Here is a 230,686-nt window from a genome sequence, read left to right as displayed (position 1 = left end):
TTTGCTCCTCTTTTCTTAGATCTATAATTTCGACTTAGAACTTGAATAATCCTTCGTCTAATTTTTCGTTCAATGTAATAACGATGTTAGAAAAAGTTACGGCTTGTGGTCCCATAACCTGCTTACGCGATGTTGAGAACATAAATCCATCAACTGCTGTGTAATCGTTAAATGTGTTTAACATTTCTGCTTGAGAACCATCAGGCAATTCTACCATTACAACTGATTTCTCAATTAAGAAAGTCTCTGCGTTGAAGTAAGCTGTTTTTTGGTTTCCTTCAGAAGTGTATTGAACAACGATTAATTTCTTACCGTCTTCTTCTAAAGCTCCTAAAACTTTCACTCCTTCACCATTTAAAAGGTCTAAGTAATCTAAACCTACGATGTTAAAGTTTGCGTGTTTTTCAGCTAATTCGTCAGCAGTCATTTCAGTAGTAACAGGTCCAGCTTGTCCCATTCCTGATGTCATACCTTTTTCAGCTGTAAACACTTCTTTCTGTACATCCATACCCATAGCAGGGATAGATAAAGAAGAGTAGTATTTTTTACCTTCAGCCATGTACTCTTTAATCGCTAATGCAAATGGAGCACCCGACATAGAAGCTTCACCTGTCATTGCGTAAGTTTTAACACCTGCAATTTTAGCTTGTGCTTCTTCTACAGAGGCAGTTGATGTGAAAGCTTTTAATGCATTTCCTAAAATGTCAGAAGCCGTCATATTTACAGCTGTGTATTCTACTTTCTTAGATACATTTCCAAATGCGTCAAACATTTCAATTTTACCGTCAGCATCAAACTTCTTTAACTTGTCTAATACGTCAGGAGAACCAACAACAATAATGTTTAAGTTGTTTGGAGTGATGTATTTTTTAGCAACTTCTAAAACGTCAGCCTTAGATACTGCCATTAAGTTTTTCAAGTAAGTTTGGTAGTAATCTGCCGGTAAGTTATTTCTGTACGTGTTTAAAGCAAAACGCGCAATGGTTTGTGGCGACTCTAACGAACGTGCAAAGCTACCAGACATAGACATTTTGTTTAACTCTAATTCTTCATCCGTTACTTCACCTTCAGTAATGTTTGTGAATTCGTGTAAAAATTGAACAATAGCAGAATCAGTTACATCATTTCTAAAGTTACCAGAAGCAGAAATGTAGCTTCCGTATCTGTCAACAGATAAGTTAGAGTAAGCTCCGTAAGTGTAGGCTTTGTCTTCACGCAAGTTTTGCATCAAACGCGTACCGAAACCACCACCACCTAAGATTTTGTTCATCACGCTTAACTTGATCTGATCAGGGTTACCTGGCATCATTTCAATAGGGTGAGCGATAGTAATTACAGATTGAACCGCACCTGGCTTCTCTACAAAAATTACTCTGTTTCCTTTAGGGAAGTAACCTTTGTTGAATTCTGCTTTGTGTGCTGCTTCACCTTTCCAAGAACCAAACTTAGCTTCTGCCATTTCTTTTGCTTCTTCTACAGTGATATCACCAACAATAACTAAGTAAGCATCTTGTGGTGTAAAGCTCATGTTGAAGTAAGCCAAAACATCATTTCTTGTGATGCTTTTCAAGCTTTCTTCTGTCATGATTTCCCCGTAAGGGTTGTTGTTTGGGAACAAAGCTTTGCGCTCTGCATTGCTCGCCATTTCTCCTGGTGAAGATTTAGCAGACAATAATCCTGATTCAAACAATTTCTTGTTTCTTTCAAATTCACTCTCTGGGAAGTTTGCGTTCATAGTGATGTCTAACATCAACTCCAAACCTTTGTCCATGTGTTTTGTTAAACAAGAAAGGTAAACACTAGAACTAGAAGCGCTTAAGTAAGCACCAATAAAGTCTTTTTCTGCGTCAATTTGGTCTTTGGTACGGTTAGAAGTACCCGACATAATCATTTCAGAAACAAAATCAGAAACTCCAGCTTTTGGTCCTTCTAAAATAGGATCACCTCCCATTACCAAGTTAAACGCTACTTTGGGTTGTCTGTGATTTTCAGAAACGATAACCTTAATTCCGTTGCTTAATTCAAAAGTTGCTGGTTCAGCAATATTGATTTGTGGCGCTTCACCGGCTTTAGGTTGTACTGATCTGTCTAACTGACCGAAAGAGTACATACTACCTAATACAGCTAAGCTTAATATTATTTTTTTCATTTGATCTCTTTTTTAACCTCTCTTATTTCGGTAAGTAATATAATTCAACTCTAGCGTTCGTTGCCAAGTATTTCTTCGCTACGCGCATGATGTCTTCACGTGTAATTTTCTCGTAAGCTTCTAATTCGCTGTTGATTAAGTTGGTGTTGTTGAAGTACATGTAGTTGTTTGCCAAGTTTTCAGCAATACCAGCTATTCTTCCGTTAGAAGAGTAGAAGCTGTTTTCGTACTGGTTTTTAATTTTTTGGAATTCTTCCTCAGAAACTAACTCCGTACAAATTCTTGTGATTTCAGCATCCATTGCTGCTTTTAAAGAATCGATAGAAGCATCTTTAGAAGCAATACTTGCTACTACAGCCATCCCTGGATCTTCTAAGGGGTAGATGAAAGAGAAAGACTGTACAGCCAATTCTTTTTTCTCAACGATCTCTTTGTTCAAACGAGAACTAGCTCCAGAAGAAAGGATGTCCATTGCCATTTGCAAGGTGTACGAATCTTCTGTGTTTTGCGCTGGTGCGTGGTAAGAGAAGAATACACCTGGTAAAGTAATGTTGTCGTAAACCGTATCCACTATGTTCGCTGTTAATGGCGCTTCTGTAGCTGATGGTCTAGGAATAACAACGTCTGTTTTCTTAGATGTTTTGTATACTTTCTTCGCTTCTTTAGAAGATGGTTTAGCGAAGTTTTGCGTGTTGAAATCTGCTCTTGAAACTCCATATTTCGCTTGGAAAGTAGAGTCAGACAAGTTCTCAACGTCTCTGTACAAGTTAATCGCTTCTCCAGCAGGAATTGTAGCAAAGTACTTTTCAATCAAAGCTTTAGTTTCTTTGATGTCTATGTCTCCAGCAATAGATAATACTGCGTTAGAAGGTACGTAGAAAGTTCTATAGAAATTCACGTAATCTTCTTCTTGTGCTGCATCTAAGTGCTCCATGCTTCCGATAGGAACCCAGTTGTAAGGGTGTTCTTTGAACAATCTTTTGAAAGATTCTGGAATGAAAGAAGCGTAAGGCTGGTTGTCCACTCTTTGTCTTTTCTCTTCCTTAACTACTTCACGTTGTGTTTCAATTCCTGTGTTTTCAACTTTCGCGTGCAATAATCTTTCAGACTCTAACCACAATCCTAACTCCAATTGGTTAGAAGGTAAGATTTCGTAGTAATAAGTTCTGTCTTGAGAAGTGTTAGCATTCAAAGTTCCACCGTTTTTCTCAACGATTTCTGAATATTCTCCTCTTCCAATATTTTGAGTTCCTTCAAACAATAAGTGCTCAAAGAAGTGAGCAAATCCTGTTCTGTCTGGGTTTTCATTTTTAGATCCAACGTGGTACATAACTGAAACAGCTACGATAGGCGTGGTATTGTCTTCGTGTAATATAACGTGCATACCATTTGCCAAATCATACTCCACAAAATCAATCTTTTTTTCTTGGGCATTGGCAAAAAGTGTTGCCATACCTAAAAGTGATGTTGTTAAAATTCTTTTCATTGTAAGTTTTACATTTGTAAGGAGGCAAAAAAACGAATTAAAAGGCACAAATCAAATCCAATTATGATGATAGGTTCGTGTTGTTGATAAATCGTCTATATATTTAAGTTTTTAACAAAATGCGGACTATGAAAAAGCTTTTATTACTAGGAGTGATAGGACTATTGGCCTATACTCAAAAGGAAAAAAACGTATATCCTCAATTGGATGACTTTATGGATGAGTGGCACAAAGCGGCTACAGATGCCAATTTTGAGAAGTATTTCGGGGCCATGCATGCCGACTTTAATTTTTTGGGTACAGCTCCGGGAGAAAAATGGGATAAAGCAGCGTTTGCAGCATTTTCTAAACCTTACTTCGATAAAGGAAAAGCCTGGGATTTTACAGCCAGTAATCGTCAATGGTACGGAGATACCACATCGGGTATAGTATGGTTTGATGAAGATTTAGATACGTGGATGGAAGACTGCAGAGGTAGCGGAGTGATGCAAAAAATAGAAGGGGAGTGGAAACTCAGTTATTATAATCTAACTGTACTTATTGAGAATGAAAAAATCAAAGAGTTTATAGCACTCAGGAAAGCCGAATAGCCTTCCTGAGTTTTGTTTTTTAGAGTGACATCACATCTTTAAACTTGATGGCTTGTCTTCTCGAAATCTCTATTTTCTCGTCCTCTTCTAGGGTGATTTGTAAACCACCATTGAACCAGTTTTCTATGTGGGTGATGTAATTCAAATTCACAATAAATTTTCTATTTGCCCTAAAGAATTGTTCGGGATTTAACCTGTCTTCTAAGCTATTTAAAGAGCGCAAAATCATGGGTTTGTGTTTTCCGAAGTAAACTTTTACATAATTCCCTTTACTCTCAAAATAACGTATGTCGGCCAAACTAACATAGAAACACTTTTCACCATCTTTCAAGAAGACTTTGTCTGTGGCATCCAATACGCGTTCCTTGCGAAAAGCAAGGTTATTGGTACTCGAATAATCATCTTCCTCTTTTAAAAGCTTCTCTATAGTTTCATTTAAACGGTCAGGATCTACAGGCTTTAGCAGGTAATCCAAGGCATTTACCTCAAAGGCTTTAATAGCGTGTTCATCAAAGGCTGTAACAAATACAACCTTAGGAATTTCTTCTAATTTCTTCACCATTTCAAACCCATTCATACCCGGCATTTGAACATCACAAAAAATAACATCTGGTTTATGTTCTTTAATAAGCATGATGCCTTCTTCCGCGTTTTTGGCCTCAGCAACTACCTTTAAGTCTTTGTATTCTGCAAGTAGGTTTTGCATTTCAGCTCTCGCCAGACGTTCATCGTCTATAATAATTGCTTTCATATTATGTGTTTGAAAAGTTAATATTGATTTCTGCACGCACCCTGTCGTTCTCTTCAGTTAGGTTAAAACTAGCGTTTTGTTTGTAATGCAAAAAGAGGCGTCTTTTGGTATTTTCTATTCCAATTCCTTGTCGACCGCCATTTTTTATTCTTCCTGTATTCTCAACCTTTATATTTAGGTTTTCTTGGGTGTAATTAATTCCCACAAATACATCACCACCATCTATACTTTTACTAATACCATGTTTAATGGCATTCTCCACTTGCGTTTGAATAATGAAAGGAGGAATGACGATGTCCATAGGTGCATTTACATTCCAAATTACACGTAATCTTTCTTCAAAGCGAATTCCTTCTAGCTCTAAATAGCGTTTGCATAAATCAAGTTCTTCGCTCAAAGTAACATTACTTTTCTTACCCATTTGTAGCGAATTACGCAATAGGTTAGAAAGGGTGGTGACACTCGTTTTAGCCGTGGAAGGTTCTAAATCAATTAAGGCACGTATGCTGTTTAATGAATTGAACAAAAAATGAGGATTGAGTTGTTCTCGTAAGTTCTTGAGTTCAATTTCTGTTTGACTGGCATTTAGTTTTAAATTTTCTAATTCTTGTACCCTTGATTTGTTCACCAAATGGTACGTAATGTAAAAGGTAGACCAAGACATGAAGAAAATAGAGTAGACTACCGCTTTAATACTGAAGTCAAGAAACTCAATGCTATCATCCATTTCTCCCAGCATCATGAATTCGAAAAGGGTAATGCTCAACAAAAACAAATAAGAAATAAGTATACAAGTGGGCATTACGCGGGCCAACAAAGGGAGGAACTTTAGGTTTAACCAATTGAATTTTATAAAGATGGTACGCAGTAGGTGACTCATCACAATAAATAAGATCACCATGGTAGAAACATACAATATATTTTCAGTATCCAAACCTTCCGTTTCAGAGGTATAGATGATGATCATTAAGATGATGCCAAATGCACCCCATCCTAAAAGTTGAAATACCCAATATAGACCACTCGCTTTGAACATAAAACAAATGTAAGATTTAATTGATTGAGAAATTAAGCCAAGGGATAATCGGCCAAAAGGGCTTTTAAAATCTTCAAATTTTAGTAGTAAAGGTTACTTTTTGTGAATTTTCACTTAACAATTCGTAAATATTACCTAGGTAATTATACATTTGCAATATGAAAATAGAAGAGTTAGTGAATTCTAGGTTCAAGAATTCTACGCATAAGGCAGTAATTAATATAAAGTACACAGCCAATTGGTTAGCAGCTCAATACAATTGTAAGCTGTCTGATTTTGGTTTGTCGTTGCCGCAATTTAATGTAATGCGTATACTAAGAGGAGCAGGGGAAGAGATCAATGTTAAGTTGGTGAAGGAAAGGATGATAGAAAAATCTCCTAATACCACACGTTTGTTTGATAAGTTGGTTGAGAAGGAATACATTGCCCGAAGAAGATGTGAGCACGACAGACGCGTTGTGTTTTTACAGATTACACAGGCAGGATTAGATGTATTGGCAGAAATAGATGTTATTCTGTCTAAAATTAACCACGAGAAAAACTTAACAGATCAGGAAGCCGAAACGTTAAGTATACTGCTAGATAAACTTAGAGGCTGCGACGTACAGTAAATAATATTAGTCTACTACTATGCCCAAAATGGAAGTGAATGCCTCGGTAGAGGAAAACATGGTGGTTCGCATCAACGCACGCGATAATTTCTTATTGGCTGATGCAACCGAAAAAGATGGTGGAAATAGTGCTTATGCTTCACCCAAGGAAATGTTTATGGCTTCTGTAGCAAGTTGTAAAGTTATGACCGTTATGTTGTACGCCAAGCGAAAGGGATGGGAAGTAGAAGACGTTGAAATACATTTGGAGTTCTCTCCACAATATGGAAGAGATTATGTGATGTATCAACGCATCAATATTATAGCTGAGCTCGAGGAAGAGAAAATAAAGAAACTTAAGGAAATTGCTGAATTGTGTCCGGTTGGTCAGTACATGAAACAAGGCGTTACCTTTGTAGACCAATAAAACCCCAAAGTTAATATGAGATTATTTTTTACGAGTGTATTGCTCTTATGTACACTTGTTGGATTATCACAAGCCAAGGTAGAAATCAGTGGTAGTGTAATTGATTCAACTACCCAGAAACCCATAGAATTTGTAAAGGTTGTTGTTTTGCAACCCTCAGACTCAGCTGTTGTTAAAGGAGCTTATACCAATGCCACGGGTAACTTTTTGTTGAGTGGACTATCATCGGGGAACTACTTGCTTCAGTTTACAGCCTTCGACTACGAATTAAAGTATCAAGCAATTCAATTAAGCTCGAAAAAATTGAGTTTAGGAGCAGTTGTACTTACGAAATCAGACTATGTTTTAAAAGAAGGGGTTGATATTGTTTATGAAGCAAAAGTCCTTGAAACAAGCATAGACAAAAAGGTGTACGATCCTTCTCAAGATTTATCTACCCAAGCAGGAACGGTTACAGAGATGTTAAACAATGTTCCTTCCATAGAGGTAGATCAAGATGGAAATATTTCTTTGAGAGGTAATCAAAACGTAACCATATTAATCGATGGTTTGCCCAGTAATTTAACGGCTGATAATTTATCTTCCTTACCTGCAAGTTCTATAGAACGAGTGGAGATCGTTACCAACCCATCTGCAAAATATGATCCTGATGGAACAGCGGGTATCATCAATTTAGTCTTGAAAAAGAACAAATTACGCGGTATGAACGGTACGGTGAATGCAACGGCTGGAACGGGAAATCAATACAATTTGAATGTAAGTGTGAATGCCAGAACAGAGAAGTTCAATGTTTTTGCCTCTTACGGACTACGTCATTACCAAGGATATAGAAATCACTTTAGTGAGTGGTTTAGAGACATGGGAGACACAAATTCTTACCTCCTCCAAGAAAGGCAAGGAACAGATTTAAACGTGAACCACACTGCTAGGTTTGGGGTAGATTATACCCTAAATGCGCAACAAACCTTGAGTTTTTCTGCCACAGGAAATATGGGAGAAAGAGATAGGTATGGAAATCAGTTCAATTATCAATATTTCAACGACGACCTTGAATATTACTGGAACCGCGAGGCCTATGATCCGCGAAACAGAAGTAGTTTAGACCTTTCCATGAATTACATTTACAAGTTTAAAGAAGACGCTGGGGATTTGAAAATTGCAGCGAATCAATCTTGGGGACAAAGTGAAAATTCAGGAGAATACATCCAACAGTATTACACAGATATGGATGAAGCCTATGGGGCAACAGCCTATCAAAACATAGAGAATTTAAGTAGCAACGGATTAACAACCTTGGCTTTAGATGTTACCCGTAATTTGAAAAAGAAGAAAAAATTAGAGTACGGTTCTAAGTTCATTTTAAATTCGAATGATCAAACTGCGTATTCAGAAAGTTTAGATACGCTTTCTATGATGTTTATGCCAGACACCAATATCAATAATCAATTCATCGTTAATCAAAATGTGTTTGCGGCTTATGGTATTTACGGTCAGCAGCTCGAAAAATTGGGCTATCAAGTAGGTCTGCGTTTAGAGCAAGCCTTGATAAATCCTCGTTTGCTAACGACCAATGAGAATTTCCAAAACGACTATTTTTCTTTCTTCCCTTCGGCACATGTTAGTTATAAGTTGAAGAAAAACTACGAGGTAACAGCTTCTTATTCTAGAAGAATAAACAGACCGAATTCGAGAAATTTAAATCCTTTCCCGAGTTATTCAGATCCCTTGAATCTACGTGTTGGAAACCCTGCTTTAAATCCTGAATACATTAATTCTTATGAGTTGGGGGTGTTGAAAGATTGGAAGAAATTGAATTTTTCTTCAACGGCTTATTTTAGACATACTACAGATGTTATTCAACGTATTAAAGAGTTCTACGACGATGGAACCAGTGCGGTACGCTTTGTCAACTTGAGTGAAAATTACAACTATGGTTTAGAATTGGTTGGTGTTTACAAGCCCTTTAAAATTTGGAAAAACATTATTTCTTTCAATGCCTACGGAACGCAATACAAAGACAATTCTGTTCAGAATGTTACCAATAATGCTGGTTTTAGTTGGAATGTGAAGTTGAATTCAACTTTTGATTTGTTTAAGAATACTACAACCCTGCAAGTAACAACTTCTTATGTTGCTAAAAGAATTACAGCGCAAGGTTATATACAACCAAAAAGGGGGATAGACCTCGCTTTGAACCGCAGGTTTTTTGATAAGAAATTGACACTAGGAATTCAATTGCAAGATGTTTTCAATAACAAAGGTTTTGTCATTTGGATAGATCAACCCGATGTGCAGCAATATTCTGAGTTTAAATGGCAGAGTAGAAGGCTCTTGTTTAATGTGTCGTACAAGTTTGGTAAGCTTGAAATGTCAAAAGGAAAAGATATGCCTTCATCGGGTGGTGAAGGATTTGACTTTTAACAGAATTCAACGAATATGAATTAGTTCCCCATGCCTAAGGGATAAATTGCCGCACAGCCTTATTTATTCGGATCATCTTTTTATTTTTGTGAAAATTATTTTTAGAGTATGGTAACAAAAATAGGAGTCCTAAGAGAGGGAAAAGTTCCGCCAGACAAAAGAGTGGCTTTAACCCCAGAGAAATGTGTTGAGGTAATGGAGCGTTTTGAAAACGTAGAAGTTGTTGTTCAACCCAGTTCAATTAGGGCTTTTAAAGATGAAGACTATACAAAGCTTGGAATTAAATTACAAGAAGATTTATCAGATTGTGACGTGATTTTTGGCGTGAAAGAAGTGAACAAAGAAGATTTGATTCCTAACAAACACTTTTTCTTCTTTTCACATACCTACAAAAAACAACCCTACAACCGTGCTTTGTTAAATGCTATCATAGAGAAGAAGATACAATTGACAGATTACGAAGTGCTTACAGACGAAAACAATTTGCGTTTGATAGGATTTGGTAGATATGCAGGGATAGTAGGTGCATACAACGGGTTTAGAACCTTTGGACTCAAACATAAACTGTACGATTTAAAACCTGCCCACCAGTGCTTTGATAGAGCAGAAATGGAAGGTCAATTGAGCAAGGTAAGTTTGCCCAATAATATGAAGATCGTTTTAACAGGTTATGGAAGAGTTGGGTATGGTGCCAGAGAAATTTTGGCCTTGTTACCTATTAAAGAGGTGACTTCTGAAGAATTTTTAAACCAAGAATTTACAGAGCCTGTATTTACGCAATTAAACGTTGACGAGTACAACGCTAGAGAGGATGGTGCTGAGTTTGATAAAAACGCTTTTTATAAAGATGGTAGCGGTCATGTGAGTACTTTCCCAAGATACCTCGCGCACGCGCACATGTACATTGCTTGTCATTATTACCACGTTAGTGCTCCTTTCTTGTATACAAGAGAAGACATGAAAAACGAAGAGGTAGTTACAAGTGTTGTAGCAGATATCTCTTGTGATATAGATGGTCCGGTGGCTTCTACTATTCGTCCTTCAACTATTGCAGATCCTATTTATGGATACAACCCAGAAACGGAACAGGAAGTTGATTTTATGGAAGAAGATGCTGTGGCTGTAATGGCTGTAGATAATTTACCTTGTGAATTACCGAGAGACGCTTCGGAAGATTTTGGAAAAGAATTGATGAAGTCTATATTACCAGCTTTGTTGGAAGAAGATCCTACCGACATTATAGGAAGAGGTTCTGAAACCACCAAAGAAGGGAAATTAACAGAGAAGTTTTCTTACTTAGAAGCCTACGTTAGAGGAGAAGAGTAAGTTTGCATATTTTTAGAGGAGTCCCCAAGTGTTTTTGGGGACTTTTTTTGTGCTTAATTTTTCCATTTTTAACTTGACCAATAGGAGAGGAAACTTATCTTTACTCTTATGCAAAAACTGATTACCGAAATTCCTTTAATTTGGGGTGCCCTATGGATAGCGTTAAGCTTTCTATTGAGTTTGTGGTACTATAGAAGAAAAGATTGGTTATCAGATCTTTCTAGAGGACTGGTTGTATTGATGATGAGTTTACGCTTTTTAGCCTTGTCGCTTTTAGGTGTATTGGTATTGGGCATCATGTATGCCTCTGAAGAAGAAAGGGTAGAGCAGCCTATTTTAATTACCCTCGTGGATGATTCTAAATCCATGCTGAATTATAAAGACAGTGCGATAGTTGCTGAAAATATTCAAAACTATCAACAAGCCATAGCAGAAAATTTTGGAGGCGATTTTGAAATATTGAACTTCTATGGGAATCAAATAGCGGAAGGTCAGCCTCTTACTTTTAATGGACAGAAAAGTGATTTAAGTACTTACTTCGAAGGCATACACGAAAAGTATTATCAGAGAAACATAGGTGGAATTATTTTTTATTCAGATGGTAATTTCAATGCTGGAATTAACCCGATTTACAGTGCAGAGAAGATTAAATTGACTCCTGTTTTTACCATAGGAGTGGGCGATACCATAGAAAAAACCGACCAGTTAATACGCGAGGTTTTGGCCAATGACATTGCCTTTCTCAACAATAAATTTCAAGTTTCAGTTAACGTAGAAGCCAGAAAATTAAAAGGTAAACGCGTGGCCTTGAGTGTTTATAAAGGAGATGCACGTGTTGCGCAAGAATTTGTGAGTTATTCTACGGATGAGCTAAGCAGTCAAAAAATAGATTTCATTTTAAATGCCGATCAGATCGGCTACCAGCATTACCGTGTAGTTTTAGCAGGGGTAGAAGAAGAATACAACCTTAAAAATAACTCCTACGATTTTTATGTAGAGGTAATGGATGGAAGAAACAGTGTTTTGTTAACGAGCGCTGCACCCCATCCTGATTTGGGAGCCATCAAAAATGCCTTGGCGGATAATGATAACTTGAATGTAGAAGCCAAAGTGATTGAAAAGGTCGACAAGGCTCTTGATAGTTACGACCTTATTGTTTTGCATGATCCAGGAACCCTGAAACCCGAGAAATTGAAAGAGATATTGAGCTTGAATAAACCTGTTTTATTTATACTCGGTACGCAAAGTGGCGATGATGTAATAAACAAATTGCCTATAGGTTTAAGTACGCGTTTAGGAAATCAATTAGATGATGTTCAAGGGGCAGTCAATAAAAACTTCAGCAACTTTGTAATTTCTGATGAATTAGCCCAGACGCTTTCTCAATTCCCACCCCTTCAAGTAAAGTATGGTAGCGTAGTGGCATCGAATGCTACAGATATAGCTTTGTTTCAGAGTTTGGGTAAAGTAGCCACAAAGAAGCCTTTGATTTCTTTTAATGAAAGCAATGGAGTGAAGTATGGGACTATTTCAGGAGAAGGAATATGGAGATGGAAAATTGCCGATTATGCCCGTAATCAGAGTACGGCTAATTTCAATATACTAATTGATAAAATTACCCAATATTTAGTTTTAAAGAAGGACGCCTCTAATTTAAGGGTGAAACTACCGCGCGTGAATTCTACTTTGGAAGACGTGCAAGTACAAGCAGAATTTTACAACGATAACTTGGAAAGAATAAATACGGCAGATATACAGTTTGTGCTTAAAAAAGGGAAGGAAGAGAATGTGTATGACTTCGCTAAAACTGCCCAGGCTTATCATTTGAATTTGGGTAAACTTCCCGCCGGACAATATGCTTGGAAGGCGCAAACATTATTCAACGGGAAAAACTATATAAAACAAGGTGAATTGGTAGTCAATGCTGTGGTGAAAGAAGACTTAGACACCAAGGCGAACCATAAATTGCTACATCAAATTTCGGAGAATAGTCATGGTAAATTCTTTGGCTTAAAAGATCAACAGGCTCTGATACATGAGTTGAACAGTAGGGGAGACATAACCCCAATTACCTACACAAGCTCAACCTATAAAGATTTGATAGATTTTATAACCTTGTTTGCCATCATTATTGCTTTGCTGACCCTAGAGTGGTTTTTAAGAAGATACAATGGAGCTTACTAGAAAGTTTAGATAGTAATGACATAAAAAAAGGACCATCAATATTGACGGTCCTTTTATTTTTTAAAGTAATCTTATCTACACCAAGAAACGCGTACCTTCTTGTTTTTAATTTTCTGGTTGTCTACCTTATCCTTCACTTTACTGGCATGAGAGCTAAGTACACTTACGTAGGTGAAATTATCTTTTAAGGTAATCTTACCTAATTCTTTGTTACTAATGCCTCCTGTTTTACAAAAGAAACCAACAACGTCCATCTTTCTAATTTTCTGCTTTTTCCCCATGGGTAAATACATTGTAGAATAAGGAGCAAATATTTCAGCTTCAGTAGCTTCTTCTTGAATGATTTCTATGCCTTGAAGGAAGTCGGGAATACCTTTACTGTCATCCAATAAATAGTATACATCTCCAGACTTGTTCATTCTTCCTGTTCTACCATTTCTGTGGGTATCGGCATTGTTCTTAAGACTGTCATTGTGAATCGGAAGCTGGTAGTGTATCACCTCTTCTATATCATCGATATCAATACCACGAGCCCCTAAATCTGTACAAATCATTATAGTTGTACTACCGTGTTCAAACTTTATGAGTTCGCGTTCACGTTCGCGCTGGTCCATACCACCGTGGAACAAACTACAAGGGAATTCGAGCAAGTGAAAATACTTGTAAACCATTTCAGCGCGTTCTCTATGCGTTGTAAAAATGATTTTCTTCTTTTCAGGATGAAGGAGAACTACATTCCTTAATGCCTCCAACTTATCCTCGTGCTCGTACATCACTAAGTGCTTGTAGATCTCGGGCTTGTTTCCCTTAGAATAATCGTTGGTCGCAAAGCTGTATTGATTGATAAAACTCGGAATTTCCTCAATTTTGGTAGCTGAGTTAAGTATGATTTTTTTCCAATGTTCTTGGTAGCTTACAATTTGCCCCAATTCATTGTGGAAACCAATTTCTAACATCTTGTCGTATTCATCCAAGATGAGCATGTCAAACTCCACCTCTTGTAAGGCTCCTCTTTCCATGTGGTCTAATAACCTACCCGGAGTAGCTATCACTAGGTTTACACCTTCAGCAAGTTGATTTTCTTCACGTTTAAACTCATTTCCCCCATAAACCGCCAAAGAGCTGTATTCCACTCTACTTTGTTTAATTACATCGTTGATTTGAATGGCTAATTCTCTTGTTGGTGTTAAGATGAGAATTTTTGCGTCAGGGTGTTTTTGCAAATGCAAAAGTGCGCGTATCACGAAGGCTATGGTTTTACCCGAACCCGTTGGTGAAATTACAATTTGATAATTGGATGTATTTTGCCAAGCATCTTCTTGAAGTGCCGTATAATTTTGAAAGGAAAACCTTTGTAAAAGTTCTTTTTTTAAATCCATGTAAATAGTTTGCGCTAAAAACGCGGACTACTTTGTACAGGTGTACACAAAAGCGGGCGGAAGATTGAGTGCCGTAAACTTAATGTGCATTTCTTTGAAGTAGTGTGTAATATCGTTTTTAGCCTGTAATGAATATTGAAATTGTATGTATTTACCCTTTTTCTTCAGGTTTTTATAACTCGTGCTTAGGATAGATTTCGTTAATTCATCAGAGAAATTTGCCAGAGGTAATGAAGAGATTACCACATCTGCATATTCCACACCGTGGGCATTTAAATGTTTCGCCAAATTTTCTGCACTGTCGTGAATTAAAATCACCCTTGGGTCTTTTAATTCGTTCTTGAGGTTATTGTAAAAATCATCGTTCAATTCAAACACAAATAGCTTTGCATCTGCTTTTAAATTTTCCAATAATCTACGGGTAAAAACTCCAGTTCCAGGACCGAGTTCAACAATGGCAGAACACGTTTTAAAATCAATTCCCTCGAGCATTTTTTTGGCTAGAAAACGTGAGCTAGGACTCACTGCACCAACCATTTTTTTCTCTTTTAAATACTGCTTCAGGAAATTGGGTTTCTTCTTCAAAATGTTAAATGTCTTTGTAAGCTAATTTACCATTATTGATGACAGCTACAACATTTCCATTTAATTTTTTATTTAAAAACGGTGAATTTTGTGATTTTGACAAATTCGTTTCTTCATTTAGCAGAGTTTCCCCACCAGTACTGTAAACCGTAAGGTCTGCATAGGCATTCTTTTCGATAGAATTTACATTCAATCCTAGAATTTCTCGTGCCCCTTTACTCAATTTTTCAACTACCAAATCCACCTTTTCTGGTGCAGTAGTGTTTAAAGATGCAAATAAAGTTTGCAGGGTAATGGCTCCATAAGAAGCATTGTCAAATTCAACGTCTTTTTCTTCTTTATCGTGCGGTCTGTGATCAGCTACAATGGCATCTATGGTTCCATCTGCTAAACCAGCCCAAAGTGCTTCTCTATCACTTTCTCTTCTGTAAGGAGGTCTAACTTTGTGGTTAGAATCAAACCCTAAAACAGCTGTTTCGTTAAAGATTAAGTGATTGGCGTGTACGTCAGCTGTAAGGTTTAAACCTTTGGCTTTCGCTTCTTTTATTAATTCAACACTTTCAGCACAAGAAACACCCGTTACGTGTAATCTTCCTTCTGTGTATTCCAATAAACGTAAATCTCTTCTCAATTGAATGGTTTCAGAAATCGTAGGGTTTGCTTTCAATCCTGTTTTTGTTGAAGCTTCACCTTCATTCACCATACCTTCTCCAGATAAACTTGGATCTTTAGGAAACGCCATCACGGTTGCTCCGAAATTTTTCGTATATAACAAAGCTCTGTACATAATTCCTGAGTTTACAGAAAGTAAATCGTCAGAGAATACACGTACACCGTTTTGGTACATGTCGTACATTTCCGATAAGTTCTCTCCTTTGTGATTTTCTGTAATCGTACCCAGTGGGTGTAGAGATACCACGTTTCCATTTGCTTTGGCTTTTACGTATTCTACCTGACTCTTTCCGGAAATAGAAGGAGTAGTAGAAGGCAATAAACCTAAGTGGGTATATCCACCAGCAGCAGCCGTTTGTAATCCTGTGAAAATATCATCTTTGTGTTCCTCTCCTGGATCACAGAAAGTACTTTTCATATCTACCCAACCTTGAGAAACGCATAAGTTATCTCCGGCTATACTCAAAGCTTCATCGTCTGTAATGCTTTTCTCAATATTAACCACTCGATCATTTTCAATTAAAAGATCTACTACTTGATTGTGAAAAGATGATGCTTGATCTTTTACGGTAACGGCTTTGAGTAATATTTTCATTTTTCCTCTTTTTATATAAGGGTGAATGAAGGGTAAATCGTCGAATTATTTGAAGATTTTCGTACGAATTACGATCATTTCTAAGATTAAAAAAACTAGCGACAAAAATAATAGAATTCGCCAGTATGTTTGCGGTTTTTCTAAATCTAATTGTGCGATTTCTTCTGCATTTACTATGCTGCTTATATTCACTTTGCTCGCGCCATTTGCTTTGAGCTGAATTTCAATTTGTTCGAGGTCGGCTACTTTTAAATCTGACTCTAAACGATTGTAGTTTAATGCGAGTTTTCCCAATTCTTTTTCCTCGTATATGCTATAGATACCGTCGTTGAGCGTTTGTTGAACGGCCTTGTTGTCGAGGTTCAATTCAACATAATTATTGTCTCTTGTTGTAGGAGGAATAAAATCTATTTTATCCTTTAAGAGATGAATGGCTTTGTCGCTTTGTCCGTTCAGACGCATGCGGTACACAGAACTTTCTCCCAAAGTTGAAAACATAGGGTTACTGCGCTGTGCCAATTCTCCTATTCTCAGTAAGAAGGTTGAGAACAAACTGTGGGATATAAGTTTACTGTATTCCTTGGGCAAAGGTGCTGCGAAAAGGTAAACTTTTAGTGGACTTTTGCTTTTTACGAAATAAGGACTGTTGTTTTGAAAACTAACGAGATCAATTGCGTTAAAAGCCGTGTTAGAAAGAATAGGGTAGTATTGATAAACCTCAGGTAGAGAGATGTTGGTTGGTTTTTGTTGGAAGATACCATCAAAGAAAAGGTCTTCTAAATTTAATTTGGTTAGCGCTAAATCATTGTCTTTTAAAGGAGCTAAACTTGGCATTTTAAGACCGGAAAGAAGCTGGTTGTAGTTTTGTGTATTGATACTTGTTCCTGGTAAAATACATAGCGATCCTCCTTGTTGAACGTACTCTGTTAATAAGGCAACCTGACCTGAACTTATCGTGTTTAAACCATTTAGCACCACTAAATCAGCCGAAAGTATATCCTCGCGTTGCACTTGATTTTCCAATACTGTTTTGTAGGTGTAATAATCATCGGTATCATATACCCACGCTGGATTTTCCAAAGAAGTATTCGTGTTGATGATGAGTACTTTGTTCTCTTGCCTAACGGTATAAGCGAAGTAGAACTTGTCGTCAAAAAATATTTGTTGATCGTTTACTTCTACATATCCCGATTTCATACCCGGTGTATTGTCTGTATAATTAAAAGTTTTGGTTGTAGATTCTTTGGCATTGATGTCTACCAACATGTTTCGGTTATAGTCACCCACAACCAACTTAAGCTCAACATTTTTTAAATCAGTTTCACCTTTGTTTTGAATGCGAACATTTAATTCATTGTTGCGGTTTATCTTTCGTAAAGGACTGTTAAACCAAACAGAATCAATGTAAATGTTTTCTGTGTTTTGCGCTTGAAGTTGAATGAATTGATAGTAGGTAGAGCTATCGGCATTGGTCTTTTGAACATTACTTTGGTTTTCTTGAAAATCAGATAAAACAATGAGTTGGTTCATTCCATCTGCATTTTTTTGTTGCACGATTTCCTTGTGTAAACTAATCACATCTTTCAAATCCTTACGCTCTGGAATTTGTCGAATATTATCCACCCTGTCCAACGCATCGTTTTTGTTGATGAGTCGGCGCTCTACACCACTTAGACTGTTGGTGAGAATGATGAATTCCGTATTGGGTTTGGCTTCCTGTATAATTGACTTTGCCGATTCTTTGGCCTCACTTAAGAGTTCTCCTTGCATACCCATGGCTTGCATGGAAAGAGAATTGTCAATGTAAATCGCTTGTACAAAAGATTTGGTATTGACAACATTCTCTTGGAGTGGAATGTACGGTTGAGCAAAAGCGAGCACCAAACAGATGAAAGCAAAACATCTTAAAAGAAGGATGATAAGGTGTTTAACTTTTTGCGTGCTTCTCGTTTTTTCTTCTACATTTTTCAGAAAGCGCAAACTCGAAAAATACAAAGTTTTATAGCGTCTAAAATTGAATAAATGTATGAGGATGGGAAGGGCTAAAACGCCAAGTGCATAAAGAAAAGCTGGATTCGCAAATTTCATGTTACCAAAGATAATTTTTTTGGTGAATTACAAGTGAAATCCTTTGTTAAAGTGGGTGTTTTAGAATTTGTCAAACGCTCCTAAACCAAATAGGGCATAGTCGTACTTCACTGGATCTACTTTATCGAATTTTCTGAGGTTATTCATCAGTTCTTCAAGGGCTGTCCAATCGTTTTGTTTTCTTTTCAATAAGCCCAACTTACGCGCCACATTACCTGTGTGTACATCTAAAGGTAACATCAATTCAGAACTTGGGATGGAGTTCCAAATTCCAAAATCCACGCCTTGTTGGTCGTTTCTGACCATCCACCTGAGGTACATGTTAATGCGTTTCGCCGCGCTTTTCTTAGCGGGGTTGGAAAGGTGTTTTTCACTTCTTTTTTCGTGTTCTGTAGCAAGCATTGCATCCCTAAAGCTTACAATTCTGCCCATGGCACCGGGGTATTGGTCATGTGCCTTAAACACAGCTTCTAATCCACCTAATTTTAAGTAGATGTTCTGTAGTGCTCTGAAAAAGAAATCGAGATCTACCGCATTAAAAGTTCTGTGTACAAAATCGAAATCGTTGGCTTGTTCGGAAGAATAATTTAAAATGAAATCATGCGGAGTATGTCCCATAATTTCCATCATTTTATTTCCATTCTTGATAATAGAAGCTCTATTTCCCCAGGCTATGGTTGAAACTAGCAAAGCACTAATTTCTATGTCTTCTTTTTTAGAGAATTGATGAGGAATTTGTATGGGGTCTGTACCTATAAAGTCGGTAGCGTTGTATGCTTTGACTTTAAAATCTAACAATTCTTTAATTTCCTTCTTGTTCACTTTCTAAGGCTATTGCTTGCTTATCGTTTATGATTAATCCGTCTGACATCACCAATTTTCTATCGGCCATGTTTGCCAAATTTTCATTGTGGGTTACGATGACAAAGGTTTGACCGAATTCATCTCTTAGTTGAAAGAAAAGTTTGTGTAATTCCTCAGAGTTTTTTGAGTCCAAATTTCCAGAAGGTTCATCTGCAAAAATGACTTTTGGTTGGTTTATCAGAGCACGTGCAACGGCTATACGTTGTTGTTCTCCTCCAGAAAGCGCATCGGGTTTGTTATCGTTTCTGTTTTCTATGTTTAAAAACTTGAAAAGTTCTTTGGCTCTTTTTTCTGCTTCCGCTTTGTTGGTACCTTTAATGAGGGCAGGCATTATAGCATTTTCTAAGGCTGTGAACTCAGGTAGTAATTGGTGAAATTGAAAAATAAAGCCCAATTGCTCATTTCTAAATTTGGCCAAAGATTTTTGGGTGAGTTTAAAAGGATTTACTCCGCCTATTTCTACTATACCTTGATCTGGCTTTTCTAAAGTACCCAGAATTTGAAGTAAAGTTGTTTTACCCGCTCCTGAAGATCCAACGATGGATACCACCTCACTTTTAGCAATACTCAAATCTATTCCTTTGAGGACCTCTAATTTACCGTAAGACTTAATAATTCCCTGCGCTTTTAACATGGAAACAAACTTAATGAAAATTGAGGAGCTCGCTGAAGTAAGAACTCCCTTTTTATTGGCAAACTGTTATTTCTTATATCGTAATTTCTCCAGCTCCTTGACGTAAAATCTCTGGTGAATCGCCTGTACAGTCTACTACAGTTGTAGCCTCTAGTTTACCCAATCCTCCATCAATGATGTAATCAACTTTATCGTCCCAACGTTGGTATATTTCGTAAGGATCCGTAAAGTATTCCATCAGTACATCGTCATCATCATGCAAAGAGGTTGTAGCAATAGGGTTACCTAATTCTTTTACGATGGCCAGAATGATCTCGTTATTCGGAATACGAATCCCAATTTCTTTACGGTTAGTACCGAAGAGGCGCGAAACATCATTGGTGGCATTCATTACAAAAGTAAAGGGACCCGGTAATGAGCTTTTGAGTAGTTTAAAGGTGGGTCTGTCTATTTGTTTAACGTAATTGGAAACATCACTTAAGTCACTACAAATTATAGAAAACTGAGATTTTTTAAGCTTTACGTTTTTAAAATCCGCCAATTTCTCCAATCCTTTTTTACTCTCAAGGTCGCATCCCATGGCGTAAACAGAATCGGTAGGGTAGATGATGACTTCACCTTGACGAAGCTTGTTTACACAATCTTTGATGATGCGTTGATCGATGTTGTATGGGTTTATTTCTATGAGCATAGGGTGTGATGTTTAGGGCTAAGGTAAGGAAAATTGAAAGGATAATTTGTTTATTACTTTCCAAACTTGATGATTACATCGAAAAAGATAGTTTAATGTTGCTAGTATGTACGGTCATAAAAAAAGTCCTTTCAAAACTGAAAAGACTTCTTTCTATTCTATCGTAAACATTTTATACCGTCAATTCACCATTTATGTAATTCGGACGCATCCAGTCCTCCTCATAATCTATGTCGGATTTTGGTTTTAAAAGCGCAAAGGAAATATCCTTTTGTTGTAATTCTTCGAGTGTTAAATCAAAGAGGGTTTCTGTGCTCCAAGGTTTATTCTCAAAAACACAATTAATCATTTTACGCATGGCCAATAGATAATAACCTCCATCTAAGGCCGGACCAATAACTACGTCATTATCATTTAACAAGGCTTCGGCTTCTAAAATGTCTTTTTCATTAATTTCTGCACAATCTGTTCCTATTATGATCACCTTAGAAATTCCTTGGTCAAAGCTTTGTTGAAAAGCGTGCTTCATTTTATCACCCAGGTCTCCTTCTGCTTGTAATTTTTTTTCAAAACCTTCCTTACTCCAACGGTCTTCTCCCTCTATTTTCCAAGCGTAATAAACATGTTTTGGAAAGGGGAGTTTGTCGGTAATACTAATGGTGTAATCCAAGAGTTGTTCATAAATTTCAAGTGCTTTGTCGTCTCCAACAGTGCTGGCCAAACGCGTTTTAACTTTTCCTTTTTCTACATTCTTTGTAAACAAAAGCAATACGCTATTCTTCCTCATATACTTTAGGTGCTTTTTTTACCCAACGCCCCCAGAATTTATTGTAGGCATGGACTTTCTTTGTTGTTTTTCCTGATTTGTCTTTCATGGGGCGACCTTGATCTGCCCATAAAAAGATTCCTCCGTATAAATTATAAACATTTTGGTAGCCTTTTTCGGCTAACTTTTCGGCAATATTCTGACTTCGAACACCAATAGAACAATAAACAATTATCGTTGCATTGGTATCTATTCCTTTGAGCGCACTCCACGAAAAATTATCGTAACCTGTGTATAAAGCACCCGGCAAATGACTCACATTGTATTCACCTTTTTCTCGTGTATCTAAAAAGTGAACAGTGTCATCATTTAATAAGCCTTGCGCAGAATCTTGTGATATGGTAGGGAAGTGATATTTCTTCTCTAACATAGTTTTATAGTCTGGGTCAATTTCGTTTTGACCCAGTACAAAAATTCCGATCAAGGAAAAGACTATGAATAATGCCTGTTTCATAATTATGTTGTTGCTCCTTGACAGCTAGAACCAGCCCCAGCAGTACACCCATAACAGTGTTGTCCCAGGATAATGTTTCTGTCTGCCAATTGTTCTTCGTCGAAATCACTAATATGACGAGATTTAGAAGCTACTTTTAATTGCAACATTTGGTTGAAGTCACAATCGTATAAATTACCTTCCCAATCTACGGAAATGGTGTTTTTACACATTACATTTTCTGCCGCCACAGGATTGTAAGCATTCACCAATTTATCCATGTACTCTTCATATCTTCCTGCTGCCAAAATGAAATCTAAGAAACGAGAAATAGGAAGGTTGGTTATCGTGTATAAATTATTGAAGCTTATGTTCCAATCTTCTTTCAAACGAACTTTGTAATCTTGTTCTAGAGCTTTTTGTTCGGGGGGTAAACTTGGTCCACCCGGGTTGAATACAAGGTGTAAGTGCAAACCAGAACCTTCTATACCGTATCCTAATTCGTTCAATACTTTCAAAGCTTCAATGGAACGATTAAACACTCCTGAACCTCTTTGTTTATCTACGTTATCTTGTGTGTAACAAGGCATAGATGCTATCACTTCAACTCCGTGATCTTTGAAAAACTGAGGGTAAGTTCTAAAGTTTTTATTTGATACCAGTATGGTAAGGTTACTACGAACTATGGTTTTTACATTACGTTTAGTAAGCTCTTCAACGAACCATTTAAAATGCGGGTTCATTTCTGGTGCTCCTCCCGTTAAATCTACTGTTTTTACATCTGTTTTATCTATGGCCTTAAGGATGTCTTCCATGGTCTCCTTGGTCATGATTTCTTTACGGGTTGGACCGGCGTCAACGTGACAGTGCTCACAGGTCAAATCACACATGTAACCTACATTTACTTGTAGTATTTCCAATTTTGTTGGTCGTAAGGGAAATTGATTGTGTTCCCTTAATTTGTCTGAAAAGCGCGTACCGTGTAATTTGTCTTTTTCCAATAGCTGTATCTGATTCGGCGCTTTAGCCAAATAGCTATCTCTTCGTTGTAAAGATTGTAATTTCTCTTTTTTCTCTGTCGCAGTGCTCATATCTCTATGCGTTGATGTTCCAATTATAGCTTAAGTACTCTACTTTAGCGGTTGATTTAATTTTGATTTTACTGTATTTGTTCAAGTAGTTAATAATGCTTCCCGCCGAAGCGAAATCATCTTTATACCATTTGAAAATTTCTGATATCTGAACTTTATCAGCTGTAATTTTGTTGCGTTGACTATCGTTAATAAACAACGAGGCCTGTGTATCTAATTGAGTTTCCAATGTACTTGCCTCGTAGGCTTTGTTTAAAAGTATAGGACAAGAGAAAGAGGCGCAATTCACGGCAAAATGTATGCGTGGATCTTTGTACTTGGCACGTAATTTCTTGTGTTCAATGTCGTTTAACGAAAGTGTTGCACCAGCTATTTTAATCCACTTGTAGTCCCAAGCATTTTGTTCACCGTATTTGATGTCAGTAATGCTTTTTAATGGGTAGTGCTGCAGCATCATTTTTAAAGTGTAGGCGTTGTAGGCATTGATCCAATAAGCCTTTGTGGTGTTGCTCGACCATTTTTCAGTAGGTGTTGAAGCCTCTAAGGTTTTCAAATAACTGTCAAGTTTAGAAATGTCCTTTTTTAAAGCGACATAATCTACCTTTCCAGAACTACTTACATGTTTACTTAAAAGTTGCGTAAAAGGTGCATGGCTAGGTTGTGCCCAAGCTATGGTCATTGTACATATAAAAAGTAAAGTAAGTATCTTTTTCATCGTCTGTTCTTTTAAGGTCGTGTAATTATTAGTCGCAAGAATTTTGCCTTGCTTACAAAACCCATGAAAGTTAACAAATATCTTCAGTCTTTGTTTTGGTATATGAACGTTTCAACGAAAGATTTGGATGTTGCTCTTTTCATTTTCTTGAATATACGCAAAGCTACTCCAAAGTGTTTTATTGATGATTTTATCTTCTAGAAGTTCATTACGAGACTCTTATGTTAATTGAGGTGGATGGAAAAAGTTGATTATTTAGAATTCTATTTTTTTGTGTTAGAGTAGCTTTGCGCATACTTAGGGAATTACCTTCAAACAGGTATAGTAACGATAGCTTTGCTTTTTGGAAAACCTGTATTACTTAGACGCTTTTAAATGCCCTAAGAAATTTAAGGGCGACTTAGTAATACGGTGCTCCAGAAAGTAAACTACAAGTGGATAGACCGGCCGTTTGCCAAATGATTATCTCCTTTCTCTCTTGTTTTTAGGGCAATTTTACGGGCTGTACATTGTAGTCCCCACCCCAAATACCAAGTAGTTTTAAACCCAATAAACTCACTTCCGGTGGTCGTAAGCTTTTTGGGTAAACTACTAAGCATCTGTTCTGCGGCGCTGCCATTTCCATCCCTATTGCAACTGGTTTTCTGGAGATTTTCTCTTCTTTTTAAAGTCTATGGCGGTGGTGAAATTATCGGTCACCACTTTACCTTCTTTTGGGTCTTCTATCTCCGTATACCTTGGATCGTCGAGAAAGGCAACCTTGCGCATGCGGTTAACTTCTATGGTGTGGTAGCCAAATTCTTCACTTACTATGCCTTGAAATTTATAAATCCCCTTGCCTTGGAAAGGATATTTTTTACCTACAAAAGGGAAGTGAACGGTGTCTAACATTTCGCCGTGTATGTCCATAAAAGTTCCAAAATACATGTAGTCTTTGTTTACTGTTTTGGAACGTTTGAGGGTAATTAGGTAGCCAAAACTAATGACGCTTTGTCCCAAATGTCTGGGCAAATCTTCTGCTGTAACATGGGGTGGAATTTTCTCTTTCGAGAGTTCAAAAGGATTCACCAGCGGAAAACCGATAAGCTCCATTTGCTCGAAGTTGGCCTCGTAAGGAGCTTCTTGTAATTGGGGAAGTGTAAACTGCTTTTGGGGAGGGTAAAAAAGTACAGGCTCCCTGTGTTTCTCTTTGTGTGCGTTGTGGTAAAAATGAGACCGCCACAAAAGTTCTTTCTTGCCTTCTTGAAAATCGCGTAAGGCACCTATGCGTATCAAAAGGTTGAGTTGTTCGAGAGGAATGTGCACGCGGTTGATCAAATCATCGAAATTTTCGAAGTTTTTGCGCTTACGTTCTTGCATGATTTTGTGTATGACTTTGTGCTCGCAAGCGTGTACGAGATTAAAGCCCAGGTAAAGGGTGTCGCCCTGTATAGAACTTTCCCAAGCTCCCTTGTTGATGGAAGGTGCTTCTATGTTGGCACCCAACATGCGGGCTTCGTGTACATATGTTTCTGTACGGTAATAGCCGCCAAAATTGTTGATGGTAGCCAGCATATATTCCAAAGGATAATAGGCTTTTAGGTACAAACTTTGGAAACTTTCTACGGCGTAAGAGGCGGAATGACCTTTGGCAAAGGCATAACCGGCAAAGCTTTCTATTTGTCGCCAAATTTCGGTCACGTCTTTTTCAGCATAGCCCTTATGCTTACAGTTCTCAAAAAACTTGTCTTTTACTTGTAAAAATTCTTCTCTAGATCTGTACTTGCCCGACATCCCCCTGCGCAATACATCGGCCTCTCCCAAGGTGAGTCCGCCAAAATGATGGGCTACCTTAATCACATCTTCTTGGTAGACCATAATACCGTAGGTTTCGGGCATAATTTGCAGCATAACCGGGTGGGCTTCTTTGCGACGCTCAGGGTTTTTATGACGTAAAATATATTCGCGCATCATTCCTGACTGGGCAACCCCCGGACGTATAATAGAGCTGGCCGCCACCAATTCTAAATAGCTTTTTACTTCAAGCTTTATCATCAACATACGCATGGCAGGAGATTCTACATAGAAACAACCCAGCGCTTGTGCTTTCATGAGCATTTCTTTGATTTTCGGGTCCTCTTTGAAATGGGCTACATCTCTAATGTCGTGCGGTGGATTATGAGGTTGGTTTTGGTGTATGATGTCTATGCAATCTTTAATCTTTCCCAACCCACGCTGACTCAAAATATCAAACTTGTATAAACCGACATCTTCTGCTTCGAGCATAGAAAATTGAGTCGTGGGAAAACCTTTGGGTGGCATAAAGCAGGCGCTGTACCAACTCGTGGGGCGCTCGCTAATAATAATACCACCTGCGTGTATGCTCAGGTGAGAGGGGAGTCCTTCTATAAATTTGCTGTACTTCAATACAAGCCTGCCCATTTCATCAACTTGGTGCAAGGCCTTTCCATTGCTCAATTGGTCTATATCCGCCTTGGGTAAACCGAATACTTTGCCCAGTTCTCGCACCGTTGCTTTGTATTGAAAAGTGTTATAGGTACACAGCAAAGCGGCATTAGGGAAACGTTCGAAAATATAATGGGTTACATCATCTCTATCCTTCCAAGAAAAGTCGATGTCAAAATCTGGAGGTGTTTTTCTGTAGAGGTTAATGAAACGCTCAAAATAGAGGTCGAGCTCCAAAGGATCTACATCTGTGATCTTTAATAAATAAGCGACTATACTATTGGCTCCACTTCCTCTACCTACATAAAAATAACCTTTGTTGCGGGCGTAATTAATGATGTCCCACGAAATTAAAAAGTAGGAGAGGTATTCCTTCTCACGTATAATCTCTATCTCCTTTTCAACGCGCGTTGTAATGGCGGGAGTAATTTCTTTATAACGTTCTTTAATGCCTTTTGCGCAGAGCTTTTTTACCAATTCGTAATCTTCCTGGCATGAACCCGTGTAACTTTTGAGGTTTTGCGACTCTACATCATCACCAAACTTGAAATGTATGCTACAGCTTTGGGCTATTTCTTCTGTGTTGGCAATAATTTCTGGGTATTCCTCAAAGCTTTGGTAGAGTTCTTCCTTACTAATAAATAGGTCGTCAGCATCTGCTTGCTCTGTTGCGGGTAGAGCAGAGAGTAGACAGTTGTTTTCTATGGCGCGTAAGAGTCGATGGGCATTAAAATCACGCTTGTTGGCAAAACTCATGGGTTGAAGAATAAGAGTTTTATCGGTGTGTTGTAATTTCTTCCAGTTGTAATCTTGCAGGCCTTTTTTAGAAACTCCTATCCATTCGTTGGGACCTAGTTTTTGCGGTGCTTTTTGCCAAGGGTAGATGGTAACGCAATTGCTCAGGTAAGGAGCAAGTGCAGGAAACTCAAGGTTCTTTTGCAGGTGTTCGGATACAAAAGTATTGAGTTCGTGAAAACCTCTGTTGTTGGTAGCTAAAATCACATAGCACTGTTCCATACCGTTGCGTATGTCTATGCCTATGGCTGCATTAAAATCTTGTTCTTGGGCATATCTACTCAAACTCAAAGCCGCCGTTGAGGTGTTGATGTCTGTAATAAAAGCGCAGGAGTAACCGGCTTCTTTGTAGAAGTCAACAATGCTTTCGGGCGATTTTAAACCGTAGCGTAAACTGTATTTACTGTGGGTGTTGAACATAATTTAAACGCGTCTATTGGCCAATAACATGGGTGGCTCTCCTTTGAATGGATTGTATCTTCCTATGGTGCGGGCTTCTAAACCGGAGGCACGGACTAAGCTTCTGTCGCCATATCTATCCCTTATCGTATCCATAGCGCTGTATAAATCGGCCAGTTTGCTGTTTTCATCAAACAAACTAATTTGATGATTTCCATTCACTAAATGACTCAAACGAATACCAATTAAGCGCACCAATACTCTACGGGTATAGAGTTTTTTGAAGAGTTCCAAAACCAGAGGGATGATGTCGTGATCTGCCGCTGTATAAGGAATCCTTTTTTGTATGCTCTGGGTTTGGAAATCGGAGTAACGAATTTTTACACTTACACAGGCGCATACTTTTTCCGCTCTGCGCAATTGGAAACTCAAGTTCTCAGCCATGGCGGTTAATATGGCGGTAAGTTTATAGATGTCTATAGTGTCTCTATCGAAAGTACGCTCGGTAGAAATAGATTTCCTTTCGTTGTATTGCACTACAGGACTGTTATCTATACCGTTAGCTTTGGTCCATATCATTTTCCCATTTTTTCCCAAGGCGCTTTCCATCATTTCTACGGGCATGTCTTGTAAAGTTTGAATTTTACGTATGCCTAAATTGCAGAGTGTTTGGTACGTTTTTAAACCTACCATGGGAATTTTACGCACAGAGAGTGGACTCAAAAATACGCGCTCTGTACCTCTAGAAACCTGCATTTGATTGTTGGGTTTGGCTTCTCCCGTAGCAATTTTAGAAACGGTTTTGTTGGGGGAGAGACCAAAAGAGATGGGCAATCCCGTTTCACGCATGATCCGTTGGCGCAATTCTGAACTGTATTTTAAACAGCCAAAAAATTTGTCCATACCTGTGAGGTCCATATAGAATTCATCTACAGAGGTCTTCTCGTAAACTGGCGCAGCTTCTTTGATGATTTCCGTTACCATGTTAGAATACTTTGTGTAGGTACCGCTGTTTCCTTTAATAATTATGGCGTCCGGACATCTTTCTTTGGCCATTTTCATGGGCATGGCAGAGTGTATACCAAAGAGTCTGGCTTCGTAACTACAAGAAGCTACCACACCTCTGTCGCTGGTTCCACCTATTAAAATGGGCTTGCCTACCAGTCGGCTGTCAATCAGGCGTTCACAAGACACAAAAAAGGTGTCCAAATCCATGTGAACAATGGCTCTGTTATCACTATTCATACTCCAAAGTTTAGCGCATAGCAAGCTATAGCCATATTTCTATGTTGCTGATGCTGAGTTAATACGTCCTGTTTGAGGACAACTAAAAAATGAGAAGTTGAATACTTGAATTACCTATGAATTTAGGTAAAAGAAGTTTGCTTTATTCTCCCTTCGTCATCTTTACAAAATTATGAAAAAATAGACGTTTGATTAAATTTAAATCTAAATTTTGACTAAAAAGTAATCAATTGTAAAGAGAGAGAATTACTACGTAAACTATTTATGTTTTTAAAAAGAGGAGGGATTAAATTTCAATAATCATTAAACAAACGTCATCCACTTGCTCGTTGTTTCCTTTCCAGGTTTGGAAAGAAGTGCTTAACTCCTGAAGCAGTACGTCTACACTCTTAGAACCGTAAGTAAAGACTAAGTTACGCATTTGGTTTAGCTTGAACTTCTTGTTCTTTGGTCCACCAAACTGGTCTTCAAAACCGTCTGAAGAAAGCATGATTTTATCACCTTTCTGTAATTGGAAGTCAACTACTTTAAATTTAGAACTCACGTTAGACTTACCAATACCTTTACGGTTTCCTTTAATTTCAAGAATATTTAAACCATTTCTACCACTAAAGTTCATGTCGTCTGGAATTCTATTCATAAAGAAACTCGTCTCATTAAATACCCAGCAATTCAGGTAGGCACCACTAAATTGCAGTTGAAGGGTATTGACATCAAGTCTACAAAGTGCGATGTCCATCCCGTCGTGAATTTCTTCATTGTCGCTGGCCAATACTTGTGGAACTTCTATGTTCAAATGGTCTAAAATATCGTTTGTGTTTGTTAGTCGTAATTCGTGTAAACATTTGTTTAAAACAGAGGATGCTACCAAACTCACCATGGCACCAGGAACACCGTGACCTGTACAATCGGCTACCCCGAAATATACGTAGTTTCCAATTTTTTCACAGATGTAGAAATCACCAGAAACGATATCTTTAGGAAGGTACAGCAATGCGTTATTGGGCAAGGTGTTGTTCAGTAACTGCGTACTTGGTAAGATAGAATTCTGTATACGCTTGGCATAGTTAATACTGTCAATGATTTCTTTGTGCTGTTCGTCAATACGTTCATTTTTCAGGGTAAGATCTTTATTGATTTTCTTACGCTGTAAAGAAGAAACCCATAAACTAACGGTAACAACAAGAATAATACTGATGAACAATATAAGTACGCGTTTCGAATTTTTTTCAGAGTTTAATTCTTCTTCACGCAGCTGTTCTTGAATTTTAAAACGTTCAATTTCAGCTTCCTTTCTGCTAGATTGATATTGTGCGGCTAATTTCGCTGAAGTTTCCTCAGATTCCAATTGATAAATAGAATCCTTCAGTTTTAAATAATTTTCGAGATAATTAATAGCGTTTTCGTAATCTTCAATATGTGAATAGGTTTTGTAAAGGTTGAAATAGCCATTTAAGGGAGAAACTTCCAGTTCAAGACTGTCTACTAATCGAATGAATTTTTCATAATAAAGTATAGCTTTGTTTCTTGAGCCTAAATTTTCTTCAAGGTTTCCTTTTGTCAGGTGGTTGATTGCGAGCCAATTATATTGATTTGTTTCCGTGTTTATACTAATAGCTTTATCTATATATTGATTGGCAAGAAGGAAACGTTCTTTTAAACGGTATAAATTTGCCAAATTGTTATACGTGGCACTTAAAGATCTGGAACAGTTACATTGTTCAGCAATTTCAATGGCTTTTTTGTACGAAGTTTCAGCCTGAGTTAGCTCATTGTTGGATTTATAAATATCACCAAGTAATTGGTAAGCTTCAGCTTGAAAAGATAATAAGTTGTTTTTTCTGGCAATTTCAGAGACTTGGGATAAATAATAAGTAGAGTTATTGATGTCTTTGGTAAGTAAAAAGAGTTTAACTATATCTATATAGGTTCTACAGATATTCGGTAAATCACCTTGAACTTCAAAATATTTTAGAGCTTGAAATTCTGCTTGGATGGCAATATCATAACTTTCAGCTTCTCTAAAAATTTCAGATTTTTTCTTTAACACATGTGTTTTGTGCGCAATGTTAGGAAAGTCAAACTTTAGCTGTATCGTGTCAAAAATTTTAAGTGATTTATCTACCATTAAATTTTTGGCATAAAGCGATGCAAGCCTTATATAACTTTCTATTATTAGAGAGTCTGTATTATTAGGGTCGTGAATTTGTTTTAAGAATAAATTCTTGAAATGAATAAAATCACCGGTGTCGACAACCGATAAGTCCTTTTGTATAGACTGAGACCTGAAAGGAGTGAGTAGGTTAAATGCTAAAAAACAAAGGGTTACTAATAGTGCTTTATTCACTTATCTGAAATTATTAATACGCAAAAGATTCAAGTCTACAAAATTAAGAAAAGTTAGAATTCGTTAATCGATGAATAGAGTTTATTTGTCGGTCAATGTGGCTTATCTGTCGATAAATTGAAAAATAGTTGAACTAAGAGAGTGGTTAAAAGTGATAAATAACCTTATTTTGAGGATGAAATTAATCAATAAAATTATAAAAAGATGAAAAATATATTTGTTTTAGCGGGAATTGCATTAAGTGTTATTACTTTCGGGTGTTCAAAGAATGATGATATTATAGAGAGTGAGTACTACACAGCAGAGGAACAGGTAACTATGAATACTAGAGCCAATACTACTCTGAAGTTTCAAAACAATACAGAAGATGGTGGAGATCATATCGAAGGTGTAACTGTTGGATGTATGTTTTTTACAGGTGATGAGTGTACATATTCTAACGTAGATTACGGTTGTAGAGGTGAGTTATTGTCTATCGATTGTATGGATTTCGTACATGAGTTGTTGACAAAAGTTGAGGTGGGAGATGACGCTTCAGATCAAAATGTTGTTTTGGCAAACTTAGATGCATTTAACGGATTATGTCCAGATAAAATGATAGAAGGAGTTGTTGCTGGTACGGTAAGAATGAATATTGTTGCTTTGAGCTCTAAGCCAGAGGGAAGTGCTTACATTGAGTTTGAAGATAACAACTCTCTAGAGTTAATTATGGCTACACAAATTGAGTTTAAATAATGAAGAAATTAGGTCTATTAATAGTTTTAGCGACAATAACTGTCTTTCAGTCTTGTACAAGTAATAAAATTGAAAACTTTTCAGAAGAAAGTAAGTTTAAGCTTGTTGACTCTATATGTATAGACCCGAATTTTGGAGTTTCTTCCGTGAGTGCTTTTGAATTAGATGGACAAGAGTATTTTTCGGTAGCCAATTTTAAAACACAAAAAGAAATACGAATCTTCCACCAAGATAGTTTGGTTAGAACGATAAGTCTTAATGGTTTTTCGATTTTTAAAGAAACACCTTTGGCGTACGAGGTTCTTAATTTAGATACCATACTTATAATTCTTAACCAAGATCCACGAATTTTTTATGTGGATGCAAAGGGAGTTATTTTTAAAGCCATTTCTTTTGAAGATGAGTATAATGAACTAGGTGGAATGCGTGTTAGACGAGATATTTCTCCAGCGTTTTTAAATCGTAAGGAGGATTACGCAGCTTTGAATTTTTTAACAGCACCGGACTTTACTGGATTCACTTTAGATTCACTACAAAAGTTTGAAGAAGAAAATAGAAACAATCTTCGTAAACAGAAAAAAATTGTTGTTAAGGGATTGAGTGATGATACTTCGGTAATAGAAACCAATTTATCAAATGCCTTTGAAGGGATGTTGAGTGATAATCAAGTTCTAAATTCGGCTTGGTACTTCACTCTCACAAATGATAAGTATTGTGCCACTCTAGAGAGTTCTAATAAAATAAACGTGTTTAACAGCGATTTCGAGTTAGAAAAGCAATTAGAGGTTAAGTCGGATTTTGTGGACATAGGTTACAAGCTTCCTGAAGTGAAAGATTTGGAAAACTATATGGATATCTTCAAGTCTAATGTGACAGGAAAGAGGATGATAAGCTATGTGCTTATTGATGAAGAAACAGGTGATTATATTGTTTTCTTGAACAATATATACGAAAAGGAAGAAGGTACAAGTGAAACGCCTGATTTGATCGTATACTCGAAAGATTGGGTAAAGTTAGGTGAATATAAAAAGGGTGATCACTCTTTTGGTGGAGGAGTTTATTACGCAAAGAACAAATACTATATAAAAAGATTGCATTCTAATTGTTATGACGTTTTTGAATATAACTAAGCTTAGTTTAGTATTATTACTTTTTACAAGTTGCGCCAGAAATAATGGTAGTGAGGTAGAGCTTTTAACAGAAAAAATTGTGGAGTATTTTCAAGGGAAAGGAATTGAAAATGTCTTTGAAAGTAAAAGAGCTTTTGTTTTTTTTTCGGGTGAGAAAAGTTGCGTTAAGTGCACCGAATCATTAATCGTAGAGATGAATCCTTATTTAGATTCCACGGATGTTGTTTTTATGGTTTCGGGTAGAGGAGCTGTAATGGATATAACTAGTTTCGTTGAGAAAGAAAGAGAAAACGTATATTTGGACCCCTATTATAAGTTTAGTAAAGCTGTGGGCGAGAATAGTTCTGGTTATATTTTGTTTGAAGATGGGGTAGCAGATACCGTTGTTCATGTTAATGTAAAAGATTTGGTTACTCAAATACAGTTGCTTAAACGCCATATTGAGAACTAAATAAAAATGGAGTTATTTCAAAAAAATTATCCTTACAAAAAACACCTTTACCTATTTTTTCTTGTTACAACTGTATTTCTGTTTCTCGCGAGTTGCGATAAAAAGTCAATACCTGTAAAGAGTATAGACGAAAGTAAGTATTTAGTGCTCATAGATTCTGTGGATATAGATGAGCATTGGAAATTTGCAAAGTTTATCTACAAATCAGCTTTTGAATTAGATACTATAAAGTACGTAGCTTTGTTTAAAGGCTATCGAGAAAATGATACCACCTGTACCATTTCAATTTATTCCGAAGACGGCGTCTTTAGAAAGAATATTTTTATAGACACCATAAGTGATTTGCTTGAAGGTGAGTTGTTTATAAGTTTTCAGGCAGTAGGGTTAAACAAGTTTTTTTTCCTTACGGATTCAAAAGTGTTTTGTTTAGATAGTGATGGGAATATTTTGTTGTACCGTGATTTAGATCCTTTTATCGAGGAACAAACTAAATCAGGGATAATAGTTCAAAATCAAAGTGACTTTATTTTACCTAACGGTAAATCCCTTCTTGTTAACTTGATAGAGTACACAAGGTTAAATCGTAAAATGTCCGACCAAGAAAGGTTGGAAAAGAATAAAATCTTAATGCAAAAACCTAAAATGTTTTTTGTAGAAGATATTTTTGCCGAAAATCTGGAATACAGCTTTGTGATGAACGATGCTTACGTAGGTATGCTAGATTCTGCAGATCGAGAAAGAATTCCTCGTTTGATTAATGTTCATGCAAATAATGTATTATGTGTGCATGAATACTCCAATAAAATCAAGAGATATGATTCTAATTTTGATTTAAAGCAAGTTTATACACTTGACTTGGATTCCTTGAACGTGGGAGTTAAGCCATTTAAAGTTTATGAAAGGGGGAGTATTCACGATACTATCAGAAATAGATATAAAGAAAGCTTGATATTGTATTATGCTTATTATGATGATATTTCGAAAAAGTTTATGGCCTCCACCATTACCGGTATGGATCAATCGAAAAAACCTCTTCCAAGTCTATTTATTTGTGATAGTGATGGTGAATTATTAGAACAATTACATAGCCTGAAAAATTACAAAGGTAGTGGTGTATTTATTCAAGAGAAAAATCATTTTTACAGGTTGACCAAGAAAAATTTAAAAATATACGTTTACGAACTAAGATAAAAAAAGCCCCCGATTTGAATCGGGGGGCTTTTTGTATTCAGAATAAGATTTAATTCTCAATAATTTCAAATTCTGTTCTTCTGTTTTCTTGTCTGCCTGAGGCGGTGTTGTTAGAGGCTATAGGTCGTGTAGATCCATAACCTTTAGCTGTGATTCTATCTTTAGCAATTCCATGGTTGACTAAATAATCCACTACAGCTTGAGCTCTGTCTTGCGATAATTGATCGTTAATCGATGAAGAACCTGTGTTGTCTGTATGACCAGAAATTTCAATTTTTAAGCTCGGAACATCTTTTAGAAGTTTTACCAATCTATCCAATTCAGTATTAGAAGTAGCTCTTAAATTAGCTTTTCCTACATCAAAGAAAATGTTTCGGAGGGCTATTTTACTTCCTACCGCAATGTTTTTCAATTCAATGATTTTGTTTACCAATTGATAAGCACTACCGTTTGGAATGTCAAAGTTTTCTGAATGGAATAAATATCCCTCTGCTTTCACACTAATACCATAGTTTTTACCGGCTTGTAGGGACAATAGAAATTTACCCGTTGCACTGTTTGTAGTAAACTGTTCTATCACTTTCCCTGTTTCATTGTCTATGATATCAATTTCTGCCTCAACTGCTTTACCTGTTAATGCATCTATAGTTTTTCCTTTAAATACGGTCAGCGAAGTCTTGTTAACCTCTACTGTATTGGCTATTTGAGGATCTTTGATAGGAGAGGCTACACTTGCTAACAAATAGTCTTCCATGTCAAAAGCAGGCTCTTTTGGCGCGCCCCAAAACGTAACTTTGTATAAGTCAAAACCACCTTTTCCTCCCGCTCGGTTAGAAGCGATGTAGGCAAACTTTCCATTGGCTGTGTTGGCAAAAAAGAAATCATCGTAAGGGGTATTGATGGGGTAGCCCATATTCTCAGGTTTGCTCCAAGTACCTTGCTTTTTGTAAGAGACAAAGATGTCATAACCTCCTATAGATCCATGTCCTTGTGAAGCGATATACATCGTTTCTCCGTCTATGGCCAAGTAAATAGGACCATCGTTAAACTTAGAGTTTACTGTACTTACGTTCGCAGCTGCTCCATAGTCTCCATTGATTTTACTTTTTAAACCTGAAAACATGATGTCATAACCATTCGAGCGAGAAGCAACCTCTCTTCCGAAGTAGATTTTATAACCATCAAAGTTGTAAGAGGCATATTTTTCATTGTTTCTATCTGAACTGATTTGTACTGGAAGTTGATTGGCATTCATCCAGTTCGCTCCGTTCAAGAAAGATTCGAAAATATCTGTTTGACCATCTAATTCTCTGTGCAACAAGAGCTTTGTTCCATCATAATAAAGGTTGTTTACTACTTCATCATTAGGCGTGTTTACAGCACCAGGAAGAGGTTTTGGGGTGTTCCAACTTCCGTCTTCAAAGTCAGTGTAATAAATATCCATATCATATTCACCAACTTCATCGGGCGTATGTCCATTGGGTTTGTTAGAACTGTAGATGATTTGAGATCCATCTGTTGTAATAGAGGGAGCAATTTCATCATATGCCGTGTTAATGGTCGTCAGGTTATCCACCCAAACACGCTCTGGATTAGCCTTGCGTTCTTTGGCGTAGGCACATTCTCTTTTACGCTGCGTAACAAATTTTGTAAAATCATCCGCTTTTTTATAATCGTTTTCAAAGTATTTGTAGGCCTCTATGGCTTCATTGAACTTTTCTTCCAATTGGTAAACAGCGCCAAGGTAGAAATATAAAAAGGGATCACATTCAGGGTTCAATTCCTTCGCTTTTAATATGTACGCTATTGCCTTATAAGGTTCCGATGAATAGTAATAACAAATTCCTAAATGAAAGTTATTCAATGCACTATTCGGATTGAATTCTTGCGCTTTTTCATAATAATTCAACGCTTGTTTAAAGTTCATTCCTGGGTCCTTAACATTGAAAACAAGATCAAAACCGGCTTGGTAGAAAGGTTCAGCTTTTTCTAGACCTTCTTCTATGCTTTTAAACTCTTCTTTCTTATCCTTAAAATTGGAAGATTTAAATTCAACATCTTGCGCATGTGCCTGTTGTAAAAATAGGGCTGCCAAGAAAATACTTCCTGTTAATATTTTTTTCTTCATCTTTAATTTTCTAATAACCACAATTTCCTGAGTAATATCTTTCTCCCATTTCTGCACCTAATTCTTTGGCTTTTTGCCAATCTGCACAAGCTTTGTCTTGTTGTCGCAACATTTCGTTGATCATACCTCTATTCACATAAGCTGTGGCATTGCTTGGGTCTAATTCTATGGCTTTGTTTGCCATTTTCAAAGCTTCTTGGTACTCTTCCTTCTTGAACAAAGCTCCCGCTAGATTTGCATAAGCTGCAGAGTAATTTGGAGCCACCTCTATACATGTTCTAAAGTCATCAATGGCATCATCTAATCTGTTTTTAGCCATTAGGGTAACGCCTCTGTTGAGGTAAGCTAAGTGGAAGTTTTTGTCGATAGATATAGCGCGGTTAAAATCTCCTATGGCACCTTCGTAGTTTTCCATTTTCTTTTTGGTCGTTCCCAAATTATTCAATACAAAAGGAAGGTTAGGGTTTTTCTTTAGAGCTTCATCATACTGCTTAATGGCCAAGGCGTATTCTCCCATCATACGGTAACAACTTCCTTTATCATTGTAGGCGTAAACCATACTCGGTTTAAGCTTTATTGCAGCGTCAAAACTTTCTATGGCGCTTTGGTAATTTTGTTGCATAAATTTTAGCGTTCCAAAATTGTAATGATAATCTGCCTTATTGCTGTTTAAGGAAATTGCTTTTTCATAGTCTTTTTCAGCCTCTGCAAACTTGTTACTGTTTTGGTAGGCGTAAGCGCGTTTGGCATAAGCTCTATCCGAGATAGGATTTAGGTTTATCATAGTTCCAAAGCTCTGCGCGGCATCACTGAATTTTTTCAATTCTATTTCCGTTATTCCTTTGTTGTAGTAGGCATCCTCAAATTTTGAATCTACCTGAACTGAGGTAGTAAAGCTTTTTAAAGCTTCAGCATATTGCTTTTTTTCAAAGTAGGCAATTCCTTGGTTGTAGGCTTCTTTACTTTTTGCAGAAGTAGCATTGCTTGCATTGAGGGCGGCAATGGAATCCTGATAGCGTTGATCTTCCGAGGAAGTCTCTTCTTGGGCCTGTGTAAATTGTACAGCTAACAATAATGCTAGCATAGAAAATACATGTTTCATTTCGTTTGTTTTTAGTTTTGACATTTTGCTGTCGTCCATAAAAATAAAGGAATAATCTGTCCTTAGGTCATATACTTTTCAACATCTATTCACAATGGTTTTCATCACTATTGTTATCTTCGCCCTACAAATTTTGATTATGAGTAAAGAAGTATATATAGTAGATGGTGTTAGAACTGCCATAGGTAATTTTGGTGGAACTTTAAGCGCAGTGCGTCCGGATGATATGGCAGCACACGTGATCAAAACCTTGGTAGATCGTAACCCTTCTTTAAATGTAGAGGAAGTAGAAGACGTTATTTTTGGTTGTGCGAATCAAGCCGGAGAAGACAACAGAAACGTTGCCAGAATGGCAGGTTTATTAGCTGGGTTACCTCACACTTCAGGGGGTGAAACAGTAAACAGATTGTGTGCATCAGGAATGGCGGCTACAGTAAATGCTGCAAGAGCTATTAAAGACGGTGCTGGTGATGTTTACATTACTGGTGGTGTTGAAAATATGACAAGAGGACCTTGGGTGATTTCTAAAGTTTCTGCTCCTTTTGGAAGAGATGCGCAAATGCATGATTCTTCTTTTGGTTGGAGATTCATTAACCCAAAAATGCAAGAACTTTACGGAACGGATGGAATGGGACAAACTGCTGAGAACTTGGTAGACATGTACAACATTTCACGTGAAGATCAAGATAAATTCTCTGCATGGTCTCAAGAAAAAGCAGCTGCAGCTTGGGAGAATGGACGTTTGGCTGAGGAAGTTGTAAACGTAGAAATTCCTCAACGTAAAAAAGATCCTATAGTTTTTGCGCAAGATGAGTTTATGCGCCCAGGTACAACTGTAGATACTTTGGCAAAATTAAGACCTGCTTTTAGAAAAGAAAATGGATCTGTTACTGCTGGTAATGCATCTGGATTGAACGATGGAGCTGCTGCTTTATTGATTATGAGTGGAGAGGCTTGTGAGCGTAACAACTTGAAACCATTGGCAAAAATCGTTAGTTCAGCTGTTGCTGGTGTGGAGCCTAGAATTATGGGGATAGGTCCTGTATACGCTTCTCAAAAAGCATTAGATAGAGCAGGTTTAACGATGGATGACATGGACATCATTGAAATCAACGAAGCTTTCGCAGCACAGGCTTTGGCTTGTACAAGAGAGATGGGATTGGCAGACAATGACCCTAGAATTAACCCAAATGGTGGAGCAATTGCTTTAGGTCACCCACTAGGAATGACAGGAGCTAGAATTTTACACACAGCAGCCTTGGAATTACAAAAAACAAACAAGCGTTACGCTTTGGTAACCATGTGTATTGGAGTAGGGCAAGGATACGCTACCATCATTGAAAGAGCGTAATGAAAATTACATTTAATGCACCCGTTACTTTGGCATTTTCGCTCATTTGTGCGGTGGTGTATTTTATATTTACTACAAATACTCCTCCCAGAATCTGTATTTTGGGAGGGTATTTTGATTGGACCAATTGGCAATGGTATGTTTCTTTAGTGGGATATACAATGGGTCACGGTTCCTTATCTCACCTGATAGGTAATTTGAGTTTAATATTGTTGCTCGGCCCTATTTTGGAGGAGAAGTATGGTTCCAAAAAGTTGTTCTTTATGATCGTGCTTTCGGCTGTGATTACAGCTTTGGTGCACATCCTCTTTTTCTCACATAATTTAATAGGAGCAAGTGGTATCGCCTTTATGATGATAACCTTAGTATCTCTAACCAATGTAAGAGGCAAGGAGATACCTATTACTTTCATATTGATTTTTGCACTTTACGTAGGGGGAGAAATTTTAAGATCTTTTGAAAATGATAATGTTTCTCAATTTGCGCATATAGCAGGAGGAATAATTGGTGCTATTTTTGGTTTTAAAGTAAAACCTAAAAATAACTCATCCCTGATCTTGTAAAGGGCTGAAATATTTATCGTTTGCATGACTTTTTCGTGAAATTATTTTAAAAATCTTATTATTTTTTTTATCTTTCGGCGCATGCGGTTGAAAAACTGCCAATTTGAATTAAAAAGTAATTTTAGATATGGGTAGACCTCCTACAAGACCAGCGCGGTTAAAAGATGGATTTTACATTGAAGTAAGAAACGAAGGCTCTAAAGCCAACGGTATTAAAATTCGAAGAGATACCAAAGAAGAAATGCTTATGGCTATCGAAGATTATAGCCGTATTAAGGATGTAATCGTACTTGGTGAGTTGAAAAACGACAAGTGGGTTGACGACAAAAAGAAAAAGAAGTCAAATTAATTAAGACTTAAAATATTTCTATCCTCTAGCAGATGCTGGAGGATTTTTTTATGCCATAACTCAAGATGTTAAAAGGAAAGAAATACAATCTATGGGTGAAACTCCTTTTCATCCTTCTTCAAGGGAGTTTTTTAATTGCGTATGCTTGGAATTATAACTGGGACATCCTTGTTCTTGTAGGAATGATTCTTACCACACTGTTATTGGTTTGGGCGTATTTAAATTACCACATTCAGGATATCGGTCTGAAGTTGAAACCTACACTGATAGCCATGTTTTCATTAATAGCAGGAAGTGTTCTCACCTTTAGTTTGCAAGTTGAATTAAACCTTTCTGCAGTTCTAGCTTCGAGTGGAGTTGGGGTGCTGGCTTATGGTATTTACAAGCTAAGTAAAGACACAAATAATCTTCATATAGCAGCCTATTGTGGAAGTTTTATTGGTATGACAAATATTGCCAAAGCTTCTGATTATTTCACTTTAATTCTTGCCAGTGTTTTGGGAGCATGTATTTATGTGTTCGCCAGGAATGTTTTCAATGGAGTAGGAGGGAAACTGGGATCCATAGCCTTTATTTCTATTTGTTTAACCCTGTATTTTTTATTGTGATGATATTCTTTTTTATAGCCTTAGGCATGATGGGGGCAGGGTTGACATTTCTTCTCCAACACAAAGCAAAAATGAATGTTGTATTAGCTTCAGCTTTACCCATTTTTAGTGTTGCACTGGTTTTTCATTTTATTCCTGTGACCGACACGAATCTTATCTTGGGAATATTATTTACAGCTTCCTTTGTGGGAATGAGTGCCGCAAATTTTACACTTTTCGAAATTGTTCTAGGAGGTGGAATTTCTACCGTCTTATTTTTAAACATTCCTCCCTTGTATCAAGGCTTAGGTGGTGGTATGGGAACCTCTGCTTTTATTGCTGTACTCCTTACGTTTGGACTACGCAAGCTTTATGAAAAGACATTAAAAAAGGCGAAGTAAATACTTCGCCTTTTCTTTTAAATCCGTTCTTAGAATTTAATTCGTAAGGACATTACCATGTTTCTTCCAGCTCCGGATAATCCTGAACTGTAAGCCCTGTATCTAATATCTGTTAAGTTTTCAACTCCGGCTGATATTGCAATATTTTCGTTCAAAGTATACATTGCCTTAAAGTTAAGGGTGTAATAACTTGGCGCGTAAGGATTACCATTTGCATCAGCTGCGTAAATTTCTGTTTTACCTTGCTCAGAAACGGGCAAATCTTCAAACTTGCGTTCAGCTTGGTAGAAAACATTTAAGTTAAACATAAATTTCCCTTGCTTGAAATTAATAGCAGATTTACCAAAGAAGGGTGCTGCATGACGTGCACGACTGATATCACCATTGTCTAATTCTTCCTCACCATATTGGTAGTTTATGTTTGTAGACCAATTAAAGTGTTTTAAGAATTTGATATCAAGTCCAAATTGTAAACCATAAACCTGTGCGTTAGCAGCATTTTGAATGGCTTGCACTTTACTCAATTGTCCATCATACATTATGCTGTCTTGTCCATCTAAAAGGAAGTCACGACGAACATGCGCATTGTTCAAGTAAGTATAATATGCTGCCACATCAATTTTTACAGCATCGTTGAAAATTTTGGCGTAGTCTATATCAATATTATAGGCGTATTCGGCTTCTAAATCTTTGTTGGGAACTACAACCGCACCCGGCTCAGAATCGAATACTTTTCCAATGTCATCTATGTTTGGCGACCTAAATCCTGTAGATGCGTTAAGACTAAATTTACTACTGTTATTCGGGATGTATACCCAACCAAAGCTTCCCGTAAGGGCTCCGTTGTTGATGTTTACATCTGTATAAGGAATAGGGTAGTAAACCGTGTCAAAAGTAGCGTTGATCATGTACTGGTTGTAACGAGCACCGGCATGTAATGACATCTTTTTATTGAGGGTATATACATTTGAAATGTAAAGTGCGGCAGATTGCCAATCCGACTGCGGATAGCGTGTAGAACCTGCCTGAGAAACACCTGTAGCAATGTTTTCATTGATTCCAGTTGAAGTAACATCATTATAAACATACTCCACACCATAATTCAATTTGTTTTTTCTCCCCAAACGCTTTGCAAAATCCATGTTCGCTGAATAAGCATCTACTTTTTCCGCTCTAATTTCTCTATCGTCTTTGTTGAAATTTCTTGAGATACGACTTTCTTCAAAAACCTGTTGCGCTATATTTAAAGTAAACCTGTCGTACACTTTTGTTTCTTTCGTATTTGTAAGCTTCAATTGGTTCATCATCCATTTTTGTGGACCATAATTCCATTCAGCATAACGCGGTAAACCATTCTTCATGCGGTTGTGTCTGTCGTAACGACCATAAGCTGAAGTTTCAGAGTAGTGAAAGCCGTATTCTAACAACACATTTTTACTCGCTTGATAGCTGAGTTTTTGCATTAAGTTAATTTGAGCGTAAGCCGAAGGACGTTGTACTCTGGCATCTTCATTTTCTCTCACTACATCCATGCTGTCTTGACGTACTACATAGTAAGGCATTAAATAGTCGTCAGGCCCATTGCTTCCCATGCGCAAATCTTTGTAGTCTGAAGTGGTAAAACTCGTTAACATGGCGAATTTCTTCCAACCTACATTGGCGTCAAAGTGAAGGGTGTTTTCTTGGTTAGCCGAAGAGTAGCGAGTAAGTGCCTTACCAGTTACTAAAGGTTCTTCAGATAATGAAAACTGAGGAGTTAAGGTTTTAAAACTCATTACACCACCTATGGCATCACTTCCGTAAAGCACAGAACCTGGTCCGAATAAAACCTCTGTATTTTCAACAGCCAAAGGGTCTAAGGAGATTACATTTTGAATGTTCCCCGCTCTAAAAATGGCAGAGTTCATTCTTACTCCATCTATAGAATAAAGCAACCTATTGGTGGCAAAACCTCTTATCATAGGAGAACCACCACCTTGTTGACTCTTTTGGATAAACACTTTACCTGAAGTCCCTAACAAATCCGCGGCGGTTTGCGGGTTTTCTAAAGCAACTTGTTCTTCCGAAATACTAGTTACAGCCTGAGGTAAACCAGTTTCACCTTCCTCTGATTTTGTGGCCGAAACTATGATTTCGTCATAGGTGAAGAAAGCATGCTCCAAACGCACCTGATAGTCCAGTGCTATCAATTCCGTTTTGCTCAGTTTTAAAGGTTTGTAATTTTTATTTCTAAAGATTAATTCGGCGTATTCTACTCCTTCGGGGAGAAGAACTTGTCCGTCGTTATTTGAGGTAAGGGTATTAACCTTATCATCAAGTGTAATCACAACATTTGATATAGGAAGTTGTGTTTCCTCATCCGTAATTGTAATGGTCTGAGCGTTCAGGTTTATGTACGCTAAGCACATTACAAAGAATAAATATATTTTTTTCATTGTATTGATTTATTGAACTCATCTACACGTTTAACGTGTGTTTAATTATTGAGGGATTACAATAAATCGGGTGGGGGTGAAAAAGGAGATATGTTCCTTTCTAATAAAGGAAAGTAAGTGGAGAAATTATCTTTTTTCCAGGAAGTTAATTCATGGAAATGAAACGCATATTGGGGTGGAAAGTATTGGTTTTCCATGAAATAGATCAATGCGCCATCACAATTCTTCTTCTTCTCATCGCCCAAAAAGTTGAAGTGTGTTAACTGTTTGAGTTTCGCGTTGAGTTCTGTTTCTTCTCTGTCTAACCAACACCAATAGCTTGTAGTATCGTTTTCTTTCTTTTGTTCAACGATATCATACATTTTGCCTTGGTATTCGAATTCGTGGTCCTTTTCCCAATGCAATTCATTCTTTGATTCATCCTCAGAAAATCGAAAAAAGTAAAGGTCTTTTTTATCTACGGAGGTCATAAGGAATAGTTTGACCTCCTTTTTTATCTGACTTTTACGCAAATTAAGCGCAACAAAAGAAATCATGAACGGCGCCAATAAAATCAAAAAGAATATTGTTTTTATGGTTTTTTGCTTCACTTTTTTCCTTTGTTTGACACAAATATAAAGAGAATAAACTGTTTTGTTTTGATGATAGAGGGAAGTAGGTAAAATTGACCTTAAAAAGGATTTGTATTTGAATGCTACCTTATTTTCATGTGTTGTTTTTCTTTTTCGAAGGCATGGAATTTTGAAATCATTTTCGTTTCTGAGGAAAGTGAAATGCGCTCGAGTTGTTGATTGAGGTAAACACAGATAGTGCTGTCTTTCGACTTAAAATGTACAGCATAGTATTTCGTGTTTGTTGAGTTGTTTTGACTTATTTGTTGAAAATATTCCAGAGAAATACTGTGTAAGCTATCTTCTATTTCCTTTAAATAAAGGTTGAATTCTCTGCTTTTGGTGTGTGCAGAATCTGGCGTAACAAGGTGCATATCCAGTTGATCCAATCTACTTAATACGGATTCACAGTTTTGTTGAAACTGTTTCTTAATTAAACCTGATGCGTTGAGTATATTAATTGATTGGGCTGGATATGCAATAATGTTTGCCTTCTCGTTTACCGATAATTGGGTTTGAGCGGCATGGTTTATTTTAGATTCATTGTTCTCGATACAACTGCAGCAATTATACAGAATGAAAAGAAAATAAAATACCCGTTGTACCATGAAAATGAACTTATAACTCAAGTTTAAGTACTTATTTCGGATTTGTTTTAAGAGGAGTGTTAAGTGTAATAATTTAATTGATATTCGTTAACGAAGGATGGAATTAACGTCGTTATTTTGGTGGTGGACTTTTAATTGGGGAATACTCAAGCTTTCGTTTTACCAAAAGTTGGGCACAAAAAAAACCGACTCGTTTGAATCGGTTTTTGCTGGCGGAGAAGGAGGGATTCGAACCCCCGATACCTCTCAGTATGCCGGTTTTCAAGACCGGTGCATTCAACCGCTCTGCCACTTCTCCGCGGCGAAAGTACTCATCTTTTTTCTATTGACAATGAAAATTGAAGAGAAAAATCTCAAAAATTAAAAAATAATTTCTTCCTACTTGATTTCAAATAAGTTAAGCTTGTACTATTTTTTTGTAAATATAGACTAGTATACAATTGGGCATTTCAAGTCCACTATGATTTAAAGCCTCTCAATTTTTGGTTATCTTTACGCTTGTAATACTAAGTACTTCTTTATGTCTAAAATTTTAACATTTATACTTATTTTATCTACAGCATTTAGCTTTGCTCAAAATGACGCCAAGTTAAGGGCTTACATGAATGAAAAACAGTTTTATACACCCAACGGAGGTAATTATCTAGAGGTGCATTTACAGTTTGTGGGGCACACCTTGTATTACAACAATGTAGACAGCCTTCCTGTAGCTACTTTAGAAATCGTTCAAATTATTTCGCAAGATGATTCTATTGTTGTAGCCGATAAGTACCGTTTGAATTCACCGCCGATTATAGACAGTTTAGTAGAAGACTTTTTTGATATTCAGCGCTATGCCTTAGATGCAGGTGATTATGTTTATGAATTGATGATACAAGACATTAACTCTGGAGACGAAGCGGTGTCTGTCATGAAAAATATTAGAATAGAAGATTTATCGGCAGAGGCAGCTGTATCGGATATAGTTTTAGCTGAGAGAATTAGTATTTCGAAAGATCAAAACACTTTTTCTAAAATAGGTTATGATGTAGTACCCATGTTAACCAATTACTATCCTTCAGAGTTTCAGTTTTTACCGTATTATGTTGAACTTTACAACATAGGTAAAGATTTGGAAACAGATTCTAATTATGTTGTTTTCCAACGTATTTATGACAGTGAAAATAAATTGGATTTAAGTGCCTTTAACCGTATGTACAAATACCAGTTAGAAGGAGAAATTAAACCAATTGCAAAATCTATAGATATTACAAACTTACCGGCAGGAAGCTATTTGTTGGAAGTAAGTGTTGTGGATGCAGAGCAAAACCTTATCGCTTCCAATGTGATTAATTTTGATAGAAATAACTATCAAGTGGATGTTTTGTCGAACTACCAAGATGAATTAATAGACCCAGCGTTTCAAGCTTCTATAACATCAGATTCATTGCGTTACTATTTGGCAAGTTTAATTCCTATTTCTAGTCAGTCTGATGTGAAAAACATCATTCAATTATTGAAGGAAGAAGACACGACTTTACACAGAAAGTACATTCAATCTTACTGGAAAACTACTTCTTCTATTCAATCATTTGAAAACTGGATGAAATACAAAGCTCAAGTGCAATTGGTAGAGCGTTTATATGCTACGAATTTCCAAGTTGGATTTGAAACCGACAGGGGAAGGGTGTACCTACAATATGGTTCTCCTAGTTCTATAACGGCACGACCAACTTCTCCAAGTGAATACCCTTATGAGATTTGGCAGTATGATAAAATTGGAAAGTTCTCGAACAAAAGATTTGTGTTCTACAATCCTGATATGGTAAACAACACGTACAGACTTTTACATTCTGACATGGTTGGTGAGTTACAAAATTACAGATGGCAATATTATATCAACAGTAGAACTACGCCTGGAAATGACATAGACGATCCAACAGGTGGTAGTGTTGATTCTCACGGTGCCAATGCAAGTCGTTATTACAAGAATTTCTAAAGTTACTTTACATGTCAAATGCTAAGGTTGCCGTTGTCATCTTAAATTGGAACGGAAAAGCTTACCTCGAGCAATTTTTACCTTCTGTGGTTCAATTTTCAGAAGGACATCAAATTATAGTGGCAGATAATGCTTCTACGGATGATAGTGTTGCTTTTTTAAGAGAACATTATCCTTCAATAGCGATAATAGAAAATGCCAGCAATGGAGGTTTCGCCAAGGGGTATAATGACGCGTTGAAACAGGTGGATGCCCAATATTACGTTTTGTTAAACTCTGATGTTGAAGTAACAGAGAATTGGGTAGACATCATGCTTGCGCAATTGGAAGCTTTGCCTAATTGTGTGGGAATACAGCCTAAGGTATTGGCCCACCACAACAAGAATGTTTTTGAACATGCAGGTGCTGCCGGTGGCTACATCGATAAAAATTACTATCCTTTTTGTAGGGGTAGAATTTTTGGAGAGGTTGAAGATGATAAGGGACAGTATAACGGTGTGCGAGAAGTATTTTGGACGACTGGTGCTTGTATGCTAATAAAGTCTGAGGCCTATCATGAAGTAGGAGGATTAGATGAAGACTTTTTTGCGCACATGGAAGAAATTGATTTATGCTGGCGTTTAAAGAATAGAGGCTATGCTTTCTATGCGGCACCCGATGCTGTGGTCTATCACGTTGGTGGCGGAACTTTAAACTACGAGAGTCCGAACAAAACCTTTTTAAATTTCCGAAACAGTTTGTATATGATACATAAAAATTATGGAGGTATACTTCCATTATTTATGTTGAAACGCTTAGTGTTAGACGGAGTTGCTGCCTTACAATTTGCTGTTAAGTTCAAGTTTAAACACCTGTGGGCTATCGCTCGTGCGCATTTCCAATATTATCGAGAAATAGGAAAATTGCAACGTAAAAGGAAAGCTTTACAACAAGCTACAAAGAATATTGATTCAAATCGTTCTGGATTTTACACAGGGAGCTTGTTATATGCACGTTTCTTTAAAGGTATCACTGCCTTTTCGAAATTAAATCAACGCTTGTTTAAGTAGTTTAGAAGTTGTACTGAATACCCAAACCGAGACTAAAACTCGTTTTGGGATCTATACGTGTTTCTTGGTATATCAATCTTGATTTCGGGTTGTAATTTACTTGTATCGGTAAAATTATATCCAAGTTCCCAATTTCATAAGCAAGGGTATTGCGCAGCATAAAGTTAACCGTGAATGGATTCGCAATCAATCCTTCAATATCTCCATTAAGTCGTGTAAATCTTAAGTCTGCTCCCAAGTTGGTAGTTAGTTTAATATTCTCATTTCCATTTGGGTTTAAGATGAAAGTTCTCCCCACACTGATAGGAAGATTAAAGTAGTTTACGGTACTTCTTAGTTTATTAGAAATAGTAGCTGTTGTACTATCATTGTAGGTAGTATAATTCGTATCGATGATATTGTTGAAAGTATCATAGACATAAGTTGTATCTATATATTGAAAATAATTTGTGTAGCTACTGTCGTATGCGTAAGTTGTATTTCCTTTATGGAATTGAGCGCCTAGTTGTAAGTTGTATTGATCATATGCCTTTAATAGACCATAAATTTGATAAGCAATTATTGATTGGTAATTGAGGGTAGCTGTATTGGTTGCAGCTCCGAGTTCTGTGAATTCTCTAGAAGTAGGAAGTGAAGGTAAACCAACATCAATCCCCACCCCGTAACCAGTCAATAAATTAGAAGCTTTGGATTTTTCTTTCTTCTCCTTGTTCGTTTCTTCCTTTTCTTGGTCTGATTTTTCGTCCTCACTTTTTTCTTCTTCTTGGTCAACTAATTCCGTTACCGTGCTGTCTTGCACATTTTGTTCGCCATTTGTAATGGGAGCTGTTGAACTATTCGCATTTTCTTTTTCTGAAGTGTTTTCTGCGCGTTCACCATTTTCGATTTTTTGTCCATTGGCTTCGGTTGGCTGTTCCTTCTCTTGTGCTGAGTTTTGGGAAACTGTATTTTCCTTTCCAGAGTCAGAAGCCTCTTGTGCCTGAGTGGTATGCGTTGTTTTAGTAGAGGAAGATGGAAGTTTTTCGGACGCAGAGGATGTTTTATTAACCTTAGTTGAATTTGGTTTTGTAGCTCCTAATTTTTCATTATTCAACTGCGTATCTGTGGTAGCTGTATTTAATACCTCTTCACTCGTTAATTCGGGTGATACTTTTGCTTCGTTAAGGGTTGTCTTGTCATTTTTTGAAGTTGAAGACAATACCCCAGAAGTAATTTCTGATTCCGTTTTTTCTACTGTCCTACTTTGATGCGTTGTGATTTTGTGATCACTTAATCCGTTTTCCAGGGAGTTGTTATCCTTTAAAAAGAAATACGCCGAAGCTGAGAGTAGAGAAAGTAAAAGAAGGGTAAGTAAAAACAATCTGCGCACATTCGTCTTAGGAAAGTTCAGAGCATCGTCTATAGCACGCTTAGCATGCACAGGTGGTTTTACCTCTGCAGCAAGCATCTTCTCTTTGAAAAGATTTTCTATGTTGTTTTTCTTACTCATGCTCTTTCTGCATTTACTAATGAACTCAGCTTTTCTTTTAACATCCTTTTCGCTTTCATTAACTGCGATTTAGATGTATTTACCGATATGTCTAAATATTCTGCTATTTCTGTATGTTTTAAATTTTCAAACACAAAGAGATTAAATACGGTACGGTATCCATCGGGTAAATCTTGAATGAAACCTAAAAGCTGTTCATAGGATTGCTTGTTATTCTCTTCTATTTCAAAATCTACTTCATCCTCACTGAGAATAAGGTTGTTTTCGATGGGTTCAAATTTCTTTTTCTTTCTTAATTCGTCTAATGCTGTATTTATGGTTATACGTTTGATGTACGCTCCAATAGAACCTGAAGGATCAAATTTATCTCTACTATTGTAAAGTTTTATAAAGCTATTTTGAAGTACGTCCTTAGCTTCATCCTCATCTTTCATATAGCGCAAAGCAATGGCATACATACCTGGTGAATAGGCATGGTAAATCTTGTCAAAGGCTCTTTTTTTTCCTTTGCAAAAGTCTTTTAATGTCTTTGCACTAATTGCGCTCAAATGCGTGGTTTTTGATTTAAGTACTCAGCTCCTTTTAAAGGGTTGCCCGAAAATATTAATTATTTAAACATTTTCTTACTTTTTTCTGATGCGCCTCTCTTTCTTCGAGGGTAGAACTGGGCTCTGCAGTGATGGTTTTACACTTAAGGTCTATGTAATCAGAACGTTGTAAAAGCTGGTCGAGCTCTTGGTCGCTTAAGTTATTTTTACCCAAAGCTTGTGTTAAAGAATCAAGGGCTTTAACGCAGTTACAAAAGTCCCACTGTTGTCCAAAGTTTTTTTCAATTTCAATTTTTTCCTCTGTTATAGATGCAGGACTTTCTTCTTTATTGATGAGGGTGTCTAAACTTTCAAGCTCTCCATCGGGTACAATTATTTGAGGTTTGTTTTCGTTAGTATCTATAAAGGTGTTACCAAGATCACCAGAAGATGGATTTGAGGCATCGTTCTTGCAACTTGTAAAAATGATACTAAAAAAAATAAAACTCATCAGAATTTTCATAACTTGAGAACTATTGTTAACACCTTAAAACTAGGGATTATGTTTGCAAAAATTAAACAACTACCCATATTTCTTCTGTTTTTAAATGGAGTTTGGGCTATGGGGCAGCAGAACCTTAACCTCCAAGAGGATACGGCATTTGTATATAACCAGGAATTCGAGGAAATAAAATGTATTCCGAATTATCAGAAAGAATATAACCGTCTATTGCGCAAAGTCCGTAAAGTTTATCCTTTGGCTTTATATACCAAAGAGGTAATTGATTCTTTAGATTTGGAGATGGCTTCACTCAATAAAAAAAGAAAGCAAAAGAAATTGGTTAAGCAAACCCATAAAGATTTAAAGGCCGATTTCAAGTTTTTACTAAAGGATTTGTATAGGAGTGATGGGGTAGTATTGGCGAAACTCATTTACAGAGAAACGGGAATGAGTATTTACGATATTATATCGAAATACGAATCCGAATCAAAAGCTTCAACCTTTTCATTGATTGCTCAGGCCTGGGATCAAGATTTGAAAATGAGATATGATCCTGAAGACAAAGACTATATTTTAGAACGCGTCATAGAAGATGTAAATGCCGGTTTGGTCAAGTTTGATTTCACGGTTCACCTCCTGGATAAATCGGAATACAAACTAAAGAAAAAAGCCTATGTTGAGCGTAGGAAGGAAGCTCGGAAGAAGAATAGACAAAGAAGAAGACAACAACGAAAAAAGGGAACCCAATAGGTTCCCTTTTTTTTATCTGTTAAAAGCTTATTTCGCTGTAGCAGCTAATGTATCTTGAGCTCCAGAAGAAAGTGCTGATTTTTCAACTCTCAATTTTGTTGAACCTTCGCATTCTAATAATACTGTAGATTCAGCAACTTCTAAAATTTTACCATGGATTCCTCCAATAGTTACCACTTTATCTCCTTTTGTTAGGCTCTCTCTAAATTTCTTTGCCTCTTTTTGTTTTTTCATTTGAGGTCTGATCATGAAAAAGTAGAATACTACTACCATTCCTAAAATCATAAGAAGAGATTGCATGCTTCCTCCACCTGATTGTAATAACATTACGTTCATTTCGTTTGTTTATTTAGTTTATAACGTTTGCTTTAATTAGTACAGTATGTCCTGAAGGTTTTGTGTTTCCAGAAATTGTTACTGTTTTTGTAAAGGTACCCGGACTAAAGTTCTTGGTGTCAATTTTAGCCACTGTACTTGTAGATTCTCCCGGTGCAATTGGGTCTGACGGTTTATCAGTAACCGTACAAGAGCAACTTTCCTTTACATCCGCAATAATCAAAGGAACATCTCCTGTATTTTTAATAGAGATTTCAGCTTCAATTACTTCGCCTCTTGCAACATCTCCCATATCAACTACTTCTTGAACTTCCATTGTAGTTTTTTCACCTATCATAGAGGTGTTTTCAGAACCACAAGAAGCAAGGATGAAGAGCATCGCTAAGAATAAAAATTTTCCTTTCATTATTTTTTTTGCGCTAATATAATTAATTCATTAAACCGCGACCTATCTTATTGATTTGTCCGTCGGCTTCAAGTCGTGCAATGGCCTTATCAAGTACTCCGTTGATAAATACATTACTTTTTGGTGTACTGTAGAATTTAGAAATTTCGATGTATTCGTTCAAAGTAACTTTTACTGGAATATTGTTGAATTCTTGTAATTCGGTAATGGCCATTTCCATTAACAACACATCCATACGTGCAATTCTATCCAATTCCCAGTTAGAAGTTAACTCGTCAATTAATTTCAAGTTTTCTTCTTCTCTTTTAATCGTTTTCTTTAAAAGTGTACGTACAAAGTCTTTCTCATCGATAGGATCTTTGTAAAGTGGCATGATATCGTTGGCACCTTCTTCCTCAAAACCTTTCAAAGTTTTGATCACCATAGTTGCCGCTAAATCTATATCATCCAACCAGTGTATGCTCTTTTCTTCAAAGAAAGAGTAGAGGTGATCGAAATTTGCAATTTCAGTTTTAAAAAGGGCAATCAAGAAGTTTTTATCTTCTTCAAAACCTGTGTTTCCGTTGTTCATGAATTCAAAGAAAGTTTCAGACTCACGAATGTGTAAGAACATCTTTCTAAAAATTTCACGTTCTGTGTCTCCCACCCAGTTAACGGTTCTTTCCTCAGAAGCTTGAATTAACATGTAGTTGTCTTCCAACATGGCAATCACCTTGTTTTCTACAAACTTCATGTTTGGGTTTAAATCTTCTTCTTTTGGTAAAATCTTTTTCTTATTCTCTTCGATACGGTGTTCAGCAACGTTTTTCAACTCTGCAAAACCCAATAAGAAATAAAGGTATAGATCGTAAATACGATCTATAGCCTCCATCATTTCTTTTTCTGCTCGAATTACACTTTCCTTATCACTTTGATAATAAGCGTAGAGTGATTGTAATACCTTTATTCTTAAGTGTCTTCTATTTAGCATACTAATTATTACATCGGTAATTTAACCTTACCTATTGATTGAATTCTTTCTTCTGCCATTTTGTTTGCAATAGCAAATGTTGGCGTGTTCTCTGAGCTAGATCTCTTAACAATGTTAGAGATAGTTGAGTAAATCTCTTCTGCTTTGCTCATTGCCCACTCCGAAGATAAACCTTTTACCTCTGAGTAACAATTAATAACTCCACCTGCGTTTAAGGCGTAATCTGGAGCGTAGATAATTCCTTTCTGACGAACGATTTCTCCGTGGATGTTTTCGTCTGCCAACTGGTTGTTTGCAGCTCCTGCAATAATAGAACACTTCAAACGCTCTAACGTAGCATCGTTTACTGTTGCTCCCAATGCACATGGTGCGTAAATATCCATGTCTACGTCATAAATCTCATCTAATCCAACTACTGTAGCTCCGTATTCTTTAGAAATTCTTGCTAAAGCTTCTTGGTTAATATCCGTAATTACAACGTTTGCGTTTTCTTCTGTTAAGTGTTTTACAAGGTATTCTCCTACGTGACCAACACCTTGAACAGCTACCGTTTTTCCAGCTAAACTATCAGAACCAAATTGTTCTTTAGCACACGCTTTCATTCCCATGTAAGTTCCGTAAGCCGTAACTGGAGAAGGGTCTCCACTACGTCCTGGTAATCCGGCAACATGCTCTGTTTCCATGTTTACCCATGACATATCTTGTGGGTTAATACCAACATCTTCAGCTGTTATGTACTTACCTGCTAAACTGTTTACGAATTTTCCGAATCTTCTGAATAGGGCTTCAGATTTCATAGTTTTAGAATCACCAATGATAACGGCTTTTCCTCCTCCTAGATTTAACCCTGAGATTGAGTTTTTGTAAGTCATACCTCTCGAAAGTCTCAAAACATCGTTCAATGCTTCCATTTCATTGTTGTACATCCACATTCTAGTACCACCTAGTGCTGGACCTAAAACTGTGTTGTGAACAGCTATAATAGCTTTCAAGCCTGTTGCATTGTCATTACAAAATAATAACTGCTCGTGGCCGAACATAGACATTTGTGCTATGACTGGATTATCAGCCAAATTTGTCGCACTCATTTCCTTTACCTCAATCATTTCAATACTGTATTAAATAGAATCTTTATTATTCCAATTCTTTGCCTAATTTTGTCTTCCGTTGAAGTCAAAACGCGGTGCAAAAATAGAAAATTAAAACATGAAGTCTCTCAGCTATCTCAACAAATATTTCTTAAAATACAAATGGCAATTACTTTTAGGAGTCTTATTTATTATCATTCAGAACGTTCTAGTGATAGAGATGCCAGAGTTGGTAAAGGATGCTGTAAACGACTTTCAAGAAAAAATAGCCGCCAACGAAACCATAGATAATATAGCCTGGTTGGCTTTTAGCTTAGCTGGAATGTACTTTTTATTATCCCTTACCAAAGGGATTTTTCTCTTTTTTACGCGCCAAACAATTATCAAAGTTTCTCGATATGTGGAGTACGATTTGAAAAACGAAATCTATGAACACTATCAAAAGTTAAACTTCAATTTTTACAAGCGTAATTCAACGGGAGATTTATTGAACCGTATTTCAGAAGATGTTTCGAAAGTAAGAATGTATCTAGGACCAGGGGTGATGTACACCGTGAACCTAGTGTTCTTATTTAGTTTCATATTTTGGAGAATGTTATCCATTAACGTAGAATTAACGTTATGGGTGCTTACGCCTTTGCCCATTATGTCATTCATGGTCTATAAGGTGTCAGACAGAATGAACAAGCAAAGTGAGCGCGTTCAACGCGAGCAATCTAAATTGAGTTCTATTGTTCAAGAAACGTTTTCAGGGGTTAGAGTTTTAAAGGCCTATGGAGCAGAAGAAGGGTTTAACAAAATCTTTAATGAATCCAATGAAAACTATCTCAAACGCAACATGGATTTGGTATTTACCAATGCCCTGTTTATGCCAACCATAGTTTTTTTAATAGGTATCTCTACAACCATTACCATTTTTATAGGAGGGAACATGTACATCGATGGGGTGATTACTAACCCGGGTGTGATTGTACAGTTTGTAATGTATGTGAATTTGATGACTTGGCCTTTTGCCTCTGTTGGATGGGTAACCTCTTTAATTCAACGTGCGGCAGCGAGTCAGGAAAGAATAAACGAGTTCTTAAAGCAAGAACCAGACATCGTAAATCCTACCCAAGAAGTGCTGGATTTCCAAGGAAACATAGAATTTAACAATGTAACTTATACGTATCCAACCTCTAACATTACGGCTGTAAAGAATTTGTCTTTCACTATAAATAAAGGAGAAACTCTGGCCATTTTAGGAAGAACAGGTTCTGGTAAGTCGAGCGTTATTCACTTATTGATGCGCCAGTTTGATCCACAGGAAGGTGAGGTGTTGATAGATAACAAGAACCTAAAAGAGGTAAATCTAGAGGAGTACCGCAAGGATACAGGTGTGGTTCCTCAAGAAGTTTTCTTGTTCTCAGATTCTATTGCCAATAATATAAAGTTTGGTTTAACCGAAGATAGAGATGCTTCGCAAGAGGAATTGGATGAAGTGACCAAGCAAGCACACGTTTACCACAATATTGTTGACTTTAAAGAGGGATATGATACTTTGTTAGGAGAACGTGGGGTGAATTTAAGTGGAGGACAAAAACAACGTATCAGTATTGCGAGAGCATTGATGCGTAAACCGAAGTTTTTAATCCTAGATGATTGTTTATCTGCTGTAGATACGGAAACGGAAGAAATCATCCTTTCCAACTTAAAACCTCAAATTGAAAAAAATACTACCTTAATTGTTTCTCATAGGGTAAGTTCTATACGTAATGCCGACAAAATTATCGTGTTGGATGACGGAGAAAAAATAGAAGAAGGAACCCACCAATCGTTGATGCAACTTAATGGTATTTATGCCGAGATGTACCAAAAACAATTATTGGAAGAAGAAGAGAGCAAAAAACAAGTAGAGAACAATTAAGACCTTAGAGCTACATGAAGGAACAACATATACACATTAAGGGTGCGCGCATGCACAACCTCAAAGATGTAGAAGTTAAAATTGAACATGGAAAATTAACGGTGATTACAGGTCTTTCTGGATCGGGTAAATCATCCTTAGCGTTTGATACCTTATATGCCGAAGGTCAACGAAGATATATAGAAAGTTTGTCGGCTTACGCCCGTCAGTTCTTGGGGAAACTAGATAAACCGGAAGTTGATTTTATCAAAGGAATATCTCCTGCGGTAGCCATAGAACAGAAGGTGAATTCTACAAATCCACGTTCTACTGTGGGAACCATAACAGAGATTTACGATTTCTTAAAAATATTGTTTGCCCGTGTGGGTAAAACCTATTCTCCCGTTTCTGGAAATGAAGTAAAGAAACACAATGTAAGTGATGTTTTAGATGCCATTAACGCCTTGGAGAAGGGAACCAGAGCTTTGGTGTTAGCGCCGCTTTTGAACATAGATAAATACGGAATAGACAGACAACTGAACTTGTTAAAAGATCAAGGTTATGTTCGTGTTTTATTCGATGGTGAATTGCACCAGGTGGTTGATTTAATAGAAAATCCTCCAAAGAAAGTAAAGGAAGGGTACTTGGTAATTGACCGTATCAAATCAGATAAAGACAGTGAGGAAAACATTTCACGTATAGGAGATTCAGTACAATTGGCTTTTGCTGAAGGAAATGGAACCTGTATCATCCAATTGCACGATACCAAAGAAGAATTAGAATTCTCTAACCGTTTTGAATTGGACGGAATGGAATTCGTAGAACCTACAGAGCACTTTTTTACCTTCAATAATCCTTTTGGAGCCTGTAAGACCTGTGAAGGTTTTGGAACCGTTATCGGTATAGATGAGTCGCTGGTAATTCCAGATAAATCTTTAAGTGTATACGAAGGTGCCGTTTTGCCATGGAACAGTGAGTCTATGTCGAAATACCTCAACGCTTTGGTGATGAATGCCGCTAAGTTCGATTTTCCTATTCACAAACCAGTAGAAGAGTTAACCGAGGAGCAATACGACCTGCTTTGGAATGGGAACAAGTATTTCGAAGGGATTAATGACTTTTTCGCTTTTGTAGAAAGTAAGAGCTATAAAATTCAATACAGAGTTTTATTGGCAAGATACAGAGGGAAAACCAAATGTACCGACTGTAAAGGAACGCGTTTAAGAAAAGATGCTTCTTACGTTAAATTGGGTGGAAAGAACATCCAAGAAATCGTTCTAGATTCTGTAAAATACAACTTGGAATTCTTTAGAAATTTAGAGTTGGGTGAACGTTATGAAATGGTAACCAAACGCGTTTTACCAGAAATTGTGAACCGTTTGGAGTTGTTGTCTAATTTGGGATTGAGTTATTTGACCTTGAATAGACAAGCCAATACCTTGTCTGGGGGGGAATCTCAACGTATCAATTTGGCCAATTCTTTAGGATCTTCTTTAGTGGGATCTATGTACATCTTAGATGAACCTTCTATAGGTTTACACCCAAAGGATACAGATAAGTTAATACAAGTTTTAAAGGACTTAAGAGACATAGGAAACACAGTAATTGTGGTGGAGCACGAAGAAGCCATGATGGAAAATGCCGATAGCATTTTAGATATTGGTCCTATGGCAGGAGTGCACGGTGGAGAAGTTGTTTTCCATGGTGACCACAAAGCCTTGATTGCCGAAGAGAGAAGTTTAACAGCTCAATATTTAACGGGTAAGAAAGTAATTCCTACACCTGATTATAGACGCCCCACCAAGGATAAATTGACCTTGAAAAAGGTATACGCCAACAACATCAAAGGCATGGAGGTAGATTTTCCATTGAACAATTTGGTGTGTGTTACAGGAGTAAGTGGTTCGGGGAAGTCTTCTTTGGTGAAGGATGTTTTGTTCCCTAAAATGAATGAAGTTTTGGGTATACATCGTGGTGAGATGAAGTATTCTGGAATTTTAGAAGGAGATACACATCGCATACATACGGTTGAGTTTATCGATCAGAACCCTATTGGTAAATCTTCGCGTAGTAACCCGGTGACTTATGTGAAGGCTTTTGACGATATACGTGATTTATTTAGCAAGCAACAACTTTCAAAAATACGTGGTTACAAACCAGGTTGGTTTAGTTTCAACGTAGATGGCGGTAGATGTGAAATGTGTGAAGGAGAAGGTGAAATTACCGTTTCTATGCAGTTCATGGCCGATGTACACTTAAATTGTGAAGCGTGTAACGGAACGCGTTTTAAACAAGAAACCTTAGAGGTAGAGTATAAAGGTTATTCTATTGCAGATATTTTAGCTTTGGATGTTGAAAGCGCTTTGGAATTATTTAAAGAAGGAACAACGCGAACAGAGGAGAAAATCGTTGAAAAACTTCAACCTTTGTTTGATGTTGGACTCGGTTACTTGAGTTTGGGTCAGGCTTCTTCTACCTTATCTGGTGGTGAGGCACAACGTGTGAAATTGGCATCTTTCTTAATTAAATCAAGAAACCCAAAACCTACACTTTTCATCTTTGATGAGCCTACAACAGGACTCCATTTTTACGATATAGAAAAGCTATTAATTGCCTTTAATGCCTTGATAGGAATAGGACACTCGGTTATTGTGATTGAACACGATATGGATGTTGTAAAATGTGCGGATTATGTCATAGACTTAGGTCCAGAAGGCGGAGATAAAGGCGGTAACTTAGTTTTTGCCGGAACTCCTGAAGATTTGGCCAAATGTAAAGATTCGCATACAGGTCAATTTTTGAAATTGAAACTCGAAAAGGAAGCGAAAGTATAAAATGAAAAGGAAGCCCTCAAAATGATGAGGGCTTTTTTATTGTGTAGATTTTGTAGTTGGTAATAAAATCAGGATTCTATCGTTTGTTCCCTAGAAATCAAACTTAATTCAGATATGATAACCACCCAAACTCTTGTAAAAAGGCTTTTGTCTATTTTACTTCCTATATTCTTTTTTACTGCTCAAGTTTACAGTCAAAAATGGTATCTGAAACCGAGCTTTTCTTATAAGTACAACACCTTAGAAGCAAATCAAGATATGTCTTTTGAGCTGATAAAAGATTATGCTCCTATAAATGTATATCAACCGGGGTCTTTTTGGGGGCTTTCAAGTCAATTGGGTATAGCTCTCGGGGTAACATTAAAGGATAATAAAACCAATATAGAATTCGGCGTTTACCAAGATGCGGCAGGAAGAGCTTTTGGCTATGAGCATTTTGCTATGATAGAGAATGCTTCAGGTATGTATTTTACTTCCGTAGGTCCTACCAAAGCGAAGGGAAACCTAACGTTGATTACTAATAGGTTGGGAGTTGCTGTAGAGCGACAACTAAAAAAGTATAAATATGTAAGTATTGCTACAGGAATAAGCACGGGCGTGTTCTTCAATTATAGTGATGTTAAATATGCGCCATTTTTTGTTGATTATAGCGGGTCATCCTATGGACAATTAAACCCTGATATAGAACTCTTAAATTATGAAAATTTGCCTTCGAGGTTTTACGGAATAAGACCCTATGTGCAATTAAATGCTGGGTTAGAGTTTTTTAATAAAAAGGGGAAATTAATCTGTGGAATCAATTTTAAGTACACTCAAGGTTTTGGAGATTTAGCTCATTTCACCGATAGGTTCACCTTGAGAAAGGATAATCAAATTTATCATGTAGATTACAGTAGTTACTCCAAAGGCTCTGGTTTTTATGTAGAGCTCAATAGGAAGTTTCAGCTTTTTCCTTGGGTTAAATTTAGGTCCAAAGCGAATTGATATAAAAAATCCTCCCCACAGTAGGGGAGGATTTTTTATGGTTTTAACCTGCTAATGGCGTGTAATTGTCTTTCTATGGTTTTGTACTCTCCATTGGGTTTTGGTCCCAATGCTGGTGCGGCAACTATGTAACCGTGTATGTCTATTAATACATACTGGGGAAAGGTTTGAATTTGGAAATCATGGATGATGTCGTCATCCTTTTTAATCTCTACAATTTCCCATTGTATATCGTACTTCTTTTTTAGTTTCTCTACACTTTGGTTACTGTTGTTTACGATGAAGGTGGTAAATTGTGTAGTACCTCCATATTTTAAATACAGGGCTCTCAATAGCTCTAATTCTGCCATAGAATTTTTAATGTCTGTATTTACAAAACTTACGTAATGATATTTCCCCAAGTAATCTCCTTTTTGTTTGGTGATATCATTTTGGGTAAATTCAAAATTTGGAGATCTTACACCAGGTTTTAACTCCGTCAATCGCTTGCGCATGTTTTTCGCAATCTCTTTGTGTTCTTCGAAAAGTGCAAAACCTGCCAATGAATCCAATACGTTTAAAATAGGTACTTGTGGATAATCCACATTGTAATACAAATCACTCATCATATTGATAAGGACCAATTCTCTCACACGCAAATTGTGTTTTACCTCGTAAACATTACCTAGGGCATTCATAAGTAATGTTGGACTAGATTGTAGCAAGGCATTATAGAAAACTTGTTCTTTGGTTCTGCTTAAATTGTAATGAAAGTTTTCGTAGAAGTTTAAAAAGTATTCCATATACCTGTCATTAGTATAGCTTACGGTATAAGGTTTTAGGTAGAAGTCAAACTTTTGTAAACGATTACTTGCACCTATAAAACTTAAATCATCTAAACTCGCTAAGCCGTAACGTCTGTATACCTCGAAATAAGAAGAAGTATCGTTTTTATACTTTTCTCTTATTTCTATATTGAAGGTATCCAATTTGTACATGAATTCTCTGGCTCTTACATCGGTTCTTCTAAAGTTGTTGCGTAAGAAATCCAAAATCTCTTCATCGTATTCTATGATTTTGTAATTGATGTCTGTTTCGGGTAATCCTCCAAAGAAATATTCCACCAAATTCCCTTCTGGTCGTTCTGGATTGTAGGGAGATTTATCTTTAACGTACAAATCGTATTTCGCATTGGGTTGCACGTAAGTGTAGAAATAATTGTTGTTGATTTTAACCTTAATTTTTTGCGTTCCTATGTTTGGAAAACTCACGTTAAAGGTACTATCTGCTGATATATTACCACTTCCGATTTTTCTTTCATAACGGGTTAAGTAGTCTACTATTTCGTAAACTTCCACTGTTCCGCTCGGCATGTTTTGCGCATAGCCTTCTATATAAACTTCTTGTGCTTGTAGGTGAGTTATAGAACCCAGCAACACAAGGCTAATTAAGGACAGGATGTATTTCATATAATTCATTAAACGAGTAAATCTGGATTAGTTACGAATTTGTGTATTTCGCCTCCTGACTTATATATCTCACGTACAATAGTAGAATTTATTGCCGCGTACTCTGGAATTGTCATGAAAAATAAACTCTCTATGTCTGAGATCTCCAAGTTCATCTGTGCAATACTGCGTTCATAGCCGAAGTCTTTAGAATCTCTAAGACCTCTCACCAAATATTGCGCACCTACTTCCTGACAAAACTTTACCGTTAGTCCAGTATAAGATTGTACTTTAATTCTAGGATTGTCTTCGAACAAAGAAGCTATGTGGGCCAAACGCTTGTCTGTATCAAACAAGTATTGTTTGGATGTATTGATACCAACACCTATGATGATTTCATCAAAAAGTTCTATGGCTTTTCTTACTACGCTTTCATGACCTTTGGTAAAAGGATCGAAAGACCCTGGAAATACTCCTCTTTTTATTGTATGACTCATAGTATCGTGTTTGTAAACAAAATTAATGAAAGGTTTTAACTCGGCTTCGTCTAATGGATAGAAATCTTGAACCCAGGTTGAATTAAGACAGCGCTAGGGGTAGAAAGGGTAGTGCATGGGCTTTACGACATTGACAATGAAAAGTAAAAAGCGACCAAAGAAGCTCTTTTACTTTGCTTTTGGAAAGGAGAAAAAGACGATGAACTACAACTGTATGACCCGCTTGAGCGCCCTAAAAAATAAAATAAATGAAAAATGTAAGTTGTGAAATGTATGATGTGTACGAGCGTTTGGCCATGCATAAAACTCCTTTGCGTATGTATTTAAAAGCTGCTGCAGGTGAACGCGTTATTGAGGGAGTCCTGGTTAATTTTCGCGTATTGGAAGGTGTAGAGCATGGGTATTTGGAAAATGGGGAACACTTTCCATTGATAGATATACTGCGCTATGAAGAGCTTAAGGCAGAGTAATTTGGGTTGAAATGGCGTAATGATCGCTAAAGGCCTGTTCTTGTACCTTAAAATGTTGAGAACCCAATTTAGTATCGTGCCAAATATAATCGATTCTACCTGCTGGTAATTTCCCCGCGTAAGAACGACCCAGACCTTTGCCAGCATTTCGAAATGCATCCGTGTACACTTTATTAAAGAGGTTGTAAGTATGCGAAATTGGAGGGTCGTTGAAGTCACCACAAATTACCACAGGATAGGGGGATGCTGCGGCATGGTTGAGTATGAGCACTGCTTGTTCGGTGCGCGCAGGGTAGGCCTCTTTGAGTTTTCTTACCGTTGTTTTTAAGCGTAAAAGATTGGTTTCTTCATCGTCTTCTAAGTTGAAATTGACATCCTCATCTTTGATTTTTACACTTTGTAAATGGGTGTTGTATATGCGTAGAGTATCCTGTTTTACTTTGATATCTGCATAGATACAATAGTTGGTTGCAGATGCTGGAAAGCTCACTTCACCTTTGGAAATAATGGGGTATTTAGAAAAAATACTGACGCCAAAGTTGCGTTTTTTATTTTGTTGAAAGCGCACGCGCTCATGATATTCCTTACTACCTAATATTTTCGTAAGGGTCTTCTTGGTATTGAAAGGTGTATTTCCGTCTGTATAAAAGTATTCTTGCAAACAAAGTACATCTGGATTTTCGGTTTTAATGAAATTCATGATGCTGTCTTTGTTGGCGTAATCATTGGCTTGAGAGGAAAGGTAGAAGTCGAACAAACGCACATTATAACTCATTACTTTTAGCGAGTTCTCTGTAACCGTTTCCGTTTGTCCCCACCCAAAATTGATGTAGCGCAAGTGGAGTTTTCCACCCAAGAGAAGGACGAGCAGGGGGAGTAGAAACCACTTTGATCTTCCCAAGGTGAAATAGACCAAAAAGAGTAAGGTAAGTACAAGAAGTACGGGGTAAACCAAACCAAAAAGCGGCAATATCCAAAGCGTTTTTGGAGGAATATAAACGCTTACATAGCTTAAAAGTAGAGCTATACTGGTTAACAATGCAAAGAAATGCATCAACAACCTTAGGGAGAAAAAACGTTTTTTCTTATTTGACATTTCTGCTGTATTCGAACAAAATCTCTTTTTCGCGTTTGGTCAAACTATCGTAGCCCGCTTTTTTAATTTTTTCTAGAATAGCATCTACTTGTTCTTGTTCTATATTTTTGAACTCGTTGTACGCTTCGTCTGATCGGGTGTTGTAGTCTTTGTTTTTGACCACCTTCATTTTTGTACGTTTAACCTTAGGCCTTTTAGATTTACTAAATAAGTTCTCTAATCGGGTAATAATGTTTTTGGGAGATCCCAAGTTTTGTACAGACAGGTAACCAATTAAGGTTCCTCCTAAATGCGCAAAATGCGCAATTTGATCGTCTTTACTGATGTTGATGAGATCTGATAAGAGGTATAAACCTGCTAAAATGATAATGCGAACGGGTAAAATTCCAAACAAGTGAACAGTAAGGTTAGGCCTGTAAAAAGCTACAGCCATAAAGATGGCCATAACAGATCCAGAAGCTCCCACCACATAAATTCCTGAGTTTTGTAAACCTGGGAAAAGTTGGTGGGCGATGATTTGTACCAAGCCTCCTACAACTCCACCAAGTAAGTAAGTATAAAGTAATTGTTTGCTGGTGAAAAACTGCTCAAACATACGACCTACAAAGAAGAGGACCAACATGTTCATTAGTAAATGGTAAAAGCCAAAATGGGCAAAGATACTTGTGAACAAGCCCCAAGGGTGGGTGACTAAACCTTTTAAATCTCCATGCAATACAAAGATTTGGTTCAATATGTTGTGGGTGTTTAGCTGCGCAGAATAACCCATTAAACCAGCAAAGGATAAAGCGACGTTAATCACTAAAAATACCGCAAGGTTAATACCAATGAGCTTGATATACATACCTCCATAATTCCATTGGTATTTGATCTCTTCTGTAAAAGTTCTACTCATCTTAGTAAAAGTTAGTTCTCGATTTTTGCCAAATCTTTACCATGATAAATCCTATCAGAGCTCCGGCAATATGTGCCAAGTGAGCAATGTTATCTGTAGGGTTGTATTGTATGGTTTGTATAACCTCGTATACTAAATATATGCTCACAAAGTATTTGGCCTTTATGGGAACAGGGAAGAAGATTAACATGATTTCCATGTTCGGGAACAAGTAAGCTGCCGCAGCTAATATACCGAAAACTGCACCGCTGGCACCTATCATGGGTACGCTAAGCATTTGAACGTATTCTGTCATTTTAGGACCTGCATTGGTGTAAACTTTACCTTCAGAAAGAAGGTGGTGTACATCATGGTAATTGTAGCCTAATAAAGTTATCTCTTCTCTTACTTGTAACAATTCATAATACCCAATTCCTTGGTAAAGCACAAAAGCGCCTATTCCTGTAACGAAATAGAAAATGAAAAATCGTTTGGGGCCCCAAACTCTTTCCAACAAGTTACCAAAGAATACCAATCCAAACATGTTTCCAACAAGGTGCATCAAAGATCCATGCATGAAAAAGTGAGTTACCAATTGGTAGGGTTGGAAAAAAGGAGAACTAAAAACGTGTCCACCCAAATAATGTGTTATCGGAAAACCTTGTTGTTCACCAAAAACTGTAATGATAAACAAGATAACATTGATGAGTAGTAAATTCTTAGTTACGGGATGTAAATTGTTCAAGAAATTCATGCAAATCTTTTGGTTAATTCTTCCAAGGTTAAAGTATCAATTATTTTTAATCCGCTCGGACTAAACATGTGGTCTTCTGCTTGGAAGAGTTGTTCTATTAAGTAATCTTTTTCTTCTTCTTTTAGACCTCTATTTCCACTCATGGCAGCTGCTGAAGCCAAGGTTGAAATAAGAGAGTGCGCCAATTCTCCTTTATCGATTTCGTTGTGCGCAATTTTTTCGGTGATGGAATCTACTAAAATTTGTAGGACTTCATCTTGTACCAAATTCGGAATTCCTGCCAAGACCAATTTATCGCCTTCAAAGCTGTAGTGGAAGCCTAATCTTTCTAAAGAGGTTTTGTTGTTTTCCCACTCTAATCGCTCTTGTTTGGTAAGCTCCTGTTCAAAAGGGAAGAGGAGTTGTTGTGAAGCGATAGGGTTGAGCATGAAGTTGGCCATTAATTCATCATAGAGAACGCGTTCTTTGGCACGTTTGATATGAATGAGCATTACCCCCGATTTAATTTGTGAGAACAAGTATTTCCCATGTATCACAAATTGTTGTTTACCGGCCGCGGTTGTTTGTTTTTCAAAAACCTCCTCTTGTTGAGGTTGTGTTTCTTCTTCCTCGGCGATTTCATAGAAGTTTTCCCAGCTTTCTGTGCTTGGGGATAAGTTTCCAAAACCGTGCTGAGAGATAGCGTCTGACTTCTCGTATTTGGTAGCACTCACACTAGAGGCTGAACTAAAAGACTTAGAAGCAGATTTTGACTTCTTTTCTTCCTCGAAAGGATTGTAGTTGGGGTTAACTTGTATGGTTGGTTCTTTCGGCTCCTCATATTTGTAAGAAAGCGGAAGATCGAACTCTGTTTCACGGTTAAAATCCATGGTAGGAGCAATGTTGTATTTCCCCAAACCTAATTTAACTGCACTACGCAAAATAGAGTAAATGTATTTCTCTTCCTCAAACTTAATTTCTGTTTTGGTAGGGTGAACGTTCACATCAATACTGTGTGGATCTACCTCTAAAAACAAAAAGTAAGATGGGTGAGTTTTGGCAGGAATCAAATTATCGAAAGCCGCAGTTACCGCATGATTGAAGTAACTGTGCTTAAAGAACCTATTGTTTACAAAGAAGTATTGTTCACCTCTGGTCTTCTTTGCAAATTCTGGCTTTCCTACAAAACCTGATATTTTTACGATATCTGTGTTCTCTTCTATTGGAACTAATTTATCGTTGAATTTCTTTCCAAAAACATCTACGATACGCTTGCGCATATTGGCCGCGGGTAAATCGTGTATGATGCTATCGTTATGAACTAATTTAAAACCAACATCACCATGAGAAAGCGCAATACGTGTAAATTCTTCTACGATGTGTTTAAATTCTACTTGGTCTGATTTTAAAAAGTTTCTGCGGGCGGGAACATTGAAGAAAAGGTTTTTTACACTAATGCAAGTACCCGTAGCTCCAACACATTCTTCTTGGTGAATCACCTTACTGCCTTCTACATAAAGCTCACTAGCTAAATCACTTTCTTCTTGCTTGGATTTTATAGTTAAATGAGAAATTGCTGCTATGGATGCTAAGGCTTCTCCTCTAAATCCTTTGGTGGTTAAAGCAAATAAATCGTCGGCATGTTGAATTTTACTAGTAGCATGGCGTTCTATACTCATGCGCAAGTCAATTTCAGACATTCCTCCACCATTATCTATTACCTGAAGTAAAGTCTTTCCAGCATCTTTCACTACTAATTCCACAAAAGTAGCGCCTGCATCTATGGCGTTTTCTACTAGTTCTTTTACTACAGAGGAAGGACGTTGTATAACCTCTCCGGCTGCAATTTGGTTGGCAATGTGATCTGGTAATAATCGAATAACTTCGCTCATTTACTTCTGGTCTATGTTTATAATATCTGACGAAAATGTGTCTAATGTGCCAAATATATAATAGCAAATGAGAATAAGAATACCCAAGATGATGAGAAGTCGAACATTTGAAGCCCTCGATTTAGTTTTATACTCGTCTTGAATAGAAAATGAATTCTGCATACGCGTTTTTACTTTGTTCCTATATGCTTCATCATCTGTTACTTCTCCTTCTTTTTCACTATTGTAGCGGTCTACCATGGCTTGCAACTTCTCTTTGCGTTCGTCATAGTAACGGGGAGCGTAATCAAATTTTTTATTTCTGTTGACTTTTATAAATCGAATGCGTTCTAGCATGATACTTGTAATTTTTGTGCGCAGATGTGCGTTATTTCATCCTTAAACAAAGTTAAGGGTTTCCTGCATTTAACCCTCTTTTGTGAACAATTATTATTCCATCTGGTCGTGGCTGACACAACGACAGTTATTTTTACAGTATGCAAAGAAAAACTAAAACTACAGGACTCATATTAGGACTTTTATGTCTTACGTCATGGTACACCCTTACCAATTTTGTATTTGTTCCTGAAGAGGAGCAGCCAGCTTTTTTATCACAAAAGGATAATTGGGCACAAAACACCTTAGATTCTTTGACGTTGCGACAAAAAATTGGACAGTTCTTTATGTTGGCGGCTTATTCGAACAGAGATGAAGCTCATCTTTTAGAATTGGAGAAGCACGTTACCGAAAATGAAGTAGGTGGTTTTATTTTCTTTCAAGGAAACCGTAAGGATACTAAAGAGAACATAGAGCGTTTGCAAGCGAAGTCGGAAATTCCCTTATTGATAGGTATGGATGCTGAATGGGGGGCGAGTATGCGTTTGAAGGGTGTAGAACGTTTACCTTATCAAATGACTTTGGGAGCAGCCAATGATGAAGACTTGACAAGAAGAGAAGGAGAAATCATTGCAGAAGAATTAAGAACTTTAGGGATACACATCAACTTTGCACCTGTCGTGGATATTAATTCAAATCCAAATAATCCTGTAATAGGTTTTAGAAGTTTTGGTGAACAAGCAACAACGGTTTCTAAATTAGGTTATGCCTTTGCAACCGGTATGGAAAGCGCTGGAGTGATGTCGTGTTTAAAACATTTTCCTGGTCACGGAGATACGGATGTAGATTCACACAAAGGCTTACCTACCATAACACATTCTAAGGATGAAATCATGTTAAGTGATATAATGCCTTTCAAGTACGGTTTTAACAAAGGATTACCAAGTGTGATGATCGCTCATTTAAATATTCCCGCTTTAGACCCAAGTGGTACACCAGCGAGTTTATCTAAGCCTATAGTAACCGATTTATTAAAGAATCAATTGAATTATAAAGGGCTTATTTTTAGTGATGCCTTAAACATGAAAGGTGTTGCTGATTTTTATGGCAAAACAGAGGTAGTTGTAAAAGCCTTTAAAGCGGGTATAGATATTTTGTTGTTTCCAGAATCTGTAGAAGATGCTATGAACGCCATTGAAGCGGAAGTGAAGGCTGGTAGAATTAGTATGGAAGATGTAAATGAACGCTGTTTAAAGATTTTAAAAGCAAAGCAACATTACATTCCGAAAAATGGTCCTTCAGCTACAAGGATTACAGCCATAGACAAGGAATTGGTAAGTAGGGATATCTATAAACAAGCACTAACCCTTATTAAAAATGAAGGTGATATTTTACCTTTGAAAAAGATAGATGAAAAGGTGGCTTTGGTGAACATAGGAACGCGTTCTTTCCAATTTACCAAACGTTTCAAAGACTACTGTAAAGCTGATGAATACACGGTTTATTCTGGAACGGAAGCACTGGAGAAGTTTGACAAAGATGCTGGCTATTCTACTGTGTTTATAAACATCTACGCCACTTCTATGATAGGAAGAACAGGATATAATTTTCCTATAGCCTGGCAAGATTTCACATCTGCATTGCCGGATAGTGTAAACGTGATTTTAAGTGTTTACGGTAATCCTTATGTAATCGGTGAAGTAAAAAATCTAGAGAACATTGATGCCATCGTTTTAGCGTATGAAAATAACCCAACAGTGCACGATATATCAGCACAACTTTTGTTTGGTGCTTTGGGGTATAGAGGACATTTACCTGTATCTGTATCAGATGCATATAAAGCAGGAATTGGAATTCAAACGGAAGGTGGTTTGCGACTTTCTTTTGTATTGCCTGAAGAGCTTGGTTTAGATCGCTTGAAGTTAAGAGAAATTGACAAAGTGGTTGAAAATGGAATTAAAGAAGGAGCTTATCCGGGGAGTCAGGTTGTAGTAGCTAAAGATGGAAAAGTGTTTTACCAAAAGTCTTTTGGACATCATACCTATGCTGCTAAAACAAAGGTAGAAGATGATCACATTTACGATTTGGCTTCCATTACTAAAATAGCTTCTTCAACCTTGGGGTTAATGGGACTTGAAAGCCAAGGGAAGTTTGATTTGAACGAGAAATTGAACACTTATATACCTGAAGTTACTTCTGTAAGTGCTGCTTATGGTAACATTGTTATCCGTGAAATGATGGCGCATCAAGCCGGACTTGTAGCGTGGATACCTTTCTACACCAAAACCTTGGAAGCTGGTGCGTGGAACCCCAACTATTTAAGTTCAATTCCTAAGGATGGTTTTGAAACCCAAGTAGCAGAGGACTTATATATTTCCGATACCTATACAGATTCTATCTACAAGAAAATTTTAAATACTTCCTTAGGACCCAAACGTTATAAATATTCTGATTTAGGTTATTACTTCGTAAAGAAAATTATCGAGAAAATAGGGAATGCTCCTTTGAATAATTACATGGAAACAAATTACTACAGGGCTATGGGCTTACCTACAATGGGATATTTACCTTTAGCGCATCATTCGAAGGAAATTATTGTTCCTACGGAGAATGATCAGATTTTTAGAAAACAATTGATACATGGTTATGTTCATGATCAAGGAGCAGCTATGTTAGGTGGTGTGGGTGGACATGCAGGACTGTTTTCTAACGCAACAGACTTGGCTGCTTTGATGCAAATGTTTTTAAATGGAGGAGAATATGCAGGGCAAAGATTTGTAAGTGAAGAGGTTGTAAAAAAGTACACCGATTGTCAGTTTTGTCCGACCAATAGAAGAGGGGCAGGATTTGACAAACCAGTAAGAGATTTGAATGGTGGCCCAACCTGTAACTTGGTATCTTTAGAAAGTTTTGGTCATTCTGGATTTACGGGCACTTTGTCGTGGGCGGACCCTTTTAATGGGATAAACTATGTATTTTTATCGAACAGAATTTACCCTGATGCAGAGAATCCGAAGTTGGTCCGCATGGATATTAGAACAGAGATTCAGCGTATTATTTATGAAGCGGTAAACGCTGCTGAAATGTAAAAGATTGGTACTTAGAAGATAAGACATATGAAAATAGGTATAGTGTTATATCCAACCTTTGGAGGGAGTGGAGTTGTTGCTACAGAATTAGGTAAAGCTTTGGCCCGAAAAGGACATGAAATTCATTTTATAACATATTCTCAGCCGGTAAGATTGGGCTCATTTAGAGAAAACATTTATTACCACGAAGTAGCGGTAAGTGATTATCCGCTTTTTGAATACCAACCTTACGAGACGGAGTTGGCCAGTAAGTTAGTAGACGTGGTTACCCACGAGGAATTGGACTTATTGCATGTTCACTATGCCATACCTCATGCATCGGCTGCCTTTATGGCGCAGCAAATCTTGCAAACGAAGGGAATAGATATTCCTTTTATAACCACTTTACACGGTACAGATATCACCCTAGTAGGGAAAGATCCTTCTTTTGAACCTGTAATTACTTTCTGTTTGAATCAATCAGATGCAGTTACTGCCGTTTCTGAAAGTTTGAAGAAGGATACTTACGAACACTTCGATACGAATAGAAAAATTCATGTTATTCCCAACTTTATTTGTTTGGAAGAATACAACAAAGATTTCAATTTAGATATTCGAAGAAGATATGCTCAAGATAACGAACGTATTATTTGTCACGTCTCAAACTTTAGAAAAGTAAAAAGGGTAGAGGATGTGGTAAAGACTTTTAAGAAGATTAATGAAAAGATACCTTCTCGTTTACTCTTAGTAGGGGATGGTCCGGAGCGTTTTAACGTGGAGAAATTATGTAGAGAGCTTGGTACTTGTGATCGCGTAATAACGGTAGGTAAGGTAAGAGATACTTCACATGTTGTAGGCTTGGCAGATTTATTCCTACTTCCCTCTCAAACCGAAAGCTTTGGTTTAGCAGCTTTAGAAGCCATGGCTGCCAATGTTCCTGTAGTTAGTTCAAATACAGGAGGTATTCCAGAGGTGAATGAACATGGTTTTTCTGGATACCTAACTGATGTAGGGGATATAGAGGAGATGGCGCGCTACAGTATAGAAATATTAGAAGATGATGAGGTACTGAAAAAGTTCAAGGCCAATGCGAGTTCACAGGCCGCGAAGTTTTCGTTAGATGCGGTACTTCCTATGTATGAGGATCTCTACAAAGAAGTATTGGCCAATCATCAAAAAAGCTAGAAAGATTACATCAACAGGGTAATTGTACCTGTTTTTTGTTCCACATATGCCGAGCCGGAGCGACTGTAGGTTAACTTCCATACGTAGCTTCCGTCTTGGCATATTTGGTTATGGTAAGTACCGTCCCAAACATCCTCTTTACTGTAACCGGAGTAGATCAATTCACCCCATCGGTTGTAAATTTGCCACTCAAATCGATCAAAATCATCCGTTGTTTCAAATTGAAAAGTATTGTTGTGTCTGTCACCATTGGGTGTAAATGCATTAGGGGCAAATACATTGGTATAACAATCCTCAACAGCTACATAGATTTCATCTGTAACACTCTCGCAATTATTGGTAACGGTTACCGTGTAGTACGCGCTTTCATCCACCCAAATCGCATTATTCGTACTTCCATCTGACCAGTAATAGTTTACACTTTCGTCAGTTGACGCTGTCAATTGGAATTGGCTTAGACTACAAATTGTAGTGTCATTTCCTAAATCAATATTTAACGGTGCGGTATAGTTTACTACAACCGAATCCGAAATTGTACATCCTATGTAATTCATATTTACAGCATAAGTACCTGGTGATTGAACTGTGTAATTTGCTGTTGTGCCTCCATCTTGCCAAAGAAAACTACCATTAACATTACTTGTTGCAACTATTTCGAATGTTTCGTTTGGACAAAGCGTAGTGTCTTCACCTAAATAAAGCTGAAGTTCTGGAACTACTACTATTTCAACTGGGAAATCTTTACTTTGACAAGTATTGCTTACATGTAAAACAAGACTTTCTGTTTGATTAATCACTTTATCTATACTTGTACCGTCATTCCATTCGGCATTAAAATTTCCTTGAGGAAGGGCAAGTAAGAGTTCCTCTCCAAAACATAAAGTGGTATCGGTAAAACCTTCAAAAGCAATACTATCTATTACATCAACTTGGAAGGATGTGTTTGTACTGCAAAAACCATTACTTGTTTCTACGCTATAGTTTCCTCCTACAGTAATAAGGTAGTTTGGGGAAGTACTTCCATCATTCCATGCGTAGTTGTAAATTGAAGGCAATTGAATGGAATAGCTTTCGTCAAAACACAGGGTAGTATCATTCAGGTTTATTTTAGGTAGTTCTTCTACAGTAATTTGCATTTTTTCAGTAACAGAACAGTTGTTCTCGTACATGGTGTAAGTTATCTCTTGAGTTTCACTCACGCTTATACTTGATGAGGTGGAGTTATTTTGCCAATGAAAGTTGTAATTGTTTTGCGGAGAATGAACGAGGAGTGTATCACCATAACAGATGGTGGTATCCATGGGTAATTCAGCTGTATACGCTTTGAAAAATTCAACGTTATAAGCATAATTGAAAATAGAGTCGTGTGTACTTACTTCAACGGTGTAAATACCGGAACTATCTATAACCTTAGTATGACTCGTTGAATTATCATTCCAAAGGTAACTTGCATTTGAGAAATTAAGATCTATGGTATAGTTGCCTGATGAACATAGCATGGTGTCGAAATAATAGGTAGGGTAACTAACTTCCTCCAATTGTATTTGATCTATCCCCATTCGCAATGCACCATCTAATGCATAGGAAGTAATATTTAAGTTGGCATCATCATCTTCGGGGAAAAACTTAAACGTATGCGTATTTTGAGAGGCGATAAAAAGTATTTCTCTCATCTCCCAGTTTAATTGTAAATCGTTGTAGGCAAGGTGACTTGTACTTATTGCTGAAGTACCAATAAGCGAGTTGTCTAGGAAAACACTCCACGCTCCTGTAGTGTCTAAGCAGTTTTCTTGTTTAACCACGGTTTGATAAAAGCTCAAACGGTACGTTTTTCCCGGTGTAAAACCAGAAACTGTTTGCATAATACCTTCGTGAAAGTTATTGCCACGAACGCCCGAAATGAAATTATTACTGATGTAGGGATTACCTGCAATTCCCGTGGACAACATAGGACCTAAATTATTGGTCATGTCAGGTGTATCACCCAAACCTTGAAAATTAGGGTTTACCTGGCACAACGGATCTGTTGCCGGTACATTTTGCCATGATGAAGGTAGGGTGGATAAACCAAAACTGGTGTTTCCTGTAAAGTTAGGATTCGAAAAATTTTGGGCAAAAATTGCCTGTGTTGATACGGTTACCAGTATCAAGAATAATAATACTCTCAAATCTCATGTTTTAATAATACGCTCTGCAAACATAGTAAATCAATGCGCGTATTTGAGCGATAATTATGTGAACTGTATTAGAAATTCGGTGAGTGTATCTTATTGTTTGTTAGCTTATTAAACGTTGTGTTTTGGACGATATTCGTTTCTGGATTGGCACAAAAGACACCTACGTTGTTGTTGTAATTTTGGATTTGAATATCTTGATTTTTTCTTAAATTAAAATTGGAATGTCATATATCGACAAAAAAAAAGCAGCTCCGTTTTTGAGCTGCTTTTTTTAGTAATGTTTTACCGTTTAACGTAACAGTAAGATATTACCTGTTAATTGTTCTACATATGCTGAGTTTGTAGTGCTGTAGGTAAGTTTCCATACATAAGTACCGTCTTTACAAAATTCATTGTTAAAGCTTCCATCCCAAAAATCATGAATACTTGTTCCTTGGAAAATCATTTGTCCCCAGCGGTTGTATATACTCCATTCGAATCGGCTAAATTCTGCTTCGCTCTCAAATTTGAATGCATTGTTGTGCCTGTCTCCATTCGGTGTAAATGAATTCGGTGCGAAGACCAAAGGATCACAACTGTGGGTAGTGATGTAAACTTCTTCAACTACACTTTCACAACAATTTGTAGCCAATAGAGAGTAATGTCCTTCCTCGCTGATGTAAAGAATTTCTGAGGTACTACCTGTGGACCATTGGTAGCTTATTTCATCGTCATTAATGTGAGGTACAAGTGCGTAAGTTTCATTTTCGCAAATCAAGGTATCATTCCCTAAAGAAAGTTCTAATGGAGGAATATAACTTACAAGTAAGGTATCTTTTCTTGTACATCCCTTGCCTTCAATTTCCAATAAATAAGCACCTGTTTGTGTAATTAAAACATTGTTTTGTACACTTTGTTGGTTTAGGGTATAGTTGAATTGAGGATCTAAGTTAAAAGTAAGACTATCTCCTATGCAAATGGCTGTATCACTAATAGTCGTGAATTCAACCTTTATTATTTCAACAAACATAGAGTCTGTATACGAACACTGGTTCTGAGATAGGGTATAGGTAACCATTTCTGTTTCTGTTACCTCATAGTAAGGTAGATTACTTGCATCGTGCCAGTTAAAAGGATAGGTGTTTTGAGGCGATGAAATTCGTAAGGTATCTCCGAAACAAAAGCTGGTATCAGCCGGTAATAATGCCGTATTTGGATTGAAAAAGGTGACATTATAACTGTTGATATACATAGAATCTGGTGTGTTTACTTCAACGCTATAAACTCCAGGGGAACTTATGGTTTTTGTACTACTCGTATCCGAATCATTCCATAGGAAATTAGCATTGGGTAAATTGAAAGTTACCGTATAGTCCAATTGATTACATAAAGTGGTGTCTATGTAATAAGTAGGAACTATTAACTCTTCCATGATGATTTGATCTATACCCATGCGTAAAGCTGCGTCTTCTTGCAGTGAATAAATATCCCCATTAAGATCGTCGTCTGTGGGCAAAAACTTTAAGGTATGAGAAGTTGAACTTGCCGTAAAGGTAAGGGCTCTATATTCCCATATCAGATTTACATCATCATAGGGAAGGGTACTTGTAGAGGTAGCTGTTGTTAAAACAAGACTATTGTCTACATAAACACTCCAAGACCCGGAGGTGTCTCTACAGTTTTCTTGTTTTACCACAGATTGGTAAAAACTAATGTGATACACTTTCCCCGGTACCAAACCATTTACAGTTTGCATTATACCTTCATGAAAATTGTCTCCTCTTACTCCTGAAATGAAGGAAGAGCCAATTTTAGGGGTACCCGCAATTCCAATTTGAGGCATAGGGCCATTCAAATTCGTAAGGTCGGGCGTATCTCCCAAACCTTGAAAGCTTGGTGATACATTACAATTTTGATCTGAGGCGGGGATGTTTGACCATCCTGTTGGAAGTGCAGCCAAGTTGTTAGAGCCACTTCCTAATAAATTTGGGTTAGTGAAAGTTTGAGCTTTCACGTGGTTGAAAAAAATAGTCGTGAGAACAATTAATAATACTTTTTTCAATGCTAAAGTTTTAAGTTACGTAATGCGCGTAATTACATAGCCGTAATTATCCTTTAGCTGTAAACAGGTAAATCGGGGTCTAGAATGTAAAAAGTATTTTTGTCAAGTTTAGTGCATTATAAACTACTTAAATAGTTGAATATGAATGCTCTATAAATATATGAAAGTCTTTTGAATAAATCGTTTAAAAAACGATTATTTAACAGAAATGGAGTAGCTTGTCCAGTTTTCTGGACGGCGTTCTGGCTTCCATTCAAAGCCTTGAACGTTCATTTCTTTGGTCTTGATTTTATTGAGGGGATAGATCACGCCATCTGGGTTTTGGCGGTAGGCAATTCGTCTTAACTCTTGTTTTTCAAAGTATAAGGTGATGTTTCCACCATAAATTCTGGCCATACCACTGCGTTCTACAACTACTAAAGTGTCTGATTTATCCTCTTTTTCTACGTAGTATATGGTTTGCGCATTACTATTAACATTGGCATAACGCAGGGTATCATCTCTAAAATAGGCATGCATGGTTTTTCCTCCTACTTGGTTGTAGTAGTTTAAACTATCTTCTACTTCATTCACGATAATGGCATTCTGTAGAAGTTCTATGTTGTCAATTTTATCATTTTTTTGATGAACAATTAAGGTGTCTGCCGACATTTGGGTTTTGTCTGACCATAACATGGGATCTTTGTAAAGGTGAAGCACACTGTCTTTTTGGTTCATGCTTAAAGAATCACATATACCTTGAACATCATTTTGTATCACTACCACATTATTATAGGCCAATATCAATTCACTTTTTTGAAGACTATCCATGTAATTGAAAAGACTGTCAGCAAAGATAAAGGTAGAGTCTTTTTGCTTGTAGCTAAGTACAGATGCGTGTCCTGCCAAATAAGCAAAACCTGCCTTTTCATCACTGCGTGCAAAATCGCCCCAGAATTCAATTTTTTCTGTCGTGTCTTTAATGATTACACACCCTCTAGCTTCTGAAATACTGTCGAGTTTAGAATAATATACACTATCTGCAGCGATATTGGTTCTTTCGTCTATTATATAGGCATTTCCTTGAAGCACACCTTTTTCATTTTTAGCGTCATACCAACCTTTTTCGCAATACATGTTGGTTTGCGTTGCAGTTATGTGGGTTGGACCATAGAAATAGGCAAGTTTGCTATATCCATTAAACCTTAGGGTGTCTGTGGTTACTTTGTAATCGTTGCTTTGATAAACTACATCTTTACTGAAAGTGAAGTTTTTTGAGTTAGGGAAGAAGTAACCAATTTCTGAACTCAGTACTTCATTGCTTAGTATAGAGGTGATTCTACCACCATTTCTATATATTCCCGCACTTTTTTTAACGTCGTATTCTAAGGAGTCTGTGGTGAGTTTATATTCACTGTCCCTAACCCTTACGTTACCATAGAGCTGGGCTATTTCCTTTTTTAAACTGTAGTGTAAGGAATCACAAAAGAGATTAAGTGTATCTTTTTTATTGATGTTGACCCGAGAGTAGGCTTTGAATTGATCGGTCTTAATGTAGTAGCGGGCAGAATCACAAAACATTTTCGTGTTTTCGTGTTCAAAGACTACGTTTCCTTTTAAAAACAAGGTTTCTCCGGCATCATCGAGCAAGAAAATTTTAGCGTTTTTCACCAAATCTTTATAATCTCGCTGGGCAATAGCCGAAGTACTAACCAAAAAAATTGCGCCCATAACAAGCGCAATTTTTAATATGTTTTTAAAGAATATCACTCTTATTTTCTATTATCCAAAGTTTGATTTCTATCCGGACCAACTGAAACAGTTGCGATAGGAACTTCAAGTTCTTCTTCTAAGTATGCAATGTAATCAAGAAGTTCTTGAGGAGCATCATTCATAGATGTAAGTTTTGTTAAATCTGTGTTCCATCCTTTGATTTCTTTGTACACAGGAGTGATTTCAATACCGTCGATATCGAATGGTAAGTAATCCACTTTTTCTCCATCTATAATGTAGTGCGTACAAACTTGAATTGTTTCAAAGTTGTCTAATACGTCCGCCTTCATCATAGATAATTCAGTAACACCGTTAATCATGATAGCGTAACGCAATGCTGGAAGATCTATCCAACCACATCTTCTTGGTCTACCTGTAGTAGCACCAAATTCAAATCCGTCTTTTCTGATTTTTTCACCTACTTCGTCGTGTAACTCCGTTGGGAATGGTCCAGAACCAACACGTGTACAGTAAGCTTTAAAGATACCGATCACGTTTCCAATTCTTGTAGGAGCAACTCCTAAACCAGTACAAGTACCAGCAGTAACAGTGTTAGATGAAGTAACGAATGGGTAAGTACCAAAGTCAATATCTAACAACGTTCCTTGTGCACCTTCTGCCAAGATAGATTTACCTGATTTTAAGGCATCGTTGATGAATTGCTCAGAATCAACAGCTGTCAATCCTCTCAATACTTCAATTCCTTCAAAGAAAGCTGGCTCTAACTCTTCGATGTTGTATTCGAAACCTGCATGGTGGTTTAACAACTCAACATGCTTCGCTTTTAATGCTTCGTATTTCTCTTGGAAGTTCGCCATGAAAATATCACCGACTCTCAATCCATTTCTACCTGTTTTGTCCATGTAAGTTGGACCAATACCTTTAAGGGTAGAACCAATTTTATTTTTCCCTTTTGCAGATTCAGATGCAGCATCTAATAATCTGTGTGTAGGTAAAATTAAGTGTGCCTTTTTAGATAATATCAAACGTTCTTTAATGTTGATATTGAAAGGAGCTAACTTTTCTAACTCTTTTTGGAAGATTACAGGGTCTATTACAACACCGTTACCTACTAAGTTTAGAGTATCTTCTCTAAAAATCCCAGATGGAATTGTGTGTAATACGTGTTTGATACCTTCGAACTCAAGTGTGTGACCAGCGTTTGGTCCACCCTGAAAACGAGCAATGATATCATATTTAGGGGTAAGAACGTCTACGATCTTTCCTTTACCTTCGTCTCCCCATTGTAATCCTAAAAGTACATCTACCTTCATGCCTCTTGTGCATTTAAAAAATTAAGTGCTTCCCTTGTGGACGCACAAATATTAAAAATTGATTTTAATTTCGATATTTCGAATATGTTCTCTATGTGCGAGTTTACCTGTGTTAAAACAAGTTCACCTCCCGCACTTCTTAACTTTGTAAAACATTTCAAAAGTGTGTTTAAACCACTACTATTCAAATGTGTAAGTTCTTGGAGGTCTATGATGAAGTTGTTGTTTCCCTCATCCATTCCTTTATCAATAGCGCCAAGTAATTCCTCAAAATTTTCGTTGCTCAACATCCTTCCTTGTAAAAAAAGAATAAGCACCCCCTTAGAGGCCGTTTCTATTTTGTGAATGATGTTCACTACTGTTCTTCTGTTTCTTCTGATTCTGAATTCTTGACACCGTAAAAGTAAAGTGAGTGGTGCTGAATTTTAACACCAAATACTTCTTCTACTGTAGCCTTGATAGCCTGAATACGTGGATCACAGAATTCGATAACCTCTCCTGTGTCCGTACAAATCATATGGTCGTGTTGTTTATATCCATGCGCTTTTTCAAACTGGGCAATGTTCTTCCCAAATTGATGTTTACGCACTAAATTACACGCCAATAATAATTCTATGGTATTGTATAAAGTTGCACGAGATACGCGGTAGTTTTGATTTTTCATCTTGATATAGAGGGATTCTATGTCGAAATGACCGTCGTAACCGTAAACTTCTGCGAGTATGGCGAAGCGTTCAGGAGTTTTCCTGTGACCGTTTTTTTCAAGATAGGCAGAAAAAATATCTTTTACCGTTTCCTGTATGTTTTGCATTCACCTTTCAATTAAGCAACAAAAGTAATATAAGTATTCGAAATTGTAATGCTTGTTTCAAAAAAAATCTAGGGCTTTATTCACAATGTAACGTGAAAGCTTGTTTTTGTCTAAAGATCAAACTTCTATGTGGTTAAGGATGTTGAACCTTTCCTTACAACTTATTATATAGTATGCTAATTTGGTCTTTGCCAAGTTTATCTTGCTGAACAACTTTTCCGGTTATGTTTGGCGCTTGAACGCCTTGCTCTAGCTCCGCTTCACCAGTTAAAATTCTGGCCTCATCCCAAAGTGAAGTGGCAATGAATTCTTTTAGGGTAAAAGCTCCTCCTTCCACAAAAACAGAGAGGATGTTGCGCGCGTAGAGGTCGTCTAAAATATTCGAAACTGTGATTTCTGAAAGCCTTTTTACCTCCACATGCCCAGGAAAATCTGTAGCTTCTTTAAGGGTGTAAATAACCGTAGGTACGTCATCTTTAAATAACTGAGCAGATTTTGGAATAGAAAGTTGTGGGTCAATAACAAATCGGGTTGGGTTTTTACCCTCTACTTCGCGCACCGTTAAGCTGGCGTCGTCGTTGGCTATGGTTTTCCACCCCACAAGGATGGCTTGTTCTTCAGATCGCCACTGATGAACCAACTTTTTTGTTTCGGGTTGGGTGATCCAAAATTGTCCTTTCTGATTATTATCTCTGTTTATATCTATAAAGCCATCTTGGGTTTGCGCCCATTTTAAAATAACGTAAGGTCTTTTCTTTTGGTGAAAGGTGAAAAAGCGTTTGTTCAATTCCAGAGCTTCTTGTTCAAGCACACCTACTGTGGTTTCTATGCCTGCGGCTTGAATACGGGCATTACCTTTACCGGAAACCTCAGAGAAAGGATCTGTACAGGCAATAACACAGCGTTTAAATTTAGAGGCAATAATTAAATCTGCACAAGGAGGTGTTTTGCCAAAATGAGCACAAGGTTCTAAACTTACATATATGGTAGAGTGAGGAAGCAATGTTTTGTCTAGAACACTGTTCACAGCATTTACCTCTGCATGTGCTTCACCACATTTTTGGTGGTATCCTTTACCAATGATTTCATTATTGTAAACTATTACAGAACCTACCATGGGGTTTGGGGCTGCATTTCTACCTCCTTTCTTGGCCAAGTCTATGGCCAATTGCATGTAATCTTTATCCTCCATGCAACAAAGATAGAAATCCTTCGGTTTGGGTTTAGGAGAAACTAAATGACTTGTTATTTTTGTTGCAAAGTTTAGCACAATGAAAATATTAATATCACCAGCAAAGTCTTTGGACTACGATAGAAATGTTCCAACTCCCGAAACATCTATACCTCAATTCATAGAAGAGGCAGATTATTTAGCCAAGAAACTCGGGAAATTCTCTGCAGGAAAGTTTGAGAAAATGATGCACATTTCTAAAGATTTGGGTGAGTTAAATTTTCAGCGTTACCAAGCATGGGAGCGACCAACAGCATTAAATGAAAACGTAAAGCCTGCTGCAACTGTATTTACTGGAGAGGTGTATAGAGGTTTGGCCATAGAAACTTTTACAGAAGATGAACTTAAAAAAGCTCAAGAGGATTTGCGTATTTTATCAGGTTTATATGGTATGCTAAAACCTTTGGATTTGATGTATCCTTACCGCTTAGAAATGGGAACAAAATGGGCGGTTACACCAAAGAAAACGAACCTATACAAATTCTGGGGAGATAAAATTGCAGATGCCTTGAACGATGAAATGCAAGAGGGTGAGTTTATCGTGAATTTGGCTTCTAATGAATATTTTAAAGTGGTAAACAAGAAGAAAATTAAAGCTGAGATAATAACTCCAACGTTTAAAGATCTAAAAGGTGATACCTATAAAACGATTATGATGTACGCTAAGAATGCCCGCGGTGCCATGGCGAAACAAATCATTCAGGAGGGGATTAAGACTATAGATGAAATTAAAACTTTAAATATAGACGGCTACCAATATTCAGAAAGCATGTCAGAAGGAAATGAATTTGTTTTCATTCGATAATAAGAAGTACTAAAAAAAGGAAGAGGCTATCAAATTTGATCGCCTCTTTTTGGTTATATATTGAAAACTTGAAACTTTCTTATTGTTGGTAGATTTTATCTGAACTTCCGTCTGCGTACGTTTGAATTACCATTCCTTTGTAGTATTCATCTACGTCTTGTCCTAAAAGGTTTGTTCTACTTATAATTTCTTTACTACCTTCTTTCTTCACCGTTATAATTCCAAATTCGTTTACAGTTCCGTCGAAATCTGTTTGAGATAATTGGTAGTACATTGTAGTATTATCTACCTCAAAATCTGTAAAAGAGTAGTGGAGTTCTTGGTCAGAGTTTCCAGCTCCTTGTATCATAGAAATAACTGTCCAGTTTACACCGTCTGTTGATTTCTTCAAAGTAAAGAAGTCGTTGTCTTTTTCTGCTGCCGTTGTCCAGTTTAATTCTACGGTATTGTTTGTTGGGTTAATGTTGGCGTCAAATGCCGTTAAGGCTACATAAAGTACTCCTATGTATTCTCCACCTCCGTTGTATAAACAACCGATAGATCCGTTTTTACCTCCGTTACCACCGTTGTTATTGTTGTTGTTTGCGTTACCTCCAGTACCTGTTGGGTCGTATAAATAGTAGTTGGCAAATACCAACTGATTTGCAGGGCAGTTCACACCACTGTTTCCAGGAGTGTTACACAACAAAGATGAATCTCCACCCATGGCATTAAGTAGGGTGTCTAAGTTCATATCCAAAACTAATACTTCAGAACAGTTACTCGCTCCATTACAGGTGTTGTTAGCTCCACTCGTAATTGTATTCGGACAACTCGTTTGTGCTACACCTAGGAAAGCGATAAATGAAAGTAAAAGTGTTAAGTTCTTCATTACAATTTTATAGGTTTGTTTTGTTTAGTTATGTGTGCATTGTAAAATCTGCTACAAAGGTAAGGGCGTGTTAGCGATGTGTGCATAAGATTTTGACGAATGACATCAAATTCTAGGTGAATGAATTTGTTGTGTGCGAATATGATTTTTAACATCGATAAACGTTGTTTTTTAGTCGATTAATGAAAAGAGAAGCTTCTAGAATTTCCTTTAGAGAAGCAAAAAAAAATGATTACTTTTGAGGACCCGATTTTCTAGAGAATTCGGGAGGTTTAGGAATTTTTTCTTCCCTTTCACAAGGGGAGATGCGTAAAATGAAAAAGTAATGAACACAACAATGGAGAAGTTAACATCAGAGGAATTAATCCAATTAGAAGACAAACACGGAGCGCACAATTATCATCCACTACCTGTAGTTTTGGCAAAGGGTGAAGGAGTTTATGTTTGGGATGTAGAAGGAAAGAAGTACTTTGATTTCTTATCAGCATATTCAGCAGTGAATCAAGGTCACTGTCACCCGAAGATTGTAAAAGCGATGACAGATCAGGCGCAAACACTTACGTTAACGTCTAGAGCATTCTACAACGACGCATTAGGTCCTTTCGAAAAATACGTAACCGAGTACTTTGGTTTTGACAAAGTATTGCCAATGAACTCTGGTGCTGAGGCAGTAGAGACAGCAATTAAAATTACCAGAAAGTGGGCTTACGAGAAAAAGGGGATAGCTGAGAATGAAGCAAAAATTATTGTTTGTGAAAATAACTTCCACGGAAGAACAACAACAATTATCTCTTTTTCAAACGATCCTGTAGCGAGCAACAACTTCGGACCGTACACACCAGGTTTCATTCGTATTCCTTACGATGATGTTGAAGCTTTAGAAGCAGCTTTACAAGAACCTAATGTGGCAGGTTTCTTGGTTGAACCTATTCAAGGAGAAGCTGGGGTTTATGTGCCTTCAGAAGGTTACTTAACAAAGGCTAGAGAATTGTGTAAAGCGAACAACGCATTATTTATTGCCGATGAAGTTCAAACGGGTATCGCTCGTACAGGAAGTTTATTAGCGGTTTGTGGAAACTGTTCATGTGGATCAACTTGTGAAAAACAGGAGACGTACAACGAACCTGATATTTTAATTTTAGGTAAAGCAATTTCAGGTGGTGTATATCCTGTATCTGCAGTATTAGCTAACGATGATATCATGGGAGTAATCACACCAGGAAACCACGGTTCTACTTTTGGGGGTAACCCAATTGCAGCAAAAGTGGCTACGGCGGCATTGGAAGTTATCAAGGATGAAAAATTAGCTGAAAACGCACAACAATTAGGAGAGTTATTTAGAGCGGAGATGAACCGTATTATCGCAAATACTGATTTAGTTAATGCAGTACGTGGTAGAGGTTTATTAAACGCAATTTTAATTAACGACACTGAGGAAAGTTCTACAGCGTGGGATTTATGTGTAGCCTTGAAAGAAAATGGCTTGTTAGCAAAACCTACACACGGTAACATCATCCGTTTTGCGCCACCTTTGGTAATGACCAAAGAGCAATTGATGGAATGTGTTGCTATCATCGAAAAAACAATTACTGAGTTCAAGAAGTAGTTCAGTAACAACTTATAAAGAAAGGCATCTCAAACGTTGAGGTGCCTTTTTTCGTGGTTTAAACATTTATTTTATGAATTTTGTAACTATTGTTAATAACTCACGTTTATATGTTCATAAGTGAATTCAAACATGAAAGTATTACCTTACATAACATCGGTTACATTTTTGTTTTTGAGTAGTTTAAGTGCTCAAGCTAAAATCACAAAGGAAGATTACATTGCACAATGGTCTAAAGTGGCGATTGAGCAAATGCATGCACACAAAATACCTGCTTCTATTACTATGGCTCAAGGTATTTTAGAAAGCTCTTATGGAAACTCTATGTTGGCAACAGAGGCGAATAATCACTTTGGAATTAAATGTCACAGCTGGGAGGGAGAAAGAGTTTACAAGGATGATGATAAAAAAGATGAGTGCTTTAGAAAGTACGCGCATGCTTTAGAATCTTTCGAAGACCATAGTTTGTTTTTAACGGGAAGATCAAGATATGCTGAGTTGTTTACCTATGATGTTACCGATTACAAAAGTTGGGCAAAAGGTTTGCGGAAAGCAGGATATGCTACCAATCCAAAATACCCGCAGTTGTTAATTGACATCATAGAGAAAAATGAATTGTATAAACTTGATTTTTCAACCCTAGATCAACCTTTGGCAAAAGTAGATATTGCAGAACAAACCTTAGAGGAGGTAAGTACCAAAGCACCTCAAACGGGTAAGTTGAGTAAAGCAGTAAACTACAACTTACACAAGGTTACTGTTAACAAGGCGAGAACACAGTACATCACTGCTAAAAAAGGAGATACTTACTATAGAATAGCAAAAGAATTCGGTTTGAGTTTACATCAAATTTATAAATACAATGATGTAATTAGCAAGCAAAATACCATAGAAGAAGGAGATAAGATCTATATCATGCACAAAAGAAATAGATCGAAAAAAGAAAGAACAACAGAAGTGAAGAACGCCACTTCGTTGAGAGCAATAAGTCAAGAGTTTGGAATTAAGCTAAAACGACTACAAAAATTAAATCCTACGCTTTCACCTTCTAAAGAGTTGGCGGTAGGGACAACAGTATTCCTTAGATAATATCGAGGAAAGAACATACCTTAAATGGTTTGTTTGTGATCTCAAAAATTATTGTTTTTTGTTGAGATTGTTGTTTGTTTGAAAAAGCCCCCATTATGTTGGGGGCTTTTTTATTTCCAATTTGTTTTCCTTTTATTTTAGTGGCATGTTAAAAATTGCTTTCGATCCTATTTATGCACATAGCTTGCCTCCGGGACATCGCTTTCCTATGGCGAAATATGAGTTGTTGCCTCAACAGTTAATGTATGAAGGAACGGTGGAAGAAGAGAACTTTTTTCGTACGGATGAAATAGCTTTAGAAACAGTTTTAGCCGTTCATGATGCTGCTTATGTAAAGCGTTTAAGAGCATTAGAATTGACCAAAAGGGAGCAACGTGTAACGGGCTTTCCTCACAATGAACAATTGATAGAAAGGGAGTTTAAAATCATGGAGGGTACACGGCAATGCGTGATTTATGCCCTAGAATATGGTGTTGCCATGAATATAGCTGGAGGGACACATCACGCTTTTAGCAACAGAGGAGAAGGTTTTTGTTTGTTGAATGACCAAGCCATAGCGGCAAGATGGGCCATAGATCAAGGGATAGCAAAGAAAATTTTAATCATAGACTTGGATGTGCACCAAGGGAATGGAACTGCTGAGATATTTGCTGATACACCTGAAATTTTCACTTTTTCTGTTCATGGAAAACACAATTACCCTTTAAAGAAGGAGAAGTCGGATTTAGATGTTGCCGTAGAGGATGGTATAAGGGATAAGGAGTATTTGTATTTGGTAGAGCGACACCTAGAAGAGCTTTTGGCCAAAGTGGAGCCCGATTTTTTGTTTTATCAATGTGGAGTTGATATTTTAAAAACAGATAAATTAGGAAGGTTAGGAGTGAGTATAGAAGGATGCAAACGCAGAGATGAGATAGTTTTTGAATTGGCCAAGAAGAATCATTTACCCATCGTCTGTTCTATGGGAGGTGGATATTCCCCCCAATTAAAAAATATTATTGAAGCACATGCCAATACCTATAGAACGGCACAACATATCTATTTTTAAAATGAAGAAATTACTTTTAGCCACGTTAATCTTTGTGTTCAGCGCTTGTGGATTGAGTACGCAAGAAGAATTGATACTATCTAAAGCCGTTGGTGATTATGTAGATGCAATCAATCAAAATCAAGTCTTGATTAAGCTCGGTTTAACCCATCCAAGAGTCGTGAAGTATTATACTGATCAGGGAAAAGATACGGTTCAGAAATACTTCGATTTAGAAAATTACAGTATAAATAACTACGTTAAATCTAAAATGTGGACAAGCGATAATACCTTATGCATAGGTTATAGCTATACCTACAATGAGCAAAATCATGTCTTTTACGCCATTCAAAGTAAAACCCAACAAAATTGGTTATTTATCGATGAGCGCGATGCATTTATGTTTCCAGAGTTATTCTAGGTTAATAATCGTATGATTTTCCGTTTTGATAAAAGAGGAAATTTCCTTTACTGGTTTCCACCCTTACGATGTTTGCATTCACATCAAATTCGGCCTTGAATACCTTGGTTACCTCTTTGGTTGTACCGTAATTACAGACCGATACACCTCCCATTACATTTCGAAAGGCTACCGTTTTATTGGAAAGCTTGTATTCTTCAGGGATGTAGTTACAAATTTGCGTGACTTGTTCTCCGTCGTACATAAAAAACAAGTTGGTTTCACCCCAAACAACTATGCTGTCTTTAACTTCATAAAAATCGGGGGAATAATTACTGATTTTCTTTAGGTCACCATCCTCGTAGTACATTAAATTCCTGTTTTGATCAAGGTAGACTGCAAAATTATTTCCTGCTTTGTAGGAGGGGATTTGTACGGCTTCTATATTGAATATTTCACCGTTTTCATAAAGGGCAAAGCTTTGATTTATAGGATCGTTGAATACGCTAAAACCATAGCCTGAAGCATAGGAGAAACTAAACTGAGAACTTCCAATCTCTGTAATTTTACCTCTGTCAAAAATATACTGGACTTCTCCTGGACCTTTGAATCCGAAAGTGGTTGGACCAATGTTTTGTGGAAGGGTTAATTCCTCTAAGCTATAAGTTACCAAGTAAATACTATCCTTATAATGTGCTTTAATGGAATTGTCGCGCGAGTCTATAAAAACAACCAAGGAATCACTCACAGCATAGTAATCTGCAAAATTACTCAGTGTTTTTCTTCTTCCATTTTCCCAGTGAAATAATATTGGACCTATGTTCCATGTCACAGAATTTAACCCCAATTCATAGCGAACCGCCGTGTTGTTTAGGAAGTGCTTTTTTTTGCCGTCGTACACAAACAAATCTCTTTTATGATCTCTAAATACGATAAGGTTTTGATTGTATTTATACTCTGTAGGAGGGAGGTAATCTAATTGCTTACTGTAACCATTTTCAAAAGATCTTAAATAGCCTATGTTATCTAAGAAAGGAAATAAACCCTGTGCGTTTAAGGCGTTGAAGGAAAGTAAGAAAGTAAATAAAAGTAAAAGTCTCATAATTCTATGTAAGCAAATAGTTCTCCAAATTTAGCTAAATCTTTAAACTAAAAAGGGATACACATATTGCGTATCCCTTCAAGTATTTAAAAGAAAGTAGAAAGAAATTATTTTTTCTTATTCTTCTTTGCTAATTCTTTCGATAATTTTTGAGCAGCTTCTGTAGCAGCTAATAAATCTATTGTTCCACCAGTTACAGATAACTTAGAGAAAGCAATCGTTTCAATGTTGTTCAAATCTCTCATTGAAGCACCTGGCTTAACAACTTCTAAATTCTCGTAAGTTTTAGCAGTCTCTAACAAGATGTTCTTGATTTGTAACATATTCAATTCAGGGAAGTAGCTCTTTAAGAAAGCAGCTGCTCCGGCAACCATAGGAGATGCCATAGAAGTACCTTGAATTGCTAAGTAAGTAGTATCTCCTTGTACTGTGTTGTAAATTTCTAAACCTGGAGCGAAAACGTCTACACGTGTTTGTCCGTAGTTAGAGAAACTTGCAGCCAACTGAGAAGGAACTGTAATACTGTCAACTACCTCTGTTGCCAAGTAACGAGAACTAGCACCAATAGTTAAGTATAAAGAAAACTCTTCTGTTTGGAAAGGGTAGTAAGAAGTAGGGTAGTTTGGTTCTACGTCTACATCTTTGTGATCGTTTCCTGCAGCGTGTACAAATAATACACCTTTAGATTCTGCATATTTGATTGCATCGTAAACCCACTTACCGTTTGGCGAGTAGTTCTTACCAAAAGATCCGTTGATGATTTGTGCTCCGTTATCTACTGCATAACGAATGGCTAAAGCGATATCTTTATCGTGCTCATCTCCGTTAGGAACAGCTCTTAATGACATCAATTTAACATTCTCAGCAACTCCGTCACCACCTTTACCGTTTCCACGAACAGCACCAATAATACCACCTACGTGTGTACCGTGTAATGCGTCAGGACCTTCAACGTCGTTGTTACCGTAGTTTACGTCTAAAATGTCGTAAGGATTATCACCTATGATAGATCTATCATCGTAGTACGCGTTGTAGTTTGCATGTAACCTTCCTTGAAGACTTTCTACAGCTCCCATTAACATTTCAGCCGATAAGTTTCCTTGTTTCACTTCTAAAGCGATGCTTTTGTGTTGGTTACCATCTTCTGTAGTTGGCTCCCAATTTTGTAATTGCTCTAAAGTGTAATCAGCTCCTAAAGCTTCTTCAGCTGCTGCCATAGCTGCAGGAATTACTTCATTTGCTAACGTGTTATATCTAGCTACTATGGCTTCATATCTTTGCTTTGTAGCTTCGTATTCAGCTTTAACTTCTAAGTAAAGTTTGTAGTCATCCATTTCTGCTGCAGAAACTTCAGCTTCAGTAACACTTGCAAAACGTGGGTTCAATTGCGCGTAAAGTCTTGTTAACTCTAGTCGTGTTTCGTTTTGGTTAGTACCATCTGCGTTCCCTAAGAAGTTCCATCCGTGAATATCATCGATGTAACCGTTGTTGTCATCATCAATTCCGTTTCCTGGAATCTCATCTGCGTTTACCCAGATTTGACCCTGTAAGTCTTCGTGGTCTATATCTATACCACTATCAATTACAGCTACTACAACTTCTGAAGATTCTTTTTTCTTCATTTTTTTGTAAGCAGCCTCTGTATTCATTCCTGCTTCACCGTTATACCAGTTCTTGATTTCTTCTGTTGAAGGTTTTTCATTCAACTGTGCGTAAGCAGAACTAAAGTACGTTACTGCCAATGCCGGTAAGATTATTTTTAAAAATCTTCTTTTCATAGTTTTTATATGATAATTTTCGAGTTACAAATATTCCATTTTTATTTTAATCTCACCCCTTTTTTTACACCTTTTACTTTAAATTTACGTTCTAAGGTTAAAATATACTATAAATGGTACACGCGCAAAAAATCCTTATGTTCTGTTTTGTTTTGATAGCAGGCATTGCATACGGACAATCTCCTAAATTCAATTGGGACAAGGTAATGGCAAAATACGGACAAGAGATTATTCCTTTTTCTGTTCCTTATACTTATAACAACTTGAACTATCTACACCGAGAAGGTGTTTTGATTAAAAGTATTACCAAAGATTATATTTTGTGTAGTGCCACCCCCAACCTTATTAATGAGGGGTACAATTCAGGTAAATTGAGTGATTTTTATTTAGAATTTTCTAATCCTACAGCCCTAGATGATACAGCTCGAGCTTTGTTGTTTGTTGATCAAGTCCATCAAGGAGTGAGTCCTTTACCTACGGGATATACAGGAGAAGGAGTTATCATAGGTTTTGTTGATCAAGGTTTGGATTTTACGCACCCTGATTTTATAGATGACAATGGAAATAACAGGGTTATTCGCTATTGGGACCAAGGAGCGGGAACAGGACCAAATACTCCTGCAGCTTATGGCTACGGTCAGGTTTGTGATAGTGCCAGCATCAATGATGGAACCTGTCCTTACACAGAAGAAAGTTCGGCTCACGGAACTACTGTAACCGGAATAGGTTGTGGAAATGGTAAAGCAAATGGCTCTAATATGGGGATGGCTCCTGACACAAAAATTATTTTTATAGAAACCAATTTTTCTTTGCCAAACTGGACTTTGACTGTGGCAGATGCTTGTGATTATGTTTTCAGAGTTGCAGATTCTTTGGGAAGACCGGCAGTGGTGAATTTAAGTGTAGGTTCTTACATAGGATCGCATGATGGAAATGATCCTGCTTCGGAGATGATGGAACAATTGTTAGATGCCAAAAGAGGTAGATTGATTGTTGGAGCTGCTGGTAACTCAGGAGCATTAGGAAATTATCACGTTAGAAATTTCCCAACATCAGATACTTCATTTATATGGTTAAAAGCCAATCCTAATGGGGCAGGAGGAGCGAACACGGTGTTATTTGACTTGTGGTCAGATACCGCGGATGCAACCTATAGTTATGCCTACGGTGCGGATAGACCAAATAATTTTACTTATGCCGGGGGTACTAATTTTAGACAAGCATTGGTAAATGTAGGAACACCTAAAAACGATACCATTTATAATGCAAATGGTGACAGAATAGCAACGATTATAACTTATACAGAGATAGTAGGGGGAGCTTTTCATATTCAAGGTTACTTTAATCAAGTAGACTCTACAACTTATAATTTTAGATTTATGACCAAAGGATCTGGTCAATACGATTTATGGAGTACTGCGAGTTTTGGGTTGAGTACCATCGTTGAAAATATACCTTCAACTGCGGTAATGCCGGCGATAGCGAATTACGTTTTACCAGATGCGCAACAATCCATCGTTTCATCATGGAATTGTTCAGAGAAGATAGTTTCTGTTGCAAATACACTGTGTAGAACCCATCACATAGATAGAAATTACAATACCTATAATGCAGGGGCGGGAGCATATCCCGGTGAGTTGTCTTCGACTTCAAGTAAAGGACCTTCAAGGTTAGATGTTATTAAACCAAATATTTCGGCTACGGGTAATGTTACATTAGGAGCAGCACCGGAGTGGTTGAGAAACAACGTGAGCTATTATCCTCTTTTGGATAGTGGAGGTTACCATGCAAGAAACGGAGGTACTTCTATGGCTTCTCCAACTGTAGCGGGAATTGGAGCTTTGATGTTGGAGAAATGTAACCGTTTATCTTCAGAAGAATTTATTGCTGCCATTCAGAATACAGCCAGAGAAGAAAGCTTTATGGGGGCATTGCCCAACAATGGATTTGGATATGGAATTGTAAATGCCTTGGATGCAACAGCGAGTACTTATTTCGAAGCGGAATTATTGGGCGATACAGTGGTCTGTGATGGAATCGCATTGGTTTATCCTGATGGAAATCCTATAAGTGTGGAGTGGTATGATAACTCAACGAATGTAACCTTAACGGTTACCCAGCAAGAAGATAGTGTTTGGGCTACCTACGTGATGGATGAGCGTGGTTGTGAAGGTTTGAGTGATACAATAAGTTTAACAGTGGGAACCATGCCTGCTACACCTTCAATTACTTTAAATGGTAATGTGTTAACCTCTACTGCTGCAAATAATTACCAATGGTTTATGAACGGAAGTCCTTTAACGGGCGAAACCAACCAGACTTTAGTTATAAATACTGATGGTACCTACATCATGGGTACTTTGAGTAATGATGGGTGTTGGGCTTATTCTGATAGTATTCGTTACTATTTAGGAGTTCAAGATGAAGTGGAAAGTATGTTTAAGGTTTATCCTAATCCTACACAAGGAAAGGTTACGATTGAGCACTTTCAACAAGAGGACTTTTCAGGTGTAATTACCAATATAACAGGTGCTAAGGTAGCAGGTTTTGAAAGTGGGATTTTGGGTAAATCTGAAATAGATTTATCGGAATTAGCTACGGGACTTTACCTTTGTAAGATAGTTTTAAACAATAAAACGTATACAATTAAAGTTATTCGAGAATAGTTAATATGGCATTAACTTATTATTTTTGAATCCTTAAAAATTTGAACAAACTTTAATATGAATCTCAAAGGAGTAATATCAATATCAGGTCGTCCAGGACTTTTTAAAGTAGTAGGACAAGGTAAGAACAACATTATCGTAGAAGCTTTAAACGACAACAAAAGAATTCCAGCTTACGCAACAGATAGAATTTCAGCATTAGAGGATATTTCTATTTACACGTACGAAGAAGATGTTCCTTTAAAAGAGGTTTACATCAAGTTCAGAGAAAAAGTTGCTGATGAGCAAGTGTTATCTCACAAGGAGTCTTTGTCTAAATTAGAAAGCTTTTTAGAAGAAGTTTTACCTGATTACGATAAGGAAAGAGTTTATCCATCTGACATCAAAAAATTGTTTCAGTGGTATAACCTATTGCACAAAGCTGGTTTAACAGCACCAGTTGAAGAAACAGCAACTGAAGCTTCACAAGAGGAAGAGTAAGAAACATAATAATTAAAAAGGGCATTCATTGAATGCCCTTTTTTTATGCTTAAAAATGATAGTGCTGTAGTAAATCTATAAGTCGTTCGAATTGTTTAATTATTTCGGTATCCACCTTAGAATTTATATTTACACGTAAGTACAAAAAGGGGAGAGAAGATACTTGATCGTTGTTTTTATAAAACTGCTTGTAGTTTGCCCCATGTATGTAAAGAGATTTCTGTCCACCAAATTCTTTAAAGGAAATATCAAAACACTGTTTTAGATTAACGATAAAACGTTTCTCTTCTTGTTCTCCAAAATATTGATGAATAACAAGTTCTGAACGGGAAAGATTGAAATCGTAGTTGACGCTATCCGGAACAACCTTTTGTCCTGAACTATTATAAATATTGAAGTTACTTGAGAGGCCCAATTGAAGACGAATACTATCTACCAAGGCATACGCTTCTTTGTATTGCGACCTGCCAGCATCTTTATACAAGGGTTTTAAATTTTTCCAATAAAATGGATCTACAGGTGCATATACAACAGGTATATGGATTTGAAAAGCTAGATTAACACCTATTTCATCTTTTTGTATCCATGTGTAGGCTAAATCTAACTCTTGTTCAAAGCGTTGATGTTTTCTATTTCCAGAGGTATATACACCTTCAAGATAGATTGCCTTGCATTCTTCGCTTTCTATACTGTAAAAAGTATCTATGGCTATGCGTTCGTACTCTTCTATTTGTGTAGCTTGCTGGGAATAATAAATATCTTGTTGATATTTCAATAAAGTCATTGCTTCATCGATTTGCTCTTGATTTAAACACACTACATAATTTGCCAGTAGGTGCGTAGAAAAACAGAGCACAAAAAGGGTGATTGCCGTTTTAATATGCATAATATAATTTGAGAACTAAAATGTATACGCGTCGGCAATTTAAATGGATTTTTTAATAAACGGAAATTTAATTGTAAGGGAGTGCTTGATATAGAATTCAATAGCTATGCACTCCCATAAAATAGGTGTTTACATAGCAGTTAAAGCTTCGCCTTTAAAGCGAATACCTTCCCAACCGTGAAGCATGAAGTTTCTAATGTTTTGGTGCCCCGTTCCCTCAGGATCATTCAATACTTCTTCGAAATAGAATTTTCCAAAACATGCTAAAGTTTCATCTTTAGTTAAGTTGTTTAATTTTCCAAAAGCAAAGATTTTACAAGAACCATTGTTTTGTCCGACTTCATTTTCTAACGTACCATTCGTAAATGCATTAGGTGTGAAGTTGTAGTTTGAATCAATAAGCGCTATTGTTTCCTCAAAACTCACCTCTGTAGGATGATTTTTTAATTTTTCTAAGTATTGTGTAAATGTCATTTCTGAATTTTTGGCGATAATACAAAGAAAATTAAGCACAATAAGGGGTATTCTTACGCACAGTGTTGGGATAAGGAAGTATCTTACAGAATAGTAAAAAGGATTTCGCTTTTTTAACAGTTACAGCACCTTTTCCTTCACGATTTTTAAATATTCAGGGTTCTTGCTAATTCCAATATGTCCCTGATTGATCAAGGGATACGTATGAAGGTTTTGGTGTCCTTCATTTTGTAATTTTTGTGTGTGACTAAATGGAATGACTTTATTAGCTGTACCATGAAAAATGTGCACGGGAATTTTACAATTTTGTAAAAACTTATTCGTGGTGAAAGGATATTTCACCAAAAACTCTGGGAATATCACAGTTTTTTCCTTGCTCAAGGTTGCCATGTTGTAGTAAGGTGCATGCAGTACCAGCTGTTGCGGTGAATTAGTTGAAGCAATGTGTGCTGCCATAGCCGTACCTATGGAGTACCCCATAACAGTAATTTCATTTTCTGCATACCTATTCTTCACCCAATTGTAGGCGGTTTGGTTGTCGTTAAACAATTGTTCTTGACTATTGATGTTCCCCTTACTTTTACCAAACCCTCTATAGTCGGGCATAAAAACGTCGTAGCCAAGGTTTAGATATTGAATGGCCTCAGCTCCCCAGGAAGACAAAGAACCTGCATTGCCATGTAAATAGAAAATTATTCCTTTAGGTTGGTCTACTTTAAAGTGTAAGGCATGTGTTAAGATACCATCGGCTTGTTCTATCCAAACTTCCTTGTATGCATTGGGGAAATCGTAGATGTATTGTTCTGCATCTTTTTTGGGATGAAACAATAACTTCTCTTGTGCGATAAATGCAAAAAAACATCCAGCAAGGTATAAACCTAATGGCCATTTTAATAGGTGAATGATCTTCTTAAGCATCTCAAATAATTTAATACGCGCCTTTAATGTGCACATTAGTAGTGCATAGCAAAATGTTAGCTGTTTTTTTGAGGTCTTAGTAGAAAAATGGAGGTTAAATCCTTTGCAATATTACTCAATATCTGGTAGATGGAGAGATGCTTTTCTTAAATAATGATGATTTGTTGATAAGTAGGGATGAAATGTTTTTAACTAAAAAAAACGGTCAACTCTAAAAAGTTGACCGTTAATATTGTTATGCTTTCACTTTAAATTCTGATGTTTTGTGGAAGGTAATATCTGGATAGTCTCTCTCTGCCATTTGCAACAAGAAAGGCGTTTCGGCTAAGAAAACTAAGTTTCCATCTTTATCTTCTGCAATGTTACCTGTTTTAGCACGCATGAAGTCTTTTAATTTAGCTTCATCATCAGAGGTTATCCAACAAGCGGTGTGGTAATTTTTAGGAGTGAAGGAACATTTCGCTCCGTACTCATGGGTTAAACGGTGCAAGATAACGTCAAACTGAAGTTGTCCTACTGTACCCACAATCTTTCTGTTACCGGGTTGTTGAATGAATAACTGTGCTACTCCTTCATCCATTAACTGCTTAATACCTTTATCCAATTGTTTAGACTTCATCGGGTCTAAGTTTTGTAATTCTTGGAAGATTTCTGGAGCGAAAGATGGTATTCCAACAAAGTTCATTACTTCTCCTTCCGTTAATGTATCACCAATCTTAAAGTTACCAGAGTCATATAAACCAACTACATCTCCAGGGAAGGCTTCATCTACAACAGATTTATCCTGAGCCATGAATGAAGTAGGGTTAGGGAATTTCAATTTCTTTCCTAAACGTATGTGTTGGTAAAAAGTATTTCGTTCAAATTTTCCTGAAACGATACGTAAAAAGGCAATTCTATCTCTGTGCTTAGGATCTAAGTTGGCGTGAATTTTAAATACGAAACCAGAGAACTTGTTATCATTAGGCTCTACTTTCTTAACGTCTGTTTCACGACCTCTTGGCGATGGAGAGATTCTAACAAAGGCATCTAATAATTCTTTAACCCCGAAGTTATTTACTGCTGAACCAAAGAAAACAGGAGCAACTTCTCCTGAAAGGTAAGTCTCAGGATCAAAATCATCGTACACTCCATTAATTAAGTCAAGCTCAGAACGCAATTCTTCTGCAGGTTCTTCGCCAATTAATTCATCCAATTCTGGATTATTTAAATCATCGAAAGAAACAACTTCGTCAGAAATTTTTGTTTTGTTGGCAGAGAAAAGGTTTAAGTTTTCATCATAGATGTTATACACACCTTTGAATCTATCACCCATACCTATAGGCCATGCCAATGGTCTAACTTTAATATTTAGTTTGCTTTCAATTTCATCCAATAAATCGAAAGGATCTTTACCCTCACGGTCCATTTTATTGATGAAAACGATAACTGGTGTATTTCGCATTCTACATACTTCCATCAATTTCTCTGTCTGCGCCTCTACACCGTTGGCACAGTCTATTACAAGAATAACGCTATCTACTGCAGTAAGTGTACGGTAAGTATCTTCCGCGAAGTCTTTGTGACCAGGTGTATCAAGTATGTTGATTTGTTTACCGTTGTATTTAAAAGCCATTACAGAGGTCGCAACCGAGATACCTCTTTGCTTCTCTATTTCCATGAAGTCGGACGTAGCCGTTTTCTTGATCTTGTTGTTTTTAACCGCCCCTGCAGTTTGAATGGCCCCACCAAAAAGTAAAAGTTTTTCTGTTAAGGTTGTTTTACCGGCATCGGGGTGAGAAATAATACCAAAAGTTCGTCTTTTTTCTATTTCCGTTTGGTGCTTCATGTGTCTTTCTATTTGTAATCTGCGAACATGTAGTTGTTCATTCAAAATTTTGCTTTCCAATCTATTTGACTAATACAGCCCTTGTAATTGTTGCAATCTTCTCTTATCAAGAAAGTTAGGAAGGCAAGATAGTTTTTTATCTTGCTTCCTAAAATTCCTTAAAAGTCAGCAAAGGTACTGAGATTTTATCTATTTTCGCTCGCTGTGGAGAGAAAAGACAGCTATTTTAAATGGATACTCGTTTTGTGTTTGGTACTTGTTGCCCATGCAAATGTGAGAGCAGAAGAGGGAGAGAAAACAGACAAATCAGATTCTACATCATTAACTTTAGCGGAACGTTGGAAAGAAACAGCTTTAGAACGTTACCAATGTTTAGAGGATACCAATCTAAATTTTGAAGCATTCGAATTGGCCTACCGCGGTTATACCAAATTACTTTTAGAAGGAGAATTACAAGAAAGCAAATACTTAACGGTAGTTGATTTTTCTTTATCGTCTTCAGCAAAGCGCATGTATGTGATAGATATGGAAAGCGATACAATTTTGTACAATACCTATTGTGCACATGGTCGCAATTCTGGAGGGGAATACGCTAGAAAGTTTTCTAACAGTACAGGAAGTCACATGAGTAGTCTTGGGTTTTACTTAACCGCTAATACCTATGCGGGTAAATTTGATTTAGCCTTGCGATTGGAAGGTTTGGAACGCACAAATTCTAAGGCAAGAAGTAGAGGAGTAGTGATGCACGGCGCTAAATATGCAAATCCATCTTTTTTAGAACGCAACGGTATGTTGGGAAGAAGTTATGGATGTCCTGCCGTGCCAACGGATATGGCTGAACCAGTAATCAATACCATCAAGGGGGGAAGTTGTTTCTTTATTTATCACCCAAGTAATTATTACTTGAGTCAATCCAAAATATTGAAAGATTATTCCTTCCTATTGAATGAAGGATAAAAGATACAGAACAAAAAAAAGCGAAGATAAACTCTTCGCTTTTTTTGTATCCTTAATGGAACTTACTTAATGCGTAAATTCAATAATTTTTCTTCACCAATATATCCTTCTAGGGTATCTCCAATGTTAACCGGACCAACACCTTCTGGTGTTCCTGTAAAAATTAAATCTCCGATTTTTAAGGTCATGAATTGCGACAAGTAAGCAATGATTTTGTCAATAGAAAAGATCATATCGTTGATATTTCCATGTTGCACTTCCTCGCCATTTTTCAACAGTTTAAATTCGAGGTTATCCATGTCTAAATCTTTTTTATTTAAGAATTTCGGACCAATAGGAGCGCTGTGTTCAAAGCTTTTGGCAATTTCCCATGGCAAACCATTTTCTTTACATTTTTGCTGTAAATCACGTGCTGTAAAGTCTATACCAAAACCAATTTCATCGTAATATTCATGTGCATAGCGTTCGGCTATATTTTTACCCAGCTTTTTTATTTTGATTACCAATTCTCCTTCGTAGTGAAGATCTTTTGTAAAATCTGGGATGAAGAAAGGGTTATTCTTTGGAAGAATAGCCGTATCCGGTTTCATAAAAAATACTGGTTCTGTAGGTAGGGGAGAGTTCATCTCCTTGGCGTGTTTGGCGTAATTTCTTCCTATGCAAATGATTTTCATACCGTATTATTTTCCGAATTTATTCTTCAGTGCATCAAGCTTCGCATTTAAGCGTTGCTCTTCTTTTTGCTTGTTGATTTCTTTTTGTTCTTCTCTGTTCTTTTTGATGCGATCCATTTCTTCCTTCAACACTCTTTTGGTGTATAAAGGGAAGTCTGAATTTAAAAACCAACCGTAATAACCAGGTTCGTTGTTGGCAACGAACTCTACAGTTTTGTTTTTGTGCTTTCCGAAGTTGTAGATAATTTCTCCTTGCTTGTTTTTAGCAATTCTTCCTGCAAAATCGATTACTTCATTGTTTCCTTGCTTTGAGAAGGTAGACAAGAAATTAATATCGTTTTCCAACTCGTCGTAACGCGCTACTTGGGCTTTTAAAACCTCGTAAGTAGCGATTACATCTGCCTCTGCGCTGTGAGCATTCGTTAAGTCTTTTTCACAATAAAATTTGTAAGCTGCAACCAAGGTGCGTTGTTCCATTTTATGGAAGATATTTTGAACGTCAACAAAGCGTCTGTCGTGCATATCGAAATTGTAATCAGCACGTAAAAACTCTTCCATGAGTACAGGAATATCGAATTTATTTGAATTAAACCCAGCCAAATCAGCATTACCAATGAATTCTGCAACTTCTTTGGCTAATTCTTTAAAGGTCTTCTCATTTTCAATATCTGCTTGATAGATACCGTGAATTTCACTGGTTTCCTTTGGGATATCCATTTCAGGGTTTACACGTCTGGTAAAGCTTGTTTCTTCACCATTCGGTTCAACTTTAAGGATAGATATTTCTACAATTCTATCTTTGGTTACGTTGGTTCCCGTAGTTTCTAAATCAAATATTGCGAGTGGTCGCTCTAAGTTCAAATTCATAATTCAATAAAAAAGGGTACGATTACTTTCATACCCTTTACAAAATTAGGAATTTTTCCAAGTGTCTCCCGGAGAAGAACTAAAAAGTTTGGCTTATTTTTTCTTATAGATATACGCGTTGGTCTTGTCTTGATACTTGTAATTGGCTATAAAGTTTTTCGCCTCTTGCTCCGTTTTGAAATTCGCAATGCTGATTAAAAAGTTTCCGCTTTCGTCTTCTACAATTTGTGCTTGACTGTTGTTTTTATACGTGTTAGACTGAATTACTTCCTCTGCAAAGATTCTATCATTGTAGGTGTAAACAATAACGTGATAAGTCAAGTTACTCTTTGGTAGATTTACCTTTGTTTCTTTTTTCACGGCCAAAGGTTTAAGTACCACATTTAACTCCTGAAGCTTTTTATCTATAGATTCATACTGTGTAACCGTACTGCAATTAACCCCTTGAGCTTCTATACTCACAAATTGATATGGTGCGTATTTCTCTAAGTTTCTAAGTTGAGAACGGTCGTATTTTGGACCTTGTACTTTTGCCGATTCAATTATGATATTGACGCGATTTTCTGAAAGATAAGATCTCAATTCTGTGCTTAAATATGCCTTCACTTTTTCGGCTCTTACTTGTGCCAAGTTGGTGTTGTTTCTATAGGTTCTCGTAGGAACGTAAGAGGCAGAAGCGTTAATTTTTATTTCAATATTTGATCTTCCTTTGTCTAATTGCGCTTTTATACTGTCTATAAACGTAGCGAGTTCAGAGTTGTTTTGGTCGAGCCCGTTGTTGTTGTAGTAGTAATTGTGATTGAAATAGAGTCCACAATAGCTTTCGTAAGTTGAAGTGTTTTCTGTCACAAAAGTAGAATTTTGCTGTGTTTGCTCTTCTTGAGTATTGTAGAAGAAAACCTGTAAGTATCCCTTCCCAAAATCTATCATGATAGGAAGTGTCTTTTGTTCTTTGAGTAAAACATCCCCATTTTCAGCCGTGAAGGTATAGGCATACGTTTTTCCAGGCGTTAATTGCAGTTTTGTTCTGTTATTTTCATCCAAAAGGAGTTCAATAGGTGTTTTGTCTTGACAATCTAAACATTGCACTTCTACTTCAATTTTTTGATTGTAATAAGTGCTGTCTTTTTCAATACCCGATAATTGTATACCTGCAACAAAGTTGTTTTTGTTTTTAAAGAATTTAGGAACTGTTTTCGTGTAGGTGAAAATGTACTGATCATCAGAAATTTTGGTTATATCCTGTACACAAGTTCTTTCTTCTTTTAATAACTCTTTACCCTTTTCATCTGTGAAAGTATAGGTGTATGTTTTGCCGACTTCCTGAACGATTAGACACTGATTTTTCTTGTTTAGAGTCTTGTTTTCGTTCACATTATCTTCGCAATCTACACAACTAATGTTTACAAAGATTTTATCGGGAAGAGGGTAGTCGTTGCCCGAAACTAAACTTAATCGCACTAAATTAGGTGAAAGTTTTTGCTGAACGATTTCAAGCTCTTCTGGGTCTAATAAAATACCAACCTTTTCTCCATCTTTTAATTCTGAGGTATTTTCGGTAATGATGGATTGCTTTTTTATATCTCCCGTTTTGGTATCCACAAAAATCACATCATATTCCTTATCGGGTTGAAGTTCTACTAAATATTTCCCTTCGATGTAGGTGCTCTTCATGTCTTGAATGGTGAAGTCAGAACCACAATCGAAACACTGTAAGGTAATGAGTACACCTTCAGGGTTTGGTTTTTCATCTAAGGTTTTTAGGTTTCCGTTAACAAAAAGGTTGTTGTTCGGGATGTAGTTATCATAGATAATTCTGTAAATATCCTTTTCACCTTGTCCCTCAGGGCGGTAAGAGGTAATATAGGCTACTTTACCATCTACGGTAGTGGTGTAGTATAAATCATCTCCCGTAGAGTTGATAGGTGAACCTAAATTGATAGGGGCAGACCATTGGTTATCTTCGTCTACAACCGTTAAGAAAATGTCAAAACCACCTATAGATTTTACACCATTGCTCGCAAAATACATGGTTTTTCCATCTACAGAAATGAAAGGTGAGTCCTCATCCCATTCTGTATTAATTTCTGGCCCCATATTAATAGGTTCTGACCATTGACCATTTCCGTATTTCACAATTCTATAAATATCTCTACCACCAAATCCACCCGGACGATTAGAAGAGAAGTAAGCCACGTTTCCATCCCCAGTAAAGGCGATATGAGGTTCCCATGCTTCTGAATTTATATGTGGGATGTCTAAAGCTTTGATGCGCGCAAAAGGATTGTTAGCGCCAATAGGGGCGTAGTACAAATCTCCATTACCTTGAGCATCATCGTAGAGGTAAATCGTTTTTTTGTTTAAGCTCAAGGCTACGGTAGCCTCATTTTGGTTTACACGTGAAAAGTTCATCAATTCAGCCTCGCTCCAAGAACCGTCTATTTGTTTGTGAGAAACATAAACATCTTCTAAATATTCACCAGAAATAGGGTCTAACTCTTGAGCATTCGACTCATCCTTTCGCAATCTACGGGTAGTAAAATACAAGGTACGACCATCGTAAGAAATAATGCTGGCATATTCAGGGTATTTCGTGTTCACATTCGAACCTAATCCTTCTAAATGAACGCGTGATTTATATAACCTTGCATCCTCAGCATTGTCGCATTGAATTAAATTCAACTCTGCCGTTTTGTAGGCAGGTGTATTCACCTTTTCTTTACTGATGAAGAGTTTGTAGTATTTTCTAGCATTGGCAATGTCACCTTTTAGATGATAGCATCTAGCCAATTGGTAATAAGCATCTATGGGAGCTGCTTTTTCTCGATAATTGTAAAAGTCGAAATTTTCAACTACACTATCGGCTGCATATTTTAAGTAAGGAAGGGCTTGGTTGTAATTTGAGCTCATGTTTAAAAGCGCAAATCCGTGCCTGAAATTGTTGTTATAGGAGCTACTGTCCTTTTCAAGCAATTTAGCACTGATTAGGGAAGCTTGAAAATAAATACCTTGTTCTAACAATTTGTAGTTATGACTAAGTAGAGTTTTGGTATTACTTTTTTCAATAATAGTTTCCAAATCCTTCCAGTTGTATTGACTAAAAGTATTGAAACTTAGCAAGGTAAGTAGTGCTATTATTATACGGGTCATACTAACAAAAATAAAAAAAATCCCATCGTAGAAACGATGGGATTCACTATATTTTTTGAATCTGTTAGAATTCTCGATTAACGTCGAAACTTTCAAGGTAATCAGCAACTCGCTTCACGAACATTCCTCCTAAAGCACCGTCTACAACTCTGTGGTCGTAAGAGTGAGATAAGAACATTTTGTAACGAATTCCGATGAAATCTCCTTCTGGAGTTTCGATAACTGCAGGTACTTTTCTAATTGCACCTAACGCCAAGATCGCTACTTGAGGTTGGTTGATGATAGGTGTTCCCATCACGTTTCCAAAAGTACCCACGTTTGTTACCGTGTACGTACCTCCTTGAATATCCTCAGGTTTCAATTTGTTATCTCTTGCGTTAACAGCTAATTCGTTAACGGCCTTTGTTAAACCTGTTAAGTTAAATCTATCCGCTTGCTTGATTACAGGAACAATTAAGTTACCTGTTGGAAGAGCTGTTGCCATTCCTAAGTTGATGTCTTTACGCTTAACAATTTTGTTTCCGTCAACCGCAACGTTGATCATAGGGAAATCTTTAATGGCCTTAACAACAGCCTCCATGAAAATAGGAGTAAAGGTAATGTTTTCACCTTCTCTTTTCTTGAAGTCATTTTTAACCTTGTTTCTCCAGTTCCAAATGTTAGTTACATCTGCTTCTACGAAAGAAGTAACGTGAGGAGAAACGTGCTTAGACATTACCATGTGGTCAGAAATCAATTTTCTCATTCTGTCCATCTCAATAATCTCATCACCTGCCATTGGCGGAACCGCTGCAGGTTTAATATTTGCTAACATACCTCCTTGTGCTGGAGCCGCTGCTGCTGGAGCAGATGGTGCAACTGGAGCTGCTGCTGGAGCCGGAGCCGCCGCTTGTGGAGCTGCTACTTTTCCTGCTGCTTTATCTTCGATGTATGATAAAATGTCTTTTTTAGTAACTCTTCCAGCTAAACCAGTACCTGTAATCGTTTCTAATTCAGCCATTGAAATACCTTCTGTTGAAGCTATAGATCTTACTAATGGTGAGTAGAATTTACCGCTAGGTCCGTTTTTATCCAAATCTCCACCGTTTGCAGTTTCTACGGCTTGAACCACTTGGTCCATAACTTCTGCTGCTGCTTTTGGAGCTTCTTCTTTTGCTGGCGTTTCTTTTGCTGGAGCCGCTTCACCATCTGTAGAAATGATGGCAATTACATCTCCTACTTGTGCAACTTGGTCTTTCTCGAATCTGATTTCGATCAAAGTTCCTTCTGCTTCTGATGGTAATTCGTTGTCTACTTTGTCTGTAGCCACCTCTACTAGAGGTTCATCCATTTCCACTGTATCACCAACTTCTTTCAACCAGTTAGTTATCGTGGCTTCTGTAACACTTTCTCCCATTTTAGGAAGACGAATTTCAACCTGCGCCATATTATGTTTGAATAGATTTGTCTTGTTTTCGAGTGCAAAAATAACCTAAATTTCCGATTCATCAAGATTTGTAACTAGTTTATCTGTCCAGTTGTCGCCATGAATGAACTAAAATTTTGATATCCTTACTCAATGTATAATCCCTTGCGTAGATTAAATTTAACTTAAAAACGGGGATATTAACAAGTCCCCCTTTTGAATTAACATTTTGTGCATCTTCGGGACTTAGTATACCGTGTTTGATTTTCGGTAAGGAAGCATTGGTTTCTTTGGCAGAGCTGCTATATCCAACGAAAGATTTAAGTCCAACGATCAAGGAGAAGATATTCGATATGAAGTTGGCTTTGTTGGTATAGAACCAAACCAAAATAGGCGAGAGGACGAGTAAAAGACATCCTCCAATAAAATCGAAAATTCTCTTGTTTCTTTTGTTGCTGTTGCTTACAATGGCATTGATGTCCATTACATACAAATCTCCCGAGGTGTCTACACTATTAGAACCAATAAGGTACATGCTATCGGGTTGTGCAATTTTAAAGTCAAGGTTTGTTCCATCTATGGTCGACATCCAATTGATGATGCTTTCTGCAGAGTTGTCTTTGGCACAAAAAATAATTTCATCTACCTTTTCTATGTGTACAATTTGATCCAACTGTCCAACCACACCAACTTGTCCATCTTCCTTTTTATCACCATTACCAACGAAAAGAACTTTATCAATTTTTTGATTGGTTTGTGCAAGAATATTTGCCACTCTCTCACTCTCCTGTGTAGATCCTACAATGGCGAACTTCTTGTTTTTGTTCCCGAAAAGATCAAAACTCTTTCCTACAGAGAAATGCAAGAAAATTCTAGAGACAATGTAGAAGAACATTACCCACAAGGTGCCGATAAGGATATAAAGCCTTGAGAATTGATAATCTTTTGGCAACAGGGCATACACCATAAGTATGATGGCGGTTCCTATTAAGGACCCTGTTAAAAACTTTTTTAGTTTAACGGGTTTGTCGTAACCTCCTTGAAAGAAATTACTGAGTAACCATGTAATGCCGTATGCCGGTAGAGCGTATTTTAAGACACCACTCGGAAACTCAATATTTGCCTTACTCCAGTAATTAGTAAGTAGAACTAAACCTGTTATTATGAAGGTTAAATCTGTAAGGGGTAAAAAAGCATGTTTTATAAATCTTGAAGTCAAAGCCAAACCAGCTCTGAAGTAAATGGCAAGATTTATTAGGAAAGAAAATACTTTCGCATTCTTCTGACTGAAATGTTTTTCAGCAAAAATCACCATGGCCCTGTAGAATACAAAAACATAGTTAATGCTACTTTTCTTAGTGCTTTCTCCCTTGTAGTGTATGATTTGTGTTTTGGGAAAATAATAGTTCTTGAATCCACCTTGAATGATCCTATAGCTCAAATCTATATCTTCTCCATACATAAAGAAGGTTTCATCCAATAAACCTACTTTTCTTAAGGCTTCATTAGACATTAACATGAAGGCTCCACTGAGTATCTCTACCTCATTGGTTTCAAATTCGTCTAAATATCCCAAATGGTACTGGCCAAATTTCTTTGACTTAGGGAAGAGTTTAGAAATACCAAATATTTTATAGAAAGCTACAGCAGGGGTTGGCAAACCTCTTTTTGACTCTGGAAGGAATTTTCCTTTTCCGTCTATCATTCTAACCCCTAGTCCACCAGCATCCGGATGGTCATTCATAAAGTTGACACACTTTTCAAAGGTGTCTTCCTCTACTACCGTATCAGGATTTAAGAGCAATACATATTTACCTTTGGCAATACGCATGGCTTGGTTGTTGGCTTTGGAGAAACCAACGTTGTCTTTGTTGGCTATAACGATGGCTTCAGGGAATTTCTTGCGCACCATTTCTACAGAACCATCTATAGAATTGTTGTCCACAACGAAAATTTCTCCACTCACTTTTTCAAGTGATTTGAAGGCAGAATTTAAGCACTGCTCTAAAAAATACTCTACGTTGTAATTAACAATTACAACACTGATGTCAAGACTAGGATCTTCCAATTAGTTTTTAAATATTTTAGCTTTCACGAAAAATTCTGTCGACAAGTCTATATAGACATCCTCGGTAAAATATTCGTCTGTAACAGTGTTTAATCTTAGTTTAAATGCATCTTCTTGAATGTATTCTCCCAAGTTTACATCTTCAACATCACACACAATAGATTTTCCAACATTGTCGGATATATAAGTTTTAAAGGCTACGCGTTTTTCTGGAAGATTATCACTTTCGATAAAAATTTCGATCGATTCTAGCCAGCTAAAAGTGTAATCTGTAGGATCGGTAATTTCTAATTTAAGTTGAGTTAGTTTTAACTCGTCTATGTTCTCTTTACGCGTATCGTTTGCTTCAAATTCACCTTCATAATTCGTTTCCATATTTGGGGTGCTGATGCTGAAAGGAATATTGATAACAGCGTTTGATTGAACCACAACCTGAGATTTATCAGAAATATAAAACTCCGTAATCTTCTTTTTACAAGCCCCTAATCCGAAGAGTAGAGAGGTTACTAATGTGAGTAATAATAATTTTTTCATAGTAAATAAGTAATTCGTCATTGTTAGAAACGTACGGCAATACAAGATATTTCAACATCTACATCCATAGGTAGTTTACTTACTTGAACGGTTTCTCTAGCCGGCGCATCTGAAGAAAAGTATTGAGCATATTCTTCGTTTACCACCGCGAAGTTATTCATGTCTTTCAAGAAAATACTACATTTTACAATGTTGCTCATGTCTAAACCAGCCGTTTCGATAAGCGCCTTAATGTTATTCATTACCTGCTGTGTGGCAGTAGCAATGGAGCTGTCGTTGAGTTTTCCTGTCTTAGGATCGATAGGAATTTGTCCACTGATATAAAGTGTGTTGTTCACTTCAACTGCCTGACTATATGGTCCGATAGGAGCTGGAGCTCCTGGGATTTGATATATTTTCTTCATCATTCTTTTTCCTATTCGACAAGTTTAATAATTTTGAAGGAAAAAAAGCTGTGAACGTACTTCTTCTTGACAATTTTGATTCATTTACCTTTAATTTATATCACTACTGCGAGGAGTTAGGCGCAAAGGTGGATGTAATTAGAAATACTGAAGTTGATCTAGCATCTGTAGCTCAATACGATAAAATAATTCTTTCGCCTGGTCCACATTTACCCAAAGATGCTGGTAAGTTAATGGAGTTAATTGCGATGTACTACGACAAAAAGCCCATTTTGGGAGTATGCCTAGGTATGCAGGCTTTGGGAGAATTCTTTGGAGGTGAGCTCTACAATCTTGACAAGGTGAATCACGGAGTAGAAGACCAATGTGTTCAGATTATGCCTAACCAACTTTTTAAAGATGTTCCTGAAGAGTTTAAAGTGGGACTTTACCATTCTTGGGCTGTGCAACGTCCTTTGCCTAAGGGGTTAAATATCACCGCCCTTTCACAAAGCGATGTCTTGATGGCTTTTGAGCACGAAAGTTTACCTATTTATGGTGTTCAATTTCACCCGGAAAGCGTAATGACACCTGAGGGTAAAATTATCATGAAGAATTTCTTGAACCTTTAATCAATAACTTCTGCTTCCTTAAAGTTTTGGTTCTTTAACCTTACTCTTTTTACAAACAAAAGTAAAGGGATGAGAAATGGTGCCGTAAACATTGAGAATAAGGCAAAATTAGAAGTGAAAAAAGCGAGAAGTATCATCATTCCTATATAAAGGAAAAAGTGAATTACAGAGGATTTTACTCCTTGTCGCTTATAATCTGCAAAGAAAAGTAATAAGGGAAGTAGAGGTATAGAAATCGCTAGCATTGATAATTACATTTAAGTTAGACTAAAGTATCATTTTCCACCATAACTTGTATATAGACCTACACTGAATCCTTAAATTTTTCAATGGACTGTTTCTTATTTCCATCAACTTATAAATTGCAAAGGTGATGTATATCTTGTTAAAAGTATACATGATTTGTGTTTCTCTTTAGATTTGAGTGATAATTGTCAATAACGCTGATTTATAGCATTATTTTGTCAATTTGGAAGATAATACTATTTGATTTTTGGTCAAAAAATGTATTTTTATTCTCCATTGCTAAAATTATATACACAACATGAGTAATTATCATATTAAAAATCTTGAAGAATATTTTCAAGTTTATCGTAAGTCTGTTCGTAACCCAGAAGTGTTTTGGGAAGAGATAGCAGAAGAGCATTTTGTTTGGAGAAAGAAATGGAATTCAGTTCTAAATTGGAACAAAGAAGATGCAAGAGTTACTTGGTTTGAAGGAGCTCAACTTAATATTACTGAAAATTGTATAGACAGACATTTGGTTGTAAATGCGGATAAAACAGCATTGATTTTTGAACCCAATGATCCTACTGAAGATTACAAAACATATACTTACAAAGAACTTTCTGTGGCTGTAAATAAAATGGCCAACGTTCTAAAATCGAAAGGAATTGAGAAGGGGGACAGAGTTTGTATTTACCTCCCTATGATTCCTGAATTAACTATTGCTTTATTGGCTTGTGCTCGTATTGGTGCTGTTCACTCTGTTGTTTTTGCTGGATTTTCTTCCAGTGCATTGGCATCAAGAATTAATGACAGTGCCTGTAAAATGGTCATTACCTCTGATGGAGCCTACCGTGGTGCAAAAGACATTGATCTAAAGTCTATTGTTGATGAGGCATTGATTTCATGTGACAGCGTTGAAACTTGTTTAGTAGTAGAACGCACAAAAGGAAATGTGAATTTCGTTGAAGGAAGAGATGAGTGGATTGCTCCTTTATTAGACGCAGCAAGCGATGATTGTCCTGCTGAAATCATGGAAGCTGAGGATCCATTATTTATTCTATATACTTCTGGATCTACCGGTAAGCCAAAAGGAATGGTGCATACTTGTGGTGGATACATGGTATACACTGCTTACACGTTTAAAAACGTTTTCCAATACCAAAAAGGAGATGTTTATTGGTGTACAGCTGATATTGGTTGGATAACCGGACATAGTTACATTGTGTATGGTCCGTTAGCAAATGGAGCAACTACGTTAATGTTTGAGGGAGTTCCAAGTTACCCGAGTTACGACAGATTTTGGGATGTGGTGGAGAAACACAAAGTGAATCAATTCTACACGGCACCAACGGCGATTAGAGCATTGGCAAAACAACAGGTAGATTATGTAGAGAAGCATGATTTAACCTCCTTAAAAGTTTTAGGAACGGTTGGAGAGCCTATTAATGAGGAAGCGTGGCATTGGTATAATGACAATATAGGAAAACGTAAAAGTCCTATAGTTGATACCTGGTGGCAAACAGAAACAGGAGGTATGATGTTATCTCCTTTGGCATACATAACGCCAACAAAACCGACTTTTGCAACCCTTCCTATACCTGGGGTTCAGCCGGCATTAATGGATGAAAATGGCAATGAGATTAGTGGGAATAGTGTAGAGGGTAGACTTTGTATTAAACACCCTTGGCCTTCTATGGCAAGGACCATTTGGGGGAATCATGAAAGGTATAAGGAAACCTATTTCTCTGCTTATAAAGACATGTATTTCACCGGAGATGGAGCTTTGAGGGATGAAGTGGGGTATTTTAGAATTACGGGCCGTGTGGATGATGTAATTATTGTATCTGGACACAATTTAGGAACTGCTCCTATAGAAGATGCAATCAACGAACACCCGGCTGTAGCAGAGTCGGCCATTGTTGGTTTTGCACATGATGTGAAAGGAAATGCCTTATATGGGTATGTAACCTTAAAGGACTCTGGTAAATCTAGAAAAGAAGAGAATTTACGCAAGGAGATCAATCAAGTTATTACCGAACATGTTGGGCCTATTGCTAAGTTGGATAAAATTCAATTTACAAATGGATTACCCAAGACGCGTTCAGGTAAAATTATGCGTAGAATCTTGCGTAAGATAGCCAATAACGAGATGGATAACCTGGGTGATATTTCAACACTTTTAAATCCAGATTGTGTAGAGGAAATTATAGAAGGACGATTATAGGGTTATAATTCGTTACTTTTTCTGAATTAGGTATTTCATGATTATGAAGTACCTAATTTTTTTGTGCCTAGTTGGAGGTGTATTGTTTTCTTGTTCAACAATTAACGAAGGTGAGTTTGAGTTGAAGAGGACTACATATTTTAATTTAATAAACAATACTTTCGAATATCAAGGTTTGATGGACAATTCCCTTTGGGGATTTCGTAATGTTTGTGATGAGCACGCTTATAGATATGGCAATGGTGATTCTTATTGGGTGTGTGAGATGCTTCATGATTTGGAGAAAATAAGGCCCGTTTTCGACAGCTATCAACGTCAAATTTCGGAAACAGAATCTTTGGCGGCCTATTATTTAAATGTAAAGGTTCATAAAAGTGACTTATGGGTAGATTTAAAAGAATTCTCTCCCACTTTATTAAGTGAGAACGTAACAAATCCTGAAGTTATTCGAAGTTTACAAAAAACGGTAAACTACATGGATGACTTTTATGATTCCCTTACCGAAATGTTAATTAATGTTTTTCAGGTATATGATCCTTTGGTTCTTTATGACATAGCTTTAAGGCATAAAAGAAGAGAATCTTGGAAGAAAGTAGATAGTATTTATCCTGATTTACCGGTTCATGTGGAAGACAATTCAATTTTCAGAGAAGTGTATAGATTTGGGACGGACCTTGATTATTCAAAAATGATGAAAGGTGTTAGAACCCAATATGATTATTTTTTATTTCTGGCTAATCTAAAGTTTGAGTTAAGCAGGTTATGCTATAAAGTCTTTTTACACAGGAAATACAAAGTTTCCTATTGTGGTCCCACTTCCCAATTTTTAAAATCAGAGATTATAGTAGAAGGTCCAGTGGTTGTCGGTCCGAATGAAAAATTTGCTCTCCAGCCAAGAATGAGTTTGTATGATCCATATATGAAATATGAGGTGGAGTATGGTGACGTAGCACGGGTAGATTCTTTTCGGATTACTAAGGATACTGTTATTAAAGGGGAGGTGGTGTTTAAAAAGGTGAATGGAGTATTGGTAAGATATCCTTTTGAGCGGAAGGTTTATGTGAAGGAGTAATTTTTTACAAGGCAGAAACCACTATTTTCTTGAGTATACGCAATCCTACTCTAGACCATAAATGAAGGCACAAGAAGGAAGTCATAATTATTTACAAAATGATCCAATATGATTTGTAACTAGCCTAGAAAAAGCTTGTTTCTTGAGATGGATTACTTGAAGATAAAGTTCAAACAGGGGTGAAGTGGAGTAGCTTTGCGCATACTTAGATTATGGTTGTTTAAGGAGGAGGGAATGCGACCAAAGAAGCATTTAAAACGACTATTAACAACAAGCTAAGTAAAGGAAACTAGGAACGGAGACCCGGCCGTTTGCCAAAATATAAGGCAAAAAAATAGGGTAAGCTACTTATATCGCACCGCTACAACCTCATACCCTTGCTACGTTCCCGTCCTGGGGGATTCAGAGGGAGCTGGTCGTACAAGACTTACCCCGCCGCAAAGATAGTAACTTAATCTATTTTCGCAATGGGGAAGATGTAAAATTTTCAATGAAATTGTCGCGAAATGTCTTACCGACTGGCGCTCAAGATTTAAGCGAGAAATAAATTTATTCTTCACCCAACAAATCTGGTCTTCTTTCTTTGGTTCTTCTGTACGCCTCTTGTTCTCTGTATTCTTCTATTTTCTTGAAATCGCCCGAAAGAAGTACGTCTGGTACTTTCATACCTTCAAATTCTGGAGGTCGAGTAAAAACCGGAGGAGAGAGTAGATTATCTTGAAAACTATCCGTTAACGCTGAGGTTTCATCATTTAAAACACCAGGCAAAAGACGAACAACACTATCAACCAAAACGGCCGCAGCCAATTCGCCACCAGACAGCACGTAAGATCCTATCGAAATTTCTTTGGTGATGTATTTAATTCGCACGCGTTCGTCGACCCCTTTGTAATGACCGCATAGAATCATCAAATTTCCCTTTAGAGAAAGTTCGTTGGCGATGCCTTGATCGAGAACTTCTCCGTCGGGGGTCATGTAAATGATTTCCGAGTAATCTCTTTCAGACTTCAATTTATCGATGAGTCGGGCAATAGGTTCTATAGACATAACCATACCAGCACCTCCGCCATATTGATAGTCATCCACATTTTTATTCTTGTGTGTAGAATAATCGCGAATGTTATGGATGTGAATTTCTGTCAACCCTTTTTCTTGGGCGCGTTTCATGATGGAAACCTCGAAGGGACTTTTCAACAAATCGGGTAATACGGTGAGTATGTCTATTCTCATGGTGCAAAAATAGTGTATTGTGGGTGATGGTTGAAACAAATTATTACAAAAATATATTTGAGTATGCGCAAAGCTACTCCTTCTTGTAATTGATTGAAAATATCCTTAACTTTTATCACATCAACCTAAAAGATTATTATGATACCTAGTCAATTTTATCAGCGCTACGGTAGTGAAGAAAATTGTATAGAATTTCTTTACTCCATCTATAAAGATTCCGTGAGAGTTTGTTCACATTGTAAATGTGAGATATTAAAGTGGTACGCAGAACGTGCACATTGGAGATGCACATGCTGTAAAAAGAAAATTACTTTGAAATCCATTTCATTTATGAGAGACAGTAAAGTAAGCTTTCGGCAGTGGACGGAGGTTATATTTTTACTCTTGGAAACAAAAAAGACCTTGTCCATTGCCGAAATTCATCGGCTAACAGGAATGAAAAGATATGGAACTGTTTTTTATATGGTGCATAAAATTCGTGTGGAGCTGGGACGATTGAATAAGAAGGAATTCCTGGATAAATCATCTATTCTCCCTATAGATAAAAAAATGAAAGTAGAACCGGTGAACTTACCTGAATATTTGAATATAAGGTATGGAAAAGAAGTCAATCATACCCTAGACAAAATTTACTTAATCGTTCCTTACAATTGGAAGTTGAATAGTTCATTAGAGCAGCTTCAAAAAATATGCTGTGTTGGTTATAGGTATAAAAAAGTATTGAAGAATTCTTTATCTACATTTAGAGGTCGGCAATTCGAAAGACGTAAATTAGAACAAAAATGGTCTTCTAATTTAAGCGGTAATTTAATCAGAGAAATAGAAGGGATCTATCATAACATAAGTCCATTGCATTTTCAAAAAGTATTAGATGAATATTGTTTTAAGTATAATTATCGCCATAGTAGGAAGGGGAAATTTTTGAGCTTTTTTTATCTAATTTCAGGGAAAGGGTAGCTTTGCGCATATTCAGATATTAGTACATTTAGATTTTCAAATGAATTACCCCATGAACATAAAAATACTGCACACCCTATATTTTCTTCCCCTTCTACTTTTTCCGCTATTCATACAAGCACAAAATACTACTTATACCTACGACCAACTGATTTCTGAGTATTCTGATCTGGCCCGAGCTCACAGCGATGTTCATTTATTCAATATGGGAAGCTCTGACTATGGAAAGCCGATTTATTTGTGTGTCATTGGGGTCGCAGCAGATTCTCAAATGGTTTTTTCATACGCCAAAAACTCTACAGTTTTCTTAATTAATACGGCCATTCATGCCGGAGAACCTTGCGGGGTTAATGCTTCTTTGGACTTTGTTAAACAATATGTTCAACTCAGCGAAAATGAAAAAATGAATTATCCTGTAATGGCATTTATTCCTGCCTATAACGTAGGAGGGATGCACAATAGGAATTCGTACTCCCGTGCAAATCAGGTGGGACCTGATGAATATGGTTTTAGAGGTAATGCACGAAATTTTGACCTCAACAGAGATTTTGTAAAGATGGATAGCAAGAATATGCAAAGATTTGCCCGAATATTTAACGCGCTCGATCCAGATGTGTTTTTAGATACCCATACCAGCAATGGAGCAGATTACCAATATACCTTGACTTTAATTTCTTCGTTAAAGGCGCGACTAAACCCTGTGCAGGCCTCACTAGTATACGATGAAATGTTACCAACTTTAAAAGATAGCTTGTGGGCGAAGGATAGTTTATATTTATTTCCCTACATAGAAATGAATGGGCAGAGGTTACATGAAGGTATCCATGCATTTAATGATAAGGGAAGATACTCTATGGGTTATGCCAGATTGTTTCACGCCTTGAGTTTTACTTCAGAAACACATATGTTGAAACCTTTTCATGCTAGAGTAGAAGCAACCTATAAGTTGATTAATGAAATGGCAAAGTATACCCGTAAATTCGATGACGAAATTGAAAGGGTGAAAAGCATTACCAGAAACGAAATGCTTCAAAGCAGGTACCATCGTTTTAACTATATTTCAGATACTACTTTGAACAACGATTCTTACATTGACTTAAAAGGTTATGCCTATAAAGATAGTTTAAGTCTGGTGACGAATTCACCAAGGTTATATTATGATAGATCTAAAGATACTACCTTCAATATTCCTTATGATTTTTACTTCAAGGCAAAAGATTCTCTGCTCATACCAGAATATTATGTGGTTCGATCATGGGAAACGGAGGTTATCCAGCGCCTTTTGATGAATAATGTATCCGTACAATTTCTGGACAAAGACACCAATTTACTTGTTCGACAAAACAAGGTGTTGAATTATGAAACAGTTAACACTCCTTATGAAGGACATTACTTGCATTATAACACTAAAGTACAAGAGGCGATTGAAAACATTAAACTGCATAAGGGTGACGCTCTCGTTTATACCCATCAAGTTTCAAGGTTGTTTATTGTTGAAACATTAGAACCTAAATGCGCTGATAGCTATTTCAACTGGGGTTTTTTCGATAGTTATTTGCAACAAAAAGAACATTTTTCTCCCTATGTCTTTGAAGATATTGCCATGGAATTATTGGCAAATGATGACGATTTAAAAAGAGAATTCGAAGTAAAAAAAGAACAAGATGCCGATTTTTCAGCGAACAGATGGGCACAATTAAACTTCATTTATATGAATTCTCCCTTCTATGAAAGGTCACATAAAGTTCTCCCTGTGTACAAGTCATTACGCTAGACAAAACAAGGTGTTTACCCCTTGTTAACCCGTGTAAAACCGCTATTCCTTAAAGAATTGTTTATTTTTGTGTAAAGTCAATAAAACTAGATTATGAAAAAACTATTACCGGCTTTGCTCCTGCTTTTCTTTTGGAGTGAGGGTAGGGCACAAGACACCACTTGGGTTCAAACTTTTACTTGGGATTCTATCTCTACGCGTAGAGCAATTTTTGATTTTCCTCAAGAATTAAATACCAAGCGTTTTGAAAAGGTCTTGATGTATTACAACCTGAAATGTGATCCTGCAACTCCATGGGATAATTACAATTGTGGAGAATGGGATTACCTCGCTTATTCAAGAATTTATGATCATACAGGTGTCATGGATTCTGTTCAAGTAGATGGAAAAGCCTTCGAGGTGAATGCAGCATCTCCAAGTACACAGAATTACGATGCAGTTACAGGTGCCTTGATTAATCACACCGTAAACTACGATCAATATAGAAGGTCAAATGCAACTTTGGTGAATCACCAAGTGCTTCAAGGAAACGTTTCCTCTATTTATCCTGTAAATCAGGGACCAACGTCAGGACAACGTTTTCAAATGATTATTACTGCGAGTGAATTAACTGCGGCAGGATTATCAGCAAATGATGATTTACAGTCTTTAACCTTGAACGGTACAGCTGCAAATACTTCTGCTGAATTATCTGGTTTAACCATTCAACTTAAAAGTACAACAGATACAGACATTACAGCATGGCACACGACTGGTTTTACAGAAGTTTATAATGCTAAAAGAGGTAATGGAACAAACGATGACGCTCCTTTGATTACAGGGGATAATGAATTTTTGTTTTATCAACCTTTCACTTGGAATGGTACAGACAATATCATCGTTGAATTTGAACACAGCGATGCCGGACAAACTTCAAATGCCTTTACAAGTTTTGGAGTAAATGGTACAGGTAACTTATCTGCTGCTTATCCACGACAAAATGGAGTTTATCAATCGGCTGTAGATAATTATGCCATTTCTGAAGTTTCAGATATAGATTTAGGTGCTGAAGTAACGGTTGCGTTTTGGGCGAAAGGTGAAGGTTCATACGGAACGAAAAATTCAGTTTTTGAAGCTTATGATGTTGATGGAAATAGAATTCTTAATGTTCATTTTCCTTGGGACAACAATGAATTGATGTTCCATGCTGGAGCAACTGCTCAAAACGATAGAATTGCGAAAACGGTTAATTCATCTGTAGTTGACGGTTCTTGGAATCACTGGGCTTTCGTTAAGAATGCCAATGATGGTACAATGAAAATTTACAGAAACGGTACTCTATGGCATCAAGGTTCAGGTCTAACACGTGAAATCGGAATGATGCACCGTTTGGTTATTGGTGCAAACAGAAATAAACTTCTCGGTTGGAAAGGAAAATTAGACGAATTCCAGATGTGGAATGTAGCCTTAGATGCTGCAACAATTGGTGCTTGGTACAATAAATCGATTACTAGCGCGCACCCAAATTTTGCGGATTTATTGGTTTATCACAATTTTGATGATGTAGCCTACGCAACAGATGCTTCGAACAACGATCATTTGATGATGCCGAACAGAAAAGGTGATTTTGATTTTACGCAAATGCCAGTTGTGAGTCCAGAGCTTTCTTCGTTTAGACCATCTATTAGTTTTGGTACGGGTACGGTTGCTGGAGCAATGGTAACTGAAACAAACTTTAAATACATTCAAAAAGAGCCATCTGTGATTTTTGAGTATACTCCAGTGAACAGAAGATTTATCATTTCTAACGCATTTGTTGCTAACGACGAAGGCTTTGTTTTCGAGTACGATACGGACGGATCAACGGTGTTGAACCAAACACAGATTGGAACTTCTTCTACCATTTCAAACAACGACATAGTATACTATGAAGAGCCTTTTGAGATCTTGGAAATGTACGAAATCGGTCGTTTCATTACTCCTTATGGTATTGGATTCGATTTAGGTCCAAACGGATTTACTTGGGTGTATGATGTAACAGATTACCAACAATTGTTGAAGAACTCAGTAGATTTCATGGCGCACAATACACAGGAGTTAATAGATGTCAAGTTTGCATTTATTGAGGGTATACCACCGCGTGACGTACACAACGTAGAGCGTGTATGGGGAAGTGCCAAGCAATATAACTATGGTAACTTAATTGATGATGTGGACCTTTCTGCGAAAAACATTCTTCTTTCAGATACTTCAGATCAATTCAAATTAGTAACACGTATAACAGGTCATGGTCATTACGGTCAACAAACAAACTGTTGTGAATGGTCTCCAAAAGATCATAAAATCTTAGTGGATGGTGTGGAACGTTTTACTTGGGATATTTGGCAAGAAACAGAATGTGGAGATAATCCAAATATAGGACAAGGTGGAACTTGGCCATACGCTCGTGAAGGATGGTGTCCTGGAGATATGGTGAAGGATCACGGTCATGAATTAACACCTTACGTTACACCAGGTACCAATGTATCTATCGATTATGATATTTCTGGTGTATACAACGGAGATCAAACCGAAAGAGGTGGTAACTATGTAATGGCAACGCATTTGGTGTCTTACGGTGCTCCTAACTTCCAAAGAGATGCAGCTATTGTAGACATCTTAAACCCTAACTCTAACGAGTTGTACAGCAAATGGAACCCAACTTGTTCTAATCCACGCGTAATCATTCAAAATACGGGGTCAGACAATTTAACGTCTTGTACAATCTTAATTTGGATGTCTTACGGTGATAACATTGAATACCAATGGACAGGTAATTTAGGATTCTTAGAAAAAGAAGTTGTTGAGATTCCAGTTACAAATAATAACTGGTGGAATAGCTACCACGGTGATATGAAATTCAATGCGCAAATTATCAATGTGAACACTACAGATGATTGGCAAGATGAATACATGAACAACAACTACATGGCCGTTGATGTTGAAGCACCTGAAACAGTAAATGATCCTTTCTTTATTTGGTTCCAAACCAACAACAAAGCAAGTGAAAATAGCTACAAGTTGGTTGACGCACAAGGAAATGTAATTTTTGAAAGAACATCTTTACAAAACAATACGGAGTACAAAGATACGTTTGACTTAGCCGTTGGATGTTACAGTGTTATTCTAGAAGATTCTGATTCTGATGGAATTGGTTTCTGGTACTCTAACCAAGTTGAAGGAGAAACTTACGGTGGATTTAGATTACGTAAAGTAGGAGGATTCATTTTTGAAACCTTCCCAACTGATTTCGGTAACTACCACAGATATGATTTCTCTGTAGGTATGACTGTAGGAACTGAAGAGGTTGAAAAAAATGTAGTTTTCGAATTGTACCCTAATCCTACGGATGGTTTATTTGAATTGACTTTATCAGGACCTATTGGTGAGGAAACAGATATCCAAATTTATAGTGTTTCTGGTAACTTAGTGTATTCTTCAAGCATGAATACAAAAGGAAATATAGGACAAACCCAAGTTGATTTATCTCACGTTGATGCAGGAATGTACATCGTTAAATTAATTTCTTCTACAGGTGTTTATACCAAAGAAGTTATCGTGAAATAACGATGAATTTTAGAATTAAAAAAGGGAGGTTCGTACGAACCTCCCTTTTTTTGTGCTGTTTAGGCTAATATTTTAACAGTTGTAGAATTATTTTAAGTTAATCCCTTCTGTTCTAAAAGATATACCTTGTTGTCCAGAGGTTGAAATCATAACGGCTTCGAAATGTGGTTTATTTGCGGGAGTATACCATTCGAAAATAAAGTTACCACCCGTACCTCCTTCTTGATCCGCTTCGTTTATAATGATTTCTAGAGTTTCCAAGGGTCCCATTCCTACAGGATAGTTAAAATAAGTACGTACAGGATTACCTTTAGTGTCGTGATAAATCGCTTTAGTGATGTATAAACTATCTTCTAAGTTAACATTACGCATACTTACGGTGGCTGTTAGATTATGCGTTCTATGTTCGGTTTGAGAATAGATACTGGAATAAACAGAAAGGTGTGTACTCCCTTTCAATAAAAGGCTATCGTTCAGGATAAGGTCTACTTTCTTTTGTTCAAATTGTATGTTTTTTGGCTCCTTAATATTGGTTTGAGAACTACACCCCAAGAGGCTAATACAAGGAAGGAGAAGTAAGTAAAATAATTTCGTTTGCATAGGATTTTGCTTTCTATAAAGTTAGGGTTTAATCCTAAATATTTAGGTTGTTCTCAACCCCAATGAAAAAAATATTATCTTCGTGGCATAATTAACGCTTAAAATTTGCCACCCCTCAAATTCATTATACAAGCACACATATAAAAAGTTTATTATCTCAGATTTGAGATTTTAATTCAACAATGACTACGAAAAAAAGCACGCATTAACTTACGTGCTTTTTTTTTGATTTAAACTCCTATATTTTCATAAAGTCAGAAGACAAATACCTATCTCCACGATCACAAATGATGGCTACAACCACACCCTGCTCAAGTTTTGAAGCTACTTGAAGTGCAGTCGCTACCGCGCCTCCGCTACTTATACCTACAAACAAACCTTCTTTTTGTGCAAGTAATTTCACAGTGTTTTTAGCTACTAATTCACTTACCGGAATTACTTCGTCCAAGCGTTCCGGGTCAAAGAAAAGGGGAGTATAAGAGGGTTCCCATTTACGGATTCCAGGTATGGACGAACCTTCCGTAGGTTCTGTACCAATAATTTGAATAGTTGGGTTTTGTTCTTTTAAGTAAGTAGAAACACCCATAACGGTACCTGTTGTTCCCATGGCAGAAACAAAATGGGTGATTTCACCGTCTGTGTCTTTCCAAATTTCTGGTCCAGTTGTTTTATAATGTGCCTTCCAGTTGTCATCATTTCCAAATTGATTGAGTATATGATAACCTTTTTCATCCCTTAGCTTTAAGGCTAAATCTCGAGAACCTTCAATACCTTCAGCTTGTGGGGTAAGTATAAGTTCAGCACCATAGAAACGCATGGTAGAAATGCGTTCTTGTGTGGCATTTTCTGGCATCACCAATTTCATGTTTAAGCCCATGAGTTGCGCAATAAAAGCTAGGGCAATACCTGTGTTTCCACTGGTAGCTTCCACCAAAATATCACCTTGTTTGATATCACCCCGTTTCAATGCTTCAGCAATCATGTTATAAGCAGCTCTATCTTTAACACTTCCTCCAGGGTTGTTTCCCTCTAATTTCACCAACACTTTTACGTTTTTGTTCTTTTGTAAATGTTGCAATTCTACCAAGGGAGTATTTCCAATTTGGTCCAGGATGTTGCTATATTCTTTCATTTTTATGAATTTTTATCTCTGATTTGTATTGTACTATGGAATTTTTAGGAACAGATTCACTGATCCATACATTGGCTCCGATAATAGAATTTTCACCAATAACAACCTCTCCTCCAAGTATAGTGGCATTCGCATAAATGGTCACATTATCTTCTACCGTCGGGTGACGTTTGGTTTTAGCAAGTTGCTTTTTTACCTGTAGTCCACCCAGGGTTACTCCTTGGTATATTTTTACACGATTTTTAATGATAGTAGTTTGTCCAATCACCACTCCTGTTCCGTGATCTATATAAAAAGGAACACCAATTTGCGCTCCAGGATGTATGTCTATACCTGTGGTTCTATGGGCACATTCGCTCATCATTCGGGCAAAAGTGTAGAGCTCCATTTCATAAAGTTTATGTGCCAAACGATACACCACTATGGCGTAGAAGCCCGGGTAAGCTAAATAAACCTCTTCCAAAGAATGAACGGCAGGATCTGTCTTTTCAAATTCTAGGGCATCTTGGTCTAAATCTTTGCGAATGGAGGTGAATTGCGAAGATAAGTCCTCCCAAAGCGCAAGACTATTACTTGTTTTCGTGCGTTCATTTATGGCGTGAAACAAAGCCTCACTGGCTGAGTAATGTGTTGCTCCTTGGGGCCAAACAAAGATGTTTTCATACAAGGAGTCTGTAAATAGATTGACCAGTTTGATCAATGATGTATCGTAGGATATTAATTTTTCTGTTTTCATTTTCTTTAATATTCTGGTGCCAATTCCAGAACTAATCCATCCATATCTTTGGTAATGGGGAGTTGACAACCTAAGCGACTATTTTCTTTTACATAAAATGCTTCTGAGAGCATAGCTTCCTCGTCGTCTGTAGACGGAGGCAATGTGTGATCTGACAACACATAACATTGACAGGATGCGCAGAGGGCCATACCTCCACACGTTCCTTCAACGGGTAGCGCATAAGATTTACAAAGCTCCATAATGTTCATCGCCATATCAGTAGGGGCGAGTAGATCGTGAGCTTTTCCATCACGATCTTTAATTGTAATTGTGATATCTTCCATTTTATATCGCTTCTACAACGGCTTTTTCGGCTTCTTTTCTTGAACCATCAAAACCGTCAATTCCACTTACTGTGGTGTATTTAAGTACATTTCTTTTTCCTGGGTTGATGTGTTGAAAGGCCGATTGACACATCAATGTAGCTTCGTGAAAACCACAAAGAATTAACTTCAATTTTCCTGGATATGTATTGACATCTCCAATGGCGTAAATTCCAGGAACATTGGTTTGATAGTCAAACGTATTCACCTTTATGGCGTTGTTTTCTATCTCTAAGCCCCAGTTGGCGATAGGCCCTAATTTTGGCGATAACCCAAACAATGGAATGAAATGATCGGTTACTATTTCTCTTTCTTCACCCTTGCTAGAAATGGTTATTCCTTCAAGTTTTTCAGCCCCATGTAAGGCATCAACCTCTGCCGGAGTGATGATTTCAATTTTACCTTCATTTTTTAATTCTCGAAGTTTTTCTACAGAATCCAACGCTCCTCTAAATTCATTGCGACGATGTATAAGTTTTACCTCCTTGGCAATATCCGTTAAGTAAATACTCCAGTCTAAGGCAGAATCTCCACCTCCGGCGATTACTACTTTTTTATCTCTGTAGATCTCAGGATTTTTAATGAAATAGTTCACCCCCTTATCTTCGTATTTTTCTATGCCTTCTAAAGGTGGTTTACGCGGCTCAAAAGAACCCAATCCACCAGCGATAGCAATAACTTTAGCCTTGTGTTCAGTTCCTTTGTTGGTCCTTACTATAAAACTTCCATCCTCTAATTTTTCAATCGTATCTGCGCGTTCTCCTAAAGTAAAGCCGGGTTGGAACTGTTCACTTTGCTTTAATAAATTCTTGGTTAAATCTCCGGCAAGTATTTCGGGAGAACCTGGAATGTCATAAATCGGTTTCTTTGGATATAACTCAGAACATTGTCCGCCTGGTTGGGGCAAAGCATCAATCAGATGACATTTCATTCGCAATAATCCAGCTTCAAAAACCGCAAATAAACCTGTTGGACCTGCACCTATAATTAAAATATCTGTTTCTATCATCTTATTATTTTTTGTGAAGTAAGTCGGCAGTTACTTCGTTTAATTGTTTCACTTTTTGGCTGAAATCACCTTTCAACTCTTTTCTATATGTGTTTAAATTCAAAATCAATTCGTCCATCTCTTCTGGAAGAAAATCCTCGAAGAATTCGCGCAAACGTTTGGCAAGGGTTGGAGATTTTCCATTAGTGGAGATCCCTAGTTTTAAATTCCCTTTGGAAACAATTCCTCCTAAATAGTAATCACACAGGTAGGGGGTATCTGCCACGTTTACTAAGATTTGCTTGGACTTACAATCATCATAAATACCTTGATTCACCATTTGGTTATTGGTAGCTGCAATTACGATTTGAATGTTTTGAAGTACATTAGAATGATAAGCGCCAATATGAAGGGGAATGTTATGTCGCAAGCCCAATTCTTCCACTTCTGCTAGGTAATTCTTAGCTAATAATTTAACCTTAGCTTTTGGACTCGACTTGAGTAAAAAACTCAGTTTTTCCAAGGCAACATTTCCTCCTCCTACGATCAGTATGTTTAACTCTTCAGCTTTCAGGAAAATAGGGAAGAGTTCGTTGGTTTCTTTTCTCATGCTATCAAGCTGTTAAAGGCATGTTCTGCCTGAATTTGTAATATGCGTTCGCGTTGATTTACTACTTCACCCAAAACGATGATTGCGGGGTTGGTTAGCTTATTGTTGCGAACAACTTCGATTATATTTTTCACCCTTCCCACTCCAATTTTTTCATGAGGGGTTGTGCCGTTTTGGATGATGGCAACAGGAAGCTCTGATTTACCGACCTTTTCAAAAATTTGAACAATTTCTGGTAGGTGCGACATGCCCATGAGAATTACTATAGTAGCAGTAGATCTGGCAGCAAGTGCAACGTCGTCAGATAGTTTTTTGTTTTTCGTCGTTCCTGTAATCACCCAAAAACTCTCGGCATTTCCCCGTAGTGTAAGGGGGATGTTTTGTCCGCTTGCAACGGCCAAGGCAGAAGAAATACCGGGTACACTTTCGGTTTCCAAATTGTATAAACTGGCGTACACTAGTTCTTCTGTACCTCTCCCAAAGACAAAGGGATCCCCACCTTTCAAACGAACAACGTGTCCATGCGTATAGGCCTTTTGGACAATCATTTCGTTGATTTCATCCTGAGAGTAGCGTGCATATCCTTTGCGTTTTCCAACGAAAACGATTTCAGCGGCGTGCTCAGCATAGGTCAATAAAGATTCATTTACCAATGCGTCGTATAAAACAACATCGGCATTTTTGAGTGCATCTATGGCTTTTAGGGTGAGTAAACGAGGGTCACCCGGACCTGCACCAACAACAGTCAATTTCGGAGTCTTCATTATTCATTATTTTCATTTTGTTTTCTTCTTTTCATGATAAGAGCGAACTAGTTCTAAGAAGTCGACAGCGTTTTGTAAATAGTGTTCTGCAAATTCCTTTTCAGGAGCGTTTTCTTTAATTTGATACACAAGGGTTGCAAAGTCTTGCTTTAGCGAAATTGCGTCCGTTTCATTGATAAAATCATCAAAGCCAGTAACAATAGAACTTTGTGCATTGGTTTTTTTACCCTCAGCCAATAAAATTGCTTTAGCTGAATTCAACAAGGCACTGTAAGCATGATAAATTGCATCTGCATATTTGGCTTCTTTTAAAGCTTTTTCTCCTGCACTAATCTTTTCTTCACTTTCTAGAAAAAGCGTTGCAATTAAATCAATAACAACACCGGCACATTCTCCTATACCTATGGCTTGAACGTATTTTTCATTGCTTCCCCAATCCAAGAAATCTTCTGCAATTAAATTGTCTGTTTGTGCTAAATCCTTTAATAAATCGTAGAAGTATTTCTGTTCCTTTAAGGCATAGTATTCAGCAAACTTTTTTCCCTGGCCATTTGCCTTATAATCCAACAAAATTCTACGCAAGGCTTCTGGACCTCTTTTACTAGGGATTTTTATCACCTTATCTGCAAAAGTTGCTTTGCGATCTCCTAAGTTTCCACCACCGAGTAATACTTGTAGGGCAGGAGCGTGTAACTTGTCTTTTGTTTTTATAGACATGCCTTGGAAACCTATGTTGGCCATGCTGTGTTGACCGCATGCATTCATACATCCGCTAATTTTAATGACCAAATCCGTAGTTTTTATCAATTCATCGAATTCAGCATATAAGACGCGTTCTAGTTCTGTAGCGATACCTGTGCTACTAGCAATTCCCAAGTTACACGTGTCGGTTCCCGGACAAGCAGTGATGTCTACCACTTTATTGTAACCAACATCAGCCAATCTCATCTCTTTTAATTTTGAGTAGAAAAAAGCCAATCCTTCCTCGGCTACAAAAGGAATTAATAAGTTTTGACGCAAACTCAAGCGCAATTGTCCTGCAGCATAATCTTCGGCTAAATCGGCCAATTTTCTGGCTTGATCCGTATAAAAATCTCCCAAGTGAACCTTTAAACCTATGGTGTAAAAACCATCTTGTTTTTGTTGAATTACATTACTTTCCTTCCATGCTTGAAAGTGATCAATGTTTCCGATTTCAACTTTTGGAAAATCAACCTTAGTCACCTTCAAATCAGGTAAACCTTCAACAACGATAGGAAAGTTGTGAAAAGGAAGTGCCTTTTGTTCTTCTTCTACTAATTGAATAAAGGCCTCTAATCCCAAATCTTTGATTAAAAACTTTAACCGTGCCTTTGCTCTACTTTTTCGTTCTCCGTGTCTGTCAAATATCCTAACAACTCCTTCCATTAACGGAATGATTTGGTCTGTAGGAAGAAAATCGTACAAAACATCTGCATGTCTGGGTTGTGATCCCAAACCACCGCCTATCATCACTTTAAAACCTCTTGTTTCACCATTCTTTTTAGCGATGAAACCTAAGTCGTGCATGTAAGACAAACCAGTATCTTCATCCGAAGAAGAGAAGGAGACCTTAAACTTTCGTCCCATTTCCTGCCCAATTGGATTGCGCAAGAAGTATTTGAAAATAGCTTCGGCGTAAGGTGCCACATCAAAAGCTTCCTTAGGATCTAAACCTGTCAATTCTGAAGCTGTAATATTTCTTACTGTGTTTCCACATGCTTCTCTAAGGGTAATATCATCTTTTTCCAACTCTGCCCATAATTCTGGGGTTCTATCTAAAGCTACGTGATGAATTTGGATGTCTTGACGTGTTGTAATGTGCAATCGTCCTCTCGAGTATTCATCAGATACATCGGCAATTCTTCGAAGTTGAGCGCTTGTAAGTTGACCATAAGGAAGCTTTATGCGTATCATTTGTACACCCGGTTGACGTTGACCGTAAATTCCTCGGGCTAAGCGCAGACTTCTAAATTTTTCCTCGTCAATTTTACCGTGTTTGAATTGTTCAATTTTAGTGGCTAACTCAATTATATCTTGCTCAACTAGTGGGTTTTCTATTTCTGTTCTAAAACTTTGCATCTCTATTTTCTTAGGCCTGTATAAAGCCAACACCAACCGTATGATTTGTTGTATTATCTATGAGGATAAAAGAACCGTTGGTGCGGTGTTCCTCAAAGGGATCACTGTATATGGCTTTATTCAATTTCAGTTTAATTTTTGTGATGTCATTCATGTTGACTTGCTCCACATTTTCATCTATTCCGCTGAAGTCCGTATTTATTTTGTGCTGAACTTCGGTAACCACAGCCAATACTTTGTTTACACCGTGTTGCAGAGTATACTTATTGCGAAGAGCTAAACTCTTGTTGTCCATCCAACACACGATAGCCTCAACTTCTTTAGATATAGTTGGGATTTCATTGGCTTTTACCAACATGTCACCACGACTCACATTGATTTCATCTTCCAGCGTTATAGACACAGATGACCTTCTTGCAGCGGTATCATATTTCTCGTTGTAGAAATAGATATCTTTAATTCTTGACTTTTGTTGAGAAGGCAGGGCAATTACCTCATCACCGCGATGTAAATCCCCACCATATACTTTTCCTGCAAAAGCCCTGAAATCATGGAATTCTTCTGTTTTTGGTCGAATGACCATTTGCACAGGGAAGCGTGGAGTACCGGTGTTGTAGATTTTTTCTTGCGTAAGTGATTCAAAATGATCCAAAACACTACCTCCTGTATACCAAAGCATTTGTGTAGAACCATTTACCACATTGTCTCCGTGTAAAGCACTGACGGGTATAAAGCTTATGTTTTGTTCTGTGTAATTGCTTTTGGCATTCAATGCTTCAAAATTACGTTTGATTTCGTTGAAAACCTCTTCAGAATAATCTACCAAGTCCATCTTGTTAATGGCTACCACCACATCCTTTACACGCAGTAAATTATTGATGAAAAAGTGTCTGTAAGTTTGTTCCGTTACCCCTTTTCTAGCATCTATAAGTATGATGGATGCCTGAGAAGTTGAAGCACCAGTAACCATGTTTCTGGTGTATTCTACGTGACCAGGAGTATCTGCAATAATGTAGCTTTTACTCGGTGTAGAAAAGTAAATGTGTGCCACATCTATAGTAATTCCTTGCTCGCGTTCGGCTACCAAACCATCCGTTGCTAATGAGAAATCCAAATAGTCGTAACCCTTTTGTTTACTGGTTCTTTCTATGGCTTCTAGCTTATCGAGTGTAAGCGATTGTGTATCGTATAATATTCTTCCGATGAGGGTACTTTTACCATCATCTACGCTACCGGCTGTAGCTATTTTTAAAACTTCCATTTTATTTTGAATTCTTTGTTTAGAAATATCCTTGTTGTTTTCTTTTCTCCATGGCCGCCTCAGAGCGTTTATCATCTATTCGGGCGCCTCGCTCAGAAATGGTTGAAACTCTGATTTCTTCAACTACAGTGTCTATATCAGCTGCCTCAGACAATACTGCCGCTGTACAGCTCATGTCTCCCACAGTTCTGAATCTTACTGTGCGTTCTTCTACAATTTCTTCTTCGTCTCTGTATACTTTGTCATCGTCGAATGACCAAATCAAACCGTCTCGTAAAAAGACCTTTCTCTTGTGGGCAAAGTAGATGGATGGAATTTCAATTTTTTCCTTTTGAATATATGACCATACATCTAATTCAGTCCAGTTAGAAATAGGGAAGACTCTTACGTTTTGTCCTAATTCTATTTGTCCATTGAGCATATCAAATAACTCCGGACGTTGGTTCTTTTCATCCCATTGACCAAAATCATCACGAACAGAGAAAATTCGTTCCTTCGCTCTCGCTTTTTCTTCGTCTCTTCTAGCACCTCCTATACAAGCGTCGAATTTGAATTCTTCAATAGCATCTAAAAGGGTAGTGGTTTGTAGTATATTACGTGAAGCATACTTTCCACTTTCTTCCACTACTTTTCCTTCATCTATGGCGTCTTGTACATTACGCACGATGAGTTCTAATCCTAATTCCTCTACCAATGCATCACGGAAAGCAATAGTTTCTGGGAAATTATGTCCCGTATCCACATGCAATAAAGGAAAAGGTATCTTGGCTGGATAAAAGGCTTTTTGTGCCAATCTCACCAAGGTGATAGAATCTTTTCCTCCAGAAAAAAGTAGTACAGGTCGCTCAAATTGTGCAGCTACCTCTCGCAAGATGTAGATGGCTTCATTTTCCAAAGGGTTAATACTTAATGTTGTTTTCATGTTGTTTATTTATGGATTCCACATTCTCTGTTACTCAATAATTTGGTTGGGTCGTAATAGCGTTCTTCGTTTGGAAGTTTATGTGCTTTGAGATAACTGTCTAATTCTTCATCTGACCAATGGTAGAAGGGACTCACCTTTAATACACCATCTTCGGATAAACTCACGATGTCTAAGGTGTCTCTCAAAGCTGTTTGTCCTTTGCGCAAATTGGTAAACCACACGTCAGGTTTATGTTCTTCCATGGCACGTTTAAAGGGTTCTAGCTTTACTTGTTCACTAAACTTGGCATGATTAGGATCATCCAACCCTGGAATTCCAAGTACTACATCTCTGTGGGCAGTGGTTTGCTTGGGAACATAGAGATGGATGTTTAACCCAAGTTGATGAATGAGTTCCTCTGCGTGTTTGTAGGTATAAGAAGTGTTGTACCCGGTATCGCACCAAATGATTTTTAAATCTTGTTTTATCTGCGAGGTGGCGTGTAGAATCGCTGCTTCATAAGGTCTAAAGTTGGTTGTTACCACAGGGCGTTTTGCTGCGTACAGTGCCCATTGTACGATTTCCTTAGGTGACTTATCCCTAAGCTCTTTGTTAATTGCTGTAAGATTCATTTTTATTTTCCCCATTTTATGTTGTTCCAAGCTCTTTCATGAAAGAAGTACAAAAGCATTTTAGTAACCAGTTCTATAGCGCCTATGCTAAAAGCAATGGCTAAGGTTCCTGTGAGTAGGTAGGAGATGAGTACTGTGTCTAGTGTTCCTACTAAGCGCCAGCTGATGGTTTTTGCCAAGCTTCTTTTGATGTCTTCTTTCGGAAGGGTTTGTTCCATTGTTTTTGTATTTAAGTTCATTTTATGCTGAGTATTGAATAAAAAAAGTCCCTTTGATGTATTACCAAAGGGACTTTTAAACCGTGTTTAATTATCGTTCAATTAGGGTAATACAATTCCATTATGTGCGCGCAGCACATTGCCATAAGACAACAACACATTTGGTATGTAGTATTCATTTTTTTAATTCTCAGTTCAAAAAAAACGCCCTTGCTAAGAGCAAAGGCGTTCAAATTTTTATTGGCTTTAAAGCACTATATAATTTTCCCCTTTGCGTACATTTCTATACACATCAAGCAACACATATTGTTCTTGTTATTTGTTTTCACTGGGGCAAATATAGAAGAGTTTTTTTGATGATTCCAAATAGTTTTTAAATATATTTTAAATTCAAAGCCTTTGAAATCAATATATCCTATTAAAATAGTAGGATTTATAGGCTTTGTAGAGTGGTGTATTTTTTTTGTTAATTTTTTATGAAGTAGTTGGTCTGAATGATAAAACCCTATTAAATCACTAGGATAATCATCTTTTAAACCTTTGAGTAAAACAAAAAAGTCTTCCATAGGGGGAAGACTTTTAGTGTGAGAAGGACTATGCTATTTTATGTTTTTTTCGTCTTTATCAAAATGAAATAACCTATAATTCCACAAATTAAAGAAGCTAGAAATACTCCAATTTTAGCCTGGAGAATATACTCCTTATTGGTAAAAGCTAAATCACTTATAAACAAAGACATGGTAAATCCAACACCCGCCAGGGTAGCTGCACCATATAAATGTCGCCAACTTACACCTTTGGGAAGAGCGGCAATACCTAGCTTAACCAAGATTTTTGAAATCACAACTATTCCTAGGAACTTACCGAATACCAAACCGAAAATGACGCCTAAACTTACCGTACTCGTTAAGTCACTTAGAAAGTTATCTGAAAAGGTAATACCTGCGTTGGCTAAAGCAAATACGGGCATAATCACGAAAGCTACCAAAGGGTGCATGGCATGTTCTAGACGTTGTAAAGGCGTCATTGCTGCCTTAGAATAGAACCTGATTTTTTCTAGAATGTGTAATTGATCTGAGGTAATAAGGGAAACATTGTTCGGCGTGGAATTTTCGAATTCGTTGGTGAGGGCATTCATTTTTTGTACGTACTTTTTATCTTGGATTTTAACCTTGGCAGGTATGGTTATGGCGGCCAAAACTCCCGCAATGGTAGCGTGAATTCCAGACATTAAAAAGGCTAACCATAATCCACCTATACCTACTATACCGTAAAATACTGTATTTCGAACGCCCATTAAATTGGCTATGAATAAAATCAATAGGAAGATACCTCCGGCCAATAGACTCATCGTAGAAATATCTGAAGTGTAGAAAAAAGCGATGACAAGCACAGCGCCCAAGTCATCAGCAATGGCCAAGGCTGTTAAAAATACTTTCAGTGAAACCGGAACTTTATCTCCTAAAAGGTAGAGTATTCCCAAGGCGAACGCTATATCTGTAGCCATAGGAATTCCCCATCCATCTGCCGTGTTCCCCGAGGAGTTAAACATTAAATAAATTGCAGCGGGAACAAGCATACCTCCCAAGCCTGCAAATACGGGTAAAATGGCATCTTTAGGTCGAGAGAGTTCACCGCCCATTATTTCTCGTTTAAGTTCTAATCCTACAACAAAAAAGAAGATGGACATTAACCCGTCATTGATCCAGTGGTGCAAAGATTTAGAAACGATGAATTGATCAAAGCCTATGGTAAAGGTTTGTTCCCAAAAGTGATGATATTCTTCTTGAATGGGGGAGTTGGCTAGAATAAGTGCAATTACCGCGGAGGCAAAAAGCAAAATTCCACTGGTAGTTGAGTTACTGATGAATTTGGTTACTGGTATGATTAAAATTTTGTCGATAGGGTCTAACCTCATAATGATGTTTGTTTGAAATAATTTGAATAATTAAGTTGTTATTTGACCTTTTCCTAAAATATAAAAAAAACAACGGTTGGCAGGGAAGTCCAACCGTTGTAAACCACTGGAAGGTAATTACTAATGTCAAGTGTATGCATTCGTTATTTACCAAAAAAACCTTCCAGCTCTGCTACTTCACTTCAGTGATTTCAATCTCTTCGTATATCCCTTCTGATTTCCATATTACTTTATCGCCCTCGCTATACCCAAAGATCGTACAGCCTAGGGTGGAGAGTATGGAAAACTTATTTAGATTTGGATCTGTATCTTGCGGCAATACCAGTTTGATCTTCGTTTTTAAACCAAAGGAGGTTTTAAAGGAGACCAATTTTCCTAAACTGATGGTTTTGGCCGGTAACTCATCATCTTTACAAATTTTACTGTTCTCTAATTTCTCTTTTAAAGTCAAATGGAAACTGTTTAATGTTTTGTTTTCAAAGAGTTTTAAAATCTTGTCTCTTTCTACTTCTTTGACTTTAACTTCTGTTTTAACCATTATCTTTCTTTTAATTCTGTTACTATACTTTCGAGTCCAACTTTGGCATCTGTGAAATACATCGAACTGTTTTCTAAACCGAATACAGGGTTTTGAATGTCTGCATATCCATTGCTCAAACTTCGTTTAATAATCACCACTTTTTGAGCTAAATACGTTTGTATGATGGGCATGCCGTATATGGGACTATTCTCATTTGTTTCTGCAGAGGTATTCACCACGTCATTCGCTCCGATTACAAAACAGAGATCACTTTCAGCTAAGTATTCGTTTCCTTTATCTAGATCTAGTATATCTGCATAAGGGATGTTTGCTTCGGCAAGCAATACATTCATGTGCCCCGGCATTCTTCCTGCCACGGGGTGAATGACAAATTTCACATCTGTATCGTAGGCATTGAGTAGATTTTTCAATTCATAACACGCCTTTTGAGCCTGTGCTATAGCCAAACCATAACCTGGTACAATCGCTACTTTTTTAGCAAGCGTTAAATCGGCTACTATGCTTGCACTTGAGGTTTCTTTAATATCCAACTCTTCGGCCTCGCCTTGTATGTGTATGGCTTTCTTGGCTGTATTGAAAAATATTTTTACAAAGGATTTGTTCATTGCCTTACACATCTGTATGGTTAGGATAACCCCTGTAGCTCCAACGAAAACTCCTAATAATATCATGATGGTGTTTTCAAAGTAGATACCAGAAATTGTGGTCAATACTCCTGTCAATCCGTTTAACACAGAGATGAGCACGGGCATGTCACCACCTCCCACGCCATTCGCAAAGAAAACTCCATAACTCAGACTAAATAACCCGAGGAGCAATACAGATGTTTTCACATCTATAAAAGTGTTGGGTTGTAAACTACTTAGGAAGGTAACACCACTAAGTAAGAGTGTTAACCACATATAGGCATTATTTCCTCTCCAGGCTTTTTTCAATTTCCCTCCAAGTTTAAAGAAGGCAATCATACTTCCTGAAAAAGTAGAGAATCCCATAAAGAGGGAGAGTAGAAGAATTACTTGAGAGCTTTGACTAAGTTCAACATTGGTTTGAAACAAGCTTACCCATCCGATAAGTGCAGCACAGAGTCCACCAAAACCATTAAACAGAGAAACCAACTCTGGCATACGGGTTATCTTAAAGGAGAAGGATATTTTTCTTCCTGCTACTATACCGACTATTAACAGAGCAAGGATGAGTAGGAGTCTGTTCCAATTAAAATCCAAACCTTCTGAGGCATTAAAACCGAGTGTGCTGACTACAGCAGTTATCATCCCTAAAATAAGAAGGGCGTTACCCTTTGAGGCCCTTTTGGGATTTCCCATGTAGACCATTCCTAAGGCAAAGAATGCAGTAGAGAAGAGGTAGCCGAAATTTCCGAATAGTGCCATCTATTTAATTTTTTTTGGTTTGAACATTTTGAGCATGCGGTGGGTAACAAAAAAGCCCCCAGAAACGTTGATTGTTCCAATAAGGACACCTATGCTTGAAATTATTGTGCGCGCGTCAAATGCCGGATCGTATTGCATGAGTTGAAGTATACCTCCAATAATGATGATACCACTAATGGCATTGGAACCGGACATCAGCGGCGTATGTAAAATTGCGGGTACATTGCGTATCACTTCTATACCTATGAGTATACAAAGCAAGACAGTGTATAAGCCATCTATGGGAGATAAATTGAATGAGAATTCCATTTTAGTTTTGTATTAGTCTTGGGTGAACAATTTGACCCCCTTTGGCCACTAAGGCACCTTTGAGAATGTCGTCTTTTTCATCTTTGTCTGCTTGCTTTTCCCAGTGTTTGAGGAAATTGCAAATGTTATTGCCCAAGAGTAGGGAGGACGAATACGCAAGTTGATCGAATAACTCGGAATTCGATACCAGCGCATAATGTTTAGAGATATCTTGCTGTATTACGTTACCTCCCGTACTTGCTGCTAAATCGATAATTATGCTGTCTTTTTTGAGTGCTTTAAGGGCTGCTTCATTAATGAGGATAGGTGCCTTTCTACCCGGAATTCTTGCTGTAGTAATAATGACATCTATGTGCTCACAATTCTTAGCTATGGTATCTTGTACCATTTGATTAAAGTCTTCGCCTTGTTCTATGGCGTAACCACCACTTTCTTGGTCTTCTTTGGCTCCTTCAATTTCTATGAATTTCGCCCCTAAACTTTCCACTTCTAGTTGGGTTTGTTTTCTCACATCAAAGGCAGAAACTACAGCACCCATTCTCTTGGCTGTGGCTATAGCTTGTAAGCCAGCAACACCTACGCCTAACACCAGTACATGCATGGGTTGAAGCGTTCCCCCGGCACCGGCTATCATAGGTGCTACTTTTTTGACTTTGTTTAATCCTTCTATTACTGCTTGGTATCCTGCGAGAGAGGCTAGGCTAGACAATACATCCATAGATTGCGCTAGCGTAGTTCTTGGTAAAAGATCCAAACTGTAGAATTCTAGTTTCTTTTTGTAAAAGCTAAAGTCATCTAAACCATCCAATACATGGTAACAACCAATAACCATATTAGCTTCTGTAAAACTGTTTACAGGTATCTCTGCAGCATAGGAAATAAGTATATCTGCATTTGCTAAAAGCTTTTCTTTGTTTTCAATTATATGTCCGCCATGATGGGCATACTCATCATCGGTGAAACCAGCTTTTAGGCCAGCTCCGCTTTCTATCATAACCGTGTAGTTTACCGCCAGCGCTTTCACGTTCGCTGGCGATAATGCTACTATGTTACGGTCATCCTTTTCTTTTAATAAAGCTATGGATTTCATACCTATGGGAATACCCCTCTTTCTTTGTACGTTTGTTCTAGTTTGGTAAGGGCAACCGCGTAGGCTCCCACTCTCCAATTCACTTTGTATTCTTCTGATTTTTCTAGCATGTGCTGGAAGGCAGTTTCTAATTTATCGGCTATCATTTCTAAAACCGTATCTAACTTCCAGTTTTCACTACGCTTGTTTTGTAGCCACTCGTAGTAACTTCCTATCACACCTCCTGAATTACAAAGGATGTCTGGTATGATGGTAATTCCTCGACTTAGTAATTCTCTTTCGGCATCTATGGTTGTAGGACCGTTAGCTCCTTCAGCGATTACTTGGGCTTTTATTTCATGACAGTTCTCTATCGTAATTTGATTACCTAAGGCTGCGGGAATGATGATGTCACACTCTATTCCAAAGAAGTCTTGAGCCTCCAATACACTTGCATTTTCAAAGCCTTGAACTTGACCTTTGTTTTGCGTTGCATGGGCGTTCAAAGCTTCAGGATCTAAACCTTCTTTGTTGTATAAAGTTGCACTTGCATCTTGTACGGCAATTAGTTTCGCACCTTCTAAGGCTAAGAAGTGAGAAGCCCAGTAACCTACATTTCCAAATCCTTGAACGATGAAAGTTTTCCCTTTTAAATCAACCTTATTTAAGGCTGCCCATAGTTTGATGTTTTTTACAACACCGAATCCTGTAGCTCTGTCACGTCCAACCAAACCTCCAGACCCAACTGGTTTTCCCGTTACCACGTGCATGTTAATTTGACGTACCGTAGGCGACTTAATCGAACAGTAGGTATCTGCTATCCATGCCATGATTTTAGCATTGGTGTTCACGTCGGGTGCAGGTATATCTATGTCTGGTCCTATATTATCTCCTAAGGCATAGGTAAATCTTCGAGTAATTCTTTCCAATTCAGAATTTGAATATTGGTTGGGATCGATTTGAATTCCTCCTTTACCGCCTCCGTAAGGCAAACCTACAAGGGCAGATTTCCAAGTCATCCAAATGGCCAAAGCTCTGGCAGCGTCTATGTCTACAGTAGGGTGGTATCTCAAACCTCCTTTGTATGGACCTAAGGCGTTGTTGTGCTGTACCCTGTATCCCTTAAAAACTTCCACAGTTCCATCGTCTAATTTCACAGGGAAATTCACGAGTATCTCATTGTTGGTATTCATCAAGATTTTACGGATACCAGCATCTAATTTTACAATGTCAGCAGCTTCATTAAATTGACGCAAAACATTTTCATACATTCCCTTCTTTGGGACTGCGCTTTTCATCACTTCCATGTTTATAGGATTTATCATTATTGGTATTCTTCACAGTAAAAAATGAATTCATTTCCACCTCTAAGCGAACAGTTGGCCTGAAAATCACAAAGTGAACAGAGATCAGAAATTCTAGGAGTTGGAGTTGTAATTTGTAGAGTACTTGTTCGATTCACCCCGCTATCAAGCGACTCATGTAATTCACAATTCAACCGTTGAATTCTGTTCTGTTCAGCCTCATGGATACAAGCCAAACTGTGTGCGCAATTGCTGCAAAGAATAGTTTCCATTTTATGTTTTTCCACCTATAGTCAAGTTGGGTGCCAAAACAAGTGGGGAAGGGGTAGTTTCGATGTAAGGCATTGGTAATAAAGGTTTAGTGATTTTGTTGATTTTTAAAGGTCAAAAAAATGAATAAAAAAACCGGGGAGTATTTCCCCGGTTTGGTACAGAATTACTCACCTATTACTTTAGTTTTTCGCGCAGCGTTTTTCTATCAATATCTAATATTTGTGCTGCCTTAGTTTTGTTATTATCACAATGCAACAAAACGCGTTTAATGTATTTAATTTCGTGTTCTTTCAACGTTTCAAAGCTGTCCTTCTCCGGTAGCGTATCGATTTGAGTTTTGATGTGTTGCGGAATTTCGTCTAAACCTATAGCATCATCATGCATGACAACCAAGCGTTGGATGAGGTTTTCCAATTCTCGCACGTTTCCTGGCCAGCTGTAATTCTCAAAAGTGGTGTAAACCCTTGGAGCTATTTTTAAAGGCTTCTTATTGAACTCCTTACTGTATTTTTTATTGAAGAAATTTACCAAAGGTTTAATGTCACCATTTCGTTCTCTTAGTGGAGGGATATTTAAGGAAATGACGTTAAGCCTGTAATACAAATCTTCTCTAAACTGCCCTTTATCGATGAGGTTTTGAAGGTTTACGTTACTGGCAGTAATAATTCTTAAGTCTATCTTCTTGGCCTTGGTATCCCCAATCCTTGTGACTTCTTTTTCTTGAATAACACGTAATAATTTTGCTTGTAATTCTTGCGAAGTATTACTGATTTCATCTAAAAATAAGGTACCGGTATGAGCCGCTTGAAAAAATCCAACTCTATCGGCAATGGCTCCTGTGAAACTCCCTTTAACATGACCAAATAATTCACTTTCTATTAAATTATCTGGTATGGCGCCACAATTTACCGGAACGAAAGGGGAAGCAGAAAAATCACTGTTGTAATGAATGGCACGGGCAATTAATTCCTTTCCCGTTCCGCTTTCACCTGAGATGAGTATGGTAGCTTTGTTGGATTTGGTGCGTTCTATGGTTTTAAAGAGTTCCTGCATTTTAGGAGAAGAGCCAATTATGCCTTGAAACGAGTTCTGAGCTGTAATTTGTGTTTTCTCTTCCTTTAGCGTTTCTTCAGGTAACAAAGAAAATACAGCTTCTTTTAATTCATCCGATGAAAAGGGTTTTACCAAATATTCCAACGCACCGAGTTTCATCACATTAACGGCTGTTTCTAAATTGGGATATCCAGAAATGACGAGTATGGGGAGTTTGGTGAAATGTTCACTGGCGTAACGAATGAGCTGTTCTCCACTCACTTCAGGCATATTGATATCGGTAATCAATACATCAATTTGTGTGGTTTCTAGAATTTCTATTGCATCTATAACATTATCCGAAACAATAGGAATTAAATGAAAACTTTCGAGTTGTCTGCGCAGTAGTTCGAGCATGTCTCTCGAATCGTCTACAATGAGTATGGAGGGTGAGTTTTTCATGCCTAAGCTTTTAATAAAATGATGAATGAACTTCCTTTTCCTAAGGTAGATTCTACTTGTATACTACCGCCGTGTGCCTGCACAATTCCATGGGTTACTGCCAAACCTAAGCCCATTCCAGTATTGGTGTTTTTTGTATAAAAGGGCCTGAACAAAAAGGGGAGTTCATTTTCGGGAATTCCCTTGCCGTTATCCTCTATTTTGAGTCGAATTTCTTGCTGCGATTGTTGCGTGGAAATGGTAATTTCTCCTTTCTTATCTAGCGCATTAATGGCATTGAGTAAAAGGTTAAATATCACCTGCGTAAATTGAACAGGATCCAAACGTAAGTCGGGTATATTTTCTTGTAAATTGAATTTAACGCGAATATCCTTTTCCTTGAGTTGTATACGTAATAAATCCACACATTCCGTAATCAGAGGATTAAGGGCCGTAGGTTTAAATTGAGAAGGCATCTCGCAGGAAAAAAACATTAGTTTCTTAACGATTTCTCTGGCGTGTTTTACAGATTTAATCACCTTATTTAAATCGTGTTCTTGTTGTGCATTAACCTCTGATTGCAACAATAATTCGGAGTACCCCAAAATATTTCCCAAGGGTGTATTGAGCTCATGAGCAACGCCGGCTGTGAGTTCTGAAAGTAGTTTTAAACGATCAGAACTACGCATTTTTTCTTGAATGAGTTTTTCCTTTTGAAGGTTCACATTCAACTCTATTAAACTTGCTACTTCATTGCCGATTTGATTCAACAAAGCTTGTTCTTCCCTTAAAAAGTAAACGTTGTGCATGTTGTTGGGAGAACTTTTAAAATAGACATACAGTTCCCCGTTTAAATCGTTGGTGATTTGCAAGTATACCGATTGGTAATTGCCATCTGTTGGTGCTGTACCTATAGTATTGGGACCGTATTTTAAATAGGCCGCCATGTGTTCAGGAAATTGCCATCCTTTGGGAATTTCCTGTAAAATAAGGTCAAGAGCAACGTCCAACGAGTGTTTCTTTGTACGTACTATGCGCGAAATATTGTAAAGACATTCTAGTTCTTTAACACGTTCGGCTAAATTGATGGAAAGTTGACTGCTGGTAAAGTCCATAGAAATTTTGTTTTGTCCACAAGTAAAATATCCTAGTAGTTAGGTATAGGTCTATGGTGGTTAAAATTTCCTTTTGGATTTAGGCGTATATAAGATGATAACCTGTATGAGTATACCTGCAATTACTAAGAAAATGATTTCTATTTGGGTAAATAGTTCAACCGACTCCATGGCCTTATTGCTCTTTAACATTTGAAGTTTACCCTCGTAGAGCTGAACCTTCGAGAGTTTGTACAGGTTTTCATCAATACCTGCAATCAATTGAACAAAAGCCTCCTTGTCTATATCTCCGGTAAAATAATCGTTTTCTAGTTCTTCAAAACTAATTAATTGGCCTTTCAAACTGTTGAAAATACCAGCTTCTTTATCCGTTAACTTGGTTTGTTCATAGTTGGATAACAATGCTTGGATACTATCGCTTAACGTCGCATTACTGCGCTTAAACAAATTGGTATCTGCCGTTGCAAGGGTCAGCTTTTTTTGTTGAATAAGGTGAGAGAGATCAAAAAGTATGTCACTGGCTACAATTCTATCCTTGTAGATTGTTGTTGTAGATTGCCTTAGTTTACTAAAGTTGTCTCTGTCTATTAAATTGGTGGCTAATACAATTGCAAAAACTAGTACTACTCCAGAGACCCATTTTATTTTGTTCCAAATTTTCATGAGAATAAGTTTATGGTAAATAATTTTTGCGGGGTGAATAGCGAATATATGAATTTAAATTTTGCTTTTAGGGATAATTTATCATCGCTTCTAAAAAGGAGTGTTTTAGGACTATAAATTTAAAACTGGTAAAATCAAAGTAGCCATTGCCCCTGTGGTTTCTCCATGCTCATTTTTCTTATCTTCAATGTGATAAGTTAATTCTAAGTTTAATTTTTTACTCAATATTGCAAGTCGTCTTTTAAGAATATCACTGGCAAAAGATTTTTTATTGGGGTTTTGCTTTTGAAGGGTTTTGCTTAAACCAACGCCATTGTCTTCTACGGTTATGATTAATCTTTCGTCTTCGTCTTTAATTTTTATCCAAATTTTAGGATGCTCATGTCCCTCTAAACCATGCTCTAAACTATTCTCCACTATGGGTTGTATCATCATCCCAGGAATTTTGAGCTCTTCCATTTCTAAGGATTCATCTTTTTCAATAAGGTAGGTTAAGGCCCCATTTAAGCGTAAATTTTGCATGTCCAGGTAATCCTCAATACTTTTCATTTCATCCGAGAAATTCAGTGAATCATGGGTTGAGTGTTCGAGGTTGTAACGGAGTAACTTGGCAAATTTGGCCAAATATTTAATGGCGACTTCTTTTTCACCTTTCAGTATGTTAGTTTGTATATTGGAAAGGGAGTTAAAGATGAAATGAGGATTCATTTTTGAGCGCAACAGTTTTTGTTCCATAACCAATTGGTTCAATTTTGTTTGGTAGGATTTAGTTCTGTAAAAGAGTAAAAACACAAGGATAACGACCACTAAAAGGGTTATAGAAATGATGATCAATAATCTGCTTCTCGAAAGTTCAAGCTGTTGATTGTTGGTTAATATATGAAGATTAGCAATTTCTTGTTCTTTTTGTTCTGTTTCAAACTCCACGGTTAGTCTTTCTATGGCTTTAATTTTTGTTTCATCTAGAATAATTTCAGATACTTCACGGAGCTTTTCACTGTAAGTCAAAGCCTGTTGATAATCACCCTTGGCCTTATTTACGGCCATTAACTGCCTGTACAAATCCTTTTGTAAATAAGTAGCAGGGATTTTCTTCAATTCATCAATAAGTAGTTCTTCTGCGAGTTTGTATTCTTTTTTATCAATCAAAACATCTACATAGTTGATGATGAGTTCATTGTTAGCATTGTTCGAACTTATATCTAGGGCCAATCGAAACACACTATCTGCTTTTTCGAGATCCTGTTGTTGTAGGTAAAGGTTGGCAATATTAGAATAGGTTTTGATTAGGTTAAAGGTGTCTTTAACTTGTTTGTTGATTTCTTCTGAAATTTGGTGATAGTATAAGGCTGAATCGTATTTGGCGCTAACCGAATACAAAATGCCTAAGTTGTTGTAGGTGGATCTCGTATTGGGTATGTCATTTCTTTGTTTGAAAATAGCCGCTTCTATCTTTAAATAATCAAAGGCTTTTTCCGGGTTGTTGGTGAGGTAGTAAAGTTTGGCGTAAGAGTCATACAGGTGGGGCAAAAACTCATATTGTTCTTTTTCTATGACGGGGCGTACGGCGTTCATCACCTCCAAGGCTTTGTCAAACTGACCTTCATCTATTAGGTAAGAACCATAAAGAAATTCCAAATTGCAGAGAAATTCCTGGTTGTTTTCTTGGGTAGCTAGTTGTTTACCTGCCTGATAATATTTAATAATGGAGTCTTTGGAATATTCATGTAGCCTGTAATATTGAACCATTTTTACGTAGATCTTTAAATGTACAAGCGGTTCATCTTCAAAGTTGTAATTGTCGTTTAAACGGTGGAGTTCTTTGATGTATTCAAGGTCATTATTGGCCGCATTTAGGCTATCTAGTTTTGAAAAGAATTGATCTTGTCCAAAAGATAAGGAGGTGGAAAGTAGGAGTAGAAGTGTGAAAAATAGGTTGAACGAGCTTGTTTTGTTGGTCATACAGTCAATGTTACGATATACAAAATCTAATCTATTTGAATTCGAGTAAATTTCTTTAGGGTAAGGTATAAAATAATTTTTTGATTCACTCAGAATTTGCAAAGGCAAAATGACGAAGTATTCCCTTACTAGACCTTTGTCATTTTTTACAATTCCTGTAGGCCATTTACGATAAGAGAAAGTAGCTTAAAGTAAGAAAAGCAAACGGTAGGTTAGATAAATCGGAAGTTGCGGTAAATAATAAGGGTTCGTCGTCTGAGCTCTAAGATAATAAAATATTTATCTACTAAAAATATAGTTGAATAATATTTTCAATTGTGCATTATCTAGAGTGAGGGTAGAGGAGGAAAGCTCTTTTATGATTTGAAATTATTTAGGTCTAGTTCAGATCTATTGAATAGAGAATGAATAGGGGGAGAGCAGTGTGAGGTGGAGAGTGAGTATTGAGAGTAAATCGAGTATTATACTCATTACTCCCTACTCACACTCAATACTGTTTTTTTTGCGTTTAATATATTAAGCCAAAAAAAAGGCTTCCAATTTGAAAGCCTTCTTGTGATCCCGCAGGGATTATTGCTATGATCCTTAATTAGGATTTATTACCCAAGCATAAAAGCCTTTTAGCAGTTGTCACTGCTAGTGACTTTTTTATTTTCCAACTTATTTGAATAGGTTTCAAAACGTCGTAAAATAAAAAAGCCTCTCACTATCGTGAAAGGCTTTCTTTTGTGATCCCGCAGGGATTCGATTATTTTTTTCAAACCCTAGTAATACAAGGGTTTTATAAAGGTCTATCCAAAAATGGTCTATTTATAGACTACTAACAACTGATTTAAATTGTTCTTTTTTGATGTAAAGAGCGCTCTTGCAAAGATAAAAGTAAAGGGAATAAATGACAAAAAATATCCCCAATTCAATTATTGAAATGGGGATAGATATTCTAAAGCTATAATTTGGTGGTAAGGAATCGGTATTATTTTTCCGGTCTGTCATAGTGACAACACGCGGGTAATTGATCATAAGTTTCGGCTGTACTTTTTGTGTCTTCTGTGTCGTAACCCACTTTAGAAATCTTTTCTTTTAATTCTCTCTGGTTGTGCTTTGTTTTATCGTAGGAAACAGCCATCATTTTTGTTTGTCTATCCCAATCTGCACTGTAGATACCATCAATATCTTTTAATGCGCCTTCAATCGTTTTTTCGCACATACCACAGTTTCCGTAAACTTTGAAACTTTCATTTACTGTGTTTTCTGCGTTCTCGGCATTATTACCACAACTTGATACGGTTAATAATGCAAGAAAAAGTCCTGTTGTTAATTTTAGTTTTTTCATTTTGTATTATTTATTTATAGTTATTCCTTAATTGTATCTACTATTTCACCACAACTTAACATGGAGCTACCATAGTAAGGGTTAATGATATCCTCTTCTTCACTTATCCAAGAGGCTCCTTTGTTGTTATCGGCCATAGGACAATATTGGACATAAAGCAATTTGTTTTCTATGCCAAATGTTTTAAGACATGTTATCCAATGATCAGAGAGTTGAATAAACCCCTTGCGCATTTGATCAAGTTCATCATTGTTTTGTATCACTTCTATATCGCTGTCAAGCTCCTTTTTTAGTTTCATCCAAGTGATGTGCGCATCTCCTTTAACCAAATTCATATCTACTTTATTTAAAGCTTGCACGAATTTATTCAAGGCTTCTATGGCCTTTTCTTGATCGTCGGCGGCTAAGGCATTTTTTAATTCTAAATAGGAAAGGAGTGTCTGGTTCAATTGTTTTTTAAAGGTCTTTGATGTGGTGTTTTTAAAAGTTTTTATTTCTGAATCAGAGGTGGCGGACAATAAATTTTGGTTCATCATACTGTATTGGTTATTCAATTGTGCGGAAGCATCTAACACAAAGGCTCCATTCGTTACCACCTCGTCGCCAATATTAAGCCCATTTAACACCTCGTATTGATCTCTGTAAGCATTTCCAATCTCTATGGTTTTGTATTCAAAAGTTGGAGCTGTTTCATCTTGTTTTTTTAGATAAACAACAGAGCGCTCTCCTGTCCATAATACGGCACTTTTCGGTACCAATATTTGTGAATGTGCCTGTTGTAAACCTTCAAAAGTTCCTTCTACGAACATTTCAGGTTTTAATTTTTGTTGAGAATTGTTGAGAGTTGCGCGCACTTTTGCCGTTCGTGAAGTAGCCTGAATAATGGGGTCAACAAATTCTACCTTAGCTGTGAAAGTTTCGTTGGGAAGGGCAGGAGTAGTAAAGTTTAACACTCCATGTGAATTGAGTAGCTCCAAATCTTGTTCGTAAACATCAAATTCAACCCAAACTTTAGATAAATCCTGTAGCGTAAAGAGTACTTGACCTCTTTTTAAATAATCTCCAACACTTATTTTTTTCTGGTTTATTGCACCCGATTGCTCGGCATAAATCACAAAATTCTCCTGTATGTTTTGTCTTTCCAGAACTTGTTGTATTTGACTTTCACTGATTTTTAATGCTAATAGCTTTTGTTTTGCTGCTCTGAATAACTCCGGACTTGTTCCCTTTATTTGATAAGCTTCCAATAGTTCTTGTTGGGCAGCAATCAATTCAGGAGCATATAATTCAGCTATTTTTTGTCCTTTTCGGATTTGTTCACCGGTGAAACTAACATATAGTTGCTCTATACGTCCGGTAAAGTGAGTAACTATACTCGATTCACGCCTTTCGTCTGCCTTAATTTTTCCAGATAATTGTAAGCGTTTATTGGTACTGTTTGAACCTATTACAGAGGTTTGGATATTGGCAATGCGTATAGCTTCTTCACTCATCTTAAAGGTACTTTTATCACCTTTTTCAACTTGTGAGGCAGGTATTAACTCCATGCCACAAATGGGACATTTTCCAGGATGATCTTGGCGTATCTGTGGATGCATAGAACAGGTCCAAATCTCTTCTTTTCCCTCATGAGAATGTTGATGTTCTGATGCTTCGGAATTGGGTGTTTTAAATCCTCCAGAAATACCCCAACCTAGTATGGCACCCAAAAGAATTAAGAGTATATATATGATGTATTTTTTCATGACTAATTATTTATGTTTTGAGATCTTAAGCGTAGGGCATTGGCAATCACAGAAACGGAACTAAAACTCATGGCTAGTGCAGCAATCATTGGAGATAATAATATTCCAAAAACTGGATACAAAAGGCCTGAAGCTACAGGAATACCGAGTGTGTTGTAGATCAATGCGAAGAAAAGGTTTTGTTTAATGTTGCGCATTACAAGGTGACTCAAGTTTCTTGCTTTTACTATTCCGTGTAAATCACCTTTGACCAAAGTGATTTCCGAACTTTCTATGGCCACATCCGTACCTGTTCCCATGGAAATACCGATATCTGAAAGCGCTAGTGCTGGAGCATCATTTATCCCATCTCCGGCCATTGCAACAATTTTACCTTCAGCTTGGAGTGTTTTTACTTTATTGAGTTTATCTTCAGGTAAACAATCTGCCTCAAAATTTTCCAAGCCAAGGGTTTCTGCAACGGCCTTAGCCGTAAACTTGTTATCTCCTGTCATCATAATTACTGATATGCCTTTGTTTTGCAATTGTTTTATGGCCTTCGCACTGGATTTTTTAATTGCATCACTAATCACTACAAAGCCTACTACTTTATTTGCAATGGCAATGTAGGGGACCGTTTTTCCTTTAGATTTCTCTTTTTGTGAAGCCGTTTTGATTTCTTCTGAAAGCGCAAGTTGATTGTCCGACATCAGTTTTTCGTTTCCTACCCATACGGTTTGTTCATCAATCGTAGCTTTTACTCCTTTGCCTGTTATGGCTTCAAAGTTTTGTAGTTCTTTGAAGGGTAGATTTTTACCTTCAGCGTACTTTACTGTAGCTTTTGCCAAAGGGTGTTCACTTTGTTTATTAACACTAGCAATCAAAGAAGTCAATTCATCTTCTGAAAAAGAGGAAAAAGAATGAACCTTTTCTACTGAAGGTTTTCCTTCAGTTACTGTTCCTGTTTTATCGATAATCAATACTTCAACTTGGTTCATTTTTTCGAGCGATTCGGCGTTTTTAATCAATACACCTTCTTGTGCTCCTTTTCCTACACCCACCATTACAGACATCGGGGTTGCAAGTCCTAAGGCACAAGGGCAAGCGATGATCAATACTGCTATGGCATTTACAAAGGCAAAAGCCAGTTGAGGAGAAGGACCATAGATATACCACACGAAAAAGGTAATAATCGCACTGAGGATGACTGCTGGAACAAAATAACTCGAAATTTTATCGGCTAACTTTTGAATGGGAGCTCTACTTCTACTGGCATCATTTACCATGTGAATAATTTGAGATAAGAGGGTATCTGATCCAATTTTCTCAGCTTGCATTACAAAAGATTGGTTCCCATTGATGGTTCCCGATGTAACTTTGTCATCTACTTGCTTATCAACAGGAATAGGTTCACCGGTAATCATAGATTCATCAACAGAACTTTCACCTTCGGTTATTTTTCCATCCACAGGAATTTTATCTCCAGGTTTTACACGAAGCAAATCTCCTACTTTGATTTCATCAATGGAAATTTCTTCTTCTTTACCACTACTAATTCTAACTGCGGTGTTAGGGGCGAGTTTTAGGAGTTCTTTAACGGCATTATTGGTTTTACTATGGGCTTTTGCTTCGAGCAATTGTCCGAGCAATACCAAAGTTAATATAACGGTTGCCGCTTCGAAATACACGTGTACTGTTCCGCCTTCTGACTTAAAGTCTTCTGGAATTACAGAAGGGAAAAGCAATGCTCCAAAACTAAAAATCCAAGCTGCTCCAGATCCTATTCCAATAAGAGTGAACATGTTTAAATTCATTCTTCTAATGGAACTGTAAGCACGTTGGAAGAACATCCAAGTAGCATAAAAAACTACTGGAATGGAAAGTACAAATTGCACCCAATTCCAATATTTAGGGGAGAGCCATTGATATATGGGGTTATTGGGAATCATTTCAGACATGGCGATCAGAAAAATAGGAAGGGTAAATCCTGCAGCTACCCAGAATTTTTTTAACAAGGCCTTGTATTGTTTTTCTTCAGCGCTTTCATTCTGTAAAGGGACTAAGTCCATGCCACACTTCGGACATGAGCCCATTTCATCTTTTATTATCTCAGGGTGCATAGGGCAGGTAAATTGACCTTCTTGCGAGGTGCTGTTGGCTTCCGGAATCAAATCCATACCACAGACCGGACAATTTCCCGGTTTAGCGTATGTTTTATCTCCTTCGCAATGCATGCGACAATAGAATTTTGTACCCTTTAGGGCTTTTGTTTCTTTATTTTGATGCGCTTTTGATGGAAGCTCTTCATCCAAGGCGTGAATACTATAATTGGAGTCTTTTAGAAGGTCCTGAAGTTCGTTAAGATGTAAATGTTGAAGCATAGTAATTGTGGACTTTCCCGAAGAAAGATCAATTTGAACTTCTTTAATTTGAGGGTGAGATAACAAGGATTTTGTAACATGGTCTTTACAACCATTACAGGTCATCCCTGATACTCTATAACTGTGTTTCATTGTTTTCATGGGATTAATAATTTGTTAAACGTTCAATTTTGGCTTTCGCCAAAGCCATAGTTAATTCACTTAAATCGCGCTTCAACTGAAGTTGTAATAACTCGTTTTGAGTAGATAAAAGTTCTTCAAAATTGTTTCCGTCGGCACTGTATTTTGCCAGTAGTATTTGATAGGCACTTTCTATTTTCTTGCTTTGATTCAAACTGAGGTTGAAGTCAATTCGTGCTTTATCATACTCTGTTTTATAGGTGATGATTTGTGTCAGTATATTTTCAATTATGCTCTCTTTCTGTGTACCCAAAGCTTCTTGGTTGAGCCTTTCTTCCTTTATCTTACTGTTGTAAACTTTTTGTGAAATAGGAATGTTTAAAGAAACTTTTGGAACAAAAATATCTCTCCCGTTATACATAGGGTTAGCATCCGTTCGGGCCTGTACAATACTATAATCTACACCAATGCCCAAAGAAGGTTTTTTGGCTTTTTCTTGAACAGCAATGACACTTTCTGAAACAGATATTTGATGACTGATTTGTTGTATTGCCGGATGGTAGAGTGCGATTTTAGAGCGGTATGCTTCAAAGTCATAATTCATAAAGCTGTAATCCATACTATCAACCAAAAGTATCTTTCCACTTAAATCTTGATGCGTTATTTTATTGATTTGAGCATGAAGATGATGTTTCTGGATTTCTATTTGAGCGAGCAATGCATTGTATTCGTCTGTTTTGGCTTGAACCCTTAGTGCATAAGCTAAAGAGGCTTGATTGGCCTCTACCTTTGCCAACACTACTTTTTCTATGCGTTGATAATTTTGCAAGGTTTCGGTAAACAAGTTTTTGCGTTTTTCCAGAAAAAGGAGTTGATAGTAAGTGGATTTGAGCTCGAATTGTAGATCTAGTTTTAATGCATTCAAGGCTTCGTATTTGGCTTTAGACATTTCTATGACTACGTCCTTTTTCGCCTCAAAACTTCCAAACCAGGGAAACATCTGTGCCGCACTAACCATTACCATTTGTGCACCCAATCGTGTTTCTGGACGTAAAACAGGCACGCCAACACCTACTTGAGTATTGGGAAGCTGAGTAACTTGATCTTCTCTGCTTAAAATTGCTTCATACTCCAAGGTTAAAGTTTTGAGCTCTAGGTTGTTTTCTACAGCAAGATGGAACAGAGAGTCAAGTGATTGGGCCCAAGTGTTTAGTGCAGTTGAGCTCAAGAGAATTACCAGTATATTTCTAATGTTTTTCATGATTCAATGTTTTTTGTAAAGTTTTTTCGCTGTTTCCATTTAAAACTTAATTCCTTCCAAGTATAATAGAGGATGGGTACAGTGAACATGGTAATGACGTTCAAGATCATACCCCCAAAAGAGGGAATAGCCATAGGAAGCATGATGTCAGCACCCTTTCCTGTTGAGGTTAAAATGGGAAGAAGTGCGAGTAGGGTAGTGGCTGTAGTCATCATGGCAGGTTTAACTCTTCGCAAGCCACCCTCTACAACCGCATCTTGTATTTCTTGAATGTTTTGCGGCGCATTACTTTTGAAACTAGATTTCAAGTAACTTGCAACCAAAACACCGTCATCTGTGGCGATGCCAAACAGAGCCAAGAATCCAACCCAAACTGCTACACTCAGGTTTATATTTTTCATTTGGAATAATTCCCTTAGGTTCACTCCGAAGAAATCGAAGTTCAAGAACCAATCTTGTCCATAGAGCCAAATCATAATAAACCCTCCTGAAAAGGCTACGAAAACCCCAGAGAAAACAAACAGTGAGGTAAGTACAGATTTAAATTGGAAATATAGAATAAGAAAGATGAGTACTAAGGCTATTGGGATAACGAGTGCTAACCGTTTGTTGGCACGCAATTGTTGCTCGTAATTTCCTGCAAATTTGTAGGTAATACCTTTTGGAACAACAATTCTTCCTTGGGTAATTTCCTTGTCAAGGTAAGCTTGAATTTTGTTTACCAATTCAACTTCTGCGTATGCTGCCTCTTTATCAAAAAGCACATAGCCGACTAAAAATCCATCTTCACTTTTAATGGATTGTGGTCCTTGTTCATACTTTACTTCAACCAAATCTCCTAAAGGAACCTGATTTCCGTTTGGTGCAGCGATATAAATAGATTTTAATTTTTCAGGACTATTTCTTAACTCCAAGGGATAGCGCAGGCGAATGCCATACCTTTCTCTTCCTTCTACGGTTGAGGTCATTACCATACCACCAATAGCGGCTTGTATTTGCTGTTGAACAGCCTCTATACTTAATCCGTGTTTGGCAATGATTTTTCGCTTAATATCTAGTTTTAAATAGGGTTTTCCTACAATTCGTTCTGCAAATACAGCAGAACTTTTTACTCCCTCTATGGATTTTAGTTCTTTTTCCAAACGAAGACCAAATTGTTCTATGGTTTTAAGATCTTCACCTTTTACTTTAATTCCCATTGGAGCACGCATGCCCGTTTGGAGCATAACCAATCGGGTTTCAATGGGTTGTAATTTAGGAGCTGATGTAAGTCCAGGCAATTTTGTTGCTTCTACTATTTCTTGCCAAATATCATCTGGAGATTGAATGTGAGAACGCCATTGTCTAAAATAATTACCGTTTTTATCTTCAATTAACTCTCCTGTTTCTGTTCGTTCAAAAGCGCCTTCTTCATTGGTTTTGAAACGCAAACGGTGACCATTTTCATCCGTTTTATATTCGGATTTGTAGGCAATGATATTTTCATACATACTCATGGGAGCTGGATCTAATGAACTTTCCACCCTACCAGCTTTACCGACAACAGATTCAACTTCAGGAATAGCTGTTACGGCCATGTCAAGAAGCCTTAAATTCACTTCATTCATTTCCATACCGGCATGAGGCATGGAGGTAGGCATCAGTAAAAAAGATCCCTCGTTAAGAGCTGGCATAAATTCTTGTCCTGTATTCTTAAAAATTCTGTAGCCACTTATCAGTAGAAGTACTAACAGGCCTAAAAAGATGAATTTGAATTGGATAAGGAAACGTAAAATTCGCTCGTAATAATGAATAACCACATAGAAACATCCTATCAATACTCCTATGATAATGATTACGAAAAAGAAATTGGTCCATTCAGATGCTATAACGCCCAAGGGCATCCATGTTTTGGAGAGTATCCAAGCCACAAGTAGCGCGTAAATAATGTTCTTAATGTAGTTAAATCGCGTGTTCCAAAGGTCAGATTTTTTGTGCTCAAAATAAACACTTGTGCTACCCAAGAAACCTATACTTAATCCTAAAAAGCCAAGGACTTGATAGTCTGTAAAAAGTAAAAAGGAGGATAAAACAAGTAAGGAGATATTTGTGAAGTAGTGCGTTACCTTTCCTTTTTCTTTAAATCTGAAAAGTTGTACAGCTAGTGTTGGGATTACAGTTACAGCTAAAAGGATAGAGGCCAACAAGGCGAATGTTTTTGTAAAGGCCAAGGGTCTAAATAATTTTCCTTCCGCTGCTTGCATGGTAAACACGGGTAAAAAACTAACGATGGTGGTGATTACAGCCGTAATAACAGCAGATGCCACTTTCGTTGTTGCCAAATAAATGGTGCGCTGTAAAGGTTGGTCGGGTGGTGCTGTTTTTAAATGGCTAATCATACTTTCTGTAAGTACTATCCCCATATCCACCATCGTTCCAATAGCTATTGCAATTCCGGAAAGTGCAACTATGTTAGCGTCAACACCGGCATATTTCATGGCAATAAAACACATCAAAACTGCAACAGGTAAAGAGGCTGAAATGAGTAGGGATGACTTAAGGTTTAGGAGCATGAGCAACACCACGATTATGGTGATGAAAATCTCTAATGTAAGTGCTTCTTCTAATGTTCCTATAGTTTCTTTAATCAATTGTGTTCTATCGTAAAAAGGAACAATGGTCAGTTGAGAAATTCGCCCATCTTTTAGAGTCTTTTGTGGTAGTCCCGCTTCAATTTCTTTTATTTTTTCTTTTACATTATTGATCACTTCAAGTGGGTTAGCGCCATATCGCGCCACCACAACTCCTCCTACCGCAGGGGCACCTTCTTTGTCTAGAATACCCCTTCTAGTTGCCGGACCTAAATGGACTTTGGCAATTTCTTTAATAGTGATAGGCGTGTTGTTAGTGACTTTTACAACACTGTTCTCTATATCTTCTATGGATTTCACATAACCTAAACCTCGAACAAAATATTCGGCCATATTTATTTCTAAGGTTTGCGCACCGATGTCGAGATTTGAAGATTTAATTGCCTGCATTACTTGTGGAAGAGAAATGCCGTAATATTTCATTTTATCGGGAATCAAATCTACTTGATATTCCTTCACAAATCCACCAATGGAGGCAACTTCAGCAACTCCTCCTGATGATTGTAAGGCGTTTTTAACGTAGAAATCTTGGACACTTCTTAACTCATGTAAATCCCATTCTCCCGTAGCCTTACCCTGGCTATCTCTTCCTTCTAAAGTATACCAGAATATTTGCCCGAGCGCTGTTGCATCTGGACCTAAACTAGGTTGTACATCCTCTGGAAGTAAATTACTGGGCAGTGCATTTAATTTTTCTAAAATTCTACTTCTACTCCAGTAAAATTCCACATCTTCCTCGAAGATTAAGTAAATACTGGAGAAGCCAAACATAGAGTTGCTTCGCACACTTTTTACTCCTGGAATTCCGAGTAAAGTTGTGGTTAAAGGATAGGTGATTTGATCTTCCACATCTTGTGGAGATCTACCTTTCCATTTCGTAAATATTATTTGTTGATTTTCTCCAATGTCAGGAATTGCGTCTACCGCCACAGGGTCTTTAGGCATACCTGAAATTGAAAAGTTGAAAGGAGAGGTTACGAGTCCCCAGAGTATAAAACCTCCCAACATAATCCATGTAACAAGTTTGTTTTCGAGAAAAAAACCAATGATTTTATTTAACATCTTTCTTTATTTGATGAATAGCTAAACGAATTGGCACTATTAAGTTAGTGCAAAAAGTTCAGTATTAATCATATAAGAAAGCACTCGAAGACTAGGTTGCGCTTTTTGATAAGCGCTGGGGGCGAGTAATGAGAGTAATTTATGCTAGTTTCACCGATAATTAAATCAACCAAGTTGTGCACTGCTAGGTATGTAGCAATGAGCTGTGTTTTGTTGGTGTTGACTCCTTTTTCAGTTTCTTTTTTATCGCTATTGTTCTCAATTTTATAAGTCTTGTTGGAACAACATTTTTCAGGTTGGATTTCTTCTTGTGAAGACTTTTGTGAAAGCATGCAGGAATCAATTTCAAGCTGCTTATCTAATTTTTCGGTTCCATTACAGGCCTCTGCTTCTCCCAAAAGAGAAAAATTCTGCATATCCTCACCACAATAATGAACATTAATGGCAAATCCAGACGCGCTCACAAAAATTAAGACTGCGAGTTGAAACAAAATGAATTTATATGTCTTATTGCTGGTCATTATTGATGGAACAAATATAAGGATTATCTCGTTTAACTAAAAGTACTTGTGTTTATCTACTTATTAAAATAGTTTAAAGGGAACCCCGTGAAACTTTGGGTTCCCTTTATTAATTATTAGTTCTCTATTATCAGTTTTTGTTGCGTACTTGCACCTTGTTGATTTCGCATCTCTATGATATACATTCCGGGTTGAACATCTAAATTTATTTGTGTTTTTGTTCCTTCTAATCGCTGATTTAGAATTAGTTTACCGGTAGCATCATAGATATTTATTTCTTGTTGGTTGAAATCTTCAACGTTGACCCAAAATAAGTCTGTACTAGGATTGGGGTAAATCTTAAAATCTATGGGGTTAACATCTGATGTAGCCAATAATTCACTGTCTATTCTATACACTCCATTTGCATTTTGATCTACAAACCAAATTCTTCCTTCAGGACCAATTTTAACACCTTGTACACTTGATGTTCCAGTTGGGATTCTATCTAATTCAACAGCAGGGATAGTAGAGATATCATAGATAATAATCTCTCCTGTAGTATGTTCACTGATAATCATTCTATCGTCTATAACGTCGATTCCTGCCGGTTTGTTTAAACCACTCACTACTGTTTCCTGGGTGTATCCGGTATATTCTTTGTACTCGGCTATTGGCTCATTCATCGGGTAATTAGGCGTTCCCCCCATATCACTACCTGTAGTAATGTCTATGCGTATAACTCTGCCATTTCCGTGGTCAACCACATATAACCATTGTTGGTTTTCATCTAACACAAGGTGACTTACTACTTCATTATTAGGATCTTTCGCTACGGCATCATCTGAATACCTTCTAACGATGGCATCACCGTGGAAATCATTTCCAGGACCATGATCGTCAACGAAGTCATAGCGAACAATGTCATTTGTATATCCATCAAATACCCAGAAAACATTATCTGTTTCTGCGGCAATTCCTTGCGAATACGGACTAAGGTGTAGCATGTCTAAATGACTTCCGTTACCACCCGAAGGTTGGGCATATATACTCATGTCGCTCGACCATAAACTTGGCCCTGTAAAAGCTGAACCACCATTATGATTGGCATCGTATACACCTGGTGCAGTTGCCCAATTTCCATTTAAACTGAATGCTAGAGCAGTGGGGAGAGACATAAAGTGCCATGCGTTACCGTCTTGTTTATAGGCATGTGTTTGATTGGCTTCTCCAGCATTGTACAAGGTAACACTACTTCCACCTGTACTTTCTATACCTTTGTTAATAACCCAAAGTTCCTTATTGGTTAAAACTGGATGAAAGTCTAAATCTGTGGGAGCACTGATTTGTTCTGAAAAACCAGCAATTTGTACGATGCTTGTTGTTTGGTTTACATAGTCGTCAATATAATTAGGTCTACCTGGGCCTGCTTCTGTTTGACGAGTTAGCGTATCGTTTGAAGTATTCATGTCTTGGTTTCCGCCATTAATGTTATCCACCCAAATTTTTAAAGTATAAACTCCATTGGTTGAGATACTTAAGGGGATGTTGTGTTCAATTTCTTCACTTGCGTAATTACTCATTGCAAGTCCATTTACACTATGTGTTTGCACATTTCCTCCATTAACGGTATAGTTCAGGTCAAAAGAAGAAATAGTGCTTGTTCCAGCGTTAAAAATATGTGCATGAAGATCATAATTACCTGTCGTTACATACGCGTAAATGTTAGAATTTGTAACTGCTAAATCGTAGGCAGGTGGTTCTTCTACTGTGAAGGTGAAAGTAGCGCCAAGTCCCACTCCGTCAAAAGTTTTGATTTTGTATCCGTTAACAAAAACCTCGAACATAAATCCTCCATCACCCCAATCGTCACTATAGATAAGGTCGTATTGATTTCCTTCAATTAAGCACCAAGGTCCTTCAGTGTATTGCGTATTGTCTCCGTAACCTCCATTGGGTTGATTTTGCAATCCAGAACCATTACATCCGACAATTGTATTTCCTCCAGAAGCTATTGTTCCATTTCCACAGCCGTTTCCTGCAGGGGTAAGTTCCCAATATCCTTCATATCCATAATCGACTGTATGTACAACAATTTCTACTTCAGCTTCTCCATTTACACATTGTGCTTGTGCATGGAATTGAAACATTAGGGCAGCAAAACCTAATGTTATTTTGTATAGTTTTTTCATGATAATATTTGATTTTCACAACCTGGGTTGAGGGGGTAATAATTCAGTTTATTTGTAATCAGAATTATTAGAAATCAAATTTGAAAAGATTGAAATAGGATTCTTTTGGAGAGTGTTATTCCTTTAAGTAAAGGAGGATCCTGAACAGTAGACTTTGTTTTACTTCCAAGGTAAACATAGTTACTACTAAGAAAGTTCTTTGGAGATTTAAGGTTTTTCGTGAAATTTGTCTTTACAACTTTTGATATGCTTTTTGATTCCACAGAAGTCTGCAGTACATGCGATGTGTGATAACAACATGTACTTTGAATATATGGTTCTTCTGTTTTGGAACAGTTCAATTCTGGTTGACAGCTGCATGAATCTGTTCGGAAAGATATCTCTGTTGTGTTAAGAGCCAAACATGTATTTTCAAAATACATCACACCTGTAGAGCCAATTTGTGCCACAAGCATGATCGTAATTAAGAAATATAATTTCAGGACTTTTAACATAACTGAAGAACAATGTAGGAGGGAATTTTTAAAACTAAAAGTAAGTTAATGGCCAATTCTTGAAAGGCTAGAACTAATGATCTGTCAGTATTCTTTAGGCGTCTCAAAGTAAAGTTTATATTGTTTGTTGGAATCTCACTTAGATATCTTGGCTATTGGTGTTTTTTAAGATTAGCTTACAGAAATATCACCCTCTTCACCTCCTCCAAATCCACCCCTAAATATTCCGCAAACTCCGCAATGGTGATTACCTGATGTTCCTCTTTTTGAAGTGATTTTTTAATGCGCTGCAACAAATACCTGGCATGTCTTTCGGTTTTGCCGGTGACTATCATTACGTCTTTAGGATAGATGATCAAACGTTCCATGTGCATTTCATACCTTAACCATACACTATCCATACTTTATCCATACTGTATCTATGCCTTTGCTCTTAAAAGTCAAAATAGAGCAATTAGGAAGAGATAAAAGCAAAGTAATTCAAAAGAGAATAACGTGTATGCCTTGTTCTATTAAGGTACGAAAAAACACGCTTTTTAGGAAATGCTAACGAGCTACGGAAGGCACTTTTTGCTGAAGGGAACACCAAACTCTAATTTTAAGATAAACATCAAAACGCGCGGAGATGTGTCTCTGAAAATCAGGGATGGCCTGAATTAAAAATTAGAAAACATGGCAAGACAAAAAGGAATAATCAAGTTGAAAGGGAAGATAGGTGATATCTCCTTTTACAAAACCAAAGATGGCTACTTGGCCAGAGAAAAAGGTGGAATTGAAGCCGACCGTATTAAAAATGACCCGGCCTTTGCAAGAACACGTGAAAACGGAGCTGAATTCGGAGTTGCTGCCAAAGCTGGTAAACTCTTGAGAGATGGATTAAGACCTTTCTTACAAGTAGCGGGTGACAAACGCATTACTTCTCGTTTGACCAAAAAGATGACGGAAATCAAGAAGTATGATGCCACCAATGAAAGAGGAAAAAGAACCGTGGGAACTGGTATCCAAACCCCTCTTGGAATTGCAGCTTTGCAAGGTTTTAATTTCAACAACAAATCCGTATTGAATTCTGTGTTGTTTGCAACGGTGAACTACGATAATGCAACCCATGAGGTGAGTATTGTTGATTTGGTACCCTCAAACGACTTCAATGCCCCATCAGGCGCTACGCATGTAAGCATTAATATGGGTGTTTTGGAATTAGACTTTGACAATGGTGAACAAGAGTTTACTGCAGGTACAGCTCAGATATTGCCCATAGATGCAACACAAACAACCGTTACCATTGCAGTGACACCTCCAGGAGCGATTACAACCAACAAAGTTGCAGTGCTTTTGATCGAGTTCTTGCAAGAAGTGAACGGTAACTTGTACTCCCTTAAAAACGGAGCCTACAACGTGTTAAACATCTTGCAAATCGACTAAGATGCAGACCCCCAAACAAAATGCACTCCGTGAAGTTGTAGACCGCATGAAAGCCGATACACCACCGTTTTTCAAGAAATTGAGAACAGTAGGTTTGATCTTGGCCGCGGTTGGAACAAGTGTATTAGCTTCACCCATCGCATTACCTGCAGTAATGTCAAGTGTAGCCGGTTACCTCATTTTAGGAGGAAGTATACTCACCACAGTGAGTCAAACCGTAGTAGAAGGAAAGGAGGAATAAAATGAACCATACAACACCTAACAACACGCTTTTTGGAACACTAGGAGGAACCGTACTTTCAATATTTGCCATCGTAGATATACAAGACGTCCTCAAAACAATAGTACTGGCTGCGATAGGTGCTGTAGTAAGTTTCCTGGTCAGTTATCTCCTCAAACTGATAATGTCCAAAAAATAGAACAAAAGAAACCCCGGTGCACTGCATCGGGGTTTTGGTTATTTATTAGGCTTTGAATTGATAATGTTAAGAAGTTGGTTCAGATTTATTTTAATTTTCAATTCTTCAGAAAAGGTTTTAGTTTCCTTGATATAAGTATGTAGAACTATATCTATTTTCTTTAAGTAAGGAGGAAGGAACTCTAATTCTCCTTCGATCTCTTTAATACTTATTCGTTTTAATAATTCTATAATTTTTGGAATGTCAGTTTCATTGTAACTGTGTAAATAAGGCTTGTTTTCAATTGTTTCCTTCACTTTGTACCATCTTTCTAACAGCTCCTTTTTTCTGTTCAGAATTTCTAAATCTATGTTCCCTACAATCATTTTTTATTTAAAGATATCCTGAAGTTAATTGAAATCAAAAATTGTACATGATGTTGCTAACCTGCTTACAATTTTTAAAATATTTCTTTCGGAAAGGAAAAAACATGCCTATAGAACAAAGGGGGCTTAGGACTGTCAAGTTTTTTGTGAAAAATACTACCGAATAGAAGAAGTCAAAATACCTGAGCATTTAAGATGGAGTAGGAGTAAGAAGCATAAGAACTAAAGACACCACACAACAACCAAGGTGGAGATTTTTTACAAAACCGAAGGCTTGAACTTTACAGGCCGTTTTTGGCCCCCTTTACTTTTGCTGTGTTTATTCATTTCCTTACCGTGAACGGTCAAAATAATTATACCAAACACTATTCATTATTACCAAAAGCTGCGCAGCTAAATCCATACAAAGGCGCGAGCCGATTGCGAGTTGAAGGAAGGTGAGGAACGGGGACTATTTGGAAAATAATAGAGTGACCAATGTTTGAATAAAAAAGCGGAGTATGCGAGTATTTTTTATGAAGAACACGAGGAGTAATGTTTGCAAACCATGGAATAATAAGCAAGGGATTTGGGTTGAAGGAATGGAGGTACGGAAAGGATGAAGCACAAATTGCTTGCCTCCCACCAAGATTTAAACAAAGAGTAATAAACCTAAAGTGCTTTTGAGTTGAAGCAGCGCGGAAATGAAAATGCACCTCATCTAAAACGAAAACTGCATACATTGCGACGAAGCCTGACTGATGAAGCAGGCGAGCCTAACATGAAGCAGCGGTGGATTTTTGGGTATTTGGAGCCCAGCGGAAAATATACAAAAAGACAGAGTAGCTGCGGATGAGCACAAAAGCAAACGGAAGAAAAATAAAAAGCCCGTATAAAAGTGTTGTATCAACTGTTTTATACGGGCGTTTAAACCAAGGGCAGCGCCTAGCTGCTTTGTATTACCCTTGGTTTAATTTTATTTTTATGTAGTGCTTTTTTGCGAATACCTTTTGTCCCACCTCATAAATTATAAAAGGTAGGAGGGACGATTTTATTCATTTATCAGTACTACTCTAGAGGTGTGTATGAATCCTAAAATGCCATTTGAAAGTTTAACTTTTTTCCAATCATCAACCTCTCCGACCACTTCAAATGTTTCATTGTCGTAAATCTTTTGTAGTACCTGTCCATTTGGTTTGTCTCTTAGATTTGAGAAGCCATCTGGGTCATTTATTTTATACTTAGAAATTGTATTATTATTAATCCTTTCAATAGAGACAATGCTTAGTATGTCATATTTATTTTCATTATTCCCATTCATATCAGTGGACGTTACAACCTCTTTTTTCCAATTTATTTTGAATTTTTGCCCAACAAGTTCTGGGTTGCTACCTTCCTCTCCAAAGTCATAGTCCTCTAGATTATTTTCACCCTTTCCAAAATCCCATTCTTTTCCGTTATTATCAGTAAAAACGAAATAATAAAAATCACCAAACTCAATATAGCTAAATTGAGCCTCAACGATTCCATATTCAATTTTGTTTTCTATGACGGATGTCTCTGTCTTTGGATCATTTGTTGTGTATTTTTCAATTGTATCTGCTAACTCAGTTTTAATTGGTAAAATTGAATTATTTTCAGTTACTAATTGATTTTTAGGATTCGTCTCTATTGGAGAAAGAAATAAGAACCAGATACAGGTAAATATTATAGAAGAAAGAGTTACTAAAATTGGAATACTAATTTGCCAAGTACCGAAGAAATTAGCAAGTCTTCCTTTTTTTGAGGCGCTAGCATGCAGAATAAATTCTTTCAGTTCTTGTATCTTGACTTTTTCAGCTTCTTCGAAAGTGCCATCCGCATTTGTAGCTAATTCAGTCATTTTATCAATAGCCTTGAGAATACTTTCCTCTGAATAAAAAATGGCTCTATCTTCTTTTAATTCAGGTAATTCACTGGTACTCATTAAATCAAACAATTCTTGTTTTTCTTTATTCGTAAAGTTATCTAAACTAGTGATGTATTTTGCTAAGACTTGCTTTTCACTATCTTCTATAAGACCATCAGCCTTGGCAATATGTACCATTAAAATTATTTCATTTCTTTTTTCAATTTTTTGTTTATAAGTTTTGGTCGTGAAAGCTCGTCCAGTTAAATCTTTGAATACATTTTTTTCTAGTCCTTTTTTTGAATCTATTTTGGTTGGATCAGAATGAAATATAACTTCAGGTTCATCAGTATCAATTCCTATTAATGAAACTTTATGCTCCGTACCCGACAGTATATGACTGTATGTGACTGTCGTACATGGTACACATTCATAAAATAAATTTTCTACTAATAGCTTTGGGTATGATGTTTTAGAAATGCCAAGTTTTTTTTCTATTACTTGAGATAGATCTTTACTATATTGATCGTATTTAATTTCTTCATCATTATTGATGTTTCTATAAACTTCCAAAGGTTCAGAAGCCTGAATGAATTTTTTAATATTATTAATCGAAAACTTATCTGTTCTAATATGTGCATTAGTACAATTAATTGTCTTGTCCCTGTGGTAGTCTATTTTACTTTCTATAAACGATAAGGTACCAATTTCTCCCGTTGTTTTACAAGTCTTACAGTCAATTTTACCACATCTATTATCTATTTGGTCTCCATAACATATTTCACATGTGATGTCACCACTAGTATGACATCTTTCGCAATCTATTTTTCCGTTAGGTTTACATACTTTACATGTTATAACACCCTTTCCTCCACAATATTCATGGCCAACTCCTTTTTTAATTACGGCGCCAATTAGACCATGCCCCGATAAAGAAGAACATTTTCTGGATCCAGTTCCTTTGCACTCATTACAAGTTTTCTGTCCTCCTCTACATCTTAAACATTTTTCATCTCTTCCATTAATATTCCTATAACCTTTTCCATTACAATTATCACATTGTACATTACCTATGCCTCTGCACCTGGTACATTTTAATTCTCCTTTTCCTTGACATGATGGACATCTGTATTCATGTCTTCCATCACATTTACCGCAACTAATCTCTCCTTGTCCACGACAGTCTGAACATGTATAAACGTGCTGTCCTTGACATTCCTTATCTTCGCAAGTTGTATATTTCTCACCGTTACATTGATGACATGTTTCACTTTTAGTTAATTCAGGAATGTAATAATAGGGTTGATTGGAAATTACTTTACCCTTATTTAATTCTAAAGGTATTTCGTCGTAATATACGAGCTTCTCATTATTCAATGATGGTACTAAATTGGAATACACCCCTAGTCGTTCTATTGATTCAAATATCTCAACATTTTCTATTTTTTGAATAGAAGATTTTTTTGTTAAAAATGTAGAACGAAAATCCGAATTTACCGATGGTAGTAGTGGGAATTTATATTCTTTCACAACTCTACTCAGCGATTCTGCGGTATATTCTGTATAGAAATAATACTTTCTTTCTTCTGAGCTAATTAATAATTGGTCGTATAAAGTAGGATTACTGTCTTTGATTTTCAATTTGATAAAATCTAAATCTTTCTTTTGTGATTCTTCAATTTTACTTAAAGATTTTTCTTCTAATTTGTTCATAGGTGTGTTATTAATATATAAGGATAGTCGATATTATGACATCAGATATTTATGGGATTTATTATTCATTACGTATGTTAAACTTTGCTATGGGAGTAAAATGTGAACTAGTAAATAAATTACTCAGATTTCTTATTATTACTAGTTTTAGTTTAAATTATTTTAATCTATTTGGAATCCGTTCTGTTGTTATACTTTAATTAAAAAGGTAGATAAGGTTTGAAGTGTATTGCAACAAGAGCAAATACTATCACACTAATTGAATTTCATTGTTTTAGTTTGTCGTTAATTGGATGTGTAGAGTTAGGATGGAAATTGATTTATAATAATTTATATGTTATATAAAGAATAACTGTCCAACATTTAATACTTAAAAAGTATTTAGTTATTCCTACAAATTCTCCCTTAGAAATTGGATTTCAGCAGGAGTAAACATGAATGATTTTTCTTTTTTAGAACCGTATTCTGTTTCGCGGTATATTAATTCAACGTGATATTTACCTTTGAGAGCATTAATAAAATACACAGGACTCAACGTAAAAAAGCGTGTTACTTTCCAGAATAAATTAGTTCTGTATCTTATTTCAAAAATTCTTTCTCTGTTTATAACATCTGTACCAAACGTGTTCTTTATTGATAGTGATTTGTCACTGATAGATATTCTACCTTTTGTTGAATTCATAATTTAAGCAGTTAATGTGTTAATTTTTCAACTCAAATATAAAAAAAAAGTAACTGACTTGGTTTGTATAGTGAATTAATTCCATTGATCGCTTTTAGAGTTTTTAAGACATAGCTCTAAAACGGGTAATTGTTAAAACAGCTTATTTATGGAAGGCATTATTCTGAATTTTTTGTTACGAACGAACCTTTATTGGTAAATTAAGTTCACTAAAGTACCTCAAACAACTGTAATTTTATTTTGAGGACTTCCCGTACTGTTTTGTTGCAAGTTTTTGAATGAGATTCTTTCAAAAACCATAATTAATTAAGGTTAACAAAGACGAGGAAGTGTTATAAGTGTTGCGTTTCGGAAACTTAAGTTTAGGAAGTATTAAATATTATCTGATTTTAAAATTTTTAAAACACCAACCAACTCCTCTTGCGGATGACAAACCGCTTTATCCTCCCTGTATCTCAAATGAGGATATATGCCTGGCTTAGAATTCAAAGCTCCTTGGTGGACTTTTCAGATTTGGGGATTTTAGTAACTTATAGGTTCTGGTTAAAAAAGGAGTCCCTAATTTTTGTAATATTAGTATTTACACGGAGGGTATCAAGGTTATTACCTAGCTTCTGTAAATCTGGTTGAGGAAAAAGCTTTAACTTAAAGTTGTGATATTCTGGTTGAAATAATTTCAAATTGCTAGCCAACTAACCATTTTATTCTTTTTAATGGGGGAAACTACGCTAAAAATCCTATCTGGCAAACTCCAAGTTCCATTACCATTGTCGTTTAAAAAATGGATTTTTTTTAAATTATACCAAAACCTAGTGTATTCAAAATCATCCTTCAATTGAACTATTACTTGTATGTTATCTTTTGTTTCACTATTTGTTATTAGATATATGTTGCTTCCATTATAACTGAATTTATAAATATCCTTTTTAATTTTTGATCCATCGTCTTGCTCGGTTATTTTAACAAAATTAGAAAAGTTTGAAGGGTCATGTTCAGCGGATGTTTTGTAATATTCATAGAGTTCGGCGAACTTAAATATTCGGCCATTTCTAAGGGTTAAAAGCAGCCCAATAGGAATGTGTTTTTGTATTTCATCAATATTCCTTTGGTATTCTAATTGATTACCATCCAAACGAATATTTTCCAAGGTAAAACCGTCTCCTATATTATCTCCTTCAATAAAATCAAAAGTTTTGCAATCCTTGTTTAATATTTCAAAATAGAGTGTGAATTCGCAGTTTTCATTAAAGGCAATACTTTTTCTTTCTGGTGAGTATGGGATGTTTTTAACTTTTTTAAGTTTATACTTCTTTCCTTTTTGAGAATCTCTCAAGCAAGTATTTTTGTTGATGTTAAACCATCCATCTTTAATATGTTCCGTATTGGTGTAAGAAAATACTAATTCGGAATACTCTGAGGTTGTTTTTACTGATTTAATTCGGAGGTTCGCATATTCAATATTATTGTAATATGTGAATGGGTGTAATGGATTTTCCTTGTTTTGAGAAAAACAATTTAATGCAGTGCATAAAGAAAATGTGACAAGAAGTAGATTCTTCATTAGAAAAGTTTTAATTAAGTTCTTTACAGGCAAAAGGTAGGTTGTTATCACAAGCAACGGTAAAATCGATTTTTGATTTATCAATATTTCCTAATTCTTTATTTGTTAACCCCCTATAATAATATTTCATGTAATATGTGTCAGTCTTTATTTTAGATGTTTTTATTGACTGATTAAAATAGACAACAGCCATTTCATAATCCCCTAAACCATAATAACTTCTTCCTAATAAATAATAAACATCACTATGATTTGAGTCTGTTAAATACGTTATTATTTTATCACAGGTAGTAATACAATCATTATACTTTTCTAGGAACATTTCTATAAGGGCTCTATTACTCATTATTACAGAAAAGTCATTCTTGTCGAACTCTGTAAGGTTAGAATTAAGTCTATTCTCTATATCAAATAATTTTCCTGCTTTTAAATTGTATTGATATGCCAACTCTAATTGATTGTTTTTCAAATAAAGTAGTGATAAATCACTTGTAAGATTTGGTAATAAAAAAAACTCATGATCTAATAAATTAAATTTTGACCAATTTTCTATTGCATATTTTAGTACCGTTATAGCTCTTTCAATCTTTTTGTCAGCTAAATAAATTGCAAGGTATTTATAAAGATTGGGGTGATTCAAGGCCGTAAAATCACAATACTGCAAAGGTTGAAAGATCTTTTCATCTATTGTTAAACCACCTTCATAACTTACCCCAAAGGCTGAAATGAGAAAATTAATATCATTTTTCAGATTGTAGGCGCTAATAAAATAATTGTAGGCTTCGTTAAACTCTCTCTTTCTGTAATATAGGCTTCCTAACTGGTACTTTATTGTTGCCATTTCTTTAGTGATAATATCTATCTTTTGATATTTGCTTATGATTTCATCAATTTTTTCAAATTTGTTATTGATAATTATATCACGGTAGCCACGTTCAGCGTCATCAATTAAAAATGCTAAACGTTTATCTTGGGTATTGCTTAATTTATTTTGATAGTTGGTAATAGCTTCGTTGAATGCCTTTTGATACTCATTTTCGATAATATTACTGATTTTATGCGCGAGTTTTTGTTTTTGTGAAAAATCAGCCAGATAACCTTTCTTTATAGCAGTAATTCTGCTTTCTAAATTAGGATGGGTTGAGTTTGGTGTCCAATTATCATCTTTTAATATGTTTTTTGCCTCTTTGATACAATCTTCAATGTTATAACCGAACTTACTTAGAACAAAACCTGCAAAATAGTCACATTCGAGCTCCATTCTTTGACTTTCTAGTCTTGATGTAGAACTTTTTAAAGTGTGTCCGTTTAAATGATGAGCAATTTCATGGGATAATATTAAATGGTAACCAATGCTATTGTTTGAAATGGACTGATAGAAGAAAGTTTCATCCATTAATATGTAGCGGTTATTATTGTAATTAGTTGCGAGAGCATTAAAAATTCCATTGCAATTTTTAACAATAAAATTTTTATTAAAAACCCCAATTTTTTCTAATATTTCATCAACAGCTCGATTCATTGATACCGAAACATGAGATGTGTTATGGTAATTAAGACAAATGTTCAGGTTGTAATCTACACTGGAATACGCACAGGTTTGTTGACTTAATAAAGGTGCATAAGAACACAAAGTGATTATAATAGGGATTATCTTTTTCATAGGTATGTTTTTGATTAATTTAAAGTTTCATCTCATTTACAAAAACATTTTTGCTTTTTTCTGATGGTATCGGTCCTTTTTTAAGGCCGTCCACAATATTTCTATATCGTATATATGGCCATTTTTTTATGTGTTTTTTATTCTCAGCATCCCTCCATTCTAAAATTATCTCATCACCATTAAATGCTTCCAAATTAATTTTTGTTGTATCTAAACCATTTGGACCGGTATTTGACCATTTCTGATAATTGATAATTTGGTGGTCAATAAAGTCAGTTGTTGAATAGGGAGTGGACAATAAGTCGCTAAAGTATTTAAAGTCTCTAATAGTTTTAAGTAAACCAACAGTACCTTTAGAACCTTGATCATTAGTTGTTATTGTTAGTGAAATGTCTTGAATTTTGTCTACCGATTCGTCTATATGTATGTACAAGGCTAATTGTTTATTTTGATTTGGACTAATCAAAACATTTACAAGTTCCAGTTGTTTATCTAGTGAATTATCAATTGGAAGTACCTTGATAGCTTTTTCATTAAACCAACGAAGAATATTAACATCTTTGGTCCAAATTAAATAAATAAAAAACACCATTATTGCGGTTAATATTATTCTAGTAATTAGTACTACCATTTTTTTTAGCTTTTCAATATTCTTTTACAAAATGTACATATAATATGTAATTGTTTACTGATGTATCTGTATATAATTAGACAATAGGCGAAGCTTGTCCTTTTAAATATTGGCTTTCGATACGGCACATTTGCTTACGGTTATTAAAATGATTAAACCCTGGGATGTTTTTGAATTTGAGGTGTTTTACTCCTTGGTGTTTTAAGGTTGCTTTTATTCTGTTTTTCAAAATGACGTGGCATTGTTTGGTTTTATTTAACTGACTCAAGAGAATTTAAGAAATTGGTCATTCTTACCAAAATCATTAAAATATGCTAAAATTTCTCAAACTTAAAATTTAGTAATTAGTTAGAGGTTTATCGAAGATAGAAATATTTGTCTGAACAAAGTTTGTTGAACTGCAAAAAGGGGATTTTTCCTAACTATCCTAAGCCGAAATAAGCCGAAATATTTCATCTAAATTCCTCATTCGGATTGATGTCATAAGTGTTGGAAAAGTTTGATAAATGTTGCGTTTCGGGTACGTAGAGAGTGTAGGGAGTTTTAAATTTTAATTGATTTTAAGTTTTTTATAAACTCAATCAACTCCCTCTGCGGATGACAATCCGCCTTATCCTTCCTGTAACTCACATGTGAATAAATCCCTGGCTTTGAATTCAAAGCTCCTTGGTGGACTTCCCAGATTAGGGGATCATAGTCCATAGGGATTTTGTATTTGAGGCAGAGGTAGAAGAGGAGGGCTTGGAGGGATGCTAATTGTTTTTGTTTGTAGCGCTGGTAGTAATGGTGTCCGCGATAGGTGTTTTTGTAGTGTTGGATTTCGGTGTCGGTTACTTCTTGGTTGTAGGTGTTGTAGAATTTGTTGTTGCGGAATTCTAATGGTCCCCAGGAACAGAGTTCTATGCCAATGGATTGTTGGTTGAGGACAGTGTTGTTTTGGGCTTTTACGCCCAAGTGATGTGCCCAGTACTCTGAGTAAAAGCATTGGTGGATGGTGCCGTCTCCGGCGATGACGAATGCGGTGGCGATATGGGGGGCGTTTTTGTTCCAACCTGCAATTACGTTTTCGGCGATTCCGTTGCTTACGGTGTGGTGGAGGACGATTTGTTTTTTGTCGCAACGCTTGCGGTAGTATTGAGAATTGTCCAAAGGGGTTTGGATTAGGGGGAGAGTGTTGAGGATGTTCATGGTGGTTGTTTTTGTTGATTTGTTGAGACTGGAGATCTTGCTCCGAAACTTGAGTATTGTTCATTTCTTTTGCATTGCCAAAAAGAAACGAACCAAAGAAAACGCTAGGCTGTGTAACTAAAACTTCCTTTTACTTCATGAAAACTAAGTTCGTTCGTTGGATCTCTATCGAGCTAAACGAACTCCCTAAGCTTTCATTTTGAAAAATAAAGTTTCATTTACAAGGCCAATCTTCATGGTGGTTTTAGATCTGACTTCGTACTAGCGTTTTGTTCATTTCTTTTCCATCGATGAAAAGAAACGAACCAAAGAAAAATCTAGGCTTGGACGATTCAAAGATTCAACAATTCAAAGATTCAAATTTGCTTTGAGGGATTTGATGATTAATTTTTGCTTGTTTTTTTACAGTACTATCTCATTACTCTCTACTCAAACTCTATGCTGATTTTGCTGGGTTCACTTCCCGTCGCTTATTCTTGTTTTAATAAGAAATGTTTTCAAGGCCGCGGTTAATTCAAAAATTATAGTTCAAAATTCAAAAAATGTATTCTTGTTTGAAGTTTGAGATCTTGCTCCGAAACTTGGGTTTTGTTCATTTCTTTTGCATTGCCAAAAAGAAACGAACCAAAGAAAACGCTAGTCGATTCTTAGGAGATTTCGCAACTTTTACCAAAGTTGCAAACCGTGGTTCAGACTACGCTGCGTGCTCTTTTCCGATTAGCATCGGAACGCATCTCCGCAAGTCTGACCACTATCTCTGAAGAATCGACGGTTCTCGTTTTATGGGAAGCCATAAATCCTGAGTTTTATTTTTGAGTTCATCTTGTTTGAGTGGTTTTGTGGTGTGTGTTTCATGATCGTTTGTCTTTGGTGCCAGTGGGGAAGGTGATGAGGTTGAACATGCTGCGGAGGCGGGAGCGGACTCGGTTGCCGTAGATTTTTTCGAGCTCATCGGCGTTGAGGTTGGTGGTGGCGTGGGTTTTGATGTTTTGGTGGATTTGTAGTTCGTAGCGGCCCAGGAGGATTTCAGCCATGGTGTGACAGTCGTTGCCATAGTACTTGGTGGTTGCTTCTACGCCCAAGTCATCGAAGCAAATGGTTTTGTGCTTTTTGGCGTATTTCTGAATGACATCCATGCCTTCCTTGTGGATTTCAGCATTGATTTCTCGGGTGGATTTGATGAGGTGTTTTTGCTTGTGTTCGATGAAATAATTCAAAAGAACCATAAGTGACGTTTTACCGCATCCAATTGGTCCCGACAGCAAAATACCTTTCGAAAGGTCTAAACCTCGTTTATTGCAGTTCTCTGTGTCTCCTATGGCGTAAATGAGAAGCTTGTAGAGGATGGCTTTGTCTTCTCTTCGTTAAAAGAAGCTGGAACCGTAGGTGAGTTTTCCGAGTTTTTGGAGTATTCGAAGCGTATTGCCGTAATGGTAAACCTTGGTATCACCTTCAATTATGAAGGGCTTTTGATCTTCTGGAATGTTAGAGAGGGATATCATAGTTCTTTTCGTTTTCGGTTTGTAGGTGATTTGCTTTTTCAGTTTTGTTGAAACGTTGGCCATTGAGCATCCAATTGCGAGCAGCGGCTTTCCAATCCTTCATGGGGGACTTTCCAGACACTAACCAACCGTTGGATTCAAAGTGGTTGAAAAAGCGTTCTGCATTGGTGGATTCTGAACCCTTCTCGAGGAAGTAATTTTTGACCTCATCGAGAGAAGGTTTTATAAACTTTTTGGACCTCTTTTTTTTATCATCCTCCCTATATAAATGTTTTATATGTTTATTATGTTTTATATTGTTTAAGTATGGTCTCACCACTTTTTCACCAGTACTATCGGCAGTAGTATCGCCAGTACTATCACTTTCGATACAAGAGGTGATACCGAGATTTTCACCCTTTTCATCGTAGTGAAAAACGCTGATTTTACTCCCCACATATTTGCTTTTTGAAGGGGTGTATTTTAGGTAGCCCAAAGCATGTAAATCTTTGATGCATTTGTAGTAGGTATTTACCGATCCCGTTTTGGACATTTTCATTAGTTCCGAACGCGAAACTGAAATTGGATTTTTGAATTTTGCATTGTTCCAAAGACGGAATATGGCCAAATAAAGACTGATGTGCCAAGGGGACATATTTTCGTCCTCGTCGAACTTTTTAAATACGCCTTCTAGGTGAAAGATATAATTGACTTGATGTTGCATGTTGATTGATTTTTAGGGGTTAGACATTTCTTTTGTTGGATTCGATAAGATTCATAATCTCGGCCTTGTCGTAGAAGAGGATGCCACCAATTTTGGAATAGGGGATGGTCCCGTTGTTACGAAGCGTTTGTAAAGTACCTGGACTAATACCCAACAATCGTTGCACCTGGTGCGACTTGATGAGTTTCTTTTCCTCTTTCTTAGGTTCCGGTTCTTCAACAGGTAGAAAACTTTGATGCGCGACCAAAGCACGCATCTCTTCGATAATTTCTTGTTTAAACTGTGTTAAATCTTCTAGTGTAATAATTGTAGCTGCCATGCTGTAAATTTTTAAATGATTTACTAGCAAATAGATGAAATTAATTTCGATTAATGGGGTTGCGCAAGGGTTGCGCAATTGGGTGTTTTTAGGGGTTGCACTTTAAAACGCAACCCCAGTGCAACCCTCAGTGTTTACTGGTGGTTTGGGCGCAACCCCTGAGGGCGTTTTTTAAGGATGAAAATTTTTTATTTTTTTTGAGGGAGCATATAATTTGAGGTTGGATTGTTGAGGACTTGAGTTCTTTCTCCGAAGCTTGGGTTCTGTTCATTTCTTTTGCATTGCCAAAAAGAAACGAACCAAAGAAAACGCTAGGCATCAGTTTGAACCCTTGTGTTTTAGATCAATCTTCGAAAACTTAGTTCATGCTCCGGTACTTGGGTTGTCACTTTTTTCCTGCAGCTGAAAAAAGTAACCAAAAAAAGCCGTCGCTGAATAACGAAAACTTCCCTTTACTTCATGTAGACTAACCTCCTTCGTTGGATCTCTAACGAGCTAAACGAAGTCGCTAAGTCGACATTTTGAAAATGAAACTTTCCGTTATTAGGCGAAATTCATTTCTAGTTTGAGCTTACAGGTAATAATGTTGTTTTAGCGTGACTTTTAAATTTTTCATTAAGTAGTAGTTTGAAGGATGAGTAGGATAATTGTACGTAGATGATTTTATTGGGTGATTTGAAAAGCACTTTTACGGGTAGCATTTAAGTGCAAATGTTTTCTGAATTTACGAGTGGTTGCGCAAGGTTGCGGATGAGATGTTTTTAGGGGTTGCACTTTGAAACGCAACCCCGTGCAACCCTTAGTGTTTATTGAGGGTTTGGAAGCAACCCCTGAGGTTAAATTATTGAGGACTAGAGATAATTCTCCGAATCATGGGTTCTGTTCATTTCTTTTGCATTGCCAAAAAGAAACGAACCAAAGAAAACTCTAGGCTGTGTAACTAAAACTTCCTTTTACTACATGAAAACTAAGTTTGTTCGTTGGATCTCTATCGAGCTAAACGAACTCCCTAAGCTTCCATTTTGAAAAATAAAGTTTCATTTACAAGGCCGGACTAAGATAAGCTTCGTATGCTTGAGGTTTGTCAGAAAAAGCACTTTTAAAGGAGTGTTTTTAGGTGTAAATGAAGTCTCATTTACGAGGGGTTGGGTTGGGGTTGCGCAAGGTTGCGGATGGGGTGATTTTAGGGGTTGCACTTTGAAACGCAACCCCAGTGCAACCCTCAGTAATTACTGGTGGTTTGGGCGCAACCCCTTGGGGTGTTTTTAAGGTGAAATCTTTTTATTTTTTTTGAGGAAGCTTATAATTTGAGGTTGGATTGTTGAGGACTTGAGATCTTTCTCCGAGACTTGGGTTCTGTTCATTTTTTTTGCATCGCCCAAAAGAAACGAACCAAAGAAAACGCTAGGCTTAGATGATTCAAAGATTCGACAATTCAAAGATTCAAATTTGATTTATTTGAGGGATTTGATGATTAATTTTAGCGTGTTTTTTCATACAACTTCTTCAATACTCTCTTCTCAAAACTCTATGCTGATTTTGCTGGGTTCACTTCCCGGCACTTATTCTTGTTTTAATAAGAATTGTTTTCAAGGTCGACTATTATTCAAGAATTAAGGTTCAAATTTAGAAAAGGGAAATTTCATTTTAGGACAACAGCAGGTGTGTTTGATTTATATCTCAAACCCGAAGTTAAATTTTAGTGAAGTTGATTTTTTTATAGAAAAATGAGTAGATGTTATTAAATACTTAATTTTTAAGTATTTTGATGAGTATATATTATTCGGCCAATTTCTTCTTGTGTTTCTGGGTCAAAAAAAACTTGAATAGCTATATTTCCAAGGCTGTTTCCTTGCTCATCTACACTTGGTCCATATATAATAACGGACCTTGAACCATCAAAACCTTTCAACTGGTATTCTTTGGATTCACCTCTGTCTATTGTCTCGATAATTCTATAATGGTGGGTGTTGTCCAAACTACCGGAAATGGAGATTAAACCGTCATTTATTGTCATGATAATATCTTTTTTTACGATTTTTTCTTCACCGTTAATGATGATTTTTACATGGTTAAATAATTGTACATTTTTTTGAGCTTGCACCCCAAAGGTACAAGTAAATAGCGCTAATGCTAAAATTAGAATTTTCATATTTTTAAGTTTTTACTTCTGTTTCACACAGTTTACAGTTAGTTATTCTGAAAGAAGAATTAAAACCAGATTCCCATACAATTTATTGAAAGGTAAATTTCTTGTCCAATACTTCTTATGGTTTTATGGGACTCATTAATTAACAATCAGATTATTTTCTTTATTAAATTCTCTGGGATTTATTTTATTCAAAACTTGGTGAGCATTCCAATACATCCGCATAGGGCTGTATGTAGTCCCAAAATGCCTCACCGGCACTTTCCATATAGTTCATAGCGTAATTTGTCTGAGTATTGGAAGCTACTTGGTATATATATTCTGAACAATCATATGAATATTCATTTGGTTTGAAGCATACAATGGCAAAGTAATATAGAGAATAATCTAAGTAGACAGTATAAAAGGTAACTTTAGATATTGCAGTACTGGTATAGCTAGTATATGTCGTTCCAAAGCTTTTAGATTTAACGGTTTCCATTAATTCATCACAGGTTTGTGATAGACTATTCAATGAAAGACATAGGAGTGTAAATACTGTTAAAATTAGTTTCATAGGTGAACTTATTACAGATTGATTATTTAAATTTTTCGTTGCTAAATTAACCATTGAAGAAAAGAATTCGAGATTTTGTAGTACAAAAGGGGGAAATTCCCCTAAGTTTTTATTCTTTATTTAGTTCTACGGGTACTATTTCGTATCCCAACACCTCCAATTGATTCAGTAACCCACATTCATACATGAGGTGGCTTAAACCTACGGCAATGAAACAATTTTGGGTTTGTAGGTTTTGGTCTAGGATAGTGATCCATTTATTGTTTCTATTGGTTAACATTAGGGTGTTATGACAGGGGTGTTTGCGTTTGTAGTTGATTTGCATATTGGCGTACCAATCTGTTTCTTCACAGTAGTTTGGATTTTCAGATTGTAGCAATTCAATGATATTTGAAAGTCTTCTTTTATGCACTTTTCGCGGCATACCTTCTACATCCTTATTAATGAGTGCTATTTGTTCTTTTGTGGTTTCGAGTCCTAATGTTTTGATTTCATTTGCTTTGGCCAGTGAAGCAATGTAATTGTCTAAGGATAAGGTGGTGTCTGCAGCTTGTTTTTGTAAGCAAAATGTTTGTTTAAAATGTCGCGTTAGAAAAACGTGCATTTCTGTCGGTGTCATTTTATGGTAATCGGTCGGACTTTGTGCAAACAATGAATCAACAAAGTATAAGTCAGTTTTATTCAAATACTTTTTCCAAGTTGTGGTTTCTTTTCTCGCATTGATAATATCTTGTGCCATTTCCCCTGGAACATTTAAATTCTCCGTAATAAGAAGATTTGAATGGATTAAAGCTTGATTTGCATTGATGAGTGTATCGAAAAATGCTTTACCAAAGGCATGGTGTGTTCCGAAAAGGTATGAAGTTGTGTTTGTCTTTGGGTGCGTTAATTTGAAAAGTACTGTATTTAAGGTGTCCTTATTTTGAAAACTAGATGCAATAAGACAAAGGAGCAACAATGGAATTAAAAGAAAAATAGATCTCAAATTCATGGTGAATGGCGTTAAGCTATAAATGTGTTAAATATCTTATTGAAAAACTTGTTTGATTTCGGTTTTAGGTCTTCTTTTTCGTCGATTTTCATTGTTTTGATATTTGAAATTAAATCTTCTAAACCCTGTTGGAAATTTTCGTTTGTATAATTGACTAAAATGTTTTTGAACTTATTAGGTACCCATCGGTCTTGTTCTACAAATAGGAGAGAAGCAATGCCTTTTTTCTGACAATAAAGCCAGTCATCTACGAAGCTCTGATTGGCATCATTGTGATTGCAAAGTATTGTTATTTGCAAATCTGGTTTTTGAAAAATCTGAGGTAGCGGTTCATTTTTGATCAGTTTTAGGTGTTCAAAATGAGACTTTAACGCTTGCTCGACTTTATGCGTAAGTTCAAGATTGCCGGTCTTGGTGTATTGTGATATTAGGATAGTCATTCTAATTTGGGGTTTTTGGTATTGCGAATTTAAGTTAAATTTTAGAGAGAGGTGTATTCTTTTCTTTACGATTCTAACAAACTGGAACAAGTTGTGATTAACGCAAGAGAACAAATGATGAGCGGTTCAATTTATACATTTACTATGTTGAAAGCTATGTAAGTATAGTAAATGTTACTATCTTACTGTAAAAACAAAACTATGGGATATTACGAGATCTTTCAATCGGATAAAAACGGACAATGGTATTTTCATTTAAAGGCAGGGAATCATGAGATTATTTTGGCGAGTCAGGGTTATGTGAGCAAAGCTGGAGCTGAAAATGGAGTGAATTCTGTGAATGAGAATTGTGTTGATGATGATAACTATGAACGATTGGTGGCCAAGGATGGTTCGTTTTATTTTAATCTGAAGGCGGGTAATGGTCAAGTTATTGGGACTAGTGAGATGTATACGACCAAGCAGATGAGAGATAAGGGTATAGAGAGTGTGAAGAGGAATGGGGGGAGTGACGCACCAAAATAGGTGAAGTAGCTCAAATCTCGAGCCTTATCTGCTCTATTTTGCTAAATTGTTGTTATATGGATGCTATTCTAGCGAGTTCAGCTCTCACACTGGTCTTCTCATTTGCCCTTCTTTTAAGTATGTTCTCAATTTGTAGCCAACAATTGTCTATATCCATAAGAGATTCATCAGTGAATGTAATAATGGTTATTCCGAAATCCTTAAAATAGTCGTTTCGTTTGTCCATTTCCTTTCCCCATTTAATACTCAACTCTTCATTTACCGCTTTTTGTTTTTCCTTTAATTTTAAGACACTCATATGTGAAGAAGCTGGGCTGATTTCAAATCCAACATAATCCATGGTGTGTGCATTTAGTACCGTGAAATCGACGCGATACTTATGTTTTTTATCTAGTCCATTATATCGTAACTCAGGAATTAACAAAGGTTCTTCCAAATAATTAGTAGAATCCTTTAGATACTGGATGTATCGATCATAAATTTCCTTTTCATATTGCGAGTTTGATAGTTGTTTAAGGATTGAGATGTAGACCGCTTCGAACTCTCTAAGGTTCCTTATTTTGAATGTTGAATCTGTATTGTTATCAACGAACCCTTCGGAGATTACATGACCCAGTGTCCAGTATTTGTAGTTAACACGACGTATTTCGCTTTTGTCATTATTCCACACTCCTTGAATGTACCTTGGAGCAATTAGTAGTCCAAAAACTAAGTTGTAACCAAACCAAATGGTCCAAAGTCGTTCATCTGGCTTACTCCTAGTGCGCTCCTTCAGGTTTCTGTAAAAGTTTCTTTCAAGAAATATTCTAACGTACTTTTCTATTTCCGCGTCTTTTAATAGTACAGCATTATGGTTGTTAACTGCTTTACCATTGTAGTAGCGCTCCTCATAATGATCAGTCACCCCCTTTAACCATTGAGAGTAGAAATCATTGAAGTCTGTGAATTGAGTTCTAACACTATCTACATATGTGTTGTTCTTGCCTCCAAAAAGACCATTGAATCTTTGAAAAGAATACCGGTCTTGATTTAAACGAACCCTTAGCTTTTCCATTATATAATCCTGTCTAGCCCTGAGTTCAGTAGTTAGATCTTTGTCGATTTCTTTAAGTAATTTCTGATCAAGTGTCATTTTTGAGTGTTGGTTAGTTCTATTTAACGATTTGTAAATAGGCAAATGCGACTTTTTAAATATAATCGTTTTGGCGCTTTTGTTTATTTGTTGTTAGCCGAACTATTTAATATTTCTAAACATATGTGGAAGTTCAAATTTCATATTCTCTATTGTGGTAGTACTATTAGTTCTTTGTAAATAACCAATGTGCAGGAGGTAATTACAAAAGTGGTATAAATCTTCATCTTCAGTAATACCTAAAAGTCCTTTTAGTTCTTTAGCTCTAAATGTATATCTATATCCAATCCTTTCTTTGAAAAGCTTAATCTGAGACTCGAACTCTGGATTTAGCTTGGCAAAATTCAAGTGTATTTCATTTTTAAATTCTTCAAAGGCTCTTTCAAAAAATCCACTTCGTACTAATTCAAAACAGCCCTGTTCATTTCTTTTTACAGGCATTTGATCAGGGTTTTCCATGTAATAATTGGTTGTTATAGCTAACCATTTTTTTAGAAAGATTAGGATTAACCTTGGTATTGTATTACCAGTACCTAAATTGAAGTTATTTGCGAAGTAATCGAAAATGTCTACCTCTATCAATTTACCCTCTTCGTTTTTGAACTCTACATATCGTGGAAATATTGAAAGAATAATCTGACGATTTAGCTTATCATTTAGATTTACTTTTCTTGGAAATTTTTGGGCGTAGTGTTGTGGATTTATTTTTTTTATTAATGCACGATACCATCTAACACAAAATATTGGGCGAACGTAACTATCAGAATCAATTGATGTGTCAATCTCTAATGTTTCTTGATCAACATGTAGTGTGAGATGGTCTAAATTAAATATCTGTTTGTAGTTGAGATATATCCTTTTGGCAATAAATTCACGAATTTTATCTGGAGTCCAGGCTAAATCAACTTTTTTTGATATCACCTTATCATAACCAATACCTTCAAATGATAATTGTTTAAATAAGTCGTCTCGAAGAAATATTTTGAGTTCAATATTTGAATGACGATTGTACTCTCTTTCTACTGCAATCAATGCTTCAAGCATTTGCAATTGAATAGGAATTGAGGATTTACTAACAAATTCATCTAAACGATCAATTATAATTATTACGTTGAATTGATTTTTAATCAGATATTGGTTAATCGCAGTTTTATATTTATCAAGATCTAATTCAAGTCTTTCCATTGACTCTTCTCTAATCCTTTCCTCAGATACAACAGGTTCAGATGAGATGTAAAAATCAGGAAGAATACTTGTTGGTGTGTCATATAATTTAACCCCAAGAGTTTTTTTAGATCGTATTAAGTTTTCAAAACCTTGATCATTAAATACTTTTCCTGCTAATTCGATACCTTCCTTGATGTCTCTTGGAAGTACATGGTCCAGTTGATTCAGTTTGGTTGCAATCTTTCTAAATAAAAATATTTCCCAAACTACCTGAAACTTAAATATTTCATCTTCATCATCCGTTTGGATTAATTTGAGCAGTTTACTTTTTACATTTTTGTATTGGAAATTGTCTTCTACCGGTATGATAATATCCTTGTAGCCATTTTTCGGTTGAAATTTTAATTTGTTTTCTCGAATTAACCTGAATAATGCTGTTTTCCCCGTTCCTTTTTCTCCAAGGACAATGTTCTTTTTACCGGTAACAAATTCTAATATGGATGAAGTTTTACAAACGCTATCAAACAATAATTCATCATCATTTGCTTCAATATCGCCGAAATTAAACTTCGCAAGCTGTTTTATTTCAATTTGTTTGGGTAAATTTTCTATCATGATTTTTATTGCGGTTAACATAGGTAAAAACACAATTGCGTTTATTTCTTTTATACCGGCAATTGACTTAGGTACCTAAATTTTTAGTCCGCTAAAATAAAAATCTTTTTAAACTACAAATCCCTCTTCAATACATCTAACATATTAATCAACGCCTTTTTTACGGTTTCGAAAGAAGTATGCTCTGGAGAGTAATACTTGTTTTTAATATTTGCCTTTGAAAGGCTCTCTGAAGTTTCTGTTTTCAAATTGTCGGTTATAAAATCAAATATTTGAGTTCGTGTCGAAGTTTGAATTAAGTTGGTCTCAACCATGAGTCTAAAGAATAGGGCAATCTCTGGATTAGTAAGGTTGATGTTTAGTTTTTCTTTTGGGACTTCAAGGGGAGTGTTGGGTGCCGGTATTTGTAAGGTGACGCTTTGTTCTAGGACCTTATCTACAAAAGTGAGTTCTTCTTTGAGCCATTTTAGGATGTGTTTTTTGAGGCTTTTGTTTTCTGGGATGTAGGACTCCTTGTTTTGAATAGGGATTTGCTTTACGGTTTTGATGTAGCGGTGGAGTTCTAGTTTTTTCTCCTGGAAAGAGTCAATTCTACTTAAATGATCTTTGATAAATTCTCCTGAATAGGAAATGAGTTGATTGGCGTTAAGGTTAGCACGCATACAGATGTCGAGGGCATGCATATCTGTTAATGCTTGCTTAGCTGAGTAATAGTGCCATATTTCTATGTAATTGATTAGAAAATATGCCTTGGAAAAACAGAATTTAGGACATGCTTCAAGTTCTTTAATATGCTCAAAGGGTAGTTTTATTAAGGAAATTATTTCGGATGAAAGGGACAAAGTACGTTGCAAAATTTCATTTTGTTTTTCTAAAAGTTCGCACGTGTTTCGCAATTGAGAACGCATAGGAATGGGTACGGTATGATCAAGAACCGTTTGGTAGTTTAATTCTATGTGTTTGAGTAATTTTTGGATGTAGAACTGAATAAGAAACCTGAAATCATCAATTTCCATTTCTTGTAGTTTAGACTCTTCAATAGACTTTCCAAATTTGCTCTTGAAATTTTGTAGGGAACTGTTGATCTTTAAATACAATTGAGAAATCAGTTTTTTAGTCTGCTGATGGTCTAGATTGGTGTTCACCATGATTTGATCAACAATTCTTTTAATACTTAGGTAGCTATTTTTGATATGAACTTGGGCGTAATAAAAGTGTAGTTCATTTTCTGGGACATTTTGCCATTCCTCTAGGTAAGAAAGTTCACAGTTTAGTACTTGGTTATTTAACTCAAAGCCATGCAAGTCTATTTTTTTATTGATGAGCTTTACTTCATTGATCAATATGGAATAGTTCTTTCCTAGATTTTCTATTGGCAAGCGATTGTTGCATAGCGAATTTTTAAAGAAAGGATGTTTAACGTTGCATTTAGAAAGTTGTTTGATGAGTGCTGATTCTTGGTTTAATTCTATTTCCGCGTTTAAATAGTATTTGCATTTGAGCTTCTGCAGCTTTAAAAATTCAATAATGTCATGTTTAGTTGTAATGATGGCCAATGGCTCTTTTAGGCGGTCAAGCGTAGCGTCAATGAAATTTAATTTCATGAAAGTGATTTAATGGTTTTGATTTTGGTTTGAACGAACGTAGTTATAATAGAATTTAAATCAAAACGTAACACTTTGTTACTTTTTTAAGTGTCGTGTTCTTTTTTTGAACAGCATTAAAAGGTGGTATTTCCAAAGGATTGTTTATTTCAACATTTTGACTATTGCTTTTATCACGTCCTTATCTGCCCAATACCTAAGATGCGAACCTACGAAGATGCCGGTGTTGATTTGATAGTCGTTGACAAGCTTTGCATAGGCAGAGTTAATACTCGAAAGGGGCCACCCGAGGATGTCGTCTTTGTCGTAATAATTGGACCAGGTAAACTTAGGGTTTAATGGTTGAATTGGTTTGATGTCTTTTTCAGGAATACCTGAGATAAAGAGAGGTATGTTGCAGCCTAAGGAAAACATATGATTTACATTGAATAGTTTTTCTTTTTGAGTCGAAGGAGCATTACTAAAGATGCCTTTGTCGTTTTGTGCGTCCCACAGGTAGGTAGAAAAAATATGTACACCCAATGAAGCCGCTACAATAATAAGCTCTGTATTTGGTTTCTCATTGATTATGTTTTGAATTTCATTGATTCTTTTTCTGAGGTAATTGTGAACGCAATGATAGGTTGATTCTGATTTGTGTGAACCACTTTCGAAGGTTACTGCATCTCCGAAGGCACTTAAAACAAAAGTCCTAAGATTGAGTTTATTTGATATTCTGTGTGTTTCATCTGTTCTTTTGTATAGATCTTTTTGAAGTTTGTCAATTCCTGTTTCATGAAAAGGGAGTATTTCTTCAATTTGAAAGTTGAATTCTAATTCAGATTTGATTGCATGTTTTCTCAAAGCTTTTTCAAACCCTTTTGAAAAACCACTTTCATGTGATCCTATTCCCGGTATTGCAATGATGATGTATTCTTTCTTCATGGCGTCAAGTTTTGATTGAAGTTAATTGGAATTTTGAGAAAATAAAAAAGCTCATGGTTGTTTCATGAGCTTTGGAGTTAATTGCTTACCCAATTTTAAAATTCTCCTCATTCTGTTGTCCAGGATAAAGTTTTGCCTTCAACGCCTTCATATCTGCAGAAACTTTTGTCTCTATTACTTTTGCATAAATCTGTGTTGTTTTGATGGACTTGTGGCCAAGCATTTTGGATACGGTTTCTATAGGTACACCGTTCGTGAGGGTAATTGTTGTGGCGAAGGTATGTCGGGCAGTATGCGTTGTAAGTTTTTTGTTGATGTTGCAGAGCTCAGCAACCGTTTTCAAATAAATGTTGTATTTCTGATTACTGAATACGTTCAATAACTTTCCTTTTTCAATTCTACAAGCATGATCATTGTATTTTTCAATTAACGCCATAGCAGGAGGGAGGAGAGGAAGGTTTTCCTTGGTACCCGTTTTAGTTCTGTTGGTTGAAATCCATAAATCACCATCGAACCCTTTGGAGATATCATCTACTGTGAGGTTGGCTAAATCAGAATAAGCAAAACCGGTGTAACAACTAAAGAGAAATACATCCCTGACAGATTCCAGTTTTTCATTGGGTAGTTGCGTATTTGCAAGGGTGTTGATTTCGGCTTGCGTTAATATTTCTCGGTCCGGGTTAGAATAGGTGCATTTGAATTGTTTGAAAGGGTCTATTTCCAACCAATTCATAGCTATGGCGAAGTTTACAACCTTCTTAACGTTTTTAATGTACTTGTGGGCTGTGTTCATACTTATTTTGTCTGTAGTTAATAGAAAGTGCTCGAAGTCGACCAGAAAACGCACCTTAAGATGCTCTAAATAGAAATCTTCCTTTTTATAGGTTGAGGAAATGAATCGTTTCACTTTCTCGAGCGTGATTTCATAGCGTTTAATAGTATTGGGTGAGTATTTCCCAATTTTAGATTTTTCAACCATGCGAAGGTTGTGGTATTCGAAGACTTCAAGTATGGATTTTTTATTGGAGTAATCCTCTTTTCCTTGGTATTGATTGAAAAGGGTCGAAGGGGTAATATCGATATCCAAGCTTTGTTGGTCTCTATATACCTTTTCTAGTTCTTCTTTAATTTTTTGAAGTTGTTGATTGATTTGGAAGTAATTCTTTTCCTTATTACTTACACAGGTATTTCCCTTGTTCCAGTTTTTTGGATTGATTTTAATATTGGTGGACCAATCTTTACGTTTACCTGCATAGGTAATTCTTCCATAAATGGGTTTTGCTTGTTTAGCATCAAGATCTCTGGATTTCATCCAGAAATGAATAAATAGATTTTCGAAAGCCTTCTTTTCTTGTATTAGTTTGAAACATGGCGCTATCGTTTACGACTAAAAGAAGAGTTTAAACTTTCGAGTTGTTATTTCTTTTCAAGATAGAAAAAAATGAGTGGTCTATTTTTGGTCTATTACACCTTCTATTTCTTTGTTTTTGTTTGTATTTAATGAAACAGGGTGCAAAAGGTGTTTTTATTTGGATTGCCTTTGTTTACCGCGGTTTGACTTTAGGGCATAAAAAAAGGCTTCCAAATTGGAAGCCTTCTTGTGATCCCGCAGGGATTCGAACCCTGGACCCATACATTAAAAGTGTATTGCTCTACCAGCTGAGCTACGGAATCGTTTGCGTTTGCGGGTGCAAAACTACAACATTAATTCTAATTAGCAACCCTTTTTAAAGAAAAAATTAAAAAAAAGTTACTTTTTTGTTTTCAGTGCCCAGAACTGGATTCGAACCAGCACGCACGTAGTGCACAACCCCCTCAAGATTGCGTGTCTACCAATTTCACCACCTGGGCATTTTTTAAAAGAACAGGCTGCAAATATAAACCCTCAAGGCATTTTTTAAAAGAAATTGTCAATAGATTTTAAACTAAAAATTAATTACTATTTTTAACCCTTGATTTTTAAATAGTTAACAAACTAAACCTTTTGTTGAAATTTAGTATTAAAACCACTTCTTGTAAGTGAAATTTAGAAAACTCTTTGACTACATCAATATGATTGAAATCCTGAATCCTAACCCCGTACCATCCAAAATCCTTGGAACTATTGATTACTTCCGTTGGCGGCATGTCGACTTTATTACGCGAATGGAAAACGATAAAAGTAAAGTGCCCAGTTATTATCTAGAACTTGGCGAACGCTATCTATTTCTTTTTAAGCAGCGCATACTGTTGAAATTAACCACTGAAGGTCAACAATGGGTGCACAATACGGCCCTAGCTTTACAGGTGGAATTAGAAACGATTTTAAGCGTATTTCCGGATATAGAAAGAAATCCTAAAGAATTTAATAAAAGACTCTACATCGCGCATTTTAAAGTCTATTTCAAAACAGGTTTTCACCAATTGCCCTTGGCGGATAGACAAATCATTTTTCAGCATATCAAATACTCAGATTTAAAAAAGCTTTTAAATAGATAGTGAATGATTACAAAAAAAGGGAGGACCAATTTGATCCTCCCTTTTTATATGCTTAGCTATTTCAATTATTGAATAACCATACGCTCTACTGCAGTTCCTTTCTTACCATTTACAGTAACAAAGTAAACTCCTTTAGGAGCATTTGATAAGTCTAATACCAATGAAGTAGTTGCTTCAAAAGTAGTTGTAGAAACAACCTTACCTTGAAGATCTGTAATTACTACTGTTCCTTCATTTGCTTCGTTAAATGAAACGTTAAACGCTCCCGTTGTTGGATTAGGGTACACGTTGAATGCTGTTCCATTTTCTGTTTCAACACCTACGTTGTTTATAGAGAAACAAGCTGATGTGTCTACACAAACACCATTGGTAACCTGTAAAGCGTAGTCACCATTTCCTTGTGGAGTAAATGTGTTTGCTGTTTGGTTGGTTACAAACGACATGTTGATACAGTACAACCACTGGAATGTAGCGTTAGGATCTGTTTCATCAGCAACAAAAGTTCCATTCGGGTAATCAAAAGTTACTCCGTTATCTACGTTATCTATAGTAAGGTCTAAAGTAACCACTGAGTCACATCCTGCAACAGTTTGCAATGTGGCAGTGTACTGACCTGAAGTCGTGTACGTCATACCATCTGCTGGCCATGTGTAAGAAGCACAAGCAACTTCTGTTTGCGTAGAAGTAGTAGAACTGTTCATCGTTAAGTTTAATTTACGAATAGAGTCACATCCTCCTGCAGAAGTAAAAGATTCTGTGTGCGTTCCAGAGGTAGTGTAAGTCATACCGTTTACTGGCCAAGTGTAAGAATCACATGCACTAATGTTATCCGTAATTGTGTAATCTAAGTTGATGGTTAAATCCAAAGTAATTACTGAATCACATCCTAATACGTTAGTTAAAGTGTGCGTGTATTGACCAGACTGGAAGTAAGACTGTCCATTCTCAGGCCAAGTATAAATACCACAGTTAGCTACCGTTTGTGTAATCGCGTCAGAATTATTGATGGTTAAATCTAAAGTAACCACAGAGTCACATCCTAAATAATTAGGAAGCGTGTGAGTTGCTGTATTGTTAGACGCTGTGTATGTGTTTCCATCTATCCATGTGTAAGAATCACAAGCTGTAATTACATCTGTACCCGTTGTTGGTAAACCAATTGTTAGGTCTAAAGTTACTACTGAATCACATCCGAAAATGTTTGTTAAAGTCGCCACATGTTGTCCAGAAGTAGTATACGTTTGGTTGTTTGCAGCCCAAGTGTAGGTGTTACATGCAGTAACCGTTTCTGTAACAGCGTCTGGAGAAATGATTGTTAAATCTAAAACGATAATTGAGTCACACCCTGCAATGTTTGTAGAAGTTGCCGTGTAAACACCAGATGTTGTATAAGTTGTTGAGTTTTCTGACCATGTGTAATCTACACATGAAGTTGCAGAAGCAAATCCTGCATTAATTCCAGAAACAAGGGTAGGACCAGCAACGTAGTTAGAGGCAGCACCTGTCAAATCCATGTTCATTGCAGTACCATTTCCACCGTTGTTCGAGTAATCAAATACTGAACTAACACCTGTGTTATCATTTCCAGCAGTACCTTCGTTGAAGTTGAAATAAGCTTCTAAATCAGCAGTGATAAGACAAATTTCATTGTTCATAGCCCCAGCAATCTCAGCTTGTGTTTTAGCCACGTTCCAAATTCTTACTTCGTCTATATCTCCCATGAAGTAACTTGTGTTGTCTTGTCTTCTACCAATAGATACGTTGGCAGCGGTACCTGTATTTACAGTTGAGATGTATTTTTTTGCTTCTTGAACTCCGTCTATGTATAAACGCACCGTATCGTTATCTGCAGGGTCGTAAGTAACCGCAACGTGGTGCCAGTTTCCGTCATTTACTGCTGTAGAGCCAACAACTCCGTTACCTGCAACCTCTAAACGAATAGAGTTGTTTTGTAAAATGTTAAAGGTAAAACGTTCACCAGTACCTGTATTTCCATAATCTACAATTACTTGTTGACCACCGCTTTGGGTAGCATCATCAGTGGTATTAATCCACGCTTCAATTGTACGTGCCCCATCTCCTGAAATACCAGCGTAAGAGGTTTGTACATAATCGTCTACACCGTCAAAATTCATCGCGGTGTTTTGGGCAAAAGCTCCTAAACTAAAGGTAGCAAATGCAAGGGGTAATAGTCTTTTCATTCTGTTTGATTTATTTTCTGCGCTAAAATTAGTTCATCTTTTGTAGAAACGTAAACATAACGTTAACATTAATTGATGAATAGCTTAATATTTAACACGAACTAACTTTTTTTGGGGATGAACACTTGCACTTCACACAAATAGAGTGATAAGCAACTCAGGATCTGTACAAATTCAATCTAAAGCCTATCTTTGCACAAAATTTTTTAGTATGAATAGTTCAGAAACAATTTGTGCCTTATCTACGGCAAACGGAATGGGTGCTATCGCAGTAATTCGTGTCTCGGGAGAAGAAGCTATTGCTATTACCAGTAGCATATTTTCCAAATCCTTGATAGACGCTCCGTCACATACCGCACATTTTGGAACTATTGTTAATGCTGAAGGCCGAATCATAGATGAAGTATTGATTAACGTCTTTCAAGGTAAAAAGAGTTTCACGGGTGAACCTACAACAGAAATTGCTTGTCACGGTTCTGTTTTTATTCAGCAGCAAATCATACAACTTTTGTTGGAGAATGGGTGTAGAATGGCCAATCCTGGTGAGTTTTCTATGCGCGCCTTTTTCAATGGAAAGATGGACCTTTCGCAAACCGAAGCCATTGCAGATTTAATTGCTTCTCAATCTTCGAAAGCACACGAGGTAGCCATGCAACAGATGCGTGGTGGATTCTCAAATGAATTAAAAGGTTTGCGTGAAGAACTCATCAACTTTGCCTCTTTGGTGGAGTTAGAATTGGACTTTGCGGAAGAAGATGTAGAATTCGCCGATAGATCTCAATTGAAAGCATTGGTAGAGAAATGTTTGAAATATACCAATAAACTAGCGAGTTCTTTCTCTTTGGGGAATGCTATTAAAAATGGTTTTCCAGTTGCCTTTGTTGGTCGACCAAATGCTGGAAAATCTACCCTTTTGAACGGTTTGTTGCAAGAGGAGAGAGCCATTGTTTCTGATATACCTGGAACGACGCGTGACACCATAGAAGAAACCATCAATATAGAAGGTGTGAGTTTCCGTTTGATAGATACTGCCGGAATACGTGAAGCCAGCGATGAAATTGAGCGCATAGGTATAGAACGTACCCATCAAAAAATTGAACAAGCCAATACCGTAGTTTATTTGTTTGATGCTTTGAATACGTCGGTGGAAGAAGTAAACAAAGACATTGCTTTATTGCCTGCTGCCAAACACCTTTTGGTAGTAGCGACCAAGAATGATAAAATAGATGATGCAACACGTGAGCACATCACAACAAACATTGTAAAAAGAGAAGGGGTGGAGCTCCACTTTATTTACGGAAAAGATGAGCAGGACTTGGAAAAAGTGAAGTCGGCCATCTATGAAATTTCCATAGGTGACTCCTTCGATGAGCATTCAACCATCGTTACCAATGCTCGTCACTACGATAATTTGATCAAAGCTTCTTCAGATTTAGAAAAAGCCAAAGAAGGACTCGAAACCGGCATCACGGGTGACTTCGTAGCCATGGACATCCGCCAAGCCCTTTACCACCTCGGTCAAATCACAGGAGAAATTTCTACCGATGATCTGTTGGGGAATATATTTGCTAATTTTTGTATTGGAAAGTAACCCCAACCCAGAATATATGATACAACAAAGGCTGCCTCCTTACGAGACAGCCTTTGTTGTTTGTTTTCGGTTTGTGTGTTTAATGTTTCATCTATCATCAACTTTGGTAAGTTGGGCTAACGTTGTATGAGTATTTTTTTGCTTTCTATTCCCTTGAGGGTGTGTATACTTAAAATATAAACGCCATCTGGAAGGTTTAAGTCCAGAGGTATGGAGGCTTGATAAGCAACTTGGGTTTTGTAAACTACTTGTCCCATGGTGTTTGTGATGACTATACTTATATCCTCCTCAGTGGGTTCTGTTTGTATGTTTATTTGACCTTGTGAAGGGTTGGGAGAAACTCTTGAATTCGTCACGTATTCCAGAAGTACGTTTAATGGGAAATGGGTTAAACAGTTTGACATTTCTGTACAATTTTCAGAGGAGATGATCACTGCGTAAGTACCGTGTGCACTTGGTCTAAAAGTTTGAGCCGTAGCGCCAGTTATAGGCGTTGATGTTTTACAATCTATCCATTGATAGGTATGTCCCGCTGGCAGAGCCGTTAGCAAATTACCCTTTTGTTTTATTTCACTATGGAGGGGAGCAATGGTAAGATCTATAACGATAAGGCTATCACATCCATTTTCTTTTTTGAGTACCACCAAGTGCAAACCGGGTTTGTCTAAAGTAAGTTTACCTATGTTGTAGGAATCACAAACTGTAATGTCTAAATAAGTGATTTCTACCGCATGAGGGGTGTAGCGTGAAACGAACATACTTTTTACTTGTTGCTGGATTTGAATTCCTGCAATAAGTATTTTTCCATCTTCCTGAATTTGCAGGCTAGAAGGATTACCTTTTCCGGCTCTAAATGGACCTATTTCACATTCGTGTTTAATGTTGAAATCTCTGTCGAAATAAACGACCACCGCAGTATCTGCTCTGGGGTCAACCGGGAAGTAAGCTTCTTTGTCTACCGCAGCCACAATTATATCATCGTTGTCTAAACTATGTAGGGCTATGGCATTAGGATACATACTGGGTTCCAATATACGGTTAGGGATGTTTACAACGTTAGTTTGAGCATCCATAGTACCGTCAGTGTTGTAGCGTGTTAAGGTGTAATGGTTACTTAAGGTAGTACGCCCAGCACAAATTATTTTTCCGTCAGACAAAAGATCTATGGCATATCCTTGCTGGGTATAGCTCAAGGTATTGGGATTATAGGCTTCGAAAGAATTATCTATGCTTCCGTCTGTTTGAAACCTGTAGAGTTGTTGCCAACCATAATCTCCCGCTCCTTGACTGTTGGCGTAATTGGTAAGAAGGAGAATTTTTCCATCTGCCTGAACTTTATAATCAGCTATTAAACTGCTATGCGGTGCTTCTATGGGATGAGATAATCCTTCGTTACCATAGTTGATATCTATTGCTCCATTTGGGGTAATTTGTGTGCTGTAGATATAGGTAGGTATACTTGGTCCACCAACACCTGTTCCACACCAAACAAAGTAATTGAAATTCGTGTTTTGGGTTCCCATAACCAGGATGTTCCTGTCTTCTTTTTCTATAATTACATTGTAGTAGGGAAATTGGTGATCTGAAGCAAGGGGAAGAACGCTTCGACCATTAATTCCGAATAGCGGGTCTATGTTTCCGTCTTCATAAAAACGTTGAAGGATGTTTTGAGCACTTACCAATATTTTACCATCCCTTTGTTGGGTAAGACCAATGGGGATACTGGGTTTTGCCAGGTAAGGATCAAAAATTAATAAGGGGGCTATGTTTAAATTTAACACCCCATTTTGTGCAAAAGAAAGGTCTAAGTTTCCATTGGAATCAAACCTAACCAGGTAGGTGGAGTCTACCGACTTACAAACCACCAAAAGTTTTCCATTGCTTTGTAGTAAGGAGTTTGCCGTGGTTTCTATAGCGGAATTTAAGATTGCTGTATTACTTCCTTGAATTCCATAACTAGCATCTACGGATATATCTTGGGCAAAGGAATTTGTTCCCAATAATATAGATACAAGTACAAGTGTGCGTATTCGTTTCATGACTATTTTTTTTAAAGTGTGTAAAGTTTAAGGAGGTATTAAAAAGCATACCTCTCCATGTAAAAAAGGGGGCGTGGTTGCCATTGACATTGTTTTGGGGTAAATAAAATAATCCAAGCGCATAAGTTTTTTTTTGTTCTCCTAATAACAAGATTTTTTCAAGCACATTAGCGGGCGTAATTACAGTGGGGTATTTACTGAAGCTTGGGGCTAACGCATTTGAGGGTTTAAGACATAACTTTCCCAAGGACAGATTGAATATTGAAATCAATAGATGTTCCATGACGAAAGTTTATTGTAAAAAGTAAACGAAAATTGCAGCTTCGAATCGCTTAAAAAGAGGTAGAATAAGTTTCTCGACTTTATCGAAAGTCCTGCAAAATTCTTCCCTTAAATTTAGCTTATTTTGGGGCTGAATCAAAGGTGAGTAGCATCTAATTTTAGGGTGGTCAGTGCGTTTTCCTTGTGTTTTTTTTAGTTGAAAACAAGACCAAAAAAGAGGTGGCGACTGTTCTACTTATGTTTATGAAATTGAATTGGTTCAATAACTTATTAGTTGAGAACCTCAATATTTTTTTTGAATTCTTATTGGAAAGAAGTTTTCAGTGAAAAATAGCTGGGCTGAATTTGTTGTATTACCTGGTTAACTGTGAAATTTTACTTCTTTTTGGAGAGATTTACTACAGAAATTCGTGTATTGTGGAATGTTGGGTGTGGAATTAAAGAAGAACGAGGAAAGGCTAAACTTCCACATTCTTTCTTTGCTTCCAATATTTTAAAGTAAGTAAGAAGGAGATACCAACTATACCAGCGGCAGTCCAAGAAAGATAGCCCGTACCTATGGTATCAATTTCCAAACCTCCCAAAGCAGCACCCACAGCAAAACCGAATTGAATAATGGAGTTGTAAATGCTTAGAATAACGCTTTTTGCTTCATGCGATAAATTCATGATACTGAAACGAAATAAGGGACCGGGTAACCATGCTGCCATAGCCCAAGCCATGAGAAGAATTATGGTTAAGTAAGGATGTGTACCTATACATAAAGAAAGGGTGAGGAGTATAATTAAATGAATAAACATACTCGTAGCGATGGTGTTGGGTATTCCAAATCTATCACCAAAATACCCCCCAGACTTATTACCGATTAATGTTGATACTCCAAATGCAAGAAAGGCCAGACTAAAGGTACTTTCCTTTATTAAAGATGTTTCCTTAAGAAAGGGAGTGATGTAAGAGTAAAGTGAGGAGTAGCCCAAAATCCAAAAGAAAGACATGGCCAAACTCAATACAATAATAGGTCGCTTAAACACGCGTATTTGATCTTTTAAAGGCAATACGGTAGTTGCGGGAAAGGAGGGGAGGTGTTTGGCTAAAAGAGCTATGAAAGCCAAGGAAAGTATACTGGTACCTATAAAGATACTTTGCCATCCAAAATGCTCTGTAATGATGCGCCCAACAGGTAAACCAACTATTAATGCGGCATTATAGCCCACAGTAACGGTAGCCACAGCACCTGCCTTCTTGTGCTCGGGAGCAAGTTCTGAAGCTACAATAAAACACAACACATTAAAAACCCCCATTCCTAACGCCATAATTACACGTGCCAGTAAGAGAAGGTTAAAGTTTTTACTTAGCGTCATTAATAGAGAACCTAACGTAAAGGTTAATAAAGCGATAATTAACACATGTTTTTGGTTCATTTTACGCATTCTATAGATGGCCACAGGTGTTCCGAGTGCCGCGGTAATGGCAAATACTGTAATGAGTTGTCCGGCCATAGAAACAGAAATACCTATGTCACCTGCTATTTTGTCCAATACTCCAACAATTACAAATTCTGAAGTTCCAGCCACAAAACAAATGAGAGTGAGCAGATATATTTTAAGGGTATTGTTCATGTTTCTTTCAAAAATCGGTGCATAGTTAGAAAGAGTTTTTCAAAGTTTTAACGACTTCTTTATAAAAGCTTAAAAATGTCTTTGTAAAGCGCTTATTTGTGCTCTTTGAAAGAATATTTACTTTATGTTTTATTCGTACAGGTTTAATGTTTTTGTAATGCGCTAGGTTGATTTACACTAAGGGTTGATAGTATTCAATTTTAATTGTTTGAAATTTCACACTTGTCCGCGATTTGTCCCTTGAAATTTCACAGATTTAGCTTGCTTTTCTAGGTTGTACTCTTTCTCGTGGGTAATTTTGAGGCACATATAAATCAAAATTAAACATGAAAAAACTTACACAATTGTTCTTAACAACCTCGCTTTGCTTGGGTGCTGGAACAGCAATGTCTCAGGTTTTCATAGATGAAGATTTTTCATCTGGAATTCCAGGGAACTTTAGTGCTACTAGTTTTGCAACTACTACTACAACAACTTGTAGTTCAAATGCAATTAGAGCAAACCTTTATAATACCACGTATAACTATGCAGACCTGATTACCAATGATGAGCCTGCATCTGGGGGACAAATAGACATCTCCTTTGATTACAAAATTATTAACTGGTCAGGTGGTGGTGCCACACCAGCAACATTCGGTACATTAGAGTTAAAGCACTCTATTGACGGAGGAACTACTTGGGCAACCGATACAATTATCGATGCTACCAATCACCAACCTTCAACAAACTGTGCTACGGTATCTACTTTTACTACGGCAGTAGAAGTGCCAGCGGGTTCTAATGTTCGTTATGCGTTGGAAGCTAACTGGGCAACAGGAGATTACTGGATGTATATAGAAAACTGGTCGATAATAGAACAAGTTACTTGTCCAGCACCTTCTAACTTACACCCTGTAATGAGTGGTACAACAACGGCTACTTTAGATTTTGATGTTAATGCTACTGCAGCGAGTTACCAATACGAGTATGGTGCGGTAGGATTTACTCCGGGTACTGGAACAGGTACAACAGGAATTGTAACAGCACTTCCTTTTGAAATTCAAGGTTTAACGGCAGATATGGAATACGATGTATACGTAAGAAATATTTGTTCACCTGGAGATACAAGTGGATACGCCGGTGCTGCAATGATCAATACTTATGGTCAAGGATTGTTTATGGATCACCGTCCTGACTGTCCAACACAAGGTTTTGTGGATATTTCTTCTACAGGAACATCTGAGAATTTAGCCGATGATGGTAACGTAGGAGTGAGCTTGCCTTTTGCTTTGTTCTACCAAGGTCAAACAGTGAACAATATTTCTATAGGTAACAATGGTGGTATTATTTTAGGAACCGCTACTGGTTTTGTACCAACGGGAGGAACAATCAATGGTGCCAATACGGGAATCTATCCTTTCTGGGATGATTTAGACAGTGAAACGGGATCTGTTTACTACCAAACTGTAGGTTCTGCTCCAAATAGAACTTTCATTGTACAATGGGAGACGCGTCCACACTTTAGTGGGGTTGTTGGACAAAACATTACTTTCCAAGCTCAAATTGATGAAGCTACAGGTGAGATTTTCTTTGTTTATGAAGATGTTGAATTTGGAGGTTCTCAAGCACAATACGACTTTGGTGGGTCTGCATCTATAGGTGCCACTGGAAACTACAACCCAGTAGTGGTATCTTACGACGATGTAAACTACTTACAAAATAATTCATGTGTGAATCTTTATTACACAGATTGTCCTAAGCCAGAAGGATTTTCTGTAACAGGAATTACGGCAACATCAGCATCTATTTCTTGGAATGCAGGTTTGGCCAATGAAAACGATTGGACGATAGTTTATGGTCCTGTTGGATTTGATCCTGCTACGGGTGGATTAGGTACCTTAACAAGTTCTAATAGCACCGTTAACATTTTCGGATTAGATGATGTAACTACTTACGATGTGTACATTTTTGCAGATTGTATTCCTGGTGTTTTACAAAGTGATTTTGGTCTTTTAGGACAAATTTCTACACTACCACATTGTTCTAACCCTATTCCAATGACCTCTGCAACGATGGATGATTCTATTTCTTTGGAGTGGAACTGGATAGAAAGTTCTGGAACGGGCTTATACCCTTCAACTGGGTTTAACCTTCAGTATGGAATGCACGGATTTGATTTGTATACAGGAACTACTGTTGCTGTAGACAACAACTTTACAGATACAATTTTTGATGCTTCATTAATGGGATCTGGAGTATATGATGTGTATTTTCAAGCGGTTTGTGGACCAGATACTTCTTACTTCGTAGGACCACTTACTGTGATTATGCCTTTAACCAATGATTCTTCTTGTTTAGCAGAAGAAATTCCAGTGAATGGAGAGGTTCATTACTTCAGCAACGTGGGAGCAACAGTACAAGCCAATGAGGCAAATGCTGCACCACCGGTAACAAACTACCAGTCTACAACAGGATGGGGAGCTGGTGGATTTGATGCTACAACATGGTATACATTTACAGCACCAACAAGTGGAAATGTTTACATCTCAGGTAAAGATGAAGGTTTCTCTGGACAGATTGCTATTTACGAAGTATCTAACTGTAACGGTTTTTCTTCTTACAATTTAGTAGCAGCGAATGATGATGCTTTAGACGGAAGTTCTAATGCTCCTTACTTTAGTGTGTGTGGTTTAACTGTAGGTCAAACTTATTACTTGGTACACGATTCAGAATCTTCTTCTAACACAGGTTTATTCTCTATTTTATTGCGTGATGTAGATCCAGAAGCGGGTACTACAACAGGTTTAATTGAAGTTTGTTCTGGAGATACAGTGGATTTATTCAATGGTATTACTGGTTACGATGTAATGGGTGGAACTTGGTATGAAGAAACACCAACTTTAAACTTTAGTGGATCTATTTTCCCAACGCAAACTTTGGCGTTCCAAACCTTTACTTTCGAGTACGAAGTAGTGGATGGATGTGCTTCTGATAGCGTAATGCAAGAGGTATTAATTTACGGTCCTTCTCAAGCAGGAGTGAGTGGTAACTTAGTTCTTTGTTTGAACCAAGAGTTTAATTTATTTGAAGGTTTAACAGGTACAATAGATTTAGGAGGTACTTGGTACGACCCATCTAATGTTATGATTCAAGGGAATGACTACAATGCAGGATCTGTTCCGGGTCAGTTTAACTTCGATTACATTACAGGAAATGGAGTTTGTCCTGAAGATACATCAACCGTATTGATAACAGTAGATGCAACGTGTAATGCATTGAACGTGGAAGATGCAGTGTTTGAAGGTTTAGAAGTTTACCCTAACCCAACAACAGGTGTATTGAATATAGCGAACAATGCAAGTAGTGGAAGTTTCAACTTTATCGTTTACAATGTGAACGGACAAAAAGTGGTAAATGGAAATGAAACTTTGGCACAAAATAGTGTATCGAAAGTGGATCTTTCAACACTAGAAACAGGTGTGTATTTCGTAGAGGTTTATAACGCAACGACAGCTAAAACATTTAGAGTAGTTGTTCAATAATCCTGAGTTTATATAGTTAACCAAAGGGAGGGAGTTGCAAAACTTCCTCCTTTTTTTATGGCCAAAAAAAAGCTGACTTGTACGTTCAAGTCAGCTTTCTAGTTTATAGTTTAGCGGGATTAGTCACATTGCGTGCACAGGGTGTAAATGGCAAAGTTCTTTTTGGTCTTTAAACATTTCCCCTCATTTACTATTTTCCATTCCTTTTCCAGCTTGTTTTGACTCTGGTAGTCGGAAAAAATCACCTTATCTCCTTTAATGCTATACTTCCCTTGCGTGTCTACGGGCTTTCTTTGATTGGTCAAATCTTTATAAGAAAAAGTACCATCCTTTTTAAGGATGATTTGAGGTGCATTTTGACCATTGCCACCAAAAGTTCCAGTTCTTAACTTCGTGTTTTCATTCGTTTTAAAAGCGAACAAAGCAAGTGTTAAAGTACCTAGAAAGAGCAGGTTTCGAATTTTCATAGTTCTGATATTTTTCTTCAATGTAATGATTTTTAATGAGATAGTAAAAATTAAAACCAATAGGGGGAGGAGAGGTAGTAGAATTTTGTGTGCTTAGAAGCTTTTGGGTGCAGGGGGCGACTTTAGCTAGGCCTGAAGCAGTGCTGAAGGGAGCCCACTGGAGCCTTAAAGCTACTTGGCGCAAAGAAATTTTACTAGGAACGGATGACCCAGTGCCGTTTTCTACGGCAATTGGCCAACAAAATAACTCACACGTAGAAATACACTTTTTAACAGCCCATTATGAAGTACTTCTTTTGAGAGAAGTTTCAGCACTATTTATTTCTTTTATCTTCATAAAAATTTTGAATATGAATGTACATTTTATTGCCATAGGAGGAAGTGCCATGCACAATTTAGCCATTGCACTTTCGCGCAAGGGAGATAAGGTAACCGGATCTGACGATGAAATTTTTGAGCCTTCGAAATCCAGGTTGGCTAAAGAAGGAATTTTGCCAGAAACTATTGGTTGGAGTACGGATAACATTCATGAAGAATTAGACGCTGTAATTGTAGGTATGCACGCCCGTGCGGACAACCCAGAATTGTTGAAAGCAGAAGCTTTGGGCTTACCCATTTTTTCTTATCCGGAATATATTTATGAAAAAAGCAAGGATAAAAAGCGCATTGTAATTGGTGGGTCTCACGGTAAAACTACCACCACATCTATGTTATTGCACGCGGTGAAAGCCTTGGGCAAAAATGTAGATTACATGGTAGGAGCACAATTGGAAGGTTACGATTGTATGGTAAAGTTGAGTGATGAAGCGGATACCATAGTATTGGAAGGAGATGAGTATTTGAGTTCGCCTTTGGATAGACGACCAAAATTTCATTTATACGAGCCGCATGTGGCCATGATTTCTGGAATTGCATGGGACCATATTAACGTGTTTCCAACCTTTGAAAATTACGTAGAACAATTTGAAATATTTACTGAAAAGATAGTACCTGGTGGCGTGTTGGTATACAATACAGAAGATGAAGAAGTGCGTAAGATAGGGGAGAGAAATTCGGTAGCTTACAAAGCACAAGCCTATCAAACACCAGCTTATACTTCTACACCAACAGGAAGTATTTTACACTTTGAGGGTAAAGATTATCCTTTACAGATTTTTGGAGCCCACAACTTGCAAAACCTTATGGGAGCTATGTATTTAGCGCAAGAAATGGGTATACGCAATGAGGAATTCTTGTCGGCCATGAAAGATTTTACGGGTGCTGGAAAGCGTTTGGAGAAGGTCTATGAAAAGGAAGATTTTGTGATGTTTAAGGATTTTGCTCATTCTCCTTCTAAATTGAAAGCCACTACCAAAGCCGTAAAGGAACAGTTTGCAGATAGGAAGGTAATAGCCTGTATGGAATTGCATACGTTTTCTTCTTTGAAAAAAGAATTTTTGCCCCAATACAAGGGAGCCATGGCGGCTGCGGATAAGGCCATTGTTTACTTTAACCACGAGGTAGTAGCGCACAAAAAACTAGCGCCGATTACCAAGGAAGAAGTGTTGGCTGCCTTTGGAGGAAATGTGGAAGTTTATACCCAGAGTGAAGCTGTTATAGCTGAGATTCGCAAAGAAAACATGCAGAATGTAGCTTTGTTAATGATGAGTTCTGGAAACTTCGATGGAGTTGATTATGCGAAACTTGCAGAAGAACTTGTTGGCTAAGTAGATGTTATATGGTCTAATTAAAACATGCTTATTTTATTAAACCTTAGTTTCTTAGGGAGGGATTGGACTTAGAAAAGGAACCATACTTTATGATTACTTAAAGGCGATTTAACACCTTGAAGACTACCCTTTAGAATATTTTTAAGTTCTAGTTTCCAACGAGCGCTTAAGAAGTTTATTTTTGTGAATATGATAGTTCGATTGCACGCAATATTCCTATTTATAGCTTTTAGTTTATTCTTGCTTTTTGCTCGCGCTCAAGAAAGTGAAGCGACAACGATTCCTGTGAATGAATGGAGTTTAGAAAAATTGTCCGAATATTTCGAACAGACAAAGGATGCTAAGGTAGTAGATATCAATCAGGCCTACCAAAGAGCGATGAACAAAGGAGAGCTCATGTATGCGCTTAAATTTCAGTTGAACCTAGCCAGTGTTTACTATCATAGAAAAGAATACCAGGCTTCTTTAAAGAATGCTTACGAAGCTTTGTTGTTAAAGGAACAACCCGATTTTAAAGATGATGAAGGAATTGCACCCAGAATTCATTTCCGCATCGCTTTGGCCCTGCACAGTATAGGCGCGTACAAAGAGGCTATCGTACAAAGAAAATTACAACAATCAGAACTTTACAAGCAAGGATTAGATCATAAAGGTCATATCTTGGACCATTACATAGGTAACCTCTTTTTAGAATTGAATCAGTGGGATTCTGCCCGTGTATATTACCAAGAATATCTAAAATCTTCTGAGGAGTATTTGGATGAGCGAGAAATTGCATTTGGTAAAAACAACATAGGAATAACGTACATAGAGGAAGGGGACTATAACGCTGCCCTCAGGGAATTTGAAGCCTCTTATTCATATTATGTGAAAGATACAACAACCAAAGGTCTGTTGATGAAGGCCACCGTGCTGGGAAACATTGGAAATACAAAATATTTCTTGGGAAAAACCGATAGCGCTTTGGTATTGTGGGAAGAGGTTTTGGGGTTTTGTAGAAAATCGCAAGACAGTATTTACATTGCCAAAGCCTTGTTAGAGGTTGCTCAATTGAACTTGGAGATCAATAATTTTCAGAAATCGTTGTATTATTTGAGGGAGGTTGACCAGGTAAAACAATCGAATTCTCAGGCGTGGTTGAAAATTAACCTAAGCTTTTACAAATGCTTTAGTGATACCTATGAAGCCATGAAGCTTTACGATAAAGCGCTTTTGTATAACAAGAAGTATATCCGACTTTTTGAATCCATGTACGGAGGTGAGGAGATGGAAGAGCTTTACGCGGCAAAATCTAGTTTTCAAAATTTGAAAATTAAGAGTCAATTGCACGAAGAGCAGATGATAACGCGCAAGCAGGAGGAGGACATAAAGCTTTTAGAACAAAAAACGGCTTTGGTGCGCTTTAGATTTTTGTTGATTACCCTCTTGGCCTTATTAATTGTAGTGGTAGCTATCTTCCTGATTTATCGTTTAAAAAGAAAGAATGAAATTCAACGCTTATCAAAAGAATTGTTAGAGGCTACCAATGAAAGACAATCGCAACGATTAACGGAGACTACTTTAAACCTTGCACGTAAAAAAGAATTTGCAGAGGATTTAAAAACGAGAATTACCCAACTGGAGGGGATAGAGGCCAAAGATAAATCGGCTATAAAACTTTTTGTTGATAATGAACTTCAAATTGACGAGTCTTTCTTAGAAATGGAAAAACTAATCGATCAATTGGGAGATGAATTTTTTATTAAACTCAACAATAAATTCCCCAACCTTACAGAAAATGATATCAAACTATGTGGTTTGATTCGATTAAAATTGACCACGAAACAAATCTCCATCGTTAAATCCATTACACCGGATTCTGTAAAAGTTTCCAAACACAGACTTAGTAAAAAGTTAGGCGTCGAAAAGGGTACTGTACTTTATGAATTCCTAAAGGATATCTAAAGAAACACTACCTCTTTTAATCTTTTTTTACCACTTGATGCGTTTTTAAATGCTTGTTAGTCAAGTGTGTTTACCATGTGTTTACCCCTTTGTAACATCTTTTTTTATGTACTTAGATACTTTTGTGTTGCTAAAAACCATGAGGTGGAATTTTGTTTCCATCCGTAACTAAAATATGAAACACACAAAATGATCTATTTACTGAGTAGTTTTAACCCTACCACTTAAATTAAATCAAAATGAAACTGTTTTCCTTTTTCAGGAAGTGAAAAGAAGTTTTATTCGTGTCATTTCATATGGACATTTAACTAGGCTAAAGGAAGTTGTGGTCAAGTAAAATTGATCACTACGTTAAAACCACATATATGAAAAGAATAATTACCAGTGTACTTACCTGTTTAAGTTTAGGAGCATTTGCTCAATCAACAGGATTGGAATTTGATGGGGTCGATGACTTCATTACAACCGAATACGATGGCTTTACGGCGTCGGGTTCAAAAACAGTAGAGGCTTGGATAAAAGCTACTTACGATTCTCAGCAGAGGTTTATAACCGACATGGGAGGATTGGGAAGTCCAGGTTCTCGTTTTTCATTTAAAATCAACCCTGGAGACGACAACATCAGAATAGAAGTTGGTGGAGGAGGTCTAACCGGGACTGTTAACGTAACCGACAATAACTGGCACCACGTTGCCGTTACTTACGATGCTACAGCCTCTACTAACAAATACAAATTATACGTTGATGGAGCCTTGGATACACAAGGTGATATTGCTACACCCTTAAACCTTCCAGTAACAGGCGGGGCCTTTATGATAGGGACGCGTGTGGATAGTTCGAGTACCACTATGTTCGACGGAAGTTTGGACGAAGTTCGTGTTTATAACGATGTAAGATCTCTTGTTGAGATTCAATCATCTATGAACAATGAATTATGTGTTTTCCCATCTTCACTTCAGGCATATTACAAATTAAATGAAGGTACAGCAGGTACAAGTAATACTGCGATAACTTCAATTACGGATGAAATTACACCGACAAGTGTAAACACTGTTAGTACTGGTTTTAGTATGACAGGTTCATTGTCAAATTACATTACAGGTATTGTAAATGGACCAGTTTCTACAAATGCCATTACGGTAACAAGCTGTGGAGACTACACTTCGCCAGACAACAATATCTACACAACATCAGGTATTTACCAAGATACAATTGCAGGTGCATTTTGTGACTCGGTGATTACTATTGATTTAACCATTCCAACGTTCAATACTAACATCCTTAATACAGGATCTGCGTTGACAGCTTTGGAAACAGGTGTTACTTACCAGTGGATAGATTGTGACAATGGTAATGCGGTTATTTCAGGAGAAACAAATCAAACTTTCACACCAACTGCAAGTGGAAATTATGCGGTAATCTTAACCAATGGATCTTGTACAGAAACAACGGGATGTACTGCTTTTACAGTAGGAAGCTCTTCTGTTCAATTTAATGATGCTGCCATGAACTTTGATGGGGTAGATGACTATGTTCAAACTACTTATGGAGGTATTTCAGGTGATGCAGCCCGTACAATTGAAGCATGGATTAAGACAACGGTAGATGCAACTACTACAAATCAGCAAGTTATCGTGGATTACGGTAATACTGGAAACGGACAACGATTCACCTTTAATGTATTACAAAACAACTCTATACGTTTAGAGGTTGCCGGTAATGGAGTAGTAGGTTCTACAGCTGTAAATGATGGAAACTGGCACCACGTTGCAGTAACCTATGATCCTGCAGATAATGATACGGTTCGTTTGTACATCGATGGTGTAGAAGATGCTAAGAAATACATTTCTACTGTTAATACAGGTACAGCTGCCAACGTTTCTATAGGTAGAAGACAAGACGGTGTTAGTTACTTCACAGGAGACATTGATGAAGTAAGAATTTGGAATGTTGCAAGAACTCCAGCTGAACTTTTAGCTTCTATGAATAGCGAATTGTGTGGTCCTCAAACAGAATTAATGGCGTACTACACATTTAACGAAGGTTCTGCAGGTGCCGATAACACAGGTGTTGATCCAGTATATGATTTCTCTGGAAACAATAACCACGGAACAGCTACTAACATGGATTTAACGGGTGCTGCTTCAAATTATGTAGTAGGAGCTGGTTTAACCTCTGGTATGAATGCTAATTTCTCATCGGTTACATCTTGTGGAGATTACACTTGGGCAGAGAACTCAATGACTTACACAACTTCAGGACTTTACACTGAAACTACAACAAATGTAAATGGATGTGATTCTATCATCGTTTTAAATTTAACTGTTTTAGGAGCAGATGCGATTACTGAAACGGTAACGGCTTGTAACACATACACGTGGGCTACAAACAACCAAACGTACACTACATCTGGACAGTATGTAGAAACTTTAACTAACATCAATGGATGTGATTCTATCGTTACTTTAGATTTAACGATCGGACTTCCAACTTCAGGAACAGACGTAATTACAGCTTGTGATTCTTACACATGGATAGATGGTGTTACTTATACAGCGTCTAACAACACAGCTACGCATACAATTCCAAATGCTTTAGGTTGTGATTCAGTTGTAACCTTAGACTTAACGATCAATAACTCAGATGCGGTTACGCAAACTGTGAGTAACTGTGGTATTTACACATGGGCAGAGAATGGACAGTCTTACTTCCAGTCTGGTCAATACACACACACATTAACAAACATCAACGGATGTGATTCTGTAATTACTTTAGATTTAACGATCAATTTAGATTACACAATTGCGGATAACGTTAATGCATGTGATTCTTACACATGGCCAGTAAATGGTATGACCTATACTGCATCTGGTACGCATACAGAAAACTTTACTTCAGTTGGAGGATGTGATTCTACGCGTATTTTGAATTTGACTGTTAACTCTTCAACTTCATCTACGCAAACAGAAGTAGCTTGTGCAACTTACACTTGGGCTGCTGATGGTATGACCTACACAACTTCAGGTCAGTACACAGCTACTTTACAAACTGTTGCAGGATGTGATTCAGTGGTAACCTTAGATCTTACTATTGATAATGTAGATAACGGAGTAACTTTTGATTACCCGAACGGAACTTTCATTGCTGATGAAACAAGTCCGAACGCTACTTATCAGTGGTTGTACTGTATCAATTATTCAGATGTGAACAACCAAACAGGTGCTTCATTTACACCACAAGCCAATGGTGATTATGCCTTAGAGGTAACTAATGGTGTTTGTGTGGATACTTCAGCTTGTTTTACAATTGATAATGTTGGGGTAGAGCAAGAAAACGCTTCAACGTTTAATGTATATCCAAACCCATCTAATGGTCAGTTTAACATAGCATTTAATGAGGCGAATACAGGTACAGTTGTGGTTACAGATCTTCAAGGAAAAGTAATTTCAACTACCGATTTCCAAGCAGCAACAGTAGTTAACTTAGTTTTATTTAACACATCAAAAGGAGTTTACCTTGTTACCGTTTATGGGAACAACGGTACTGCTGTTGAACGAGTAATTGTTGAATAGTACTCTTTCCTATTGCAGAGAGTACTTTCTAGCAATCAAAGTCCCGAATTTTTATTCGGGGCTTTTTTTATGTCCAATTTTCTGAAGAATTTTGCTTTGGAATTTAAAGTGAACCCTTTTGGTATATATGGCTTCTGCCTTGTAAATGGGGGTTATTAAATTCGTTTTTTAAGGAGTATTATTTGTCCAAGATGGTAATAAGAGTGTTCAATCATAGCGTCAATATTCCGGTAATAAGTCCCATATTGTTTATCTACAAAGTCAGCCAATATTTTTTCTTCTGACATATTTTCAACAAGTTCGATAAATTCATCTGCGTCAAGACAAAACTTGTTCACTAAACTTTGCCATTCTTGTTCAGATTTTATAAGGGAATAATCAAAACTATATTTGTCACGAATGTCCAGTGTTCCACCTTCTAGCACTTTTTTCACGCCAGCTATGTAGTAATCTATGTGAAAGATCAAATCAGCAATCGTGTTAAAGTCATCTATTTTTTGAGTGGCTTGTTTCCAATCAAGATCAATTATTTGTTCCTTGAAATTCGTCCCTAAAACCCATTTCCCTTCGGTGAATATTTCCTTTAGTCGGTTTGCTAAGTATTCGTTCAATTTCATTTTTTTGTAACAAATTTATTTTGCAGTTTTCTCAAATTGTCTTCAACGTTTTGACTGGCCAAAATAGGGCAGATACGAAGAATTTCACTTACAATTTACCACTAAGCCAAAACAAGCGTTTTAACTTTTAATTTTCTTTGTTTTATACGTGAAAAATTTGTTTTGACGTTGCCTGCTCAAAGAACAGGACTTTCAATTTATCTCCAAACGCCCTATTGGCTATACACCTTGTTAGCACATGTTTTTATTTTTTAGTCCAGAATCATGTCATCAGGACAATCTTTCATGCCTTCTTCGCACCATTCCTTATCGTAACCAATTTTGTAATCTGTCGGAACTATTGAATTCACATATTCAACAAATGGCCTCATTTTTTCCAAATAGTAGTTTGATAAAGTTGTGCCAATTTTTTTGTCTGCCCATTCAAAATGAAAATGAAGAATCATTCCGTCCATTATACACAAGTTAGTGTATTGAGGTTTTAATGAGTCATTCTTTAAACTTGTATCTAATTGAAAAAACATGCTCTGTTGATTAGAATCAAGCTTAGTACTGAAAACAACTTTGTCTTTTTCATAATCCTTACTGAAATAAATTAAGTCATATGGGCCAGATTTAACTACAATAGAATCAGAAGTTATGTGATAAGTCATTCTGCTATATCCAGCTTTATCTAAATCTGAAATCCAAAATTCAAAATTTGTCGAATCCTGACAGTTTGCCGTAAATGCTGTTAGAATAAGGAAAAATAATGTTGTTAATCGTTCTGTCATTTTAATATGTGCTAACAAGTGTATAAACACACCTTGTTAAAATTTAAGTATTTAAAACCGCCTGAATTCTAGAGAATATTGGTGGTTGTAAGTCTATGTGCTTTAAAGCTAGTTATTTTTTTGAAATTCTTTATGAGCAAAGTTTGTTTCTCTTTGTTATAGGAGTGAGGTTATGTCTTAAAAAGTGCGCTTGATATCTTTGGGTAGTATATATGTAATGTGTTTATACGGCCATTCTTGGAGAATAAACGCAATTTTCTATCTACATCGTTGAAATCATTCTTCAGCAGAAAATGACACAAGAAAATTAAACTTCTTACTAAAAGAAAGTGGAGTAGAGTGCCTTTTTAGCTATGGCAAGAAAAGAGGAGGGACGTTAAGTTGAAAGCAAAAAAAAAGTCCTTCCAATTTTTTAGAAGGACTTTAAACATAACTATTTATAATAATCCCGGAGGAGTATTTTTCTAAAGATTACTGTGGTAAAAATAGAATAGGTTACCGCCAAAACGATTAAGCCCAACAAACTAAAAGTTAATAAGAAGTTTGTATCGAATGAACTTAGAATACCTTCTTTCATTTCTGAATAGATTTCTTCATTGGTCATTACAGCGTATTTAGCATCACTCATTTTTAAGCTATCTACATAGGCCGGGCGTTGCATGGCTTTATAAACCATGTCTATTCTTTCTTGCGCTCTATTTTCTACGTATTCAGGAGACACATCCTTGTAATAGAAAAAGATGAAAACAGATACAATTACCGCATAAGGTGTACCTGCTATCATTGCGTTTTTTATATCACTTAAAGCTGTTCCATTACCTAATCCTTCTTTCTTTTTTTCGAAGTATAACCCAAAAGCTATTGCCAAGAGTAAAAAGAAGTTGTTGATTAAACCAGGTACAAACAAGTCATCCTGTAATATACCCAAAGCTTTAAAAATCATTTTAAGGACTATCCATCCTGCTGCGAAGAGGAGTCCGTATTTTAATGCTGGTCTCATACTACAATTTAGCCGTTCATAGAAACTAAGAACTCTTCGTTAGACATGGTATTTTGCATGTGTTGTTTCATGAAATCCATGGCTTCGATAGGGTTCATATCTGCCAAATGCTTACGCAAGATCCAAATTCTTTGAAGAACATCTTTGTCCATCAATAAATCTTCTCTACGTGTACCTGAAGATAAAATATCAATGGCTGGGTAAATTCTACGGTTGGCAATTTTTCTATCCAACTGTAATTCCATGTTACCTGTTCCTTTAAATTCTTCGAAGATAACTTCGTCCATTTTAGAACCTGTTTCTGTTAAGGCTGTAGCAATGATAGATAAAGAACCACCGTTTTCTATCTTACGTGCCGCACCAAAGAAACGTTTTGGTTTTTGAAGTGCGTTGGCGTCAACCCCTCCAGATAATACCTTACCTGATGCTGGAGATACTGTGTTGTATGCTCTGGCTAAACGTGTAATTGAGTCGAGTAAGATACATACGTCATGACCACATTCTACCATACGTTTTGCTTTTTCTAAAACAATATTGGCAACTTTTACGTGTCTTTCCGCTGGCTCATCAAAGGTAGATGCAACAACTTCTGCATTTACACTTCTGGCCATATCTGTAACCTCTTCAGGTCTTTCGTCAATTAACAATACAATTAAGTAAGTCTCTGGGTGATTGGCAGCAATTGCGTTTGCAACGTCTTTCAACAATACAGTTTTACCCGTCTTTGGTTGTGCTACGATCATACCACGCTGACCTTTACCAATAGGAGCAAATAAATCCATGATACGCGTAGAAGTACTTTCTTGTGCGTGACCCGTTAATTTAAATTTCTCATCTGGGAAAAGAGGAGTAAGGTATTGGAAAGGAACTCTATCTCTAATGTAAGAAGGAGATCTACCGTTGATAGAATCTACTTTTACCAGTGGGAAGTACTTTTCTCCCTCACGTGGAGGACGAATCGTTCCTAAAACAGTATCTCCCGTTTTTAATCCAAAAAGTTTTATTTGAGAATGACTTACATATACATCATCCGGTGAAGGAAGGTAGTTGTAGTCAGAAGATCTTAAGAAACCGTAACCATCTTGGATAATTTCTAAAACACCTTCAGCAGAAACAATTCCAGATAAATCGAATCTATCTTCTTTTTGTTTTCTATTCTGTTTTTGAGGAGCTTTGTTTGGATCTTGATTCGGGTTGTTGTCGTTAGATTTACGTTGCCTTGGTGCGTTTGCAGTGTTGGCGTTATCGTTGTTCTCTTTTTGAGTTCTTTGCTCGTTGCGTTGGTTATTGCGGTTGTCAGGTCGTTTGTTGTCTTTCTGAGGTGCTTTTTGCTCAGGTTTATCTGCCGTTAAAATTCTTCCAGCTGGTTTTTCAGTTGTTTCCGTTTCCGTTTTCGGTTTACGTTTCCTGCGTGCTGGAGCTTCTTTAACTTCTATAGGCGTGTTTCTGTTTTCCGTTTGCGGTGCTGCTTCTGCAGGAGCTGGAGTAGCTTCATCTGATTGTTGAACATCTCCAGTTATAAGGTCAACTAATTCTGCCTTTCTATATGATTCAACGCGTTTAATACCAATTGTTTTCGCAATTTCGCGTAATTCAGGAAGTTTCTTTCCTGCTAAATCAGCTTTATTCATAAAGTTGAATTGAGATTTAAAATATCGATTTTATATAATACTTGAGTAATCTAGTAATTGTCTAACTCACAATGAGGTTGTGGGTTGTGCAGACATTGCAAGTATACAAATATTAATTCATATTTATTTAAAATTCAGTTTTTTTTATTCTTCCTATGTAAGTCGTTGATTATGAAAATATTCTTCTCAAATTATACTCAATAAAGGAAAGTAGATAAGATATTTTTCAACGAATTCTTGTTTTTCACATGTACCTGTGCCTAATCTGTTTAGGGTTAAATTGTCTTGCTCCTCCAAAAATAAACCTTGGGGGAAGGGGTAGACTTTTAAAGGAAGTTTATCTTTGCTTAAAATTTAATAAGCATGTTACAAAGAATACAAACGATTTACTACGCCTTGGCCGTAATTTGTCTTTTAGTTTTAACCCTAGGTTTAGATGTTTACACCTTTACGGGTGATGTTTCAGACTCTTTTGAATTAACCGCACATTATAATACATACGGGGTTCAAGTAAATGGAACTTCAAGTGAAAATTTAGCACCAGAGAAATTAGAAGCGCTCACCAAGTATTTAAATAAGGAAGAGGGGAGTATTTTAACAAGCTATTCTACCTCTACAGTGAGTTTTCCATTTTATATCTTGTCTATACTTTTCTTGCTTCTAACCTTAGGAGCTATGTTGAGTTTTAAAAACTACAAACGTCAAATTCGTTTAGGACGTATGGCCTTTTTCTTCACCCTGTTGGCTTTAATAACAACGGTGGTTATGTTCTACCTTTCTGGAAGTAATTTAGAAGCTTTGGTAGGAGAAGAAGGAATGACAAAAAATATTGGTTTTGCTTTTTATGCACTAGTGTTAAGTGTTGCTTTTATTTTCTTAGGAAATATAGGTGTAAGAAGAGACCAAAAATTAATTTCAAGCTTAGACCGTTTAAGGTAATTGTATGAATTTTTTATCTGTTGAAAACCTCACCAAGACTTTTGGTGATAGATTAATATTTGAAGACCTGACCTTTGGTATAGAACAAGGGCAAAAGGCGGCTATTGTAGCAAAAAATGGTAAGGGGAAATCTACCTTATTGAAGTGTTTGTTGGGTAGCGAGCCTTTTGACGATGGAAGAGTTGTATTTCGTAAAGATATACGTGTGGCTTACCTCGAACAGGCTGAAAATCTTGATGAAAGTCATACCATTATAGAAGAGGTTTTTAAACATGATCTTCCGAAATTAAAAGTTGTAAAAGAATACAACAAAGCCATGAAGGAGAACGATGAAAAGCGTATAGAAGAGCTTTTTGTTGAAATATCTGAATTGAACGCCTGGGATACAGAAGTGAAAGTGCAACAGATTTTGTCTAAATTAAAACTAGATAATGTTGAATTACCAATTTCTGTATTGTCTGGAGGTCAGAAGAAAAGGGTAGCCTTGGCCAAAGTATTGATTGCTGAGCCCGATTTTCTTATCCTTGATGAGCCCACCAACCACTTGGATTTAGATATGATAGAATGGTTAGAAGAATACTTAGGTACTTCTAAATCTACCATTCTAATGGTAACGCACGACAGGTACTTTTTAGAAGTAGTTTGTGATACTATTTTAGAATTAGAAGATCATACCATCTACAAATACAAAGGAAACTTCTCGTATTATCTAGAGAAGAAAGCCGAGCGTGAGGAGCAATTTGAGACAACGGTAACCAAAGCCCGCAGTAAAATGCGTACGGAATTGGAATGGATGCGCCGTCAACCTAAGGCAAGGGGTACCAAGCAAAAAGCACGTATAGATTCTTTCCACGACCTGAAAAAAGTAGCCAAGCAAAACATCAACAAAGAAGAGTTGGAGTTGGGGGTGAAAATGGAGCGTTTGGGAACTAAGATTTTAGAATTACATAAAATTGGAAAGTCCTTCGGAGACAAGAAAATTATAGAAGATTTAACCTATACTTTTAAACGTAACGAACGATTAGGTATCGTTGGTAATAACGGTACTGGAAAATCTACTTTCTTAAACATGATCATGGGGCGTGAGTCTTTGGATAAAGGAAAGATAGTGATAGGTGAAACGGTGGTCTTTGGCTATTATTCTCAGGAAAACATTCAAGTGGACGAGAATATGAAGGTGATTGACGTGATACGCGATATTGCTGAATATATTCCTTTAGAAAAAGGTCGTCAAATGTCTGCTGCTCAGTTTTTAGAGAAGTTTTTATTCCCGCGCGACATGCACTATAACTATGTGTATAAGTTAAGTGGAGGTGAAAAACGTCGTTTAAAATTGATGACAGTATTAATGGCGAATCCTAACTTTTTGATTCTGGATGAGCCTACCAACGACTTGGATATTTTCGTGTTGAATGTATTAGAAGACTATTTGCGAACTTTCCAGGGTGCATTGATTATTGTTTCCCACGATAGATATTTCATGGATAAAATGGTAGATCACCTTTTTGTTTTTGAAGGAGAAGGGCAAATCAAAGATATCATTGGAAACTACACAGCTTATAGAGAGCATTTAAAAGAAGCCGATAAACAGGAAAAAGAAGAAAACAGACAGCGTAAGAAAGAAGAACAGTCTGTAGCAGCTAAAGTAGAGGTGGTTGAACAACCAAAACCTGTAGTCGAAAAAAGAAAACTCTCTTACAAAGAGAAAACAGAATTCGAAGCTTTGGATGGAGAAATCATGGAGCTAGAAGAAGAAAAGGAAAAGTTAACAGCTGTACTTTCGAATCCTGATGTTAGTTCTGATGAATTAAATGAAGCCAGTAAACGTTTGGGTGAAGTGGTTGCTGAAATTGAGCAGAAAAGCGATAGATGGATGGAGTTGGCAGAGTTTATTTAACCCACAATATTGATAAGTAAAAAGGGGCGTTCAATATGTACAGCCCCTTTTTTACACGTATTTATTCGAGTATTTGTATACAATTTAGTTTTACAGTTTCCCCTGTCATACAGATGTTCATTACTTCAACCTTTTCAAAGGCAATGTCTACAATATTCCCAACTTTCACATCTAATTTCATTTCCTCTAAATTGGTTGGATTTAAGATGTTGCCATTTTGTAATTTGAAAAGAAGCCCACACCCATCTATTCCCTGAAAAACTTCAGCTTTTACCATATTGGTACACGCACTTTTTACGGTGCAGGAAGCTATAAAAGTTGTAGCCAAGAGAAGTGTTGAAAATAAGACGGTTTTCATATACGATATTTTTGATTTGCGTCTAAGATAAGATTAATAGGGGTATACATAAAAAAAGAGGAAGCATTAACCTCCTCTTTAGTTTTAATATTATTCCATGGGTGGCATATTCACCTTTGGTAATGGTACCAAGTTTTCAACCGGTGGAATACTTTGCAAATAGGTAAAGAGGGCATGTAAATCTTCATCTGCCAAATCTTTAAAATTCATCCATGGCATTGGTGGGAGGAGCATACGGGTATCATCTAATCCTTTGAATTTACCTTCTTTTATCGCTTTACCAAATTGCTCTTCTGTCCAATATTTTATTCCCGTTTCATCTGGAGTCAAGTTGGCAGCATAGGAAATACCCCAAGGTCCTGATGAGGCTGTTAAATCTGGGTAGAAAGCGGCAAATCCTGGCGGAAGTGCAATGCTGTCGAATACCGGTGACAGTTCTTCACCATGGTAACCAGAAAGCATGAGTTCGGGAATTACCTCTGGTCCCATAGGCCCCATCCTTTTCGGCGAATGGCAATCATGACAGCCCATGGTCATCACCAAATATTCTCCTCGTTTTAAAACAGCATCACTGTCTTCTTGAAGTGCAGTTATTTCTTTTTCCTCTTGATTTTCCTTGCTTGCTGCATAATCAGTACAAGCGCTTTGTAGACCCAGCAATACGATTGCTAATAGTCCTACCGTGTAATAGCGAGTAGTTTTCATAATTGTAGTTTTTAGTGTAAAAGTGGCCTGAAGAAACTAGATTTCTTCAGAGACTTAAAATTAGGTGATTTTGAGCATACACCAAAAAAAACTTACAAGGATAGAGGGTGAATTTTACTTCTTGTTTAAGCGCAGAGGGAGCATTAAACCAAAGGCAAAAACTTGCTGTCGGGTATAACCATCGGCATTTGTATCCTTCAAAGGTTTAAGGCTATAGAAGTAATTAAATTTCAAATCGAGGTAAAAGAGTCCGAATTCTAGAGCCGCACTAAGGCCATAATCCCAGGTGTTCATGGCTTGCTCTGGGGTTATTGCAAGGTTCCTACTGGTATAGGCGCCCAGGCTAAAACTGTTAAAGAAGGGATAGATACCAAACTCCGCATCGTTTTCATTCGAGATTTTAAACATGAGTGGAAGCTTTACATCTTGCAAGCGAACGGGAGTTCCGTACAAAGCATCAGAAAGGATATTGTTGTATTGGGGCTCTATGGCAAAACCAAAACCAATTTTTTTAAACTTTTGGGCAGAAACGTAAGAGTAGCCCACACCTCCCATATAGCCTTCAACAACATAGTTTTTTTGCGTACCCGTTTGTGTTTTTCCTTTAAAGGTTATGGTGCCAAAAGGGTAGAGCTCATGCACATTAATTCTAGAGATACTCGTTCTTCTTTTTTTGATTAATGGGTATTGCCCATACGTTGTTGGCGCCATTAAAAGCAGTAGAAAAAGAGAAAGTGTTACTCTAAGTATAAACATAATTGTGAACCATTACTTTACTCCGATGAAGATAGAAATAATTTAGTTTATAGTTCTATTCTCCTTACTTTTTCAAGACAAGATCTTACAAACTTCTATACCATTGTACCATAGGAATAGGAACTGATAGTACTTCGCCATCGTAAATTATACCGGAGAAACCAAATTGAAAGGCCTTTCCTTCGGATTGATGCCATCTTACACCTGGTACTAACACAGCAAAACCTCTTTTCTGTACCTCGTAGGAATTGGTAATGAGTTGTGTTTCATACTGCATAGTATTCGGATTATACACTTGATTGTAGTAGGTCTCAGTTCTAGTTTCCGTTTCACCAGGCATAAGGAAGAAGGAGTCGAACACCAAGCTTAATTTGGTTGAAATTTTTATCATACCACCAACGCTGGCAACCACTCGACCTTCTAATTCACCATCATTTAAAATGGCTCCATATCCTCCAGAAAAAGCTATATTTCTGGTTCTATCCCCTAAAGAAAGGGTGGCAAAGGGAAGTAAACCTCCCCATTCAGGCAGGGCCCAAGATCCAGTTCCAGCAAGTGCTCCAAGTGCGAATTGAGAGTTATCTCCGATTATCCAAGATTTTTTTACCGTGGCAACAACGGGCAAACCTATCCAAGAGGTCATAACTCCTACACCTAAATTTTCACCTATTCCAAATTGTAGGTCTGGTCCGAAAAGATTCCACTGTATGTAATGTTCTCCTTTTTGAATGGGCAATCCATTTGTGGTCAGGAAATACCTTGTGGAAAATCTATCTTCTCCTATAAATTCACCCTTGTTGTTAAATTTTTTTTGATCAATAACTTCTATGGATTTAATGGTGTATTGTGGGATGTATATTCTTCTCCCGTCAGAAGTTTTAAAGTAAATTTCTCTTTCGTTTTGAGAGAGTATTTGTCCGATTAACTCACCACCATCGGTGGTAACCAGTCTGTACACGTTGGTGTCTGCTAGTGTTGTGCTATCGGAAAGAGTTTGAGCGTTTACTGTAAACGCAAAAACTGCAAGTGCAAAAAGTAGTAGTGCCTTCATAATATGTAGTTTAGGATAAAGGCTTCAGGTATAGTTGCTTGTGTCTATTAAAGGTAAGCTAATTATTTTAGTTAAACTAAAATTCTGATTGAACTTTGTGCTGAGCTTTCCAGAGTATTAAAAACTGTATATGGGCTATGTTTCTAGCGGCATCTTTTGCTTTTTCTGCTCGGTCTCCGGTAAATAATTCGTCTAAGGTGGCTATCCATAATTGTAGCCAGTAACCAAATAGTTCTTGCCCCATTCCTCCAGGGTGGGCGTTGTCTACAGCCAAATGCTTTTGTGTTGGATTGCCTTTGAATTTTCTAACGCCAAACAAGTTTGTTTCCCAAAAGTCACTTAACTTTTCCAAATGTTCGGGCCATTCATGATCGTGTATGTGACGGGCGAAAATTGGTCCTAGATCTTTGTGTGCACGTACTTTTGTGTAGAATTGTTCTACCAGTAGCTCCACATCCTTTCTTGTTTCTATCGTTTTCATCTCTACCAAAATTAAGACATGGAGGTTGGGGATTTTATGACTTAAGTCAGGATACAAAAAAAAGCACTATCCGTAGATGTGCTTTTGGTTATGAATTACTTCCTTTTATTATAAATGTCTAAATATTCACTTACCTCTTGCATTAATTCCTCGCCTTCAGAATCTTTAATGCTGTATTCGATTTCTTTTTCATTCGTTTTTTCATGAATGAGTTCGCCCTCATGGAAATAATAGATTTTATCGAATTCTTGAAGTGATTTACCTCTTTCTCCTTCGCCATTATCTTCTATGATGGCCATAAACAATTCTCCTTTTTCCAAATAAAATTCTTCAGTTCTTTTGCTTATCTCGGTGTAGGGGTAGGACTTAATTCGAACTACCTCGTTGTCTATTTGGTAGAAATCAATTTTTCTCCATTTTTGTTTAACCTTCTCTCTTAAATCTGATGAACTAATCGAGATGGGCTGGGGTAAGTTTTGTTCTATTGCTTTGCGTTTATTATTTAAGGTTTCTACAATGAGATTAACACTGATTCTATCTTCCAGTGGGACTTCATCTGGTGTTAAGGCTTTCGCTTGACTTCTACTATCTTTTTCTACTGTTGGGTTTTGGTTGTTGCAAGAGATAATTCCGAGAGATAAAGCCAAAATAAGCAAGGGTGCTACTTTTTTCATACAAAGGACATTAAGGTTAAAATATGTACCTCAAGTTATACTTTTTTTAGGTGGAAATAACGCTTTATGGAAAAGAAAAAGAGGAGCGCGCACTCCTCTTTTAGGTGGTATTACTAAAAATAAACTCAATAAGCCTTTAGAATTGCTTACTCTAAATGTAATTTGTTTTTCCAGTATAACATTGGTTCACTTGTAAATAGGGGGATTTTCCTTTACGAATTTTCAGTTTTACCGCTGGTTGGACTTCAATTATTTCCACGGATTGGTTGCCCATACAGCTGCATCTGTAATGAAACCAACATCATTCATGGCTAGCATACTGGTAGCTACATGTGCAATTTCGCTGGCCCTTAGTTTATTATCGTCTACTTTTTGTTCCATTCCCATTTTAGAAAAGAACTCCGTTACAACTTCACTCGGGTTGATTTGCATGACACGAACATTAAAGGGACGAAGTTCTGCTCTCCAAACATCCGTTAATCCGCTTACAGCAAATTTGCTGGCACAGTAAGCACTACCTTTAGCATGACCTTTTACACCCGATGAGGAGCTAATATTAATAATATTACCATACTGCTGCTCTTTAAAATGTTTGGCCGCTTCTCTACCAGCAATGAATAAGCCCAAAGTATTTACTTCCCATACTTCTTTGAAATCTTCTGTACTTGTTTCTGTTAACTCAGAAAAAATACCCATCCCTGCATTGTTGATCAATACGTTAAAGCCTCCCATTTTTTCTTTGGCGTAGTTGATGAGCGCTTTAATTTCATCTTCGCTTTTCATGTCTGCCTTAAAGCCTAAAACACCCAGCTCTTTAATGGTTGCATCAATTTTAATTTGATCTCTACCACTTATTAAAACCTGTGCACCTTTCGCTTTTAGGTCTTTTGCCATGGCATATCCAATTCCACTTGTTCCTCCTGTAATTATTACTTTTGCCGTTGTTAAATCCATAGTATTTGTTTAAGGTTAATAATAGAAAAGATTCTTCTTTCTAGAAACAAAAAAACTGCCTTGTAAAAGACAGTTTGGAGTTATTTATTTTCTGCTAGTTCTTTAATTACTTTAAGCATGTCGGGTAGAAATTGCTCTGTATGTGCATGCCCTTCTACTGATCCAAAACCTTCTTGTTTCCATGTGAAAAGAATTTGGTTCGAGCTTTCTTCATGTAAAGTATAAGTAATAATAGAGTAGTTGTCTGGATTATCTTCTAAACCAGACATTGCACTCCAGTAATTGTATTTTAAACTTTGGTAGGCTTCGTTGCTCAGCACATTTCCTTTGTCGTGATAAGTGGTTCCTTGGTATTCACCTGTAAATGAAATAGGACTGCCAACCTTCCAGTCTGTTTGCGTTTGCGTACCAAAAAGGTAAACCTTTATTTTTTCGGGATGAGTGAGAACTTCCCAAACCTCTTCTTTACTGGCAGTAATACTTATACTTTTTTCAACCTTTAAATTTCTATCCATCATAGTTTTAGTGATAAATACCTAAGATAATAGAAAAAGGGGAGATTGCGCTTTGTTAGCAGAATAGTTTGAACAAAGTAAAGGTTAAGGCGAGCATAATGAAGCCAAAAGATAAACTAAAGAGAACTGCCGTTTTGCTTCTTTTTTTAACCGTCATTCCATAAAAACCGTAGGCAATAGAAGATACCCCGGCAAGCATGGCCATTAATCCTAATAGATACGCGAGGAATATAAAATAGTGCATAGCATTGGTATTGAGCTTACTACAATTTAAGGTTTTATTGTGATTTATAAAAATATAAGTACAAAAAAAGCACAGTGAAAACACTGTGCTTGAGTAATAATTTGGATAGCTTTTAATCTCCGTCTAAATCAGAGATGAATACGGTAACATCTAATTGTGCACTTACATCTACTTTTAGTAAAGTGTAGAGAACATTTAGGTCTTCGTAAAGCGTATTTAGTGCTTCATCCATGTTTTCAAACGCAGTATTTAAATCATCAGGAAGAAGGGATAGATCTTTTCCAATTTTTTCAAGTATAGTATTTACTTCTTGGTAAACTTCCGCATTTTTTGCTTTCACAATTTCTCCCAATCCTACACTCGTATCTAGCACAGTAGTTTTGTTTCCATTCCAAAGTTTTACCAATATTTCAAAATCTTCATTCAACCCAGTTTCCGAAGTGTTGCTGAAAGGAGCTTGGGCCAAATAATGATCAGGATGGTCAAGAGATTGTTTCCCCAAAGGATTTCCGACTTTGAGCATTTTTAGATTCTCCGTAAATTGAATCATTCCATTCACCAATTGGTTAAATGCATTACTCGCATCACTTTCTTGGTTGTTGACGTATTTATTCTGGTTCTCTTTCCACATGCTAAGCAATTCATTTCCTTTGTCCACAATATCGTTCGTCATTGCTTTGAGGTATACAATATTATTGGCTTCATTCTGGAAGGAATCTAAGGCAGCACTCCTGAATAAAAGATATTCAATTGCTCCAAGACCTTTTGCATTGGAGGAAACAATAGCATTGCTAGGATTAGTATGGACATTACTGATCACTTTCAGCGTGTCTATAGGAAACTTTTGAAAGTATAAGTGTGCATAGTTGTCTTTGATGTTATCGATATTGAAAACCTCTGTTGGCGAGTAACTACTATAGGCTGCTTGCCAATTTTGCTTAAGGGAATTAAGATTTTCAGCAGTAGGAGCGGTTTCAAATTTCAATACAGAACTTTGCAAAGCCAAAGCTTTATTCGAAAAAGTGCTATGTAGGGGTAAGATCACTTTTTGAAAGGTTGACTTAGTAAAATCCTTAGCATCTGTAGTTTCCTCTTCTTTTTTGCAAGCTGTAAATACAAGTAGAATTGAAGTGACGAATATTAATTTGATTTTCATAATTATAAAGATTGTAAAAAGGCCAATACGGCTGCTCTGTCTTCGGCGTTTAATTGCATAAATTGTTCTAACACTATAGTTGCTTCTCCGCCGTGCCATAGGATGGCTTCCTCTATATCTCTAGCTCTTCCGTCGTGCAGCAAGAAGGTGTGACCGTTCACTCTTTCGATAAGTCCAAGTCCCCAAAGTGGTTGCGTTCTCCACTCATTACCATCAGCAAGGAAATCAGTTCTGTTGTCTGCCAATCCTTCTCCCATATCATGCAATAACATATCTGAGTAGGGGTAAATGGTTTGGTTTCCTAAATAAGGAAAATCATCATGAGAAGCAGTGGTGAATTTAGGGTTATGACAAGCCACACAACCTATTTCATTGAAAAGCTTTTGTCCTTTAATGACCTTTTCTGTCTCAGTATTTCTTCGAGCAGGTACCGCTAGGTTGGAACAGTATAAAACCATCTTGTCAAAATCATCTGCCTCAATTTCTGGGTTGCCTCCGTTGGCCAAGGTGTCATATTGAGGTTGCCCCGGCGTGTTATTTTGCATAGTAAATATGGGAGAGGTTATCCCCATGTCTCCCACAAATGCTCCAGCCACTTGTTGACGTATACTGGGTTGATTTGCTTTCCAACCAAATCTTCCTACCTCCGTTTCGCCTGTTTCGTGGTTATACACGTAGTTCACTTTACCACTAATTCCTAATTCTTCAAAGCCAGAAGTTAAGGCAGTTAAATCCGTTTCTGAAATGGCCTCAAGTAAACCTAAACCTATTACTTGTTGTCCTACACGGGGTGAGAAATTGGTATTGGTCATAACTTCTCCATTGCCATCGTAAACGGTGTAAATAGGTTTCCTCAATTCTTTGGTTGTGCCATCTGCGTAGGTTTTGGTAATGTATTCCCAAACTACTTCCACCTGTCCTTCGGCAGGGTCGTTTAAGACTACTGAATTTTCATTCAATTGATCACCATAAATAGGGTGGGGGTTGGGACCTCCGTGCGCATCTGTACCATCTATACTTAAACGCATTAAAAACCCTTTACTGTTAGCTTGGTTCATTTGCAAAGGTTCACCTCTACCATCCTTAAAGTGACAACCCGAACATGAACGTGCATTAAACAAAGGACCCAAACCATCTCTAGCTTGTGTAGAGGCCGGGGAGGTTACCCAGTTTTGATTGAAAAAAGAGTTACCGACAAAAAACAGTAACTCTTCATCACCTGATAAGTCAGGGTTGGGTTGGGCAAAAGCATTTTGGGAGGTGTTGAACACTGTGTTCCCACCTCCACTTTTAATTTCTTCTGCCGAAATGCTATATGTTTCTACTTCGCCTTTGTTACAAGAGAGTAAAAGTAGATTTGCCGAAATAAGGCAAAGCCCTACAATTTTTTTCATATTATTCTGGTAATTCAGTACTAATAATTAAATCTAAGTCCGAGGCTAAATTTGCAATCTCGTTACCTTGATTTTGAAGTTTTTTAATGGCTGTCATAATTGGACCATTTCCACCGATTGCTTCTTGTGTTAACGCATAGTCAAATGGAGCGGGGATTTCTTTAACTGCTGCCAATGTTTCTGTAAATACAGCTGTGTAATTTTCTTCTTTGTCTTTTTCCGCTTTTGCCAAGATGTCTTGAATAGAAGTTCCAGAAATGGTTTGACCATCGATAGTTGTGTACGTTCCAAAGTAAAGGTTGTAAATACCTTGAGCATTCAGGATAACATCTCTATGTGTATTATCAGAAAAACAAGAGTGCTCATCTTCTTGATCTTGGTTGTCTAAAGCAACAAACATGCGTTCTGAGGCCAATTCAGACTTTGAAAGTATACCCATTCCGGTTAGAATTTTATCTATTGCTGCCTTAGCATCCATTTCAATAAAGGTCCTTCTGTAGATGCCATTTTCAGCCCATTGATTTTTAACGTAAGCTAAATGATCAACCAACAAATCAGCACATATTTTTAAGTATTCACCACGTCTGTCTTGGTTACTTGCTGTACCCGTTCCATCGGTTACGAAGTCGGTGAAAGGTCTGTTTCCTGGAGTCATCAATGCTGTATTGGCATCATCTTGTCCCCACAATAAGAACTCTATGGCGTGGTAGCCAACAGATATGTTTTTTTCACCACCATTTTCGTTGGCATTTTCTAATAATTCAGGAGTGATTTCAATACTTGGGTCGTTTATAATACCAGCAGTTGTGTTTCCATCTACATAGTCGATATAAGCTTCATCCAAAGGCCATGCATTTAACAATCCTTCGGGACCATTCACGTCATCAATAGGTCCTTCTTGAAAACGAAATACTTCCGATTGACCATAAGCTTCTCTTGCAGCTAACCAAGCCTCTTTGGCTGCATCGAGTGTGTTTTGAGAGGGTGATTCAATGAGAACATTGATCGATTCTCTTAAAGTTACAGCTGTAAGATATGCATCATTGTAATTGGCGTAAGCTATTTTGGCAACCGTTTGTTGATATTCCGTTTGAAGTGAAGCTACCTTTTGTTTCGTGCAGGCTGTAAGTCCAATTGTTAATACCGTTATGACTATGAAGATTTTGTACATGTAAAGTAAATTTTATGCAAAGTTCATATTAATTGATTGTGAAGTCAATCCCACATTTTAGGTATTTTCAAGACTCATCAAACCTGTACTTTGAGCAAATAGTACGAGTTCAGAAACGCTTTTAACCCCTACTTTTTTTAGGATGTTCTTTCTGTGCGTATTAATGGTATGGTAACTTAAAAAAAGTTCTTCGGCAATTTGTTTACTGCTGTAACCATTTACAACGAGTTGCAGAACTTCAATTTCGCGTTTGCTGAGTTGTACGGGTAGGCAATTTAGAGTGTTTTCTTTGGTGGTATCTTCGAGTAATACTTCCAAAACTTTATTACAATACACTTTTCCACCTTTAAGAATAGATTCTAAAGACTCGTATATTTCGTCAAAGTCACATTCGTAGGTCATTACACTTTGAACACCAAGACTAAGAAGTTGTTTTACGGTTTTAAGATTGTGCTCAGAAACGTAGAGCATGATAGGGGTAGAGGTATAATTTATGGTGAGTTGTGCCAATTTTTCAGTGGCGAATTGTCTATCAGAACCGAAATCAATAAACAGTAGATCTATATCTGGCAGATCAGTGTTGACGGTATTTAGGTTTATGACAGTATTATTGGTATCGCGAGACTCTATAAGTTTGCTCAGACCTATTTCCAAAACTTCATTCGTACCAATAAACCCTACTTTCATTATTTTTATTTAGATTGTTTCTAAAGAGCAAAGGTGGAGATAAAGCAGCTTTAATTCAATACCACATTTTCGGTATTTTGGGTAAGCATAGGAAATTTAATGGAGAATGAATTTAGAAGGAATAACCTAAACTGAAAGTAGCGTGTAAATTTACAGGGTAAAATATTGCCCAGCTGTAACCATAATAGTTTAAACCGGTACGAAGAAAGACTCCTTTGGTTCCGGTGTATCTGTAGTGTAAGGTTACCATGGAGAACGGATCGTAGTTGGTATTACCTTCATAAAACTCTATACGATGTGTTACGCCCAGTCCACCTTCGAAGTGATGTTTTTTCGTAGGGTGAGATAACCATTGTATGCTTGTAGGAATACCAAATACGCTGTAGTCAAAATCTTTACTAAAGCCTATTCTTAGACTGGCTTTTTTTCTTTGAGTAATACGTTTATCATAATTGATAGAGGCGAAACCGACACCAACGGTTCCATTACCAGTTTTACCCTCTAAGAAAATAGTGTTGGCGCGAATAGAAGTTTGTGCGGTACTCAGAAAGTTAAACAAACCGACGATTACAATTGCTACTATTTGATGTTTCAAAGGCATAGTACAAGTTAAGGAATTTTTGAGTGCTAAAAAAATGATGGCATTTGTATATCTAGATGTGGTAGGGGGGGACTAAAATCCCGAAGGAATTGATACTCTCAGTCCCCAAGTGCCTTGGGGATTACAGGCATGTATTCTAACTAATTCAAATTTTTTTTGGGAGATAACATCAACGCCTTAATCTGATTTTTAGCGTATTTTTTTAATGATTTTTCACGCTTTAAAGCTGAAGTTTTATCGGGTAACAATTCTAGGTACACTATTATCCATGGAAGAAAGGTACGCGTATATCGACTCTCTCCCGTATTATGTTGTTCGAGTCTTTTGTAAGGAGCTGTTGAATATCCTTTGTAATACTTGTCGTGCAGTTCTGAATATAGGATATAAACAAAATGTTTCATTTTATGTTAGATTAAGTGATTGATTAAAAAGTTACGAACTATGTTCCGGTTTTAAAAACAAAATTGCAGAAGAAATTGATACTCTCAGTCCCCAAGTGCCTTGGGGATTATTCCTCCAGCCATAGAGGCGTATTTTCTTGGCGGTCTGGACGGGACTCGAACTCGTCCCCAAGATGCTTGGGGATGACAGGCATGTATTCTACCGCCTAAATATTGAGCGAATGATCGTAAATGAAATGAAGTGTATGTGGTAGAGTAAGGTGGGAAAAACTTTATAAAAACAAAAATCCCGAAGAAATTGATACTCTCAGTCCCCAAGTGCCTTGGGGATTATTCCGTCAGCCATAGAGGCGTATTTTTTTGGCGGTCTTGACGGGACTCGAACTCGTCCCCAAGATGCTTGGGGATGACAGGTATGTGTTTTAACCAAAATGAGATTATATAAAAAACAAAAGTGCCGAAGAAATTGATACTCTTCGACACTCTCTAGCCCTTCAGCCATAAAGGGATATTTTTAAAAATGAAAAAAGCTCCAAGAAAACTTGAAGCTTTTTTGCGGTCTGGACGGGACTCGAACCCGCGACCCCATGCGTGACAGGCATGTATTCTAACCAAGCTGAACTACCAGACCGTTTGTTTCATTTTTTATACACGTTTAAACTTCGTGTCTTGGCGGTCTGGACGGGACTCGAACCCGCGACCCCATGCGTGACAGGCATGTATTCTAACCAAGCTGAACTACCAGACCGTTTTTCTTATTTCTTTGTGTCATTCCTCGTTTGGAGACGGGTGCAAAATTACGTCAATTATTTGAATCTGCAAGCGTTTTTGAAGAAAAAAATCAAATTATTTTTCAACTTGTTAATACTCAATTAAATAAAAATGAAGTTTTTTTTGAGTGTTTGTAAGTAAGTATGGAAATGTAAGGATTTCTCCTTTAGAATGAAGCTTTGAAAGTAGAAAACCTCAGTCTTTTGACTGAGGTTTTTAAGGTTCTGATGAAAACAATTTCACTTTTAAGGTCGGAAGAATAGTTGTGAAATGTGTTTTCAATTCAATTTACTTACCAGAATACACTGGGAAAACACTTGCTTCACCATAATCTTGGATCGGATCCATGTTGTATAATGTGTGCATATCCTCTTCTGAAATTTCAAAATCTACATCAGCATTGTTGGCCATATGTTTTGGATTAGCTGTTTTGGGTAATGGAAGTAATCCAAGTTGTAGATCATAGCGAATACCTAGTTGTGGAATACTCACTCCATATTTATCCGCTATGCTACCTACAGCTTCATTTTTTAATAACTCACCATGACCAATAGGTGAATAGGCTTGTACCAAGATGTTGTTGTCTTTACAGTATTGAATTAATGCTTTCGGTGTATTGGTGATGTGTGCCAATATTTGGTTCACCATAGGTTCTATAGTACAGTTTTTTAATATGTTTGAAACATCTTCTTGCTTAAAGTTAGATAAACCAATGGCTTTGATCTTTCCTGCTTTGTAGGCATCTTCTAAAGCTCTCCACGCTTCAATATTACCGTCAAAATGTCTGTCTTCTTCATGGTACTCCATCCATGGCTTTGGACTGTGAATGATCATTAAATCTATGTATTCTAAACCTAGTTTATCTAATGATTCATCGATTGCTTTAGTAGCCTCGTCGTAGCTTTTTATTTCTGCAGCTAGTTTAGTAGTAATGAATAATTCTTCTCTGGCAACTCCAGCTTTTTTTATTCCTTCTCCCACACCTTCTTCGTTTTGATAGGCTTGAGCTGTATCTATATGTCTATATCCTAGTTTTACAGCTTCTTGAATGGCTTGAGGAACAGTTTCGTTGTCGATAAACCATGTTCCTAAACCTAATTTTGGTATTTGTACCCCGTTTGAAAGGGTATATTTTTCTTGTAAGATCATATTTCTTCTTTTAAAGTGATTAATACTGTGGCCGCTTTCGTGCGCGGACTTACCATAGGGTAGAGGTAAGGGCTTGAAGCATATTTATATTCATAGGCTTCATCTATTTTGGATAGTAGTGCAGGGTCTACAATGGCTTGAAAGTCTACTTTAAAACTTTTACCAGCAGCCTTAATTATTCCTGCTTTTTGAGCCAGGGCAGATTGATACCAACGAGAAGTTTTTCCATTATAGGCTCTAACATATAAATTACCGTTTACCAAAACCTCCCAAATCCAAGTAGGGGTCCCTGTTGTTTTCCCATCGGATTTGTAGGGAGCTATGTGTAAATCATTTTTTTGATCTATTTCCTTTAATATATCCGTTGTCATTGCCATTATTTTTGAGTGTATTGTTCATCCGTAACATGTTCTAACCAAGTCACTGCACTACCATCTAATTCTTCTTGTATAGCTATATGACTCATGGCTTTTTTAGCTGAGGCACCATGCCAGTGCTTTTCTCCTGCTTCGAACCAAACTACGTCTCCTGGTTTTATTTCTTCTATAGGGCCGCCTTCTCTTTGTACCCATCCTAATCCGGATTGTACGATAAGTGTTTGTCCAACTGGGTGTGTGTGCCATGCTGTTCTTGCTCCAGGTTCAAAAGTTACTAAAGCACCACTGGCTTTCGCTCCTTCTTTTTGTGGGAATAATGGATCGATTCTTACAGATCCTGTAAACCATTCTTTTGGTCCTTCCATAGAGGGTATTATTCCGTTTTTAGTGATTTCCATACTATTGAGTGTTTTATTTTAAGTTCTCATTAAAGAATCCTTCGATTTTACTGAAAGGAATGTAGTTGTTCTTACCTCCATCGTATAAATCGGTGTGTACCGCATCTTTAATGATGACCAATTCTTTGGGTTCGTTAGCTGCTTTGTATGCGTCTTCACTAAAATAACGTGAGTGTGCATTTTCACCGGCAATGATTAATACTGGTCTTGGAGCTATCTCTTTAATATAAGTTAAAATAGGCATATTCATTAAAGAAATAGGTGTAGTAACCGTCCAAGCTCCGTTTGAGTTGATAGATCGTGGATGGAATCCTCTGTCTGTTTTGTAGTAGTTTACATAACCTTGAACAAATTCTGGCTCTTCTCCCGTCAACTGATCTGCTTCTGGTAAACCTTGTTGTCCTAATGCAGGCTCACCGTTTTCAGCATCTGCCCAACGTTGTAGACTCAGTTGTTTTAGCATTTGTTGGCGTTCTTCTTCCTTCATGCTGTCGAAGTATCCTTGAGCGGTAACGCGCGACATATCGTACATACTCGCTACAGCAACCGCTTTAATTCTTTTGTCTACAGCAGCTGCGTTTAAGGCAAAACCACCAAAGCCACAGATACCTATCATACCTACATTTTCTTTATCCACATAGTTTAATGTTCCAAGGAAATCTATCGCTGCGTTTAAATCTTCTGTGTTGATATCTGGAGAAGACACATTTCTTACATTTCCACCACTTTCACCTGTAAATGATGGATCAAAAGCAATGGTTACAAAACCTCTAGCGGCCATTTCGTTGGCGTAGAATCCAGAAGCTTGTTCTTTTACCGCTCCGTAAGGTCCACTTAAAGCAATAGCTGGCATTTTCTCTGATCTGTTTTTAGGTGTGTATAAGTCACCTGTTAATTCTATACCGTAACGGTTGGTGAATTTTACTTTTGCTCTGTTTACATTTTCGTTTAATTCAAAGGTGTAATGTTCTACTGTTGTTGTCATGTTTTCTGTTGTTTTATTTTCTTGTTCTTCTTTTATAGCTGGGGTTGATGGCTTCGTTTTATTTTCTGTGCAAGCGCCTAAGGCAAATAAACTTGCAGATAAAATGAGAAGTTGTTTTTTCATTTTTTGATGTGTTTATTGTTGGTAATATTCTTTATCTGTCACGACTTCTTGCCAGTTTACAATACCTAAGTCCGTTTTGGGAACGATGTACATTTGGTATAAACTACTGTCTGGTGCAGCGCCATGCCAATGGCGGGTGTTGGGTGGACAGTGAACTACGTCTCCTTTGTGCAGCGTATCAACGGGTTGACCTTCGATTTGATGGTAACCTTTACCGGCAGTAATGATTAATATTTGTCCACCTGGATGTGTATGCCAGTTGCTTCTGGCTGTTGGATGGAAGACTACATTTCCTACAAGGGAATTGTAGATACTGTCTGGAGCATGTAGTGGATAATGGTAGGCATCACCGGTGAAAAATTCAGCACTTCCTTTTTGACCGAGTGGCCAAATGTCTTCATGTTGAGCTACTGAAGCATGTTTGTCAGTAGAAATATTTGTTTCTTCTTTTTGATGTGTACATGCACCAATGATAAGTGCAAGTAGTGTGATGTATTTGATTTTCCCTTTCATTGTTTACAAGTATTGTTTTAAGCTTACTTGCAAATTTACAGGGAAAGGGAGGGGAGGTGGTAAAGAAAATCAAATCAAAAATTATAAAAATCAAACATGTTCTACTCTATGAGATTTTGGTGTTGTACCGGTAAGTTTTTTAAAAAAGTTGTTGAAATAGGTAGGATATTCAAAACCTAAAGCAAAACCTATTTCTGCAATGTTCCAATTGGTGTGTTGCAGGAGTGCTTTAGCTTCGCTAGCAATACGCTCTTGTATGAGTGTGCTGGTAGATTTACCCGTTACTGTTTTTACGGCTCTATTGAGAGAGTTGACGTGCACAGCTAGGCCGTTGGCGTAATCTTGTGCACTTTTAAGTTGAAGGGGGTGTTCGGCATTTTCAATAGGGAATTGTCTTTCGAGCAGTTCAAAGAATACTGTTGTTAGGCGTTCGGATGCATTGTTTTCCTTTTTTATGCGTTCTGAAGGTTGCATCTTTAAGGCTTCGTGTATGATGAGCTCTATATAGTTGCGAATGAGTTCGTCTTTGTGTTCATAATCAGAGGCTTGTTCGGAAATCATACGCTTGAAAAGTTGATTTAAAAACAAACGTTGTTCTTCAGAGATGTTTAAGATGGGGGTACCGCCAAGCTTAAAGAAAGGAGATTGAAGTAAGCTCTCGGATTTTTCGTGTTTATTTAAAAAGTCTTCTGTAAACAAACAAGTATAGCCTTGGTATCTAGAACTTATGGTTTCCCATGAATAAGGAATGTGCGGGTTTCCAAAGAAGAGTATACTACCTTCTTGTTCGTAAGTTCTATCAGCATAGTGTATATTACTCTGGCCTGTGGTTAAGCAAATTTTATAGAAGTCTTTACGACTATAATTTAAAGTAGCTTTATTGTCTTCTTCAATATTGAATACATTGAATCCCTTCAATTTTAATTCATTGTTATAGGCAACTCTTTCTTTAATTCTTTGCTTTTCCATGTTACAAAAGTAAGAAAATCAAACATAGCTTTTTTGTAGTATACAAGAGGAGAGTGTTTTTGAAACGACAAAATGAATAATCAAATAGGGATAGTACGAATAGCCCGCAAAACAAAACAGCATTGATAAAAAGCTGGTGAAAGCGACGGCAGAAGCTTTTGAGCAGCTTGTTTAGAAAGGTGTTTTGGAAGAGGACTAGGAGGGATAGCCCGACCCCAAGATTTTTGGGGTGTTTGTCACTACAAAAAAAGAAAACTCCTCTCTAACTTGAAGCTAAAGAGGAGTTCTGATATTGGTTATTGTTGCTTACATGTTAAGAATCACCCATTCCATGATGTCTTCCATTTGCGGGTTATTGTTACCACCCGGGTGATTGTGGAAGGCTGTATATAATATGTTTCCGCTTGCAGAACCTGAACAAGGGCCAATGTTGTCTCCGTGGTTCAAGTGAGTTTGCAGTGCATTGGCATTGATTGTAATGGTAATGGGATTGTTTGGATTTCCTGGAGGAATGTGGCAAATGGTTACCCACTGACCGTTATTTCCATTGTTTGAAACTCCACTTGGGTAATCGCTGTGTGTGGTGTCAAAAACCTGCGTGCGTATCATCAAAGGATCTCCAGCAGGTGAACTCACTAGGGTTTCCCAGAAGGTATTGTCGAGGTTTTGAATCTCTTCCCAGCTTCCTAAATCAAAATCTATATCTACAGAAGAGGTGCCGATATAGGTAGAGAGTGCAGTGTTATTGATTACGCAATTGTTTACAAGTCCCGTAGTTCCACTCTTGGTAGTACACAAAAGATTATCTTGGATAAACCCACCTGGGCGAGCATTTGCACAGTTCCCTGTGTTGGTTCCGATGAGATAAGCCACGGCCCAGTCTGACACATAGATGGAGTTACCATTAAGGGCGTAGGAATTTAGGTTTTGACATGCCGTTGGGGTAATGTTGGCAGAGCTTGAAGCGCAATTGATAAAAAGAGCATCGTAGTTTAAGAGGGTGTTGATGTTTTCTAAATCTTGTTGCGAAATTTGGGTAGCATTGTAACCGAGCGTGGTTAAAATGGCTTCAATTTCATCGTAGTTTCCGGGAACATAAGCGATGCTTGCGGCTTGAGTTAAGCGTAAGTCAGCGTTGTTGATTTCTACAATTTTACCTTCGTTGATTTCTATTTCTGTTTGGTTTCTAAAGATGGATCCATCACCCGTTTGCACATGTAGCGTGTGCTTACCATCAGGAGCATCTAATTCGAAATAACCTTTAGAATCTGTATAGGTGTAATAAATTTCACCTTCGTAATCTATGAAAAGTAGGGCGTTGGGTATGGTGGTTACATTGTTTGGGGCCGTAATGGTACCGGTAACTCTACCAGCATCCTCTATGCCGCTTTCTTTTTCTATTTCCTTTTTACACGCAGTAAGAAAAACGAGTCCAAGACTTAGGGCAAGTACAAGTGTTTTTTTCATAGTAATAGTTTTGGTTTAACTAAATATAGTGTTTTTATATAGATGGTGCACAGGGGCGTAGGGTTGCCTCCATAAAGGTTTATTCTTTGTTTGCAAGGGGGAAAGTGATTATATTTTTATTTTCGTGATGCAAGTTAGTATTATGTTTAAACCCAAAGATTTTTACGCCTATCTCAAGGATTGTTATCAATTGGATAACCAAATTCTCCAGGTAGATAATGTTTTATCTACGAAGTATAAATTTAAGTGGTTTGAAACCAGAGAAGAAGCATTGATACACGAGGTGCTTCCATTGATACCCTATCATCAGCCAAAAATTGAAGAGTTAAAAAAAGAACTAAGCTTTAATGCTTTGGAAACCCAACTCTTTTATGGTTTTATTTATTTGTTGGGATATCAGGAAAATGAATGGTTAAAGGACAAGCGATTGGTTGCGCCTTTGCTTTTATTTCCAGCAGAAATTATAGATAAGGAGGACTTGAGTTATTTACAGATTTCTCGCGAAAACTGTGTGATTAACCCTGCTGTGTTGTCTAAATTAACTGAGAAATATGCAGGTGCAAAACATGATTTTGAAAAGTCCTTGTTTTTAAAGTTAAATTCCAATGATATTTTGTCTGACCAATGGTTTGCCTTGCTCGACAGGTATTTTACAGGCTGTGAAATGGAGGAGCTTCTTTTCATGCCTAAAGTATGGAGTAGACAAAAAATAAGTAGAAGCTTTTCTGAGGGGAAAATTGAAGGGTTAAAATTTGTACCAGGTGCATGCACGGTGGTGGCGAATAAATCACTCAATAGCTTAAAGGTTTCGCATGATTTGGAATCTATGCAGAACTTAAATACGTGGAGTTCATGTTTAGAAGATATCTTAAATGGAGAGGATAAGGCACTCGTTGCTTTGGATAATAACTATGCTTCCACGCGTTTGAATGATGAGCAAAATAAAGCAGTGTTAAACGCTTCTACTTTTACAAATTCTGTAATTATTGGTCCACCTGGAACGGGTAAGAGCTATACCATAAGTAATTTGGTTGTGGATATACTTTTAAATGATAAGAGTGTATTGCTTGTATCTAAGAGTAAACAAGCCGTTGATGTTTTAAGAGAGATGTTAACGCGTGAATTTCAACTGGAGGATTACATGGTGAATACATCCTCACCGCGGTATAGGAGAAGTTTAATGTTTCGTTTAAAGCGCTATTTGAATGGTGTTTATAGAAAGCATGAAGGAAATAGTAGCGATTATAACTTAAAGGGGTTATACAGGAATAAGGAAACACTTGAAAAAAGTTTTAAAACAGAGGTTGAAAGAGAACTTGAGCTTTGTAAGATTAACTTAGAAGGACTAGGAGGGTGGAAGAGTAAATGGCGGAAATTGTATTTGGAAAGTCCCTTTTTATCGGGTGCAAAAATTCAGCGATTACAAGAAAAGATAGAACAGGTAAATCTTCGCATTAATAGTAATCTTAAAGAATTTACACGACTCAAATTAGCCGAACTTAAAAGTGAGAATATCTCTAAACATAGAAAGGTATTATCGAACTTTTACAACGCATTAGATCAAAGTAATTTTACGCAGTTGAAAAGTGCAATGGAGCAGTTAGACAGTGAAAAGCTTTTAAAAGTTTTTCCTTTATGGCTCGTAAATTTGGGAGAACTAAACAGCGTACTTCCCTTACAAAAAAATGCCTTTGACTTTGTGATTATTGATGAAGCAACCCAGTGTGATATTGCAACAGCATTACCGGCTTTGTACAGGGCCAAAAGAGCAGTCGTGGTTGGTGATCCTAATCAATTGAAGCATTATTCTTTTGTTTCCAAAAATGCACAAGAAAATTTAAGGAGGGTGTATGAACTAACTGAAAGTAAAATCTTAGACTATAGGGGGAGAAGTGTCTTGGATTTATTTGTTCACCAGTTACATTCTCAAAATCAATTGAGTTTTTTACAGGAACATTTTAGGTCAACCCCGTCCATTATTTCTTTTAGCAATGATCATTTCTATGAAGGATTGTTGAAGGTGATAAAATCAACTCCTTCATATATAAGAGAGCAAAACATTCAACTTATAGACCTTAAAGGAGTAAGAAACAAAGAAGGAGTCAATGAACAAGAGGTAGAGAGGGTTAGGTCTTTGTTAAAAGAAATTACGCTTCGTTATAAAGGTTTACAAGCACCACCCAGTATAGGTGTTATTTCACCTTTTTCTGTCCAGGTTAAGGCTATACAGCGCGTATTAAAAGATGAGTTTTCTATAGAGGAGATGAAGCAATTCAAGCTTTTCTGTGGTACGCCCTATCAATTTCAAGGATCGGAGCGCGATATTGTGATTATGAGTGTGGTTGTAGATGACACATCCCATAGTTCCGCCTTTTTACACCTCAATAAAGCAGAAGTTTTCAATGTAGCTATTACGCGAGCGAAATCTTTTCAATACGTCATTCATTCTCTGCAAGAACACGTGTTTAAAAAGGATGATTATATCGCTAAATACATCAGACATCTTAAAGAACAGCATATACAGAGTACAAGGGATGACATGAAAGATGAATTTCAGCGTGAAGTACAAAGTTTTATTGAAAGTAGAAAACTCGGGCAGGTGTATACTTCTTTTCCCGTAGCTGGAAGTTTGTTGGATGTTTTGGTGGTGAAGGATGCACGCAGTTATTTCATTGATTTGATTGGATATCCCGGAAAATTCAAAGGAGCTTTTAGCCTAGAAAGGTACCAAACCTTAAAAAGATCGGGTATTGAAACTTTTCCTTTGCGCTACAGTTATTGGAAACAGAATCAAAAAGAGGCGAAAGAAAGTATTTTAACGTTTGTGGAAGGTAGTACGAAATAACGGATATATTGAATCTGTTTTCAGGGGGGTAGATTAGTAGTTTGAAACTCTAACTTTTACTTTAGGCTTGGAAACTAGGAGTATGTAGGGAATGTTTTTACTTTTGTTACTTAATTGTACTAACTACTTAAAGATATGAAACAGGTCATACTACTCTTAATTTTCCTTCCCTTATACTTTCTAGGAAGGGCGCAAGAATATGTTCACGACGGTCCTATAGATAATAATGATACACTTAATATTACCGCCGCTGAGGCATATAGTACAGCGGGATGGACACCTATTATTTCTTACGCATACGGTGGAAGCACCTCTACCAATTATTGGTCTTCTGTTCAAACATTACCCTTTAATTTTGAATTTTTTGGTCAACCAGTTACCCAGTTTTGTATTAGTAAAAATTACTTGCTGACCTTTGATGCATCTGTGGTTGGTTCTGCGGTTAATTCGTCATTGAATGCAGATAATACGCTTTTGCCTCACCCTGATTTACCGAACAATACGATTGCTGCAATGTGGGGTAAGTTTAGTAATTATCAAGGTTATGTAGGCGATTCTATTTATTCCAAAGTAAAAGGTACAGCTCCAAATAGACAGTTATGGTTACGATTTAACCATTGGAAATTGGAAAACTTTAGCCACTATACCAGTTTTTTGGTTTTGGAAGAAGGCACGAATAATATTTACATGGTTGATGGAGCAGGAACGACGGATGGATCAACAACTACAATTGGAGTTCAAAAGAATGACTCTACCGCTTTCCAAATTTCTGGTTCACCATACATTGAACACCTAACGGATAATGGAGGTAATGTTTTTTTTAATCAGTTACAATTCTATGAGTTTATTGTACCTCAAGCCAACGATCTGAAGGTTGTGTCTATAGATTCAGTAGATTTCTTTTGTTCAGGTATAAACCCTGTATATGCGACTCTTCAAAATTATGGTAATACATTGGTGGATACATTTTCTATTGGATGGCGTTTAAACGGTGTTTTACAGACACCTGTTCAGATTTATGATACTCTTGAATCAATGAGTATGGATAGCATTTCACCCAATGTTAAGCAGTTTTATCTTGGAGATGCGAATTTTTTATCAGATACAAATATTATAGAGGTCTTCACGTATCTTCCCAATAATTTAATGGATAACGTACCTGAAAATGATACCTTAAAACAAAGGGTGATTTCTGCTGCTTCACCCGATAGTATTACTGTAAGTTTTCTGGGAGGTGAATTCGTTCAGCTACAAACAGCGAATAGTAATTTACCAGTATGGGTTGAATATGGTTTACCTGGATTTACGCTAGGCAATGGAACTACTTATCAATCAACAACAGGGAATTTTGAATTACCTAATTTAACTCCAAATACCGATTATGAGTTGTATGTTAAAACCTACTGTTCAGCGACAGAACAAAGTAATTTTATCTATCCTATAAGTTTTAAAACAGATTGTGCTTCTATCCCGGTTCCTTATTACAACGACTTAAACAATACCTTTAATAATTGTTGGCCTAGGGCTAGTGATGGGCATTGGACAGAGCACCCAACAACTTTTGGTTATTCTGGTTTTATATGGTATTTTAATAGCTATAGTAGCTATGATTTCACCAATGTTTATGGTTCCCTTGAATTTAATTTTTTATCATGGGATTACAAAGATGAACAAGCATGGTTGATAACAGAACCCTATGATTTTAGTGATACAGGAAATTATGAACTAGAATTACATGTTTTCGGTAAAGGAGTTGGTTATCAAGCATATACAACGGGGCTGGGAGTGGATGATTCTTTACGATTTTTAGTTTCATATGATAATGGTAAATCATGGAGTTCTTTGTACGTATGGGATCATGAAACAGTACCTGATTTTAGAGGTGAATATATTACCCTCGATTTGGGATATATGGATCATCGCTACGTGCGTTTTGCCTTTTATGCCGACATGGGAGATGCCTACAGTGTTAATCAATATCAATTCGTATGGGATGAGTTGGAAATTAGGAAGAAAAAGTCATGTAGTTCCCCGCAAAAGTTAGTTAGAGGATTTGTGAATGATACCTCAATGATGATTCATTTTGAGGATAGTCTTGCGGTTGGACCTTGGGTGATGGAATACGATACGGCCAGTTTCGTATTAGGTACAGGACATACGGTTCTTATCACGGACACCTTTAATTTAATTACCAATTTAACAGCGGGCACGCAATACGATGTATATGTTTCAACCCTTTGTGGGTCAGATACAAGTTATGCTTTGGGTAGATTAAGGGAAAAAACTGACTGTGCACCGATACAACCTCCGTATTTCGAGCCTTTTACAAGTACTCCACTTGTTGGGTCAGCAACTTGTTGGAGGACAGATGCATATAGTAAATTGGTGAGTTTTGTTTCTTCTTCCTATTATTTGCCAACGACTTTAGGTCGTAATCATTCAGGAAGTGGAGGAGCAGTTGGTGTACCAGCTGGCCTCCTTAATGTAAATCACGATACTAGTTTTTACTATACGCCGATTGTTGATGTGAACAATGTGGAGTCAACCGAAATTTCCTATTTCGTATATGCCAATGCTGGCTTTGGTGGACCACTGGATAGTGCTGTTTTTACCACGCATTATAGTTGGAATGGTGGCCCCTGGATTCTATTGGATAAAGTAGATGAATCTTACGGTGATGTTTGGGTGGAAAAGAAATTTAATCTACCAATCAATTCGGGGAGAGTACAATTAAGGTTTGGATTTAAAAAGGAATTAGATGTGCCATACAGTGCAGGCTTACATTTTACTTTTGATGATTTAACAATTACCGCCGGACCAAATTGTTTGCCTTTAGATAGTTTGACGTATACGAACTTAACAGATACTTCATTGGAGTTGAATTGGATAGATGTAATGCCTTCTGTTGAGTATTTAATTGAATATGATACTGTTAATTTTACTCCAGGAACGGGAACAGTTGTTTCAACACTTAATAACCCTTATACCTTGAATGGTTTAATTGACAATACAGGATATGATATCTATATAAGTAATGTTTGTTCAAACAGTGATACTAGTGCTTTAGTAGGACCTATTAATGTACAAACCGATTTTTATTGTCCTCCAATTTCAAACCTAAGTATTTTAGGAAATGATACAACTAGTTTAACGGTTCAATGGCAAGCGAATGGTCAAGAAAACTCATGGAATATAGTGATGGATACCACAGGTTTTATTCCGGATACAAGTGTAGTTAACGTTTTCAATACGCAACAAAACCCTTATACTTTTTTAAATTTAACGGAAGGATTTAGGTATGATGTTTACGTACAAACAGAATGTGGCGGAGGTGTAAATAACCCATGGATTGGGCCTCTTAGTTATACTGTACCGTATGTAAATGATAATAGTTGTAGTGCAACTAATGTACCCGTAAATGGTCAGTCAACGATTTATTCAAATAATGGGGCAACAAAATTACCGGGAGAGCCTTTAACTGGAGGGCAACATTCTGTTTGGTTTAAATTTATTGCACCAGCAAATGGGGCGGTTTATATTGATCCTTGTCAAGCTGATTTTTCAGTGATGACGGAAGTGTTTAGCGTAGGGGATTGTGCTGATTTTTCTACTTATACAACTTATGGTTGGAAGTCTATAAACCCAAATCCACAATGTACCTATCCCTCGGGAATCGCTGGTTTATATGTGTGTGATCTTGTACCAGGAGATGAATATTACTTAGCTGTAAGTTCGGGGTTTATGAATAGTACGGGATCTTTTGAATTAACATTGTCTGAAGTTC

General features: G+C 37.0%; 189 protein-coding genes, 5 tRNA genes and 1 other RNA gene (1 of these 195 running past the window's edge). 51 read left to right on the top strand and 144 right to left on the bottom strand.

Going from position 1 to position 230,686, the window contains the following annotated elements; all coding sequences use genetic code 11:
* Nucleotides 1-34: 34 nt before the first annotated feature.
* Together BM327_RS04600 and BM327_RS04595 are read right to left on the bottom strand one after the other, a co-directional pair.
* On the bottom strand, nt 35-2,149 hold the full coding sequence (locus BM327_RS04600; protein WP_090246876.1) for a M16 family metallopeptidase: 2,115 nt from the start codon (nt 2,147-2,149) through the stop codon (nt 35-37).
* A gap of 22 nt (nt 2,150-2,171) precedes the next feature.
* Nucleotides 2,172-3,635, bottom strand: a complete 1,464-nt coding sequence (locus BM327_RS04595; RefSeq protein WP_090246873.1) for a M16 family metallopeptidase — start codon at nt 3,633-3,635, stop codon at nt 2,172-2,174.
* A gap of 128 nt (nt 3,636-3,763) precedes the next feature.
* On the opposite strand from BM327_RS04595, the gene BM327_RS04590 reads away from it, so the two are divergent.
* The gene (locus BM327_RS04590; RefSeq protein WP_170853670.1) at nt 3,764-4,225 is read left to right on the top strand and encodes a nuclear transport factor 2 family protein; all 462 of its coding nucleotides are present in this window, start codon (nt 3,764-3,766) and stop codon (nt 4,223-4,225) included.
* Between the two features lie 19 nt (nt 4,226-4,244).
* On the opposite strand, the gene BM327_RS04585 is transcribed toward BM327_RS04590, so the two are convergent.
* Together BM327_RS04585 and BM327_RS04580 are read right to left on the bottom strand one after the other, a co-directional pair.
* Nucleotides 4,245-4,976: a LytR/AlgR family response regulator transcription factor gene (locus tag BM327_RS04585; protein ID WP_090246868.1), complete on the bottom strand. Its 732-nt coding sequence runs from the start codon at nt 4,974-4,976 to the stop codon at nt 4,245-4,247.
* Nucleotide 4,977: 1 nt separating this feature from the next.
* Nucleotides 4,978-6,012 carry a sensor histidine kinase gene (locus tag BM327_RS04580; protein ID WP_090246865.1) on the bottom strand — a complete coding sequence of 345 codons (1,035 nt, stop codon included), beginning with the start codon at nt 6,010-6,012 and terminating at the stop codon, nt 4,978-4,980.
* A gap of 158 nt (nt 6,013-6,170) precedes the next feature.
* Here BM327_RS04580 and BM327_RS04575 point away from each other — a divergent pair, with 158 nt between their 5' ends.
* The 5 genes from BM327_RS04575 (at nt 6,171) to BM327_RS04555 (ending at nt 12,960) form a co-directional block, all read left to right on the top strand.
* Nucleotides 6,171-6,623 carry a MarR family winged helix-turn-helix transcriptional regulator gene (locus tag BM327_RS04575; RefSeq protein ID WP_090246862.1) on the top strand — a complete coding sequence of 151 codons (453 nt, stop codon included), beginning with the start codon at nt 6,171-6,173 and terminating at the stop codon, nt 6,621-6,623.
* A 19-nt stretch (nt 6,624-6,642) separates the two neighbouring features.
* Nucleotides 6,643-7,029: an OsmC family protein gene (locus BM327_RS04570; RefSeq protein ID WP_090246860.1), complete on the top strand. Its 387-nt coding sequence runs from the start codon at nt 6,643-6,645 to the stop codon at nt 7,027-7,029.
* 15 nt (nt 7,030-7,044) lie between these two features.
* Nucleotides 7,045-9,450, top strand: a complete 2,406-nt coding sequence (locus tag BM327_RS04565) for a TonB-dependent receptor (protein WP_090246857.1) — start codon at nt 7,045-7,047, stop codon at nt 9,448-9,450.
* A 108-nt stretch (nt 9,451-9,558) separates the two neighbouring features.
* Nucleotides 9,559-10,776, top strand: coding sequence for an NAD(P)-dependent oxidoreductase (locus BM327_RS04560; protein ID WP_090246854.1), 1,218 nt, complete (start codon nt 9,559-9,561; stop codon nt 10,774-10,776).
* 108 nt (nt 10,777-10,884) lie between these two features.
* Complete coding sequence (locus BM327_RS04555) at nt 10,885-12,960, top strand: hypothetical protein (protein ID WP_090246851.1); 2,076 nt, start codon at nt 10,885-10,887, stop codon at nt 12,958-12,960.
* A 71-nt stretch (nt 12,961-13,031) separates the two neighbouring features.
* Here BM327_RS04555 and BM327_RS04550 read toward each other — a convergent pair whose 3' ends face one another.
* The 14 genes from BM327_RS04550 to BM327_RS04485 all read right to left on the bottom strand — a co-directional run bounded on the left by BM327_RS04550 (nt 13,032) and on the right by BM327_RS04485 (nt 30,764).
* Nucleotides 13,032-14,339, bottom strand: a complete 1,308-nt coding sequence (locus tag BM327_RS04550; RefSeq protein WP_090246848.1) for a DEAD/DEAH box helicase — start codon at nt 14,337-14,339, stop codon at nt 13,032-13,034.
* A gap of 27 nt (nt 14,340-14,366) precedes the next feature.
* Nucleotides 14,367-14,876 (bottom strand): class I SAM-dependent methyltransferase, encoded by a 510-nt coding sequence (locus tag BM327_RS04545; RefSeq protein WP_090247613.1) that lies wholly within the window; start codon nt 14,874-14,876, stop codon nt 14,367-14,369.
* Nucleotides 14,877-14,928: 52 nt separating this feature from the next.
* Nucleotides 14,929-16,191: a dihydroorotase gene (locus BM327_RS04540; RefSeq protein ID WP_090246845.1), complete on the bottom strand. Its 1,263-nt coding sequence runs from the start codon at nt 16,189-16,191 to the stop codon at nt 14,929-14,931.
* A 45-nt stretch (nt 16,192-16,236) separates the two neighbouring features.
* Nucleotides 16,237-18,279 (bottom strand): BatA domain-containing protein, encoded by a 2,043-nt coding sequence (locus tag BM327_RS04535; RefSeq protein WP_090246842.1) that lies wholly within the window; start codon nt 18,277-18,279, stop codon nt 16,237-16,239.
* 60 nt (nt 18,280-18,339) lie between these two features.
* The gene (locus tag BM327_RS04530; RefSeq protein ID WP_090246840.1) at nt 18,340-19,101 is read right to left on the bottom strand and encodes a TIGR02757 family protein; all 762 of its coding nucleotides are present in this window, start codon (nt 19,099-19,101) and stop codon (nt 18,340-18,342) included.
* Entirely contained in the window at nt 19,082-19,777 is a 696-nt protein-coding gene (locus BM327_RS04525) for an ABC transporter ATP-binding protein (protein WP_090246837.1), read from the bottom strand. The genes BM327_RS04530 and BM327_RS04525 overlap by 20 nt, the downstream gene beginning before the upstream one ends.
* Nucleotides 19,778-19,850: 73 nt before the next feature.
* The gene (locus BM327_RS04520) at nt 19,851-20,468 is read right to left on the bottom strand and encodes an L-threonylcarbamoyladenylate synthase (RefSeq protein ID WP_090246834.1); all 618 of its coding nucleotides are present in this window, start codon (nt 20,466-20,468) and stop codon (nt 19,851-19,853) included.
* A 172-nt stretch (nt 20,469-20,640) separates the two neighbouring features.
* The gene (locus BM327_RS04515; RefSeq protein WP_090246831.1) at nt 20,641-21,255 is read right to left on the bottom strand and encodes a TIGR04282 family arsenosugar biosynthesis glycosyltransferase; all 615 of its coding nucleotides are present in this window, start codon (nt 21,253-21,255) and stop codon (nt 20,641-20,643) included.
* Nucleotides 21,242-21,748 (bottom strand): rhodanese-like domain-containing protein, encoded by a 507-nt coding sequence (locus BM327_RS04510; protein WP_090246829.1) that lies wholly within the window; start codon nt 21,746-21,748, stop codon nt 21,242-21,244. Before BM327_RS04510 ends, BM327_RS04515 begins: the two co-directional genes overlap by 14 nt.
* Before the next feature lie 2 nt (nt 21,749-21,750).
* The gene (arsS, locus tag BM327_RS04505) at nt 21,751-22,818 is read right to left on the bottom strand and encodes an arsenosugar biosynthesis radical SAM (seleno)protein ArsS (protein ID WP_090246826.1); all 1,068 of its coding nucleotides are present in this window, start codon (nt 22,816-22,818) and stop codon (nt 21,751-21,753) included.
* Nucleotides 22,819-22,822: 4 nt separating this feature from the next.
* The gene (locus BM327_RS04500; protein ID WP_090246824.1) at nt 22,823-23,533 is read right to left on the bottom strand and encodes a DUF547 domain-containing protein; all 711 of its coding nucleotides are present in this window, start codon (nt 23,531-23,533) and stop codon (nt 22,823-22,825) included.
* A 627-nt stretch (nt 23,534-24,160) separates the two neighbouring features.
* The gene (locus BM327_RS04495; RefSeq protein ID WP_211664704.1) at nt 24,161-27,193 is read right to left on the bottom strand and encodes a DNA polymerase III subunit alpha; all 3,033 of its coding nucleotides are present in this window, start codon (nt 27,191-27,193) and stop codon (nt 24,161-24,163) included.
* A gap of 3 nt (nt 27,194-27,196) precedes the next feature.
* Nucleotides 27,197-28,417, bottom strand: a complete 1,221-nt coding sequence (gene dinB / locus BM327_RS04490) for a DNA polymerase IV (protein ID WP_090246819.1) — start codon at nt 28,415-28,417, stop codon at nt 27,197-27,199.
* 286 nt (nt 28,418-28,703) lie between these two features.
* Entirely contained in the window at nt 28,704-30,764 is a 2,061-nt protein-coding gene (locus BM327_RS04485) for a SpoIIE family protein phosphatase (protein ID WP_139230251.1), read from the bottom strand.
* 204 nt (nt 30,765-30,968) lie between these two features.
* Between BM327_RS04485 and BM327_RS04480 the strand changes: the two genes are divergently transcribed.
* The 4 genes from BM327_RS04480 to BM327_RS04465 all read left to right on the top strand — a co-directional run bounded on the left by BM327_RS04480 (nt 30,969) and on the right by BM327_RS04465 (nt 34,271).
* Nucleotides 30,969-31,499: a hypothetical protein gene (locus BM327_RS04480; RefSeq protein WP_090246813.1), complete on the top strand. Its 531-nt coding sequence runs from the start codon at nt 30,969-30,971 to the stop codon at nt 31,497-31,499.
* Entirely contained in the window at nt 31,499-32,629 is a 1,131-nt protein-coding gene (locus BM327_RS04475; RefSeq protein ID WP_090246810.1) for a hypothetical protein, read from the top strand. Before BM327_RS04480 ends, BM327_RS04475 begins: the two co-directional genes overlap by 1 nt.
* A gap of 79 nt (nt 32,630-32,708) precedes the next feature.
* Nucleotides 32,709-33,080, top strand: coding sequence for a hypothetical protein (locus tag BM327_RS04470; RefSeq protein WP_170853669.1), 372 nt, complete (start codon nt 32,709-32,711; stop codon nt 33,078-33,080).
* Between the two features lie 6 nt (nt 33,081-33,086).
* A complete protein-coding gene (locus BM327_RS04465) occupies nt 33,087-34,271 on the top strand; it encodes a hypothetical protein (RefSeq protein ID WP_090246802.1) in 1,185 nt (394 codons plus the stop codon).
* Nucleotides 34,272-34,320: 49 nt separating this feature from the next.
* Here BM327_RS04465 and BM327_RS04460 read toward each other — a convergent pair whose 3' ends face one another.
* Both BM327_RS04460 and BM327_RS04455 read right to left on the bottom strand, forming a co-directional pair.
* Nucleotides 34,321-36,399 (bottom strand): OmpA family protein, encoded by a 2,079-nt coding sequence (locus BM327_RS04460; RefSeq protein WP_139230250.1) that lies wholly within the window; start codon nt 36,397-36,399, stop codon nt 34,321-34,323.
* A gap of 10 nt (nt 36,400-36,409) precedes the next feature.
* Nucleotides 36,410-37,501: a tetratricopeptide repeat protein gene (locus BM327_RS04455; RefSeq protein ID WP_170853668.1), complete on the bottom strand. Its 1,092-nt coding sequence runs from the start codon at nt 37,499-37,501 to the stop codon at nt 36,410-36,412.
* A gap of 139 nt (nt 37,502-37,640) precedes the next feature.
* Between BM327_RS04455 and BM327_RS04450 the strand changes: the two genes are divergently transcribed.
* The 5 genes from BM327_RS04450 to BM327_RS04430 all read left to right on the top strand — a co-directional run bounded on the left by BM327_RS04450 (nt 37,641) and on the right by BM327_RS04430 (nt 40,752).
* Entirely contained in the window at nt 37,641-38,852 is a 1,212-nt protein-coding gene (locus tag BM327_RS04450; protein ID WP_090247612.1) for an acetyl-CoA C-acyltransferase, read from the top strand.
* Nucleotides 38,852-39,415 carry a rhomboid family intramembrane serine protease gene (locus tag BM327_RS04445; protein ID WP_090246793.1) on the top strand — a complete coding sequence of 188 codons (564 nt, stop codon included), beginning with the start codon at nt 38,852-38,854 and terminating at the stop codon, nt 39,413-39,415. The genes BM327_RS04450 and BM327_RS04445 overlap by 1 nt, the downstream gene beginning before the upstream one ends.
* A gap of 127 nt (nt 39,416-39,542) precedes the next feature.
* A complete protein-coding gene (locus BM327_RS04440; RefSeq protein ID WP_090246790.1) occupies nt 39,543-39,764 on the top strand; it encodes a hypothetical protein in 222 nt (73 codons plus the stop codon).
* Between the two features lie 65 nt (nt 39,765-39,829).
* Nucleotides 39,830-40,372: a hypothetical protein gene (locus tag BM327_RS04435; protein WP_090246788.1), complete on the top strand. Its 543-nt coding sequence runs from the start codon at nt 39,830-39,832 to the stop codon at nt 40,370-40,372.
* Nucleotides 40,373-40,443: 71 nt separating this feature from the next.
* A complete protein-coding gene (locus BM327_RS04430) occupies nt 40,444-40,752 on the top strand; it encodes a hypothetical protein (RefSeq protein WP_139230249.1) in 309 nt (102 codons plus the stop codon).
* A gap of 29 nt (nt 40,753-40,781) precedes the next feature.
* Here the strand turns inward: BM327_RS04430 and BM327_RS04425 are convergent, their stop codons facing one another.
* The 4 genes from BM327_RS04425 to BM327_RS04410 all read right to left on the bottom strand — a co-directional run bounded on the left by BM327_RS04425 (nt 40,782) and on the right by BM327_RS04410 (nt 44,704).
* Nucleotides 40,782-43,187 carry a TonB-dependent receptor plug domain-containing protein gene (locus BM327_RS04425; RefSeq protein WP_244526191.1) on the bottom strand — a complete coding sequence of 802 codons (2,406 nt, stop codon included), beginning with the start codon at nt 43,185-43,187 and terminating at the stop codon, nt 40,782-40,784.
* A 56-nt stretch (nt 43,188-43,243) separates the two neighbouring features.
* Nucleotides 43,244-43,657 carry a hypothetical protein gene (locus BM327_RS04420; RefSeq protein WP_139230248.1) on the bottom strand — a complete coding sequence of 138 codons (414 nt, stop codon included), beginning with the start codon at nt 43,655-43,657 and terminating at the stop codon, nt 43,244-43,246.
* A gap of 224 nt (nt 43,658-43,881) precedes the next feature.
* Nucleotides 43,882-44,406 carry a hypothetical protein gene (locus tag BM327_RS04415; protein WP_090246775.1) on the bottom strand — a complete coding sequence of 175 codons (525 nt, stop codon included), beginning with the start codon at nt 44,404-44,406 and terminating at the stop codon, nt 43,882-43,884.
* 210 nt (nt 44,407-44,616) lie between these two features.
* A tRNA-Ser gene (locus BM327_RS04410) sits at nt 44,617-44,704 on the bottom strand.
* A 222-nt stretch (nt 44,705-44,926) separates the two neighbouring features.
* On the opposite strand from BM327_RS04410, the gene BM327_RS04405 reads away from it, so the two are divergent.
* On the top strand, nt 44,927-46,384 hold the full coding sequence (locus tag BM327_RS04405; RefSeq protein ID WP_090246771.1) for a GWxTD domain-containing protein: 1,458 nt from the start codon (nt 44,927-44,929) through the stop codon (nt 46,382-46,384).
* Between the two features lie 11 nt (nt 46,385-46,395).
* Entirely contained in the window at nt 46,396-47,433 is a 1,038-nt protein-coding gene (locus BM327_RS04400; protein WP_090246769.1) for a glycosyltransferase family 2 protein, read from the top strand.
* 1 nt (nt 47,434) lies between these two features.
* On the opposite strand, the gene BM327_RS04395 is transcribed toward BM327_RS04400, so the two are convergent.
* Genes BM327_RS04395 through BM327_RS04385 form a run of 3 tightly spaced genes read right to left on the bottom strand, consistent with a single transcriptional unit; the run spans nt 47,435 to nt 49,960 of the window.
* A complete protein-coding gene (locus BM327_RS04395) occupies nt 47,435-48,922 on the bottom strand; it encodes a porin family protein (RefSeq protein WP_090246766.1) in 1,488 nt (495 codons plus the stop codon).
* Nucleotides 48,919-49,470 (bottom strand): RNA polymerase sigma factor, encoded by a 552-nt coding sequence (locus BM327_RS04390; protein WP_090246762.1) that lies wholly within the window; start codon nt 49,468-49,470, stop codon nt 48,919-48,921. The genes BM327_RS04395 and BM327_RS04390 overlap by 4 nt, the downstream gene beginning before the upstream one ends.
* A 55-nt stretch (nt 49,471-49,525) precedes the next feature.
* Nucleotides 49,526-49,960, bottom strand: coding sequence for a hypothetical protein (locus BM327_RS04385; protein WP_139230247.1), 435 nt, complete (start codon nt 49,958-49,960; stop codon nt 49,526-49,528).
* Nucleotides 49,961-50,011: 51 nt separating this feature from the next.
* Between BM327_RS04385 and BM327_RS04380 the strand changes: the two genes are divergently transcribed.
* Nucleotides 50,012-50,701 (top strand): DUF4294 domain-containing protein, encoded by a 690-nt coding sequence (locus tag BM327_RS04380; protein ID WP_090246758.1) that lies wholly within the window; start codon nt 50,012-50,014, stop codon nt 50,699-50,701.
* Between the two features lie 27 nt (nt 50,702-50,728).
* On the opposite strand, the gene yajC is transcribed toward BM327_RS04380, so the two are convergent.
* Genes yajC through BM327_RS04360 form a run of 4 tightly spaced genes read right to left on the bottom strand, consistent with a single transcriptional unit; the run spans nt 50,729 to nt 53,519 of the window.
* The gene (gene yajC / locus BM327_RS04375; RefSeq protein ID WP_090246756.1) at nt 50,729-51,037 is read right to left on the bottom strand and encodes a preprotein translocase subunit YajC; all 309 of its coding nucleotides are present in this window, start codon (nt 51,035-51,037) and stop codon (nt 50,729-50,731) included.
* 13 nt (nt 51,038-51,050) lie between these two features.
* Nucleotides 51,051-51,443, bottom strand: a complete 393-nt coding sequence (locus BM327_RS04370; RefSeq protein WP_090246754.1) for a DUF1573 domain-containing protein — start codon at nt 51,441-51,443, stop codon at nt 51,051-51,053.
* A 22-nt stretch (nt 51,444-51,465) separates the two neighbouring features.
* The gene (locus BM327_RS04365) at nt 51,466-52,413 is read right to left on the bottom strand and encodes a transcription antitermination protein NusB (RefSeq protein WP_090246752.1); all 948 of its coding nucleotides are present in this window, start codon (nt 52,411-52,413) and stop codon (nt 51,466-51,468) included.
* 8 nt (nt 52,414-52,421) lie between these two features.
* On the bottom strand, nt 52,422-53,519 hold the full coding sequence (locus BM327_RS04360) for a Glu/Leu/Phe/Val dehydrogenase dimerization domain-containing protein (RefSeq protein WP_090246749.1): 1,098 nt from the start codon (nt 53,517-53,519) through the stop codon (nt 52,422-52,424).
* Nucleotides 53,520-53,619: 100 nt separating this feature from the next.
* On the opposite strand from BM327_RS04360, the gene BM327_RS04355 reads away from it, so the two are divergent.
* The 3 genes from BM327_RS04355 (at nt 53,620) to BM327_RS04345 (ending at nt 59,204) form a co-directional block, all read left to right on the top strand.
* The gene (locus BM327_RS04355; RefSeq protein ID WP_090246748.1) at nt 53,620-55,407 is read left to right on the top strand and encodes an ABC transporter ATP-binding protein; all 1,788 of its coding nucleotides are present in this window, start codon (nt 53,620-53,622) and stop codon (nt 55,405-55,407) included.
* Between the two features lie 14 nt (nt 55,408-55,421).
* Nucleotides 55,422-58,220, top strand: coding sequence for an excinuclease ABC subunit UvrA (uvrA, locus tag BM327_RS04350; RefSeq protein WP_090246746.1), 2,799 nt, complete (start codon nt 55,422-55,424; stop codon nt 58,218-58,220).
* A gap of 114 nt (nt 58,221-58,334) precedes the next feature.
* A complete protein-coding gene (locus tag BM327_RS04345; protein ID WP_090246744.1) occupies nt 58,335-59,204 on the top strand; it encodes a hypothetical protein in 870 nt (289 codons plus the stop codon).
* Nucleotides 59,205-59,239: 35 nt separating this feature from the next.
* On the opposite strand, the gene BM327_RS04340 is transcribed toward BM327_RS04345, so the two are convergent.
* Both BM327_RS04340 and coaD read right to left on the bottom strand, forming a co-directional pair.
* The gene (locus tag BM327_RS04340; protein ID WP_139230246.1) at nt 59,240-60,652 is read right to left on the bottom strand and encodes a TlpA family protein disulfide reductase; all 1,413 of its coding nucleotides are present in this window, start codon (nt 60,650-60,652) and stop codon (nt 59,240-59,242) included.
* Nucleotides 60,653-60,660: 8 nt separating this feature from the next.
* Nucleotides 60,661-61,128, bottom strand: coding sequence for a pantetheine-phosphate adenylyltransferase (gene coaD / locus BM327_RS04335; RefSeq protein WP_090246741.1), 468 nt, complete (start codon nt 61,126-61,128; stop codon nt 60,661-60,663).
* A gap of 248 nt (nt 61,129-61,376) precedes the next feature.
* Here coaD and BM327_RS04330 point away from each other — a divergent pair, with 248 nt between their 5' ends.
* Nucleotides 61,377-61,598: a hypothetical protein gene (locus BM327_RS04330; protein WP_090246739.1), complete on the top strand. Its 222-nt coding sequence runs from the start codon at nt 61,377-61,379 to the stop codon at nt 61,596-61,598.
* Here BM327_RS04330 and BM327_RS04325 read toward each other — a convergent pair.
* From BM327_RS04325 to BM327_RS04305, 5 genes are read right to left on the bottom strand one after another with little or no spacing between them, the layout of a single operon-like run.
* Nucleotides 61,585-62,694, bottom strand: coding sequence for an endonuclease/exonuclease/phosphatase family protein (locus tag BM327_RS04325; protein ID WP_090246737.1), 1,110 nt, complete (start codon nt 62,692-62,694; stop codon nt 61,585-61,587). The genes BM327_RS04330 and BM327_RS04325 overlap by 14 nt on opposite strands.
* On the bottom strand, nt 62,684-63,589 hold the full coding sequence (locus tag BM327_RS04320) for a rhomboid family intramembrane serine protease (RefSeq protein ID WP_090246734.1): 906 nt from the start codon (nt 63,587-63,589) through the stop codon (nt 62,684-62,686). Before BM327_RS04320 ends, BM327_RS04325 begins: the two co-directional genes overlap by 11 nt.
* 1 nt (nt 63,590) lies before the next feature.
* A complete protein-coding gene (locus BM327_RS04315) occupies nt 63,591-64,322 on the bottom strand; it encodes a rhomboid family intramembrane serine protease (protein ID WP_090246731.1) in 732 nt (243 codons plus the stop codon).
* Nucleotides 64,319-66,193, bottom strand: a complete 1,875-nt coding sequence (mutL, locus tag BM327_RS04310) for a DNA mismatch repair endonuclease MutL (RefSeq protein WP_090246728.1) — start codon at nt 66,191-66,193, stop codon at nt 64,319-64,321. The genes BM327_RS04315 and mutL overlap by 4 nt, the downstream gene beginning before the upstream one ends.
* The gene (locus BM327_RS04305; RefSeq protein WP_090246726.1) at nt 66,194-66,529 is read right to left on the bottom strand and encodes a hypothetical protein; all 336 of its coding nucleotides are present in this window, start codon (nt 66,527-66,529) and stop codon (nt 66,194-66,196) included.
* Between the two features lie 140 nt (nt 66,530-66,669).
* On the opposite strand from BM327_RS04305, the gene BM327_RS04300 reads away from it, so the two are divergent.
* A complete protein-coding gene (locus tag BM327_RS04300) occupies nt 66,670-69,597 on the top strand; it encodes a serine hydrolase domain-containing protein (RefSeq protein WP_090246725.1) in 2,928 nt (975 codons plus the stop codon).
* 27 nt (nt 69,598-69,624) lie between these two features.
* The gene (gene bshA, locus BM327_RS04295; protein WP_090246723.1) at nt 69,625-70,761 is read left to right on the top strand and encodes an N-acetyl-alpha-D-glucosaminyl L-malate synthase BshA; all 1,137 of its coding nucleotides are present in this window, start codon (nt 69,625-69,627) and stop codon (nt 70,759-70,761) included.
* A gap of 5 nt (nt 70,762-70,766) precedes the next feature.
* Here the strand turns inward: bshA and BM327_RS04290 are convergent, their stop codons facing one another.
* From BM327_RS04290 to ribD, 7 genes are all read right to left on the bottom strand, one after another.
* Entirely contained in the window at nt 70,767-72,929 is a 2,163-nt protein-coding gene (locus tag BM327_RS04290; RefSeq protein WP_090246721.1) for a T9SS type B sorting domain-containing protein, read from the bottom strand.
* 298 nt (nt 72,930-73,227) lie between these two features.
* On the bottom strand, nt 73,228-74,979 hold the full coding sequence (locus tag BM327_RS04285) for a T9SS type B sorting domain-containing protein (RefSeq protein WP_139230245.1): 1,752 nt from the start codon (nt 74,977-74,979) through the stop codon (nt 73,228-73,230).
* Nucleotides 74,980-75,174: 195 nt separating this feature from the next.
* On the bottom strand, nt 75,175-76,689 hold the full coding sequence (locus BM327_RS04280) for an OstA-like protein (RefSeq protein ID WP_139230244.1): 1,515 nt from the start codon (nt 76,687-76,689) through the stop codon (nt 75,175-75,177).
* Between the two features lie 41 nt (nt 76,690-76,730).
* Entirely contained in the window at nt 76,731-78,005 is a 1,275-nt protein-coding gene (locus BM327_RS04275; RefSeq protein ID WP_090246715.1) for an adenylosuccinate synthase, read from the bottom strand.
* A complete protein-coding gene (locus tag BM327_RS04270) occupies nt 78,002-78,361 on the bottom strand; it encodes an STAS domain-containing protein (protein ID WP_139230243.1) in 360 nt (119 codons plus the stop codon). Before BM327_RS04270 ends, BM327_RS04275 begins: the two co-directional genes overlap by 4 nt.
* On the bottom strand, nt 78,361-78,816 hold the full coding sequence (locus BM327_RS04265) for a Fur family transcriptional regulator (RefSeq protein ID WP_090246712.1): 456 nt from the start codon (nt 78,814-78,816) through the stop codon (nt 78,361-78,363). The genes BM327_RS04270 and BM327_RS04265 overlap by 1 nt, the downstream gene beginning before the upstream one ends.
* Nucleotides 78,817-78,970: 154 nt before the next feature.
* On the bottom strand, nt 78,971-80,008 hold the full coding sequence (ribD, locus tag BM327_RS04260) for a bifunctional diaminohydroxyphosphoribosylaminopyrimidine deaminase/5-amino-6-(5-phosphoribosylamino)uracil reductase RibD (RefSeq protein ID WP_090246710.1): 1,038 nt from the start codon (nt 80,006-80,008) through the stop codon (nt 78,971-78,973).
* Between the two features lie 79 nt (nt 80,009-80,087).
* On the opposite strand from ribD, the gene yaaA reads away from it, so the two are divergent.
* Nucleotides 80,088-80,852: a peroxide stress protein YaaA gene (yaaA, locus tag BM327_RS04255; protein ID WP_090246708.1), complete on the top strand. Its 765-nt coding sequence runs from the start codon at nt 80,088-80,090 to the stop codon at nt 80,850-80,852.
* A 79-nt stretch (nt 80,853-80,931) separates the two neighbouring features.
* Here yaaA and BM327_RS04250 read toward each other — a convergent pair whose 3' ends face one another.
* Complete coding sequence (locus BM327_RS04250; protein ID WP_090246706.1) at nt 80,932-81,723, bottom strand: hypothetical protein; 792 nt, start codon at nt 81,721-81,723, stop codon at nt 80,932-80,934.
* 325 nt (nt 81,724-82,048) lie between these two features.
* Here BM327_RS04250 and rocD point away from each other — a divergent pair, with 325 nt between their 5' ends.
* The 4 genes from rocD to BM327_RS04230 all read left to right on the top strand — a co-directional run bounded on the left by rocD (nt 82,049) and on the right by BM327_RS04230 (nt 85,866).
* Nucleotides 82,049-83,329, top strand: coding sequence for an ornithine--oxo-acid transaminase (gene rocD / locus BM327_RS04245; protein ID WP_090246703.1), 1,281 nt, complete (start codon nt 82,049-82,051; stop codon nt 83,327-83,329).
* A 132-nt stretch (nt 83,330-83,461) separates the two neighbouring features.
* Complete coding sequence (locus BM327_RS04240; RefSeq protein ID WP_090246701.1) at nt 83,462-84,418, top strand: glucosaminidase domain-containing protein; 957 nt, start codon at nt 83,462-83,464, stop codon at nt 84,416-84,418.
* A 145-nt stretch (nt 84,419-84,563) separates the two neighbouring features.
* The gene (locus tag BM327_RS04235; protein ID WP_090246699.1) at nt 84,564-85,466 is read left to right on the top strand and encodes a histone deacetylase family protein; all 903 of its coding nucleotides are present in this window, start codon (nt 84,564-84,566) and stop codon (nt 85,464-85,466) included.
* A gap of 1 nt (nt 85,467) precedes the next feature.
* Entirely contained in the window at nt 85,468-85,866 is a 399-nt protein-coding gene (locus tag BM327_RS04230) for a hypothetical protein (RefSeq protein ID WP_090246696.1), read from the top strand.
* 1 nt (nt 85,867) lies between these two features.
* Here BM327_RS04230 and BM327_RS04225 read toward each other — a convergent pair whose 3' ends face one another.
* Both BM327_RS04225 and BM327_RS04220 read right to left on the bottom strand, forming a co-directional pair.
* Nucleotides 85,868-86,947 (bottom strand): hypothetical protein, encoded by a 1,080-nt coding sequence (locus BM327_RS04225; RefSeq protein ID WP_090246693.1) that lies wholly within the window; start codon nt 86,945-86,947, stop codon nt 85,868-85,870.
* Nucleotides 86,948-87,054: 107 nt separating this feature from the next.
* Nucleotides 87,055-88,725 carry a S8 family peptidase gene (locus tag BM327_RS04220; protein ID WP_090246691.1) on the bottom strand — a complete coding sequence of 557 codons (1,671 nt, stop codon included), beginning with the start codon at nt 88,723-88,725 and terminating at the stop codon, nt 87,055-87,057.
* A 113-nt stretch (nt 88,726-88,838) separates the two neighbouring features.
* Between BM327_RS04220 and BM327_RS04215 the strand changes: the two genes are divergently transcribed.
* Together BM327_RS04215 and BM327_RS04210 are read left to right on the top strand one after the other, a co-directional pair.
* Nucleotides 88,839-91,391, top strand: coding sequence for a S8/S53 family peptidase (locus BM327_RS04215; RefSeq protein WP_090246688.1), 2,553 nt, complete (start codon nt 88,839-88,841; stop codon nt 91,389-91,391).
* Nucleotides 91,392-91,448: 57 nt separating this feature from the next.
* Nucleotides 91,449-91,871, top strand: coding sequence for a DUF5606 family protein (locus BM327_RS04210; protein ID WP_090246686.1), 423 nt, complete (start codon nt 91,449-91,451; stop codon nt 91,869-91,871).
* 49 nt (nt 91,872-91,920) lie between these two features.
* On the opposite strand, the gene BM327_RS04205 is transcribed toward BM327_RS04210, so the two are convergent.
* From BM327_RS04205 to BM327_RS04190, 4 genes are all read right to left on the bottom strand, one after another.
* Nucleotides 91,921-92,757 carry a hypothetical protein gene (locus BM327_RS04205; RefSeq protein ID WP_090246683.1) on the bottom strand — a complete coding sequence of 279 codons (837 nt, stop codon included), beginning with the start codon at nt 92,755-92,757 and terminating at the stop codon, nt 91,921-91,923.
* Nucleotides 92,758-92,886: 129 nt separating this feature from the next.
* A complete protein-coding gene (locus tag BM327_RS04200; RefSeq protein ID WP_090246680.1) occupies nt 92,887-93,231 on the bottom strand; it encodes a HopJ type III effector protein in 345 nt (114 codons plus the stop codon).
* A 120-nt stretch (nt 93,232-93,351) separates the two neighbouring features.
* On the bottom strand, nt 93,352-94,149 hold the full coding sequence (locus tag BM327_RS04195) for an alpha/beta hydrolase (protein ID WP_170853667.1): 798 nt from the start codon (nt 94,147-94,149) through the stop codon (nt 93,352-93,354).
* Nucleotides 94,150-94,384: 235 nt separating this feature from the next.
* Nucleotides 94,385-95,977 carry a peptide chain release factor 3 gene (locus BM327_RS04190; protein WP_090247611.1) on the bottom strand — a complete coding sequence of 531 codons (1,593 nt, stop codon included), beginning with the start codon at nt 95,975-95,977 and terminating at the stop codon, nt 94,385-94,387.
* Between the two features lie 204 nt (nt 95,978-96,181).
* On the opposite strand from BM327_RS04190, the gene BM327_RS04185 reads away from it, so the two are divergent.
* Nucleotides 96,182-96,934: a murein L,D-transpeptidase catalytic domain family protein gene (locus BM327_RS04185; protein ID WP_170853666.1), complete on the top strand. Its 753-nt coding sequence runs from the start codon at nt 96,182-96,184 to the stop codon at nt 96,932-96,934.
* Between the two features lie 62 nt (nt 96,935-96,996).
* Here BM327_RS04185 and BM327_RS04180 read toward each other — a convergent pair whose 3' ends face one another.
* From BM327_RS04180 to BM327_RS04150, 7 genes are all read right to left on the bottom strand, one after another.
* On the bottom strand, nt 96,997-97,608 hold the full coding sequence (locus BM327_RS04180; RefSeq protein ID WP_090246667.1) for a fumarylacetoacetate hydrolase family protein: 612 nt from the start codon (nt 97,606-97,608) through the stop codon (nt 96,997-96,999).
* 6 nt (nt 97,609-97,614) lie between these two features.
* Complete coding sequence (locus tag BM327_RS04175) at nt 97,615-98,475, bottom strand: 3'-5' exonuclease (RefSeq protein ID WP_090246664.1); 861 nt, start codon at nt 98,473-98,475, stop codon at nt 97,615-97,617.
* Nucleotides 98,476-98,568: 93 nt separating this feature from the next.
* Nucleotides 98,569-101,625, bottom strand: coding sequence for a PD40 domain-containing protein (locus BM327_RS04170; RefSeq protein WP_090246661.1), 3,057 nt, complete (start codon nt 101,623-101,625; stop codon nt 98,569-98,571).
* A 64-nt stretch (nt 101,626-101,689) separates the two neighbouring features.
* Nucleotides 101,690-103,051: a dihydrolipoamide acetyltransferase family protein gene (locus BM327_RS04165; RefSeq protein WP_090246658.1), complete on the bottom strand. Its 1,362-nt coding sequence runs from the start codon at nt 103,049-103,051 to the stop codon at nt 101,690-101,692.
* 79 nt (nt 103,052-103,130) lie between these two features.
* Nucleotides 103,131-105,098: a glycosyltransferase family 2 protein gene (locus BM327_RS04160; RefSeq protein WP_090246656.1), complete on the bottom strand. Its 1,968-nt coding sequence runs from the start codon at nt 105,096-105,098 to the stop codon at nt 103,131-103,133.
* Nucleotides 105,099-105,632, bottom strand: a complete 534-nt coding sequence (locus BM327_RS04155) for a hypothetical protein (protein ID WP_139230242.1) — start codon at nt 105,630-105,632, stop codon at nt 105,099-105,101.
* 23 nt (nt 105,633-105,655) lie between these two features.
* Nucleotides 105,656-106,036: a RidA family protein gene (locus tag BM327_RS04150; RefSeq protein WP_211664711.1), complete on the bottom strand. Its 381-nt coding sequence runs from the start codon at nt 106,034-106,036 to the stop codon at nt 105,656-105,658.
* Between the two features lie 50 nt (nt 106,037-106,086).
* On the opposite strand from BM327_RS04150, the gene BM327_RS04145 reads away from it, so the two are divergent.
* The 3 genes from BM327_RS04145 (at nt 106,087) to BM327_RS04130 (ending at nt 110,171) form a co-directional block, all read left to right on the top strand.
* Nucleotides 106,087-106,647, top strand: a complete 561-nt coding sequence (locus tag BM327_RS04145; RefSeq protein ID WP_090246648.1) for an anthranilate synthase component II — start codon at nt 106,087-106,089, stop codon at nt 106,645-106,647.
* Between the two features lie 544 nt (nt 106,648-107,191).
* On the top strand, nt 107,192-109,099 hold the full coding sequence (gene acs / locus BM327_RS04135) for an acetate--CoA ligase (RefSeq protein ID WP_090246641.1): 1,908 nt from the start codon (nt 107,192-107,194) through the stop codon (nt 109,097-109,099).
* Between the two features lie 43 nt (nt 109,100-109,142).
* Nucleotides 109,143-110,171 (top strand): hypothetical protein, encoded by a 1,029-nt coding sequence (locus BM327_RS04130; RefSeq protein ID WP_139230241.1) that lies wholly within the window; start codon nt 109,143-109,145, stop codon nt 110,169-110,171.
* A 335-nt stretch (nt 110,172-110,506) separates the two neighbouring features.
* Here BM327_RS04130 and ffs read toward each other — a convergent pair.
* Nucleotides 110,507-110,604: signal recognition particle sRNA small type (gene ffs / locus BM327_RS04125), an RNA gene on the bottom strand.
* Nucleotides 110,605-110,720: 116 nt separating this feature from the next.
* Nucleotides 110,721-111,401 (bottom strand): tRNA (guanosine(37)-N1)-methyltransferase TrmD, encoded by a 681-nt coding sequence (trmD, locus tag BM327_RS04120; protein ID WP_090246635.1) that lies wholly within the window; start codon nt 111,399-111,401, stop codon nt 110,721-110,723.
* Nucleotides 111,402-111,785: 384 nt separating this feature from the next.
* Here trmD and BM327_RS04115 point away from each other — a divergent pair, with 384 nt between their 5' ends.
* The 3 genes from BM327_RS04115 (at nt 111,786) to BM327_RS04105 (ending at nt 117,717) form a co-directional block, all read left to right on the top strand.
* Nucleotides 111,786-112,358, top strand: coding sequence for a transposase (locus tag BM327_RS04115; RefSeq protein WP_139230240.1), 573 nt, complete (start codon nt 111,786-111,788; stop codon nt 112,356-112,358).
* 52 nt (nt 112,359-112,410) lie between these two features.
* Nucleotides 112,411-114,132, top strand: a complete 1,722-nt coding sequence (locus tag BM327_RS04110) for a M14 family zinc carboxypeptidase (protein WP_170853665.1) — start codon at nt 112,411-112,413, stop codon at nt 114,130-114,132.
* 93 nt (nt 114,133-114,225) lie between these two features.
* Nucleotides 114,226-117,717 carry a T9SS type A sorting domain-containing protein gene (locus tag BM327_RS04105; protein ID WP_090246628.1) on the top strand — a complete coding sequence of 1,164 codons (3,492 nt, stop codon included), beginning with the start codon at nt 114,226-114,228 and terminating at the stop codon, nt 117,715-117,717.
* An 87-nt stretch (nt 117,718-117,804) separates the two neighbouring features.
* Here the strand turns inward: BM327_RS04105 and BM327_RS04100 are convergent, their stop codons facing one another.
* The 32 genes from BM327_RS04100 to BM327_RS03945 all read right to left on the bottom strand — a co-directional run bounded on the left by BM327_RS04100 (nt 117,805) and on the right by BM327_RS03945 (nt 154,140).
* Entirely contained in the window at nt 117,805-118,317 is a 513-nt protein-coding gene (locus BM327_RS04100; RefSeq protein ID WP_090246626.1) for a DUF3124 domain-containing protein, read from the bottom strand.
* Between the two features lie 238 nt (nt 118,318-118,555).
* The gene (cysM, locus tag BM327_RS04095) at nt 118,556-119,449 is read right to left on the bottom strand and encodes a cysteine synthase CysM (protein WP_090246624.1); all 894 of its coding nucleotides are present in this window, start codon (nt 119,447-119,449) and stop codon (nt 118,556-118,558) included.
* Nucleotides 119,436-120,185, bottom strand: a complete 750-nt coding sequence (gene epsC / locus BM327_RS04090) for a serine O-acetyltransferase EpsC (RefSeq protein WP_090246623.1) — start codon at nt 120,183-120,185, stop codon at nt 119,436-119,438. Before epsC ends, cysM begins: the two co-directional genes overlap by 14 nt.
* A gap of 5 nt (nt 120,186-120,190) precedes the next feature.
* On the bottom strand, nt 120,191-120,511 hold the full coding sequence (locus BM327_RS04085; protein ID WP_090246621.1) for a 2Fe-2S iron-sulfur cluster-binding protein: 321 nt from the start codon (nt 120,509-120,511) through the stop codon (nt 120,191-120,193).
* Nucleotide 120,512: 1 nt separating this feature from the next.
* Nucleotides 120,513-121,559 carry an NAD(P)/FAD-dependent oxidoreductase gene (locus tag BM327_RS04080; RefSeq protein WP_090246619.1) on the bottom strand — a complete coding sequence of 349 codons (1,047 nt, stop codon included), beginning with the start codon at nt 121,557-121,559 and terminating at the stop codon, nt 120,513-120,515.
* Nucleotides 121,560-121,563: 4 nt separating this feature from the next.
* Complete coding sequence (locus BM327_RS04075) at nt 121,564-122,148, bottom strand: precorrin-2 dehydrogenase/sirohydrochlorin ferrochelatase family protein (protein ID WP_090246617.1); 585 nt, start codon at nt 122,146-122,148, stop codon at nt 121,564-121,566.
* Nucleotides 122,145-122,912 (bottom strand): uroporphyrinogen-III C-methyltransferase, encoded by a 768-nt coding sequence (gene cobA, locus BM327_RS04070; protein ID WP_090246614.1) that lies wholly within the window; start codon nt 122,910-122,912, stop codon nt 122,145-122,147. The genes BM327_RS04075 and cobA overlap by 4 nt, the downstream gene beginning before the upstream one ends.
* A 12-nt stretch (nt 122,913-122,924) precedes the next feature.
* Nucleotides 122,925-125,012: a HEPN domain-containing protein gene (locus tag BM327_RS04065; protein ID WP_090246612.1), complete on the bottom strand. Its 2,088-nt coding sequence runs from the start codon at nt 125,010-125,012 to the stop codon at nt 122,925-122,927.
* Between the two features lie 10 nt (nt 125,013-125,022).
* Entirely contained in the window at nt 125,023-126,273 is a 1,251-nt protein-coding gene (locus BM327_RS04060) for a sulfate adenylyltransferase subunit 1 (protein WP_090246609.1), read from the bottom strand.
* A 19-nt stretch (nt 126,274-126,292) separates the two neighbouring features.
* Complete coding sequence (gene cysD, locus BM327_RS04055) at nt 126,293-127,195, bottom strand: sulfate adenylyltransferase subunit CysD (protein WP_090246607.1); 903 nt, start codon at nt 127,193-127,195, stop codon at nt 126,293-126,295.
* 5 nt (nt 127,196-127,200) lie between these two features.
* A complete protein-coding gene (locus BM327_RS04050) occupies nt 127,201-127,809 on the bottom strand; it encodes a phosphoadenosine phosphosulfate reductase domain-containing protein (protein WP_090247610.1) in 609 nt (202 codons plus the stop codon).
* 2 nt (nt 127,810-127,811) lie between these two features.
* Nucleotides 127,812-128,027, bottom strand: a complete 216-nt coding sequence (locus BM327_RS04045) for a DUF2061 domain-containing protein (protein ID WP_244526190.1) — start codon at nt 128,025-128,027, stop codon at nt 127,812-127,814.
* A gap of 254 nt (nt 128,028-128,281) precedes the next feature.
* Entirely contained in the window at nt 128,282-128,593 is a 312-nt protein-coding gene (locus BM327_RS04040; protein WP_090246604.1) for a hypothetical protein, read from the bottom strand.
* Between the two features lie 38 nt (nt 128,594-128,631).
* Nucleotides 128,632-129,945, bottom strand: coding sequence for a Na+/H+ antiporter NhaA (gene nhaA, locus BM327_RS04035; RefSeq protein ID WP_090246603.1), 1,314 nt, complete (start codon nt 129,943-129,945; stop codon nt 128,632-128,634).
* A gap of 172 nt (nt 129,946-130,117) precedes the next feature.
* Complete coding sequence (locus BM327_RS04030; RefSeq protein WP_090246601.1) at nt 130,118-130,483, bottom strand: GreA/GreB family elongation factor; 366 nt, start codon at nt 130,481-130,483, stop codon at nt 130,118-130,120.
* Complete coding sequence (locus tag BM327_RS04025; protein WP_090246599.1) at nt 130,483-131,874, bottom strand: NAD(P)(+) transhydrogenase (Re/Si-specific) subunit beta; 1,392 nt, start codon at nt 131,872-131,874, stop codon at nt 130,483-130,485. Before BM327_RS04025 ends, BM327_RS04030 begins: the two co-directional genes overlap by 1 nt.
* A complete protein-coding gene (locus BM327_RS04020; protein ID WP_090246597.1) occupies nt 131,875-132,183 on the bottom strand; it encodes an NAD(P) transhydrogenase subunit alpha part 2 in 309 nt (102 codons plus the stop codon). It abuts the gene before it with no gap.
* Nucleotide 132,184: 1 nt separating this feature from the next.
* On the bottom strand, nt 132,185-133,273 hold the full coding sequence (locus BM327_RS04015; RefSeq protein ID WP_090246595.1) for a Rossmann-fold NAD(P)-binding domain-containing protein: 1,089 nt from the start codon (nt 133,271-133,273) through the stop codon (nt 132,185-132,187).
* A gap of 2 nt (nt 133,274-133,275) precedes the next feature.
* Nucleotides 133,276-134,550: a Glu/Leu/Phe/Val family dehydrogenase gene (locus tag BM327_RS04010; RefSeq protein ID WP_244526189.1), complete on the bottom strand. Its 1,275-nt coding sequence runs from the start codon at nt 134,548-134,550 to the stop codon at nt 133,276-133,278.
* Between the two features lie 26 nt (nt 134,551-134,576).
* Nucleotides 134,577-134,828, bottom strand: a complete 252-nt coding sequence (locus BM327_RS15770) for a hypothetical protein (protein ID WP_139230239.1) — start codon at nt 134,826-134,828, stop codon at nt 134,577-134,579.
* A gap of 175 nt (nt 134,829-135,003) precedes the next feature.
* A complete protein-coding gene (locus BM327_RS04005) occupies nt 135,004-136,323 on the bottom strand; it encodes a sigma-54-dependent transcriptional regulator (protein ID WP_090246592.1) in 1,320 nt (439 codons plus the stop codon).
* A 2-nt stretch (nt 136,324-136,325) separates the two neighbouring features.
* On the bottom strand, nt 136,326-137,417 hold the full coding sequence (locus tag BM327_RS04000; protein WP_090246589.1) for a sensor histidine kinase: 1,092 nt from the start codon (nt 137,415-137,417) through the stop codon (nt 136,326-136,328).
* A 60-nt stretch (nt 137,418-137,477) separates the two neighbouring features.
* Nucleotides 137,478-138,080, bottom strand: coding sequence for an MCP four helix bundle domain-containing protein (locus BM327_RS03995; protein WP_090246586.1), 603 nt, complete (start codon nt 138,078-138,080; stop codon nt 137,478-137,480).
* 111 nt (nt 138,081-138,191) lie between these two features.
* The gene (locus BM327_RS03990) at nt 138,192-140,042 is read right to left on the bottom strand and encodes a tetratricopeptide repeat-containing sensor histidine kinase (RefSeq protein WP_090246584.1); all 1,851 of its coding nucleotides are present in this window, start codon (nt 140,040-140,042) and stop codon (nt 138,192-138,194) included.
* Between the two features lie 973 nt (nt 140,043-141,015).
* Nucleotides 141,016-141,375, bottom strand: coding sequence for a heavy-metal-associated domain-containing protein (locus tag BM327_RS03985; protein WP_090246582.1), 360 nt, complete (start codon nt 141,373-141,375; stop codon nt 141,016-141,018).
* Nucleotides 141,376-141,395: 20 nt separating this feature from the next.
* Nucleotides 141,396-143,120 (bottom strand): efflux RND transporter periplasmic adaptor subunit, encoded by a 1,725-nt coding sequence (locus BM327_RS03980; protein WP_090246578.1) that lies wholly within the window; start codon nt 143,118-143,120, stop codon nt 141,396-141,398.
* Nucleotides 143,121-143,122: 2 nt separating this feature from the next.
* On the bottom strand, nt 143,123-145,612 hold the full coding sequence (locus BM327_RS03975; RefSeq protein ID WP_090247608.1) for a heavy metal translocating P-type ATPase: 2,490 nt from the start codon (nt 145,610-145,612) through the stop codon (nt 143,123-143,125).
* Between the two features lie 13 nt (nt 145,613-145,625).
* Nucleotides 145,626-146,861 (bottom strand): TolC family protein, encoded by a 1,236-nt coding sequence (locus BM327_RS03970; RefSeq protein ID WP_090246575.1) that lies wholly within the window; start codon nt 146,859-146,861, stop codon nt 145,626-145,628.
* On the bottom strand, nt 146,858-150,553 hold the full coding sequence (locus BM327_RS03965; RefSeq protein WP_090246573.1) for an efflux RND transporter permease subunit: 3,696 nt from the start codon (nt 150,551-150,553) through the stop codon (nt 146,858-146,860). The genes BM327_RS03970 and BM327_RS03965 overlap by 4 nt, the downstream gene beginning before the upstream one ends.
* A gap of 68 nt (nt 150,554-150,621) precedes the next feature.
* The gene (locus tag BM327_RS03960; RefSeq protein ID WP_090246570.1) at nt 150,622-151,074 is read right to left on the bottom strand and encodes an HYC_CC_PP family protein; all 453 of its coding nucleotides are present in this window, start codon (nt 151,072-151,074) and stop codon (nt 150,622-150,624) included.
* Nucleotides 151,075-151,190: 116 nt separating this feature from the next.
* The gene (locus BM327_RS03955) at nt 151,191-153,245 is read right to left on the bottom strand and encodes a T9SS type A sorting domain-containing protein (RefSeq protein WP_090246568.1); all 2,055 of its coding nucleotides are present in this window, start codon (nt 153,243-153,245) and stop codon (nt 151,191-151,193) included.
* A gap of 670 nt (nt 153,246-153,915) precedes the next feature.
* Nucleotides 153,916-154,140 carry a hypothetical protein gene (locus BM327_RS03945; protein ID WP_244526188.1) on the bottom strand — a complete coding sequence of 75 codons (225 nt, stop codon included), beginning with the start codon at nt 154,138-154,140 and terminating at the stop codon, nt 153,916-153,918.
* Nucleotides 154,141-154,411: 271 nt separating this feature from the next.
* Between BM327_RS03945 and BM327_RS03940 the strand changes: the two genes are divergently transcribed.
* Together BM327_RS03940 and BM327_RS03935 are read left to right on the top strand one after the other, a co-directional pair.
* Nucleotides 154,412-155,161, top strand: a complete 750-nt coding sequence (locus tag BM327_RS03940; RefSeq protein ID WP_090246563.1) for a hypothetical protein — start codon at nt 154,412-154,414, stop codon at nt 155,159-155,161.
* A 1-nt stretch (nt 155,162) separates the two neighbouring features.
* Nucleotides 155,163-155,402, top strand: coding sequence for a hypothetical protein (locus BM327_RS03935; protein ID WP_090246561.1), 240 nt, complete (start codon nt 155,163-155,165; stop codon nt 155,400-155,402).
* A 216-nt stretch (nt 155,403-155,618) separates the two neighbouring features.
* Here BM327_RS03935 and BM327_RS03925 read toward each other — a convergent pair whose 3' ends face one another.
* The 12 genes from BM327_RS03925 to BM327_RS03855 form a co-directional block, all read right to left on the bottom strand.
* A complete protein-coding gene (locus BM327_RS03925) occupies nt 155,619-155,945 on the bottom strand; it encodes a hypothetical protein (protein ID WP_090246557.1) in 327 nt (108 codons plus the stop codon).
* A 1,030-nt stretch (nt 155,946-156,975) separates the two neighbouring features.
* On the bottom strand, nt 156,976-159,525 hold the full coding sequence (locus BM327_RS03920; RefSeq protein ID WP_090246554.1) for a TerB family tellurite resistance protein: 2,550 nt from the start codon (nt 159,523-159,525) through the stop codon (nt 156,976-156,978).
* 1,358 nt (nt 159,526-160,883) lie between these two features.
* Nucleotides 160,884-161,768, bottom strand: coding sequence for a hypothetical protein (locus BM327_RS03910; RefSeq protein WP_139230237.1), 885 nt, complete (start codon nt 161,766-161,768; stop codon nt 160,884-160,886).
* Nucleotides 161,769-161,778: 10 nt separating this feature from the next.
* Nucleotides 161,779-163,431 (bottom strand): tetratricopeptide repeat protein, encoded by a 1,653-nt coding sequence (locus BM327_RS03905; protein WP_090246548.1) that lies wholly within the window; start codon nt 163,429-163,431, stop codon nt 161,779-161,781.
* A 19-nt stretch (nt 163,432-163,450) separates the two neighbouring features.
* Nucleotides 163,451-164,062: a hypothetical protein gene (locus BM327_RS03900; protein ID WP_090246546.1), complete on the bottom strand. Its 612-nt coding sequence runs from the start codon at nt 164,060-164,062 to the stop codon at nt 163,451-163,453.
* 543 nt (nt 164,063-164,605) lie between these two features.
* On the bottom strand, nt 164,606-165,250 hold the full coding sequence (locus tag BM327_RS03895; RefSeq protein WP_090246543.1) for a peptidoglycan recognition protein family protein: 645 nt from the start codon (nt 165,248-165,250) through the stop codon (nt 164,606-164,608).
* 851 nt (nt 165,251-166,101) lie between these two features.
* Nucleotides 166,102-166,476, bottom strand: a complete 375-nt coding sequence (locus tag BM327_RS03890; RefSeq protein WP_170853664.1) for a hypothetical protein — start codon at nt 166,474-166,476, stop codon at nt 166,102-166,104.
* A 259-nt stretch (nt 166,477-166,735) separates the two neighbouring features.
* A complete protein-coding gene (locus BM327_RS03885) occupies nt 166,736-167,455 on the bottom strand; it encodes a hypothetical protein (protein ID WP_090246541.1) in 720 nt (239 codons plus the stop codon).
* 19 nt (nt 167,456-167,474) lie between these two features.
* Nucleotides 167,475-167,774 (bottom strand): helix-turn-helix domain-containing protein, encoded by a 300-nt coding sequence (locus BM327_RS03880; RefSeq protein ID WP_090246539.1) that lies wholly within the window; start codon nt 167,772-167,774, stop codon nt 167,475-167,477.
* A gap of 1,756 nt (nt 167,775-169,530) precedes the next feature.
* The gene (locus tag BM327_RS03870) at nt 169,531-169,926 is read right to left on the bottom strand and encodes a hypothetical protein (RefSeq protein WP_090246534.1); all 396 of its coding nucleotides are present in this window, start codon (nt 169,924-169,926) and stop codon (nt 169,531-169,533) included.
* A gap of 662 nt (nt 169,927-170,588) precedes the next feature.
* The gene (locus tag BM327_RS03860; RefSeq protein ID WP_090246531.1) at nt 170,589-171,470 is read right to left on the bottom strand and encodes a TraB/GumN family protein; all 882 of its coding nucleotides are present in this window, start codon (nt 171,468-171,470) and stop codon (nt 170,589-170,591) included.
* 11 nt (nt 171,471-171,481) lie between these two features.
* Nucleotides 171,482-171,910 carry a hypothetical protein gene (locus BM327_RS03855; RefSeq protein ID WP_139230236.1) on the bottom strand — a complete coding sequence of 143 codons (429 nt, stop codon included), beginning with the start codon at nt 171,908-171,910 and terminating at the stop codon, nt 171,482-171,484.
* 201 nt (nt 171,911-172,111) lie between these two features.
* Between BM327_RS03855 and BM327_RS03850 the strand changes: the two genes are divergently transcribed.
* Nucleotides 172,112-172,435 carry a YegP family protein gene (locus tag BM327_RS03850; protein ID WP_090247605.1) on the top strand — a complete coding sequence of 108 codons (324 nt, stop codon included), beginning with the start codon at nt 172,112-172,114 and terminating at the stop codon, nt 172,433-172,435.
* 52 nt (nt 172,436-172,487) lie between these two features.
* Here BM327_RS03850 and BM327_RS03845 read toward each other — a convergent pair whose 3' ends face one another.
* The 7 genes from BM327_RS03845 to BM327_RS03815 all read right to left on the bottom strand — a co-directional run bounded on the left by BM327_RS03845 (nt 172,488) and on the right by BM327_RS03815 (nt 179,728).
* Nucleotides 172,488-173,567, bottom strand: a complete 1,080-nt coding sequence (locus tag BM327_RS03845) for a hypothetical protein (RefSeq protein ID WP_090246527.1) — start codon at nt 173,565-173,567, stop codon at nt 172,488-172,490.
* 102 nt (nt 173,568-173,669) lie between these two features.
* Entirely contained in the window at nt 173,670-175,349 is a 1,680-nt protein-coding gene (locus tag BM327_RS03840; protein ID WP_090246525.1) for a P-loop ATPase, Sll1717 family, read from the bottom strand.
* A gap of 113 nt (nt 175,350-175,462) precedes the next feature.
* Nucleotides 175,463-176,953 carry a hypothetical protein gene (locus BM327_RS03835; protein WP_090246522.1) on the bottom strand — a complete coding sequence of 497 codons (1,491 nt, stop codon included), beginning with the start codon at nt 176,951-176,953 and terminating at the stop codon, nt 175,463-175,465.
* A gap of 144 nt (nt 176,954-177,097) precedes the next feature.
* A complete protein-coding gene (locus tag BM327_RS03830; RefSeq protein ID WP_090246519.1) occupies nt 177,098-177,877 on the bottom strand; it encodes a hypothetical protein in 780 nt (259 codons plus the stop codon).
* A gap of 85 nt (nt 177,878-177,962) precedes the next feature.
* Nucleotides 177,963-179,189: a site-specific integrase gene (locus tag BM327_RS03825; protein ID WP_090246517.1), complete on the bottom strand. Its 1,227-nt coding sequence runs from the start codon at nt 179,187-179,189 to the stop codon at nt 177,963-177,965.
* Between the two features lie 289 nt (nt 179,190-179,478).
* Nucleotides 179,479-179,551: transfer RNA gene (locus BM327_RS03820), tRNA-Lys, on the bottom strand.
* A 94-nt stretch (nt 179,552-179,645) separates the two neighbouring features.
* Nucleotides 179,646-179,728: transfer RNA gene (locus tag BM327_RS03815), tRNA-Leu, on the bottom strand.
* 168 nt (nt 179,729-179,896) lie between these two features.
* On the opposite strand from BM327_RS03815, the gene BM327_RS03810 reads away from it, so the two are divergent.
* A complete protein-coding gene (locus tag BM327_RS03810) occupies nt 179,897-180,355 on the top strand; it encodes a hypothetical protein (protein WP_139230235.1) in 459 nt (152 codons plus the stop codon).
* Nucleotides 180,356-180,420: 65 nt separating this feature from the next.
* On the opposite strand, the gene BM327_RS03805 is transcribed toward BM327_RS03810, so the two are convergent.
* Complete coding sequence (locus tag BM327_RS03805) at nt 180,421-182,556, bottom strand: T9SS type A sorting domain-containing protein (protein WP_090246511.1); 2,136 nt, start codon at nt 182,554-182,556, stop codon at nt 180,421-180,423.
* Between the two features lie 211 nt (nt 182,557-182,767).
* On the opposite strand from BM327_RS03805, the gene mnmE reads away from it, so the two are divergent.
* Nucleotides 182,768-184,147, top strand: a complete 1,380-nt coding sequence (mnmE, locus tag BM327_RS03800) for a tRNA uridine-5-carboxymethylaminomethyl(34) synthesis GTPase MnmE (RefSeq protein WP_090246509.1) — start codon at nt 182,768-182,770, stop codon at nt 184,145-184,147.
* A 116-nt stretch (nt 184,148-184,263) separates the two neighbouring features.
* Here mnmE and BM327_RS03795 read toward each other — a convergent pair whose 3' ends face one another.
* Nucleotides 184,264-186,186: a T9SS type A sorting domain-containing protein gene (locus BM327_RS03795; RefSeq protein ID WP_090246507.1), complete on the bottom strand. Its 1,923-nt coding sequence runs from the start codon at nt 186,184-186,186 to the stop codon at nt 184,264-184,266.
* 740 nt (nt 186,187-186,926) lie between these two features.
* Nucleotides 186,927-188,087, bottom strand: coding sequence for an MFS transporter (locus tag BM327_RS03790; RefSeq protein WP_090246503.1), 1,161 nt, complete (start codon nt 188,085-188,087; stop codon nt 186,927-186,929).
* Between the two features lie 326 nt (nt 188,088-188,413).
* Between BM327_RS03790 and BM327_RS03785 the strand changes: the two genes are divergently transcribed.
* Complete coding sequence (locus BM327_RS03785; RefSeq protein WP_090246500.1) at nt 188,414-191,608, top strand: T9SS type A sorting domain-containing protein; 3,195 nt, start codon at nt 188,414-188,416, stop codon at nt 191,606-191,608.
* Nucleotides 191,609-191,727: 119 nt separating this feature from the next.
* Here BM327_RS03785 and BM327_RS03780 read toward each other — a convergent pair whose 3' ends face one another.
* Nucleotides 191,728-192,075, bottom strand: coding sequence for a hypothetical protein (locus BM327_RS03780; protein ID WP_139230234.1), 348 nt, complete (start codon nt 192,073-192,075; stop codon nt 191,728-191,730).
* 350 nt (nt 192,076-192,425) lie between these two features.
* Between BM327_RS03780 and BM327_RS03775 the strand changes: the two genes are divergently transcribed.
* The 3 genes from BM327_RS03775 to BM327_RS03765 all read left to right on the top strand — a co-directional run bounded on the left by BM327_RS03775 (nt 192,426) and on the right by BM327_RS03765 (nt 199,300).
* Nucleotides 192,426-193,781, top strand: a complete 1,356-nt coding sequence (locus BM327_RS03775) for a UDP-N-acetylmuramate--L-alanine ligase (RefSeq protein ID WP_090247604.1) — start codon at nt 192,426-192,428, stop codon at nt 193,779-193,781.
* Nucleotides 193,782-193,973: 192 nt separating this feature from the next.
* On the top strand, nt 193,974-195,728 hold the full coding sequence (locus tag BM327_RS03770) for a tetratricopeptide repeat protein (RefSeq protein ID WP_090246496.1): 1,755 nt from the start codon (nt 193,974-193,976) through the stop codon (nt 195,726-195,728).
* Between the two features lie 365 nt (nt 195,729-196,093).
* Nucleotides 196,094-199,300 (top strand): LamG-like jellyroll fold domain-containing protein, encoded by a 3,207-nt coding sequence (locus BM327_RS03765; protein WP_090246493.1) that lies wholly within the window; start codon nt 196,094-196,096, stop codon nt 199,298-199,300.
* A gap of 155 nt (nt 199,301-199,455) precedes the next feature.
* Here the strand turns inward: BM327_RS03765 and BM327_RS03760 are convergent, their stop codons facing one another.
* From BM327_RS03760 to rho, 4 genes are all read right to left on the bottom strand, one after another.
* Complete coding sequence (locus BM327_RS03760; protein WP_090246491.1) at nt 199,456-199,917, bottom strand: DinB family protein; 462 nt, start codon at nt 199,915-199,917, stop codon at nt 199,456-199,458.
* Between the two features lie 251 nt (nt 199,918-200,168).
* Nucleotides 200,169-200,690, bottom strand: a complete 522-nt coding sequence (locus tag BM327_RS03755; RefSeq protein ID WP_090246488.1) for a hypothetical protein — start codon at nt 200,688-200,690, stop codon at nt 200,169-200,171.
* Nucleotides 200,691-201,123: 433 nt separating this feature from the next.
* Nucleotides 201,124-201,690: a DUF4199 domain-containing protein gene (locus BM327_RS03750; protein WP_090246486.1), complete on the bottom strand. Its 567-nt coding sequence runs from the start codon at nt 201,688-201,690 to the stop codon at nt 201,124-201,126.
* Nucleotides 201,691-201,698: 8 nt separating this feature from the next.
* On the bottom strand, nt 201,699-203,321 hold the full coding sequence (gene rho / locus BM327_RS03745; RefSeq protein WP_090246483.1) for a transcription termination factor Rho: 1,623 nt from the start codon (nt 203,319-203,321) through the stop codon (nt 201,699-201,701).
* A 363-nt stretch (nt 203,322-203,684) separates the two neighbouring features.
* Here rho and BM327_RS03740 point away from each other — a divergent pair, with 363 nt between their 5' ends.
* Together BM327_RS03740 and BM327_RS03735 are read left to right on the top strand one after the other, a co-directional pair.
* Nucleotides 203,685-204,260, top strand: a complete 576-nt coding sequence (locus BM327_RS03740; protein ID WP_090246480.1) for a DUF4293 family protein — start codon at nt 203,685-203,687, stop codon at nt 204,258-204,260.
* A 4-nt stretch (nt 204,261-204,264) separates the two neighbouring features.
* On the top strand, nt 204,265-206,157 hold the full coding sequence (locus BM327_RS03735; protein WP_090246478.1) for an ABC-F family ATP-binding cassette domain-containing protein: 1,893 nt from the start codon (nt 204,265-204,267) through the stop codon (nt 206,155-206,157).
* A gap of 61 nt (nt 206,158-206,218) precedes the next feature.
* Here the strand turns inward: BM327_RS03735 and BM327_RS03730 are convergent, their stop codons facing one another.
* The 24 genes from BM327_RS03730 to BM327_RS03615 form a co-directional block, all read right to left on the bottom strand.
* The gene (locus BM327_RS03730; protein WP_139230233.1) at nt 206,219-206,515 is read right to left on the bottom strand and encodes a hypothetical protein; all 297 of its coding nucleotides are present in this window, start codon (nt 206,513-206,515) and stop codon (nt 206,219-206,221) included.
* Nucleotides 206,516-206,605: 90 nt separating this feature from the next.
* Nucleotides 206,606-207,220 carry a c-type cytochrome gene (locus BM327_RS03725; RefSeq protein WP_090246473.1) on the bottom strand — a complete coding sequence of 205 codons (615 nt, stop codon included), beginning with the start codon at nt 207,218-207,220 and terminating at the stop codon, nt 206,606-206,608.
* Nucleotides 207,221-207,334: 114 nt separating this feature from the next.
* Entirely contained in the window at nt 207,335-207,976 is a 642-nt protein-coding gene (locus BM327_RS03720; RefSeq protein ID WP_139230232.1) for a hypothetical protein, read from the bottom strand.
* 85 nt (nt 207,977-208,061) lie between these two features.
* Nucleotides 208,062-209,027: a hypothetical protein gene (locus BM327_RS03715; protein WP_090246468.1), complete on the bottom strand. Its 966-nt coding sequence runs from the start codon at nt 209,025-209,027 to the stop codon at nt 208,062-208,064.
* Between the two features lie 76 nt (nt 209,028-209,103).
* Nucleotides 209,104-209,508, bottom strand: coding sequence for a group III truncated hemoglobin (locus tag BM327_RS03710; RefSeq protein WP_090246466.1), 405 nt, complete (start codon nt 209,506-209,508; stop codon nt 209,104-209,106).
* 95 nt (nt 209,509-209,603) lie between these two features.
* Complete coding sequence (locus BM327_RS03705) at nt 209,604-210,182, bottom strand: hypothetical protein (protein ID WP_090246464.1); 579 nt, start codon at nt 210,180-210,182, stop codon at nt 209,604-209,606.
* Between the two features lie 249 nt (nt 210,183-210,431).
* A complete protein-coding gene (locus BM327_RS03700; protein ID WP_090246462.1) occupies nt 210,432-211,136 on the bottom strand; it encodes an SDR family oxidoreductase in 705 nt (234 codons plus the stop codon).
* Between the two features lie 80 nt (nt 211,137-211,216).
* A complete protein-coding gene (locus tag BM327_RS03695; RefSeq protein ID WP_090246459.1) occupies nt 211,217-211,654 on the bottom strand; it encodes an SRPBCC domain-containing protein in 438 nt (145 codons plus the stop codon).
* A gap of 52 nt (nt 211,655-211,706) precedes the next feature.
* Nucleotides 211,707-211,895, bottom strand: coding sequence for a hypothetical protein (locus tag BM327_RS15765; RefSeq protein ID WP_139230231.1), 189 nt, complete (start codon nt 211,893-211,895; stop codon nt 211,707-211,709).
* A 112-nt stretch (nt 211,896-212,007) separates the two neighbouring features.
* Complete coding sequence (locus BM327_RS03690; protein ID WP_170853663.1) at nt 212,008-213,051, bottom strand: imelysin family protein; 1,044 nt, start codon at nt 213,049-213,051, stop codon at nt 212,008-212,010.
* A gap of 2 nt (nt 213,052-213,053) precedes the next feature.
* The gene (locus BM327_RS03685; protein ID WP_090246455.1) at nt 213,054-214,445 is read right to left on the bottom strand and encodes a di-heme oxidoreductase family protein; all 1,392 of its coding nucleotides are present in this window, start codon (nt 214,443-214,445) and stop codon (nt 213,054-213,056) included.
* Between the two features lies 1 nt (nt 214,446).
* Complete coding sequence (locus BM327_RS03680; RefSeq protein ID WP_090246454.1) at nt 214,447-215,616, bottom strand: imelysin family protein; 1,170 nt, start codon at nt 215,614-215,616, stop codon at nt 214,447-214,449.
* 57 nt (nt 215,617-215,673) lie between these two features.
* Nucleotides 215,674-216,303, bottom strand: coding sequence for a response regulator transcription factor (locus tag BM327_RS03675; RefSeq protein ID WP_090246452.1), 630 nt, complete (start codon nt 216,301-216,303; stop codon nt 215,674-215,676).
* Between the two features lie 112 nt (nt 216,304-216,415).
* A complete protein-coding gene (locus BM327_RS03670; RefSeq protein WP_090246450.1) occupies nt 216,416-216,904 on the bottom strand; it encodes a hypothetical protein in 489 nt (162 codons plus the stop codon).
* Nucleotides 216,905-217,044: 140 nt separating this feature from the next.
* Nucleotides 217,045-217,305: a GIY-YIG nuclease family protein gene (locus tag BM327_RS03665; protein ID WP_090246448.1), complete on the bottom strand. Its 261-nt coding sequence runs from the start codon at nt 217,303-217,305 to the stop codon at nt 217,045-217,047.
* A gap of 556 nt (nt 217,306-217,861) precedes the next feature.
* Nucleotides 217,862-217,936: transfer RNA gene (locus tag BM327_RS03655), tRNA-Asp, on the bottom strand.
* 39 nt (nt 217,937-217,975) lie between these two features.
* Nucleotides 217,976-218,053, bottom strand: a tRNA-Asp gene (locus BM327_RS03650).
* 311 nt (nt 218,054-218,364) lie between these two features.
* A complete protein-coding gene (locus BM327_RS03645) occupies nt 218,365-219,225 on the bottom strand; it encodes an aldo/keto reductase (RefSeq protein ID WP_170853662.1) in 861 nt (286 codons plus the stop codon).
* Nucleotides 219,222-219,596: a DUF2255 family protein gene (locus BM327_RS03640; protein WP_244526187.1), complete on the bottom strand. Its 375-nt coding sequence runs from the start codon at nt 219,594-219,596 to the stop codon at nt 219,222-219,224. The genes BM327_RS03645 and BM327_RS03640 overlap by 4 nt, the downstream gene beginning before the upstream one ends.
* A 5-nt stretch (nt 219,597-219,601) precedes the next feature.
* On the bottom strand, nt 219,602-220,000 hold the full coding sequence (locus tag BM327_RS03635) for a (R)-mandelonitrile lyase (RefSeq protein ID WP_090246440.1): 399 nt from the start codon (nt 219,998-220,000) through the stop codon (nt 219,602-219,604).
* 13 nt (nt 220,001-220,013) lie between these two features.
* Nucleotides 220,014-221,108, bottom strand: a complete 1,095-nt coding sequence (locus BM327_RS03630; RefSeq protein WP_090246438.1) for an alpha/beta hydrolase — start codon at nt 221,106-221,108, stop codon at nt 220,014-220,016.
* Nucleotides 221,109-221,120: 12 nt separating this feature from the next.
* Nucleotides 221,121-221,621, bottom strand: coding sequence for a cupin domain-containing protein (locus BM327_RS03625; protein ID WP_090246436.1), 501 nt, complete (start codon nt 221,619-221,621; stop codon nt 221,121-221,123).
* A gap of 90 nt (nt 221,622-221,711) precedes the next feature.
* Nucleotides 221,712-222,590, bottom strand: a complete 879-nt coding sequence (locus tag BM327_RS03620) for a helix-turn-helix domain-containing protein (RefSeq protein WP_090246434.1) — start codon at nt 222,588-222,590, stop codon at nt 221,712-221,714.
* Between the two features lie 306 nt (nt 222,591-222,896).
* A complete protein-coding gene (locus BM327_RS03615) occupies nt 222,897-224,057 on the bottom strand; it encodes a peptidase associated/transthyretin-like domain-containing protein (RefSeq protein ID WP_090246433.1) in 1,161 nt (386 codons plus the stop codon).
* A gap of 142 nt (nt 224,058-224,199) precedes the next feature.
* Between BM327_RS03615 and BM327_RS03610 the strand changes: the two genes are divergently transcribed.
* Together BM327_RS03610 and BM327_RS03605 are read left to right on the top strand one after the other, a co-directional pair.
* Nucleotides 224,200-226,902: an AAA domain-containing protein gene (locus BM327_RS03610; RefSeq protein ID WP_170853661.1), complete on the top strand. Its 2,703-nt coding sequence runs from the start codon at nt 224,200-224,202 to the stop codon at nt 226,900-226,902.
* 135 nt (nt 226,903-227,037) lie between these two features.
* A protein-coding gene (locus BM327_RS03605) for a T9SS type A sorting domain-containing protein (RefSeq protein ID WP_090246429.1) crosses the window boundary here: on the top strand, nt 227,038-230,686 show its 5' portion. It continues 758 nt past the right edge of the window; 3,649 of the gene's 4,407 nt are visible here — the first part of the coding sequence; the start codon lies at nt 227,038-227,040; the stop codon falls past the right edge of the window.

The organism is Lishizhenia tianjinensis (assembly GCF_900116425.1).
Lineage (GTDB): Bacteria > Bacteroidota > Bacteroidia > Flavobacteriales_D > Crocinitomicaceae > Lishizhenia > Lishizhenia tianjinensis.
Note: the sequence above shows the minus strand (reverse complement) of the source record. Positions and strands in the feature narration are given on the sequence as shown.

What these genes read in the sequence shown, in the direction of transcription:
- BM327_RS04020 (WP_090246597.1), bottom strand. Translation starts at nt 132,183, where the DNA reads ATGGAATTCTCATTCAATTTATCTCCCATAGATGGCTTATACACTGTC.
- coaD (WP_090246741.1), bottom strand. Translation starts at nt 61,128, where the DNA reads ATGAGTCATACAATAAAAAGAGGAGTATTTCCAGGGTCTTTCGATCCT.
- BM327_RS04585 (WP_090246868.1), bottom strand. Translation starts at nt 4,976, where the DNA reads ATGAAAGCAATTATTATAGACGATGAACGTCTGGCGAGAGCTGAAATG.
- BM327_RS04105 (WP_090246628.1), top strand. Translation starts at nt 114,226, where the DNA reads ATGAAAAAACTATTACCGGCTTTGCTCCTGCTTTTCTTTTGGAGTGAG.
- BM327_RS04040 (WP_090246604.1), bottom strand. Translation starts at nt 128,593, where the DNA reads ATGGAAGACTTTTTTGTTTTACTCAAAGGTTTAAAAGATGATTATCCT.
- BM327_RS04225 (WP_090246693.1), bottom strand. Translation starts at nt 86,947, where the DNA reads ATGAGACTTTTACTTTTATTTACTTTCTTACTTTCCTTCAACGCCTTA.
- BM327_RS03775 (WP_090247604.1), top strand. Translation starts at nt 192,426, where the DNA reads ATGAATGTACATTTTATTGCCATAGGAGGAAGTGCCATGCACAATTTA.
- BM327_RS04565 (WP_090246857.1), top strand. Translation starts at nt 7,045, where the DNA reads ATGAGATTATTTTTTACGAGTGTATTGCTCTTATGTACACTTGTTGGA.
- epsC (WP_090246623.1), bottom strand. Translation starts at nt 120,185, where the DNA reads ATGAAAACAGAAAAATTAATATCCTACGATACATCATTGATCAAACTG.
- BM327_RS03870 (WP_090246534.1), bottom strand. Translation starts at nt 169,926, where the DNA reads ATGAAAATTCTAATTTTAGCATTAGCGCTATTTACTTGTACCTTTGGG.
- BM327_RS03835 (WP_090246522.1), bottom strand. Translation starts at nt 176,953, where the DNA reads ATGAAATTAAATTTCATTGACGCTACGCTTGACCGCCTAAAAGAGCCA.
- BM327_RS04500 (WP_090246824.1), bottom strand. Translation starts at nt 23,533, where the DNA reads ATGAAAAAGATACTTACTTTACTTTTTATATGTACAATGACCATAGCT.
- BM327_RS03855 (WP_139230236.1), bottom strand. Translation starts at nt 171,910, where the DNA reads ATGACTATCCTAATATCACAATACACCAAGACCGGCAATCTTGAACTT.
- BM327_RS03910 (WP_139230237.1), bottom strand. Translation starts at nt 161,768, where the DNA reads ATGAAGAATCTACTTCTTGTCACATTTTCTTTATGCACTGCATTAAAT.
- BM327_RS04370 (WP_090246754.1), bottom strand. Translation starts at nt 51,443, where the DNA reads ATGAAAGGAAAATTTTTATTCTTAGCGATGCTCTTCATCCTTGCTTCT.
- BM327_RS03720 (WP_139230232.1), bottom strand. Translation starts at nt 207,976, where the DNA reads ATGTTTATACTTAGAGTAACACTTTCTCTTTTTCTACTGCTTTTAATG.
- BM327_RS04355 (WP_090246748.1), top strand. Translation starts at nt 53,620, where the DNA reads ATGAAGTCTCTCAGCTATCTCAACAAATATTTCTTAAAATACAAATGG.
- BM327_RS03900 (WP_090246546.1), bottom strand. Translation starts at nt 164,062, where the DNA reads ATGGTAGTACTAATTACTAGAATAATATTAACCGCAATAATGGTGTTT.
- BM327_RS04205 (WP_090246683.1), bottom strand. Translation starts at nt 92,757, where the DNA reads ATGCATATTAAAACGGCAATCACCCTTTTTGTGCTCTGTTTTTCTACG.
- BM327_RS04180 (WP_090246667.1), bottom strand. Translation starts at nt 97,608, where the DNA reads ATGAAAATCATTTGCATAGGAAGAAATTACGCCAAACACGCCAAGGAG.
- BM327_RS15765 (WP_139230231.1), bottom strand. Translation starts at nt 211,895, where the DNA reads ATGCACTATTTTATATTCCTCGCGTATCTATTAGGATTAATGGCCATG.
- BM327_RS03920 (WP_090246554.1), bottom strand. Translation starts at nt 159,525, where the DNA reads ATGAACAAATTAGAAGAAAAATCTTTAAGTAAAATTGAAGAATCACAA.
- BM327_RS04535 (WP_090246842.1), bottom strand. Translation starts at nt 18,279, where the DNA reads ATGAAATTTGCGAATCCAGCTTTTCTTTATGCACTTGGCGTTTTAGCC.
- BM327_RS04230 (WP_090246696.1), top strand. Translation starts at nt 85,468, where the DNA reads ATGAAGAAATTACTTTTAGCCACGTTAATCTTTGTGTTCAGCGCTTGT.
- BM327_RS04510 (WP_090246829.1), bottom strand. Translation starts at nt 21,748, where the DNA reads ATGAAACAGGCATTATTCATAGTCTTTTCCTTGATCGGAATTTTTGTA.
- BM327_RS04165 (WP_090246658.1), bottom strand. Translation starts at nt 103,051, where the DNA reads ATGGCGCAGGTTGAAATTCGTCTTCCTAAAATGGGAGAAAGTGTTACA.
- BM327_RS04415 (WP_090246775.1), bottom strand. Translation starts at nt 44,406, where the DNA reads ATGGTACAACGGGTATTTTATTTTCTTTTCATTCTGTATAATTGCTGC.
- BM327_RS04220 (WP_090246691.1), bottom strand. Translation starts at nt 88,725, where the DNA reads ATGAAAAGAAGATTTTTAAAAATAATCTTACCGGCATTGGCAGTAACG.
- BM327_RS04155 (WP_139230242.1), bottom strand. Translation starts at nt 105,632, where the DNA reads ATGAAAAAATTATTATTACTCACATTAGTAACCTCTCTACTCTTCGGA.
- BM327_RS04600 (WP_090246876.1), bottom strand. Translation starts at nt 2,149, where the DNA reads ATGAAAAAAATAATATTAAGCTTAGCTGTATTAGGTAGTATGTACTCT.
- BM327_RS04555 (WP_090246851.1), top strand. Translation starts at nt 10,885, where the DNA reads ATGCAAAAACTGATTACCGAAATTCCTTTAATTTGGGGTGCCCTATGG.
- uvrA (WP_090246746.1), top strand. Translation starts at nt 55,422, where the DNA reads ATGAAGGAACAACATATACACATTAAGGGTGCGCGCATGCACAACCTC.
- BM327_RS04405 (WP_090246771.1), top strand. Translation starts at nt 44,927, where the DNA reads ATGTCTAAAATTTTAACATTTATACTTATTTTATCTACAGCATTTAGC.
- BM327_RS03845 (WP_090246527.1), bottom strand. Translation starts at nt 173,567, where the DNA reads ATGACACTTGATCAGAAATTACTTAAAGAAATCGACAAAGATCTAACT.
- BM327_RS04275 (WP_090246715.1), bottom strand. Translation starts at nt 78,005, where the DNA reads ATGAAGGTAGATGTACTTTTAGGATTACAATGGGGAGACGAAGGTAAA.
- BM327_RS03665 (WP_090246448.1), bottom strand. Translation starts at nt 217,305, where the DNA reads ATGAAACATTTTGTTTATATCCTATATTCAGAACTGCACGACAAGTAT.
- BM327_RS04540 (WP_090246845.1), bottom strand. Translation starts at nt 16,191, where the DNA reads ATGAAAATATTACTCAAAGCCGTTACCGTAAAAGATCAAGCATCATCT.
- BM327_RS04315 (WP_090246731.1), bottom strand. Translation starts at nt 64,322, where the DNA reads ATGAATTTCTTGAACAATTTACATCCCGTAACTAAGAATTTACTACTC.
- BM327_RS04345 (WP_090246744.1), top strand. Translation starts at nt 58,335, where the DNA reads ATGATAACCACCCAAACTCTTGTAAAAAGGCTTTTGTCTATTTTACTT.
- BM327_RS15770 (WP_139230239.1), bottom strand. Translation starts at nt 134,828, where the DNA reads ATGGAAACTATTCTTTGCAGCAATTGCGCACACAGTTTGGCTTGTATC.
- arsS (WP_090246826.1), bottom strand. Translation starts at nt 22,818, where the DNA reads ATGAGCACTGCGACAGAGAAAAAAGAGAAATTACAATCTTTACAACGA.
- BM327_RS04400 (WP_090246769.1), top strand. Translation starts at nt 46,396, where the DNA reads ATGTCAAATGCTAAGGTTGCCGTTGTCATCTTAAATTGGAACGGAAAA.
- BM327_RS04460 (WP_139230250.1), bottom strand. Translation starts at nt 36,399, where the DNA reads ATGAAGAAAAAAATATTAACAGGAAGTATTTTCTTGGCAGCCCTATTT.
- BM327_RS03970 (WP_090246575.1), bottom strand. Translation starts at nt 146,861, where the DNA reads ATGAAAAACATTAGAAATATACTGGTAATTCTCTTGAGCTCAACTGCA.
- BM327_RS04060 (WP_090246609.1), bottom strand. Translation starts at nt 126,273, where the DNA reads ATGGAAGTTTTAAAAATAGCTACAGCCGGTAGCGTAGATGATGGTAAA.
- rho (WP_090246483.1), bottom strand. Translation starts at nt 203,321, where the DNA reads ATGAATAAAGCTGATTTAGCAGGAAAGAAACTTCCTGAATTACGCGAA.
- BM327_RS03710 (WP_090246466.1), bottom strand. Translation starts at nt 209,508, where the DNA reads ATGAAAACGATAGAAACAAGAAAGGATGTGGAGCTACTGGTAGAACAA.
- BM327_RS03850 (WP_090247605.1), top strand. Translation starts at nt 172,112, where the DNA reads ATGGGATATTACGAGATCTTTCAATCGGATAAAAACGGACAATGGTAT.
- BM327_RS03675 (WP_090246452.1), bottom strand. Translation starts at nt 216,303, where the DNA reads ATGAAAGTAGGGTTTATTGGTACGAATGAAGTTTTGGAAATAGGTCTG.
- BM327_RS04580 (WP_090246865.1), bottom strand. Translation starts at nt 6,012, where the DNA reads ATGTTCAAAGCGAGTGGTCTATATTGGGTATTTCAACTTTTAGGATGG.
- BM327_RS04545 (WP_090247613.1), bottom strand. Translation starts at nt 14,876, where the DNA reads ATGGTTGGTGCAGTGAGTCCTAGCTCACGTTTTCTAGCCAAAAAAATG.
- BM327_RS03765 (WP_090246493.1), top strand. Translation starts at nt 196,094, where the DNA reads ATGAAAAGAATAATTACCAGTGTACTTACCTGTTTAAGTTTAGGAGCA.
- BM327_RS04045 (WP_244526190.1), bottom strand. Translation starts at nt 128,027, where the DNA reads ATGGAACAAACCCTTCCGAAAGAAGACATCAAAAGAAGCTTGGCAAAA.
- BM327_RS04215 (WP_090246688.1), top strand. Translation starts at nt 88,839, where the DNA reads ATGGTACACGCGCAAAAAATCCTTATGTTCTGTTTTGTTTTGATAGCA.
- BM327_RS03805 (WP_090246511.1), bottom strand. Translation starts at nt 182,556, where the DNA reads ATGAAAAGACTATTACCCCTTGCATTTGCTACCTTTAGTTTAGGAGCT.
- BM327_RS04150 (WP_211664711.1), bottom strand. Translation starts at nt 106,036, where the DNA reads ATGAAGAAAATATATCAAATCCCAGGAGCTCCAGCTCCTATCGGACCA.
- BM327_RS04235 (WP_090246699.1), top strand. Translation starts at nt 84,564, where the DNA reads ATGTTAAAAATTGCTTTCGATCCTATTTATGCACATAGCTTGCCTCCG.
- BM327_RS04520 (WP_090246834.1), bottom strand. Translation starts at nt 20,468, where the DNA reads ATGCTCATAGAAATAAACCCATACAACATCGATCAACGCATCATCAAA.
- BM327_RS04025 (WP_090246599.1), bottom strand. Translation starts at nt 131,874, where the DNA reads ATGGCACTATTCGGAAATTTCGGCTACCTCTTCTCTACTGCATTCTTT.
- bshA (WP_090246723.1), top strand. Translation starts at nt 69,625, where the DNA reads ATGAAAATAGGTATAGTGTTATATCCAACCTTTGGAGGGAGTGGAGTT.
- BM327_RS04480 (WP_090246813.1), top strand. Translation starts at nt 30,969, where the DNA reads ATGAAAAATATATTTGTTTTAGCGGGAATTGCATTAAGTGTTATTACT.
- BM327_RS04340 (WP_139230246.1), bottom strand. Translation starts at nt 60,652, where the DNA reads ATGAAATACATCCTGTCCTTAATTAGCCTTGTGTTGCTGGGTTCTATA.
- cobA (WP_090246614.1), bottom strand. Translation starts at nt 122,912, where the DNA reads ATGAAGACTCCGAAATTGACTGTTGTTGGTGCAGGTCCGGGTGACCCT.
- acs (WP_090246641.1), top strand. Translation starts at nt 107,192, where the DNA reads ATGAGTAATTATCATATTAAAAATCTTGAAGAATATTTTCAAGTTTAT.
- BM327_RS04265 (WP_090246712.1), bottom strand. Translation starts at nt 78,816, where the DNA reads ATGCAAAACATACAGGAAACGGTAAAAGATATTTTTTCTGCCTATCTT.
- BM327_RS03780 (WP_139230234.1), bottom strand. Translation starts at nt 192,075, where the DNA reads ATGAAAATTCGAAACCTGCTCTTTCTAGGTACTTTAACACTTGCTTTG.
- cysD (WP_090246607.1), bottom strand. Translation starts at nt 127,195, where the DNA reads ATGAAAACAACATTAAGTATTAACCCTTTGGAAAATGAAGCCATCTAC.
- BM327_RS03760 (WP_090246491.1), bottom strand. Translation starts at nt 199,917, where the DNA reads ATGAAATTGAACGAATACTTAGCAAACCGACTAAAGGAAATATTCACC.
- BM327_RS03985 (WP_090246582.1), bottom strand. Translation starts at nt 141,375, where the DNA reads ATGAAAAAACTAAAATTAACAACAGGACTTTTTCTTGCATTATTAACC.
- BM327_RS04380 (WP_090246758.1), top strand. Translation starts at nt 50,012, where the DNA reads ATGTTTGCAAAAATTAAACAACTACCCATATTTCTTCTGTTTTTAAAT.
- yajC (WP_090246756.1), bottom strand. Translation starts at nt 51,037, where the DNA reads ATGAACGTAATGTTATTACAATCAGGTGGAGGAAGCATGCAATCTCTT.
- BM327_RS04080 (WP_090246619.1), bottom strand. Translation starts at nt 121,559, where the DNA reads ATGATAGAAACAGATATTTTAATTATAGGTGCAGGTCCAACAGGTTTA.
- BM327_RS04130 (WP_139230241.1), top strand. Translation starts at nt 109,143, where the DNA reads ATGAAGTACCTAATTTTTTTGTGCCTAGTTGGAGGTGTATTGTTTTCT.
- BM327_RS03630 (WP_090246438.1), bottom strand. Translation starts at nt 221,108, where the DNA reads ATGAAAAAACAACTTCTCATTTTATCTGCAAGTTTATTTGCCTTAGGC.
- BM327_RS03945 (WP_244526188.1), bottom strand. Translation starts at nt 154,140, where the DNA reads ATGGATAGTGTATGGTTAAGGTATGAAATGCACATGGAACGTTTGATC.
- BM327_RS04445 (WP_090246793.1), top strand. Translation starts at nt 38,852, where the DNA reads ATGAAAATTACATTTAATGCACCCGTTACTTTGGCATTTTCGCTCATT.
- BM327_RS04435 (WP_090246788.1), top strand. Translation starts at nt 39,830, where the DNA reads ATGTTAAAAGGAAAGAAATACAATCTATGGGTGAAACTCCTTTTCATC.
- BM327_RS04395 (WP_090246766.1), bottom strand. Translation starts at nt 48,922, where the DNA reads ATGAGTAAGAAAAACAACATAGAAAATCTTTTCAAAGAGAAGATGCTT.
- BM327_RS04430 (WP_139230249.1), top strand. Translation starts at nt 40,444, where the DNA reads ATGAATGTTGTATTAGCTTCAGCTTTACCCATTTTTAGTGTTGCACTG.
- BM327_RS04050 (WP_090247610.1), bottom strand. Translation starts at nt 127,809, where the DNA reads ATGAATCTTACAGCAATTAACAAAGAGCTTAGGGATAAGTCACCTAAG.
- BM327_RS04000 (WP_090246589.1), bottom strand. Translation starts at nt 137,417, where the DNA reads ATGGACTTTACCAGCAGTCAACTTTCCATCAATTTAGCCGAACGTGTT.
- BM327_RS04570 (WP_090246860.1), top strand. Translation starts at nt 6,643, where the DNA reads ATGCCCAAAATGGAAGTGAATGCCTCGGTAGAGGAAAACATGGTGGTT.
- BM327_RS04010 (WP_244526189.1), bottom strand. Translation starts at nt 134,550, where the DNA reads ATGAAAAGCGCAGTCCCAAAGAAGGGAATGTATGAAAATGTTTTGCGT.
- BM327_RS03825 (WP_090246517.1), bottom strand. Translation starts at nt 179,189, where the DNA reads ATGAAATCCAGAGATCTTGATGCTAAACAAGCAAAACCCATTTATGGA.
- BM327_RS03965 (WP_090246573.1), bottom strand. Translation starts at nt 150,553, where the DNA reads ATGTTAAATAAAATCATTGGTTTTTTTCTCGAAAACAAACTTGTTACA.
- BM327_RS03790 (WP_090246503.1), bottom strand. Translation starts at nt 188,087, where the DNA reads ATGAACAATACCCTTAAAATATATCTGCTCACTCTCATTTGTTTTGTG.
- BM327_RS03980 (WP_090246578.1), bottom strand. Translation starts at nt 143,120, where the DNA reads ATGAAAAAATACATCATATATATACTCTTAATTCTTTTGGGTGCCATA.
- BM327_RS03995 (WP_090246586.1), bottom strand. Translation starts at nt 138,080, where the DNA reads ATGAAAATTTGGAACAAAATAAAATGGGTCTCTGGAGTAGTACTAGTT.
- BM327_RS04030 (WP_090246601.1), bottom strand. Translation starts at nt 130,483, where the DNA reads ATGGTTAAAACAGAAGTTAAAGTCAAAGAAGTAGAAAGAGACAAGATT.
- BM327_RS04550 (WP_090246848.1), bottom strand. Translation starts at nt 14,339, where the DNA reads ATGGATTTAAAAAAAGAACTTTTACAAAGGTTTTCCTTTCAAAATTAT.
- BM327_RS03955 (WP_090246568.1), bottom strand. Translation starts at nt 153,245, where the DNA reads ATGAAAAAACTATACAAAATAACATTAGGTTTTGCTGCCCTAATGTTT.
- BM327_RS04110 (WP_170853665.1), top strand. Translation starts at nt 112,411, where the DNA reads ATGAACATAAAAATACTGCACACCCTATATTTTCTTCCCCTTCTACTT.
- BM327_RS03885 (WP_090246541.1), bottom strand. Translation starts at nt 167,455, where the DNA reads ATGCAACATCAAGTCAATTATATCTTTCACCTAGAAGGCGTATTTAAA.
- BM327_RS03830 (WP_090246519.1), bottom strand. Translation starts at nt 177,877, where the DNA reads ATGAAGAAAGAATACATCATCATTGCAATACCGGGAATAGGATCACAT.
- BM327_RS04495 (WP_211664704.1), bottom strand. Translation starts at nt 27,193, where the DNA reads ATGTTCAACACCCACAGTAAATACAGTTTACGCTACGGTTTAAAATCG.
- BM327_RS03680 (WP_090246454.1), bottom strand. Translation starts at nt 215,616, where the DNA reads ATGTACAAAATCTTCATAGTCATAACGGTATTAACAATTGGACTTACA.
- BM327_RS04440 (WP_090246790.1), top strand. Translation starts at nt 39,543, where the DNA reads ATGGGTAGACCTCCTACAAGACCAGCGCGGTTAAAAGATGGATTTTAC.
- BM327_RS03795 (WP_090246507.1), bottom strand. Translation starts at nt 186,186, where the DNA reads ATGAAACGAATACGCACACTTGTACTTGTATCTATATTATTGGGAACA.
- BM327_RS04085 (WP_090246621.1), bottom strand. Translation starts at nt 120,511, where the DNA reads ATGGAAGATATCACAATTACAATTAAAGATCGTGATGGAAAAGCTCAC.
- BM327_RS04200 (WP_090246680.1), bottom strand. Translation starts at nt 93,231, where the DNA reads ATGACATTTACACAATACTTAGAAAAATTAAAAAATCATCCTACAGAG.
- BM327_RS03960 (WP_090246570.1), bottom strand. Translation starts at nt 151,074, where the DNA reads ATGACCAGCAATAAGACATATAAATTCATTTTGTTTCAACTCGCAGTC.
- BM327_RS03645 (WP_170853662.1), bottom strand. Translation starts at nt 219,225, where the DNA reads ATGATCTTACAAGAAAAATATACCCTTTCAAACGGGGTACAAATACCA.
- BM327_RS03670 (WP_090246450.1), bottom strand. Translation starts at nt 216,904, where the DNA reads ATGCCTTTGAAACATCAAATAGTAGCAATTGTAATCGTCGGTTTGTTT.
- BM327_RS03975 (WP_090247608.1), bottom strand. Translation starts at nt 145,612, where the DNA reads ATGAAACACAGTTATAGAGTATCAGGGATGACCTGTAATGGTTGTAAA.
- BM327_RS03640 (WP_244526187.1), bottom strand. Translation starts at nt 219,596, where the DNA reads ATGACAACGGATATATTAAAGGAAATAGATCAAAAAAATGATTTACAC.
- rocD (WP_090246703.1), top strand. Translation starts at nt 82,049, where the DNA reads ATGAACACAACAATGGAGAAGTTAACATCAGAGGAATTAATCCAATTA.
- BM327_RS04425 (WP_244526191.1), bottom strand. Translation starts at nt 43,187, where the DNA reads ATGAAAAAAATATATTTATTCTTTGTAATGTGCTTAGCGTACATAAAC.
- BM327_RS03625 (WP_090246436.1), bottom strand. Translation starts at nt 221,621, where the DNA reads ATGAAAGGGAAAATCAAATACATCACACTACTTGCACTTATCATTGGT.
- BM327_RS03610 (WP_170853661.1), top strand. Translation starts at nt 224,200, where the DNA reads ATGTTTAAACCCAAAGATTTTTACGCCTATCTCAAGGATTGTTATCAA.
- BM327_RS04515 (WP_090246831.1), bottom strand. Translation starts at nt 21,255, where the DNA reads ATGAGGAAGAATAGCGTATTGCTTTTGTTTACAAAGAATGTAGAAAAA.
- BM327_RS03725 (WP_090246473.1), bottom strand. Translation starts at nt 207,220, where the DNA reads ATGAAAACTACTCGCTATTACACGGTAGGACTATTAGCAATCGTATTG.
- BM327_RS04475 (WP_090246810.1), top strand. Translation starts at nt 31,499, where the DNA reads ATGAAGAAATTAGGTCTATTAATAGTTTTAGCGACAATAACTGTCTTT.
- BM327_RS04250 (WP_090246706.1), bottom strand. Translation starts at nt 81,723, where the DNA reads ATGAAGAACTTAACACTTTTACTTTCATTTATCGCTTTCCTAGGTGTA.
- BM327_RS03635 (WP_090246440.1), bottom strand. Translation starts at nt 220,000, where the DNA reads ATGGAAATCACTAAAAACGGAATAATACCCTCTATGGAAGGACCAAAA.
- BM327_RS03755 (WP_090246488.1), bottom strand. Translation starts at nt 200,690, where the DNA reads ATGACAGAACGATTAACAACATTATTTTTCCTTATTCTAACAGCATTT.
- BM327_RS04195 (WP_170853667.1), bottom strand. Translation starts at nt 94,149, where the DNA reads ATGCTTAAGAAGATCATTCACCTATTAAAATGGCCATTAGGTTTATAC.
- yaaA (WP_090246708.1), top strand. Translation starts at nt 80,088, where the DNA reads ATGAAAATATTAATATCACCAGCAAAGTCTTTGGACTACGATAGAAAT.
- BM327_RS04385 (WP_139230247.1), bottom strand. Translation starts at nt 49,960, where the DNA reads ATGAGTTTTATTTTTTTTAGTATCATTTTTACAAGTTGCAAGAACGAT.
- BM327_RS03905 (WP_090246548.1), bottom strand. Translation starts at nt 163,431, where the DNA reads ATGAAAAAGATAATCCCTATTATAATCACTTTGTGTTCTTATGCACCT.
- cysM (WP_090246624.1), bottom strand. Translation starts at nt 119,449, where the DNA reads ATGAAAGAATATAGCAACATCCTGGACCAAATTGGAAATACTCCCTTG.
- BM327_RS03880 (WP_090246539.1), bottom strand. Translation starts at nt 167,774, where the DNA reads ATGGCAGCTACAATTATTACACTAGAAGATTTAACACAGTTTAAACAA.
- BM327_RS04595 (WP_090246873.1), bottom strand. Translation starts at nt 3,635, where the DNA reads ATGAAAAGAATTTTAACAACATCACTTTTAGGTATGGCAACACTTTTT.
- BM327_RS04015 (WP_090246595.1), bottom strand. Translation starts at nt 133,273, where the DNA reads ATGAAATCCATAGCTTTATTAAAAGAAAAGGATGACCGTAACATAGTA.
- BM327_RS03925 (WP_090246557.1), bottom strand. Translation starts at nt 155,945, where the DNA reads ATGATTGTAGGGAACATAGATTTAGAAATTCTGAACAGAAAAAAGGAG.
- BM327_RS04175 (WP_090246664.1), bottom strand. Translation starts at nt 98,475, where the DNA reads ATGAATTTGAACTTAGAGCGACCACTCGCAATATTTGATTTAGAAACT.
- dinB (WP_090246819.1), bottom strand. Translation starts at nt 28,417, where the DNA reads ATGAATAGTGATAACAGAGCCATTGTTCACATGGATTTGGACACCTTT.
- BM327_RS04065 (WP_090246612.1), bottom strand. Translation starts at nt 125,012, where the DNA reads ATGCAAAGTTTTAGAACAGAAATAGAAAACCCACTAGTTGAGCAAGAT.
- BM327_RS03785 (WP_090246500.1), top strand. Translation starts at nt 188,414, where the DNA reads ATGAAAAAACTTACACAATTGTTCTTAACAACCTCGCTTTGCTTGGGT.
- BM327_RS03860 (WP_090246531.1), bottom strand. Translation starts at nt 171,470, where the DNA reads ATGAATTTGAGATCTATTTTTCTTTTAATTCCATTGTTGCTCCTTTGT.
- BM327_RS03990 (WP_090246584.1), bottom strand. Translation starts at nt 140,042, where the DNA reads ATGACCAACAAAACAAGCTCGTTCAACCTATTTTTCACACTTCTACTC.
- BM327_RS04450 (WP_090247612.1), top strand. Translation starts at nt 37,641, where the DNA reads ATGAGTAAAGAAGTATATATAGTAGATGGTGTTAGAACTGCCATAGGT.
- BM327_RS04330 (WP_090246739.1), top strand. Translation starts at nt 61,377, where the DNA reads ATGAAAAATGTAAGTTGTGAAATGTATGATGTGTACGAGCGTTTGGCC.
- mnmE (WP_090246509.1), top strand. Translation starts at nt 182,768, where the DNA reads ATGAATAGTTCAGAAACAATTTGTGCCTTATCTACGGCAAACGGAATG.
- BM327_RS03685 (WP_090246455.1), bottom strand. Translation starts at nt 214,445, where the DNA reads ATGAAAAAAATTGTAGGGCTTTGCCTTATTTCGGCAAATCTACTTTTA.
- BM327_RS03700 (WP_090246462.1), bottom strand. Translation starts at nt 211,136, where the DNA reads ATGGATTTAACAACGGCAAAAGTAATAATTACAGGAGGAACAAGTGGA.
- BM327_RS03935 (WP_090246561.1), top strand. Translation starts at nt 155,163, where the DNA reads ATGCAGACCCCCAAACAAAATGCACTCCGTGAAGTTGTAGACCGCATG.
- BM327_RS04210 (WP_090246686.1), top strand. Translation starts at nt 91,449, where the DNA reads ATGAATCTCAAAGGAGTAATATCAATATCAGGTCGTCCAGGACTTTTT.
- BM327_RS04100 (WP_090246626.1), bottom strand. Translation starts at nt 118,317, where the DNA reads ATGCAAACGAAATTATTTTACTTACTTCTCCTTCCTTGTATTAGCCTC.
- BM327_RS04005 (WP_090246592.1), bottom strand. Translation starts at nt 136,323, where the DNA reads ATGAAAAACTCACCCTCCATACTCATTGTAGACGATTCGAGAGACATG.
- BM327_RS04320 (WP_090246734.1), bottom strand. Translation starts at nt 63,589, where the DNA reads ATGAGTAGAACTTTTACAGAAGAGATCAAATACCAATGGAATTATGGA.
- BM327_RS03615 (WP_090246433.1), bottom strand. Translation starts at nt 224,057, where the DNA reads ATGAAAAAAACACTTGTACTTGCCCTAAGTCTTGGACTCGTTTTTCTT.
- BM327_RS04575 (WP_090246862.1), top strand. Translation starts at nt 6,171, where the DNA reads ATGAAAATAGAAGAGTTAGTGAATTCTAGGTTCAAGAATTCTACGCAT.
- BM327_RS04305 (WP_090246726.1), bottom strand. Translation starts at nt 66,529, where the DNA reads ATGCTAGAACGCATTCGATTTATAAAAGTCAACAGAAATAAAAAATTT.
- BM327_RS03690 (WP_170853663.1), bottom strand. Translation starts at nt 213,051, where the DNA reads ATGAAAATCAAATTAATATTCGTCACTTCAATTCTACTTGTATTTACA.
- BM327_RS03715 (WP_090246468.1), bottom strand. Translation starts at nt 209,027, where the DNA reads ATGAAGGCACTACTACTTTTTGCACTTGCAGTTTTTGCGTTTACAGTA.
- BM327_RS03890 (WP_170853664.1), bottom strand. Translation starts at nt 166,476, where the DNA reads ATGGTTCTTTTGAATTATTTCATCGAACACAAGCAAAAACACCTCATC.
- BM327_RS03735 (WP_090246478.1), top strand. Translation starts at nt 204,265, where the DNA reads ATGAATTTTTTATCTGTTGAAAACCTCACCAAGACTTTTGGTGATAGA.
- BM327_RS04365 (WP_090246752.1), bottom strand. Translation starts at nt 52,413, where the DNA reads ATGCTAAATAGAAGACACTTAAGAATAAAGGTATTACAATCACTCTAC.
- BM327_RS03750 (WP_090246486.1), bottom strand. Translation starts at nt 201,690, where the DNA reads ATGAGACCAGCATTAAAATACGGACTCCTCTTCGCAGCAGGATGGATA.
- nhaA (WP_090246603.1), bottom strand. Translation starts at nt 129,945, where the DNA reads ATGAGGTTAGACCCTATCGACAAAATTTTAATCATACCAGTAACCAAA.
- BM327_RS04455 (WP_170853668.1), bottom strand. Translation starts at nt 37,501, where the DNA reads ATGAAACATGTATTTTCTATGCTAGCATTATTGTTAGCTGTACAATTT.
- BM327_RS04170 (WP_090246661.1), bottom strand. Translation starts at nt 101,625, where the DNA reads ATGACCCGTATAATAATAGCACTACTTACCTTGCTAAGTTTCAATACT.
- BM327_RS04280 (WP_139230244.1), bottom strand. Translation starts at nt 76,689, where the DNA reads ATGGGCGCAATTTTTTTGGTTAGTACTTCGGCTATTGCCCAGCGAGAT.
- BM327_RS03705 (WP_090246464.1), bottom strand. Translation starts at nt 210,182, where the DNA reads ATGAAAAAAGTAGCACCCTTGCTTATTTTGGCTTTATCTCTCGGAATT.
- BM327_RS03730 (WP_139230233.1), bottom strand. Translation starts at nt 206,515, where the DNA reads ATGAAAACCGTCTTATTTTCAACACTTCTCTTGGCTACAACTTTTATA.
- ribD (WP_090246710.1), bottom strand. Translation starts at nt 80,008, where the DNA reads ATGGAGGATAAAGATTACATGCAATTGGCCATAGACTTGGCCAAGAAA.
- BM327_RS04465 (WP_090246802.1), top strand. Translation starts at nt 33,087, where the DNA reads ATGGAGTTATTTCAAAAAAATTATCCTTACAAAAAACACCTTTACCTA.
- BM327_RS04590 (WP_170853670.1), top strand. Translation starts at nt 3,764, where the DNA reads ATGAAAAAGCTTTTATTACTAGGAGTGATAGGACTATTGGCCTATACT.
- BM327_RS03620 (WP_090246434.1), bottom strand. Translation starts at nt 222,590, where the DNA reads ATGGAAAAGCAAAGAATTAAAGAAAGAGTTGCCTATAACAATGAATTA.
- BM327_RS03770 (WP_090246496.1), top strand. Translation starts at nt 193,974, where the DNA reads ATGATAGTTCGATTGCACGCAATATTCCTATTTATAGCTTTTAGTTTA.
- BM327_RS04325 (WP_090246737.1), bottom strand. Translation starts at nt 62,694, where the DNA reads ATGTCAAATAAGAAAAAACGTTTTTTCTCCCTAAGGTTGTTGATGCAT.
- BM327_RS04075 (WP_090246617.1), bottom strand. Translation starts at nt 122,148, where the DNA reads ATGAGAAAAGAAACCAACGAACTCTTCCCTATTTTCCTGAAAGCTGAA.
- BM327_RS04190 (WP_090247611.1), bottom strand. Translation starts at nt 95,977, where the DNA reads ATGAAGCACCAAACGGAAATAGAAAAAAGACGAACTTTTGGTATTATT.
- BM327_RS03895 (WP_090246543.1), bottom strand. Translation starts at nt 165,250, where the DNA reads ATGAACATCCTCAACACTCTCCCCCTAATCCAAACCCCTTTGGACAAT.
- BM327_RS04360 (WP_090246749.1), bottom strand. Translation starts at nt 53,519, where the DNA reads ATGATTGAGGTAAAGGAAATGAGTGCGACAAATTTGGCTGATAATCCA.
- BM327_RS03940 (WP_090246563.1), top strand. Translation starts at nt 154,412, where the DNA reads ATGGCAAGACAAAAAGGAATAATCAAGTTGAAAGGGAAGATAGGTGAT.
- BM327_RS03695 (WP_090246459.1), bottom strand. Translation starts at nt 211,654, where the DNA reads ATGATGGATAGAAATTTAAAGGTTGAAAAAAGTATAAGTATTACTGCC.
- BM327_RS04240 (WP_090246701.1), top strand. Translation starts at nt 83,462, where the DNA reads ATGAAAGTATTACCTTACATAACATCGGTTACATTTTTGTTTTTGAGT.
- BM327_RS04300 (WP_090246725.1), top strand. Translation starts at nt 66,670, where the DNA reads ATGCAAAGAAAAACTAAAACTACAGGACTCATATTAGGACTTTTATGT.
- BM327_RS03840 (WP_090246525.1), bottom strand. Translation starts at nt 175,349, where the DNA reads ATGATAGAAAATTTACCCAAACAAATTGAAATAAAACAGCTTGCGAAG.
- BM327_RS04525 (WP_090246837.1), bottom strand. Translation starts at nt 19,777, where the DNA reads ATGTTAAAAGCGCAGGGAATTATTAAGTCTTACGGTAAATTAGAGGTC.
- trmD (WP_090246635.1), bottom strand. Translation starts at nt 111,401, where the DNA reads ATGAGAATAGACATACTCACCGTATTACCCGATTTGTTGAAAAGTCCC.
- mutL (WP_090246728.1), bottom strand. Translation starts at nt 66,193, where the DNA reads ATGAGCGAAGTTATTCGATTATTACCAGATCACATTGCCAACCAAATT.
- BM327_RS03740 (WP_090246480.1), top strand. Translation starts at nt 203,685, where the DNA reads ATGTTACAAAGAATACAAACGATTTACTACGCCTTGGCCGTAATTTGT.
- BM327_RS04420 (WP_139230248.1), bottom strand. Translation starts at nt 43,657, where the DNA reads ATGACCTCCGTAGATAAAAAAGACCTTTACTTTTTTCGATTTTCTGAG.
- BM327_RS04560 (WP_090246854.1), top strand. Translation starts at nt 9,559, where the DNA reads ATGGTAACAAAAATAGGAGTCCTAAGAGAGGGAAAAGTTCCGCCAGAC.